The 230,686-nt window shown below is 66.1% G+C and carries 183 protein-coding genes, 2 tRNA genes, 9 pseudogenes and 1 riboswitch (2 of these 195 running past the window's edge); of the genes and pseudogenes, 119 read left to right on the top strand and 75 right to left on the bottom strand.

Annotated features, from left to right (window positions below; translation table 11 throughout):
* The 6 genes and pseudogenes from H7K34_RS18050 to ileS form a co-directional block, all read left to right on the top strand.
* Positions 1–3,876, top strand: a pseudogene (locus H7K34_RS18050) (amino acid adenylation domain-containing protein); its annotated part reaches 12,679 nt to the left of the window's first position; the annotation flags it as partial.
* A 207-nt stretch (positions 3,877–4,083) separates the two neighbouring features.
* Positions 4,084–5,277 (top strand): annotated as a pseudogene (locus H7K34_RS27065) (thioester reductase domain-containing protein); the annotation flags it as partial.
* A 104-nt stretch (positions 5,278–5,381) separates the two neighbouring features.
* A complete protein-coding gene (locus tag H7K34_RS18055; protein WP_264063358.1) occupies positions 5,382–5,951 on the top strand; it encodes a carboxymuconolactone decarboxylase family protein in 570 nt (189 codons plus the stop codon).
* Positions 5,952–5,986: 35 nt separating this feature from the next.
* Positions 5,987–7,111, top strand: a pseudogene (locus H7K34_RS18060) (NAD(P)H-dependent flavin oxidoreductase).
* Positions 7,112–7,320: 209 nt separating this feature from the next.
* Positions 7,321–7,490: riboswitch (M-box (ykoK) riboswitch) on the top strand.
* Between the two features lie 290 nt (positions 7,491–7,780).
* Positions 7,781–8,023 (top strand): Rv1535 family protein, encoded by a 243-nt coding sequence (locus tag H7K34_RS18065; RefSeq protein WP_264063359.1) that lies wholly within the window; start codon positions 7,781–7,783, stop codon positions 8,021–8,023.
* Positions 8,024–8,346: 323 nt separating this feature from the next.
* On the top strand, positions 8,347–11,484 hold the full coding sequence (gene ileS, locus H7K34_RS18070) for an isoleucine--tRNA ligase (RefSeq protein ID WP_264063360.1): 3,138 nt from the start codon (positions 8,347–8,349) through the stop codon (positions 11,482–11,484).
* On the opposite strand, the gene H7K34_RS18075 is transcribed toward ileS, so the two are convergent.
* Together H7K34_RS18075 and H7K34_RS18080 are read right to left on the bottom strand one after the other, a co-directional pair.
* Positions 11,481–12,206, bottom strand: a complete 726-nt coding sequence (locus H7K34_RS18075) for a class I SAM-dependent methyltransferase (RefSeq protein WP_264063361.1) — start codon at positions 12,204–12,206, stop codon at positions 11,481–11,483. The two genes, ileS and H7K34_RS18075, sit on opposite strands and share 4 nt — an antisense overlap.
* 315 nt (positions 12,207–12,521) lie before the next feature.
* On the bottom strand, positions 12,522–13,088 hold the full coding sequence (locus H7K34_RS18080) for a class I SAM-dependent methyltransferase (protein ID WP_264063362.1): 567 nt from the start codon (positions 13,086–13,088) through the stop codon (positions 12,522–12,524).
* 32 nt (positions 13,089–13,120) lie between these two features.
* Between H7K34_RS18080 and H7K34_RS18085 the strand changes: the two genes are divergently transcribed.
* Positions 13,121–14,545 (top strand): DNA polymerase IV, encoded by a 1,425-nt coding sequence (locus tag H7K34_RS18085; RefSeq protein ID WP_457852190.1) that lies wholly within the window; start codon positions 13,121–13,123, stop codon positions 14,543–14,545.
* Here the strand turns inward: H7K34_RS18085 and H7K34_RS18090 are convergent.
* Positions 14,510–15,436: an asparaginase gene (locus H7K34_RS18090; protein ID WP_108922828.1), complete on the bottom strand. Its 927-nt coding sequence runs from the start codon at positions 15,434–15,436 to the stop codon at positions 14,510–14,512. The two genes, H7K34_RS18085 and H7K34_RS18090, sit on opposite strands and share 36 nt — an antisense overlap.
* Positions 15,437–15,511: 75 nt before the next feature.
* Here H7K34_RS18090 and lspA point away from each other — a divergent pair, with 75 nt between their 5' ends.
* Both lspA and H7K34_RS18100 read left to right on the top strand, forming a co-directional pair.
* Positions 15,512–16,144, top strand: coding sequence for a signal peptidase II (gene lspA, locus H7K34_RS18095; RefSeq protein ID WP_264063363.1), 633 nt, complete (start codon positions 15,512–15,514; stop codon positions 16,142–16,144).
* A complete protein-coding gene (locus H7K34_RS18100) occupies positions 16,141–17,067 on the top strand; it encodes an RluA family pseudouridine synthase (RefSeq protein WP_264063364.1) in 927 nt (308 codons plus the stop codon). Before lspA ends, H7K34_RS18100 begins: the two co-directional genes overlap by 4 nt.
* On the opposite strand, the gene H7K34_RS18105 is transcribed toward H7K34_RS18100, so the two are convergent.
* The 3 genes from H7K34_RS18105 to H7K34_RS18115 form a co-directional block, all read right to left on the bottom strand.
* The gene (locus tag H7K34_RS18105; protein WP_264063365.1) at positions 17,068–17,826 is read right to left on the bottom strand and encodes a class I SAM-dependent methyltransferase; all 759 of its coding nucleotides are present in this window, start codon (positions 17,824–17,826) and stop codon (positions 17,068–17,070) included.
* Positions 17,827–17,844: 18 nt separating this feature from the next.
* Entirely contained in the window at positions 17,845–18,471 is a 627-nt protein-coding gene (locus tag H7K34_RS18110; RefSeq protein WP_264063366.1) for a lysozyme inhibitor LprI family protein, read from the bottom strand.
* A 77-nt stretch (positions 18,472–18,548) separates the two neighbouring features.
* Positions 18,549–18,959: a group I truncated hemoglobin gene (locus H7K34_RS18115; RefSeq protein ID WP_108922839.1), complete on the bottom strand. Its 411-nt coding sequence runs from the start codon at positions 18,957–18,959 to the stop codon at positions 18,549–18,551.
* Between the two features lie 222 nt (positions 18,960–19,181).
* Between H7K34_RS18115 and H7K34_RS18120 the strand changes: the two genes are divergently transcribed.
* The 4 genes from H7K34_RS18120 to dnaE all read left to right on the top strand — a co-directional run bounded on the left by H7K34_RS18120 (position 19,182) and on the right by dnaE (position 25,099).
* A complete protein-coding gene (locus H7K34_RS18120) occupies positions 19,182–20,198 on the top strand; it encodes an SDR family NAD(P)-dependent oxidoreductase (RefSeq protein ID WP_264063367.1) in 1,017 nt (338 codons plus the stop codon).
* 4 nt (positions 20,199–20,202) lie between these two features.
* Entirely contained in the window at positions 20,203–21,006 is an 804-nt protein-coding gene (locus tag H7K34_RS18125) for an SDR family NAD(P)-dependent oxidoreductase (protein ID WP_264063368.1), read from the top strand.
* A 60-nt stretch (positions 21,007–21,066) separates the two neighbouring features.
* Entirely contained in the window at positions 21,067–21,498 is a 432-nt protein-coding gene (locus H7K34_RS18130; RefSeq protein ID WP_264063369.1) for a type II toxin-antitoxin system Rv0910 family toxin, read from the top strand.
* A gap of 67 nt (positions 21,499–21,565) precedes the next feature.
* The gene (gene dnaE / locus H7K34_RS18135; RefSeq protein ID WP_264063371.1) at positions 21,566–25,099 is read left to right on the top strand and encodes a DNA polymerase III subunit alpha; all 3,534 of its coding nucleotides are present in this window, start codon (positions 21,566–21,568) and stop codon (positions 25,097–25,099) included.
* Positions 25,100–25,104: 5 nt separating this feature from the next.
* Here dnaE and H7K34_RS18140 read toward each other — a convergent pair whose 3' ends face one another.
* Positions 25,105–25,551, bottom strand: a complete 447-nt coding sequence (locus H7K34_RS18140; protein ID WP_264063373.1) for a PPOX class F420-dependent oxidoreductase — start codon at positions 25,549–25,551, stop codon at positions 25,105–25,107.
* A gap of 60 nt (positions 25,552–25,611) precedes the next feature.
* Here H7K34_RS18140 and H7K34_RS18145 point away from each other — a divergent pair, with 60 nt between their 5' ends.
* Positions 25,612–26,016 carry a MerR family transcriptional regulator gene (locus tag H7K34_RS18145; protein WP_264063375.1) on the top strand — a complete coding sequence of 135 codons (405 nt, stop codon included), beginning with the start codon at positions 25,612–25,614 and terminating at the stop codon, positions 26,014–26,016.
* Here H7K34_RS18145 and H7K34_RS18150 read toward each other — a convergent pair.
* A complete protein-coding gene (locus tag H7K34_RS18150) occupies positions 26,013–26,858 on the bottom strand; it encodes a class I SAM-dependent methyltransferase (protein ID WP_108922851.1) in 846 nt (281 codons plus the stop codon). The two genes, H7K34_RS18145 and H7K34_RS18150, sit on opposite strands and share 4 nt — an antisense overlap.
* A 168-nt stretch (positions 26,859–27,026) precedes the next feature.
* Between H7K34_RS18150 and H7K34_RS18155 the strand changes: the two genes are divergently transcribed.
* The 4 genes from H7K34_RS18155 to H7K34_RS18170 all read left to right on the top strand — a co-directional run bounded on the left by H7K34_RS18155 (position 27,027) and on the right by H7K34_RS18170 (position 31,895).
* Positions 27,027–28,949 carry a lysophospholipid acyltransferase gene (locus tag H7K34_RS18155; RefSeq protein ID WP_264063376.1) on the top strand — a complete coding sequence of 641 codons (1,923 nt, stop codon included), beginning with the start codon at positions 27,027–27,029 and terminating at the stop codon, positions 28,947–28,949.
* A gap of 75 nt (positions 28,950–29,024) precedes the next feature.
* A complete protein-coding gene (locus H7K34_RS18160) occupies positions 29,025–29,462 on the top strand; it encodes a nitroreductase family deazaflavin-dependent oxidoreductase (protein ID WP_108922853.1) in 438 nt (145 codons plus the stop codon).
* 43 nt (positions 29,463–29,505) lie between these two features.
* The gene (ilvA, locus tag H7K34_RS18165; RefSeq protein ID WP_264063377.1) at positions 29,506–30,801 is read left to right on the top strand and encodes a threonine ammonia-lyase IlvA; all 1,296 of its coding nucleotides are present in this window, start codon (positions 29,506–29,508) and stop codon (positions 30,799–30,801) included.
* Between the two features lie 155 nt (positions 30,802–30,956).
* Positions 30,957–31,895: a carbohydrate kinase family protein gene (locus H7K34_RS18170; RefSeq protein WP_264063378.1), complete on the top strand. Its 939-nt coding sequence runs from the start codon at positions 30,957–30,959 to the stop codon at positions 31,893–31,895.
* Here H7K34_RS18170 and H7K34_RS18175 read toward each other — a convergent pair.
* Complete coding sequence (locus H7K34_RS18175) at positions 31,892–33,364, bottom strand: mannitol dehydrogenase family protein (RefSeq protein WP_264063379.1); 1,473 nt, start codon at positions 33,362–33,364, stop codon at positions 31,892–31,894. The genes H7K34_RS18170 and H7K34_RS18175 overlap by 4 nt on opposite strands.
* A gap of 159 nt (positions 33,365–33,523) precedes the next feature.
* On the opposite strand from H7K34_RS18175, the gene H7K34_RS18180 reads away from it, so the two are divergent.
* Positions 33,524–35,116 (top strand): sugar porter family MFS transporter, encoded by a 1,593-nt coding sequence (locus H7K34_RS18180; protein ID WP_264063380.1) that lies wholly within the window; start codon positions 33,524–33,526, stop codon positions 35,114–35,116.
* Positions 35,117–35,120: 4 nt separating this feature from the next.
* Here H7K34_RS18180 and H7K34_RS18185 read toward each other — a convergent pair whose 3' ends face one another.
* Entirely contained in the window at positions 35,121–35,774 is a 654-nt protein-coding gene (locus tag H7K34_RS18185; protein ID WP_264063606.1) for a pyridoxamine 5'-phosphate oxidase family protein, read from the bottom strand.
* A 40-nt stretch (positions 35,775–35,814) separates the two neighbouring features.
* On the opposite strand from H7K34_RS18185, the gene H7K34_RS18190 reads away from it, so the two are divergent.
* Complete coding sequence (locus tag H7K34_RS18190) at positions 35,815–37,140, top strand: aminotransferase class I/II-fold pyridoxal phosphate-dependent enzyme (RefSeq protein WP_264063381.1); 1,326 nt, start codon at positions 35,815–35,817, stop codon at positions 37,138–37,140.
* A gap of 2 nt (positions 37,141–37,142) precedes the next feature.
* Here H7K34_RS18190 and H7K34_RS18195 read toward each other — a convergent pair.
* The 9 genes and pseudogenes from H7K34_RS18195 to H7K34_RS18235 all read right to left on the bottom strand — a co-directional run.
* Positions 37,143–37,581 (bottom strand): annotated as a pseudogene (locus tag H7K34_RS18195) (serine hydrolase); the annotation flags it as partial.
* The gene (locus tag H7K34_RS26970; protein ID WP_264063382.1) at positions 37,536–37,703 is read right to left on the bottom strand and encodes a hypothetical protein; all 168 of its coding nucleotides are present in this window, start codon (positions 37,701–37,703) and stop codon (positions 37,536–37,538) included. The pseudogene H7K34_RS18195 and the gene H7K34_RS26970, both read right to left, overlap by 46 nt.
* Before the next feature lie 39 nt (positions 37,704–37,742).
* Positions 37,743–37,988: a hypothetical protein gene (locus H7K34_RS18205; protein WP_264063383.1), complete on the bottom strand. Its 246-nt coding sequence runs from the start codon at positions 37,986–37,988 to the stop codon at positions 37,743–37,745.
* Positions 37,989–38,218: 230 nt separating this feature from the next.
* Positions 38,219–39,940: a malto-oligosyltrehalose trehalohydrolase gene (gene treZ, locus H7K34_RS18210; protein ID WP_264063384.1), complete on the bottom strand. Its 1,722-nt coding sequence runs from the start codon at positions 39,938–39,940 to the stop codon at positions 38,219–38,221.
* Positions 39,933–42,233, bottom strand: a complete 2,301-nt coding sequence (treY, locus tag H7K34_RS18215) for a malto-oligosyltrehalose synthase (protein WP_264063385.1) — start codon at positions 42,231–42,233, stop codon at positions 39,933–39,935. The genes treZ and treY overlap by 8 nt, the downstream gene beginning before the upstream one ends.
* Positions 42,234–42,236: 3 nt before the next feature.
* A complete protein-coding gene (gene glgX, locus H7K34_RS18220) occupies positions 42,237–44,375 on the bottom strand; it encodes a glycogen debranching protein GlgX (protein WP_108924239.1) in 2,139 nt (712 codons plus the stop codon).
* A 112-nt stretch (positions 44,376–44,487) separates the two neighbouring features.
* On the bottom strand, positions 44,488–46,665 hold the full coding sequence (locus tag H7K34_RS18225; protein ID WP_264063607.1) for an acyltransferase family protein: 2,178 nt from the start codon (positions 46,663–46,665) through the stop codon (positions 44,488–44,490).
* Between the two features lie 103 nt (positions 46,666–46,768).
* The gene (gene ripD / locus H7K34_RS18230; RefSeq protein ID WP_264063387.1) at positions 46,769–47,533 is read right to left on the bottom strand and encodes an NlpC/P60 family peptidoglycan-binding protein RipD; all 765 of its coding nucleotides are present in this window, start codon (positions 47,531–47,533) and stop codon (positions 46,769–46,771) included.
* 335 nt (positions 47,534–47,868) lie between these two features.
* Positions 47,869–48,363: a hypothetical protein gene (locus H7K34_RS18235; protein WP_372510785.1), complete on the bottom strand. Its 495-nt coding sequence runs from the start codon at positions 48,361–48,363 to the stop codon at positions 47,869–47,871.
* 62 nt (positions 48,364–48,425) lie between these two features.
* Between H7K34_RS18235 and H7K34_RS18240 the strand changes: the two genes are divergently transcribed.
* The 4 genes from H7K34_RS18240 to H7K34_RS18255 are packed head-to-tail and all read left to right on the top strand — an operon-like array spanning position 48,426 to position 52,075.
* Positions 48,426–49,742: an adenosylmethionine--8-amino-7-oxononanoate transaminase gene (locus H7K34_RS18240; RefSeq protein WP_264063388.1), complete on the top strand. Its 1,317-nt coding sequence runs from the start codon at positions 48,426–48,428 to the stop codon at positions 49,740–49,742.
* A gap of 4 nt (positions 49,743–49,746) precedes the next feature.
* The gene (locus H7K34_RS18245) at positions 49,747–50,895 is read left to right on the top strand and encodes an 8-amino-7-oxononanoate synthase (RefSeq protein ID WP_264063389.1); all 1,149 of its coding nucleotides are present in this window, start codon (positions 49,747–49,749) and stop codon (positions 50,893–50,895) included.
* Positions 50,892–51,572: a dethiobiotin synthase gene (gene bioD / locus H7K34_RS18250; RefSeq protein WP_264063390.1), complete on the top strand. Its 681-nt coding sequence runs from the start codon at positions 50,892–50,894 to the stop codon at positions 51,570–51,572. The genes H7K34_RS18245 and bioD overlap by 4 nt, the downstream gene beginning before the upstream one ends.
* Positions 51,572–52,075 carry a 2'-5' RNA ligase family protein gene (locus tag H7K34_RS18255; RefSeq protein ID WP_264063391.1) on the top strand — a complete coding sequence of 168 codons (504 nt, stop codon included), beginning with the start codon at positions 51,572–51,574 and terminating at the stop codon, positions 52,073–52,075. Before bioD ends, H7K34_RS18255 begins: the two co-directional genes overlap by 1 nt.
* Here the strand turns inward: H7K34_RS18255 and H7K34_RS18260 are convergent.
* The 4 genes from H7K34_RS18260 to H7K34_RS18275 form a co-directional block, all read right to left on the bottom strand.
* Complete coding sequence (locus H7K34_RS18260; protein ID WP_264063392.1) at positions 52,072–53,433, bottom strand: hypothetical protein; 1,362 nt, start codon at positions 53,431–53,433, stop codon at positions 52,072–52,074. The genes H7K34_RS18255 and H7K34_RS18260 overlap by 4 nt on opposite strands.
* On the bottom strand, positions 53,430–53,792 hold the full coding sequence (locus tag H7K34_RS18265) for a hypothetical protein (protein ID WP_264063393.1): 363 nt from the start codon (positions 53,790–53,792) through the stop codon (positions 53,430–53,432). Before H7K34_RS18265 ends, H7K34_RS18260 begins: the two co-directional genes overlap by 4 nt.
* 4 nt (positions 53,793–53,796) lie before the next feature.
* Positions 53,797–55,650: a hypothetical protein gene (locus H7K34_RS18270; protein ID WP_372510804.1), complete on the bottom strand. Its 1,854-nt coding sequence runs from the start codon at positions 55,648–55,650 to the stop codon at positions 53,797–53,799.
* A 112-nt stretch (positions 55,651–55,762) separates the two neighbouring features.
* Positions 55,763–55,942: a hypothetical protein gene (locus tag H7K34_RS18275; protein ID WP_264063395.1), complete on the bottom strand. Its 180-nt coding sequence runs from the start codon at positions 55,940–55,942 to the stop codon at positions 55,763–55,765.
* Positions 55,943–56,114: 172 nt separating this feature from the next.
* On the opposite strand from H7K34_RS18275, the gene bioB reads away from it, so the two are divergent.
* The 3 genes from bioB to H7K34_RS18290 are packed head-to-tail and all read left to right on the top strand — an operon-like array spanning position 56,115 to position 58,042.
* Positions 56,115–57,152 (top strand): biotin synthase BioB, encoded by a 1,038-nt coding sequence (bioB, locus tag H7K34_RS18280; RefSeq protein WP_108924245.1) that lies wholly within the window; start codon positions 56,115–56,117, stop codon positions 57,150–57,152.
* Positions 57,153–57,170: 18 nt separating this feature from the next.
* Entirely contained in the window at positions 57,171–57,398 is a 228-nt protein-coding gene (gene bsaP / locus H7K34_RS18285; protein WP_108922891.1) for a biotin synthase auxiliary protein BsaP, read from the top strand.
* Positions 57,347–58,042 carry a DUF2567 domain-containing protein gene (locus H7K34_RS18290; protein ID WP_264063396.1) on the top strand — a complete coding sequence of 232 codons (696 nt, stop codon included), beginning with the start codon at positions 57,347–57,349 and terminating at the stop codon, positions 58,040–58,042. The genes bsaP and H7K34_RS18290 overlap by 52 nt, the downstream gene beginning before the upstream one ends.
* Here H7K34_RS18290 and H7K34_RS18295 read toward each other — a convergent pair.
* Both H7K34_RS18295 and H7K34_RS18300 read right to left on the bottom strand, forming a co-directional pair.
* Positions 58,037–59,378 (bottom strand): annotated as a pseudogene (locus H7K34_RS18295) (lipase family protein). The gene H7K34_RS18290 and the pseudogene H7K34_RS18295 sit on opposite strands and share 6 nt — an antisense overlap.
* A 112-nt stretch (positions 59,379–59,490) precedes the next feature.
* Entirely contained in the window at positions 59,491–60,213 is a 723-nt protein-coding gene (locus H7K34_RS18300) for an NUDIX hydrolase (protein ID WP_108922898.1), read from the bottom strand.
* A gap of 46 nt (positions 60,214–60,259) precedes the next feature.
* Here H7K34_RS18300 and nadA point away from each other — a divergent pair, with 46 nt between their 5' ends.
* From nadA to H7K34_RS18320, 4 genes are read left to right on the top strand one after another with little or no spacing between them, the layout of a single operon-like run.
* Positions 60,260–61,309 carry a quinolinate synthase NadA gene (nadA, locus tag H7K34_RS18305; protein ID WP_264063397.1) on the top strand — a complete coding sequence of 350 codons (1,050 nt, stop codon included), beginning with the start codon at positions 60,260–60,262 and terminating at the stop codon, positions 61,307–61,309.
* Entirely contained in the window at positions 61,309–62,874 is a 1,566-nt protein-coding gene (locus H7K34_RS18310) for an L-aspartate oxidase (RefSeq protein WP_264063398.1), read from the top strand. Before nadA ends, H7K34_RS18310 begins: the two co-directional genes overlap by 1 nt.
* A complete protein-coding gene (gene nadC, locus H7K34_RS18315) occupies positions 62,874–63,728 on the top strand; it encodes a carboxylating nicotinate-nucleotide diphosphorylase (protein ID WP_264063399.1) in 855 nt (284 codons plus the stop codon). Before H7K34_RS18310 ends, nadC begins: the two co-directional genes overlap by 1 nt.
* An 11-nt stretch (positions 63,729–63,739) precedes the next feature.
* A complete protein-coding gene (locus H7K34_RS18320; RefSeq protein WP_264063400.1) occupies positions 63,740–64,768 on the top strand; it encodes an alcohol dehydrogenase catalytic domain-containing protein in 1,029 nt (342 codons plus the stop codon).
* Between the two features lie 154 nt (positions 64,769–64,922).
* Here H7K34_RS18320 and H7K34_RS18325 read toward each other — a convergent pair whose 3' ends face one another.
* The gene (locus H7K34_RS18325) at positions 64,923–65,333 is read right to left on the bottom strand and encodes a nitroreductase family deazaflavin-dependent oxidoreductase (RefSeq protein WP_108924247.1); all 411 of its coding nucleotides are present in this window, start codon (positions 65,331–65,333) and stop codon (positions 64,923–64,925) included.
* 110 nt (positions 65,334–65,443) lie between these two features.
* Between H7K34_RS18325 and hisD the strand changes: the two genes are divergently transcribed.
* The 8 genes from hisD to hisI are packed head-to-tail and all read left to right on the top strand — an operon-like array spanning position 65,444 to position 71,813.
* Entirely contained in the window at positions 65,444–66,760 is a 1,317-nt protein-coding gene (gene hisD / locus H7K34_RS18330) for a histidinol dehydrogenase (protein ID WP_264063609.1), read from the top strand.
* A complete protein-coding gene (locus tag H7K34_RS18335) occupies positions 66,757–67,902 on the top strand; it encodes a histidinol-phosphate transaminase (RefSeq protein ID WP_264063401.1) in 1,146 nt (381 codons plus the stop codon). The genes hisD and H7K34_RS18335 overlap by 4 nt, the downstream gene beginning before the upstream one ends.
* The gene (gene hisB, locus H7K34_RS18340; protein WP_108922909.1) at positions 67,899–68,519 is read left to right on the top strand and encodes an imidazoleglycerol-phosphate dehydratase HisB; all 621 of its coding nucleotides are present in this window, start codon (positions 67,899–67,901) and stop codon (positions 68,517–68,519) included. The genes H7K34_RS18335 and hisB overlap by 4 nt, the downstream gene beginning before the upstream one ends.
* Positions 68,516–69,136: an imidazole glycerol phosphate synthase subunit HisH gene (gene hisH / locus H7K34_RS18345; protein WP_264063402.1), complete on the top strand. Its 621-nt coding sequence runs from the start codon at positions 68,516–68,518 to the stop codon at positions 69,134–69,136. Before hisB ends, hisH begins: the two co-directional genes overlap by 4 nt.
* Complete coding sequence (gene priA, locus H7K34_RS18350; protein ID WP_264063403.1) at positions 69,137–69,871, top strand: bifunctional 1-(5-phosphoribosyl)-5-((5-phosphoribosylamino)methylideneamino)imidazole-4-carboxamide isomerase/phosphoribosylanthranilate isomerase PriA; 735 nt, start codon at positions 69,137–69,139, stop codon at positions 69,869–69,871.
* 4 nt (positions 69,872–69,875) lie between these two features.
* Complete coding sequence (locus H7K34_RS18355; RefSeq protein WP_264063404.1) at positions 69,876–70,676, top strand: inositol monophosphatase family protein; 801 nt, start codon at positions 69,876–69,878, stop codon at positions 70,674–70,676.
* A gap of 1 nt (position 70,677) precedes the next feature.
* On the top strand, positions 70,678–71,463 hold the full coding sequence (hisF, locus tag H7K34_RS18360; RefSeq protein ID WP_108922917.1) for an imidazole glycerol phosphate synthase subunit HisF: 786 nt from the start codon (positions 70,678–70,680) through the stop codon (positions 71,461–71,463).
* Positions 71,460–71,813 (top strand): phosphoribosyl-AMP cyclohydrolase, encoded by a 354-nt coding sequence (gene hisI / locus H7K34_RS18365; protein ID WP_264063405.1) that lies wholly within the window; start codon positions 71,460–71,462, stop codon positions 71,811–71,813. The genes hisF and hisI overlap by 4 nt, the downstream gene beginning before the upstream one ends.
* Positions 71,814–71,817: 4 nt before the next feature.
* On the opposite strand, the gene H7K34_RS18370 is transcribed toward hisI, so the two are convergent.
* Positions 71,818–72,903: an FAD-dependent oxidoreductase gene (locus H7K34_RS18370; RefSeq protein WP_264063406.1), complete on the bottom strand. Its 1,086-nt coding sequence runs from the start codon at positions 72,901–72,903 to the stop codon at positions 71,818–71,820.
* Between the two features lie 153 nt (positions 72,904–73,056).
* The gene (locus H7K34_RS18375) at positions 73,057–74,556 is read right to left on the bottom strand and encodes a serine/threonine-protein kinase (protein ID WP_264063407.1); all 1,500 of its coding nucleotides are present in this window, start codon (positions 74,554–74,556) and stop codon (positions 73,057–73,059) included.
* Positions 74,557–74,665: 109 nt separating this feature from the next.
* On the opposite strand from H7K34_RS18375, the gene H7K34_RS18380 reads away from it, so the two are divergent.
* Positions 74,666–75,757: a calcium:cation antiporter gene (locus H7K34_RS18380; RefSeq protein WP_264063408.1), complete on the top strand. Its 1,092-nt coding sequence runs from the start codon at positions 74,666–74,668 to the stop codon at positions 75,755–75,757.
* Between the two features lie 20 nt (positions 75,758–75,777).
* Here the strand turns inward: H7K34_RS18380 and H7K34_RS18385 are convergent, their stop codons facing one another.
* A complete protein-coding gene (locus H7K34_RS18385; protein ID WP_264063409.1) occupies positions 75,778–76,242 on the bottom strand; it encodes a peroxiredoxin in 465 nt (154 codons plus the stop codon).
* Positions 76,243–76,339: 97 nt separating this feature from the next.
* On the opposite strand from H7K34_RS18385, the gene H7K34_RS18390 reads away from it, so the two are divergent.
* From H7K34_RS18390 to H7K34_RS18440, 11 genes and pseudogenes are all read left to right on the top strand, one after another.
* Positions 76,340–77,878, top strand: a complete 1,539-nt coding sequence (locus H7K34_RS18390; RefSeq protein WP_264063610.1) for an anthranilate synthase component I — start codon at positions 76,340–76,342, stop codon at positions 77,876–77,878.
* Complete coding sequence (locus H7K34_RS18395; RefSeq protein WP_264063410.1) at positions 77,871–78,539, top strand: TIGR02234 family membrane protein; 669 nt, start codon at positions 77,871–77,873, stop codon at positions 78,537–78,539. The genes H7K34_RS18390 and H7K34_RS18395 overlap by 8 nt, the downstream gene beginning before the upstream one ends.
* Before the next feature lie 103 nt (positions 78,540–78,642).
* Positions 78,643–79,461, top strand: coding sequence for an indole-3-glycerol phosphate synthase TrpC (gene trpC, locus H7K34_RS18400; RefSeq protein ID WP_264063411.1), 819 nt, complete (start codon positions 78,643–78,645; stop codon positions 79,459–79,461).
* Between the two features lie 65 nt (positions 79,462–79,526).
* Positions 79,527–80,843 (top strand): tryptophan synthase subunit beta, encoded by a 1,317-nt coding sequence (trpB, locus tag H7K34_RS18405; protein WP_264063412.1) that lies wholly within the window; start codon positions 79,527–79,529, stop codon positions 80,841–80,843.
* The gene (trpA, locus tag H7K34_RS18410; protein WP_264063413.1) at positions 80,840–81,646 is read left to right on the top strand and encodes a tryptophan synthase subunit alpha; all 807 of its coding nucleotides are present in this window, start codon (positions 80,840–80,842) and stop codon (positions 81,644–81,646) included. The genes trpB and trpA overlap by 4 nt, the downstream gene beginning before the upstream one ends.
* A complete protein-coding gene (locus H7K34_RS18415; protein ID WP_264063414.1) occupies positions 81,643–83,304 on the top strand; it encodes a prolipoprotein diacylglyceryl transferase in 1,662 nt (553 codons plus the stop codon). The genes trpA and H7K34_RS18415 overlap by 4 nt, the downstream gene beginning before the upstream one ends.
* A 66-nt stretch (positions 83,305–83,370) precedes the next feature.
* Positions 83,371–83,763 carry a TM2 domain-containing protein gene (locus H7K34_RS18420; RefSeq protein WP_264063415.1) on the top strand — a complete coding sequence of 131 codons (393 nt, stop codon included), beginning with the start codon at positions 83,371–83,373 and terminating at the stop codon, positions 83,761–83,763.
* The gene (locus H7K34_RS18425; RefSeq protein WP_264063416.1) at positions 83,753–84,193 is read left to right on the top strand and encodes a DUF2752 domain-containing protein; all 441 of its coding nucleotides are present in this window, start codon (positions 83,753–83,755) and stop codon (positions 84,191–84,193) included. Before H7K34_RS18420 ends, H7K34_RS18425 begins: the two co-directional genes overlap by 11 nt.
* An 84-nt stretch (positions 84,194–84,277) precedes the next feature.
* Entirely contained in the window at positions 84,278–85,696 is a 1,419-nt protein-coding gene (pyk, locus tag H7K34_RS18430) for a pyruvate kinase (protein ID WP_264063417.1), read from the top strand.
* Positions 85,697–85,712: 16 nt separating this feature from the next.
* Complete coding sequence (locus tag H7K34_RS18435) at positions 85,713–86,624, top strand: acyl-CoA thioesterase II (protein ID WP_264063418.1); 912 nt, start codon at positions 85,713–85,715, stop codon at positions 86,622–86,624.
* Positions 86,625–87,231: 607 nt separating this feature from the next.
* Positions 87,232–88,166 (top strand): annotated as a pseudogene (locus H7K34_RS18440) (bifunctional lysylphosphatidylglycerol flippase/synthetase MprF).
* 7 nt (positions 88,167–88,173) lie between these two features.
* Here the strand turns inward: H7K34_RS18440 and H7K34_RS18445 are convergent.
* From H7K34_RS18445 to H7K34_RS18485, 9 genes are all read right to left on the bottom strand, one after another.
* Positions 88,174–88,569 carry a DUF4190 domain-containing protein gene (locus H7K34_RS18445; RefSeq protein ID WP_264063419.1) on the bottom strand — a complete coding sequence of 132 codons (396 nt, stop codon included), beginning with the start codon at positions 88,567–88,569 and terminating at the stop codon, positions 88,174–88,176.
* 18 nt (positions 88,570–88,587) lie between these two features.
* Entirely contained in the window at positions 88,588–90,225 is a 1,638-nt protein-coding gene (cydC, locus tag H7K34_RS18450) for a thiol reductant ABC exporter subunit CydC (protein ID WP_372510786.1), read from the bottom strand.
* Positions 90,212–91,801: a thiol reductant ABC exporter subunit CydD gene (gene cydD, locus H7K34_RS18455; protein WP_372510805.1), complete on the bottom strand. Its 1,590-nt coding sequence runs from the start codon at positions 91,799–91,801 to the stop codon at positions 90,212–90,214. Before cydD ends, cydC begins: the two co-directional genes overlap by 14 nt.
* An 80-nt stretch (positions 91,802–91,881) precedes the next feature.
* Positions 91,882–92,931 (bottom strand): cytochrome d ubiquinol oxidase subunit II, encoded by a 1,050-nt coding sequence (cydB, locus tag H7K34_RS18460; protein ID WP_264063422.1) that lies wholly within the window; start codon positions 92,929–92,931, stop codon positions 91,882–91,884.
* A gap of 29 nt (positions 92,932–92,960) precedes the next feature.
* Entirely contained in the window at positions 92,961–94,415 is a 1,455-nt protein-coding gene (locus tag H7K34_RS18465; protein ID WP_264063423.1) for a cytochrome ubiquinol oxidase subunit I, read from the bottom strand.
* A 45-nt stretch (positions 94,416–94,460) separates the two neighbouring features.
* A complete protein-coding gene (locus tag H7K34_RS18470) occupies positions 94,461–95,042 on the bottom strand; it encodes an HdeD family acid-resistance protein (protein ID WP_372510787.1) in 582 nt (193 codons plus the stop codon).
* Positions 95,043–95,083: 41 nt separating this feature from the next.
* Complete coding sequence (locus H7K34_RS18475) at positions 95,084–96,430, bottom strand: adenylate/guanylate cyclase domain-containing protein (RefSeq protein ID WP_264063425.1); 1,347 nt, start codon at positions 96,428–96,430, stop codon at positions 95,084–95,086.
* An 88-nt stretch (positions 96,431–96,518) separates the two neighbouring features.
* The gene (locus H7K34_RS18480; RefSeq protein WP_264063611.1) at positions 96,519–97,196 is read right to left on the bottom strand and encodes a hypothetical protein; all 678 of its coding nucleotides are present in this window, start codon (positions 97,194–97,196) and stop codon (positions 96,519–96,521) included.
* Between the two features lie 815 nt (positions 97,197–98,011).
* Positions 98,012–98,088 (bottom strand) — tRNA-Leu (locus H7K34_RS18485).
* Between the two features lie 112 nt (positions 98,089–98,200).
* Between H7K34_RS18485 and H7K34_RS18490 the strand changes: the two genes are divergently transcribed.
* Positions 98,201–98,827: an ANTAR domain-containing response regulator gene (locus H7K34_RS18490; RefSeq protein ID WP_108924256.1), complete on the top strand. Its 627-nt coding sequence runs from the start codon at positions 98,201–98,203 to the stop codon at positions 98,825–98,827.
* Between the two features lie 91 nt (positions 98,828–98,918).
* Here the strand turns inward: H7K34_RS18490 and H7K34_RS18495 are convergent, their stop codons facing one another.
* Positions 98,919–100,121 carry a lipid-transfer protein gene (locus tag H7K34_RS18495; RefSeq protein WP_264063426.1) on the bottom strand — a complete coding sequence of 401 codons (1,203 nt, stop codon included), beginning with the start codon at positions 100,119–100,121 and terminating at the stop codon, positions 98,919–98,921.
* A gap of 1 nt (position 100,122) precedes the next feature.
* Positions 100,123–100,563, bottom strand: coding sequence for a Zn-ribbon domain-containing OB-fold protein (locus H7K34_RS18500; protein WP_108922965.1), 441 nt, complete (start codon positions 100,561–100,563; stop codon positions 100,123–100,125).
* Positions 100,564–100,721: 158 nt separating this feature from the next.
* Here H7K34_RS18500 and polA point away from each other — a divergent pair, with 158 nt between their 5' ends.
* The 3 genes from polA (at position 100,722) to coaE (ending at position 106,260) form a co-directional block, all read left to right on the top strand.
* Positions 100,722–103,394 (top strand): DNA polymerase I, encoded by a 2,673-nt coding sequence (polA, locus tag H7K34_RS18505; RefSeq protein WP_264063612.1) that lies wholly within the window; start codon positions 100,722–100,724, stop codon positions 103,392–103,394.
* A 183-nt stretch (positions 103,395–103,577) separates the two neighbouring features.
* A complete protein-coding gene (gene rpsA, locus H7K34_RS18510; RefSeq protein WP_264063427.1) occupies positions 103,578–105,023 on the top strand; it encodes a 30S ribosomal protein S1 in 1,446 nt (481 codons plus the stop codon).
* Between the two features lie 22 nt (positions 105,024–105,045).
* Positions 105,046–106,260, top strand: a complete 1,215-nt coding sequence (coaE, locus tag H7K34_RS18515) for a dephospho-CoA kinase (protein ID WP_264063428.1) — start codon at positions 105,046–105,048, stop codon at positions 106,258–106,260.
* A 3-nt stretch (positions 106,261–106,263) separates the two neighbouring features.
* Here coaE and H7K34_RS18520 read toward each other — a convergent pair whose 3' ends face one another.
* From H7K34_RS18520 to H7K34_RS18535, 4 genes are all read right to left on the bottom strand, one after another.
* On the bottom strand, positions 106,264–106,674 hold the full coding sequence (locus H7K34_RS18520; protein ID WP_264063429.1) for a hypothetical protein: 411 nt from the start codon (positions 106,672–106,674) through the stop codon (positions 106,264–106,266).
* Positions 106,675–106,730: 56 nt separating this feature from the next.
* Positions 106,731–107,276: a DNA polymerase ligase N-terminal domain-containing protein gene (locus H7K34_RS18525; RefSeq protein WP_264063430.1), complete on the bottom strand. Its 546-nt coding sequence runs from the start codon at positions 107,274–107,276 to the stop codon at positions 106,731–106,733.
* A gap of 46 nt (positions 107,277–107,322) precedes the next feature.
* Positions 107,323–107,766 (bottom strand): DUF402 domain-containing protein, encoded by a 444-nt coding sequence (locus H7K34_RS18530; protein WP_264063613.1) that lies wholly within the window; start codon positions 107,764–107,766, stop codon positions 107,323–107,325.
* 95 nt (positions 107,767–107,861) lie between these two features.
* Positions 107,862–110,426, bottom strand: coding sequence for an FHA domain-containing protein (locus H7K34_RS18535; protein WP_264063431.1), 2,565 nt, complete (start codon positions 110,424–110,426; stop codon positions 107,862–107,864).
* A 168-nt stretch (positions 110,427–110,594) separates the two neighbouring features.
* On the opposite strand from H7K34_RS18535, the gene H7K34_RS18540 reads away from it, so the two are divergent.
* The 3 genes from H7K34_RS18540 (at position 110,595) to H7K34_RS18550 (ending at position 116,376) form a co-directional block, all read left to right on the top strand.
* Complete coding sequence (locus H7K34_RS18540; RefSeq protein WP_264063432.1) at positions 110,595–112,655, top strand: serine/threonine-protein kinase; 2,061 nt, start codon at positions 110,595–110,597, stop codon at positions 112,653–112,655.
* A gap of 120 nt (positions 112,656–112,775) precedes the next feature.
* Positions 112,776–114,935: an excinuclease ABC subunit UvrB gene (uvrB, locus tag H7K34_RS18545; protein ID WP_264063433.1), complete on the top strand. Its 2,160-nt coding sequence runs from the start codon at positions 112,776–112,778 to the stop codon at positions 114,933–114,935.
* 28 nt (positions 114,936–114,963) lie between these two features.
* The gene (locus H7K34_RS18550; RefSeq protein ID WP_264063434.1) at positions 114,964–116,376 is read left to right on the top strand and encodes an MFS transporter; all 1,413 of its coding nucleotides are present in this window, start codon (positions 114,964–114,966) and stop codon (positions 116,374–116,376) included.
* 46 nt (positions 116,377–116,422) lie between these two features.
* Here H7K34_RS18550 and H7K34_RS18555 read toward each other — a convergent pair whose 3' ends face one another.
* A complete protein-coding gene (locus H7K34_RS18555) occupies positions 116,423–117,994 on the bottom strand; it encodes a mannosyltransferase (protein ID WP_264063435.1) in 1,572 nt (523 codons plus the stop codon).
* A 317-nt stretch (positions 117,995–118,311) separates the two neighbouring features.
* On the opposite strand from H7K34_RS18555, the gene H7K34_RS18560 reads away from it, so the two are divergent.
* On the top strand, positions 118,312–118,755 hold the full coding sequence (locus tag H7K34_RS18560) for a universal stress protein (RefSeq protein WP_264063436.1): 444 nt from the start codon (positions 118,312–118,314) through the stop codon (positions 118,753–118,755).
* 15 nt (positions 118,756–118,770) lie between these two features.
* Here H7K34_RS18560 and H7K34_RS18565 read toward each other — a convergent pair whose 3' ends face one another.
* Together H7K34_RS18565 and H7K34_RS18570 are read right to left on the bottom strand one after the other, a co-directional pair.
* Positions 118,771–120,204: a PPE family protein gene (locus tag H7K34_RS18565; RefSeq protein ID WP_264063437.1), complete on the bottom strand. Its 1,434-nt coding sequence runs from the start codon at positions 120,202–120,204 to the stop codon at positions 118,771–118,773.
* A 287-nt stretch (positions 120,205–120,491) separates the two neighbouring features.
* Positions 120,492–121,178 (bottom strand): MBL fold metallo-hydrolase, encoded by a 687-nt coding sequence (locus H7K34_RS18570; protein ID WP_264063438.1) that lies wholly within the window; start codon positions 121,176–121,178, stop codon positions 120,492–120,494.
* A gap of 122 nt (positions 121,179–121,300) precedes the next feature.
* Here H7K34_RS18570 and uvrA point away from each other — a divergent pair, with 122 nt between their 5' ends.
* On the top strand, positions 121,301–124,219 hold the full coding sequence (uvrA, locus tag H7K34_RS18575) for an excinuclease ABC subunit UvrA (RefSeq protein ID WP_264063439.1): 2,919 nt from the start codon (positions 121,301–121,303) through the stop codon (positions 124,217–124,219).
* 7 nt (positions 124,220–124,226) lie between these two features.
* Here uvrA and H7K34_RS18580 read toward each other — a convergent pair whose 3' ends face one another.
* Together H7K34_RS18580 and H7K34_RS18585 are read right to left on the bottom strand one after the other, a co-directional pair.
* Positions 124,227–125,972 (bottom strand): serine/threonine-protein kinase PknH/PknJ, encoded by a 1,746-nt coding sequence (locus H7K34_RS18580; protein ID WP_264063440.1) that lies wholly within the window; start codon positions 125,970–125,972, stop codon positions 124,227–124,229.
* A 30-nt stretch (positions 125,973–126,002) separates the two neighbouring features.
* On the bottom strand, positions 126,003–126,251 hold the full coding sequence (locus H7K34_RS18585) for a hypothetical protein (RefSeq protein ID WP_264063441.1): 249 nt from the start codon (positions 126,249–126,251) through the stop codon (positions 126,003–126,005).
* A gap of 354 nt (positions 126,252–126,605) precedes the next feature.
* Between H7K34_RS18585 and H7K34_RS18590 the strand changes: the two genes are divergently transcribed.
* Positions 126,606–127,823: a fatty acid desaturase family protein gene (locus H7K34_RS18590; RefSeq protein ID WP_264063442.1), complete on the top strand. Its 1,218-nt coding sequence runs from the start codon at positions 126,606–126,608 to the stop codon at positions 127,821–127,823.
* A gap of 35 nt (positions 127,824–127,858) precedes the next feature.
* Here the strand turns inward: H7K34_RS18590 and H7K34_RS18595 are convergent, their stop codons facing one another.
* The 6 genes and pseudogenes from H7K34_RS18595 to lysX all read right to left on the bottom strand — a co-directional run bounded on the left by H7K34_RS18595 (position 127,859) and on the right by lysX (position 134,324).
* A complete protein-coding gene (locus H7K34_RS18595) occupies positions 127,859–128,734 on the bottom strand; it encodes an NYN domain-containing protein (RefSeq protein ID WP_264063443.1) in 876 nt (291 codons plus the stop codon).
* Positions 128,731–128,976, bottom strand: a complete 246-nt coding sequence (locus H7K34_RS18600) for a hypothetical protein (RefSeq protein WP_264063444.1) — start codon at positions 128,974–128,976, stop codon at positions 128,731–128,733. The genes H7K34_RS18595 and H7K34_RS18600 overlap by 4 nt, the downstream gene beginning before the upstream one ends.
* On the bottom strand, positions 128,973–129,140 hold the full coding sequence (locus tag H7K34_RS26975) for a hypothetical protein (RefSeq protein WP_372510811.1): 168 nt from the start codon (positions 129,138–129,140) through the stop codon (positions 128,973–128,975). Before H7K34_RS26975 ends, H7K34_RS18600 begins: the two co-directional genes overlap by 4 nt.
* Positions 129,141–129,218: 78 nt before the next feature.
* Positions 129,219–129,401 (bottom strand): annotated as a pseudogene (locus tag H7K34_RS26980) (hypothetical protein); the annotation flags it as partial.
* A gap of 6 nt (positions 129,402–129,407) precedes the next feature.
* Positions 129,408–130,920 (bottom strand): annotated as a pseudogene (locus tag H7K34_RS18610) (alpha/beta hydrolase).
* Between the two features lie 77 nt (positions 130,921–130,997).
* A complete protein-coding gene (lysX, locus tag H7K34_RS18615; RefSeq protein WP_264063446.1) occupies positions 130,998–134,324 on the bottom strand; it encodes a bifunctional lysylphosphatidylglycerol synthetase/lysine--tRNA ligase LysX in 3,327 nt (1,108 codons plus the stop codon).
* Positions 134,325–134,784: 460 nt separating this feature from the next.
* Between lysX and infC the strand changes: the two genes are divergently transcribed.
* The 4 genes from infC (at position 134,785) to H7K34_RS18635 (ending at position 136,895) form a co-directional block, all read left to right on the top strand.
* Entirely contained in the window at positions 134,785–135,393 is a 609-nt protein-coding gene (infC, locus tag H7K34_RS18620) for a translation initiation factor IF-3 (RefSeq protein WP_264063614.1), read from the top strand.
* Positions 135,394–135,428: 35 nt separating this feature from the next.
* Positions 135,429–135,623, top strand: coding sequence for a 50S ribosomal protein L35 (rpmI, locus tag H7K34_RS18625; protein ID WP_108922998.1), 195 nt, complete (start codon positions 135,429–135,431; stop codon positions 135,621–135,623).
* Between the two features lie 85 nt (positions 135,624–135,708).
* Complete coding sequence (rplT, locus tag H7K34_RS18630; protein ID WP_264063447.1) at positions 135,709–136,098, top strand: 50S ribosomal protein L20; 390 nt, start codon at positions 135,709–135,711, stop codon at positions 136,096–136,098.
* A 5-nt stretch (positions 136,099–136,103) separates the two neighbouring features.
* Positions 136,104–136,895 (top strand): TrmH family RNA methyltransferase, encoded by a 792-nt coding sequence (locus H7K34_RS18635; RefSeq protein ID WP_264063448.1) that lies wholly within the window; start codon positions 136,104–136,106, stop codon positions 136,893–136,895.
* Here H7K34_RS18635 and H7K34_RS18640 read toward each other — a convergent pair.
* Positions 136,892–137,923, bottom strand: coding sequence for an oxygenase MpaB family protein (locus H7K34_RS18640; protein WP_264063449.1), 1,032 nt, complete (start codon positions 137,921–137,923; stop codon positions 136,892–136,894). The two genes, H7K34_RS18635 and H7K34_RS18640, sit on opposite strands and share 4 nt — an antisense overlap.
* Positions 137,924–138,211: 288 nt before the next feature.
* On the opposite strand from H7K34_RS18640, the gene H7K34_RS18645 reads away from it, so the two are divergent.
* From H7K34_RS18645 to H7K34_RS18725, 17 genes are all read left to right on the top strand, one after another.
* On the top strand, positions 138,212–139,003 hold the full coding sequence (locus H7K34_RS18645; RefSeq protein WP_372510806.1) for an adenylate/guanylate cyclase domain-containing protein: 792 nt from the start codon (positions 138,212–138,214) through the stop codon (positions 139,001–139,003).
* 57 nt (positions 139,004–139,060) lie between these two features.
* On the top strand, positions 139,061–139,882 hold the full coding sequence (locus tag H7K34_RS18650; RefSeq protein WP_264063451.1) for a rhomboid-like protein: 822 nt from the start codon (positions 139,061–139,063) through the stop codon (positions 139,880–139,882).
* Between the two features lie 156 nt (positions 139,883–140,038).
* Positions 140,039–141,082 (top strand): phenylalanine--tRNA ligase subunit alpha, encoded by a 1,044-nt coding sequence (gene pheS, locus H7K34_RS18655; protein WP_108923010.1) that lies wholly within the window; start codon positions 140,039–140,041, stop codon positions 141,080–141,082.
* On the top strand, positions 141,082–143,592 hold the full coding sequence (gene pheT, locus H7K34_RS18660; RefSeq protein ID WP_264063452.1) for a phenylalanine--tRNA ligase subunit beta: 2,511 nt from the start codon (positions 141,082–141,084) through the stop codon (positions 143,590–143,592). The genes pheS and pheT overlap by 1 nt, the downstream gene beginning before the upstream one ends.
* Before the next feature lie 61 nt (positions 143,593–143,653).
* Positions 143,654–144,697, top strand: coding sequence for an N-acetyl-gamma-glutamyl-phosphate reductase (gene argC, locus H7K34_RS18665; protein ID WP_264063453.1), 1,044 nt, complete (start codon positions 143,654–143,656; stop codon positions 144,695–144,697).
* Positions 144,694–145,932, top strand: coding sequence for a bifunctional glutamate N-acetyltransferase/amino-acid acetyltransferase ArgJ (argJ, locus tag H7K34_RS18670; RefSeq protein ID WP_372510788.1), 1,239 nt, complete (start codon positions 144,694–144,696; stop codon positions 145,930–145,932). The genes argC and argJ overlap by 4 nt, the downstream gene beginning before the upstream one ends.
* Positions 145,929–146,819 (top strand): acetylglutamate kinase, encoded by an 891-nt coding sequence (gene argB, locus H7K34_RS18675; protein ID WP_264063454.1) that lies wholly within the window; start codon positions 145,929–145,931, stop codon positions 146,817–146,819. The genes argJ and argB overlap by 4 nt, the downstream gene beginning before the upstream one ends.
* Positions 146,816–148,006, top strand: coding sequence for an acetylornithine transaminase (locus H7K34_RS18680; protein ID WP_264063455.1), 1,191 nt, complete (start codon positions 146,816–146,818; stop codon positions 148,004–148,006). The genes argB and H7K34_RS18680 overlap by 4 nt, the downstream gene beginning before the upstream one ends.
* A complete protein-coding gene (argF, locus tag H7K34_RS18685) occupies positions 147,999–148,925 on the top strand; it encodes an ornithine carbamoyltransferase (protein WP_264063456.1) in 927 nt (308 codons plus the stop codon). The genes H7K34_RS18680 and argF overlap by 8 nt, the downstream gene beginning before the upstream one ends.
* Complete coding sequence (locus H7K34_RS18690) at positions 148,922–149,422, top strand: arginine repressor (protein WP_264063616.1); 501 nt, start codon at positions 148,922–148,924, stop codon at positions 149,420–149,422. The genes argF and H7K34_RS18690 overlap by 4 nt, the downstream gene beginning before the upstream one ends.
* 16 nt (positions 149,423–149,438) lie before the next feature.
* Positions 149,439–150,659 carry an argininosuccinate synthase gene (locus tag H7K34_RS18695; RefSeq protein ID WP_264063457.1) on the top strand — a complete coding sequence of 407 codons (1,221 nt, stop codon included), beginning with the start codon at positions 149,439–149,441 and terminating at the stop codon, positions 150,657–150,659.
* Entirely contained in the window at positions 150,656–152,080 is a 1,425-nt protein-coding gene (gene argH / locus H7K34_RS18700; protein WP_264063458.1) for an argininosuccinate lyase, read from the top strand. Before H7K34_RS18695 ends, argH begins: the two co-directional genes overlap by 4 nt.
* Positions 152,081–152,232: 152 nt before the next feature.
* Positions 152,233–153,294 (top strand): type III polyketide synthase, encoded by a 1,062-nt coding sequence (locus tag H7K34_RS18705; protein WP_264063460.1) that lies wholly within the window; start codon positions 152,233–152,235, stop codon positions 153,292–153,294.
* Positions 153,295–153,435: 141 nt separating this feature from the next.
* Complete coding sequence (locus tag H7K34_RS18710) at positions 153,436–159,846, top strand: type I polyketide synthase (RefSeq protein WP_264063461.1); 6,411 nt, start codon at positions 153,436–153,438, stop codon at positions 159,844–159,846.
* 17 nt (positions 159,847–159,863) lie between these two features.
* On the top strand, positions 159,864–166,238 hold the full coding sequence (locus tag H7K34_RS18715) for a type I polyketide synthase (RefSeq protein ID WP_264063462.1): 6,375 nt from the start codon (positions 159,864–159,866) through the stop codon (positions 166,236–166,238).
* Positions 166,239–166,261: 23 nt separating this feature from the next.
* Positions 166,262–169,330 carry a type I polyketide synthase gene (locus H7K34_RS18720; protein ID WP_264063463.1) on the top strand — a complete coding sequence of 1,023 codons (3,069 nt, stop codon included), beginning with the start codon at positions 166,262–166,264 and terminating at the stop codon, positions 169,328–169,330.
* Positions 169,331–169,481: 151 nt separating this feature from the next.
* Positions 169,482–170,552 carry a type III polyketide synthase gene (locus H7K34_RS18725; protein ID WP_264063464.1) on the top strand — a complete coding sequence of 357 codons (1,071 nt, stop codon included), beginning with the start codon at positions 169,482–169,484 and terminating at the stop codon, positions 170,550–170,552.
* On the opposite strand, the gene H7K34_RS18730 is transcribed toward H7K34_RS18725, so the two are convergent.
* Positions 170,535–171,833 (bottom strand): cytochrome P450, encoded by a 1,299-nt coding sequence (locus tag H7K34_RS18730; RefSeq protein ID WP_264063465.1) that lies wholly within the window; start codon positions 171,831–171,833, stop codon positions 170,535–170,537. The genes H7K34_RS18725 and H7K34_RS18730 overlap by 18 nt on opposite strands.
* Before the next feature lie 5 nt (positions 171,834–171,838).
* The gene (locus tag H7K34_RS18735; protein WP_264063467.1) at positions 171,839–173,605 is read right to left on the bottom strand and encodes an ABC-F family ATP-binding cassette domain-containing protein; all 1,767 of its coding nucleotides are present in this window, start codon (positions 173,603–173,605) and stop codon (positions 171,839–171,841) included.
* Between the two features lie 128 nt (positions 173,606–173,733).
* Here H7K34_RS18735 and H7K34_RS18740 point away from each other — a divergent pair, with 128 nt between their 5' ends.
* The 3 genes from H7K34_RS18740 to H7K34_RS18750 all read left to right on the top strand — a co-directional run bounded on the left by H7K34_RS18740 (position 173,734) and on the right by H7K34_RS18750 (position 178,537).
* Positions 173,734–175,167: a PPE family protein gene (locus tag H7K34_RS18740; RefSeq protein ID WP_264063468.1), complete on the top strand. Its 1,434-nt coding sequence runs from the start codon at positions 173,734–173,736 to the stop codon at positions 175,165–175,167.
* A 144-nt stretch (positions 175,168–175,311) separates the two neighbouring features.
* Complete coding sequence (locus H7K34_RS18745; protein WP_372510807.1) at positions 175,312–178,329, top strand: acyl-CoA synthetase; 3,018 nt, start codon at positions 175,312–175,314, stop codon at positions 178,327–178,329.
* The gene (locus tag H7K34_RS18750; protein ID WP_108923041.1) at positions 178,322–178,537 is read left to right on the top strand and encodes a Trm112 family protein; all 216 of its coding nucleotides are present in this window, start codon (positions 178,322–178,324) and stop codon (positions 178,535–178,537) included. The genes H7K34_RS18745 and H7K34_RS18750 overlap by 8 nt, the downstream gene beginning before the upstream one ends.
* On the opposite strand, the gene H7K34_RS18755 is transcribed toward H7K34_RS18750, so the two are convergent.
* From H7K34_RS18755 to H7K34_RS18770, 4 genes are all read right to left on the bottom strand, one after another.
* Complete coding sequence (locus tag H7K34_RS18755; protein WP_108923043.1) at positions 178,503–179,126, bottom strand: TetR/AcrR family transcriptional regulator; 624 nt, start codon at positions 179,124–179,126, stop codon at positions 178,503–178,505. The genes H7K34_RS18750 and H7K34_RS18755 overlap by 35 nt on opposite strands.
* Positions 179,127–179,181: 55 nt before the next feature.
* The gene (locus tag H7K34_RS18760) at positions 179,182–179,931 is read right to left on the bottom strand and encodes an ABC transporter permease (protein ID WP_264063618.1); all 750 of its coding nucleotides are present in this window, start codon (positions 179,929–179,931) and stop codon (positions 179,182–179,184) included.
* 2 nt (positions 179,932–179,933) lie between these two features.
* Positions 179,934–180,698 carry an ABC transporter ATP-binding protein gene (locus H7K34_RS18765; RefSeq protein WP_264063469.1) on the bottom strand — a complete coding sequence of 255 codons (765 nt, stop codon included), beginning with the start codon at positions 180,696–180,698 and terminating at the stop codon, positions 179,934–179,936.
* Positions 180,699–180,763: 65 nt separating this feature from the next.
* The gene (locus H7K34_RS18770; RefSeq protein ID WP_264063470.1) at positions 180,764–182,032 is read right to left on the bottom strand and encodes an ammonium transporter; all 1,269 of its coding nucleotides are present in this window, start codon (positions 182,030–182,032) and stop codon (positions 180,764–180,766) included.
* Between the two features lie 67 nt (positions 182,033–182,099).
* Between H7K34_RS18770 and H7K34_RS18775 the strand changes: the two genes are divergently transcribed.
* From H7K34_RS18775 to xerD, 14 genes are all read left to right on the top strand, one after another.
* Positions 182,100–182,711 carry a DNA-3-methyladenine glycosylase gene (locus tag H7K34_RS18775; RefSeq protein ID WP_264063471.1) on the top strand — a complete coding sequence of 204 codons (612 nt, stop codon included), beginning with the start codon at positions 182,100–182,102 and terminating at the stop codon, positions 182,709–182,711.
* An 11-nt stretch (positions 182,712–182,722) separates the two neighbouring features.
* Entirely contained in the window at positions 182,723–183,991 is a 1,269-nt protein-coding gene (gene tyrS / locus H7K34_RS18780; protein ID WP_264063472.1) for a tyrosine--tRNA ligase, read from the top strand.
* A 435-nt stretch (positions 183,992–184,426) separates the two neighbouring features.
* Entirely contained in the window at positions 184,427–184,816 is a 390-nt protein-coding gene (locus H7K34_RS18785; protein WP_372510789.1) for a DUF732 domain-containing protein, read from the top strand.
* 67 nt (positions 184,817–184,883) lie between these two features.
* Positions 184,884–185,711 carry a tetratricopeptide repeat protein gene (locus H7K34_RS18790; protein WP_264063474.1) on the top strand — a complete coding sequence of 276 codons (828 nt, stop codon included), beginning with the start codon at positions 184,884–184,886 and terminating at the stop codon, positions 185,709–185,711.
* Positions 185,712–185,729: 18 nt separating this feature from the next.
* Entirely contained in the window at positions 185,730–186,746 is a 1,017-nt protein-coding gene (locus H7K34_RS18795; protein WP_264063475.1) for an HAD-IIA family hydrolase, read from the top strand.
* A gap of 23 nt (positions 186,747–186,769) precedes the next feature.
* Complete coding sequence (locus tag H7K34_RS18800) at positions 186,770–186,964, top strand: hypothetical protein (RefSeq protein ID WP_264063476.1); 195 nt, start codon at positions 186,770–186,772, stop codon at positions 186,962–186,964.
* Between the two features lie 8 nt (positions 186,965–186,972).
* Positions 186,973–187,782 carry a TlyA family RNA methyltransferase gene (locus H7K34_RS18805; protein ID WP_264063478.1) on the top strand — a complete coding sequence of 270 codons (810 nt, stop codon included), beginning with the start codon at positions 186,973–186,975 and terminating at the stop codon, positions 187,780–187,782.
* A complete protein-coding gene (locus tag H7K34_RS18810; protein ID WP_264063479.1) occupies positions 187,779–188,699 on the top strand; it encodes an NAD kinase in 921 nt (306 codons plus the stop codon). Before H7K34_RS18805 ends, H7K34_RS18810 begins: the two co-directional genes overlap by 4 nt.
* Before the next feature lie 24 nt (positions 188,700–188,723).
* On the top strand, positions 188,724–190,469 hold the full coding sequence (gene recN / locus H7K34_RS18815) for a DNA repair protein RecN (RefSeq protein WP_264063480.1): 1,746 nt from the start codon (positions 188,724–188,726) through the stop codon (positions 190,467–190,469).
* 113 nt (positions 190,470–190,582) lie between these two features.
* A complete protein-coding gene (gene steA, locus H7K34_RS18820; protein ID WP_108923069.1) occupies positions 190,583–191,764 on the top strand; it encodes a putative cytokinetic ring protein SteA in 1,182 nt (393 codons plus the stop codon).
* A 21-nt stretch (positions 191,765–191,785) separates the two neighbouring features.
* A complete protein-coding gene (locus tag H7K34_RS18825) occupies positions 191,786–192,730 on the top strand; it encodes a copper transporter (RefSeq protein WP_264063482.1) in 945 nt (314 codons plus the stop codon).
* A 147-nt stretch (positions 192,731–192,877) separates the two neighbouring features.
* Positions 192,878–194,629: a CTP synthase gene (locus tag H7K34_RS18830; RefSeq protein WP_264063483.1), complete on the top strand. Its 1,752-nt coding sequence runs from the start codon at positions 192,878–192,880 to the stop codon at positions 194,627–194,629.
* On the top strand, positions 194,622–195,254 hold the full coding sequence (locus H7K34_RS18835; RefSeq protein ID WP_264063485.1) for an NUDIX domain-containing protein: 633 nt from the start codon (positions 194,622–194,624) through the stop codon (positions 195,252–195,254). Before H7K34_RS18830 ends, H7K34_RS18835 begins: the two co-directional genes overlap by 8 nt.
* Positions 195,251–196,195 carry a site-specific tyrosine recombinase XerD gene (gene xerD, locus H7K34_RS18840; RefSeq protein WP_264063487.1) on the top strand — a complete coding sequence of 315 codons (945 nt, stop codon included), beginning with the start codon at positions 195,251–195,253 and terminating at the stop codon, positions 196,193–196,195. The genes H7K34_RS18835 and xerD overlap by 4 nt, the downstream gene beginning before the upstream one ends.
* A 92-nt stretch (positions 196,196–196,287) precedes the next feature.
* Here the strand turns inward: xerD and H7K34_RS18845 are convergent, their stop codons facing one another.
* A complete protein-coding gene (locus tag H7K34_RS18845) occupies positions 196,288–197,040 on the bottom strand; it encodes an O-methyltransferase (RefSeq protein WP_264063488.1) in 753 nt (250 codons plus the stop codon).
* 195 nt (positions 197,041–197,235) lie between these two features.
* Here H7K34_RS18845 and H7K34_RS18850 point away from each other — a divergent pair, with 195 nt between their 5' ends.
* From H7K34_RS18850 to H7K34_RS18895, 10 genes are all read left to right on the top strand, one after another.
* Positions 197,236–198,102, top strand: coding sequence for a ParA family protein (locus H7K34_RS18850; RefSeq protein WP_264063489.1), 867 nt, complete (start codon positions 197,236–197,238; stop codon positions 198,100–198,102).
* Positions 198,099–198,935, top strand: coding sequence for a segregation/condensation protein A (locus H7K34_RS18855; RefSeq protein WP_264063490.1), 837 nt, complete (start codon positions 198,099–198,101; stop codon positions 198,933–198,935). Before H7K34_RS18850 ends, H7K34_RS18855 begins: the two co-directional genes overlap by 4 nt.
* 23 nt (positions 198,936–198,958) lie before the next feature.
* Complete coding sequence (gene scpB / locus H7K34_RS18860; protein WP_264063620.1) at positions 198,959–199,639, top strand: SMC-Scp complex subunit ScpB; 681 nt, start codon at positions 198,959–198,961, stop codon at positions 199,637–199,639.
* A complete protein-coding gene (locus H7K34_RS18865) occupies positions 199,639–200,382 on the top strand; it encodes a pseudouridine synthase (RefSeq protein WP_264063491.1) in 744 nt (247 codons plus the stop codon). Before scpB ends, H7K34_RS18865 begins: the two co-directional genes overlap by 1 nt.
* Positions 200,382–201,065 (top strand): (d)CMP kinase, encoded by a 684-nt coding sequence (gene cmk, locus H7K34_RS18870; RefSeq protein WP_264063492.1) that lies wholly within the window; start codon positions 200,382–200,384, stop codon positions 201,063–201,065. Before H7K34_RS18865 ends, cmk begins: the two co-directional genes overlap by 1 nt.
* Positions 201,062–202,462, top strand: coding sequence for a ribosome biogenesis GTPase Der (gene der, locus H7K34_RS18875; protein ID WP_264063493.1), 1,401 nt, complete (start codon positions 201,062–201,064; stop codon positions 202,460–202,462). Before cmk ends, der begins: the two co-directional genes overlap by 4 nt.
* A gap of 111 nt (positions 202,463–202,573) precedes the next feature.
* Positions 202,574–203,386 (top strand): SDR family NAD(P)-dependent oxidoreductase, encoded by an 813-nt coding sequence (locus tag H7K34_RS18880; RefSeq protein ID WP_264063621.1) that lies wholly within the window; start codon positions 202,574–202,576, stop codon positions 203,384–203,386.
* A gap of 21 nt (positions 203,387–203,407) precedes the next feature.
* On the top strand, positions 203,408–204,232 hold the full coding sequence (locus H7K34_RS18885; RefSeq protein WP_264063495.1) for a cyclase family protein: 825 nt from the start codon (positions 203,408–203,410) through the stop codon (positions 204,230–204,232).
* A 1-nt stretch (position 204,233) separates the two neighbouring features.
* Positions 204,234–205,007, top strand: coding sequence for an IclR family transcriptional regulator (locus tag H7K34_RS18890; protein WP_264063497.1), 774 nt, complete (start codon positions 204,234–204,236; stop codon positions 205,005–205,007).
* A gap of 87 nt (positions 205,008–205,094) precedes the next feature.
* Positions 205,095–205,168, top strand: a tRNA-Pro gene (locus H7K34_RS18895).
* On the opposite strand, the gene H7K34_RS18900 is transcribed toward H7K34_RS18895, so the two are convergent.
* Positions 205,160–206,740 carry a DHA2 family efflux MFS transporter permease subunit gene (locus H7K34_RS18900; RefSeq protein WP_264063499.1) on the bottom strand — a complete coding sequence of 527 codons (1,581 nt, stop codon included), beginning with the start codon at positions 206,738–206,740 and terminating at the stop codon, positions 205,160–205,162. The two genes, H7K34_RS18895 and H7K34_RS18900, sit on opposite strands and share 9 nt — an antisense overlap.
* Positions 206,741–206,995: 255 nt before the next feature.
* Between H7K34_RS18900 and H7K34_RS18905 the strand changes: the two genes are divergently transcribed.
* Both H7K34_RS18905 and H7K34_RS18910 read left to right on the top strand, forming a co-directional pair.
* The gene (locus tag H7K34_RS18905) at positions 206,996–207,667 is read left to right on the top strand and encodes a response regulator (RefSeq protein WP_372510790.1); all 672 of its coding nucleotides are present in this window, start codon (positions 206,996–206,998) and stop codon (positions 207,665–207,667) included.
* Positions 207,668–207,721: 54 nt separating this feature from the next.
* Complete coding sequence (locus H7K34_RS18910) at positions 207,722–209,239, top strand: GAF domain-containing sensor histidine kinase (RefSeq protein ID WP_264063502.1); 1,518 nt, start codon at positions 207,722–207,724, stop codon at positions 209,237–209,239.
* Between the two features lie 39 nt (positions 209,240–209,278).
* Here the strand turns inward: H7K34_RS18910 and H7K34_RS18915 are convergent, their stop codons facing one another.
* The 4 genes from H7K34_RS18915 to H7K34_RS18930 form a co-directional block, all read right to left on the bottom strand.
* Positions 209,279–210,211 carry a class I SAM-dependent methyltransferase gene (locus H7K34_RS18915; protein WP_264063623.1) on the bottom strand — a complete coding sequence of 311 codons (933 nt, stop codon included), beginning with the start codon at positions 210,209–210,211 and terminating at the stop codon, positions 209,279–209,281.
* 48 nt (positions 210,212–210,259) lie between these two features.
* Positions 210,260–210,385, bottom strand: coding sequence for a hypothetical protein (locus H7K34_RS18920; protein WP_264063505.1), 126 nt, complete (start codon positions 210,383–210,385; stop codon positions 210,260–210,262).
* Between the two features lie 332 nt (positions 210,386–210,717).
* Positions 210,718–213,798, bottom strand: coding sequence for a type 2 lanthipeptide synthetase LanM family protein (locus tag H7K34_RS18925; RefSeq protein WP_264063507.1), 3,081 nt, complete (start codon positions 213,796–213,798; stop codon positions 210,718–210,720).
* 226 nt (positions 213,799–214,024) lie between these two features.
* On the bottom strand, positions 214,025–214,150 hold the full coding sequence (locus H7K34_RS18930) for a hypothetical protein (RefSeq protein WP_264063509.1): 126 nt from the start codon (positions 214,148–214,150) through the stop codon (positions 214,025–214,027).
* A 457-nt stretch (positions 214,151–214,607) separates the two neighbouring features.
* On the opposite strand from H7K34_RS18930, the gene H7K34_RS26985 reads away from it, so the two are divergent.
* Both H7K34_RS26985 and H7K34_RS18940 read left to right on the top strand, forming a co-directional pair.
* Positions 214,608–216,701: a hypothetical protein gene (locus tag H7K34_RS26985; protein ID WP_264063511.1), complete on the top strand. Its 2,094-nt coding sequence runs from the start codon at positions 214,608–214,610 to the stop codon at positions 216,699–216,701.
* Between the two features lie 6 nt (positions 216,702–216,707).
* Positions 216,708–218,360, top strand: coding sequence for an MFS transporter (locus H7K34_RS18940; protein WP_372510792.1), 1,653 nt, complete (start codon positions 216,708–216,710; stop codon positions 218,358–218,360).
* Positions 218,361–218,495: 135 nt separating this feature from the next.
* Here H7K34_RS18940 and H7K34_RS18945 read toward each other — a convergent pair whose 3' ends face one another.
* Together H7K34_RS18945 and H7K34_RS18950 are read right to left on the bottom strand one after the other, a co-directional pair.
* Positions 218,496–219,809 (bottom strand): cytochrome P450, encoded by a 1,314-nt coding sequence (locus H7K34_RS18945; protein ID WP_264063513.1) that lies wholly within the window; start codon positions 219,807–219,809, stop codon positions 218,496–218,498.
* Between the two features lie 434 nt (positions 219,810–220,243).
* Entirely contained in the window at positions 220,244–220,918 is a 675-nt protein-coding gene (locus tag H7K34_RS18950; protein WP_264063515.1) for a DUF2510 domain-containing protein, read from the bottom strand.
* Positions 220,919–221,082: 164 nt separating this feature from the next.
* Between H7K34_RS18950 and H7K34_RS18955 the strand changes: the two genes are divergently transcribed.
* Positions 221,083–221,382, top strand: coding sequence for a hypothetical protein (locus H7K34_RS18955; protein ID WP_264063516.1), 300 nt, complete (start codon positions 221,083–221,085; stop codon positions 221,380–221,382).
* 123 nt (positions 221,383–221,505) lie between these two features.
* Complete coding sequence (locus tag H7K34_RS18960; RefSeq protein WP_264063517.1) at positions 221,506–222,573, top strand: cytochrome P450; 1,068 nt, start codon at positions 221,506–221,508, stop codon at positions 222,571–222,573.
* A gap of 35 nt (positions 222,574–222,608) precedes the next feature.
* On the opposite strand, the gene H7K34_RS18965 is transcribed toward H7K34_RS18960, so the two are convergent.
* The 3 genes from H7K34_RS18965 to H7K34_RS18975 form a co-directional block, all read right to left on the bottom strand.
* Positions 222,609–222,926 (bottom strand): DUF732 domain-containing protein, encoded by a 318-nt coding sequence (locus H7K34_RS18965; RefSeq protein WP_264063518.1) that lies wholly within the window; start codon positions 222,924–222,926, stop codon positions 222,609–222,611.
* A 441-nt stretch (positions 222,927–223,367) separates the two neighbouring features.
* A complete protein-coding gene (locus H7K34_RS18970) occupies positions 223,368–223,532 on the bottom strand; it encodes a hypothetical protein (RefSeq protein WP_264063519.1) in 165 nt (54 codons plus the stop codon).
* A gap of 54 nt (positions 223,533–223,586) precedes the next feature.
* A complete protein-coding gene (locus H7K34_RS18975) occupies positions 223,587–224,705 on the bottom strand; it encodes an LLM class flavin-dependent oxidoreductase (protein WP_264063520.1) in 1,119 nt (372 codons plus the stop codon).
* Between the two features lie 881 nt (positions 224,706–225,586).
* Between H7K34_RS18975 and H7K34_RS18980 the strand changes: the two genes are divergently transcribed.
* From H7K34_RS18980 to H7K34_RS18995, 4 genes and pseudogenes are all read left to right on the top strand, one after another.
* On the top strand, positions 225,587–226,831 hold the full coding sequence (locus H7K34_RS18980) for a PPE family protein (RefSeq protein ID WP_264063521.1): 1,245 nt from the start codon (positions 225,587–225,589) through the stop codon (positions 226,829–226,831).
* A gap of 72 nt (positions 226,832–226,903) precedes the next feature.
* Positions 226,904–228,286 (top strand): annotated as a pseudogene (locus H7K34_RS18985) (PPE family protein).
* 54 nt (positions 228,287–228,340) lie between these two features.
* Positions 228,341–228,667, top strand: a complete 327-nt coding sequence (locus tag H7K34_RS18990) for a DUF732 domain-containing protein (RefSeq protein ID WP_372510809.1) — start codon at positions 228,341–228,343, stop codon at positions 228,665–228,667.
* 140 nt (positions 228,668–228,807) lie between these two features.
* Positions 228,808–229,977 carry a flavin-containing monooxygenase gene (locus H7K34_RS18995; protein WP_264063523.1) on the top strand — a complete coding sequence of 390 codons (1,170 nt, stop codon included), beginning with the start codon at positions 228,808–228,810 and terminating at the stop codon, positions 229,975–229,977.
* 48 nt (positions 229,978–230,025) lie between these two features.
* On the opposite strand, the gene H7K34_RS19000 is transcribed toward H7K34_RS18995, so the two are convergent.
* Together H7K34_RS19000 and H7K34_RS19005 are read right to left on the bottom strand one after the other, a co-directional pair.
* A complete protein-coding gene (locus tag H7K34_RS19000) occupies positions 230,026–230,340 on the bottom strand; it encodes a DUF732 domain-containing protein (RefSeq protein ID WP_264063524.1) in 315 nt (104 codons plus the stop codon).
* Between the two features lie 159 nt (positions 230,341–230,499).
* Positions 230,500–230,686, bottom strand: the 3' portion of a protein-coding gene (locus tag H7K34_RS19005) for a CGNR zinc finger domain-containing protein (protein ID WP_264063525.1). The gene runs 434 nt beyond the window's last position; only the last 187 of its 621 coding nucleotides appear in the window; its start codon lies off the right edge, out of view; the stop codon is at positions 230,500–230,502.

A 230,686-nucleotide genomic window follows, 5' to 3' on the forward strand; every position in this document is an offset into this window, starting at 1 on the left:
GTGGCATCGGTCCCGGCCGCGTTGCCGGCGGTGCGCCCCGAGGTGGACACCTACGTCACCGCCGAACAGATGTCGGCGGAGCTCGATGTCGAGACGACCCGGCTGCTGTTGGGTGAGGTGCCGGCGGCGTTTCACGCTGGGGTGCAAGACATTCTGTTGATTGCGTTCGGGTTGGCCTGGACGGAGTTCCTGGACAACGGCGGGGCGCCGATCGGCATCGGGGTCGAGGGGCACGGGCGCCACGAGGAACTGGCGCCCAACGTCGACCTGTCGCGCACGGTCGGCTGGTTCACCACCAAGTACCCGGTCTCGCTGGCCGTCGGTGGCCTGGACTGGGCGCAGGTGATGGCCGGTGACACGGCGCTGGGCCCGTTGATCAAGGACGCCAAGGAGCAGCTGCGCGGCCTGCCCGATCCGCTGACCTACGGTCTGCTGCGCTACGCGAACAAGGACGTGGACCTGCAGGGGAATGACCCGGCGATCGGGTTCAACTACCTGGGCCGGCTGGGCGCGGGTACCGCCGCCGAACTCACCGGCGATTTGTGGCGGATCTCCGAAGAAGGCTTGTCGGTCGCCGGCGCGGCGACCGCGGTACCGCTGCCACTCATGCACACCGTCGACCTCAACGCCGGGACCATGGATACCGAAGCGGGCCCGCATCTGCACGCCAGCTGGACATGGGCGCCCTCGGCGCTGGACGGCGAACAGATCAGCCGCCTGAGTCAGCTGTGGTTTGAGGCGCTGACCGGTATCTGCGCGCACGTGCGCAATGGCGGGGGAGGCTTGACCCCGTCCGACCTTGCGCCCGCACGCCTGAGCCAGCAGCAGCTCAACGATCTCGAGCAGCAGTACAGTCTCGCCGACGTATTGCCGCTGACCCCCGTGCAGCAGGGGTTGCTGTTCCACGCCAGTATCGCCCAGGGCGGTGACAACGGCGACGACGTATATGCGGTGCAGTTGGGCATCAATGTGGCCGGCGCCATCGACCCACACCGGCTGCGCGACGCGCTCCAGACCGTGGTCAATCGGCACCCCAACCTGGCGGCGCGATTCTGCGCTCAGTTCGACGAGCCGTTGCAGGTCATCCCCGCCGAACCAGTCATGGCCTGGCGGTACATCCAGCTGGACAGCGATGAAATCGGCCACGACGAGCAGGTCGACCGGCTGTGCGCCGAGGAACGGGACGCCGTCAGCGACCTGGCCGCCCGGCCGGCCTTCCGCGCCGCGTTGATCCGGATCGCTGACAACAAGCACCGATTTGTGCTCACCAACCATCACATCGTGATGGACGGGTGGTCGCTGCCGATCCTGCTGCGCGAAATCTTCGCCAGCTACTACGGTGAGCGCTTGCCGGCGCCCGCGTCGTACCGCAGCATCCTCACCTGGCTCGCGGCCCAGGATCGCGGTGCGGCTCAGGCGGCGTGGCGACAGATGCTCGACGGCTTCGACAACCCGACCCTGGTAGGCCCCGCAACCCGGCTGGGACTCGGCCGCCGGCGCGTCGATTCGTACCGGGTGTCCGTCGAGACCACCAGGGAGTTGAGCACGCTGGCCCGCTCCTGCCACACCACCGTCAACACGGTGCTGCAGGCCGCGTGGGCACAGCTGCTGATGTGGCTGACCGGCCAGCGTGACGTCGCATTCGGCACCGCGGTTTCGGGACGGCCTCCCGAAGTGGTGGGCTCGGAATCGATTGTGGGCCTTCTGATTAACACGGTTCCGGTGCGGGCGAACACCACCGTGGCCACCACCATCGCCGACTTGCTCAAGCAACTGCAGGACGCTCACAACAACAGGCTTGAGCACGAGCACCTGGGGCTTACCGACATTCACCGCGCGACCGGTCACGACCAGTTGTTCGACACCTTGTTCCTGTACGAGAACTACCCGATCGACACGAACGTGCCGGTGGGTGTCCACGAGCTGGCCATCACCGATGTCACCAACCGCGAGTACAACCACTACCCGCTGTCCGTAATGGCTTTGCCGGGCCACGAATTGGGCATCCGCGTCGAATACGACACCGATGTGTTCGACCCGGCCAGCATCGAGACGCTGGTCGAGCGGTTCCAGCGGGTGCTGGCCGCCATGACCGCCGACCCGACCCAGCGGTTGTCGTCGATGGATGTGCTGGATGCCGGTGAGCATGCCCGCCTGGACGAGTGGGGCAACCGTGCGGTGTTGACCCAGCCGGTGGTCGGGGCCACGACGATTCCGGAAATGTTTGCCGCGCAGGTCTCGCGTACCCCGGACGGGGTAGCGCTGGTCGACGGTGAGCGGTCATGGACCTACCGCGAGCTCGACGAGGCGGCCGAGCGATTGGCGCGGGTGCTGGTCGACCGCGGTGCACGCCCGGGTGAGTGTGTGGCACTGCTGTTTTCGCGCTCGGCCGAGGCGATCATGGCGATGATCGCGGTGCTCAAGTCCGGAGCTGCCTACCTACCGATCGATCCGGTCATGCCCGATGCGCGACTGGAGTTCATGCTCGGCGATGCCACTCCCGTCGCGGCGGTCACCAACGCGGCCATGCGGTCCCGATTCGAGGGAGCCGACCTGCCGGTCATCGACGTCGACGACCCGGACCTGGCCGTCCCTTCGGACGTGACCTTGCCGGTGGCGGCGCCGGAGGATCTGGCCTACACGATCTACACCTCCGGTACGACCGGGATGCCCAAGGGCGTCGCGATCACGCACGCGAATGCGACGTCGCTGCTGGAATCGCCCGATCCTAATGCGCCCACCGGGCCGGATCAGGTGTGGTCCCAGTGGCACTCCTACAGCTTCGACGTCTCGGTGTGGGAGATCTTCAATGCCCTGCTCCACGGCGCGCGGCTGGTCGTGGTGCCCGAGTCGGCGGTGGCTTCTGCCCACGATCTGCGCGACCTGCTGATCGCCGAACAGGTCACCGTGGTGGGCCAAACCCCGTCGGCGCTGGCGATGATGCCGGGCGAGGGGCTGGAGTCCGCGACGCTAGTGATGGCGGGGGAGGCCACCCCGAACGAAGTAGTGGATCGTTGGGCGTCGGGGCGGGTGATGATCAACGCCTACGGTCCGACCGAGGCCACGATCTATGCCGCGATCAGTGCGCCGTTCACGGTCGGCGGGGGCGCGCCGATCGGTGTGCCGATCCCGGGTGCGGCGTTGTTTGTGCTGGACAAATGGCTGCGTCCGGCGCCCGAGGGTGTGGTCGGTGAGTTGTACATCGCGGGTCGCGGTGTAGCCGTCGGCTATCTGCGCCGGCCCGGCTTGACCTCGTCGCGGTTTGTGGCGTGTCCGTTCGGTGGGCCTGGGGCTCGGATGTATCGCACCGGCGACTTGGTGCGCTGGGGTGCCGACGGGCAGTTGCAGTACCTCGGTCGGGCCGACGAGCAGGTCAAGATCCGCGGCTACCGCATCGAATTGGGTGAGGTACAAATAGCTTTGGCCGCACTCGATGGGGTGCAGGCCGCCGCGGTGATCGCTCGCGAGGACCGTCCGGGCGACAAGCGGCTGGTCGGGTATGTCACCGTCACCGGGGACGTCGACCCGGCGCAGATGCGCGCCGCGCTGGCTGAGCGGCTGCCGCCTTACATGGTCCCCACGGCCGTCGTGGTGCTCGACACGTTGCCGCGAACGGTCAACGGCAAACTCGACAAACGCGCGCTCCCCGCACCCGAATACCAGAATGTTCTCCGTTACACGCCGCCCGCTACGCCCACCGAGGAGATCGTGGCCGGGATCTACGGCCAGGTGCTGGGCCTGGAGCGGGTTGGCGTCGAGAACTCCTTCTTCGACCTGGGCGGCGATTCGCTGTCGGCTATGCGCGTCGTCGCCGCGATCAACACGGCGTTCAATGCCAACCTGTCGGTGCGCACACTGTTCGAGGGGCCGTCGGTCCGAAGCGTGAGTGGGCGTTTGGACAGCAACGTCGACTCGGACGAGGAATCCGACCGGCACGGACCGAGTTATGTTGCCGTGCATGGCCGCGACACCGAGGGGCTTCGCGCCAGCGACCTGATGCTGGACAAGTTCATCGACGACACGACGCTCAACGATGCACCGACACTGCCCGGCCCGAGTGCCGAGGCGCGCACGGTGTTGTTGACCGGGTCGACCGGTTTCTTGGGCCGCTATCTGGCCCTGGAGTGGCTCAAGCAACTGAAACGCGTTGACGGCAAGCTGATCTGCCTGGTGCGAGCCAGCTCTGATCAAGAGGCGTGGAATCGGCTGGAGAAGACCTTTGACAGCGGGGATCCGCAGCTGGTGGAGCACTTCCATCAGCTGGCCGCCGACCATCTCGAGGTCGTCGCCGGCGACAAGGGCGAGGCCAACCTCGGCCTGGACGAGCAGACCTGGCAGCGGCTGGCCGACACCGTCGATCTGATCGTCGACTCGGCCGCTGTGGTCAACGGTGTGTTGCCCTATCGGGAGTTGTTCGGGCCCAACGTTGTCGGCACCGCCGAGCTGCTCAAGTTCGCGCTGACCACGCGGATGAAGCCCTACGCGTACGTGTCGACGTCGGACCTGGGTCGCCAGGTTGAGCCGGCGCTGTTCACCGAGGATGCCGACATCCGGGTCGTAAGTCCTACCCGCGTCCTCGACGGCAGTTACGCCAACGGCTACGGCAACAGCAAGTGGGCGGGTGAGGTACTGCTGCGAGAGGCCAATGAGCAGTTCGGCCTTCCGGTTTCGGTATTCCGCAGCGACATGATCCTGTCCGACGTCAGCTATGCGGGCCAGTTCAACGTCACCGATATCGTTACCCGGATGATTCTGAGCCTGGTGTCCACCGGCGTCGCTCCCGGCTCGTTCTACCAGCTCGACGAGAACGGCAACCGGCAACGGGCCCACTTCGACGGGCTGCCGGTCGAGTTCGTCGCCGAGGCGATCGCAACCCTGGGTGCCCAGGTGGTCGACGGGTTCGAGACCTATCACGTGATGAATCCGCACGACGACGGCATCGGAATCGACACGTACGTCGACTGGCTGATCGATGCCGGCTATCCGATTCAGTGCATCGACGATTTCGGGGAGTGGGTGCGTCAGTTCGAGGCCGGCTTGCGTGCTCTGCCGGATCGGCAGCGTCAGCACTCGGTGCTGCAGATGCTGCAGTTGATGCTGCACAATCCCGACCAGATACAGGCGCTCGAGCCGACCCGTGGATCGTTTGCGCCGACCGACCGTTTCCGCGCCGCGGTGCAGGAAGCGAAAATCGGCCCGGATAATGACATCCCGCACATCTCGGCACCGGTCATCATCAAGTACGTCACCGACCTGCAGCTGGTGGGATTGCTGTAGTCGAACCCGGCACGCACCGCGCCCGCAAGGCGCCTGGCGTGCAGCTGGCTACCATTGCCGGTGAACGCGAAGATGTTGCGCCAGTAGACCGGAGTGTTCACACGATGAAATCAGCCCGCGTGCCCGGATTGCCGATCGGTGAGGCCAAGGCCGCCGCCGACGAGGCGGCCGTTCCCGATTACATGGCCGAACTCAGCATCTTCCAGGTGTTGCTCAACCATCCGCAGCTCGCGCGTGCGGTCAACGACCTGCTCGCCACCATGCTGTGGCACGGTTCCCTCGACGCGCGGTTACGGGAACTGATAATCATGCGGATCGGGTGGCTCACCGCATGCGAATACGAATGGACCCAGCATTGGCGCGTCGCGACCCGGTTGGGCGTGACGGCCGAAGACCTGGTCGGCGTGCGCGACTGGCAACAGCACGACGCATTCGGCCCCACCGAGCGTGCGGTGCTGGCGGCCACCGACGACGTGGTGCGCCACGGCGCGGTGAGTGCTGAAAGCTGGGCGGCTTGCGAACGTGAATTGCACAGCGACAAAACGATTCTCGTGGTGCTCGTCACCGCGATCAGCGCGTGGCGAATGGTCTCGTCGATTCTGCAGAGCCTCGAAGTCCCGTTGGAGGACGGCGTGTCGGGCTGGCCGCCCGACGGGTGTGCACCCGCGAGTTGATTGCCATGTCAGGCAATAACTCATAGCGTCGTGACATGCGGACCAGAGTCGCCGAGCTGCTCGGTGTGGAGTTCCCGATATGCGCCTTCAGCCACTGTCGCGATGTCGTCGCCGCGGTCACCAACGCGGGTGGATTCGGCGTCCTCGGGGCGGTCGCGCACAGCCCGCAGCGGCTGAGCAGCGAGCTGGCCTGGATCGAGGAGCAGACCGGCGGCAAGCCCTACGGGGTCGACCTGCTGCTGCCGCCCAAATACGTCGGCGCCGAGCAAGGCGGCATCGACGCGAAACAGGTCAGGGACCTGCTTCCGGAGGAGCACCGCGCGTTCGTCGAAGACTTGCTCGCCCGGTACGGCATCAGCGCGCCGGCCGAACCGCCGCGTGCATCCGCCGGCGGCCTCAACATCTCGCCCAAGGGGTATGAGCCGCTGCTCGAAGTCGCCTTTGCCCATGACATCCGGTTGATCGCCAGCGCGCTCGGGCCGCCGCCTGCCGACCTCGTCGAACGCGCGCACGGCCACGACGTGTTGGTGGCGGCGCTGGCCGGCACCACCGCGCACGCGCGACGACACGCCGCGGCCGGAGTCGATCTGATCGTTGCGCAGGGCACCGAGGCGGGCGGTCATACCGGCGAGGTGGCGACCATGGTCCTGGTTCCCGAAGTCGTCGACGCGGTCGCACCGGTCCCGGTGCTGGCTGCGGGCGGGATCGCCCGCGGCCGCCAGATCGCCGCGGCGCTGGCGCTGGGTGCCGAGGGCGTGTGGTGCGGCTCGGTCTGGCTGACCACCGAGGAGGCCGAGACGGATCCGGTGGTCAAGGAGAAGTTCCTGGCCGCCAGTTCTTCGGACACGGTGCGATCGCGGTCGATGACCGGCAAACCGGCGCGGATGCTGCGAACGGCCTGGACCGAGGAATGGGAGCGGCCCGAAAACCCGGCGCCTCTTGGTATGCCGCTGTAGACGACCCTGGTGACCGAACCTCAGATGCGTATCAACCAGGCGGCCGCTCATCCCGGCACCAAGGCTCGTGAGCTGGCAACCTATTTCGTCGGCCAGGTGGTCGGTTCGCTCGACCGGGTCCGGCCGACCCGAAAGGTCATGCTCGACATGATCGAAGAGTTCGCCGAAACCATCGGACGGCTGGAAAACTTGGCCGACGATTGACCAGGCGACCGGGCGTTCCGGAATGGATGTAGCCTCGCGTGCGGCGACCAAGCGTGCCGCGGCTGTGAACCATGCCACAGCCGCTCAGGTCATAGCATTTGCGCAGTTCAGCACCGGAAGAGCTGATGGAAACCTGTGAAGACGCCCAGAACTTGCCCGACACGCGCCGGAACGGATTGACCCGATTGGGCCCCTCGTGGAGGATGGCAGCAGCACCTCGTTAGGTGAGGCGGCTACACGAACACAGGCCACTGACCCCGAACGTCGAAAGACGCCCCGGGTCAGGACAGCTCCTCCCGGCTTAAGGGTTGAGCCAAAGTGGCTTCCGAATTTCCGGACACGTCGTGTGGTGCCAAAGCTCTGACGAGAGGGGTGCGGATTTCTGGCGGTCGCCGGATTCTGAACTCCTTTTGGTGCGCGCACTAGACGTGGGTAAACCGCACGCGTCGTGGCCGTAGAGGAGGTGAGGGACTCGTGAGTTCCAGTGGCAGTCCGGAGCGAAATCCGGGCTCCGTTCCGTCCCGATCCGGCCTCCGGCTCGACGCCCTCGGCTAAGTCACCGCATAACGTTAATCGGCTTGCCGCTCAAGCGTTCTCGGATCGGAACTACTACGGGACGGACACCTCAGTCCAGTCAGTACCCGTCTGCGATTCCGTCAGGAGACGATCATGACCGCAGCACTGTTCGACGAAGTAGTAGCCGTAGCACCCGCCCGCAACCTGCACGTGGTGCCCGACATGACCCCCACGCGGGCTGCCGCACCCAAGAAGGCGGCGCGCCGCGCCGACGCGCTGCCGTTCGGCATCGGCCACGACCCGGTGGTGGACGGCGTGGCGCTGTTGCTGACCGTTCCGGTGCGTCACGTGTACGCGGCCCTGCTGCGTGTTGGGCTGCTCGAAGTCCGGGCTTGATCGGATGGATGCACCCAGTCCGATGGCTCCAAGGGGCTAGTCGACCGCAGGCCGGTTGGCCGGCCAGCTTGCCCCTTGGAGCCGGAAGTTCTTGATTTGCAGTGGTCCGTAGAATCTTCCTAACGGCACCGATCCGGCCATCACCGGGGAGCCTTCGGAAGAACAGCCGCCAGGCCCAGTAGACCCGAACGGGTAGGCCCGTCACAGCCACTATCGAGCGGCCGTGCGTGAGCGCGGCAAGCGGGGTGGTACCGCGGTGCTCGCGCAGGTAGCGCGTCGTCGTCCCCGGCCTGACCGTAGGCACGCAGGAGACGACGCGCACCGTGACCGAAAACGCTGACGCCAGGGCTTATCCCAAGCTCCCCGGTGGGGCCCCCGACTTCCCCGCACTCGAAGTCGATGTTCTCGACTACTGGGCTCGCGACGACACCTTTCGGGCCAGCGTCGCACGGCGTGACGGCGCCGAAGAGTATGTGTTCTATGACGGGCCGCCGTTCGCCAACGGGTTGCCGCATTATGGGCACCTGCTCACCGGCTATGTGAAAGACATTGTCCCGCGGTACCGCACGATGCGCGGATACAAGGTGGACCGCCGCTTCGGCTGGGATACCCACGGGCTGCCCGCCGAACTCGAAGTCGAACGCCAACTCGGCATCACCGACAAGTCCCAGATCGACGACATGGGCATCGCGGCGTTTAACGAAGCCTGCCAGGAATCGGTGTTGCGCTACACCGGCGAATGGCAGGCTTACGTCACGCGTCAGGCCCGCTGGGTCGACTTCGACAACGACTACAAGACGCTTGATCTGCCGTACATGGAGTCGGTGCTCTGGGCGTTCAGACAGCTGTGGGACAAGGGCCTGGCCTACGAGGGCTACCGGGTGCTGCCGTACTGCTGGCGCGACGAAACCCCGTTGTCCAATCACGAATTGCGGATGGACGACGACGTGTACCAGAGCCGCCAGGACCCGGCCCTAACCGTGGGCTTCAAGGTGACCGGTGGCGAGCTGGACGGCGCCTACCTGCTGGTGTGGACCACGACACCGTGGACCCTGCCGTCGAACCTGGCCGTTGCCGTCAACCCGGACGTGGCCTACGCGCAGGTGAAGGTGGGGGATCGGCGGTTCGTGCTGGCCGAGGCGCGGCTGGCCGCCTATGCCCGCGAAATCGGCGAAGAACCCGAAATCCTCGGCACCCATCTCGGCGTCGACCTGCTGGGCACCCGCTACCTGCCCCCGTTCCCGTATTTCATGGCCGGGGAACCGGGGAGAGCAGAAGCATTTCAGGTGCTGCCGGGCGACTTCGTGACCACCGAGGACGGCACCGGAATCGTGCACATGGCGCCGGCCTACGGTGAGGACGACATGGCGACCACCGACAAGGTGGGCATCTTGCCGGTCACCCCGGTCGACTCCAAGGGCCGCTTCGACGTTACGGTCCCGGATTACCAGCGGCAGCACGTCTTTGACGCGAACCCGAACATCATCCGCGACCTGAAGAACCAGAGCGGGCCGGTCGCGGTGAACCAGCCGGTACTGGTTCGTCACGAAACCTACGAGCACCCCTATCCGCACTGCTGGCGATGCCGCAATCCGCTCATCTACCGGGCGGTGTCGTCGTGGTTCGTCGCGGTCACTGAATTCCGGGATCGCATGGTGGAACTGAACCAGGAGATCACCTGGTACCCAGAGCACGTCAAGGACGGCCAGTTCGGCAAGTGGCTGCAGGGCGCCCGCGACTGGTCGATTTCGCGAAATCGTTACTGGGGCACCCCTATTCCGGTTTGGAAGTCCGACGACCCCGCCTATCCACGCATCGACGTCTACGGCAGCCTCGACGAACTCGAGCGCGACTTCGGGGTGCGGCCCACCAATTTGCACCGCCCTTATATCGACGAGCTCACCCGGCCCAACCCCGATGATCCGACCGGAAACAGCACGATGCGGCGCATCCCCGACGTGCTCGACGTTTGGTTCGACTCGGGCTCGATGCCGTACGCCCAGGTGCACTTCCCGTTCGAGAACGCGAACTGGTTCGACACTCACTACCCGGGTGATTTCATCGTGGAATACATCGGGCAGACCCGAGGCTGGTTCTACACCCTGCATGTATTGGCCACCGCGCTGTTCGACCGGCCCGCATTCAAAACCTGTGTGGCACACGGCATTGTGCTCGGCTCCGACGGCCAGAAGATGAGCAAGTCGCTGCGTAACTATCCGGACGTCTCCGAGGTGTTCGACCGCGACGGCTCCGACGCGATGCGGTGGTTCCTGATGGCCTCGCCGATCCCGCGCGGCGGGAACCTGATCGTCACCGAGCAGGGCATCCGCGAAGGCGTGCGACAGGTACTGCTGCCGCTGTGGAACGCCTACAGCTTCCTGGCCCTCTACGCGCCGAAAGTCGGTACCTGGCGCACCGATTCGGCACACGTACTGGATCGTTACATTCTGGCGAAGCTCGCGGTGCTGCGCGACGAGCTCACCGAGTCGCTGGAGGTCTGCGACATCTCCGGGGCGTGCGAACAGTTGCGCCAGTTCACCGAGGCCCTGACGAATTGGTATGTGCGACGGTCTCGTTCGCGGTTCTGGGAAGAGGACAACGACGCGATCGACACCCTGCACACCGTGCTCGAGGTCACCTCTCGGCTGAGCGCGCCGCTGCTTCCGTTGATCACCGAGATCATCTGGCGCGGTCTGAGCGGTGAGCGGTCGGTCCATCTGACCGACTGGCCGCAAGCCGGCATGGTGCCTTCCGACCCCGGCCTGGTCGCCGCGATGGACCAGGTCCGCGAGGTGTGCTCGGCCGCGTCGTCGCTGCGCAAGGCCAAGAAGCTGCGGGTTCGCCTGCCTCTGCTGAAACTGACGGTGGCAGTGGAGGATCCGCGGCAGCTTGCCCCGTTCACTGATCTGATCGCCGACGAGCTCAACGTCAAGAGCGTGGAGTTGACTGACGCGATCGACAGCTACGGCCGCTTCGAGCTCACCGTCAACGCCCGGGTGGCCGGGCCGCGGCTGGGCAAGGACGTGCAAGCCGCCATCAAGGCGGTCAAGGCCGGTCAGGGCGTCGTCAACCTGGATGGCACCCTGACCGCCGGTCCGGCCGTGCTGCAACCCGAGGAGTACAGCTCGCGGCTGGTGGCCGCCGATCCGGAATTCACCGCGGCACTGCCCGCCGGCGCGGGTCTGGTGGTGCTGGACGGTACGGTGACCCCGGAGCTGGAGGCCGAGGGTTGGGCCAAGGACCGGATCCGCGAGCTGCAGGAGTTGCGCAAGTCGACGGGCCTGGACGTCTCGGATCGCATCCGGGTGGTGATGGCCGTACCCGCCGAACGGTCCGAGTGGGCGCGCGTTCACCGCGACCTGATCGCCGGTGAAATCTTAGCCACCAGCTTCGAATTCGGCGATCCCGCAGACCCAGCCGAGATCGGCGACGGCGTGCGGGTGGCGATCGTTAAGGCTTAGGCGAGCGTCGCCGCGACTGCCAGGGTGACGTATTGCATCGTGAAGCCGCCGCCGAGCGAGTCGATTGCGGTTCCGACGGCATCTCGCACCGCTGCCACCTCGTCGTGCCCGAGCAGGGTGAGCTGGCCGGTGGTGGCCAGATGGTCCAGCCATTCATCGCGCGTGTACCCCCGTTGCCAGTCGAAACGCCAATGCTCGGGTTCGGCGAAACCGCCGGCAGTTCGGATGCCGTCGGTAGCCCTGTTCAGGTTCGCCTCTTGAAGTTCCACACCAGGGGTCTGCGGTGGCGCGTCGGGGGCCACCCGCCGAAATGCATCGTCGAAGGCGCCGCCGACCTCGCTGGGTGGGTCGAAGACATGCCAGTACGCCGCCAACAAGCCGTGTGGCCGCAGCACCTGTGCGGCCTTGCCGGCGCCGCGCACCGGGTCCACCCAGTGCCAGGCCTGCCCGGCGACGACCGCGTCGAAGGACCGGCCGCCCGCGTCCCAGGTTTCGAAGTTGCCGATCTCGACTTCGATCCCGGTCCGCCTGGCCACCTCGGCCATCCGGGTGTCCGGGTCGACGCCGAGTACCGTGACGCCGGCTGCCGTGTACTGCCGCGCTCCGATGCCGGTACCGCAGCCCACATCCAGGAATTCGGCGCCGGGGCTTGCGGCGATGATGCGTTGTATCAGGGCATCGGGATACCGGGGCCTGACCCGGTCGTAGCGATCGGCGTCCACTCCGAAGGACTCTGCGATATCGCGGAGGAGGTGCGGCTGCCGGTCGGAAGAGGGCGAGGGTTCAGTCGACACAGGGGGCATGTCTTCAGTTGTACTCCTGGACAGCGTTCCGGCCATGCCTGCCGTTGCCAGCTTCGGTACGAAAACCTGCTGACTGCAAGCGATCCGGCAGCTTCTCCGGCCAAAGATCGTGTCGTACTAATCACGAAAAGCGGCAGGGTCCGGTAGCTGAGGAAGCATCGTTGCGGATCCCGGACTGTCTGCATGTCAGCGGCACGAATGCCCGCGTGCGCGATATCGCGGAATACATCGCCACTAGGCTTTGACCGCGCGCCAGCGCAGCCTGCCATCGCGAACCTCGACCTCGACATCGCTAAATCCAGCCGCGCGCAAGCGATCCGGCAGGGTGTCCGGCGAAACGGTGTTACAGGTGTCGCGGAAATGCAGAATCCGGAAGCGCAGCGATGTCACGCTGTCGCTGCCGGCGAAGACCCCACCGGGACGCAGCACGCGGAAGGCCTCGGCGAACAACCGGTCCTGCAGTTCGACAGTCGGGACGTGGTGCAGCATCGTGAACGACACCACCGAGCTGAACTCCTCGGCGGGCAATCCGGTGTTGGTGGCGTCGCCGTTGATGATTCGCGCCCGATCGCCGTACAGCCGCTGCAGTCGCTGCGCCATCGGGGTATCGATCTCGACCGAGGTCAGCTTCGGCGTCTTGTCGACCAACACCCTTAGGATCGCGCCGTAGCCGGGCCCGATTTCCAGAGTGTTGTCGCCGAGGTCTACCTCGGCCAGCGCCCACGGCAGCAGGTCGTCTTCGACTGCTTTGGCCCAGCGGTCCGAGCTGCAGATCCGTCGGTGCGCGAGGTTCATGGCCATGTGGAAAACGTTAGCCCCATAGCATCGGTCTTGTGGAGTCCCGATGGGTGCTGCACCTGGATATGGACGCGTTCTTCGCCTCCGTCGAGCAGCTGACCCGGCCGACCCTGCGAGGCCGGCCGGTGCTGGTCGGCGGGCTGGGCGGCCGCGGGGTGGTGGCCGGGGCGAGCTATGAGGCGCGTGTGTTCGGGGCGCGGTCGGCCATGCCGATGCATCAGGCCCGCCGGATGATCGGCGTGACCGCGGTGGTGTTGCCGCCGCGCGGCGTGGTGTACGGGATCGCCAGCCGGCGGGTGTTCGATGCCGTACGCGGCGTGGTGCCCGTCGTCGAGCAGTTGTCCTTCGACGAAGCGTTCGGGGAGCCCTCGCAGCTCGCCGGGGCGTCGGCGCACGATGTCGAGGAGTTCTGCGAAGGGTTGCGGCGACGGGTGCGCGACGAGACCGGGTTGGTCGCGTCCGTGGGGGCGGGCTCGGGCAAGCAGATCGCCAAGATCGCGTCGGGGCTGGCCAAGCCCGACGGTATCCGGGTGGTGCGGCGCGCCGAGGAACGGTTGCTGCTCGACGGGCTGGCGGTGCGGCGGCTGTGGGGAATCGGCCCGGTGGCCGAGGAGAAGCTGAACCGGCTTGGCATCGAGACGATCGGGCAGCTGGCCGCGCTGACCGATGCGGAGGTGGCCAATATCCTGGGTGCGACGGTCGGGCCGGCGCTGCACCGGTTGGCGCGCGGCATCGACGATCGCCCCGTCGCCGAGCGTGCCGAAGCCAAGCAGATCAGCGCCGAATCCACCTTCGCCGTCGACCTGACCAGCCTGGAGCAGCTGCACAACGCGATCGATCCGATCGCCGAGCATGCGCACCAACGCCTGGTCCGCGACGGCCGCGGCGCGCGCACCGTCACGGTGAAGCTGAAGAAGTCCGACATGAGCACGCTGACCCGCTCGGCGACCTTGCCCTACGCGACAGCCGAGGCCGCCTCGCTAATCGCGGTGGCGCGGCGACTGCTGCTCGATCCGCGCGAGATCGGGCCCATTCGTCTACTCGGCGTTGGGTTTTCCGGCTTGAGCGACGTCCGCCAGGAGTCGCTGTTTCCGGATCTGGAGCTGGCGGCGCCGGAGACGGAGGCTGCGCACTCCTTCGAAGCGGCAACAGAAACCGCGACGGAGGCCATGTTCGCGCCGGCTGCCGAAGCCTCGCCGTGGCGGGTGGGCGACGATGTCGAGCACCGCGAGCTTGGGCACGGCTGGGTGCAGGGCGCCGGTCACGGCGTGGTCACCGTGCGATTCGAAACCCGAAGCAGCGGGCCGGGCCAGGCCAAGACATTCCCCGCCGGCACCGCCGGCCTGGTCGGCGCCAACCCGGTCGACTCCCTGGACTGGCCGGACTACCTGGGCGCGCTGCGCGCCCAGGATCCCGCCGACGAGTCAGCCCCAGCGGGCGATGACATCGCCGACCGGTAACCGCGCGGCGAGCGCGGCCATCAGCAGCACCCGGGCCTGCGGCGGGCGCAGCCGCGGCACCATCACGGCACCGGCTTCGACCAGGTCGTGACCGGGACCATAGCCCGCGCTGACCCCGCCGCCGGGAACCCGGGTGGACACCCCGACGACGATGCCGTCGGCGCAATGCCGGCGGACGCCGTCGACCACCGCGGCCCCGGCATTGCCCGAGCCCAGCGCCTCTAGCACTACGGCTCGCGCCCCGGCGGCCACACAGGCGTCCAGGGCCACCGAATCACTGCCCAGGTAGGCCGCGACGATGTCGACCCGCGGTGCGTCGCCAGCCCGCAGCTCGCCCAGGTAGGGGCGAATCTTGGCGCTGGTCAGCGCCACGCCGCCGGTCGTCGTGCCGACCAACTCGCCGGCGAAGCCGCTCAGATCCTGGGTAGCCGCCTTGTGCACGCCCAATGGTTGCAGCACCCGGCCGGCGAACAACACCAGCACGCCGAGGCCAGCTGCGGCCGGGCTGTTCGCCACCGCCACCGCGTCACGCAGATTGGCCGGGCCGTCGGCGTCGGGCGCATCGGCGCTGCGCATGGCACCGGTCAGCACGACCGGGGCGTTGCCCGCATAGGTGAGGTCGAGCCACAGGGCGCTTTCCTCCATCGTGTCGGTGCCGTGCGCAACGACCACGCCCTGAGCGCCGTCGTCGACGGCGGCCCGCACGGCGCCGCTGATCCGGTCCCAGTCGGGGACCGTCAGCTCCGAGCTGTCCACCGCCATCAGGTCGACGACGTCGACACCGAGACCGGAGGTCAGGTCTGTTCCGCTGCGGCTGGGACGGCGCACGCCGTCGGCGCCGGTGTTGGTCGAAATCGTGCCACCGGTGGTGATGACGGTGATGCGACCCATAGTCGAATCATTCCGCATGGGCCGTGGCGACCAGGCCGCACCCGAGCAAGCCGAGCGCTAGGGGATGATAGGGAAGTGCCCGAAGAACCAACAGGATCGGCTGAGCCGGTGACGTCAGCGGGGGAGGCTGCAACGTCCGGGGAAGTGAAAGAGCCCGAGACCCCTGCGCCGCAGCCAGCTCCGAGACGGTTACGCCTGCTGCTGTCGGTCGCGGCCGTCGTGCTGGCGCTCGACGTCGTGACCAAGGTGCTCGCCGTCAGACTGCTGCTGCCCGGGCAGCCGGTGTCGATCGTCGGCGACACCGTGACCTGGACTTTGGTGCGCAATTCGGGGGCCGCCTTCTCGATGGCGACCGGATACACCTGGATGCTGACGCTGATCGCGACCTGTGTGGTGATCGGCATCTTCTGGATGGGACGGCGGCTGGTGTCACCGTGGTGGGCGGTGGGCCTCGGCATGATCCTCGGTGGCGCCATGGGCAACCTCGTCGATCGCTTCTTCCGCGCGCCGGGGCCGCTACGCGGCCATGTCGTGGACTTTTTGTCGATCGGCTGGTGGCCGGTGTTCAACGTCGCCGACCCGTCGGTGGTTGGCGGTGCGATCCTGCTCGTCGTGCTCTCCGTTTTCGGCTTCGACTTCGACAATGTGGGTCGGCGTAAGGCCGACGCGACATCCGGGGGCCGGGGCAAGGCCGACCAAACCGAATGACCGACCGCTCGATGCCCGTTCCGGAGGGACTGGCGGGCATGCGTGTTGATGCCGGACTGTCCCGCCTGCTCGGCCTGTCACGCAGCGCCGTGGCGGCGATCGCCGAAGATGGCGGCGTCGAGCTGGACGGTGTGCAGGCCGGAAAGTCCGACCGGCTGACACCAGGCGCCTGGCTGGCGGTGCGGTTGCCCGAGGCGCCGGCGCCGCCGGAGAACACCCCGGTCGAAATCGAGGGCATGACAATCCTGTACTCCGACGACGACATCGTCGTGGTCGACAAGCCGCCGGCGGTAGCCGCGCACGCCTCGGTGGGCTGGAGCGGGCCCACGGTGCTCGGCGGCCTGGCCGCCGCGGGTTACCGGATCACCACATCGGGTGTGCACGAGCGCCAAGGCATCGTGCATCGCCTCGACGTCGGTACCTCGGGGGTGATGGTGGTCGCGATCTCCGAGCGCGCCTACACCCTGCTCAAGCGGGCGTTCAAACAGCGCACCGTCGACAAGCGCTATCACGCTCTGGTGCAAGGACATCCGGACCCGTCCAGCGGGACGATCGACGCGCCGATCGGGCGGCACCGGGGCGGGGAGTGGAAGTTCGCGGTCACCCAGGGTGGCCGCCACAGCATCACCCACTACGACGCGGTGGAGGCGTTCGTCGCCGCTAGCCTGCTCGATGTACATCTGGAAACCGGTCGCACCCACCAGATTCGGGTGCATTTTGCCGCATTGCACCATCCGTGCTGTGGGGACCTGGTCTACGGGGCCGACCCGAAGCTCGCGAAAAGGCTTGGCCTGGAACGTCAATGGCTGCACGCACGGTCGCTGGGGTTCGCCCATCCGGCCGACGGGCGCTGGGTGGAGTTCGTCAGCCCGTACCCGGCCGACCTGGAGCACGCGTTGGGTGTGTTGCGCGACGAGGGGTGATCAGCCGGGCTTGCGGGCTTCGACGAGAACCCGAGCGGCGTGTGCGACGAAGGGCCCGTCGGATTCGATGCGGTCGTGCAGCTCCCGCAGCCGATCGCGATAGCGCTGAACCGTGAAATCCGGCACCGTCCAGATCACCTTGCGCAGGAAGTAGACAACGGCGCCGATGTCGAAATACTCCTGGCGCAGCCGCTCGAGACGCATACCGACGACCTCCAGTCCGGCTGCCCGCGCCGCCGCGCTTTCGTTGTCCGGGTCCCGGAGAGCCCATGCCTCGGGCTGCGGTCCGATGAAGTACTCGACTAACTCCGCCGCCGTCGCGGGTCCGATGTGTTGGCCCACGTAGGTGCCGCCGGGACGCAACACCCGGGCGATCTCGGACCACCACACGGTGTGCGGATGCCGGCTGGTCACCAGGTCGAATGCCTCGTCAGCGAACGGCAGCAGCGACTCGTCCGGCGTGGCCACCACAACCACACCGCGGGGATGGAGCAGCTTGGTCGCCAGCGAGACGTTCGGTGGCCACGACTCGACGGCCGCCATGGTGGGCGGGAAAGGTCCGGCGCCGGCCAGCACCTCTCCGCCACCGGTCTGCAGATCCACCGCGGCCGAAGCTGCCGCGAAATGTCGGCTGATCAGCTGTTGGTAGCCCCACGACGGTCGCTGCTCGGTGGCCCGGCCATCCAGCCAGGAGAAGTCCCAGCCGTCCACGGATGCCGAATCAGCTTCTGCGATCAGATCTTCAAATGTGCGGCCCACGCTAAGCATTGTCGGGCATCAGGACGTCGAGCAGACGAACTTGGTGCCGTTGAAATCAAGTGTGACCGCGCCCTGATGCTCCCAGTATTCCGAACCCTGCCGCCCATATCTGGCGCCGCTGCCCGACGGCAGCAGGAACAGGATCTGCTGCGCCCCTTTCCAGTTGAGCACCGCTGTCTGCGGATCGAGCTGGTTGTAGAACTGAGCGGTCAGCGGGCCGGCGTCGGCGGGGCAGTGGTAGGTGACGACCGGCGGGGCCACTGTGGCGGGGTCGGCGATCGCCAACTGAACCAGCCGGGTCTCATAGGCCTCCAGCACACAGGTGTGGACGTCGGCGTTGCGGGCACAGTTATCGCGGGATGTCGCCCAGCTGGTCTGCGCGGTCGTCAGTGCGGATCGATCCGCGCCGGGGCGGGCCTGCGCCTGCTGGTAAGCGGTCTGCAGCCGGTGGTCGAGGTCGGTCAGGTGCGGGTCGCTGCAGACCAGCTGTTGCGCGGCGTTCGCCGGTTTGGTGCAGTCCAGGGCCCCGGCGATCGGAGCGGGACTGGAGCTGGTGGGCCCGGGCGAACTGGACACCGGGTGGTTGGTTGTGGAGCTGCACGCGCCCACAAGCAGTGCCGCGGCGATGACTGCGATCGGCCTCATACCTGCTGATTACCGGCTGCACCGCGGCAACCACGCGCGACACGCCCGGATGCCGGAAAATTCGCCGGTGGCCCGGCTCAGACCTTGGCGGTGCTGGCCTCGCCGGAGACGATCTGGGGAGCCAGTGGTGCGATGGCGCTGATGATTTCCACCACCGTCTTCGGCGAGACCCCGGCGGCGGCCAGTGCGTCGGATAAATGCCCGGTCACCAGGTTGAAGTGGTGCATGGTGATACCGCGTCCCTGATGCACCGGCTTCATCGGGGCGCCGGTATAGGGCTCCGGGCCGCCGAGTGCGGCCGCGAAGAACTCGACCTGTTTGCCTTTGAGGCGGTTCATGTTCGTTCCGGTGAAGAAGCCGGACAGTTGATCGTCGGCAAGCACCCGCACGTAGAAGTCTTCGACGACGACTTCGAGCGCCTCATGCCCGCCGATCCGGGCGTAGATGGTTGCCGGCTCCGAGTTGCTGAACTGTGCCCGTAGTTTCATGCCACCATCCGAACATCGCGGCGTTGCCCGTCAGTTAGTCCGCGATCACGCTCGGATTGCCGTAAGTAACAAGCCGATTGCCGACGGGTGGCTAGATCATCGGACACCGCGTGAGAGCCGCGCCGCCGTTCGCGGGTGGGCGATTTGCGGTCCTGGTCGGCCGATGCCCTAGGTTGGCTGTATGACTCACGTCACACCATTTACCGTCAGGAGCGACAACCGATGAACCTTGGCGACTTAACGAACTTGGTGGAAAAGCCATTTGCGGTGGTCTCCAACATCATCAACACCCCCAACTCGGCCGGCCGATATCGGCCGTTCTATCTGCGGAATCTGCTTGACGCGGTGCAAGGGCGCTCGCTCAGCGATGCCGTCCAAGGTAGGACCGTGCTGATCACCGGGGGCTCGTCGGGCATCGGGGAGGCCGCCGCGAAGAGAATCGCGCAAGCCGGCGGAATCGTGCTGTTGGTGGCTCGCACACCGGAAAACCTCGAGAAGGTCGCCGACGAGATCCGCAGCGACGGCGGCGTTGCCCACGTCTACCCATGCGACCTGTCGGACATGGACGCCATCGCCGTGATGGCGGACAAGGTGCTCGACGAGGTTGGCGGCGTCGACATCCTGATCAACAATGCGGGTCGGTCCATCCGACGGTCGTTGGAGCTTTCCTACGATCGGATTCACGACTATCAGCGGACCATGCAGCTGAACTACCTGGGCGCGGTCCAGCTGATCCTCAAGTTCATCCCGGGGATGCGCGAGCGTGGTTTCGGGCAGGTGATCAACGTCTCGTCCGTCGGCGTGCAGACCCGCGCACCGCGTTTCGGCGCCTACATCGCCAGCAAGGCCGCGCTGGACAGTCTTTGCGACGCACTGCAAGCCGAAGTCGTGACCGACGATGTTCGATTCACCACCGTGCACATGGCGCTGGTGCGAACCCCGATGATCAGCCCGACCAAGATGTACGACAAGTTCCCAGCGCTGACGCCGGATCAGGCTGCGGGGGTGATTACCGACGCGATCGTGCACCGGCCGCGGCGGGCCAGTTCACCGTTCGGGCAATTCGCCGCCGTCGCCGATGCCGTCAACCCGAATGTGATGGATCGCGTGCGTAACCGGGCCTTCGGCATGTTCGACGACTCCCATGCCGCCAAGGGCAGTGAATCCTCCACTGACCCATCGCAATTCGACAGACGAAGTGAGACGTTCGTGCAGGCAACTCGCGGAATTCATTGGTGACGTCATGAGCCTTCCTAAAGCCGGTAATCAGACGACGGTTGTCATCACTGGGGCCTCCTCGGGCATCGGTGCCGAGCTGGCCAGCGGCCTGGCCCGGCGCGGCTTCCCGCTACTGCTGGTCGCGCGGCGGCGCGAGCGTCTCGACGAGATCGCCAACCAGGTGAGCGAGGAACACTCGGTCGCCGTTGAGGTCATGCCGCTGGACCTCAGCGACACCAAGGCGCGCGCGAAATTGGCCGGTCGGCTGCGCACCGAACCGATGGCCGGCCTGTGCAACAGCGCCGGCTTCGGCACCAGCGGGGTCTTTCACGAGTTGCCGATCGAACGCGAGAGCGAAGAGGTCACGCTCAACGCGCTGGTGTTGATGGAACTCACCCACGCGGCACTGCCTGGCATGGTCGAGCGGAGCGCGGGGGCGGTGATGAACATCGCGTCGATCGCCGCGTTTCAGCCGCTTCCGTTCATGGCGGTGTACTCGGCGACCAAGGCGTTTGTGCAGACATTCTCCGAAGCCGTGCACGAGGAGCTACACGGGACGGGGGTGTCGGTAACCGCGCTGTGCCCGGGCCCGGTACCCACCGAGTGGGCCGAGATCGCCAACGCCAAGCGGTTCAGCGTGCCCATGGCGCAAGTCTCGCCCGCAGACGTCGCCGAAGCCGCCATCGGCGGGATGCTGGGCGGCAAGCGCACCGTCGTTCCCGGCGTCGTGCCCAAGGTCGTCAGCAACGGCGGCAGGTACACACCACGTAGCCTGCTGCTGCCGGCGATCCGCATCGGCAACCGATTCCGTGGCGGCCCCAGCCACTGAGCGCACAATCAAAGCTCTGAGCGCACCTCGCCGGGTGGCCGCACGGGCTAGGTTTGCTTGATGGCCGCTGTGGAGCTCAACGCCGACGTTCCGATGTCCCCGCAGGACATGTGGGACCACGTCGCCGATCTGGCGGACCTGGGGGACTGGCTGACGATGCACGAGGGGTGGCGCAGCGACCTGCCCGACGAGATCGCCGAGGGCACCCAGATCATCGGCGTGGCGCGCGCCAAGGGCATGCGCAACCGGGTGACCTGGACGGTGACCAAATGGGACCCGCCGCGCGAGGTCGCGATGTCGGGCTCGGGCAAGGGCGGAGCCAAATACGGCGTCACCCTGACGGTGCGGCCCACCGGGGACGGTTCGACCCTCGGTTTGCGCCTTGAACTGGGCGGTCGGGCGTTGTTCGGGCCGGTCGGATCGGCGGCGGCGCGCGCCGTCAAAGGCGATGTCGAGAAGTCGCTGAAGAACTTCGTCGAGCTGTACGGATAAACGGCTCGAGACTCGCCCCGCGACACGCCGAGGAAGCGTCGGCACTCAGTCATAGACTGGCGTCCCTATGAATCAATCCTCCTTCGTGCACCTGCATAACCACACCGAGTACTCGATGTTGGATGGTGCCGCGAAGATCACGCCGATGCTCGCCGAGGTACAGCGGCTTGGGATGCCCGCGGTCGGGATGACCGACCACGGAAACATGTTCGGCGCCAGCGAGTTCTACAACGAGGCGACCAAGATCGGGATCAAGCCGATCATCGGCGTCGAGGCCTACATCGCGCCGGCTTCGCGCTTCGACACGAAGCGAATCCTGTGGGGCGACCCGGGCCAGAAGTCCGACGATGTCTCGGGCAGTGGCTCCTACACGCACATGACGATGGTGGCCGAAAACGCCGCCGGGCTGCGCAACCTGTTCAAGCTGTCCTCGTTCGCGTCGTTCGAAGGCCAGCTCGGCAAGTGGTCGCGGATGGACGCCGAGATCATCGCCGAACACTGCGAGGGCATCATCGCCACCACCGGGTGCCCATCGGGCGAGGTGCAGACGCGTCTTCGGCTGGGGCACGACCGCGAGGCGCTGGAATCCGCCGCCAAGTGGCGCGAGATCTTCGGTCCCGAAAATTACTTCCTGGAGCTGATGGACCACGGCCTGTCCATCGAGCAACGGGTCCGCGACGGCTTGCTCGAGATCGGCCGCAAGCTCGGCATCCCGCCGCTGGCCACCAACGACTGCCACTACGTCACCCGCGACGCCTCCCACAACCACGAGGCGCTGCTCTGCGTGCAGACCGGCAAGACGCTGTCGGATCCGAACCGGTTCAAATTCGACGGCGACGGCTACTACCTGAAGTCGGCCGCCGACATGCGCAAGATCTGGGACGACGAGGTGCCCGGCGCCTGCGATTCCACCCTGCTGATCGCCGAGCGGGTGCAGTCCTACGCCGACGTATGGGCGCCGCGCGACCGGATGCCGGTGTTCCCGGTGCCCGAAGGGCACGACCAGGGAACGTGGCTGCACCACGAGGTGATGGCGGGGCTGCAGCGACGGTTTCCCTCCGGTGTCGGACAGGATTACCTCGACCGGGCCGAATACGAGATCAAGGTCATCTGCGACAAGGGCTTCCCGGCGTACTTCTTGATCGTCGCCGACCTGATCAACTACGCGCGCTCGGTCGATATCCGGGTCGGGCCTGGGCGTGGTTCAGCGGCGGGTTCGCTGGTGGCCTACGCGATGGGTATCACCAACATCGATCCCATTCCGCACGGTCTGCTGTTCGAGCGCTTCCTCAACCCCGAGCGTCCGTCGGCGCCCGATATCGATATCGACTTCGACGACCGTCGCCGCGGCGAGATGGTGCGCTACGCCGCCGACAAATGGGGCTCCGATCGCGTTGCTCAAGTCATTACCTTCGGCACGATTAAAACGAAAGCGGCCCTTAAGGATTCAGCGCGGATCCACTACGGGCAGCCCGGGTTCGCGATCGCCGACCGGATCACCAAAGCGCTGCCGCCGGCGATCATGGCCAAGGACATCCCGCTGTCCGGCATCACCGATCCCAATCATGAGCGGTTCAAGGAAGCGTCCGAGGTTCGCAGCCTGATCGAAACCGACCCGGACGTGCGCACCATCTACCAGACGGCGCGCGGCCTGGAAGGCCTGATCCGTAATGCCGGCGTGCACGCGTGCGCGGTGATCATGAGCAGCGAGCCACTGACCGAGGCCATCCCACTGTGGAAGCGGCCGCAGGACGGCGCCATCATCACCGGCTGGGATTACCCTTCGTGTGAGGCCATCGGCCTGCTGAAGATGGACTTCCTGGGCCTGCGCAACCTGACGATCATCGGCGACGCGCTGGAAAACATCAAGGCCAACAGGGGAATTGACCTCGACCTCGAATCCGTACCGCTTGATGACAAGCTCACCTACGAGCTGCTGGGTCGCGGCGAGACTCTGGGTGTGTTCCAGCTCGACGGCGGGCCGATGCGCGATCTGCTGCGCCGGATGCAGCCCACCGAGTTCAACGACATCGTCGCCGTGCTCGCGCTGTACCGGCCGGGGCCGATGGGCATGAACGCCCACAACGACTACGCCGACCGCAAAAACGCCCGCCAGGCGGTCAAGCCGATTCACCCGGAGCTCGAGGAACCGCTGCGCGAAATCCTCGCCGAGACTCACGGTCTGATCGTCTACCAAGAGCAGATCATGTTCATCGCCCAGAAGGTCGCCTCCTACACGATGGGCAAGGCCGATGCGTTGCGTAAGGCGATGGGCAAGAAGAAGCTCGAGGTGCTGGAGGCGGAGTACAAGGGCTTCTACGACGGTATGACCACCAACGGTTTCTCGGAGCGCGCGGTGAAAGCGTTGTGGGACACCATCCTTCCGTTCGCCGGGTATGCGTTCAACAAGTCGCATGCCGCCGGCTACGGCCTGGTCTCCTACTGGACCGCGTACTTGAAGGCCAACTATCCGGCCGAGTACATGGCCGGGCTGCTGACGTCGGTGGGCGACGACAAGGACAAGGCCGCGGTCTACCTGGCGGACTGCCGCAAGCTCGGCATCACGGTGCTGCCGCCGGACGTCAACGAGTCTCTGGTGAACTTCGCGTCGGTCGGCAAGGACATCCGCTTTGGCCTGGGCGCGGTGCGCAACGTCGGCGCTAACGTGGTGGGCTCGCTGATCAAAACCCGCAGCGAGAAAAGCAAATTCACCGATTTCTCGGACTATCTGAACAAGATCGACATCTCGGCGTGCAACAAGAAGGTCACTGAATCGCTGATTAAGGCGGGCGCGTTCGATTCACTGGGGCATCCCCGCAAGGGCCTGTTCCTGGTGCACACCGACGCGGTCGACTCGGTGCTGGGCACCAAGAAGGCCGAGGCGATAGGACAATTCGACCTGTTCGGTGGCGGTGACGCCGGTGCCGAGGACGTGTTCACTATCCGGGTGCCCGAGGATGAGTGGGAAGACAAACACAAGCTCGCCCTGGAGCGGGAGATGCTGGGGCTCTACGTGTCCGGGCATCCACTCAATGGTGTGGCGCACCTGCTGTCCGCACAGGTCGACACTCAGATACCCGCGATCCTCGACGGCGACGTCGCCAACGAGACCCAGGTGCGGGTCGGCGGCATTCTGGCCTCGGTGAACCGGCGGGTCAACAAGAACGGAATGCCTTGGGCATCAGCCCAATTGGAAGACCTCACCGGTGGTATCGAGGTGATGTTCTTCCCGCATGCGTACTCGGCCTTCGGTGCCGACATCGCCGACGACGCGGTGGTGCTGGTCAATGCCAAGGTCGCGATCCGTGACGACCGAATCTCGCTGATCGCCAATGAGCTTGCGGTGCCGGACTTTTCCAACGCTCAGCCGAACCGGCCGCTGGCGGTCAGCCTGCCCACCCGGCAGTGCACGATCGACAAGGTGAGTGCGCTCAAGCAGGTGTTGGCGCGCCATCCGGGAACCTCGCAGGTGCACCTGCGGCTGATCAGCGGCGACCGGATCACCACGCTGGAGCTCGATCAGTCGCTGCGGGTGACACCGTCGCCGGCGTTGATGGGGGACCTCAAGGAACTCCTCGGCCCGGGCTGCCTTGGCAGTTAAGATCGCTAAGCAAGGTCGACCCGCACGATTGCGCTGTCGGCCCACACCCCGCGGTCACGCGCCCGGCGCAGCTTCTCTCGCAGTGCCAGATTATGGTGCACGTTGGTCACGCCCGGGATTTTGATCAGCGGCACGATGTTCCACTGCCAGCCATAGCGCTCGTGCAGCAGGCGGTTGCCGCGTTCGGCATCGGCGCCCGACAGCAGCGTGGCGCGACCGGCCACCGTCTCGGCATTCCTGCGCGCCCGGCCCCGGTAATCGCAGGCGCGCAGTTCGATGTCGGGGCGGGCGGCCAGCCGTTTGGTCTTGGGGCCGACCTTGGTCCGAAACACCAACGCGTCGCCGTCCTTCGCGAACCAGATCGGGGTGTCGGCGGGTGTGCCGTCGCGCCGAAACGATCGGAGCAGGGCGTAACGGGCGTCGCTGAGCTCGCCGAGTGTGCTGCTATGCATGGTGACAGTCAACGACTTCGAGTTGACTCGAAGTCAAGTGCTGTGATGCTGGGAGGTTCGATGGCTGCCGCGGCACCCGCCCGCCCGCGGGCGACGCTCACGATCGGAGAGGTCGCGCGCGCAGCCGGAGTGGCCGCGACCACGCTGCGCTATTACGAGCAGATCGGGCTGTTGCCGTCGCCCGCCCGCCTGGGCGGCCGCCGCCGCTACGACAGCTCGATCCTGGCCCGCCTCGAGGTCATCCGGCTGTGTAAATCCGCGGGATTCGCGCTGGAAGAAATCCAGTTGCTGTTCGCCGACGAGGCGCCGGGCCGTCCCGCCAGTCGCGCGCTCGCCGAGGCCAAGCTCGCCGAGATCGACAACCAGATGGCGGCACTGGCTCGGGCGCGAGCCGTCATCGAATGGGGGATGAGCTGCACCTGCCCGTCCATCGACGCCTGCACGTGCGGCATCCACCCGGCCTAGAACTGGTAGCGCAAGATCCGGGCTTTGCGGGCGGACGCCTCGAACATCCCGGAAACCTTGGTAGCGAGGCGAATCCAGCCCGGAAACAGCTCAACCTCGGGAGCGTGTGCCAGGCTGGCCTCTTCGACCAGCTTCAACAGCGGATTCCATTTTTCGGGCACTCGGGGATCGTCGAACCCCAGGTAGCCCCATTGGGCGCCGACACTGCTGAACATCCGCTGCGGGGCCAGCTTGACCGTGAGCCGGGTGAACCGGCCGATCCGGCCGTAGTCGTTGAAGGCCAGTTCACCGGATGTGAAATACGTGGTGACGCGTCGAAAGACGCCGATCAGCACCGGTTCGGACAAAAATGCGAAGAGTCCGTCGGCGATCACCATCACGGGCCGATTGGCGGGAATGGTGTTGGGCCAGCTCTGATCGGCCATCGATGCGGTCACCACATGGGCTCGCGGGCTGGTCGGCATCAGCTGGCGGCGCAGAGCGCTGACACCCGGCAGGTCGACGCTGTACCAGTCGACGGTGTCGGGCGGGCACACCCGAAATGGACCCGAATCCAGGCCGGCGCCCAGGTCGACGACGACGGCGTCCGGATGCTCGGCGGTGAATGCGCGCACCCTTTCGTCCAGCATCTTGGCGCGCAGCGCGGTCTGGCACACCACGCTCGCGGGAACGCCGAGACCTGCGAAGTCGTAGTCGATCTTTGCGACGATTTCGGCGGCGAGCGTGTCGCCGAGAATCGGCTGGGCCCATTGGCTGTCCAGCGCTCGGGCGTATTGGGTCAGCAACGCGGTCTCTTCGAGCGGCGTGAGGCCACTCGCGTTCCTACCGGGTCGGGGACGCATGATCCGAACGTACTAGGCACCCACCGGCCGGCTTGTCGGAGAGGTGCGCGAATACGCGAATTGTGTTCCGTGGCCACCGACAACGGACGTACGCTCACCGAGGGGATGTGGACCACGCGCAGCTGGTGACATGCCGGTTCCGCCACCCGGCGACACCTGAAGGAGAACATGAATGACGAGAACGGTGCGAGCGGCGTGACCGGGGGGCGGCTCGCGACAGCGCGTGAACTCGGCGGCGTTGGGGTGCGAAAGATGTTGCAGCGCGGCGGAATTATCGAAGAATCAGTGACACCACTATCGACCGACCCGCCCGCCGTAGCTCAATTGCTGGGTGCACCGTGGTACGACGAGCGGCTGGCCAAGCTGGCCGACGAGCTGGGCCGCGACGCCGGCGACGTGCGCGCCGAGGCGGCCGGGTATCTGCGCGAGATGGCGGCCTCGCTGGACGAGCGGGCGGTGCACGGCTGGCGCGGGTTCAGCCGCTGGCTGATGCGGGCCTACGACGTGCTGGTCGACGAGGACCAGATTGCGCAGCTGCGCACACTGGATCGCAAAGCGACGCTGGCTTTCGCCTTTTCGCACCGGTCGTACTTGGACGGCATGCTGCTGCCGGAGATGATCTTGGCCAACCGGCTTTCGGCGGCGTTTACGTTCGGCGGGGCCAACTTGAACTTCTTCCCGATGGGCGGCTTTGCCAAGCGCACCGGGACGATCTTCATCCGGCGTCAGACCAAGGACATTCCCGTGTACCGGTTCGTGTTGCGCGCCTACACTGCCGCGCTGGTACAAGACCACACCAACCTCACCTGGTCGATCGAAGGTGGCCGGACCCGAACCGGCAAGCTGCGACCTCCGGTGTTCGGCATCTTGCGCTACCTCACCGACGCCGTCGACGAAATCGACGGCCCCGAAGTGTATTTGTTGGTGCCGACCTCGATCGTGTACGACCAGCTGCACGAGGTCGAGGCGATGACCACCGAAGCCTACGGCGCGGTGAAACGGCCCGAAGACCTTCGCTTCCTGGTCGGCCTGGCCCGCCAGCAGGGCAAGCGGCTCGGTCGGGCTTACCTCGACTTCGGCGAGCCGCTGCCGCTGCGCAAACGTCTCGAGGAGATGCGCGGCGACGAAGTGGGGACCGGGACCGAGATCGAACGCATCGCTTTGGACGTCGAACACCGGATCAACCGCGCGACAGCGGTGACTCCCACCGCGGTGGTGAACCTGGCGTTGCTGGGTGCGGACCGGTGGTTGTCGATCAGCGAGGTGCTGGCCACCGTGCAACCGTTAGCCAGCTACATCACGGCGCGAAACTGGGCGGTCGCCGGTGCCGCGGACCTGACCAATCGCTCCACGATTCGGTGGACGTTGCACCAGCTCGTGGCCTCCGGCGTGGTCAGCGTGTACGAAGCCGGCACCGAAGCGGTGTGGGGGATCGGCGAGGACCAGCACCTGGTCGCGGCGTTCTACCGCAATACCGCGATCCACATCTTGGTCGATCGCGCCATCGCCGAAACGGCCTTGCTGGCGGCCGTCGAAGGCGCGGAGAAGTCCGCCGACGGCATGGTTTCGCCGGTGACGGTGCGCGACGAGGCGTTGAGCTTGCGTGAGTTGCTGAAGTTCGAGTTCCTGTTCTCCGGCCGTGCCCAGTTCGAGAAGGAGCTGGCCGACGAAGTGCGGCTGATCGGACCGGTGGAGGACACCAGCAAGCCCGCTGCCGCCGCTGACGTGCGGGGGCTGCTGAAGTCGGCCGATCTACTGCTGGCGCACCTGGTGCTGCGGCCGTTCCTGGACGCCTACCACATCGTCGCCGACCGGCTGGCCGCCCTTGAAGACGAGTCGCTCGACGAAGACGCGTTCCTCGCCGAATGTCTCGACGTGGGCAAGCAGTGGGAGCTGCAGCGCAGAATCGCCAGCGCCGAGTCGAGGTCGATGGAGCTCTTCAAGACCGCGCTGCGGCTGGCGCGCCATCGTGAGCTAGTCGACGGCGCCGACCGGGAGAACATCGCCAAGCGCCGCAAGGAGTTCGCGGACGAGATCGCGACCGCGACTCGACGCGTCAACACGATCGCCGAGCTCGCCCGGACGCAGTGATTCGCGCCGCGGTCGCTGGCCCAAACAGGTTGCGCGCCATGCATAGGGTGATGAATCGAGCCTAAAGTGGTGGACATGCCGCTTACCGGAGAGTACGAACCGTCACCGTGGGATTGGTCCCGCGAACAAGCCGACAAATACGCCGAATCCGGCGGGGCCGAGGCCGCGGATATGAAGGGCAAGCCCATCATTCTGCTGATCACGATCGGAGCCAAGACCGGCAAGCTCCGCAAGACGCCACTGATGCGGGTCGAGCACGACGGTGAGTACGCCGTGGTCGCCTCGCTCGGCGGTGCCCCGAAGAACCCGGTCTGGTACTACAACATCGACAAGAACCCACGGGTCGAGTTGCAAGACGGGTCGGTCACCCGCGACTACGACGCCCGTGAGGTGTTTGGAGACGAGAAAGCCGTCTGGTGGGAGCGCGCCGTGGCGGCGTGGCCGGACTACGCGGACTACCAGACGAAGACCGATCGCCAGATTCCGGTGTTCGTGCTGACCCCGGTGAGCTGAGCCGACTAGGCAGCTGATCGGGGGTGCGTGGCACCATTAATCGGTGTCCGCTGAACTGAACGATCCCCCGAGCACTTCTCCGCTGTGCGCGGCCGACATTGACAGTGCCGCCGAGCGGATCGCTGCAGTAGTCACGCCGACGCCGCTGCAGTTCAGCGATCGGCTGTCGGCGATCACCGGTGCGCAGGTCTACCTCAAGCGTGAGGAACTGCAGGTTGTGCGTTCCTACAAGCTGCGCGGCGCCTACAACCTGCTGGTGCAACTGTCCGATGAAGAGACCGGCGCCGGCGTGGTGTGCTCCTCGGCGGGCAACCACGCGCAGGGGTTTGCCTACGCGTGCCGCGTCCTGGGCGTGCATGGCCGCGTCTATGTGCCGGCCAAAACGCCCAAACAGAAGCGCGACCGAATCCGCTATCACGGGGGCAACTCCATCGAGCTGATCGTGGGGGGATCGACCTATGATCTGGCCGCCGACGCGGCACTCGAGGACACCGCGCGCACCGGCGCGACGCTGGTGCCACCGTATGACGACCCGCGCACGATTGCCGGCCAGGGCACCATCGCCGTCGAGGTGCTGGACCAGCTCAACAAACTTGGCGTCGGGGAGCCCGGCTTGGTGGTGGTTCCGGTGGGCGGTGGTGGCTGCATCGCCGGTATTACGACCTACCTGGCCGAGCGGACCGACAACACGGCGGTGCTCGGCATCGAGCCGGCCGGCGCCGCGGCGATGATGGCCGCACTGGCGGCCGGCGAGCCGGTGACGCTGAGCCATGTGGACCAGTTCGTCGACGGCGCCGCGGTAAACCGGGCGGGCACCTTGACGCATGCCGCGCTGGCCGCCGCGGGGGACATGGTGTCGATCACGGCGGTCGACGAGGGCGCGGTGTGCACCGCGATGCTGGACCTTTACCAGAACGAAGGCATCATCGCCGAGCCGGCGGGCGCGCTGTCCGTCGCCGGACTGCTGGAAGCCGAAGTCGAGCCCGGATCCACGGTCGTGTGCCTCATTTCGGGCGGCAACAACGACGTATCGCGCTACGGCGAGGTGCTGGAGCGCTCACTGGTCCACCTCGGCCTCAAGCACTACTTCCTGGTGGATTTCCCGCAGGAGCCCGGTTCGCTGCGCCGATTCCTCGACCACGTGCTGGGCCCGAACGACGACGTCACCCTGTTCGAGTACGTCAAGCGCAACAACCGGGAGACCGGTGAGGCACTGGTCGGTATTCAGCTGGGGTCGTCGGCGGACCTGGACGATCTAATGGTCCGGATGTGCGAGACCGAGATTCACATCGAGAAGCTGCAACCGGGCTCGCCGGCCTACCGGTATCTGCTGCTGTAGTCCGCCACCGCGGGTCGTGCGTGAGGTAGTCCGGCGCCGGGATCGCGGCCGCCAGGTCGTCGGCTGCTAGACGAAACATATTCTTGCATAGTCGAATACACGAATCAGATGGACGGTGCAGCGGTTCCGCCGCCTAACTTCGGTAGCATCCAACTGTGGGTGTAGGAGGCAGAGACGGTGTTCTCGTCTGTGGTGAGACGCTGGTCGACATGGTCCCGGTCGTTGATCAGTCGGCGTTATGGCGATCAGTTCCCGGGGGTGGCCCATACAACACGGCGATCGCCGCGGCCAAGCTTGGTACACGCACGGCCTTGCTCACCCATGTCTCCAACGATGCGTTTGGCCGGCAGTGCGTCGCGAACCTCATCAAAGCGGGTGTCGATGAATCGTTGGTGATGACGCACGATGCCCCAACGACATTGGCCATCGCCCAAGTTGATGAGTTTGGCGTCGCGCAGTACAGCTTTTACTGGCAGGGCACGGCCAACGACGTGGTGTCCTCACCACTTCCTGATGCCGTGCTCGCTCCCACGGTGATCTGGGTGGGCTCGCTCGCGAGTGTGCTCTGGCCGGGCCGTGAGGCGATGCGTAGCTGGATCGTCGATCGGTATCCCGACACCCCCGTCACGTTCGATGTGAACATCCGCCCGACGCTTATCGATGACCGGGAAACGTATGCTCAGCGCATTGCGCCGTGGTTATCCATCGCCGAGGTTGCCCGCGCCAGCGCCGAAGACCTCGAGTTTCTTTATCCGGGAGAATCGATCGAGGATGTGATCGCACGCTGGTTTCACGACCATCCGGGCATTCAGATTGCCCTTGTTACGTGCGGGGTTTCGGGATCATTGGCGTTCCAGCGGGGTAGCGATATCCCCCTGAAAACTCCGCCCCTGAAGGTGAGGGTCGCCGATACCGTCGGCGCGGGAGATACCTACACTGGGGCCTTTCTAGAGGGCTTCTACCAGCGGCAGCTTGATCTTCCCCAAGCGTTGTGGCGCGCGGCGGTGGCATCGGCGATCACTTGTACGCGCCCGGGCGCACAGCCCCCCACCGCGTCCGAGCTCGCCGAAGAGTTGCGCCGGCATCCCATCTAGCCAGCCAGGCCTGCCACTGTCGCGCGGGCTCCCCGGGTATACAGGCTGTGCAGTGCGCATTGGTAGGCGTCGACGAAGCGTGACGAGTCGATGAGATCACCGAACACGGTCCGGTTGCCAAGGAAGGCGGTCGGGTCATCGCGCTGACGCCGCGCCGTCGGGATCAGCTGCTGTGCCAAGCGATCGGCAATGTCGATGGGATCTCCGTTTTCGTCTATGCCCTCGCAATAGCGGGCCCAGCTCGCGATGATGGCGGCTGCGCATGCAATATCACCGCCAGCGCGGAGCTGGTCCCAGACCACGGGCAGCACGAACTTGGGAATGCGATTGGATGCGTCAGCACACAGACGGGTGATCGTGTCGCCGACAGCCGCATTGGTGAATCGGTCGATCAAAGTGCGTTTGTAGTCGCTCAGATCGATCCCCGGTACAGCTGGCAGCGTGCGGGTGGCCTCGGTATCCATGTAGCGGCACAAGAACTTTGCAAATACCGGATCCTGTGCCACGTCATGCACCCAGCGGTAGCCGGCGAGATATCCGAAATAACAGAGTGCCTGATGGCCGCCATTGAGCAGCCGTAGTTTCATCACCTCGTACGGAGTCACGTCCCCGACCAGTTGCGCTCCTACGTCTTCCAGGCGTGGACGGCCCGAGACGAAGCGGTCTTCGATCACCCACTGCGCGAAAGGTTCGGCCACGACTGGCCAGGCATCGTCGATACCGAATTGGTTACGTACAAAGGCGATATCCTCGTCAGTGGTCGCCGGGGTAATGCGATCGACCATAGAGTTCGGGAACGCTCCATGCTGTTCGAGCCACGCCCCAAGCGCGGGGTCGTATGACTGCGCGAATGCGGTGAATGCGGTACGAGTGACGGCACCGTTGTCCGGGATGTTGTCGCACGACAAGATGGTGAAGGGTGCCAGTCCCTGTTCCTTTCGGCGCGCCAGTGCAGCGATGACTAACCCGAAAGTGGTTGACGGTATGGCATCTGGCTGAAGGTCTGCCGTGATGGAAGGGTTTGACATGTCGAATTCCCCGGTGAGATCCGAAGTGTTGTAGCCGCCCTCGGTGACGGTCAACGTGACGATTTGGGTTGCCGGATCGGACATTCTCGAGATGACGTCATCGGGGCGGCGCGGCGCATGCAGATATTCAACGATTGACCCGATGATCCGTGGCTCCGAGGTCCCATCAGCGCCGCGAATGTTCAACGTGTACAAACAATCCTGCGCGGCCATCACCTCATCCATGCGCCGATCCGCGGGCAGTACACCGACACCACAGATGCCCCAGTTCCGCTGATCTGGGAGCTCCAGGAGTTGATCAAGGTACCACGCTTGATGTGCACGATGGAATCCTCCGACACCGATATGCACTATTGCGGGCGTAACGTCGGTACGCGAATAGGCTGGAACGTGTACCGGCCGAATGATTCTCGGCAGAGAAATGTCTTTTAGCGCCAGCATCGAAGGCCTTGCCATCCTTTTCGTTTCGTTGTCGATCTTGTTTGCGCGAACGGCTTTCCTTGGCGCGCAACACACTATAGAGTCCCAAGCTGTTCTGGTGGCGTCGCTACGCCGTCGTTAATCAATGATGATTGGACGGGAGTTTTACGACAAATGACGGTGTCAAAGCCCGCCGGCGGGGTTTGTTCAGACGTGAATGATCCACGCCTCGATGGGAATAATTCAAACGATGATGATTCATCCGAGAATGATTCACACGTAGACAAGAATGATTCAAACGAGAATCAGTTAGACGAGAATTCCGGGCAATCCGCATGCCCGCTCACGGCGACAATTGAGGAGACTAGCGAGGGTAAGTTCACCTCGATATTGATGGTCGGTGCCTTGGTGTCGGTGATCTCGTCGCTGCTCTACGGCTACGATACCGGCATCATTTCTGGTGCGTTACTGCAGATCCGCGCTCAATTCCAGATGGACGACCAGACCACCGAGATGGTGACCTCCGCGATTTTGGCCGGAGCGATCATCGGTGCGCTGGCGGGCAGCAAGCTCAGTGAAAGATTCGGCCGCCGCAGGACCGTAATGATGCTGTCGCTGGTCTTCGTCGTGGGCTCGCTTGCTTCGGCGCTCGCGCCCGCTGCGCTGGAACTTGCCCTCGCCCGGGTCATCCTGGGATTCGCCGTAGGCGGTGCAACCCAGACGGTACCCATGTACATAGCCGAGCTTGCGCCGTCCAATCACCGCGGACGCCTCGTGTTGACGTTCCAGATCGGAATCGGCACCGGAATTGTCATTGCCACCATTGTCGGTGCTGCGCAATCAGTATCGTGGCGCATCGCTATCGGCTGTGCCGCACTGCCAGCGCTTCTGATGCTGGCGATGGCATGGCGATTGCCGGAGAGTCCTCGCTGGCTGGTGGAGCAGGGACGTCATGTCGAGGTTGCACGCGCTGTCCTGCAACGACTTCGAGGGCAGTCCGCGAGCGTTGATTCGGAGTTGGCGGGCATAGTCGCAATCGATGACGAACAACGTCAGGCAGCCCGTCATGAGAGCGGATGGCGGGGCCTGCGGCGGCCATGGGTTCGTCCCGCGTTGGTTGTCGGCTGCGGAATAGCCATATTCACTCAGCTCAGCGGAATCGAAATGATCGTCTACTATGCGCCAACTATCCTGACCAGCAACGGTTTCAGTCACTCGACGGCGCTTCAAGTCAGTGTTGGCCTGGGTGTCACCTACCTGATTATGATGATCGCCGGGTTGTCCGTCGTCGATGTCGTCGGTCGCCGGCGCCTCACGCTGATGATGGTCCCCGGGGCGGCGATATCTCTGTTCGTGCTGGGCGGGTTGTTCGTCACCGGTCACAGTGATCGCGACGATGTTCCGTTCATTGTGACCTGCCTGATCGTATTCATGTTCTTCAACGCAGGTGGCTTGCAGCTCATGGCATGGCTCACTGGTTCGGAGATCTATCCGCTCTCGGTCCGCGGTGCGGGGACCAGCGCCCAGGCTGCGACGCTGTGGACAACCAACTTGTTCATCACACTGACCCTGCTGACGTTGATCAACGCGGTAGGGGTCGGCCAGACGATGTGGCTCTACGGGCTGTTCAACGTCTTGGCGTGGGTATTCGTATTGGTGAAGATGCCTGACCTCACCGGCCGCAGTCTCGAAGACATCGAACAGAAGTTGCGCAGCGGTCATTTTCGCCCAGCGGACTTTCAGCGGCCCAGCCATGCTGAGCCGACGGCCTAGTCCGTCACCGCGAGTAGTGGTTTAGGTAGTCCGGCACCGGGATAGCGGGATCCAGGTCGTCGGACGGTATCGGTGCGCCGGCCGTCAGGGTCAGCGGAACCACGCCGGCCCAGTACGGCAGCGATAAATCCTCCGGCTCATCGGTGGGCCCGAACGGGGCCACCTTCGCCGAAACCTCGACCAGATCCAGGGCGAGCACCGCGGTCGCGGCGAGCTCCCGAGCGTTCGGCGCCCTGCAGTCGGTGGAGCGTCCGGGTGCGATGTGGTCGAGCAGCCCCGCCAGCGCCGGCAACTTCTCCGCCGGGTCATCGACCAGGCGTGCGTCGCCGACGACGATCACCGAGCGATAGACAAACGAATGTTCCAGCCCCGAGCGGGCCAGCACCAGCCCGTCGATCAGGGTGGCGGTAACGCAGACGGATAGGGCCTCCCTCGCGTTCAGCATGGGCCGGCTGCCGGTGGAACCGTGCAGGTAGAGGGTCTCGCCGAGGCGGGCGTGCGTCGTCGGCAGCACCACCGGACGGCCTTCGTTGAGGTAGCCCAGGTGGCAGATCAGGGCCTCGTCAAGGATGCGATGGACGGTCTCGCGGTCGTAGCTGGCACGGTCGGAGTAACGGGTGGGCGTCGTTCGAGACGTGCGGCGGTACGCGGTTTCCATCGAGTTGTCCTTCTTTTTGTAATAGTACATACTGTCGTATGTGCCAGTGCAATACAGCATAGCCGGGACGGGCGCGGAGTCGATAGCCGCCAACATCGAAGAGGGAATCTCGACGGGCGCGCTGGCGCCCGGCGACGCCTTACCCCCGGTGCGGGACCTGGCGGCGCGACTCGGCGTCAATGCCAACACCGCCGCCGCGGCCTACCGGCTGCTGCGCGATCGCGGGGCTGTCGAAACCTCGGGGCGACGGGGCACCCGGGTGCGTCACCGGCCCGCGACCACACCGCGCTCGCTGCTCGGTTTGGACGTCCCGGTGGGCGTCCGCGACCTTTCCACCGGCAATCCAGACTCCACACTGCTACCCATTGCTGCTGTGCCACAACGTTATTCGGATCTAGCTCCGGTGCTGTACGGAGACCCCGCCATGTCGCCGGAGTTGGTCGACTACGCACGTACAACGCTGGCCGCCGACGGTATTCCGGCCGACCATCTGGCGATCACGAGCGGGGCGCTGGACGGCACTGAACGGGCGCTCACCGCGCACCTGCGCCCCGGCGACCGGGTGGCTGTCGAGGATCCGGGCTGGGCGAACCTGCTGGATTTACTCGCCGCACTCGGCTTTTCGGTCGAGCCGGTGCGTGTGGACGATGACGGCCCACTGGTTTCCGACGTCGCAGGGGCGCTGGACCGCGGCGTGCGCGCGCTGATCGTCACCACCCGCGCGCAAAACCCGACCGGCGCGGCGCTGTCCGGGCAACGCGCCGAGCAGCTGCGGGAATTGTTGGCGGGCCGCGACAACGACCTGCTGCTCGTCGAGGACGATCACTGCGCCGGCATTTCCGGTGTGCCGATACATTCGTTAGCGGGATCGAGCAGCCACTGGGCGTTCGTGCGATCGGTATCGAAAGCCTACGGCCCCGACCTGCGGGTGGCGGTGCTCGCCGGAGATCAGCGCACCGTCGAGCGGGTGCATGGACGACTGCGACTCGGGCCGGGATGGGTGAGCCATCTGCTGCAAGACCTGGCGGTGAGCCTGTGGTCCGACGAGGCCGCGTCGCGTCTCATCGGCCAGGCGGAGCGGCGCTACACCGCCAACCGGACCCGGCTACGCAGCGCGTTGGCCGACCGCGGTATCACCGCTTACGGCCGCTCGGGGCTCAACGTCTGGATCCCGGTGCCCGACGAGACGGTCGTGATCACCCGGCTGCTCAACGCGGGTTGGGCGGCGGCACCGGGATCCCGATTCCGGATCGGCACGTCCGCCGGAATCCGATTGACCATCGCCGATTTGAGCGACACTGAGATCGATCCGCTGGCCGAAGCGATCGCCGACGCGATGCGCACCGCCGACCGTTCCAGCGTGTGACCTCAGACTTGCGGCCGGGCGCCCAGTGCGTCGTGAAATAGCGCGTTACGCAGGGCGAGCTCGCGGGGGTCGCTGACCAGGTGAAAGCCCAGCTTGTTCATCACATAGGCGTATCCGATGCCGGTGTCTGGATCGGCGAACCCGAACGAGCCGCCCGCGCCCGGCGTTCCGAAGGCGTTTGTCGGATGACCCGAAGATGCACCAGGGAATGGGCTTGTTGAAGCCCAGGGAGAACGTGGTGTCGACATGTAACACCTTGTCGCGCAGTCCTTTTGTCGGCGGGAGCGCAGGCTTGTGCAGCGCTTCGAGAGTGCCGGCGGTCAAACCGAGCTTCGCACCGCCGGTGGCGGCGCTGCCGTACAGCTTGGCGATCGACCGTGCGGTGCCGGTGCCATTCACGGCGGGCATCTCGACGACGCGCAGCTCGTCGCGGTTGAAGTCGGCGAGGTCTTTGATTCCTTTGGCGACGGTGAGTTGCGGCGGAAGGCGTCGGCGACCTTGCCGTAGCCCTCGTCGACGTCGCCCCCGACGAGATCGGGTGGTATCTGAACCTTTTGCGCCATATTTGCTCCGTCGCAGTTATCGGTGCGGTGATGGTAGCGCTAGTGGACCAGGGCGTGGTAGATCGAAATGGATCCGCTGACTGTGTCGAATACCTGCGCTTCCGTGACGTGGTCGAAACCCACCTCTGCCATCAGTTCCGGTAGCACTCCTTGGGCGTTCGGCTCGGTGTTGTCGAACCCGTCACCCTTCTGCACGAGACGAAACCGCTTGCGCATCTTCGCGGTGCGCTGCAGTCCGTAGTCGGCGACGTGCAGGCTGCCGCCGGGTCGCAGGGTCTCGCGCATAGCGGCCAGACCGGCGCGCTTCTCCTCAACGAAACCTGATGAAAAACCAGTGACGACAACACCTTCGTGACCCCGCGGCCACCCAACAGCTTCGCGGCGTCGCGCGCGTACCCGGCCAGCAGCTCGACCGGTGGCGACAACCCGGCAAGTTTCGCCCGCGCTCGGTCGCGAATCGCCGCGTCCGGGGCCAGTTGCGCGAGGAGTGCCGGGCGCCAGCGCCGAGTATTCGGCTATCCGTGATGCAGGATCGCGACCGAATAGCCTTCCAGCGCCGTGCCCTCGCCGCTGCTGGTCGGTTCGCCCCACGCGAGGACGACGTCTCCTGCGACCGGTACCGTCACCGGTTCGGCGTCGAGGTTGCACACGATGCGTAACTGACCGCGGGACAAGGTGATCCAGCGCAGTTCCTCGTCGTAGTCGACGGTGAGGTGTGCCAGCCAGGGGTCGGCGATGTCCGGGTGGTTGCGCCGCAAGGCGATCAGGCCCCGGTAGAAAGTCACCAGCCGCGCATGTTCGCCAGCGTCGACCTCGTCCCAGTTCAGCTTGGAGCGCGCAAATGTCTGCGGATCCTGCGGATCGGGGATTTCGTCGGCATCCCAGCCGTGCTCGGCGAACTCAGCTTTACGCCCCTGAGCGGTGGCTTGGGCCAGCGCGGGTTCGGGGTGTGAACTGAAGAACTGGAATGGCGACGAGGCTCCCCACTCCTCGCCCATGAAAAGCATTGCGGTGTAGGGCGATGCCAGAACCAGAGCGGCCTTGATCGCCAACTGTCCACCGGTCAGGTACTGCGACGGCCGGTCTCCGATCGCGCGGTTGCCGACCTGGTCGTGTGTGCAGGTGTAGGCGACTAACCGGCTGGCCGGGATGGCTTTGGTGTCCAGCGGGCGACCGTGCCGGCGCCGCCGGAACGACGAATAGGTGCCGGCGTGGAAGAAGCCGCGGCGCAGTGTGTCCGCCAGCGTGGCCAGCGCCCCGAAGTCGGCGTAATACCCCTGGCGCTCGCCGGATACCGCGGTGTGGATGGCGTGGTGAATATCGTCATCCCACTGCGCGGTGATCCCGTAGCCGTACCGATCCCGCGGGGTGATCAGCCGCGGGTCGTTGAGGTCGCTTTCGGCGACCAGGGACAGCGGCCGGCCCACCTGTTGTGACAGCCAATCGGTTTCGCCGGCCATCTCTTCGAGGATATGCACGGCCGTGGTGTCCACCAGCGCGTGCACGGCGTCCAGCCGCAGACCGTCGGCATGGAAGTCGCGCATCCAGCGCAGAGCACAGCCGATGATGTAACGCCGCACCTCGTCGGAGTAGGCGTCGGCGATGTTGACGCCTTCCCCCCACGGGTTGCTCGCTGACGACAGGTACGGGCCGAACCGCGGTAAGTAATTTCCCGATGGGCCGAAGTGGTTGAACACCGCGTCAATCAAGACGCCCAAGCCACGCGCATGGCACGCGTCGACGAACCGGACCAGGCCGTCTGGTCCGCCGTAGGGCTCGTGCACGCTGTACCAGAGCACACCGTCGTATCCCCAGCCGTGAGTTCCGGCAAAGGAATTGACCGGCATCAGCTCGACGAAATCGATTCCGAGATGGACCAGATGGTCGAGTTTCTCGATCGCGGCATCGAAAGTACCTGCGCCGGTGAATGTTCCGATATGCAATTCGTAGATCACCGCGCCTTCGACCGACCGGCCGGCCCACGCGCTGTCCGTCCAGCTGTCGCTGGCGTCCCACAACTGTGAGCGGGCGTGCACCCCGTGTGGCTGACGGGCTGATCGCGGGTCGGGCAGCACCGTGGGGTCGTCGTCGATAAGGAACCCGTAGCGGGCGTCGCTCGGCGCGTCGACTACTGCGTGCCACCAGCCGTCCTGCGTGCGGGTCATCGCGTGCACCGCTGCGTCGACATCGAGGCGTACCAACGCGGGTTTGGGAGCCCAGACCCGGAACTCAGCCATTGTTTCGCTCCAAGAGCACGACGGGCAGGTTCGCGAACAATTCCCCGGTCGACGTGGGCCCGTTGGCCATCGCGCCGGTGAGGGTGTCGGTCCAGGACCCCTCGGGTAGCGGCAGCACGGTGTTGCCCCAACCTGTTTCGGCCAGTCGCACCGTCCAGCGACTGACCGCGACCAGGATGTCGGCGCCGCGCCGGAAAGCCACGACATGATCGCTGGCGTCGCCGCTGGCCAGCACCGGACGGTAGTCGCCATATCGGAAGGTGTCCGGGTGTGAGCGACGTAGCCGCAGCGCCGTGGTGACGACCCGCAGTTTCGGGTGTTGCAGGTCTGCGAGAGCGGCTGTGCGAGAGGCATAATCGACGGGTCGGCGGTTGTCCGGGTCGACCAGGCTGTCGTCCCACAGCTCGGTGCCTTGGTAGACGTCGGGAATGCCGGGCACGGTGAGCGCGAGCAGTTTCTGGCCCAGCGCATCACTGGCGGCGTGCGGATTCAGTTGGGCGACAAGCTCGGTCAGCTGGCCGGCCACCGGCCCGTCCAGCACCGTGTCCAGCCAGCGATGGGTCGCGTCCTCGAATTCGGTGTCCGGGTCGTTCCACGAAGTATGCACTGCCGCTTCCCGGATCGCTTTCTCGGCGTATCCGTGCAGCCGGTCGCGCAACTGGTCGGTGATCTCGCCGCTGTGCGGCCATACTCCGAAGATGTTCTGCCACAAGAACTGTCCGGTCGCGGGATCGGGGGAGGGCGCCTCGATTTCCCAGCGGGCGAGGAACTCCGTCCACAGTGCGGGCACCTGCGACAGCACCGCGATGCGGGCGCGTACATCCTCGCCGCGTTTGGTGTCATGGGTGGACAGCGCGGTCATTGCGTGTGGCCACAGTCGGGCCCGGGCGGCGGCGCTGTGGTGAAATTCGGCGGCGCCAACGCCGAAGCGATGTGGTTCGCCGCCCACCTCGTTGAGCGAGACGAGCCGGGCGTCGCGGTAGAAGAGGCAGTCCTCCACGGCTTTGGCCGTCACCGCGCCGCACAGTTGTTGCAGGCGCGCCGCGGGTTCGCCACCGTGCGCCAGCGCCGAGGCGAGAATCTGCAGTGCGGGCCCCAATTCCGTTCGGGCGGCTTGAGTTTCGGCGAGTGCGGTCGGCAGGATCGCGGCCAGGCCAAGGTAGTCGCTGCGGTACACGTCGATGTGGCTGAGCAGCGCGGCCACCGCGTCGGGCAGCAGCGGGTGGTCGGTGCCGGCGGCAGCCACGATGGCTCGTCGCAACCTGGCTAGCTCGCTGCCGAGTGTCCCGGTGGCCACCGCAACCTTGAGGTTCGCCAACAGCTGTGGAATGCCGTGATAATCCATCCCCGTGGACTCGACCAGCTTGGTCAACGCCGGGGCCCCGGCCGGGTCGACGAAAACTCCGCCGAGTTCCCGCAACACGTCGTAGCCGGTGGTGCCCTCGATCGGTAGGGTGGGTTCCAGGGCCTCGTCGACGGCCAGGATCTTCTCGATCACTATCCACGCGTCTGCGCCCAACAGGTCACGCAGCCACGCCAAATAGCCGCTCGGGTCGGTTAGTCCGTCCGGGTGGTCGATGCGCACGCCGTCGACAAGTCCTTCGCGGAACCAGCGAGCGATCTCGGTATGGCTGGCGTCGAACACCGCGCGATCCTCCTGGCGCAGCCCTGCCAGCGACGTGATCGAGAAGAACCGCCGATAGCCGACGATCCCGCGGCGCCATCCGACCAACCGGTAGTGCTGGCGTTCGTGCACCTGCGCGCCGGTGCCGTCGCCGGTGCCGGGGGCGATCGGCAGCGCCAGGTCGCCCAGTCGCAGCTGCTCGCCGTCCACCGACAGGGCGGCGACATCGTCGTCGGAACCCAGCACCGGCAGCACGATGCGGCCTTGCTCGTCGAGGTCCCAGTCGATGTCGAAAAATGTCGCGTAGACCGATGATCGGCCGTGCTGCAACACGTCCCACCACCACGCGTTCTGCTGAGGCTGATCGACCCCGACGTGGTTGGGGACGATGTCGACGACTAGGCCCATGCCGCGCGCCTTGGCCGCCGCGGACAGCCGCGCCAGGCCCTCGGCCCCGCCGAGCTCGGGCGACACCGTCGTCGGGTCGGCGACGTCATATCCGTGAGTCGACCCGGTGATCGCGGTCAGGATCGGGGACAGGTAAAGATGCGACACCCCGAGTCCGTCCAGGTATTCGAGCAGGTTTTCCGCGTCGGCTAAGGTGAACGGGCTTCCACTAGAGGGACCGCGCATTTGTAACCGGTAAGTGGAAAGCACCGGAAAAGCCATATGTCAGGCGGTCTTTCGCAGGATCAGCGCCGAGCAGGCCGGCATGGTCAGCTTTTCCTCGGCGGCCACCACCAGGTCGGCATCCCCGGCGGGATGGTTGGTATCGATCTCCACGGTCCATTCGCGCGCATAGTCGTCTTGCGGTGTGACGAACTCCACCTCACGCTTGTGGGCGTTGAAGCACAACAGAAATGAATCGTCGACCACGCGTTCGCCCCGGGCGTCGGGTGCGGTGATGGCCTCGCCGTTGAGAAACACCGCGACACATTTGTCGAAGCCTTGATTCCAGTCGTCGTGCGTCATCTCCCGGCCGCTGGCAGTCAGCCAGGCGATGTCGCGGACTTCGTCCCCACTTCGGATCGGCTCGCCGTCGAAGAATCTGCGCCGGCGAAACACGGGATGCTTCTTGCGCAACTTGGTGACTTTGCGGGCGAAGGCCAGCAGATCGGGGTTCTTGTCCACCAAAGTCCAGTCGATCCAAGCTAATTCGGAGTCCTGGCAGTAGGCGTTGTTGTTGCCCTGCTGGGTGCGCCCCAGCTCGTCGCCGTGCGCGATCATCGGCGTGCCCTGGCTGACCATCAGGGTTGCCCAGAAGTTGCGCATCTGTCGGCAGCGCAGCTCGGTGACCTCGGGGTCGTCGGTGGGGCCTTCGACGCCGCAGTTCCACGACCGGTTATGACTCTCCCCGTCGCGGTTATCCTCGCCGTTGGCCTGATTGTGTTTCTCGTTGTAGGAGACCAAGTCACTGAGGGTGAACCCGTCGTGCGCCGTGACGAAGTTGATGCTGGCGCTCGGACGTCGGCTGCTTGCTTCATAGAGGTCCGACGACCCGGTCAGCCGGGAAGCGAACTCGCCCAGGGTTGCGGGCTCACCCCGCCAGTAGTCACGCACAGTATCGCGGTACTTCCCGTTCCACTCCGTCCACAAACCCGGGAAGTTGCCCACCTGGTAACCGCCCTCGCCGACATCCCACGGCTCGGCGATCAATTTGACCTGGCTGACGATCGGATCCTGTTGCACCAGATCGAAGAACGCGCTCAGCCGATCCACGTCGTGCAGCTCGCGGGCTAGCGTGGCGGCCAGGTCGAAGCGGAACCCGTCGACGTGCATTTCGGTTACCCAGTAGCGCAGCGAGTCCATGATCAGCTGCAGGACGTGCGGATGGCGGGGGTTCAGGCTGTTTCCGGTGCCGGTGTAGTCCTTGTACAGCCGCAGGTCCTCGTCGACCAGTCGGTAGTAGGCCTCGTTGTCGATGCCGCGGAAATTGACGGTCGGCCCCAGATGGTTGCCTTCCGCGGTGTGGTTGTACACCACGTCGAGGATGACCTCGATGCCGGCTTCGTGCAGACTGCGCACCATCATCTTGAATTCGGCGACCGCGCTGCCCGCTTGCCGGTTCGATGCGTACTGGTAGTGCGGGGCGAAAAACCCGAATGTGTTGTAGCCCCAATAATTTCGCAGCCCGAGGTCGAGCAGTCGTTCGTCGTGCATGAACTGGTGCACCGGCATGAGTTCCAGCGCGGTGACGTTGAGTGACTTGAGGTGATCGATGATCACCGGATGGGCCAGCGCGGCGTACGTGCCGCGCAGTCCCTCGGGGATGCCGGGATGGGTTTTGGTCAGGCCCTTGACGTGGGCCTCGTAGATCACCGTCTCGTGGTACGGGGTCAGCGGCGATCGATCGAATGCCCAATCGAAGAACGGGTTGATCACCACGCTGGTCATCGTGTGTCCCAGTGAATCGATCATCGGGGGAGTTCCGGTGATCGCGGTGTCGCCGTTCGGGTCGACGGCGTTCAGGTCATAGGAGAACAACGCTTGGCCCCAGGTGAAATCCCCGTCGAACGACTTCCCGTACGGGTCAAGCAGCAGCTTGCTCGGGTCGCACCGGTGACCGGCCGCCGGATCGAAGGGGCCATGCACCCGAAATCCATACCGTTGACCGGGTGTGATGTTGGGCAGATACGCGTGCCACACATAGCCGTCGACCTCGTCGAGCGGGATTCGTGATTCGTTGCCGCGCTCGTCGATCAGGCACAAGTCGACCTTTTCGGCGATCTCGGAGAACAGCGAAAAGTTAGTGCCCGCCCCGTCATAGGTGGCCCCAAGGGGATAAGAGTCCCCTGGCCAAACGGTGGGCAGCGTGGGTGTGGCTTCATTCGGTGTCGCAGCACCCGAAGCTGCGGCCGGTTCGGAAGCCGGGTTGGTTAACGGCACCACATGACCTTATCCGCGGTCGACGTTCCTGTCCGAGCTACCACCAGCCGGTGGCAGCCGCGATCTGGCGGCCCAGCTCGTCGGCCATGGTCCGCATGTATGTGGGCGTCAGGTGATGAGCACCGTGGTAGATCAGCACATTTCCTTCGACTGGACGGCAAACATCAGTGCGGCAGATGGCATCTGACATATCGAGCACCTTGAGCGCCGGGAACTGCTCGACGAAGTCAAGGGTTTGGTTGTAATCGGACAGCAAGTCGGAACGCTTGATCGCGCACGACGTGGCGTTGCCGCCCTTTTTGGCCAGGCAATCCGCGGGGTCGAACGGCTGGCCGTCCTTGACCAGCCAGGGCGTATCGCGCATGCCGAGGATCGGAATGTTGTTGTCGGACAACGTCTGCCAGATCCCGATGTAGGTCGCTGGCATCACGTCACCCGACTTGATATTCCATGGCCGCGTTGTTGTGGTGAACACGTAATCGGGCCGGTCGGCGACCAGCTTGTCCATCGTTGTTCGCACCCACTCGCGGCACTGTGGGTAGGGCGCGTTGTTGCCCATGATCAGCGGGACTTGCTCGGTGGACAACGGGCAGCCCATTTTGAGATATGTCACAACTTTAAATTGATGCGCGTGGCCGAGCAGATCCAGCGCCGGCAGCCAGTGTTCGGCGTGCGAGCCGCCGGCCAGTGCGATGGTCCGGGTGGCGGCGAGGTCGCCGTAGATGCAGTTGACCACTGCCGGGTTGACGAAGTCACTGATGCAGCCGTCATGTGTCGAGACCGGCAGGTCGTCCTTCACCTCTAGGACGCTGGGTCGCATCGGCAGCGTCGGCACCCGCACGTGTTCGGTCAGGGCGCGGGCACCGGGATAGTCCTGCGGGTTGAGTACGGACAGTCCTTTGCCGGCGGCCCGCAAGACCGTCACGTGCTGACGCCAGGTGAACGAGGTCGCGGTCAGTGTGACGCCCAGCAGCACGACTGCGGTGCCCAGCGCCATCGTCGGCCGGCGCAACCCCGACCACCAGGGCAGGTCCGCGGCGGCCGTTGCCGGTGCGGATCGCTGAGGTGCCCGGTAGCGCAGCGGATCCTCGACGAGCTGGGTGGTCAGGTACGCGAGCACCCCGGAGACCAGCAGCACCCCCGCCCCTTCGACGAAGGTCACGTGCTTGTGGCCGGTGTAGGACAGCCAGAAGATGAGCAGCGGCCAGTGCCACAGGTACAGCGAGTACGCGATGGCGCCCAGCTCGACCAGGGGCCGGGTGGCCAGCAGCCGATTGGGCAGCGGCATCCGGCCGTCGGTGTCGGGGTCGCCCTGCAGGTTGGCGCCGGCGAGGATCATCAGCATGGTGGCCCCGACGGGCACCAGTGCCCAGGGGCCGGGAAATTCGTCGACGCCGTCGATCAGCGCGCCGCAGGACACGATCGCTGCCAGCGCGACGGTGGCGACGGTGCTGCGCAGCCACATCGGCCAGCGAATGTAGACCACCACCGCACCGACGAGCACGCCCAGCAGCAACTCCCAGCCGCGCGCGAAGCTGTCGTAATAGGCGATCGACTGGTCATCGATGTGGGCGAAGATCGCGTAGCCGAACGAGGCCACCGTCAGGATGCTCAGCAGCACCAAGAACAGGGTGCGCAGGTGAGTCTTGAGCGGGCGCCGGAACAGCACGGCGCAGCCGGCGATCAGCACAAGGAAGGTGACATAGAACTGCCCCTGCACCGACATCGACCAGATGTGCTGCAACGGGCTGACGGCTTCGCCCGCCCGCAGGTAGTCCGACGCGGTGTTGGCCAGCTCCCAGTTCTGGTAGTAGCCGAGGCTGGCCAGGCTCTGGTCGGCGAAGGTCTCCCAGCGCGTTTGCGGTTGCACCAGGATGGTGAGCACCGCACACCCGGCCAGCACCACGACCAGAGCGGGCACCAGACGGCGGATCAGCCGGATCACTTCTGCTACGGGCGACAGCGACACAGTCGGGTTGAGCGCGGCGCGCAGGACCTTGCCGCCGAAGAAGAACCCGGACAGCGCCAGAAACACGTCCACACCGCCGGAGACCCGGCCAAACCAGATGTGGAACACGGCGACCAGCGCGATCGCGATCCCGCGCAAGCCGTCGAGATCGAAGCGATAGAAGCCCGCAGAGCCCGTGGTGAGCGCGCCATTAGCGCCAGGTTTCGCCGTGGCGGCCGGCGGCGGATGCGGTGACGTGGTCTGCATGATCACCGTTAACTTACCCAAAAACGCCACCTGCTCTTGAGCGCTCGCCTCGCGGCGATGCTGCTCAGCGGAGCAAGTGGCGTTTTTCCAGCGGTCGCGAAACCTACCGGCCGAAACCCGTCGGGGCCGGCTGCAGGAGCGACTGCAGCGACGGCAACTGCGGAAGTGGAGCCGGTTGCGCGGGCGTCACCTGTTGCACCGGCGCCTGTTGGGGCGGCAGTTGCTGCAAAGGCGCTTGCTGCAGCGGAGCCTGCTGGGTGGGCAGTTGCTGCACCGGAGCCTGCTGGGTCGGCGCCAGCGGTGCTTGCTGGGTCGGCGCCAGCGGTGCTTGCTGGCTCGGCGCTTGCTGCAGCGGAGCCTGCTGCAGCGGTGCCCCGATAACCCGAACGAGGTACGGCGTCATGCCGTTGACGCGCACCGGTGACACCTGCACGACATCGCCCACCTCGAGCATCTGGTTGTTGCCCAGATACATCGCGACGCTTTGCGTGCCGTCGGGACCGTAGAAGAGCATGTCGCCCTTCTGCGCTTGCTGCGGCAGTACCTTCTGGCCGGCCCGGTAGATCGCGCCGGACGAACGCGGCAGCCTGATGCCCGCGCCGGCGTAGGCGTACTGCATCAGGCCCGAGGCGTCGAAGCCGACGGTGTTGATGCCGGTGCCGGTGCCGCGGGAGGGGCCGGTGATGCCGCCGCCGGCCCACGAGAACGGCACGCCGCGCTGCGAAAGACCACGCATGACGACGACGTCGGTGGCCTGCTGGTAATCGGTGGCCCGCACGCCGGGGTCGGCGGCGGCGATCACCGGGGTGGCGGCCATCGGTGCCGCCAGCATGGCGAGGCCGACGGCGAACGAATAGATGCGCTTCATTGGAGTTCCAACCTTCCTGAACTCTGTCGGGATAAGGCCTTCGCGCGGTGGCGCGTTGGCGGCCGTTCGATGACTGGCGCAGACCCCCTCGTTGGGGTCGAACGCCGCCTCCTTGCGGAGACGTGAATCAGTCGGTTCACCCGGTGAGTCACACCAGTCACTACAGACACTTTTACAACAGAACTCACACCCGGAAAATAGCTGGTGAGCTCGATGAAAGATTTTTTGTCGGACCGTGACCGGAAGGTGACCGCCGAGCTCAAATCTTTATCGGCAGTTGTGATTTCGGTCTCACACCGGTGCGTGATCGCGACCGTCGAACGACCCCGTTCGAATCAGTGCCAATACCGCGAGCTGAAGACGGTGAGCGAATCGCCGATCACGGAACTCACCATGATGATCGCCAGCGACAGCACCGGCCAGAAGGACATGTACCAGCCCTTTAGCAGGGAAACCAACGGTCCGATCCCCGCCGCGGCGATCGCCGCACCGATACCGCCCCAGACCACCGGGTAGATGTACACATCGATTCCGAAGGGCACCAGTCCACACGATTCGTCCGAACACACCTCGTGCAGGAAGCCGTAGAGCCTGGTCGGCCAGGTTGTCGCCGTGGCCAGGATGACGAGCAGCGTCACCAGTGTCAGCGTGGCGATCAGGTCCCAGGGCGCCACCCGAAGGCGAATGACATGTGATTTCTGTTCGTCAGAATCGTTGTCGCCGTAGGGCATTGGCTGAAAATTGGCCGGGTCGCCGGACTGCTGAGCCCTCGGCGGGGACCCGGCGCCCTCGCCGCGGTGCGAGTCTTCGAACGGGTACGGCAACGCCATGCCGATAGATGCTCCCCGATGGCTGGGTTTTGTGCGACCCGGCTGCTTTACTCTCGGTTGCTATGCCTGCGGCGACATCCGGGTTGACGCCCGAGCACATCAGCGCGATCGACGCCACGCACGTGTGGCATCCGTACAGCACCATCGGCAGTGAATCCGTCGCCCCGGTGGTGGCCGTGGGTGCCCGCGGCGCCTGGTTGACGCTGGTCCGGGACCGTGAGCGGGTCGAGGTGCTGGACGCGATGAGTTCCTGGTGGACCGCGATCCACGGTCACGGCCACCCGGTGCTGGACGCGGCGCTGACGACCCAGCTGGGCACGATGAATCACGTCATGTTCGGCGGGCTGACCCACGAACCGGCGGCCCGGCTGGCGCAGCTGCTGGTGGAGATCACCCCGGCCGGTCTGGAAACGGTGTTTTTCAGCGATTCCGGGTCCGTGTCGGTGGAGGTCGCAGTGAAGATGGCGCTGCAGTACTGGCGCAGCCGCGACCTGCCCGACAAACACCGGCTGATGACCTGGCGGGGCGGTTACCACGGCGACACATTCACGCCGATGAGTGTCTGCGACCCCGACGGCGGCATGCATTCGCTGTGGACCGACATCCTGGTCCGCCAGGTCTTCGCGCCACAGGTACCCAGTGACTACGACGCGGCCTACACCGCGGCCTTCGAGCAGCAACTCGCGGGGCACGCGGCCGAGCTGGCGGCCGTCGTCGTCGAACCCGTCGTCCAGGGCGCCGGCGGCATGCGCTTCCACGATCCGCGCTACCTGCGCGACCTGCGCGACATCTGCAGCCGGCACGACGTGCTGCTGATTTTCGACGAAATCGCCACCGGATTCGGCCGCACCGGCGAGTTGTTCGCCGCCGATCACGCCGGCGTCAGCCCGGACATCATGTGCGTTGGCAAGGCGCTGACCGGCGGATACCTCAGCCTGGCCGCCACGTTGTGCACCACCGACATCGCACACACCATTAGCGCCGGTGAGGCCGGCGCGCTGATGCACGGCCCCACCTTCATGGCCAATCCGCTGGCCTGTGCGGTGTCGGTGGCCAGTGTCGAAGTGCTGCTGGCCACCGACTGGCGGTCGCGGGTCGCCGAGATCGCGGCCGGGCTTGCGCGGGGACTCGAGCCGGCGCGAGCCTTCCCCGGCGTGGCCGACGTGCGCGTGCGCGGCGCCATCGGCGTCATCGAATGCACTGCACCTGTCGACTTGGCCGTGGCCACCCCGGCGGCGCTGGACCACGGCATCTGGCTGCGCCCGTTCCGTAACCTGATCTACGCGATGCCGCCCTACATCTGCGGGCCTGAGGACATCGCGCGGATCACCTCGGCGATGGTCGAGGTCAGCCGGCTCGTCGGCTCTCGTAGTCTCTAAGGCGATGAAGGCACCGATCGAGGTTTCCCCGCTCGCCTGGCTGGAGCCTGTCGAACGGCAGCGCCGACAGGCCGCGCTGCGTCGCTCGCTGCGGCCGCGCCCGGCGGTCGCCACCGAGCTGGACCTCGCCTCCAACGACTACCTGGGACTGTCCCAGCATCCGGACGTGATCGATGGCGGCGTCGCGGCGCTGCGCATTTGGGGAGCCGGGGCGACCGGCTCGCGCCTGGTCACCGGCGATACCGAACTGCACCAGCAATTCGAGGCCGAGCTGGCCGACTATGTCGGCGCCCCGGCGGCGTTGCTGTTCTCCTCGGGATACCTGGCCAACCTCGGCGCGGTCGTCGGGCTCTCGGGCCCCGGTTCGCTGCTGGTCTCCGACGCGCATTCGCATGCCTCGCTGGTGGATGCCTGCCGGCTGTCGCGGGCCCGGGTGGCGGTGACGCCGCACCGCGACGTCGACGCGGTCGATGCGGCGCTGAGCTCACGCGACGAGGAGCGGGCCGTCGTCATCACCGACTCGGTGTTCAGCGCCGACGGCGCACTGGCCCCGCTGGGAGACCTGCACGATGTCTGCCGCCGCCACCGGGCGCTGCTGATCGTCGACGAGGCACACGGGCTCGGCGTGCGCGGGGAGGGCCGCGGGCTGCTGTACGAACTGGGACTCGCCGGTGCGCCCGACGTGGTGATGACCACGACGCTGTCCAAGGCGCTCGGCAGCCAGGGCGGCGTGGTGCTGGGGCCGGCGCAGGTGCGGGCTCATCTGATCGATGCGGCCCGCCCGTTCATCTTCGATACCGGCCTGGCGCCAGCCGCCGTCGGCGCCGCGCTGGCCGCGCTCGACGTGCTCCGAAGCGAGGTCTGGCGGCCCGCGGCGGTGCTGCGCAATGCCCGTGAACTCGCCCGTGTCTGCGATGTGCTCGAGGCGCCGCAGTCGGCGGTGGTGTCGGTGATTCTGGGTGAACCGGAGGTGGCGCTGGCCGCCGCGACCGCCTGCCTGGACGCGGGTGTGCGGGTGGGCTGTTTTCGGCCCCCCACCGTGGCCGCCGGGACATCGCGGCTGCGGCTCTCGGCGCGTGCCTCCCTGGACGCCGCCGAGTTGGATGTGGCGCGCCGCGTGCTGACCGACGTCCTGGCCGTGGCGCGCCGTTGACTGTCCTGGTCGTCACGGGTACCGGCACGGGGGTTGGCAAGACGGTCGCCGTCGCCGCGCTGGCCGCTCACGCGCGTCAGGCGGGCATCGACGTCGCGGTGTGCAAACCCGTTCAGACCGGCACCGACTCGGGCGACGACGATCTCGCCGAGGTGACCCGGCTGTCCGGGGTCACCGAGATCGCCGGGGTGGCTCGCTATCCGCAACCACTGGCGCCCGTGGCCGCGGCCGAGCAGGCCGGCGCGACGCTGCCCACCCGCGATCAAATGCTCGCGCGTATTCGCCACCTGGATCGCCCGGGCAGGCTCACCCTGGTCGAGGGCGCCGGCGGGCTGCTGGTCGAAATCGCCGACGCCGGCGTCACCCTGCGTGATCTCGCGGCCGACCTGGGTGCTGCGGTGCTGGTCACTGTCACCGCGGAATTGGGCACCCTGAACCACACCGCGCTCACTGTGGAATCACTTGCTGGACAACACATTACATGTGCCGGGCTGGTAGTCGGCAGCTGGCCGCGACAGCCTGGATTGGTGCAGACCTCGAACTTGGCGGCCCTGGCCCGGCTGGCACCGGTGCGGGCCGCGCTGCCCGCCGGAGCCGCCGCGATGAGCGTCGACGACTTCGCGGCGATGAGCGCCGCGGCGTTCGACCCCGACTGGGTGAGGACGCTCGTCGGCTGATGGTGCATTCGATCGAACTGGTCTTCGACCGCGACACCGAGGCCGCTGTCCGCCGGATCGCCGAAGAGCTGGCGGACGCCGGAATCCGCAGCCATGCCGCCAGCCGTCCACACGTCACACTGGCCGTCGCGGAAAGCATTTGGCCCGATGTCGACGAGCTGCTGCGTCCAGTCAGCCAACGGCTTGTACTGGACGCACTGATCGGCGCGCCCGTGTTGTTCGGCCATAGCAACGCCGTGTTCGCCCGGCTGCTGGTGCCGAGCCAAGAGCTGTTGGCGCTGCACGCCGAGGTGCACCGGCTGTGTCGCCCGCACCTGGCGCCAGCCCCGATGGCCAACAGCCTTCCCGGGCAGTGGACCGCACACGTCACGCTGGCGCGCCTCGTCGGTGAGGCCCAGCTGGGGCGGGCGCTGCGTATTGGCGGCCGTCGGGCGCAGCTGGAGGGCAGCTTTGCCGGCTTGCGCCGGTGGGACGGCAACGAGCGGGTCGAGCACCTGCTTTAGCCGCCGAAGAGTAGGTACAAGCCGGTAAACGTGTAGCCGACCATCACCAGCATCATGGTGAGTTGCCCGGTGAGCTGATGGCCGGCTGGCAGCAGCCGCAACGCCTTGTCGTGCGCCGCGATCACCGCGACGATGTGTCCGGTCACCACGCAGGCGACCTTGATGGTGGCCAGCACCGGCGGATGCTGGGACAGCAGGTAGGCCACCTGTAAATGCGCCAGTCCCAACAGATTCCAGCCATGATCGAGTGGATCGGCGAGCGCAATGACGGCCTGCTGTCCGCGCTCGACCAGATAAGACAGGTAGTGGGCGAAGATGTAGCCCACCACGATCGGGATCAGCGAGTGCGCCAGCTGGCCGGGTAGTGCGCGACGCTGCTCGCGGTCCAGCCCGCCGGTTGCCCGCGCGGCCAGCGAAAAGGTCAGTGCGACAAACGAAATAAAGACCAGCAACCCGACCGTCTTCAGCGCTGACGACGACAGGGTGACCGGCATGCCGTGCGCCAGCCGCGAAACCCTGTCGGCGAAGTTGCGCCAGGTCGGTGCCGACGAGTAGCTGTCGAACGCCGTTGACCCGAGCAGCACCGCCAGCATCGCGACCACTCCGGGCCGCACGGGCAGCGACGGCAGATGATCGAACGGGTTGCCGACGACGATCTGCCCGGTCGTCGTCGACCGGCGAAACGGGGACAGCCGCGACACCGCCATGCTGTACACGCCGAACGGGTCGGCCCTGGCCAGCCAGCGCTGCCCGCACAGCAACGCCCCGGCAAGTAACACCACCGCGTACGCCAGCAGCCAAGCCCGCACCCAGGGCAGCGACGCGGAGTTCGGGCTCGCAAGTTCCAGCCAGACGAACGCGAACAGCCCCACCGCGGCCGGGCGGTATCCCCAGCTTTCCGGGCAGGAGAGCCGCGGCCGGCTCAGCCGTTCCGGCAGCGCACGCCGCAGCAGCAGGTACACCGTGCGCATCGGTGAGATCGCTCGCCAGACCGGCCCGACCGCCAGCGACAGCGCGACCAGCCCGACCCACAGCAGCACATAGAACGCCCCGAGCAGGCCGTTGGCTTGCGTTTGCGGACCAAAGACCCCGGCCAGCACCGCCCACCCCGCGAAAGCCAGGGCCACGGCCGCCGCCGTCCAGCGCGTCGCGCGCGCGTCGACCAGCGTCGTCATCCACGCTGGCAGCGGGTGGCCGGGCGCATCCGGATCGAACCGAGGTCGCCGCCAGGCGAAGGCGACCAAAGCGAACGTGAACGTCAGCGCCCACGCCGCACCGACCATCGCGTACAGGTAGGACACCGGAAGATCGCCCGATCCGCCCAGGCCATGTGCCAGCAGCACAGGATCGGCCGTCACGGTTGGACTTGAATCGTCGCTATCGTGCGGTCCAGGTGATGGAGTTCCACCTCGACGTTGCCGGGGACGTCGACGCTGAAGTGGAAGACTTGATCGGGCGCGGCCGCGAGCTGGAATTTGTGATCGGGCACCGAGTGCACATGCAGCTCATCGGTGGCGTCACTGGCGACGTGCAGGGTGATGTCCTGTTTGACCTTCGCCTGCAGCGTCGCGTTCGTCGGAGTGACCTGGCCGTGGGAAATGGTGATGTCGATGTTCAACGGTCCGGCCGTGCCCTGACCCGGCGAACCACCACAGCCGATCACAGCACACATCAGCACCGTCACCCACGCCGCAAACAGCCTGCTGCGCAACGTCATTGACTTATGCCGCCCGCGGGAGTGGTTGCTTTTCCTGCACCGGTTCCGGCTCGGACTGGGCATTGTTGATCCGCCCCGCGCCCCACGTCAGGCCGGCGATGACCATCAGCGTCAGGATCAGCACGACGATCGAACCGATGTTGTACAGCCAGCCGGGGGCGTTCTGGTCACGCTCGCGCTGCAGGATGGTGATCTCGTGCACGAACGGCCGGTCGATCGAGGGCAGGGCGGGAACCTCGGCCGCGGGAATGGCGTCATCGGCCGGTTCGAAGATCGGTACGCCCGTCATCGTGTAGCCGTCTTGAATCCGCAACAGCGTCTTCCACGAACCCCAGACCGGAACCGGCCGGGTGGACCGGTAGTGGCCCGGGCCGACTTTGTCGAGGCGGTCGATCACCAGGCCACGCTGGTTGTCCATCCGGCCTTGCCAGGACAGAATCGTCACCCAATCCGGCTGCGAGCCAACCGTATCGGCCGGTGTCAGCTGAACATCGGCGGACACCATGCGCTTGCCGGGGGCGCTGGGTAGCTCGGTCAGCGTGATGGCGGCCTTGCCTTGTTGCGGCACCACGATATGCAGGCCGTTGGCCACCGCGCCGCCGATCACCAACACGGTCGCCACCACCACCGAGATACCGATCGAGCGGCTCGGCAACCGCTGCCCGGTCAACACCATGCCGAACAGCGCTCCGCACATCCCGGACAGCACGGCCACCGGCATCGCCATGGCCAGGGCCTCGCCCCAGATGCTGACCGGCCACGGGTAGTGGTACACCGCTGAAATCCACAGCGACTCCAGCCACAGCCCGACCGTCGCCACCACCAGACCGGACACGGCGCCAAAAACGATAGGGCGCTTGAACACCTGCGTCAGCGCCAGCAATTCGACCACCAGCGCGGGGCCCAGGTAGAGCGGGAACCAGTTGATCGGGGCGCCGAGCATGGGGCCCACCAGCAACGCGACCCCGCCGCGCAGCGCGACAGCGAACAACGCCGCGATGATCGCCGCGCCGCGGCCCATCGTGACGCGGGCGGCGACCGCCGCCAGGGCGGCCGCGAAGGCGATCATCATCGGCTGCAACACCAGGCGGAATTGCTCGACGCCGAAGTCGTATTCGATTTGGTAGACCGACAGCCCGATGAACATGCCACCGAAGGACAGGTAGCGCAGAAAGGTGATGAACGCGCCATGAGCGGCTTGCGAGGCTTGTTTCGAAGCCTGCTCGGCCTCGCCTTCGTGCTCTAGCATCAGCACCGCGAACAGCGAGAAGCAGGCACCGCCGATCATCATCAAATGTGTTGGACCCCAAAGGGTGACGTCTTGCCCGAAAATCCGGTGCCAGATGTCGTCGAGCGGGAAGCCGATCATCGCGTACATCCCACAGCCGGCCATCAGCACGCCGCCGACCGGCGCGTGCCAGTTGCGGGTGATGCGCACCGCCGCGGGACCGGGCTTCTCGAACGGGATGACGATCGCGATCATCCCGGCCAGGAACACCCCGAACAGGCCGATGATGATGAAGTAGTGCGCCGGGTTAGCCAGCGGCCCGGGGTCGCGGCCGTTGCCGATATGCCAGCTGACATCCCAGATGAAGCCGAACAGGGCGCAGATGATCGACGTGGTGAAAACCAGGACCGGCAGCGCCACCCAGCTAGGCCGGTGGAATATCTTGCCCAGCCTGTCGGCCAGCCGGGTCAACCACGTGATGCGATGTGTGCGGTGCGCGTAGCCCACCCACAACATGACCAACGCGATGACCATCGCGGCGACCGACAGCCCGATCACCTGGTTGAGTCCGGCACCGCGGGCCGACGGTTCGGCCAGAAGCGGCAGTCCCTCGGAGACTTTCGACACCATTGTCATGTCCTCCCTACTGCGCCGGGACGTCCCGGGAGATCCGATCCAGCTAACACTTGTTACCGCCGGCCAGGTTGGCGATCCAAGGGGTAATGCCCCGATTGAGGGTGTGTCAATCACCCCTGTCGTCCGGAGCTGTGCCCGGCTCCCGGGAATCCTCTGCCTGGCCATCACGGCGGTCCTTCAACGCGACATAGAGGACCACGGCGACGACGATCACGGCCGGCAGGAAGGCCGGCACCGCCAACACAATCCAGTGGTGTGCCAGGTACTCGACATGCTGAGCAGCCATCGTGGTCGTATACCCCTGCCATCGCCATTTCCTCGGTCCGGGCTCGCCCACGTCGCGGGCGGGTCTGCGCGGGCCGTTACCCTACTTTGAACACCGTTTCGTTCAGCTGCCACGACGTTGTGGCGGATGTGACCGCAGATGCGGACACGACAAAGATGCAGGGGAGTACTTGGTGACTCAAGCGGCAACTCGACCCACCACCGAAGCCGGCCATGACGCGGACATCCTGGCGGTAGCCCGCCAGCAGGTGCTCCAGGACGGCAAGGGACTGAGCCGGGACCAAGTTCTTCAGGTGTTGCAGCTGCCCGACGAGCGGCTCGAGGAGCTGCTCGGGCTGGCCCACGAGGTGCGGATGCGCTGGTGTGGCCCCGAGGTCGAGGTCGAGGGCATCATCAGCCTCAAGACCGGCGGCTGCCCCGAGGACTGCCATTTCTGCTCCCAGTCCGGCTTGTTCGCCTCGCCGGTGCGCAGCGCCTGGCTGGACATTCCGAGCCTCGTCGAAGCCGCCAAGCAAACCGCGAAGTCGGGTGCCACCGAGTTCTGCATCGTGGCTGCTGTCCGTGGTCCGGACAAGCGGCTGATGTCCCAGGTCGCGGCCGGTATCGAGGCGATCCGCAACGAGGTCGAAATCAACGTTGCCTGTTCGCTGGGCATGCTGAGCCCCGAGCAGGTCTCCGAGCTCGCCGCGATGGGCGTACACCGCTACAACCACAACTTGGAGACCGCCAAGTCGTTCTTCACCAACGTCGTCACCACCCACACCTGGGAAGAGCGCTGGCAGACGCTGACGATGGTGCGTGACGCCGGCATGGAGGTGTGCTGCGGCGGCATCCTCGGCATGGGAGAGACCCTGGAACAGCGCGCGGAATTCGCGGCCGACCTCGCCGAGCTCGACCCCGACGAGGTACCGCTGAACTTCCTCAACCCGCGGCCCGGCACTCCGTTCGGCGATCTCGAGGTGATGCCGGTCAGCGAGGCGTTGAAGTCGGTGGCCGCGTTCCGGCTGGCGTTGCCGCGCACGATGCTGCGTTTCGCCGGTGGTCGGGAGATCACCCTGGGCGACCTCGGCGCCAAGCAGGGCATCCTGGGCGGCATCAACGCGGTGATCGTCGGGAATTACCTGACCACGCTGGGCCGCCCCGCCGAATCCGATCTGGAACTGCTCGAGGATCTGCAGATGCCCATTAAGGGGCTTAACGCGAGTTTGTAGCGGCTAGGTTTGAGTCTTGTGGTTCCAGATCTGGGCGCTCCGGTCGGCGCCGGCGTCTACAACGTCTATACCGGGGAATTGGGGGGTACGACCGTGCCCACCGCGGCCCAGCTGGGCCTTGAACCCCCGCGCTTTTGCGCCGAATGCGGGCGCCGGATGATCGTCCAGGTTCGCCCCGACGGCTGGCGGGCGCGATGCTCGCGGCACGGCGAAGTGGACTCGGCGGACTTGGAGACTCGGCGGTGACGGGACCTGCGGTTCCCACGGCAGCTCCCGAGTCCGCTGGCCACGCATCGCGGCTGCGTGCGATTTTGCTTGTGGCACTTGGATTCTCGGCGACTGGGGTGTTAATCGGCGGACTGTGGGCGTGGATGGCTCCGCCGATTCACTTGGTAGTCGCGATGACTCACGCCGGCGAGCGGGTGCACGAGTACCTGGGTTCGGAATCCCAGCACTTCTTCGACGTGCCGTGCCTGATGTTGGGTCTTTTGACGGTGCTGGCGGTCGTCGCGCCGGTGCTGGTGTGGCAGTGGCGCCGGTTTCGCGGGCCAGCCATGGTGATCGGCCTGACGATCGGCATGGTGGGCGCCGCCGCGGTGGCCTCGGGAGTGGGGGCGGTGCTGGTGCTGCTGCGCTACGGCGCGCTGGACGTCGACAAGGTGCCGCTGCTGGGAAGTCCGGCGGTGTCCTACGTCGTCGAGGCGCCGCCGGTGTTCTTCGGACTCGGGCCGCTTCAGATGGCCACCACGCTGTTGTGGCCCGCCGGCGTCGCGGCGCTGGTGTATGCCCTGCTGGCGGCCGGCAGTGCCCACGACGACCTGGGTAGCTCGGGGCTTACCGATCAGCCGTCGTACACGTCGCCGATGGAGCCGGAAGCCTCCGTCTCATAGCGGGCGGCGGCGAATCTTTCGGCCGGTGATGACCTTGGCCGCGATGACGCCGAGGCGAAGCATGCCCGCATAGGTGATCGGGTTGAAGGCCGTCGGCCAGGTGGTTCTGATCAGATGGTCCTTCAGCGGCCGGCGGGCGAAGCGGTCGGTGAGCCAGCGAAGGGCCATCGGAGCCGACAGCGGGTGCAACAACGCATGTTCGTTGAACGCGTCGCGGTGGTAGGTGACGTCCGCGCCGCCGGCCGAATAGGCGTCGGCCAGCGCGTCGATGTCGTGGACGTCGATCAGGTAGTCGTATACGGCCTGCACGATCAACACCGGCGGCGCCGGCGTCGCGACGCCCAGCTTGATGCTGTCGAAGACGTGCGACACCTCGGGTGAAGACAGGATGTCCTCGAGCGGCTCGTCGAGATAGGTCCCCATGTTCTTGCCGGCCATTCGCACGATCGCGCCGACCGTCGTCATCTTTTCCAGTCGGTTCAGCAGGGCGCGGCCCTCGTCGTTGGTGTGCTCGGTGATGACCCGATCCAGCTCGGGGTAGATGTGCGCGAGCGCCGCCACCACCAGCGCGGGCAAGCCCGCGAACACGCCACCGTTGAGCCGGCGGAAGGTGTGGCCCAGGTCGCCGACTGGTGATCCCAGCACCGCCCCGACGATGTCCAGCTCCGGCGCGTAGTCGGCACACATCTCGGCTGCCCACGCGCTGGCCAGGCCGCCGCCGGAGTATCCCCACAACCCGATCGGCGCCGACGGCGACAACGCGATCCGGTCCGAACTCTGGGCGGCCCGGATACCGTCCAGGACGCGATAGCCGGGTTCAATCGGCGCGCCCCAAATCCCTTGCAGCCCTTCGTGATCAGGCACCGAGACCGCCCAGCCTTCGGCGAGGGCGGCAGCCACCATGAAGAGCTCCAATTTGAGCTATCGAACCCAGCGCCTTCGACCGTCTGCGCAGCGCGTAGGACGGAAAACAGCGCGACGATATGGCGTCAATCGCGCACTGGTAGGACAACAGCGGGCAGGCCTGGCCCGGGACGCGTTCGGACGGGACGATCACGGTCGTCACGCATGCCTCGGGGGCGCCGTTCATGTTCGTCGTGCGGTAGAGCAGCTGGACGGCCGAAACGGGTTGTGGAATCAGGCCGGCGAGTGCCAGTTCGACGTCGCGGGAACGCAGCACCGTCCCGGGCTCGGCGTGCCGGAAGCCCGACGGTGGCTGGTAGAACGGGTCGTCGCAGGGCAGCAGCGGGCGCACCTTGGGCTGCAATTCCTCGTGGGGCGGCCGACCGATCCATTCCGCACCGTCGCTACCTGCTAAATTGCCGAGTTCAACCATTCAGGGGTCCCTTCTAGGCCACCCGGCATTTTCCCGTATGAACGGGCGGTAACCAAAATGTAATGGCCGGGTTGTGAGCCATTTCTCGTTGAGCGGCCGGCCGTGGCGCTGATCAAGGCTGGCCGGGCGGCCGTAGCGCGGCAAACTCGTCGGTGACCCGCAGCGCAGCGTCGGTGAAGTGGTACAAAGCCGCCGGTCGTCCGCCGCTACGACCTGATTGCGCGATGGTTCCGGTTTGCGTGATAACGCCGCGGCGCGCCAGCACCCGCTGCAGATTCGTCGCGTCCACCTGATAGCCGAAGGTCGCGCCATAGATGTCACGCAGTGTGGAAAGTGCGAATTCCTTTGGTGCCAAGGCAAATCCGATGTTCGTGTAGGACATTTTGGCGATTAGTCTTGTGTGCGCGTGTGTCACCATCGGGCCGTGGTCGAACGCCATCGGCGGCAATGCGCTGACCGGGTGCCACCGGGTGTCCGGCGGCAGCTCGGGCGTGGCGGGGGAGGGCACCAGGCCCAGGAAGGTCGAGGCAATCACCCGCGCGCCCGGAACCCGGTGCGGGTCGGAGAACACGGCGAGCTGTTCCAAGTGGGCCAGCTCCTGCAGATCCACCTTTTCGGCCAGCTGACGCCGCACGGAGGTGATCATGTCTTCGTCGTTGCGCAATCGTCCGCCCGGAAGTGACCAGGAGCCTCGTTGCGGGTCGCGCGCACGCTCCCATAACAGCACGTTTAGCTGCGGTTTTCCCGTTCGGGAGGCTCCCTTAACCTGCTCGGCAACCTGGCGAACCTGGAATACAACCGCGAGCACTTCATGGGCGGTGCTACCATTGGGCATGTTTTCGATTATAAGTCGAAAACCTCCTGAGTCGAGAGGAGCCGCCGTGACGGTGATGAATCGCATGGACACGCTCGCCGAAGACATGGTTGCCAGCATCACCAATTCCCCCAACGGTTACGGCGGCGTGGACGGCGATGAGCAGTGGGCCAACGAGATTCGTCGTTTGGCGGAACTGCGCGGCGCCACCGTGCTCGCGCACAATTACCAGCTGCCCGCCATTCAGGACGTCGCCGACCACGTCGGAGACTCGCTCGCGCTGTCGCGGATCGCCGCCGACGTATCCGAGGACACCATCGTGTTCTGCGGCGTGCACTTCATGGCCGAGACGGCCAAGATCCTGAGCCCGGAGAAGACCGTGCTCATCCCGGATCAGCGGGCCGGTTGCTCGCTGGCAGATTCGATCACGCCCGACGACCTCCGCGCCTGGAAAGACGAGCACCCCGGCGCGGTCGTCGTCTCCTACGTCAACACCACGGCGGCCGTGAAGGCGCTCACAGACATCTGCTGCACCTCGTCCAACGCGGTCGAGGTGGTCGAGTCGATCGACCCCGATCGAGAGGTGCTGTTCTGCCCGGACCAATTCCTGGGTGCGCATGTCCGCCGGGTGACGGGCCGCAAGAACGTGCACGTGTGGGCGGGTGAATGCCATGTGCACGCCGGCATCAACGGCGACGAGCTCGCCGAGCAGGCCCGCGCCAATCCCGACGCCGAACTCTATGTGCATCCCGAATGCGGCTGTGCCACTTCGGCCTTGTACCTGGCTGGTGAGGGTGCCTTTCCCGCCGACCGGGTCAAGATCCTTTCCACCGGCGGCATGCTCGACGCGGCACACGAGACGCACGCCCGCAAGGTCCTGGTCGCCACCGAGGTTGGCATGTTGCACCAATTGCGCCGAGCCGCACCGGAAGTGGACTTCCGCGCGGTCAACGACCGCGCCTCATGCAAATACATGAAGATGATCACCCCTGGGGCGCTGCTGCGCTGCCTGGTGGAAGGCGCAGACGAGGTCGCCGTCGACCCGGATGTCGCGGCGGTGGGCCGGCGCAGCGTACAGCGAATGATCGAGATCGGCCAGCCCGGCGGCGGCGAGTGATGACCCGCCCCGCTTGGACACACCACGCTGACGTCGTGGTGATCGGTACGGGCGTAGGGGGATTGGCGGCCGCGCTGGCCGCCCATCGCGCCGGGCGCAACGTAGTCGTGCTCAGCAAGGCTGAGCAGACCTACGGCGTCACCGCAACGCACTACGCGCAGGGTGGTATCGCGGTCGTGCTGCCGGACAACGACGACTCCGTCGACGCCCACGTCGCCGACACGATGGCGGCGGGCGCGGGCATGTGCGATCCGCAAGCGGTGTACTCGATCGTCGCCGACGGCTATCGCGCGGTCACCGAATTGGTCTCCAACGGCGCGCGATTCGACGAAGCGGTGCCCGGCAAGTGGGCTCTCACCCGCGAAGGCGGGCACTCGCGACGCCGCATCGTGCACGCCGGCGGCGACGCCACCGGCGCCGAGGTCCAGCGAGCGCTCGACCACGCCGCGCAGACGCTGGATATTCGCACCAGCCACGTGGCGTTGCGAGTGCTGCACGATGGCGCCGCGGTGACTGGCGTAGCGGTGGGCAATCCGGACGGCTTCGGGATCGTCAGCGCGCCCTCGGTGATTATGGCATCCGGCGGGCTCGGACATCTCTACAGCGCGACGACCAATCCCGACGGATCCACCGGCGACGGAATCGCTTTGGCCTTGTGGGCCGGCGTCCCGATCAGCGATCTCGAGTTCATCCAGTTCCATCCGACCATGTTGTTCGGTGGCCAAGCCGGTGGTCGCCGGCCGCTGATCACCGAGGCCATTCGCGGCGAAGGTGCGGTATTAATTGACCGGCAAGGCAATTCGGTCACTGCTGGTGTTCACCCGATGGGTGACCTGGCGCCGCGCGATGTCGTCGCGGGAGCGATCGACGCGCGGCTGAAGGCCACCGGCGACGAGTGCGTCTACCTCGACGCGCGCGACATCGAGGGCTTCGAGGCTCGCTTCCCCAACGTCACCGCCTCATGCCGGGACGCCGGCGTCGACCCGGTCACCCAACCCATCCCCGTTGTTCCCGGCGCGCATTACAGCTGCGGCGGCGTGGTGACCGACGTGCACGGTCAGACCGAGCTGCCCGGGCTGTTCGCCGCCGGCGAGGTTGCCCGCACCGGGATGCACGGCGCGAATCGCTTGGCGTCCAACAGCTTGCTGGAAGGCCTGGTGGTGGGTGGTCGCGCCGGGAAGGCCGCCGCCGCGCACGCGCTCGCGACGGGACGGATCTCCGCGAACGCGCCGGAGCCGATTACCCACACCGCCTCGAAGCGCCGCGAACTACAGACCGCGATGGCCCAGGACGCGTCGGTGGTACGCGACGCCGTTGGGCTGCAGCGCCTCTCCGAGACGCTGTCGCGGGCGCGCGTCCGCACTGTCGAGGGCCGTCGCGACTTCGAGGACGTGGCGCTGACGCTGACCGCGCGCGCCGTGGCCGCCGCGGCGTTGGCCCGCAACGAAAGCCGGGGCTGCCATCACCGTGCGGAGTACCCCGACACCGCGCCGGAACAAGCCCGCAGCATCGTGGTCCGGCTGGCCGACACCGTGTGCGCCGAAGCCCTGGCAGCGGTGTCCTGATGACGTTGTCCGACGGCGAACTGGCCGCCGCTCGCGAGACCGTTCACCGTGGCCTGGAAGAGGATTTGCGCTATGGGCCCGACATCACCACACTCGCGACGGTGCCCGACGGTGAGGCCACGGCCTCGATGGTGCCGCGCGAGCCGGGCGTGATCGCCGGATTGGACGTCGGCTTGCTGGTGCTCGACGAGGTGCTCGGCGCCGACGGGTACCAGGTGCTCGACCGCGTCGAGGACGGCGCCCACGTGCAACCCGGCCAGCCGGTCTTGACGGTGCGGGCGGGTAACCGGGGACTGCTGACCGCCGAACGGACGATGCTGAACCTGATCTGCCACCTGTCCGGCATCGCGACGGCGACGGCGGCCTGGGTGGATGCCGTGAGCGGCACCAAGGCCCAGGTCCGCGATACCCGCAAGACGCTGCCCGGGCTGCGCGCGCTGCAGAAGTACGCCGTGCGGATCGGCGGCGGGGTCAACCATCGCCTTGGACTGGGCGACGCCGCGTTGATCAAGGACAACCACGTCGCCGCCGCGGGATCGGTCGTCGAGGCGTTGCGGGCGGTGCGCGAGGCCGCACCCGATCTGCCCTGTGAGGTCGAAGTCGACTCGCTCGAGCAGCTCGACGAGGTACTGCCGGAGAAGCCGGAGCTGATCCTGTTGGACAATTTCCCGGTGTGGCAGACCCAAATCGCTGTGCAGCGTCGTGACTCCCGCGCACCGGCGGTGCTGCTGGAGTCCTCCGGCGGGCTCAGCCTGGACACCGCCGCGGAATATGCGGGCACCGGAGTGGACTACCTGGCCGTCGGCGCACTGACCCACTCGGTGCGGGTGCTCGATATCGGCCTGGACATGTAGGTCCGGCCGGCATGCGGCAGCTGACCTTCGAAGACGCCGGGCGATATGCGTGGCGCGATGTGCCGGAGCCGGAGATCACCGCACCGGAACAAGCGGTGGTCAGGCCGCTGGTGGTGGCCTGCTGCGACCTTGACGTCGCGGTCGCCAATGGCCAGGCGCCGCTGCCGCCCGGATACGCCGTCGGGCATGAGGGTCTGGCCGAGGTCGTGGCCGTCGGCGACGCCGTCGCCACCGTCGGGCCGGGCGACTGGGTGGTGGTGCCGTTCCAGATCAGCTGCGGTAGTTGCTCGCGGTGCCGCCGCGGCGTGACCGGCTCGTGTGGTTCGGTGCCGTTGATGGCGATGTACGGTCTGGGCCCGCTGGCCGGTCTGAATGGCGGGGGATTCATGTCGGATGAGGTGCTGGTGCCCTACGCCGACGCGATGCTGATCCCGATCCCGGATGGCGTGGCGTCCAACGCGATTGCCTCGCTGTCGGACAACATTCCCGACGGCTGGCGGGCGGTGGGGCCCTATGCGGCCGAACTAGCCGCGCTCGATCCGGCCGACCGCCGGGTGCTGGTGATCGGCAAGCTGTCGATCGGGCTCTACGCGGCGGCGTTCGCGGCCGCCCTCGGTGCCCGTGTCGACTACGTCGACCATGACGTTCGCCGCCTGGCGGCAGCCGAAAAGCTCGGCGCGGTCGTCCATGACCGGGTCAAGCCGGACAAGTCCTGGGAGCCGTATCCGGTCACCGTGCACACTTCCGCCGACCCGTCACTACTGGCCGCGACGCTGCGTGCGACCTGGCCCGACGGTGTATGCACCGACACCGGGGTCTACTACCAGCCGATGGTCGAGATGCCGCTGCTGCCGATGTACACCCGCGGGGTGCGGTTTGTCACTGGGCGGGTCAACGCGCGTTCGGCCATCCCCGCGGTACTGGAACTGCTAGCCGCTGGCTGCGACCTGTCACCGGCCGTCGATCGGGTGGTGCCCTGGGCGGACGCGCCTTCGGTATGGCCGACGATGACCGGCAAGACGGTCTTCACCAGGGCGTAGACCTTGCGTCCCGGTCTTCGCGTCGAGGGTGTGTTCCGGCCCTTGGGTGTGTGTCCCGGGCGGCGACACGCCGATGCTGGATGCCGTGAGCGCACACTCGAATCCGTCGGCGCACACTCAACGCGGCAGGACGCCGCGCGGCAGTTCAGGCTGGTCAGGCGATGTCGCTGACCAAAACAGCCATGCGGCGCAGCTGCAGGCGCACCAGCCACGGCAGACCCGTGCCGTCGGAGCCGGCGGGCAAAATCCGGGGATTGGTGATGTGCACGACCTTGCGGGCAAAGTGCAGGTCAGCCTGCCCGGCAGCCAGCACGTTCTTCACCCAGTCGGTCTTGCCGTGACCCAGCGCGACCGCCAACACGTTGCCATTGCGGTAGGCCGTGACGATGGTTTTGTACGGTTTGCCCGAGGTGCGGCCGCGGTGCTCGATAGTGCCCGTTCCGGGCAGGAATCGCGCGATCGGCTTCAGCGCCGGGTTGACGTATTTGACCTGGAAGTTCTCGAACCATGTCGGATACACCATCGGGATGCCCGGGGCGTTGTTCGGGTGATCCTTTGTGGACATGCCGGCCCCCTTGCGGAACGTCTGTGCGCTGATTACCGGCACTGTACCGGTCGGATATTGATTTGAGTTCCTCTGGGACAATGGACGCTGTGACTGCCACACCCCCATCTGTGCTGGCCCGCATTGACTTGCGGGACGCGGAGCTAACGCCTTCCCGGCTGCGCGCGGCTTTGCCGCGCGGCGGAGCCGAAGTAGAGACGGTGTTGTCAAAAGTGCGCCCGATAGTGCAGGCCGTCGCCGAGCGCGGAGCCGAGGCGGCCCTGGAATTCGGCGAGTCGTTCGACGGCGTGCGCCCCGCGGCGGTACGCGTGCCCGAATCCGCGCTGCAGGACGCGCTTGACGGACTGGACGCCGACGTTCGTGATGCGCTGCAGGTGATGATCGACCGAACTCGCGCCGTGCACGCCGATCAGCGCCGCACCGACGTCACCACCGTGCTGGGCCCGGGTGCGACGGTCACCGAGCGATGGGTCCCTGTCGAGCGGGTCGGCTTGTACGTGCCCGGTGGCAATGCGGTGTATCCGTCCAGCGTGGTGATGAACGTGGTGCCCGCGCAGGCCGCAGGTGTCGAGTCGCTGGTGGTGACCAGCCCGCCGCAGGCCCAATTCGACGGCCTGCCGCACCCGACCATCCTGGCCGCGGCCCGGCTGCTGGGCGTCGACGAGGTGTGGGCCGTCGGCGGCGCGCAGGCGGTGGCGCTGCTGGCCTACGGCGGCGTCGACACCGACGGCGCGCAACTGGCCCCGGTCGACCTGATCACCGGGCCCGGCAATGTCTACGTCACGGCCGCCAAGCGGCTGTGCCGCTCGCTGGTGGGCATCGACGCCGAGGCCGGGCCGACCGAGATCGCCATCCTCGCCGACCACACCGCCGACCCGGTGCATGTGGCCGCCGATCTGATCAGCCAAGCCGAACACGACGAGATGGCCGGCAGTGTGTTGGTGACCGCCAGCGCCGACTTGGCTGCGGCCACCGACGCCGAAGTCGCGGCCCAGCTGCAGACCACGGCGCACCGCGACCGGGTGACGACCGCGCTCAGTGGTCCGCAATCGGCGATCATCCTGGTCGACGACCTGGACGCCGGGGTCAAGGTGGTCAACGCGTACGCCGCCGAACACCTTGAGATTCAGACCGTGGACGCGCCGCGCGTTGCCAGCCGAATACGATCCGCCGGAGCCATTTTCGTCGGCCCGTGGTCGCCGGTGAGCCTCGGCGACTACTGCGCCGGATCCAACCACGTGTTGCCCACCGCGGGAAGCGCCCGGCACTCCAGCGGCCTGTCGGTACAGACCTTCCTGCGCGGGATTCATGTCGTGGATTACACCGAGGCAGCCCTCAAAGACGTCTCCGGTCATGTGGTCACGCTTGCGAAAGCCGAAGACCTGCCGGCACACGGTGAAGCGGTAAGGCGGAGGTTCGAACGATGACCGCATTCGAACGGCAGGTCACCCTCGACGATCTGCCGCTGCGTGACGACCTGCGCGGCAAATCGCCCTATGGCGCACCGCAATTAGCGGTTCCGGTGCGGTTGAACACCAACGAGAACCCGCACCCGCCTAGTGCGGCGCTGGTCGACGACGTCGTTCGCTCCGTGCAGGAAGCCGCCGCCGATCTGCACCGCTACCCCGACCGCGACGCCGTCGCGTTGCGCACCGATCTGGCGGCATACCTCACCGCGCAAACAGGCACTCGGCTCGGTGTGGAAAACCTCTGGGCCGCCAATGGTTCCAACGAGATTCTGCAACAGCTGCTGCAGGCGTTCGGCGGGCCGGGGCGCAGCGCGATCGGGTTTGTCCCGTCTTACTCGATGCACCCGCTCATCTCCGACAGCACCCGCACCGAATGGCTGACGGCCGCCCGTGCCGACGACTTCAGCCTCGACGTCGATGCGGCCGTCGCCGCGATCATCGACCGCAGACCCGACGTGGTGTTTGTCACCAGCCCGAACAACCCTTCCGGACAAAGCATTCCGCTGCCGGACCTGCAACGCCTACTCGACGTGACACCGGGCATCCTGGTCGTCGACGAGGCGTACGGCGAATTCTCTTCACAGCCCAGCGCGGTGGCGCTCGTCGAGCAGTATCCGACCCGGCTCGTGGTCAGCCGCACCATGAGCAAGGCATTCGCGTTCGCCGGCGGCAGGCTCGGCTACCTGGTTGCCACGCCGGCGATGATCGACGCGATGCTGTTGGTGCGGTTGCCCTATCACCTGTCGTCGGTCACCCAAGCCGCGGCCCGGGCCGCGCTGCGGCACGCCGACGACACCCTGGGTAGCGTGGCCACCCTGATCGCCGAACGCGAACGGGTCTCGGCGGCCCTGACCCGCTTGGGCTTTCGGGTCATCCCCAGCGACGCGAACTTCGTGCTGTTCGGCCAATTCGCCGACGCGCCCGCCGCTTGGCAGCGCTACCTGGACGATGGCGTGCTGATCCGGGATGTCGGCATTCCCGGCTACCTGCGTACCACCATCGGGCTGGCCGACGAGAACGACGCCTTCCTCAAAGCGAGCGCCCAGATCGCCGAACCCGAGCTGGCCCCAGCCGATCCCAGTCCCGTAGGAGCGCCGTGACCACCATCGCGACCCGCCGCGCACGAATTGAGCGCCGCACCAAGGAATCCGATATCGTCGTCGAGCTCGACCTCGATGGCACCGGGCAGGTTCACGTCGACACGGGTGTGCCGTTCTACGACCACATGCTGACCGCGCTGGGCAGCCACGCCAGCTTCGACCTGACAGTGCACACCAAGGGCGATGTCGAGATCGAAGGACACCACACCATCGAGGACACCGCGATCGTGCTGGGGCAGGCGCTCGGTCAGGCCCTCGGCGACAAGTCGGGTATCCGCCGATTCGGGGACGCCTTCATCCCGATGGACGAGACGTTGGCCCACGCCGCCGTCGACGTGTCGGGCCGGCCGTACTGCGTGCACAGCGGCGAGCCTGATCACTTGCAACACACCACAATCGCCGGAAATTCGGTGCCCTATCACACCGTGATCAACCGACACGTGTTCGAATCGCTGGCGGCCAATGCCCGCATCGCGCTGCATGTCCGGGTGCTGTACGGGCGCGACCCGCACCACATCACCGAGGCGCAGTACAAGGCCGTGGCGCGCGCGTTGCGCCAGGCCGTCGAACCCGACCCCCGCGTGTCGGGTGTGCCATCCACCAAAGGTGTTTTGTGACAACACGTTCGGTAGTGGTTCTGGACTACGGCTCCGGTAACCTTCGGTCTGCGCAGCGCGCGCTGCAGCGGGTCGGCGCGACGGTGGAAGTTACCGCCGACGCGGGTGCGGCGGCGGCCGCCGACGGGCTGGTGGTTCCGGGCGTCGGCGCTTTCGAGGCCTGCATGACCGGCTTGCGCAAGATCGCGGGGGAGCAGATCATCGCCGAGCGGGTGGCCGCCGGACACCCCGTGCTGGGGGTGTGCGTCGGCATGCAGATCCTGTTCGCACGCGGCGTTGAATTCGGGGTCCAGACGACAGGCTGCGGGCAGTGGCCGGGAGCCGTCAACCGGCTGGACGCCCCGGTGATCCCGCACATGGGCTGGAACGTCGTGCAATCCGGCTCGGGCAGTAGACTTTTCAAGGGGCTGGATGCATCCGCCCGGTTCTACTTCGTACACTCCTACGCCGCGCAGCGGTGGGAGGGTTCGTCGGAGGCCGTGCTGACGTGGGCCACCCATCAGGCGCCGTTTTTGGCGGCGGTCGAGGACGGGCCGCTGGCCGCCACCCAATTCCACCCGGAGAAGAGCGGGGATGCCGGTGCGGCCGTATTGAGCAACTGGGTTGAGGGACTGTAAATGCCACTGATTTTGTTACCCGCCGTCGATGTCGTCGAAGGCCGTGCCGTGCGCTTGGTGCAGGGCAAGGCAGGCAGCGAAACCGAGTACGGCTCCGCGCTGGACGCGGCACTGAACTGGCAGCGCGACGGGGCCGACTGGATCCATCTGGTGGACCTGGACGCGGCGTTCGGCCGCGGCTCCAACCGCGAACTGCTCGCCGAGGTGGTGGGCAAGCTCGACGTGTCGGTGGAGCTGTCCGGCGGGATCCGTGACGACGATTCCCTGGCCGCGGCACTGGCCACCGGCTGCGCCCGGGTCAACCTGGGCACGGCGGCGCTAGAGAACCCGCAGTGGTGCGCGCGGGCCATCACCGCGCACGGCGACAAGGTCGCCGTCGGCTTGGATGTCCAGATCGTCGACGACCAGCACCGGCTGCGCGGCCGCGGTTGGGAAACCGATGGCGGCGACCTATGGGACGTGCTGGAACGCCTTGACGGCGAAGGATGTTCGCGGTTCGTGGTCACCGATGTCACCAAGGACGGCACGTTGGGCGGTCCGAATCTCGACCTGCTGGCCCGCGTGGCCGAACGCACCGACGTCCCGGTCATCGCCTCTGGCGGTGTGTCGAGCCTGGACGACCTGCGCGCCATCGCCACGCTGACCGACCGCGGCGTCGAGGGAGCCATCGTCGGCAAGGCGCTCTACGCCGGGCGGTTCACCTTGCCGCAGGCACTGGACGCGGTACGGGCGTAGACCGATGGATCTGCACGCGCTGCTGGCTGAGGCGTCGGTGATCCTCGACGCGGCAGTCGAGCCGTTCGTGGCGGGCCATCGCGCCGATTCGGCAGTTCGGAAGAAGGGCAACGACTTCGCCACCCAAGTCGATCTCGAGATCGAGCGGCAGGTCGTCGCCGCGCTGGAAGCCGCCACTGGAATCGGCGTGCACGGCGAGGAATTCGGCGGCGCACCTGTTGACTCGCCCTGGGTGTGGGTGCTGGACCCGATTGACGGCACCTTCAACTATGCGGCCGGGTCACCGATGGCGGCGATCCTGCTGGGCCTGCTGCACGATGGCGAACCCGTGGCGGGCCTGACCTGGATCCCGTTCACCGAAGACCGCTACACCGCGGTCGCCGAGGGCCCGCTGATGAAAAACGGTGCCGAGCGGCCGTCGCTGAGTCACAGCGGTCTCGCCGACGGCCTGATCGGTGTCGGCACGTTCAATGCCGAGTCCCGCGGCCGCTTTCCCGGACGTTATCGGGTTGCGGTGCTCGAGAGGCTGAGCACGGTGTGCTCGCGATTGCGCATGCACGGATCGACCGGCATCGACCTGGTTTACGTGGCGGACGGAATCCTGGCCGGTGCAGTCGTTTTCGGCGGAAGTGTGTGGGATCACGCCGCGGGAATAGCGCATGTTCGGGCCGCGGGTGGCACCGTCACCGATCTGGCCGGCCAGCCGTGGACTCCCGAGTCCCGATCGGTGCTGGCCGCGGCACCGGGTGCGTACGGGGAGATCCTCGAGATTGTGCGCAGTGCCGGCCGACCGGAGGACTACTGAGATGTTTGCGGGTACCGACCTTGCCGTGCGGGTGATTCCGTGCCTGGACGTCGATGACGGGCGGGTCGTCAAGGGAGTCAACTTCGAGAACCTGCGCGACGCCGGTGATCCGGTGGAACTCGCCGCGGCCTACGACGCCGAAGGCGCCGATGAGCTGACCTTTCTCGATGTCACCGCGTCGTCATCCGGCCGGGCGACGATGCTGGACGTGGTGCGCCACACCGCCGAGCAGGTCTTCATTCCCCTGACGGTCGGCGGCGGAGTCCGCACGGTGGCCGACGTCGACGTGTTACTGCGAGCGGGCGCGGACAAGGTCTCGGTCAACACCGCCGCGATCGCCCGCCCCGATCTACTCGCCGAATTGTCAAGGCAATTCGGCTCGCAGTGCATCGTGCTGTCCGTCGACGCGCGCACGGTGCCGACCGGTTCGGCGCCGACTCCATCGGGGTGGGAGGTCACCACACACGGCGGCCGTCGCGGTACCGGCATCGACGCGGTCCAGTGGGCGGCCCGCGGCGCCGAACTGGGGGTAGGGGAGATCCTGCTCAACTCGATGGACGCCGACGGCACCAAGGCCGGATTCGACCTGGGGATGCTGCGTGCGGTCCGCGCTGCGGTGACGGTTCCGGTGATCGCGAGCGGCGGCGCAGGAGCGGTGGACCACTTCGCTCCTGCGGTCGACGCCGGTGCGGATGCGGTGTTGGCGGCCAGCGTCTTTCACTTTCGCGAGTTGACGATCGGACAGGTGAAGGCGGCGATGTCCGCAGAAGGGATCACCGTGCGATGACGCTCGACCCGAACATCGCCGCGCGCCTGAAGCGCAATGCCGATGGACTGTTCACCGCTATCGTGCAGGAGCGCGACAGCGGTAACGTTCTGATGGTCGCCTGGATGGACGACGAGGCGCTGGCCCGAACCCTGGAAACCCGCGAGGCAACCTACTATTCGCGATCTCGTGGCCAACAGTGGATCAAGGGCGCGACGTCCGGCCACACCCAGCACGTGCACTCGGTGCGACTGGACTGCGACGGAGACACCGTGCTGTTGACCGTCGACCAGCTCGGCGCCGCCTGCCACACCGGAGACCACAGCTGCTTCGACGCCGACGTGCTGTTAGAGCAAGAAGGTAGCGCTTAGCCGGCTAGCAGCGGAACTTCTTGAAGAAGTTCTGGTGGCTATCGAGAATGCGGCTGATGTCTGCTGGTTGTGCGGTGGCATCTCGGACGCCATTTTCGTAGGTGCCACCCAAGATGATTCCGTCTGGCCGGGGAATCATATAGCCAATGTCATCGAACGCGTAGGAATATCGAATTTCCTTCTGTGGCAATAGGATAGCCAATTGTCCGCGCATCGGCGTCAATTCGCTGTCACCAACAAGCGCGGCCGCTCCAAAACCGGTGCAGTTGAAAACCAGCTGCTCGGGGAGCGCCGCGATATCGCCGACAGACGCGAACTCACGGATTTGGATTGCCCCGCCGGCGGTTTGCAGGTCGCGGATCAACTGACGCAAGTACCGGTCGGTTTCGACATACAGCGTCTCGAAGTAGGTGACTTTGTCGATGGGGAATGGATGTTCATCTCGTGTCAACACGCGGCTGTTGGGTGGAAACGTGGGAAGAAGCTCCGATACCGCGCTGCTGTCGCCGAAGCTGGCCAGCCAGCGGATGCCGTAGTCGTCGCCCACCAGGGTCTGGAATCGGCGCCAGCTGTAGGCGGTGGCATCGAGGAATTGCCGGCGCCATTGCGCGGTGGCGACATTTTCATCGACCAGCTCGACCGGATCCCATTTTCCGCCAGCAATGTTGGAGGTGGTGTCCGGCGGCAGCGCCTTGGTGTAGACCGTCACGTCAAAGCCCGCCTCCTGTGCCAAGCGGGCGGTGCTCAGCCCCATGACGCCAGCCCCGATCACTGCGACGGGCCCGTGATGTCCGGGTAGGCCGAGATCGACGGCGAGTTTGGAGCTACCCCAGGACAGAGTGATCCCAGAGCCGCCATGACCGTAGTTGTGCACTAAACGCTGAGCACCAATGGATTCGGCGCGCACGACGAACCCGCCGGGGCGGTATGGCCGTAGGCCTGCCGTGGTGTGGATTACCCGCAGCGGGGTGACCTCGACTTTGGGCAAGCAGACATGGGGCTTGTCGGGCTCCTGCCTGCCCGCCGGCGCCGACAGGAATGTCGAGCCTGCTGCTGCGGCGGCCTTCGTTAGGAAGCCGAGACGATCCATGCGTGTCTCCTAGCCTGTGAATTCGTGACGCGGGAAGGCGGCGATTGCTCTTGCGAGGCCGGCTACGACACCAAGATTATATATGTATGTAGCGGGGATATGTGATCTGACGAACGGGTGGGATGCCGAAACCGCTACGGTGCGGAGGTCGAACTAGCTCGAGCCTACGTCCAAACTGTTGGCCGCAACGATCGCCGCGCGGGGCCATTCGCGGTGGAAGACCGCTGGCGAGATACGGTCACGGCGAATGACTTCGAGATCGATGGGCTTGCCGATGACCACCGCGTTCGGCACCCGGAAGGAGTACGCCGGCTCGTCGGTCGCCACGGCCAGGATCGCGTCGCTATCCGTGAAGTTGTTGGCGCGTATGGTGTCCTCGGCCCATCGGAACGGCTTGAGGCCATTGAAGCTCTTGACGTACACCACCCACAGCCGGGTGCCGCGGGTGTCGTAGAGCCTAGTGAGCGCGCGGTTCACCGCGTCGTACTCGAGGGGCCCGAGTACACCGGACTGATCGGTGATTTGGCCGGACAGCGTGATCGTGGGGCTCGACGAAGCGCTTGGTGGCGCAATCGATTGCGCGGCGGCTCTGCTGCTGCCAGGTTGATTCGAGTCGCCGCTGAGCAGCCGCACACCGACGAGTGCCCCAAGACCGATCAGCGCGACACCGACGATCGCCGTGACCGCGATTGCCGTGCGCCGGTTGCTGCGTGCTGGTGGCGGTGCGGCCGAAACGGATTGTGGCGCCGCAATCGTTTCGGTGGCAATCGGGGCCGGTTGTGTCGGGCCGACGACCTTCGCCGCAGCGGTATGCAGCTGGCTGCCCAGCGCCGCGGCGAAATCGGTACACGTCGGGTAGCGGTCCCCGGGGTTCTTGGCGAGCGCTTTGGCTAGCGCGCCGTCGAGTTCGGCCAATTCGGGTCGGCGCTCACTGATCGGCGGCGGCGGCGCGGACAAATGCTGGGTAATGACCACCGCCGGGTTGGAGCCGTGAAAGGGGGCGGATCCGGTCAACAGATTGAACGCGGTGCACCCCAGCGCGTACTGGTCGGCGCGTCCGTCGAGATCCAGCCCCTGCAGCTGCTCGGGCGCGCAGTAGGCGGTGGTGCCCATCATCATGTTTGTCGCTGTCAGGCCGCTGATTTCACCCAGCTCGCGGGCAATTCCGAAATCGGCCAGCAGGATCCGCCGTCGGGGCGCGGCATCACCGAGCAGGATGTTGGCGGGTTTGACGTCGCGGTGCAGCAGGCCGCGCGAATGCGCATAATCCAGCGCGTCGGCCACCGCAGCGATGATCTCGACGACATCGTCTTTCGGCATTCCGGACGGGTACTGGCGCAGCAGCTGCGCGCCGTCGGTCCCCTCTACGAAATCCATCGAAATCCACAGTTGCCCTTGGTATTCTCCCCGGTCGTGGATGCCGACGATGTGCTCGTTGTACAGGCTCGCGGCGAGGTCGGCCTCCCGGTTGAAACGTTGCCGAAACTCAAGGTTCTCGGTGAGCTCGCCGGGCAGGATCTTCAGGGCGTCGCGGCGCGGCAGCCGCGGATGCTGCGCAAGATACACCTCGCCCATCCCCCCGGCCCCCAACCGCCGAACGATGGTGTATCCGGCGAACGCTGCGCCTTCGGGTAACCCATCGCTTTGCGGCATGTGAGCATGCTACTGAGGCGATGATTGCGGCGGCTGGTTATTTGCGGCCAGTATTTGGCGGCCCGGGCGCCGGGGCGCCGGCGGACGATTTCGACGAGAATGGCGGGCGATGCGCGAACGGATGTCCTGGAACGTGGTGGTGCCGCTGGTCGCCCTCGTCACGCTGGCACTGACTTGGGGCGCGGTGCCCGGCCCCGCGCTCGCCGTGGTCGAGGCGGTAATTCTCATCGGTGCGGTGCTGGCCGCGGTGCACCACGCGGAGGTGGTCGCGCACCGGGCCGGCGAGCCGTACGGGTCGCTGGTGCTGGCCACCGCGGTGACCGTCATCGAGCTGGCGCTGATCATCACGCTGATGGCGTCGGGTGGCAACGAGGCGGCGACGCTGGCCCGCGACACCGCGTTCGCGGCCCTGATGATCACTTCGAACGGCATTGCCGGGTTGTCGCTGCTGCTGGCCTCTCATCGTTATAACGTCACGTTGTTCAACCCGCACGGCAGCGGTGCGGCGCTGGCCACGCTGACAACGCTGGCGACCTTGAGCCTGGCGCTGCCCACCTTCACCACCACTCGTGGCGGTCAGGAGTTCTCGCCCGGCCAGCTGGTATTCGCTGCTGTCGCCTCGTTACTGCTGTACCTGCTGTTTGTCTTCACGCAAACGGTGCGGCATCGCAATTTCTTTCTGCCGATCGCGCAGAAGGGTCAGCGGAGCATCTTTGACGATGAAAGCCATGCGGAGCCGCCGAGCAACGCCGCGGCGCTGCGGAGCGCGGGGCTGCTGCTGGCGGCGCTGGTCGCGGTGGTGGGCCTGGCCGAGCAGGAGTCGCCGGCCATCGAGAAACTGGTGTCGGCGGCGGGCTTCCCGCACTCGTTCGTCGGTGTCGTGATCGCGCTCCTCGTGCTGCTGCCGGAGACGCTCGCGGCGGCGCGCGCGGCGCGTGCGGGCCGTATCCAGACCAGCCTCAACCTGGCTTACGGCTCGGCGATGGCCAGCATCGGGCTCACCATTCCCGGCATTGCGCTGGCGTCGATCTGGATCAAGGGTCCGCTGATACTCGGCTTGGGTCCCACCCAGTTGGTGCTCTTCGCGTTGACCGTGGTGATCAGCATGCTGACCGTGATACCCGGCCGGGCGACGCGGCTACAGGGTGAGGTCCATCTGGCGTTGTTGGCCGCCTTCGTGTTCTTGGCGATCATTCCGTAAACGGCAAGCAGCGCAAGCGATTACGCCGAGGAACGGGCCCGCAGGGTCTGCAGCGCCTGGTCCGCATGGGCGGCCATGCTGAACTCGCTGGAAATCACGTCGAGCACCGTGCGATCGGTGTCGATGACGAACGTCGTGCGCTTGACCGGCATCAGCTTGCCGAGCAGACCGCGCTTGACGCCGAACTGGGTGGCGACCGTGCCCTCGGTGTCCGACAGCAGCGGGTAGTCGAAGTTCTCCTTGTCGGCGAACTTGGCCTGCTTTTGCACGGCATCGGTGCTGATGCCGACCCGGCTGGCTCCGACTGCGGCGAATTCGGAGGCCAGGTCCCGGAAGTGGCAGGCTTCCTTGGTGCATCCGGGTGTCATTGCTGCGGGGTAGAAGAACAAGACCACGGGGCCGTCGGCCAGCAGGGCGCTGAGCGTGCGCGGCGATCCGGTTTGATCAGGAAGTTCGAAGTCGGCCACCGTGTCACCAGTTTTCATGGCCGTCAGGCTACGCCCGACGGCTCACCGCGCCACTGCGGGCCGCGAGCGCGCGGGACCGCCGGGGCTGGGCAAACGTATCTGCGAGGATGGTCGAGTGCACCCACACCTCGCCGACACCACATCACGGGAGGAATTTCGCCTGCTTGCGGCCGGGCACCGCTTTGTTCCGGTGACCCGGAAGGTGTTGGCCGACAGCGAGACGCCGTTGTCGGCATACCGCAAGCTTGCCGCCAACCGGCCCGGTACTTTCTTGCTGGAGTCCGCAGAGAACGGCCGGTCGTGGTCGAGATGGTCGTTCATCGGGGCCGGCGCACCCTCGGCGTTGACCGTGCGCGACGGCGAAGCCGTCTGGCTGGGTGCGGTTCCACGGGATGCGCCCACTGGCGGCGACCCGCTGGAAGCGCTGCAGGCCACCCTCGAGCTGCTGGCCACCGCGGCGTTACCGGGGTTACCGCCGCTGTCGGGTGGTCTGGTGGGGTTTTTCGCCTACGACATGGTGCGACGGCTGGAACGGTTACCGGAAATGGCCGTCGACGACCTGCATCTGCCGGACATGCTGATGCTGCTGGCCACCGATGTGGCGGCGGTCGACCACCACGAGGGCACCATCACGTTGATCGCCAACGCGGTGAACTGGAACGGCACCGACGACCGCGTCGATGAGGCCTACGACGACGCCGTCGCGCGCCTGGACGTGATGACCGAGGCGCTGGGACAGCCGCTGCCGTCGACGGTGGCCACCTTCAGCAAGCCCGAACCTCAGTACCGGGCGCAGCGCACGGTCGAGGAATACGGCAAGATCGTCGACTACCTCGTCGACCAGATCGCGGCCGGCGAAGCCTTCCAGGTGGTGCCCTCGCAGCGCTTCGAGATGGACACCGACGTCGACCCGATCGACGTGTACCGGATTCTGCGGGTGACCAACCCGAGCCCCTACATGTATCTGCTGCGTGTGCCCAACAGTGATGGCGCAACTGACTTTTCGATTGTCGGATCCAGTCCGGAAGCCCTCGTCACCGTCGTCGACGGCCGGGCAACGACGCATCCGATCGCCGGGACCCGGTGGCGGGGAGAGAACGAGGAAGAAGATCAGCTGCTGGAAAAGGAGCTGCTGTCCGACGAAAAGGAACGTGCCGAACACCTGATGTTGGTCGACCTCGGCCGCAACGACCTCGGCCGCGTCTGCACGCCTGGCACCGTCCGCGTCGAGGATTACAGCCACATCGAGCGGTACAGCCACGTCATGCACCTGGTCTCCACCGTGACGGGCATGCTCGGCGAGGGCCGCACCGCCCTGGACGCGGTCACGGCCTGTTTTCCGGCCGGCACGCTGTCCGGCGCGCCCAAGGTGCGGGCCATGGAGCTGATCGAAGAGGTGGAGAAGACGCGCCGCGGCGTATACGGCGGCGTGCTCGGCTACCTCGACTTCGCCGGCAACGCCGATTTCGCGATCGCCATTCGCACCGCACTGATGCGCAATGGCACCGCATACGTCCAGGCAGGCGGTGGGGTGGTGGCCGACTCGAACGGCCCCTACGAGCACAACGAGGCAAGCAGCAAGGCGCGTGCGGTGCTGAACGCGATCGCCGCCGCGCAGACGCTCAGTGCCCCATACGCAACCCGCAATGCCTGATGCCGCGCCGGACCGCCGGGCCCGGCTGACGATCGGCATCGCCCAGCTGCTGCTGGTCATCGCCGCGGGCCTGCTGTGGGCGGCTTCGCGCCTGCCGTGGGTGGTCATCCGGTCGTTCGACGGGCTCGGACCGCCCAAGGAGGTGATCCTGGCCGGCTCGTCATGGTCGACTGCTCTGCTGCCGTTCGCGCTGTTGATGCTGGCCATTGCCGTCGCGGCACTCGCGGTGCGCGGCTGGGCGCTGCGCTCGGTTGCCGCGCTGCTGGGCGTCGTCAGCCTGGCTACCGGCTATCTGGGTGTCAGCCTGTGGGTGTTGCCGGAGGTGGCGGCGCGAGGAGCCGAACTGGCCCATATTTCGCTGGTGACGCTGGTGGGCAGCGAGCGGCACTACGCCGGCGCGGGGTTCGCGGTGGCCGCCGCGGCGTGCACGTTGATCGCCGCCGTCCTGTTGATGCGGTCGGCGATGTCCGCGCGCGGCGGGGCAAGAAAATACGCCGCGCCGGCGAGCCGCCGCTCGATTGCGAGACGCAATGGCGCCGATGGGGCGATGCTGGAGCAGGCGGGGGCCCCCGACATGTCGGAGCGAATGATCTGGGACGCGCTCGATGAGGGTCACGACCCGACCGATCGGCCCCGCGAGTCTGACACCGAGGGTCGGTGACGGGTCGCGAGCCGACGGTCGCTACCCTTCAGTGACGTCGTCGAAATCGGTTAGGAACCGGTTGGGTGATCGTGGGTGACATGTGGGAAGGGAAACGACAGGTATGAGTCCGGCGACAGTCCTTGACTCCATCCTCGAGGGAGTCCGGGCCGATGTTGCCGCGCGCGAAGCCCGTATCAGCCTGCCCGAGATCAAAGCGGCAGCCGCCGCGGCGCCACCACCGCTCGATGTGATGGCGGCCCTGCGCGAGCCCGGGATCGGCGTCATCGCCGAGGTCAAGCGCGCCAGTCCATCGGCCGGTTCGCTGGCGCCCATTGCCGATCCGGCCAAGCTGGCGCAGGCATACGAAAACGGCGGTGCCCGGATCATCAGTGTCTTAACCGAGGAACGGCGCTTTCAAGGTTCGCTCGACGACCTGGATGCGGTGCGGGCCGCCGTGTCGATTCCGGTTTTGCGCAAAGACTTTGTGGTGCAGCCTTATCAGATCCACGAGGCGCGTGCGCACGGCGCCGACATGCTGTTACTCATCGTCGCCGCCTTGGAGCAGTCGGCGCTGGCGGCGATGCTCGACCGTACCGAATCACTTGGCATGACTGCCCTTGTCGAGGTTCACACCGAGCAAGAGGCCGACCGGGCGCTGAAGGCCGGTGCCAACGTGATCGGGGTCAATGCCCGTGATCTCGCGACGCTCGACGTAGACAGGGATTGCTTCGCACGCATCGCTCCCGGGTTGCCCAGCAACGTGATCAGGATCGCCGAGTCCGGCGTTCGTGGCACCGCAGACCTGTTGGCCTACGCGGGTGCCGGCGCCGACGCCGTCCTGGTCGGTGAGGGTTTGGTCAAGAGCGGTGACCCTCGCGCCGCCGTGGCCGATCTGGTGACCGCGGGCACCCATCCGTCCTGTCCGAAACCGGCTCGTTAGTTACTCAAGAGACCCTGCGTTGAAACGTTGAACCCCATGAGCCATCCTCGCGTTGAGCATTGGTGATGGTGGATCCAACTCGCCCTGCCCTACCGCTTTCGAGCGCGGCCATCTCAGAACCCACCCGACACGACCCCGACTCGGGCGGGCATTTCGGTGTATACGGCGGCCGCTATGTCGCCGAGGCATTGATGGCGGTGATCGAAGAAGTCACCGCCGCCTACGAGAAGGAACGCGTCAATCCGGACTTCCTGGATCTGCTAGACGACCTGCAGGCCAACTATGCGGGTCGGCCGTCGCCACTGTATGAGGCCACTCGCCTGAGCGCGCACGCCGGTGCCGCACGCATCTTCCTGAAGCGAGAAGACCTGAACCACACCGGTTCTCACAAGATCAACAACGTGCTGGGGCAGGCGTTGCTGGCTAAGAGAATGGGTAAGACCCGGGTGATCGCCGAGACCGGCGCCGGCCAACACGGCGTGGCCACCGCCACCGCGTGCGCATTGCTCGGCCTCGAGTGCGTCATCTATATGGGCGCTGTCGATACGGCGCGCCAAGCGCTCAACGTGGCGCGGATGCAGCTGCTGGGCGCCGAGGTTGTCTCGGTCGACGCGGGTTCGCAAACGCTGAAGGACGCCATCAATGAGGCGTTCCGGGATTGGGTTACCAACGCCGACAACACGTACTACTGCTTTGGTACCGCGGCGGGGCCACATCCCTTCCCGACGATGGTGCGCGATTTCCAGCGCATCATCGGGCTGGAGGCGCGTGTTCAGATCCAAACGCAGGCGGGACGGCTGCCCGACGCCGTGACGGCCTGCGTCGGCGGTGGATCCAACGCCATCGGTATCTTCCACGCATTCATCGACGACCCCGGCGTGCGCCTGGTCGGCTACGAGGCGGCCGGCGACGGCGTCGAGACCGGCCGGCATGCGGCCACGTTCACCGGCGGCTCGCCCGGCGCGTTTCAGGGTTCGTTCTCCTATCTACTGCAGGACGAAGACGGCCAGACCATCGAATCCCATTCGATTTCAGCAGGTTTGGATTATCCGGGTGTGGGCCCAGAGCACGCGTGGCTCAAGGAGACCGGGCGCGCCGAATACCAGCCGATCACCGATGCCGAGGCGATGGACGCGTTTCGCCTGCTGTGCCGCACCGAAGGCATCATCCCGGCCATCGAATCCGCGCACGCCGTCGCCGGTGCCCTCCAGCTCGGCAACGAATTGGGCAGCGGCGCAATCATTGTGGTGAACCTGTCGGGGCGCGGCGACAAGGACGTCGAGACGGCGGCGAAATGGTTCGGCCTGCTAGTGCCCGGTGACGATGCGGTCGGCGATGCCGACCGAGGAGGAGCCGGGCAATCGGAGCAGGGCGAGCGATGACGGTGGAACAGAGCCAGGCCAGCAGGCTGGCGCCGCTTTTCGATGAGTGCCGGGCCGAACGCCGTGCGGCGCTGATCGGTTATCTGCCCACTGGCTTTCCCGACCTACGTACCTCGCTGGATGCGATGACCGCGCTGGTCGAATCGGGTTGTGACCTCATCGAAGTCGGTGTGCCGTACTCCGATCCGGGTATGGACGGCCCGACGATCGCCGGGGCGACCGAGGCCGCACTGCGCGGCGGTGTGCGCGTTCGTGACACGTTGGCCGCGGTCGAGGCGATCAGTTCGGCCGGCGGCCGATCGGTGGTCATGACGTACTGGAACCCGGTGCTGCACTACGGAATTGACGCGTTCGCCCGGGACCTGGCATCGGCAGGCGGGCACGGGCTGATCACTCCGGACCTGATTCCGGACGAGGCGCAAGAGTGGATGGCCGCGTCCGAGGAGCATCACCTGGATCGCATTTTTCTGGTGGCACCGTCGTCGACACCGCAGCGACTGGTGACCACGGTCGAGGCATCGCGTGGATTCGTCTACGCCGCATCGACGATGGGCGTGACCGGGGCACGTGATGCGGTGTCGAACGCCGCACCCGCATTGGTGCGCAGGGTCAAGGCGGTGTCCAACATCCCCGTCGGCGTGGGCCTCGGCGTGCGATCGCGCGAGCAGGCCGCGCAGATCGGCAGCTACGCCGACGGGGTGATTGTCGGTTCGGCGTTGGTGACCGCGCTGCGCGACGGACTGCCCAGCTTGCGCGCCTTGACCCAGGAATTGGCCGAAGGTGTGCGAGTGTCGACATCATGACGATGTTGCCCACGTATTTCCCCAGCCCACCGCAAGGTGTCTGGCACCTCGGGCCGTTGCCGATCCGCGCGTACGCGCTGTTCATCATCACCGGGATCGTCGTCGCGCTGATGATCGGCGACCGGCGCTGGGCAGCTCGCGGCGGGCAACGCGGGGTGATTTACGACATCGCACTGTGGGTGGTGCCGTTCGGCTTGATCGGCGGCCGGCTTTATCACCTGGCCACCGATTGGCGGACATATTGGGGCCCGGGCGGTGCGGGGCTGGGCGCGGCGGTGCGAATCTGGGACGGCGGACTGGGAATTTGGGGCGCGGTCGCTCTCGGCCTGCTCGGAGCGTGGATCGGTTGTCGACGCCGGGGAATCCCGTTGCCGGCCTTCGTGGACGCGCTGGCCCCGGGAATCATCTTGGCGCAGGCCATCGGTCGGCTCGGGAACTACTTCAATCAGGAGCTTTACGGCCGCGAGACCACGCTGCCGTGGGGCCTGGAAATCTTCTATCGCCGCGATCCTTCGGGGTACATCGACCCGCATTCGCTCGACGGCGTTTCGACCGGTCAGCTCGCGGTCGTCGTGCAACCGACGTTTCTATATGAATTGATTTGGAACGTACTGGTTTTCATTGCGCTGATCTATATCGACCGACGGTTCACGATCGGTCACGGGCGACTGTTTGCGTCCTATGTCGCGTTCTACTGCGTCGGGCGCTTCTGGGTTGAGCTGATGCGGGATGACACCGCCACACATATCGCCGGTATCCGGATCAACACGTTTACATCGACTTTCGTGTTTATCGGCGCCGTCGTCTACATCGTCCTGGCACCGAAGGGCCGCGAGGATCCCGAGAGTTTGCGTGGCGACGATGACGCTGCCGACACCGAACCTGAGCCGCAAGACGAGCCGTCAGAGCAACTTGCCAGTGTCGCTGCGGCTTCCGCGGCGACGACGGCACCTGCGGCCGGTGCGGACGACGACGCGGTACCGTCCGGTTCAGCCGAATCGGTCGACGCCGGCAAAACCGAGGTCATCGAGCCCGAGGCCGAGGAGCCTGAGGCGGAGGAGCCTGAACAAGCGGAGGCTGAAGAGCCCGAAGCTGTCGATCCGGAAGCGCAGGCAGTCGAAGCAGAGTCCGAAGAGCCCGAGGCCGAGGAGCCGGAGGCCACGGAGCCGGAAGAGGCGGAGGCCGAGGAGCCGGAAGTAGAAGAACCCGAGGCCGACGATCCGGAAGTGCCGGCAGTCGAAGCAGAAACCGAGGAGTCCGAGGCCGAGGAGCCCGAACTCGAGGCGTCTGAAACCGAGCAGTCCGAAGCCGAAGAGTCTGAGCCGGAGGAGCCGGAAGACGAAGAGGCGCAGGCGCAAGAACCTGAAGCCGTCGAGCCCGAGGCGGAGGTTGACGACGCGGCAGCCGAGGAGCCCGAGGCGGAGGCACAAGCGCCCGAAGCCGAGGCGGAGGCTGACGAGTCCGACGATGAGACCGAGGTCAGCGCAGCGGAAGAAGCCGTCGAGCAAGCCGAGGCCAGCGAGCCGGACTCGACGCCGGCCGCCAAGCCGAAGTCCGAAGAACCCGCAGCGCAGAAGGCCACAGACCAGACGGCCACCGGCGGCGACGCTTTGGAAACGCGGCGCCGCTGGCCACTGCGACTGCGGGGCCGGCGCTAGCAGCCGACATGCCCTGATTCGCTGAGACAGGGGTAGGCCCCCCAGTGGATCTGGCATGCTGAGACCGTGACCGATCCGTCGTGGAGTGACGCCCCAGGCTCAGGCGCACAACCACCACAGCCGCCGGGTTATCCACCGCCCTACCCGCAATACGCGCCATACCCGGGGTCGGGTGCTTCCTACGACCCGGCTGCGCCTTATGGCCGCCACCCGGTAACGGGACTGCCGTACTCGGACAAGTCGAAGACCATCGCGGGCCTGTTGCAGCTGCTCAGCCTGGTCGGCATCGGCGGTATCGGCCGCTTCTACATCGGCGACATCGGACTGGGCGTCGCACAACTGCTCGTCGGCCTGCTCACCTGCGGAATCGGTCTGATCTGGAGCATCGTCGACGCTGTGCTGATCCTGACCGACAAGGTCGATGATCCGCATGGTCGCCCGCTGCGCGATGGAACCTGACTCTGTCTCCCGCACGGGAGACCAGTGTCAGCACGGCGTGCATCGTCACGGCCGCTACATCACCGCCGGCACCGGCCTGCTGCTGGCGGGAGCGCTCGGTTACGTCGGCTTCATCGACCCGCACAGCACGAATTCGGCTTACCCCCACTGTCCGTTCAAGTGGCTCACCGGCTGGGAATGCCCCTTCTGTGGCGGGCTGCGGATGACGCACGACCTGCTGCACGGCCACCTGGCGGCCAGCATCAACGACAACATCTTTCTGCTGCTGGGTCTGCCGCTGTTGGCCGGATGGCTGGTTATCCGGCGCCGGCAGGGCCGGCGATCGCTTCCAATCCCGGCGATGATCGCCCTCACTGGCGTGGTGATCGCGTGGACGGTACTGCGCAATTTGCCCAGCTTTCCCTTGGTTCCGACGATTCTCAGCGGATAACCAACGTCGTGATTTCCCGCTGCCTCAACGCGTGGTCACCTGCGGGTCACCCCGAGGGCCAACGGCACGACTAAGCTGATCGGCGTGACTAGACGCGGAAAGATCGTCTGCACCCTCGGCCCTGCAACTCAATCGGACGAGCTCATTTTGGCGTTGGTCGAAGCCGGAATGGACGTCGCCCGAATGAACTTCAGCCACGGCGACTACGCCGATCACAAGGCTGCCTACGAGCGGGTGCGTGCTGCCTCGGACACCACCGGGCGCGCCGTGGGGGTGCTGGCCGACTTGCAGGGTCCCAAGATCAGGCTCGGGCGCTTCGCCACGGGATCCACCTACTGGGCCGACGGGGAAACGATCCGGATCACCATCGCCGAATGCGAAGGCACCCACGACCGGGTATCGACCACCTATAAGCGGTTGTCGACGGACGCCGTAGTCGGTGACCGGGTTCTCGTCGACGACGGCAAGGTCGGGCTGGTCGTCGACGCCATCGAGGGCGACGACGTCGTCTGCCGCGTGGTCGAGGGCGGCCCGGTCAGCAACAACAAAGGCATGTCGCTGCCCGGGGTGAACGTGTCCGCACCGGCGTTGTCGGACAAGGACATCGACGATCTCACCTTCGCGCTGGACCTGGGTGTCGACCTGGTCGCGCTGTCATTCGTTCGCTCGCCGGCCGACGTCGAACTGGTCCACGAAGTGATGGACCGGATCGGCCGGCGGGTCCCGGTGATCGCCAAGCTCGAGAAGCCGGAAGCCGTCGACAATCTCGAGGCGATCGTGCTGGCCTTCGACGGAATCATGGTGGCGCGTGGCGACTTGGGCGTGGAGCTGCCGCTGGAAGAGGTCCCCCTGGTGCAGAAGCGGGCCATCCAGATGGCCAGGGAAAACGCCAAGCCCGTCATCGTCGCCACCCAGATGCTGGAGTCGATGATCGAAAGCTCGCGGCCAACACGAGCCGAGGCCTCTGACGTCGCCAACGCCGTGCTCGACGGTACTGATGCGGTGATGCTGTCCGGCGAAACGTCGGTCGGGAAATACCCACTGGCCGCGGTCCGCACCATGGCGCGCATCGTGACGGCTGTCGAGGACAATTCCACCGCCGCCCCGCCGCTGACCCATGTGCCGCGCACCAAGCGCGGAGTGATCTCCTATGCCGCCCGCGACATCGGCGAGCGGCTGGACGCGAAGGCATTGGTTGCTTTCACCCAGTCCGGCGACACCGTGAAGCGACTGGCGCGTCTGCACACTCCGTTGCCGCTGCTGGCCTTCACGGCCTGGCCCGAGGTGCGCAGCCAGCTGGCCATGACGTGGGGCACCGAGACGTTCATCGTCCCGATCATGGACTCCACCGCCGAGATGATCCGCCAGGCCGACAAATCGCTGCTCGAGCTGGGTCGTTACAAGCGGGGCGACATGGTGGTGATTGTCGCCGGGGCCCCACCTGGCACAGTGGGGTCAACCAATTTGATCCACGTCCACCGCATCGGGGAGGACGACCTCTAACGCGCAAGGAGAGCCCGTGCCGGCCGGCTTGGAGTCTGACGGAGAGCCGAATTCCGATTCCTCAGGCGATTTCGAAGAACTGCTGGCGGTGCTGGACCTCAATCGCGTTGGCGACGACCTATTCCTCGGGTCCCACCCCACCAAGAACCCGATGCGGACTTTCGGCGGGCAGCTGATGGCGCAATCGGTCGTCGCGAGCAGTCGCACCTTGGTCCGGGACGACCTGCCGCCCAGCGCCCTGTCGGTGCACTTCATCAACGGCGGCGACACGACCAAGGACATCGAATTTCACGTCTCCCGGTTGCGCGACGAGCGGCGCTTCGCCAATCGGCGTGTCGATGCGGTGCAGGACGGCACGTTGCTGTCCTCGGCGATGGTCGCCTACATGTCCGGCGGCCGCGGCCTGGAGCACTCCATCGATCCGCCACAGGTGGGTGAGGCACATGCCCAGCCGCCGCTGCGCGAGCTGCTGCGCGGATACGAGCAGACCGTTCCGCATTTCGTCAACGCCCTGCAGCCGGTCGAATGGCGTTACACCAACGACCCGGCGTGGGTGATGCGGGACAAGGGGGAGCGGCTGCCCCACAACCGGGTGTGGCTCAAGGCGCTGGGTACGGTGCCCGACGACCCGGTGCTGCACACCGCGACGATGGTGTACTCCTCGGACACCACGGTGCTGGACTCCGTCATCACCACGCACGGGCTGTCGTGGGGGTTCGATCGCATTTTTGCCGCGTCGGCCAATCATTCAGTCTGGTTTCACCGGCAGGTCGACTTCAACGACTGGGTGTTGTATTCGACGTCGTCGCCGGTGGCCGCGGATTCCCGCGGGCTGGGCACCGGCCATTTCTTCGATGGCAGTGGCCAAATGGTGGCGACCGTGGTGCAAGAAGGCGTGCTCAAATACTTTCCGCCTTCGGGCCGATAACGGTTATTGAATAGTTACTTGACACTGGTCCGATTTCGGTTCTGCGGGGCCGCAATCGGGCGTAGCGTCGAATTAGCCGGGTATTCGATGGGGCCAGTGGCCTAGTAGCCGCACAGCTGTACCTCAGCCCATCGGGAGGTGAACCATGAAAGGCCCGTCGGCAGACCTCCTACCTAAGCTGCGCGCACGCGAACGTGTTGTGGTTCAGGTTGATTCGATCGCGGCGCGCGGTATCGGCGCCTTAGCGCTGCTATGTGCCGCGTGCTGGCTGGTCGCGATACTCGCCCATCATCGCCATCAGCCGCAATGGCATTACTCCGATCGGCTGGGTTGGTCTTTGGCCGTGCTGGCCGCCGTGGCACTGATCGCTCGCGGCATCTTTTTGGGCCGTCCGGTGACCACTATGCATGCGGGACTGGCCGCTGCGTCCGTGGTGGCGGGGCTGGGCTCGCATGTGTTGGGGTTTGACCTCTTCGGTGACCTACTGATCGCAGCATCGGGATTGCTGTTGATGTGCCCGACGTCATCGCATCCCAGACCCGAAGATCTGCCCCGGGCATGGGCATTGATCAATGCCACCACGGATGATCCGCTGGCGCCGTTTGCGATGCAAACGGGCAAAAGCTATCACTTCTCCGACGCGGGTACCGCGGCGTTGGCGTACCGGACGCGGATGGGGTTCGCGGTGGTCGGCGGCGACCCGATCGGTGATGAAGCGCAATTCGGCGAGCTGGTCGCCGATTTCGCCACGATGTGTCATGCGCACGGGTGGCGTATCGCGGTGGTGGGCTGCAGCGAGCGACGACTCGAGTTGTGGAACGACCCTGCCGTGGTTCGACAATCGTTGCGCGCGGTACCGATCGGTCGCGACGTCGTCGTCGACGTGGCCGGTTTTGACATGGTGGGCCGCAAGTTTCGCAACTTGCGCCAGCCGTGAAGCGCACTCACAACGCCGGCATCACCACCGAGATCGTGGCGGAGCAGGGACTCGACGAAAAGTTGCTTGCCGAATTGACCGATGTGGTGCACGCGTCGCCCAGTGCGGCCCACACAGATCGGGGTTTCTACATGAACCTCGATGGCGTGCTGGAGGGCCGGTTCCCGGGTATGCAGCTAATTATTGCCAGGGACGCTGGTGGGCAGGTCCAGGGCTTTCATCGATACGCGACGGCCGGCGGCGGCAGCGATATCAGTCTCGACGTGCCGTGGCGGCGCCGTGGTGCACCCAACGGGCTCGACGAACGGCTCAGCGTCGACATGATCATGTCCAGCAAAGATGCTGGGGCGCAAAGATTATCGCTGTCCTTCGCGGCGTTCCCGGAAATCTTCGACGACGAGAATCCCGGCCGGCTCGAGCGAGTGTTCTACCGGCTGATCCATCTGCTGGACCCGCTGATCGCACTCGAGTCGCTGTACCGGTACGTGCACAAGTTTCATGCGCTAAACGTTCGGCGCTTCGCGTTGATATCGCTGACGCAGCTGGCGCCGCTGGTAGTCGTTTTGCTGACACTGGAATTCATGCCGCGCCGGCGCCACCTCTGAGTGCGCGCTAGTGCGTGCAGATGCGCTGTAAGTACTTGTCCGGCCCGGCTTTTGCCATGCAGCTGTAGTAGTTGTTCTGTCGTATCTGAACTTGTATGAGACCGACCCACACCGGAACGAAAATCAGTGCGACGACGATCGACACGATTCCCAGCATGGTCCCGGCCACCGCGACCGCGTCGTTGTTAGCTTCGCCACGTACGACCCGCGCACGGGCCGCCAAACCCGACCACGCGGCGATAACGCCGAGGATGACACCGCCCAGCACCGACCAGACGGAAAGCAACGCGACAGCGGCGATCACGAGCGAGGCAATGCCCAGGCCGTTTTTCGGTTTGACCGGCGCAGGGGAGTCGTTAGACGGCGCTGCCTGCGAATACCATTGGTACGCCGATGCAGCCATGAATGCCACGGTACGCGCTTACCCGATGCGCAGCTCGGGACAGCGAACACCGGTGGGCATGTGGTGAGTTGCCACCACGACCGTTCGCTGCGCGCTCACCAGCCCGGATCCAGGTGCCAGCAGGTCCACCAAAATCCGATCCGCGTCGATCGCGTCGAGGTGCTCGGTGGGCTCGTCGAGCAACACGATTCGCGCCGGCGAGAGGACCGCCCGGGCCAGCAGCAGCCGCCTGCGCTGACCTGCTGACACCGCTTGCGCGCCGCCGGTCAGCACCGTCGACAGGCCCTGCGTCAGACTGGCCAGCCAGGCCCCGAGCCCGACCGCGTCCAGCGCGACCGCTAGTTCGTCGTCTGCGCAGTCGCCGCGGGCGACCAGCAGGTTGTCGTGGACCGTGGTCGCAAAGATGTGCGCGTCTTCGGCGAAAAAGCCGACAGCGCTGGGTAGTTCAGTTTCGGCGAACTGTGTCAGGTCGGTTCCGTTCAGCATCACCCGGCCGTGCAGCGGCGGCATCAGCCCGGCAAGTGTCATTAGCAGCGTGGTCTTACCGGAACCGCTGGGGCCGGTTATGGCCAGCCGCGCGCCGGGTGCGAGGTCGATTGTCACCTGTTGCGCGAAGGTCCGCGGGTGGCCGGTGCGCACGTCAGCCGATAATCTGGCGGTGCCGGTGGGCGTCGTTGCCGGCGCATCGGATTCAGCCGTTTTGGTCTGCACAGTCAGATCCAGGAGACGACGTGCGGCGATGCGTGAGCGTGTCAATTGGATGGCGGCCGCCGGTAGCGGAGTCATCGCCTCGAACGCGGACAGCGGCAACAGCATCAGGATCGCCAGCGTGGTGGGCGCAACGGCAGGCGCCAGCCCGATCCCGGCCACCACCGCGCCGAGCACACTAACGCCGATGGCGGCGGTGGGCATGGCCTCGGCCAGTGCGGCCGGCCTGGCGGCCGCGTCCAGCGCGTCACTCCAATTGAGTTGGCGGCGACGCGATTCAGCGATGATGCCGGGCAGTGCCCCCGCGACCCGAAGCTCGGGCGCGTGTTCGAGGGCGATCATCGCGGACGTGTCACGATCGGAATGATGTTGGTGGGCAATCTCTTCGGAGGTCGCGGCCGCTCGGCCTGCCAGCCGGGGCGCCACCACACCGGTGGCCAGCAGGCAGATCGCCAGCACTACGCCGGCTGCGGGTGAAATGACCGCAACCGTCACGGTTGCCGCCACCGCCAACACCGCGGCGACCCCGATCGGTATCAGCGCGCGCACCAGGACGTCGGCCAGTTCGTCGACATCGGCGCCGACGCGCGCCACCAGCTCGCCGCTGTGCAGCCGGACGGCCACCGCGGCCGGCCCGTGTGCCAGCCGGTGGTAGATCTGTGCCCGGGCAACTCCGGCCGCACGCAGCGCGGTGTCGTGGGTGGCCAGTCGTTCGCAGTAATGCAGCACGCCTCGGGAGATCGCGAACAGGCGCACCGCGACGACCGCGACGGACAGGTCCAGGATCGGCGGCATCTGCCAAGCCCGCGTGATCAGCCACGCCGATACTCCGGCCAGGGCCAGTGCGCTGCCCAGCGACAGCACTCCCAACGCGATGGCCGCCAGGATGCGGGGCAGCCGGGGGCGCAGCAAGCCGGTCGCGGCCAGTAAGGGATCAGACATGGGCATGAGACACCTGTCCGTCCGAAACCACCTCGATGACCTGGTCTGCGATCGCCAGGACCGGCTGCCGGTGGCCGACGACCACGACGGTCGCTCCGGCGCGTGCCCGCTCGACAATGGCGCGCAGCACCCGTTCTTCGGTGTGGGTGTCCAGGTGTGCGGTGGGTTCATCGAGTAGCAGCACCGCAGCGCGCGACCCGAGGGCTCGGGCCAGACCCAGTCGTTGTCGCTGTCCCAGTGATAGCCCGACACCATCGCGCCCGACCGCGGTGTCCGGTCCGTCCGGCAACTCAGCCAGTACGGCATCGAATCCGGCAGCAGCACAGGCACGTTCGATATCGTCTAGCTCGCCGAGCAGGCCCAGATTGTCACCGACGGTGCCTGGGAGCAGCACCGGGCGTTGCGGCAGCCAGGACAGTTGTCGCCACCACGCAGTCTGCTCGAGCTCGGTGACGTCGACCCCGTCGACGGTGATCCGCCCCGACGACGGCACCGTCAGTCCGGCGATCGCCTGCAGTGAAGTGGTCTTGCCGGCGCCATTTCGGCCCGTCAGCACCGTCACCAGACCCGGCTGGATCGTCGCGGTCAACTCGCACGGTGAATTGCCGTCTCGTCCGGCCACACTGAGCGCTTCCAGGCGGATCTGCGCGCCGTGCGCGACTACCGTCCGGGTGCGCACTGCCGTCGCGGCGGGTTCGCCGATCAGTGCGAATGCCTTGTCGGCCGCGGTTCTGCCGTTTTGGGCGGCATGGAACTCCACCCCGATGCGGCGTAGCGGCCAGTACACATCCGGTGCCAGCAGCAGCACGGTCAACCCGGTGGTCAGGCTCATCTCACCGAATACCAAGCGCAGACCGATTCCGACCGCGATCAGCGCGACACCCAACGTGGCCAGCAATTCCAGCACCAGCGCCGACAGAAACGCGATCCGCAGCGTCGCCATCGCCGAGCGGCGATGGGCGGCAGCGAGTTCGGCGATGCGATGTTCGGGTCCCGAAGCGCGGCCCAGCGCCCGCAGCGTGGGGATACCGGCGATCAGGTCCAGCAGCCGGCCCTGCAGGGTGGTCATGGCGGTCAGTGCCGCCGCTGATCGCTCGGCGGTAGCCATCCCGATCAGCACCATGAAAATCGGGATCAGCGGCAGCGTGATCACCACGATCACCATCGATTTCAGGTCATAGACCGCGATCACCGCCACGGTCGCCGGAGTCAGGATCGCGGCAAGCAGCAGTGTGGGCACGTACCCGGTGAAATATGGCCGCAGGCCGTCCAGGCCCCGGGTAACCACAATGGCGGCCTCATCGCGCTGGGCGGCAAGTTGATTGGGTTGACGGGCGGTTACCGCCGCCAGCACCTGGTCGTTGAGATCGGCGATCACAGCGCTCGCGCCGCGCTGGCCCAGCCGCGCCTGGAGCCAGCGCGTCACCGTGCGGACGACCCACAGCGCCACCACGATTGACAGCGGCGTAAGCCAGCCTCGCAGACTACGGGCGAAGGGATCGGTGATGACCCGCGCGACGATGCCCGCCAACACAATTGCCGTGCCGATCGCGCAGCCGGAGATCACCACTCCGCAGCTCACCGTGGCGGCCAGGTAGCGGCGCAAGGCGGTTGACGCCCGCCACAGTCGCGGGTCCAGGGGTGCCCGGGAGCCTCTTGCGCTCAGGACGCACGCCTCGTCAGGCCGATCGACGGCGGTATCTGGTCAGTTGAGATCCGTTGCCGGAATACCCAATACGTCCATGCCTGGTACACGACTGCCAGTGGGGCAAAGAACACGGTGACCCACGTCATGATCTTGAGCGTGTAGGGCGTCGACGACGCGTTGTAGATCGTCAGGCTCCACTGCTTATTCAGCGTCGAGGGCACCAAATTGGGGTACAGCACACCGAACAGCAGAATTACCACGGCCGCAACGACCAGCGCCGTGCACGTGAACGCCCAGCCATCGGAGGCGTGCCGCCAGACCAATGTCACGGCGGCGAGCTGTGCGAGGACTGCCACCCCCAGCACCAGCCAGGTCCAATCCTTGCCGTGCGCCAGCTGGGTCCAAAGTCCAAAGGCCGCAACGAATCCCGTGACTGGCAGCGATAGCCACACCGCGAATCGGTGCGCGTCGTCGCGGATCGTGCCGGAAGTCTTCAACGCGACGAACACCGCGCCGTAGAGTAAGAACAACCCACCGGTGGCGATGCCGCCTAGCAGCGTATAGGCGTTGAGCACGTCGCCGATCGAGAGATGAACGTGGCCATCAGCGTCCACCGGCAGACCGCGCACCAGGATGGCGAACGCCACACCCCACAGCACCGCCGGCAACCAGGAGCCGGCGGCGATGCCGAAATCGGCCAGGCCGCGCCACTTTGCATCGTCGATCTTGCCGCGCCATTCGATCGCGACGACGCGGACGATCATGCCGGCCAGGATCGCCAACAGCGGTAAGTAGAGGGTGGAGAACACCGTTGCATACCAACCCGGAAACGAGGCGAACATCCCCGCGCCGGCGGTGATCAGCCAGACTTCGTTGCCGTCCCACACCGGTCCGATGGTGTTCAGCGCGGTGCGCCGGTGGGTCTCCGGATCGCCGCCGCCGGAACGGCTCAAGCGAGCGAACGGCTCCATCAGCATGCCCACGCCGAAGTCGAAGCCCTCCAGAATGAAGAAGCCTAGGAACAACGTCGCGATGACACCAAACCACAACTCTTGGAGTGCCATTGGTTAGTTCCTTTCCGGGTCGGTCTGCGTCAGTAGGCGAATGACAGCGGCGCCACCTCGTCATCGCCGGGTGCTTTCGGCGGTGCGGGTTCCGCGTCGTGTTCCAACGGCCCCTCGACGACGTAGCGTTTGAGCAGCCAGAACCAGATGACCGCGAGCACCGCGTAGAGCAGGGTGAACGTCACAAGCGAGGTGATCACCATGCCGGTCGTGGTGGGGGAGACGCCGTCAGCGACGGTGAGTCGCACCTGTTGGTCACCTGTCGGATTCGGTACCACGAGCCAGGGCTGGCGGCCCATCTCGGTGAATATCCATCCCGCGCTGTTGGCCAGGAACGGAGTCGGAATGGTGAGCAGCGCCAGCCAGGAGAACCACCGTTGATCGGGGGTCCGGCGGCCGCGGGTCAGCCACAGCGTGGTGAGGGCGAACAGCACGCCGACCGCCATGAACCCGATCATCGCCCGAAACGACCAGTAGGTGACAAACAGGTTCGGCCGGTAGTCATTTGGGCCGAATTTGCGTTGGTTGTCCTGCTGGATGTTGCGCACGCCTTGCAATGTCACACCGCTGAATCGGCTTTCGGCGAGGAATGGCAGCACGTAGGGCACCTGGATGACACGGGTCAGGTGGTCGCAGTTGTTCTGTCGGCCGACTGTCAGGATGGAGAAGTCCGGATTGGTTTCGGTGTCGCACAACGACTCCGCCGACGCCATCTTCATCGGCTGCTGCTGGAACATCAGCTTGCCCTGCTGGTCGCCGGTAAAGAACAAGCCAGCCGCAGCAATCAGCGCCACCCAACAGCCCAGCACGGCGGCCGGACGAAACACCGTGCCGAGGTCCACGCCGGATTTCTTGGTCGACCGGACCAGCCACCAGCCGCTGACGGCCGCGACGAAGGTGCCCGCGGTCAACAGTGAGCCGGTGACCGCATGTGAAAAGGCAGCCCGCGCAGTGTTATTGCTGAGCAGCGCCGCGATGCTGTCCAACTCGGCGCGTCGCGTCGCCGGGTTGTAATGCGCGCCGACCGGATGCTGCATGAAAGAATTCGCCGAGATGATGAAGAACGCCGACACGTTCACCGCGATCGCCACAACCCAAATGCAGGCCAGATGAACCAGCTTCGGCAGCCGGCTCCAGCCGAAAATCCACAACCCGAGGAAGGTGGACTCGAAGAAGAAGGCGGCCAGGCCTTCCATTGCCAGTGGTGCGCCGAATACATCGCCGACGAATCGTGAGTACTCGCTCCAGTTCATGCCGAACTGGAACTCCTGCACGAGTCCGGTCGCCACACCGATCGCGAAGTTGATCAGGAACAGCTTGCCGAAGAACTTGGTCAGGCGATACCAGGCAGTGTTGCCGGTGGCCACCCATGCGGTCTGCATGACCGCGACCAGGGGAGCTAGCCCAATGGTGAGCGGCACAAAGATGAAGTGGTAGACGGTGGTTATACCGAACTGCCACCGCGAAATGTCGACGACATTCATTCGTCATCTCCCGTGACTGCAGAGTTCTACGACGCAGTGTAGTAGCTAGGCGAGCCCGGCGCCATTCCCAAGTCCTTTAGAGGCGTTGCGGATCCCGAACGACGCCACGATCTCGAAGACGCCGATGACGGCCAACCAGACGCCGACAACAAGCGCCAAGGTGACGATCGACGCGAATGGCGACGCCAGCACGACGATGCCGGCGAGCAGAGTGATTGCGCCGAGGAAGATTGACCACCCGCGCCCGGGCAGGGCGGGATCGCTGAGCGCGGAAACCGTTGTGGCCACCCCACGGAAGATGAACCCGATGCCGATCCAGATGGCCAGCAACAGCACGGCGTAGCCCTGGCCGAAGTGGCGAAATGCCAACACGGCCAGGATCAACGAGGCGGCGCCGCTGACGAACAACAGGATGCGGCTGCCCGTCGAGACATGCAGGCTGAAGGCGAATACGACCTGTGCGACACCGGTTATCAGCAGATAGACACCGAAGGCGATCGCGGCGGCCAGGACGGATATTCCCGGCCACGCCAGCACCAGGACGCCGACAATCAGGGTCAGAAATCCCGATACCAGCGTGGATTTCCACAGATGCGGCAACATGCTTGGAATTTCAGTGGGCTGCATAGCCTCACTGTGGCACAACCACGAATCGCAGAATAGGGGCTTTAGACCGCGGCGCCGTGGGTCGTACGGGGCTGCTCGGCGGCCAGATCACCGGGTTCGTCCGCTGCCGGCTGACGGCCGATCAGATACCAGGTGCGCATCACGCCTTTACCTTTGACCTCGATTCGGCCGCGCTCCTGCAGCACGAAATCGTCCTTGAGACGCTCGTAAACGTCCTCGGGCACTTGAATCCGGCCCACCGAGTCGGTCGATTCCATCCGGGCCGCGACATTGACGGCGTCGCCCCATACGTCGTAGAAGAAGCGACGCGACCCCACTACTCCTGCGACCACGGTGCCTGCCGCGAAGCCAACCCGCAGTGGCACCGAAAGACCGTGCGGGTCTTCGAGATTGGCGGCGGCAGCGACCATTTCGAGGGCAAAGTCCGCCAGCGCCTCGACGTGGTCGGGCCGCGGCCGCGGAACCCCGCTGACGACCATGTACGAGTCTCCGCTGACTTTGATTTTCTCCAGCCCGTGCTTGTCGACCAGTTCGTCGAAAGTGCTGTAGAGGCGGTCGAGAAACTTGACCAGGTCGCATGGTGTGGTGGTGCTTGCGCGTTCGGTGAAGCCGACCATGTCGGCGAACAGCACCGAGGCTTCCTCGTATCGGTCGGCGATGACGTCGCGTTCGGGCTCTTTGAGCCGCTCGGCGACGCTGGCCGGCAACATGTTGGCCAGTAGCGCCTCGGAGCGGTCGTACTCGGCTTCCATGACCGCCTCGGCGCGCTCGGTGTCGCGCAGCGCGAACCACACCGTCACGACCACCATCGCGCACGCCGAGACGGTGGTGATGACAAAGCTCATCGTGATCGCCCAGGGCGGTTCCAGCCCGGTCGAGTGGGGCACCAGGAACTGCAGGGTGACAACCAGCGCGACGCCGATACTGGCCAGCAGCGCCGCGAGGCCGATGCGCTCGATGCCGAGCTGCAACACCACGAGGCTGGCGGTCGTCACCAGGAAGTACTGCACACCCCCGCCGGTGCCGACGTCCCAGCAGGTCACGACGACCGCGGTATACGCCGTGAAGATAAAGGCCAGCGGCGCAACCACTTCTCCGAAGCGGTGCAGCCAAGGGACCGACGCGAAGATCAGCCCGGTGATGACGTTGACCACCTGAATGGGGTAGGCCGCGGGTCCGGACCAGAAGCCGAGAACTGCGAAAACCAGGCACACCACCACGCCCATCAAGGCGTTGATGTTGAGGACCCTGACCCGGCGCGCGTGGCTGTCGGCGTAGTGGTCGTTGCGGGCAACATTTTTAGCCCGCACCGCTGCCTTACAGTCCGGGCGTGTCGTGTCATCCGAACGACTTGGTGGGGCACCACATTTCTTAGCCACTACCTTCAAAGGGTAACCGCTGATTCGGCATATACCCAGCTTGGCGCTGAAATTGTAGGTCCCGATCGCCCTGGCCGACAGCTTTGGCCGCGAAAGGCTAACTCGGGCCGGGACTCCCGGTCGGCGGTGCGCCCCGCAAATGGATGCGCGTGTCACGAAGCCGGGTGGTGCGGCGTCCGCCGTATCCGCGAGGCAGCAGCTCAGGCATGCGGGCGGCGGGCACCACGGCGATGTGGGGCCGGACCACGACCGGCATTGTCAGCATGGTGGAAAACACCCAGGACTCCCGTTTGGCCTGCTCTCGGGCGATGAACAGTACATCGAGCGGGTACCAGAGGCCGACCCACGCGACCACGAGGAAAACACCGTTGCCGAGTAGTTCGATGGCGAGCTCGCCGACGAACGGGCGGGTGAACAGGTACGACAACGCGAGGCCGGAGACGAACAGCAGCGAGCCACTGATCAACGACCGCATGCCCTGGCGCCAGATCAAGTCGTGCTGTCGGTCGGCTCGGCGGACGGCCAATTCGCAGTAGCGGTAGACCGACGCAACGAGGTTCGCGACCATCTCTTCCGGCCACTCGCCGGCGAGGACGATGCGCTGATTGGAGGAGTGCCTCCTCTGGGAAAGCATCAGCTCGACGAGTTCGTCGATGCCGCTGTCGATTCGGCGTGAGCCCGTCAGCACCGACCGCTGGTCGACGGCGAAGAGGTCGGCAGGGTCATCCAATTCGATGACGATGTCCGGCAACGGTTCTTGCCGATTGCGTCGCATATTCACGCCACAACCTCTCGCACGAGAAGGCGCCGTTTGCTACGGCGTTCCCGAATACTACTGAGATCGGGAAGCGCAACTGTCGAATTCACCGAATACGTAGGTACGCAGGTGACTTGGCTCGTCGACTACCGGCCATGAAAGTGACTATCCACCCCTGCGCCGCAGGGGTGGATAGGGCCGAACCTTCTAGATCGCGATGCAGGTCCCGCCGGGAAGGCAGAAGCTTCCGCAACCCGAAGTGGTCAGTGGGGTGAGCACGATAACGAGACCGATGAAGAGTTTGCTAAAACGCGACACGACGAACTCCATTCTGGGGGGAACGGGGCAAAGCGTGCTTACTGTACGTCTGTCCAACAGGCCAAAATGGGTCCCGAATCCAAGCGAGTCTGATTCGGGATCGCAGCGTTGCCAAAGCGCGATCCTGCCCCGATTGTCGGGACTTGCGCGCAGCGATCGGCAATTCCGATCGCCGAGTCATCGGGTGCGCCTAAATATGTTGGCGCATAATGAATCTCGCCGATCGGTCGGGGTCAACAACGCCCGCCCCTCCGCCGAGGGGTGAATGAGGCCGAGCCGCCTAAAGGATGAAGCAGCTGGATGAGCTGGGATCGCAGGAGCTGCCGCATCCCGCGGTCGTGAGGGGGGCCAGGATGATGACGAACGCGATGAAGATCTTGCCAAGACGCGACATGACAAACTCCGCTCTGTTGTGAGCTGTGTCACAGCCCTCTCATCGTAAGACTGCCGAGGTCGGCTGTAAATTGCGCGAACGCTCGCGTCTGCCGCGGTCTTCTGCGCATGAATGCCTTGTGTGGTGCCCTCGGTGAGATTCGAACTCACACTGCACGGGTTTTGAATCCGTTTCCTCTGCCAGTTGGGATACGAGGGCCTGTTCGGCGTATTACCTTAAGCGGCCTCCCACCATAGAGGATCGGTGTGGTCACCGGTTCTCACTGCCCCCGATGTCGCTGGTCGCAGCGATCCACGAGAGAATGTTCGTCATGACAGGCCCCACGACCGACACCGACGCCGCTGTGCCGCGCCGGGTCCTGATCGCGGAAGACGAAGCGCTGATCCGTATGGACTTGGCCGAGATGCTACGAGAGGAGGGGTACGACATCGTCGGCGAGGCAGGCGACGGCCAGGAAGCCGTCGAGCTTGCCGAGCAACACAAACCCGACCTCGTGATCATGGATGTGAAGATGCCGCGCCGTGACGGCATCGACGCAGCGTCCGAGATAGCCAGCAAACGCATCGCACCCATCGTGGTGCTGACCGCGTTCAGCCAACGTGACCTCGTCGAACGGGCGCGCGATGCCGGGGCGATGGCCTACCTGGTAAAGCCGTTCACGATCAGCGACCTGATTCCGGCCATTGAGTTGGCAGTCAGCCGATTCGGCGAGATCAGGGCGCTGGAACGCGAAGTCGAGACGCTGTCCGACCGGCTGGAGACCCGCAAGGTCGTCGAGCGCGCCAAGGGCCTGTTGCAGTCCAAGCAGGGCATGACCGAACCCGAGGCGTTCAAGTGGATTCAGCGTGCCGCCATGGATCGGCGGACCACGATGAAGCGGGTGGCCGAAGTCGTGTTGGAAACCCTCGGCGACGCGTCCGACGAGGCGTCTGGCTAGCTGCTCGTCATCGAGTGTGCGCCCGCGGCGTTGAGTGTGCGTCGAGGGCGCCCAGGATGCACGCTCGCGGTTGAGCTCCGGTCTTAGGGCCCTAGCGGGCGACGATCACCGACGAACCATGGCCGAACAGGCCCTGATTGGCCGTGACGCCCACCGTGGCGTTCTCCACCTGCCGGCCGGTGGCCTGGCCACGCAGCTGCCAGGTCAGCTCGCACACCTGGGAGATGGCCTGGGCCGGAATGGCTTCGCCGAAGCACGCCAGCCCGCCCGACGGGTTGACCGGCACCTTGCCGCCGATGGTGGTCGCACCGCTGCGCAGCAGCGCCTCGGCCTCACCCTTGGGGCACAGTCCCAGGTGCTCGTACCAGTCCAGCTCGAGCGCGGTGGACAGGTCGTAGACCTCGGCCAGGCTCACGTCCTCGGGCCCGATGCCAGCTTCCGCGTAGGCCGCATCCAGAATCTGATCCTTGAACACCCGGTCCGGCGCGGCCATGACTGCGGTGGAATCCGTTGCGATGTCCGGTAATTCGGGCAGATGCTGCGGGTACTGCGGCGTGACCGTGCTGACCGCGCGCACCGAGGGCACGCCGTCGAGCGAGCCGAGGTGCTTGCGGGCGAACTCCGCACTCGCCACGATCAACGCAGCGGCACCATCGGAGGTGGCGCAGATGTCGAGCTGCCGCAGCGGGTCGGAGACCACCGGGCTGGCCAGCACGTCCTCGACCGACGATTCCTTGCGGTAGCGGGCATTCGGGTTCTGCAGGCCGTGCTGGGAGTTCTTGACCTTTACCTGGGCGAAGTCCTCCGACGTCGCCCCGTACAGGTCCATTCGGCGGCGCGCGAGCAGCGCGAAGTACACCGGGTTCATCGCACCGATCAGGTGGAACCGCTGCCAGTCGGGGTCGTTCTTGCGTTCCCCGCCGACCGGGGCGAACGCGCCCTTCGGCGTGGTGTCGGCGCCGATCACCAGCGCGACGTCGCAGAACCCGGCCAGGATATGGGCGCGAGCGCTCTGCAGCGCCTGCGAACCGCTGGCGCAGGCGGCGTAGCTGGAGCTGACCGGCACGCCGTTCCAACCGAGCTTCTGCGCGAACGTCGACCCCGCGATGAAGCCGGGGTAGCCGTTGCGGATGGTGTCGGCCCCGGCGACCAGCTGGATTTGTCGCCAGTCCAGCCCGGCTTCGGCCAGTGCGGCGCGGGCGGCGACGACGCCGTACTCGGTGAAGTCGCGGCCCCATTTGCCCCAGGGGTGCATGCCGGCGCCGAGGATGTAGAGCGGGTCGGGAGTACTCATGTCAGGCGATCCTCCAGGCGTGCACGAGGCGCTCGACGCCGTCTTCTCCGGTGTACAGCGGCATCGTGGTCAGTTCCATCTCCATGCCGACCTTCAGGTCGGCGGCCAGCGTGCCCTCGACCACCTTGCCCAGCACGATGATTCCTTCGTTGGCCAATTCCACCGCGGCGATCGCGAACGGCTCGAACGGGTCCGCCGCGGGGTAAGGCGCGGGTGGCGGATACCGGTTTTCGGTGTAGCTCCACAGCGTTCCCCGGGACGACAATGCGACGGACTCTAGGGTGTCGCTGGCGCAGGCCGGGTTGGGGCAGTTGTTCTCCCGCGGCGGGAAGACATAGGTGCCGCACTGCGGGCACTTGCTGCCGATCAGATGGGCATTTCCCGCGTCATCGGTGGCGAACCACCCGTCGATCGCGGCTTGTGTACTGCTGACCTCTGGCACTCGGTCAGACTACCCAGCTCAAACGCAAAACTGAAACGTGTTGCAGTTCTGCCCCGGGGTTGGTCGGGGCGGCAGAGCCGTCACCCCCGGTGCCTAGAGTAAGAGCCGTGCCTGCGCCCCCCGCTGCGAAGACCGAGGAACAGACCAAGCCGACACTGATGTTGCTGGACGGCAACTCGCTGGCTTTTCGGGCGTTCTACGCGCTGCCCGCGGAGAACTTCAAGACCCGCGGCGGCCTGACCACCAACGCGGTCTACGGCTTCACCGCCATGCTGATTAACCTGCTGCGCGACGAGGCACCGACGCACATCGCCGCGGCGTTCGACGTGTCGCGGCAGACGTTTCGGCTGGAGCGTTATCCGGAGTACAAGGCCGGCCGGTCGGAAACCCCGGACGAGTTCCGCGGCCAGATCGACATCACCAAGGAAGTGCTGGGCGCGCTGGGCATCACGGTGCTCGCGGAGCCGGGATTCGAAGCCGACGACCTGATTGCGACGCTGGCCACGCAGGCCGAAAACGAGGGCTACCGGGTGCTGGTGGTCACCGGCGACCGCGACGCCCTGCAGTTGGTCAGTGACGACGTGACGGTGCTGTACCCGCGCAAGGGTGTCAGCGAGCTCACCCGCTTCACCCCGGACGCGGTCGTCGAGAAGTACGGGCTGACCCCCACGCAATATCCCGACTTCGCCGCGCTGCGTGGCGATCCCAGCGACAACCTGCCCGGGATTCCCGGCGTGGGGGAGAAGACCGCCTCGAAGTGGATCGTCGAGTACGGGTCGCTGCAGGGCCTGGTTGACAACGTCGACTCGGTGCGCGGCAAGGTGGGCGACGCGCTGCGGGAGCACCTGGCTAATGTCATCCGCAACCGGGAACTCACCGACCTCGTCAAGGACGTGCCGCTGGCCCAAACGCCGGATACGCTGCGGCTGCTGGGGTGGGATCGCGACCAGATTCACCGGCTTTTCGACGACCTCGAGTTCCGGGTGCTGCGGGACCGGCTGTTCGACACGCTGGTGTCGGTGGACCCCGAGGTGGACGAGGGATTCGAGGTGCGCGGCGGCGCGCTGGAGGCCGGTCAGCTGGCCGTCTGGCTGGCCGAGCACAGCTCGGGCAAGCGGTTCGGCCTGGCCGTCGTCGGCACCCACCTGGCTTACGATGCCGACGCGACCGCGTTGGCCATCGTGTCCTCCAACGGCGAGGGTCGCTACATCGACACCTCGGCACTGGATCCCGACGACGAGGCGGCGCTGGCATCCTGGCTCGCCGACCCCGGCCCGCCCAAGGCGCTGCACGAAGCCAAGCTGGCGATGCACGACCTGGCCGGGCGCGGCTGGACGTTGGCTGGTGTCACCTCCGATACCGCACTGGCGGCCTACCTGGTGCGGCCCGGTCAGCGCAGCTTCTCCCTCGACGACCTTTCGCTTCGCTACCTTCGCCGTGAGTTGCGCGCGGAAACAGCTGAGCAGCAACAGCTTTCGCTTCTCGACGATTCCGACGGTGTCGACGACCAGGCGGTGCAGACGCTGATCCTGCGGGCCATGGCGGTGCTGGATCTGGCCGATGCGCTGGACGAGGAACTGGCCCGGATCAACTCCACCTCGCTGTTGGGCGGCATGGAGCTGCCGGTGCAGCGGGTGCTGGCAGGGCTAGAGCACGTCGGCATCGCGGTGGATCTGCCGCAATTGTCGGAGCTGCAAAGCGATTTCGCCGCTCAGATCCGCGATGCGGCCGAAGCGGCCTACGAGGTGATCGGCAAGCAGATCAATCTCGGCTCGCCGAAGCAGCTGCAATCGGTGCTCTTCGACGAGCTGGGCATGCCGAAAACCAAGCGCACCAAGACCGGCTACACCACCGACGCGGACGCTTTGGCGTCGCTGTTCGACAAGACCGGCCATCCGTTCCTGCAGCATCTGCTCGCGCACCGCGATGCCACTCGGCTCAAGGTCACCGTCGACGGGCTGCTGAATTCGGTGGCCTCCGACGGGCGCATTCACACCACGTTCAACCAGACCATCGCCGCGACGGGCAGATTGTCGTCGACCGAGCCGAATCTGCAGAACATTCCGATCCGCACCGAGGCCGGCCGGCGCATCCGCGACGCGTTCGTGGTCGGTGACGGCCCCGACGGACCAATGGCCGAGCTGATGACGGCGGACTACAGCCAGATCGAGATGCGGATCATGGCCCACTTGTCGGGCGACGAGGGCCTGATCGAGGCGTTCAACACCGGCGAGGACCTGCATTCCTTCGTCGCGTCCCGGGCGTTCGGCGTGCCGATCGAGGAGGTCACTCCCGAGCTGCGCCGCCGGGTCAAGGCGATGTCGTACGGCCTGGCCTACGGATTGAGCGCCTACGGGTTGGCCCCCCAGCTCAAGATCTCCACCGAGGAGGCCAAGGAGCAGATGGACCAATACTTCGCCCGATTCGGCGGTATCCGCGACTACCTGCGCGACGTCGTCGAGCAGGCCCGCAAGGACGGTTACACCTCGACGGTGTTCGGTCGCCGGCGCTATCTTCCCGAGCTGGACAGCAGTAACCGCAACGTCCGCGAGGCGGCCGAGCGGGCCGCGCTCAACGCGCCCATCCAGGGCAGCGCGGCCGACATTATCAAGGTGGCGATGATCGAGGTCGACAAGGCGATCAACGAGGCCGGGCTCACGTCGCGGATGTTGTTGCAGGTACACGACGAATTGCTGTTCGAAATCGCGCCCGGCGAGCGAGAAAAGGTGGAAGCGCTGGCACGCGACAAGATGGGCGCCGCCTACCCACTTGACGTCCCGCTCGAAGTCTCCGTCGGCTATGGCCGCTCATGGGACGCCGCCGCGCACTAGCGCGGGCAAACGGGACGCGGGCGGTAATCGCGCCCGGAATTCGCCGAAATGTAACGTCCGCGTCAGATATGCAAACGCTATTGGGGGCCGAGTTTGGCCAGCGTGTGCCTAGTCGAGTAACCTCAGCAGGGTAAATCCCTGAATTGTCCCTACGATCAAACCTGTCCGGAGCAACCCAACAACATGCCGAGTCCCGCCGTCACCTCGCCGCAAGTAGCCGTCAACGACATTGGCTCCGCCGAGGACTTTCTCGCAGCAATAGACAAAACGATCAAGTACTTCAACGATGGCGACATCGTCGAAGGCACCATCGTCAAAGTTGACCGGGACGAGGTGCTCCTCGACATCGGCTATAAGACCGAAGGGGTCATCCCCGCCCGCGAACTCTCCATCAAGCACGATGTCGACCCCAACGAGGTCGTTACCGTCGGTGATGAGGTCGAAGCCCTTGTTCTCACCAAGGAGGACAAAGAAGGCCGTCTGATCCTGTCCAAGAAGCGCGCACAGTATGAGCGCGCCTGGGGCACGATCGAGGCGCTCAAGGAGAAGGACGAGGCCGTCAAGGGCACCGTCATCGAGGTCGTCAAGGGTGGCCTGATCCTCGACATCGGGTTGCGCGGCTTCCTGCCCGCCTCACTTGTCGAGATGCGTCGAGTCCGCGATCTTCAGCCGTACATCGGCAAGGAGATCGAGGCCAAGATCATCGAGCTGGACAAGAACCGCAACAACGTGGTGCTCTCCCGCCGCGCCTGGCTGGAGCAGACCCAGTCCGAGGTGCGCAGCGAGTTCCTCAACCAGCTGCAGAAGGGCACCATCCGCAAGGGTGTGGTCTCGTCGATCGTCAACTTCGGCGCGTTCGTCGATCTCGGCGGTGTCGACGGTCTGGTGCACGTTTCCGAGTTGTCCTGGAAGCACATCGATCACCCGTCCGAGGTCGTCCAGGTTGGCGACGAGGTCACCGTCGAGGTGCTCGACGTCGATATGGACCGCGAGCGGGTTTCGTTGTCGCTCAAGGCGACTCAGGAAGACCCGTGGCGTCACTTCGCCCGCACCCACGCCATCGGCCAGATCGTTCCCGGCAAGGTCACCAAGCTCGTCCCGTTCGGCGCGTTCGTTCGTGTTGAGGAGGGCATCGAGGGTCTGGTGCACATCTCCGAGCTGGCTGAGCGCCACGTCGAGGTGCCCGACCAGGTGGTGGCCGTCGGCGACGACGCGATGGTCAAGGTCATCGACATCGACCTGGAGCGCCGCCGAATCTCGTTGTCGCTCAAGCAGGCCAACGAGGACTACACCGACGAGTTCGACCCCGCGAAGTACGGCATGGCTGACAGCTACGACGAGCAGGGCAACTACATCTTCCCCGAGGGCTTCGACTCCGAGACCAACGAATGGCTCGAAGGATTCGACACCCAGCGCAACGAGTGGGAGGCCCGGTACGCCGAGGCCGAGCGCCGGCACAAGATGCACACCGCGCAGATGGAGAAGTTCGCCGCTGCCGAAGCGGCCGGGCACGCCGACAGCGATCACGCGCCGGGCAACGGTGCGTCCTCGCCCAAGGAGGCGGGCGGCTCGCTGGCCAGCGACGCTCAGCTGGCTGCGCTGCGGGAAAAGCTCGCCGGCAACGCTTGATCTTTTTGGCCCAGTCCACGTAATGCTGCGCATCGGTTTGACCGGTGGCATCGGCGCCGGGAAATCGGCGCTGTCTGCCACGTTCGCACGCAGCGGTGGGATCATCGTCGACGGCGACGTCATTGCTCGAGAGGTCGTCCAGCCGGGCACCGAAGGGTTGGCGTCGCTCGTCGAGGCGTTCGGTGACGACATCCTGGCCGAGGATGGATCGCTGGATCGCCCGGTGTTGGCGGCCAAGGCTTTTGCCGACGACGCGTCGCGTCAGAAGCTGAACGCAATCGTTCACCCGTTGGTGGGGCAGCGGCGCGCGGAGATCATCGCGGTGGTGCCGCAGGATGCGGTTGTGGTCGAAGACATTCCGCTGCTGGTGGAATCCGGCATGGCGCCGCTGTTCCCGTTGGTTGTCGTGGTGTACGCCGACGTCGAGCTGCGAGTACGGCGGCTGGTCGAGCTGCGCGGCATGCCGGAAGACGACGCCCGCGCCAGGATTGCGCTGCAGGCCAATGACGAGCAGCGTCGGGCCGCCGCCGACATCTGGTTGGATAATTCGGGCAGCGAAGAGGATTTCGTCAAACGAGCTCGTGAGGTCTGGACCGACCGGATCGTGCCGTTCGCGCACAACCTGACCGAGCGACGATTCGTCCGCGCCCCGGCGCGGGTGGTGTCGGCCGATCCGACCTGGCCGGACCAGGCGCGGCGCATCGTCAACAGGCTGGCGACGTCGTGCGGCCATAAGGCGTTGCGAGTCGACCACATTGGATCGACAGCGGTGCCGGAGTTCGACGCCAAGGACGTCATCGACATCCAGATCACTGTCGAATCACTGGCCCTCGCCGACGAGCTCGGCGAGGCGTTGCTATCGGCGGGCTACCCCCGCATCGAGCACATCGACCGTGACGACGCCAAGGCCGATGCCCGCAGCACGGTCAGCGACTACGACCACACAGACGATCCCGCGTTGTGGCGCAAGCGAATTCATGCCTCGGCCGATCCCGGTCGTCCGACCAACGTGCATATCAGGGTGGCCGGCTGGCCCAATCAGCAGTTCGCCTTGCTGTTCGTCGACTGGCTGGCCGCAAACCCCGCGGAGCGGGTGAACTACCTGACCGTCAAACACGAGGCCGAAAAGCCCGCGGACGGCGACACCGCGATCTACGTCGAGGCCAAGGAGCCGTGGTTCGCCGAGGCATACCGCCGGGCGTGGGAATGGGCGGATTTCACCGGCTGGATGCCGTAGCCGTTACGTGGGCAGCGGTGCTCCGCATTGCAGCACACCGTTATTGGGGTCGGAAACCCCGGGTGACGGCCGGACCATCTGGTCGGCCTGGGTGAAAACGTCGTCGTCGACGTCGATCTCGCAGTGCACGTTCGCCGAGTACGGGAAATGCAGCACGATCCGCAGGCCTGCTTGAGCAGGATCGGGCAACACGGTGTTGGCTTCGAACGCGTTGCGCGGCATCGACGGAAGGTTCGTGGTGCTGGTCTGGCCGCCGTTGGTGATGAACGTGGCCTGACTGCCGGTCGTCAGGGCGTCGATCCTCGCCTTATAGGTGATGTTGTGCAGGTCTGCATGCGCCGTCGCCGGAACCAACTGCGAGCCGATCACAGTCACCGCAATCACCGACATCCACCGGCGTTTATCAGGGCTCATAGCTGCTGAGATTACGCCCAGCGTGATCGGAACAACCACACGAGTTCCGCCGGGCTTTATGGCGATTCGGCTAGATCGTCGAGCGCGTCGGAGTACATCGCCGGTTCGGGTTGGCCCGTAACGGGTTTACGCCGCGGATCGACGTCCTCGTCTTTGCGCTTGAACAGCAGCCAGGTCTCGTCCTCGCCGTCCCGAATCCTGGTAAGGGCGAAGCCGCCGCACAGCTTCTCGCCCCGCAGCCAGAACGAAAGGTGGCCGCGATCCAGGCATTCGGCCATCTCACGCTCGGTTGCGTTGGCGTAGCTGCCGCGATCCCAGACGATCGGTGCGTCGTCGCCTTCGGGGCTCCCCAGTGGGTGATCCTCGGTGCGGCGCGCCATCCGCCGCTCCCTCGGGTTTGTCGACGGTCCACTGGCGATCGCCCACGACACGAGCACGCCCTGAATCTCTAGGCGCAGGTCGTAATAGTCGCCGCGGGTCGTGTGGTGCGCGATGACGAAGCACGGCTCGTTTTTGCGGGCGCGGCGTCTGCGTCCTAGCCGGCCGCGCGGCTCGGGGCCGGGGCCAGATCGACGGTTGCGCCGGTATTCACTCAAGGGCATACCGGATAGTTACCCCCGGTGTGCCGCCGCGAAAACGAACCGGAGATCATCGACGAACCTGCCAGGTGAGCTCGATACCGTTGCCGGCCAGCCAGCGGTGCAGGTCATAGCCGTTTCGGGCAAGGCCTTCGACGGCGTGCACGGCCCGGCGCACCGCCTGTTCGGCAACTTCGGGAGTCAGCAGGCCTTGGCGCACCGCTTCCAGTAGTTCGTCGACATCGGCGAGTCCCGCGCCGGAGCCGGTGCGCACCTCGATGTCGAGGTAGTGGTCCTCGGCGTTCCACACATCCGCACCGGGCGTGTATTCGCCCACATCGAGGTAGTAGTCGTGGTCACGTTCATGGCCCGGGCTGAAGTGGAAGACCGTGGCACGCAGTCCCAGCGACGGCAGCAGCCAGGACTGCAAGTAGTGGAACTGCGCTCGACCCGGCGTGGGTCGGGCGACGTAGAGCCCCCACGGGTATACGGCGTATTCGTCGACCGCCCGCACGATGCCTTTGGGGTCGGTGTTGGTGCGGGCGACCAGGTCGAACGTTTCGTGCTTCGGCAGATGGATGGCGTCACCTTTCCCGAGGATCGCGACGGTCAGCGGCGCAGCCGGATTTTCCACCGGACGGAGCCGAGATAAACCAAGGACAGCGCGGCCAGCATGCCCATGTCGAGCAGCCAGGTCTTCAACGTGTGCTGCCAGAACCGGTCCTGGGAGAGCAGCGAATCCGGAACCAGGTGCCGCAGGTCGACCGTCGAGGCCGCGGCAGCGTAACCCCAGCGCGCCGGCATGGCGAACGACAGCTGGTCGAGCCCCAGGCGGCCGGTCACCGGGACCATGCCGCCGCACAACACCAGCTGCGCCATGACCGCCACCACGAACAGCGGCATGATCTGCTCGCTGGAGCGGACTAGCGACGAAATGGCAAGGCCCAGAATGGCCGACGCGACACAGGTCGCGGCGACGGTCGCGAACAGTTCGACGGTGGCGGCCGCCGTGCCGTGGCCCAGCAGCAGGCCCCCTTGCGACGGTGCGCTTTTGCCGATTACCACGATCGCGGTGATGATCGCCGACTGCACGAGCGCAAACCCGCAAAAGACCGCCGTCTTAGCGAGCAGATACGCCGTCGTGGACAGCCCGACGGCTTGCTCGCGTTGGAAGATGGCGCGTTCACCGACCAGGTCGCGGATTGTCAGCGCGGTACCCATGAACGCCGCGGCGGGCATCAGCAGTGCCAGTATCTGGGCGGATTCGTCGGGCGTGCCCGCGTTGGCGCCCGGAAGATGGAAGCCATTCGCGCCCGGCACCGTCAGCGACAGCGAGCCCAGGATGAACGGCAACAGCGCCAGGAAAATGAAGTAGGCGCGGTCGGCGACGACCAGTCGGATCTGCCGGCGGGCGACTGTCGAGATCTGGCGCCGCATGCTGGTATGGACTGGCTCACCCAGCTCGCCGGGCTCATCGTCCTTGGCCGCCAACGGTTTCTGAGGCCGTCGCTGCGCATCGCGCCGTTCCAGAAAGCGCCGGTTGGCTTCGTCTGGATCGGCGCCCACCTTGGTGAAGATCTTGGCCCAGTTGCTGGTGCCCATCGCCGTACCGATCTGGTCCGGCGGCCCGCAGTAGGCGGTCTTGCCGCCCGGTGCGACCAACAGCAACTGGTCGCACAGTTCGAGGTAGGACAGCATGTGCGTCACCACGATCACCACGCGGCCGGCGTCGGCCAACTGACGCAGCATGATCATGACCTGGTGGTCCAGCGCGGGGTCCAGGCCCGACGTGGGCTCGTCCAGGATCAGCAGCGACGGGCCGGTCAGCAGTTCCAGCGCGACCGACGCGCGTTTGCGCTGTCCGCCGGAGAGCTTGTCGACGCGGGTTTCGGCGTGCTTGGTCAGGTCAAGCTCCTCGAGCACCTCGGTGACGACTTTGGCGCGGTCGGTTTTGCTGGTGTCGGGTGGCAGCCGTAGTTCGGCGGCGTAGCCCAGCGCCTGGTTCACGGTCAGCGGGCGGTGCACGACGTCGTCTTGCGGGACCATGCCGATCCTGCTGCGCAGCGACGCGTACTCGGAGTGAATGTTGTGGCCCGCGAGGGTAACTGAACCAGAGCTGGGGGTGGTGTAACCGGTGATCAGGCGGGCCAGGGTGCTCTTCCCGGCGCCCGATCCACCGATGACGGCGGTCAACGTTCCGGGGCGCGCGGTCAACGAGATGTTGTCCAGCAGTTGTTTGCCGTTGTCGACAACGTACTTGACGTCGCGCACTTGCAGGCCGCCGGCCCGGCTGGCTGCTTCGCTGAGTTTGATCAGCGTTGCATCGCGGACGACCAGGTCGACATTGCCGATGGTGACGACGTCGTCGTCGCTCAAGATCGCCGAACCGACCCGGGTGCCGTTGACGAATGTTCCGTTGATGCTGTTGTCCCGGATCTCCATGCCCAGCGGCGTCGGAATCAGCGTCGCGTGTTGGCGCGAGGCCAGTACGTCGGAGACGACGATGTCGCTTTCGGGGGCGCGGCCGATCGTCTTGGCGCCGACGGTGCCCGCGGCCGATGAGGCGCGCGGTGAGAGCAGCTTCACAAAGCGTGTGGAGAGGTTCGACACGTCGGCTGTCTTGGCGTCGATCACGGTGGACTCGGCCGGCGGTGTCGCGCGTATCGGCGGTGGTATGCGTGGTGGTGCTTTGCGTGGTTGCACACCGGGATACCTTGGCGGACCGGGTATTTGAGGCCGCCGGGGCAGTCGCGGGAGCGGGTGGGAGGTGGTTGTCGGCATGTCGGACAAGGCGGACCAGGCGATCGTGGATGGCCCGGAACCAGGCGTCGACCTCGGTTGGGGCGGCCCGCTGATCTGACCCTGTTGCGGTCCGATCGCGAAGGTCAGCTGCGGACCCTGAGGGTTTCCGATGTTAATGCTCTGGCCGTCGTGAATATCGATGACCGGCATCCGGTAGCCGTTGACGTAGGTCCCGTTCAGCGAGCCGTTGTCGATGGCCAGCCAGCGGCCTTGGTCGAAACGCAGGACCAGGTGGGCACGAGATATCCGCGGGTCGGCGATGCGCAGGTCCGCGTCTCGATCCCGGCCGACGATCACCTCGTGGCCCGCGGCGAAGGTTCTCTGAGACCCGTCGAGCCGAATTGTCAGGACAGGAGGGGCGGGTCGGCTCACTACTCAAGTATCGGTCCGTCGAGTCAATGCCGCCCCTTGGACTCGCCTGTGACTTGGCTTTGTATCGGTGGCCGGCTTCATAGCTGGTTCATAGCGTCCAACAGCCTTTTGCCTATCCGCGTCCGGCATTGTTCGAACTGGAGGAGCCAGAGGGGGATCTGTTCACATATGGACGAGGCGAAGCGCCCAACCCGGCGCGTCGGCAGCGGCCGACGGCTGCTGACTAATCCGCGACTGGCCGGTGTGGCGCTGCGCGCGGGGTTTCAATCGCTTCCGTCAGCGACCGTCGCACATCTGTTGCGCCGCGTTCCCCCGGTCAACTCGACGCCGAACGTAGCACCCCCGCACAGCCCGGCCGGTGAAGCCGGCGGATCGCGCCTGGCGATGGCCAACGGCGCTTCCTTCGCGGGCTACACCATCCTGCGGCCGCTGGGCGCCGGGGGGATGGCCGAGGTCTATCTGGCTTTGCATCCCCGGCTGCCGCGCCGCGATGTGATCAAAGTCCTCGCCGAGGCCGTCACCGCGGACAGCGAGTTCCGCGAAAGGTTCAATCGGGAAGCCGATCTCGCCGGCACTCTTTGGCACCCGCACATCGTCGGTGTGCACGATCGCGGTGAATTCGATGGCCAGCTGTGGATCTCGATGGACTACGTCGAAGGCACCGACGCGTCCCGGCTGGTGAAAGAGCGCTACTCCGACGGGATGCCGGTCAGCGAGGTGTGCGCCATACTCGAAGCCGTCGCGGGCGCACTCGATTACGCGCACGATCGCGGCCTGCTGCATCGCGACGTCAAGCCTGCCAATATCCTGCTCACTCATCCCGGGTACGACGATCAGCGAATCCTGTTGGCGGACTTCGGTGTAGCGCGGCATCTGGCCAATATCAGCGGGATCACCGAAACCAATGTCGCTGTCGGGACGGTCGCGTACGCGGCGCCCGAGCAATTGACCGGATCCAACATCGATGGCCGGGCTGACCAGTATGCATTGGCCGCCACCGCATTTCATCTACTCACCGGCGCTCCGCCGTTCCGGCATTCCAACCCCATCGCGGTGATCAGCCAGCACCTGCACGAGGACCCGCCCCGGCTCAGCGATTACCGCCCGGACTTGGTGCACCTCGACGACGTGTTCTTCAAAGCCCTGGGCAAGCAACCCACGGAGCGGTTCGAGCGGTGTCGCGCGTTCGCCGCAGCGGTCGGCGAGCAGGTCGATGCCGTCGCCGAGATTGAGCCGAGTACGCCGGTTTCCGAGATCGTTCCACACCGGCGCCGCGGCGCCCGCGGCCTGGCGGCGACGGCCAAAGACAGGTTCTCGTCCAGGGTCCGCTGGTCGGCCGCGCTGGTGTGCGCGGTGCTCGTTGCCGTCGCGGCGACCTGGTCGACGCTGTACTCGTTCCAGCCGGCAAGTCCGCAACCCAACCCCGCGCTGGCATCGAGACCGTCCGCGCCGGCGGCCAGTGCCGCGCCCAGGCCCGGGGGACCGGCCCTGGGTGGCACCTACCAACTGACGTATGACCGGACCAAGCGGACCACCAACGGCGTCGCGATCCGGCACGACGGCTCCGACACCAACTGGTGGGCGTTCCGTTCCGCCTGCACCACCAAGGGATGCGCTGCCACCGGCACGAAGTTGGACGACGCCAACCACCAAGTGGCCAGCACCGCCGACGGTGGCGAAACCGACACGCTGCGGTACGCCAGCGGATATTGGCAGGGCGCGCCTGCGCAGGAACGGGTCGGTTGCCGCCAGCCCAACGGGCAGGTCAGGTCGACCCAGCAGGAGACCGTCGCGTGGTCATTGGCTCCTCAGCCGGACGGCACGCTGCGGGGAACCGAAACCGAGACCGTGTTGAGCAACGAGTGCAGCGCGCAGGGCGCCGTGGTACGGGTGCCGGTGGTAGCCACCCGGGTGGGGGATGCGCCGGCGGGGGTGACCTTGGGTGATCCCAACCAGGTGATCACCACCTCGACCACGCCCGCGCACCCGGCACCGGCTGTTCTCGGCGGGTTGTGCACCGACGTCGACAAACTCTCCTACGACCCGACCAGCAACCAGCAGGTCGTGTGTGAAGGCAACACGTGGGACAGGGCGCCGATCGCGTCGGGCGTCCATGCCGCGGGCAGCTCCTGCGACCTGCCCGACGTCCCGGTGTTCGCGATGTCCACCTCGAACGACGGCTACCTGCTGCAATGCGATCCGGTCACCCGGATGTGGACCCGGCACTGACGGGCATTTCCGGATCGAGTGGTGGTTCCCCCGCGGTTCTGGTGTGGCAGCTGTGGTTGAGCGCGCGATTGGCAGACCGGCATCGGGACACTTGTCGGTGCGCGCCTCTACCCTGGTGGCATGGCTTTCGCCACCGAACATCCAGTAGTCGCGCATTCCGAATACCGCGCGGTCGAGGAGGCTGTGCGCGCCGGTGGCGACTTCGAGGTGGTCAGCCCGCATGATCCGGCCGGTGACCAGCCGGCCGCCATCAACGAGCTGGAACGACGGATCATGGCGGGCGAGCGCGATGTGGTGCTGCTCGGGGCGACCGGCACCGGAAAGTCGGCCACCACCGCCTGGCTGATCGAGCGCCTGCAGCGGCCCACATTGGTGATGGCGCCCAACAAAACGTTGGCCGCTCAGCTGGCTAATGAACTACGAGAGATGTTGCCGCACAACGCAGTCGAATACTTCGTCTCGTACTACGACTATTACCAGCCAGAGGCGTACATCGCGCAGACCGACACCTACATCGAAAAGGACAGCTCGATCAACGACGATGTGGAGCGGCTGCGGCACTCCGCGACGTCGTCTCTGCTGTCTCGTCGCGACGTGGTGGTGGTGGCCTCGGTGTCGTGCATCTACGGCCTCGGCACGCCGCAGTCTTACCTGGACCGCTCGGTCGAGCTGCGCGTCGGCGCCGAAGTGCCGCGCGACGGGTTGCTGCGGTTGCTGGTCGACGTGCAGTACACCCGCAACGATCTGTCCTTCACGCGCGGCTCATTTCGGGTGCGCGGCGACACCGTGGAGATCATTCCGTCATACGAAGAGCTCGCGGTGCGTATCGAGTTCTTCGGTGACGAGATAGAGGCGCTGTACTACCTGCACCCACTGACCGGTGAGGTGGTTCGTCAGGTTGACTCGCTGCGAATCTTCCCGGCCACCCACTACGTGGCCGGCCCCGAGCGGATGGCGCAGGCGATCTCGACCATCGAGGAAGAGCTCGCCGAGCGGCTCGCCGAATTCGAGGGTCAGGGCAAGCTGCTGGAAGCCCAGCGACTGCGGATGCGCACCAATTACGACATCGAGATGATGCGGCAGGTCGGTTTCTGTTCGGGCATCGAGAATTATTCGCGGCACATCGACGGCCGGGGACCCGGCTCGCCTCCGGCGACGCTGCTGGACTACTTCCCCGAGGACTTTCTGCTGGTCATCGATGAGTCACACGTGACCGTGCCGCAGATCGGCGGCATGTACGAGGGCGACATGTCGCGCAAGCGCAACCTCGTCGATTTCGGGTTCCGGTTGCCGTCGGCGTGCGACAACCGCCCGCTGACCTGGGAGGAGTTCGCCGACCGGATCGGGCAGACGGTGTACCTGTCGGCCACCCCCGGCCCGTACGAGCTCAGCCAGGCCGCCGGAGAGTTCGTCGAGCAGGTGATCCGCCCTACCGGGCTGGTGGACCCGAAGGTCGTGGTCAAGCCGACCAAGGGGCAGATCGACGACCTGATCGCGGAGATCCGCAAACGGGCCGAAGCCGACGAGCGGGTGCTGGTGACGACCCTGACCAAGAAGATGGCCGAGGACCTCACCGACTACCTGTTGGAGATGGGCATCAGGGTGCGCTACCTGCACTCCGAGGTCGACACGCTGCGCCGGGTGGAACTGCTGCGCCAGCTGCGCCTGGGCGACTACGACGTCCTGGTCGGCATCAACCTGCTGCGCGAGGGCCTCGACCTGCCCGAGGTGTCGCTGGTGTCGATTCTTGACGCCGACAAGGAAGGCTTCCTGCGATCGTCGCGCAGTCTCATCCAGACCATCGGCCGCGCCGCCCGCAACGTCTCCGGCGAAGTGCACATGTACGCCGACAAGATGACCGACTCGATGACCGAGGCCATCGATGAGACCGAACGGCGGCGCGAAAAGCAGGTCGCCTACAACGAGGCGAACGGCATCGACCCGCAGCCGCTGCGCAAGAAGATCGCCGACATCCTCGACCAGGTCTATCGCGAGGCGGACGATTCCGAAACCGTGGAGATCGGCGGATCGGGACGCAACGCGTCGCGCGGCCGGCGTGCGCAGGGGGAGCCCGGACGCGCCGTCAGCGCCGGCATCATCGAGGGCCGCGACACCGCCAGCATGCCGCGCGCCGAACTGGCCGACCTGATCAAAGACCTCACCGCGCAGATGATGGCCGCGGCCCGTGACTTGCAATTCGAACTGGCCGCGCGGTTCCGCGACGAGATCGCCGATCTCAAAAAGGAACTCCGCGGAATGGACGCTGCCGGTCTGAAATGACGCTCGCGGCACCTCTTACGGTGTAAGGGTGACGGAGACGGGGAGCGACACCGGCAGTTGGCGCGAACTGTTGGGCAGCTACCTGGGCACGTCTACCATCCTGGCCGGTGGTGTTCTGCTATACGCCACCAACGAGTTTCTGACCACCAGCCTGCTGCCAAGCACGGTCGCCGAAATCGGAGGCAGCCGCCTGTATGCGTGGGTGACCACTCTGTATCTGGTCGGGTCGGTGGTCGCCGCGGCCACGGTGAACGCTTTGCGGCTGCGCATAGGTGCGCGCTCCGCATTCCTGTGGGGGCTGGCCGTCTTCGGCATCGCGAGCGTCGTGTGCGCACTGGCGCCGAACATGGAAGTTTTGGTAGGTGGGCGTGCCCTGCAAGGGGTGGCCGGCGGTCTGTTGGCCGGCTTGGGCTACGCGCTGATCAATACCGCCCTCCCGCGCTCGCTGTGGACCCGCGGCTCGGCGCTGGTGTCGGCGATGTGGGGAGTCGCGACCTTGGTCGGGCCCGCTCTAGGCGGCCTATTTGCGCAGTTTGGTTTGTGGCGGTGGGCATTTGGCGCGATGGCCATCCTCACCGTACTGATGGCCGTGTTGGTGCCAATGGCTCTCACCGACGGCGACGTCGCCTCCGGCGACGCGAGGGCGGCTCCGATTCACAGGGTGCCGGGGCGGTCGCTGTTACTGATGGGCGCCGCTGCCCTGGCGGTCAGCGTCGCGGAGTTGCCGCACAACGTCTTCGCGACGGTGGGGCTCCTGGTTGCCGGCGCGTTGCTGGTTTGCGCATTCGTGTTCCTCGACTGGCGAACGCAGGCAGGGGTGTTGCCGCCCAGCGTATTTGGCCGCGGGCCGTTGAAATGGATCTATCTGACGATGGCGGTGCAGATGGCCGCCGTGATGGCCGACACGTACGTGCCGTTGTTCGGTCAGCGGTTGGCGCATCTGACGCCGGTCGCGGCGGGATTTTTGGGTGCCGCGTTGGCACTCGGTTGGACGATCGCCGAGGTCGCCAGCGCATCGCTGAGCGACCCTCGCGTTGTCGGTCGGGTGATCGCGGCGGCACCGTTGGTGATGGCATTGGGGCTGGCTCTTGCCGCGGCGACGCAACGCGCTGACGCTCCGATCGGGATCGTCCTGTTGTGGGCGGCCGGGTTCCTGGTCGCCGGAATCGGCATCGGGATGACCTGGCCGCATCTGTCGATGCGCGCCATGGACTCGGTCGACGACCCGTCAGAGGGGAGCGTGGCGGCCGCGGCGATCAACACCGTTCAATTGATCTCCGCGGCTTTCGGTGCCGGGCTGGCCGGCGTGGTGGTCAACAACGCCGCGGGCGGGGATTTGGTGGCGGCTCGCTGGTTGTACGCGCTCATTGCGGTGCTGGCGGCGACGGCCGTCGCCGCGTCCACAAAGGCCAGCCGGCGCGATCGTCGCGCACCGCATTAGCGCAACATGCTTGCGAGCATCTTCGCCGAGATCGGCGGAGGCCTTGTCAGCGCGTCGATTTGACGACCTGCGAATAGTGGAATTGCCAACGCTCGACTATGTGGAAGCCGAGATAGCTCGGGAATCGGTACGCGGGGGCGCGGCCGAACGTGCCGGGCGACAACGACTGCCCGACTTGGTGATCGGGGAACGATTTGTCGTAGTTGGTGATAGTCCACAGCGTGGTACACCTGTTGATTTTGGCCGTCGTCAGCCACACCGCGACGTGACCGTCCCACAGTGAACCGACCTTCGGGCCGTACACCCCGCGTTCGACGTCGATCAGCGATCGAAACGCCGCCGGTCGGGTGGCCAGCACGGCACGGATCGGGCCGGGCCGCCACGGCACCGTGTTATCGGCCAGCAAGCAGTCGCCCGCAGCCGCGTGCGAACTGATCAGGTCGGCCACCTGGCTGTAGTCCCAGCCCTCCTTGGCGTAGGGCCAGCGCTGCACGAAGAGGTAGTCGGGGACCGCGGCCGCGGCGAAAAGCGTTACCAGAGCGGCGATCAGCCATGCACGTCGCGCGACGGTGCCGATGCAGATCGCCAACAGAACGGCCATCGCGGGGGTCGTCAGAATCAGGTAGCGGGGAAAGTACATCGGCTCGCCGATCGCCGAATAGAGCACCACGGCGGCGGTGGGCAGCACGATCCACCCGATGCAGATCATCAGCATGCGGCGCATATCGCCCGCCGGTGGCGGCGCGCCGACCAGACGGGCGACGATCGCGGCCAGCATGACGACCGCGCTGAGCACCGCGAACGGAACGCTGTGGTCGAAATACTGCCGCTGGATGATGTCGAAGGCGTAGTGCCAGCTGACCGGGAAAAGCCAGTTCACCTGGAACGCCTGACCATGCGCGAACACGATGAACGGCGTCATGGCGCCGAGCGCGATCGCCGTGCTGGCCGCCCACCAGATGACCGGTGATTTCCGGGATCCCTTGGTCGTGAGCAGGGGCAGCATCACCGCGTAGACCAGAACCAGCAGGATCAAGTTGAGGCTCAGCAGAATCGACACCATCAGCGCCGCGGCGTAGCCCACCCACAGCCGGCGCCGATTGCGCCGCACCGCGTTGACGAACAACACCGTCAGCCAGATGGCCGCGGCCACCGACAAGGCATACGAGCGGGCCTCGATACCCGCCCACGTGGTGCGCGGCAGGATCGAGAAGACGACACCCGCACACACCGCGATGCCACGTCCCGGCGCGAATTGCCTGGTAAACACCACGACACCGGCGGCAGCGGCCCCGACCGCGAGCGCGCTGGGAACCCGCGACCAGAACTCGGTCGGCGGAAAGACGGCGAACCAGCCGTGCATCAGTAGGTAGTACAGGCCGTGCACGGCGTCGATGTGGCCCAGCAGCCGCCACAGTTCGGGCAGAGTCCGGCTCGCCGCGGCCGAAATCGTCGCCCCCTCGTCGAACCACAGCGAAGGCCGGCATGCCCAGGCGCCGCTGATCACGGCTGCCAGGACGGCGATCACCCATGGGTCGAGCAACCTGCCACGCACGCGGGCCGGCCCGGATTCGTTGATGACATCCGGGGAGCCCTGCTCGACGGTGGGCGCAGTCATAGTGCCTGTCACTGTAAGGCGCACCCGATCGACCTGGTCATCAGCAGTCGGGCAGACCGTGCGCAACGGGCCAAGCTCGGCTCGAAGCCCTCGATCGCCGCGTGTGTCGTCCGTGGAAAGGGCCGCCACGCAAGCCCTTCGGGCCTTGGCCGGAGGCGGTCCATTGCCTCATTATCTTCAAAGGCGTCCGTTCCCGCAGCGTGGCGACATAAATGAAGGGTTGCGCCACGCCGTGGCGGTGTGGTTAATCTGACCCATCTAGATCGGACAACGCGCTACTGTCTTGGTTGGCCTGGCAAACGACACTGGGAGGGTTAATGTCCGCTTATCGGACTGTGGTGGTCGGCACTGACGGCTCGGACTCATCGTTGCGTGCCGTCGAACGGGCGGCCACCATCGCCGGGCCCGACGCCAAGCTGATCGTCGCGTCGGCGTACCTGCCCCAGCATCAGGATGGCCGGGCCGCAGACGTCCTGAAGGAAGAAAGCTACAAGGTGTCGGGAACGGCTCCGATTTACGCGATCTTGCAGGACGCAAAGGAGCGTGCGCACAAGGCTGGCGCGACGAACGTCGAGGAGCGCCCGATCGAGGGCGCGCCCGTTGACGCCCTGGTCAGCCTTGCCGAAGACGTGAAAGCCGACCTGCTGGTCGTCGGCAACGTCGGCCTGAGCACGATCGCGGGCCGCTTGTTGGGCTCGGTGCCGGCCAACGTGTCACGTCGGGCCAAGGTCGACGTGTTGATCGTGCACACCACGACCTGACGGACGGGTTTTCCGCTACTCCGTAGTTCCCCTGGCCCACAGCGCCAGGGACCGCATCAGCACGTCGCGCTCCAGTGCCAAGTCGGAGATCTGTTTGCGCAGATCGTTGAGTTCCTCGCGGAGATTCTCGGTCACCACGCCGTCGCCGGCCGACGCACGCGGATTCGTCCGCATCGCCTGACTGTGCATCCCCTCGTGCGGGGCGGCCGCGCGCGCCACCTGCGGAATCAACGCAGGAGGTGGGCCGTATTGGGCGGGTGTCCCGCGATCGGGTGGCGGGGTCGCGCCGCGTTGGGACGCTGCTCCGGCACGCGTGGCCGCGAAACCACCGCCGGCCGCACCGCCGCCCCCCGCTGCCGCGGCCATCAGGCTGCCCGGCAGGAACGCGCCGGCGCCGGGCCCAATGCCGTCGATCGCGGCTTCGGGCAACCCGGCCAGGGCGGCTTCCGGCAGTGCCCGGGCCGCGCTGGCGAGCACCGGTGCCGCTGAAGCCCACGCGGGCGGCACCGACAGCCCACCGACCGGCAGCGCTCGGCCCAGCCCCGCCAACACTCCGGTGCTGCCCGACGTTCCGGCGGCGGCGCCCAGGCTTGATGCGACCGGCGTCGTGTCGCTCAGCAGGCCGGCCGCCGCACCCGCCGCGCCCAGTGCCGGGGCCGCAGTACCCAGGACTGTGGCAGGTAGCACCGCATTGACCGGGCCGGCGAACAAGGGCCCGAGGATGAACAACACCCCACTGGCGACGTAGGTACCGCTGGCCGTGATGTTGAAGATTTCCGACAGGGTGGGATTGCCCGCGTCTCCCGCGAGCGTCTGCAGCACATTGGGCACCGTCTGGAGCACCTGGTTCAGGGCTTTGGGGCTGGCCGCTGCGGACGTGCTGGCCTGGCTGACCGCGGCCTCCTGGGCGCTGACCCCGGACGGATCGGTGGTCTGCGGCGGATCGGTGAATGCCGTCAACCTCGATGCGGCCGCCGACCCGCCGGCATAGGTGTACATCGTCGTCGCGTCTTGCGCCCACATCTCGCCGTACTGTGTCTCGGTGGCCGAGATGGCGGGGGTGTTCTGGCCGAAGATGTTGCTCGCCACCAACGACGCAAGCAGCGCACGGTTTTCGGCGATCAGCGCCGGCGGCACCGTCGCGGCAAACGCCGCCTCGTAAGCTGTCGCCGCCGCCCTGGCCTGCCGGGCGGCCTGCTTTACCTGCTCGGCGGTGGTGCTCATCCACGACGCGAAGACAATTGCCGCGGCCCGCATCGACATGGACGCCGGACCCATCCAGGCTTCAACCGTCAGCCCGGACACCACCGATCGGTACGCGGCGGCCGCCGAAGTCAGCTCCGCGCCCAGCCCGTCCCAGGCCGCCGCCGCCAGCCACATCGGCACGGACCCCGCCCCCGCGTACATCCGGCCGGAATTGATCTCCGGTGGTAGCGCTGCATAATCCATTTTCGTTTGCCAATCAGTTAATTGGCCACGACTGCCTGCGCGGCGGGCGTGAGTGCGAATGTTTGCTCGCATGCTACCGACCAACGCGCGCGGCGGAGGGTGTTTCGGCGCAGCTCAATCGGGATTTCGGCAGCCGGCCTCGCCGTGTTGGCCGGCCAGGTTCGAATGCGATGCGATAGGCACCCACTCGATCGCCGCGCCAGGGTTAAAGCGACCTTCGCCGACGGTGTCGTGGAGTTCGGATCATGTTCTGCTGCAAAGTAATTGACATGAGCAGCAGCTGGCCGCTAGTAGCCTCGCTCGCGCCATTCGTCCAGATGCGGGCGTTCGGTGCCCAGCATGGTGTCGTCGCCGTGGCCGGGATAGATGACGGTGGAATCCTCGTACACCTCGAACACCCGGCTGCTGACGTCATTGATCAGCTGGGTGAAGTCACCCGGTTGCCATGTCTTGCCCACCCCGCCGGGGAACAGGCAGTCGCCGGTGAACAGTTGCGTGACGCCACCCGTCGCCGGTCCATTGAGGGCCAGCGCGATCGATCCGGGGGTGTGCCCGCGCAGGTGGATGACGTCGAAAGTCAGCTTGCCGATTTGTACGGTGTCTCCGTTGGCCAGCAAGCGATCTGGTTTGACGGGCAGCGGCTCGGCGTCGATCTCGTGGGACGCGGTTGGCGCACCCGTGGCGGCGGCTACGGCTTCCAGCGCCTGCCAGTGGTCGAAGTGCTGATGGCTTGTCACGATCAGCGTCAAGTTTGGCGCGTACCGTTGGACCAGGTCGATCAGCACCTCGGCGTCGTTGGCCGCATCGATCAAAAGTGTCTGCCCGGTCTCCGAACATGTCACCAGGTAGGCGTTGTTGTCCATCGGGCCCACGGACGCCTTGACGATCGTCACCCCGGGCAGGGTGCGTCGGGCGGCGTTACCTGGGTCGACGTGTCCGGTGTAGTTGTCGCTGAGCTTGTCCGGGGCTGCCATAGCGGCCACGTTACTGGTCGCCGGGCAGGGATGGGTGTCTTGTCGGTGGGGGCACCTAGCATGGAATGCGCCGTGCGCAGTAGCCGCCGCTAGGCAAGCAAAGTTTCAATGAGAGGGGCAGCGTGGCTGACCGCCTGATCGTCAAGGGTGCCCGTGAGCACAACCTGCGCGGTGTCGATCTCGACCTGCCGCGCGACTCGTTGATCGTCTTCACCGGGCTGTCGGGATCGGGCAAGTCGTCGCTGGCCTTCGACACCATCTTCGCCGAGGGGCAGCGCCGCTACGTGGAGTCGTTGTCGGCGTACGCGCGCCAGTTCCTGGGCCAGATGGACAAGCCGGACGTCGATTTCATCGAGGGTCTGTCGCCGGCGGTATCCATCGACCAGAAGTCGACGAACCGCAACCCGCGGTCGACGGTCGGCACGATCACCGAGGTTTACGACTACCTGCGGTTGTTGTACGCGCGCGCGGGCACGCCGCACTGCCCGGTTTGTGGCGAACGGATCGCCCGTCAGACCCCGCAGCAAATCGTCGATCAGGTGCTGGCGATGGAAGAGGGCATTCGATTTCTGGTGCTCGCGCCGGTGGTGCGCACCCGCAAAGGCGAATTCGCCGACCTGTTCGACAAGCTCAATGCGCAGGGCTACAGCCGGGTGCGGGTCGACGGTGTGGTGCACCCGCTGGCCGACCCGCCGAAGCTGAAGAAGCAGGAGAAGCACGACATCGAGGTGGTGGTCGACCGCCTCACCGTCAAGGTCGCCGCCAAGCAACGGCTTACCGACTCGGTGGAAACCGCGCTGAACCTGGCCGACGGCATTGTGGTGCTGGAATTTCCCGACGATCGCGACGAGCATGACCACCCCCGCGAGCAGCGGTTCTCCGAGAAGCTGGCCTGCCCCAACGGACACCCGTTGGCGGTCGACGACCTGGAACCGCGCTCGTTCTCGTTCAACTCGCCCTACGGCGCCTGCCCCGAATGCGTGGGCTTGGGAATCTGCAAAGAGGTTGACCCGGATCTGGTGGTGCCCGACCCCGAGCGCACCCTCGCCGAGGGCGCGGTGGCGCCGTGGTCGGCGGGGCACACCGCGGAGTACTTCACCCGGATGATGGCCGGGCTCGGCGAGGAGCTGGGATTCGACGTCGATACGCCATGGCGCAAGCTCCCGGCCAAGGCCCGCAAGGCGATCCTCGAGGGCTCCGATCATCAGGTGCATGTGCGCTACCGCAACCGGTATGGCCGAACCCGCTCGTACTACGCCGATTTCGAAGGCGTGCTGGCATTCCTGCAGCGCAAGATGGAACAGACCGAGTCCGAGCAGATGAAGGAACGCTACGAAGGCTTCATGCGTGACGTGCCCTGCCCGGTGTGTGAGGGGACGCGCCTGCGGCCCGAGATCCTGGCGGTGACGCTGGCCGCGGGGAACCGGGGCGCGAAGTCCATCGCCGAGGTCTGTGAGCTGTCCATCTCGGACTGTGCTGATTTCCTCAACGCGCTTACCCTGGGCGCGCGCGAGCGGGCGATCGCCGGGCAGGTGCTCAAGGAAATCCAGTCGCGGCTCGGCTTTTTGCTCGATGTGGGGTTGGAGTACCTGTCGCTGTCCCGGGCGGCCGCCACGCTGTCCGGCGGTGAGGCGCAACGCATTCGGCTGGCCACTCAGATCGGCTCCGGCCTGGTGGGCGTGCTCTACGTCCTCGATGAACCGTCGATCGGGCTGCACCAGCGCGACAACCGCCGTCTCATTGAAACCCTCACCCGGCTAAGGGGATTGGGTAACACGCTGATTGTCGTCGAGCATGACGAGGACACCATCGCGCACGCGGACTGGGTTGTCGACATCGGGCCGGGCGCCGGTGAGCACGGCGGCGAGATCGTGCACAGCGGGACCTATCAGGAGCTGCTGCGCAACCGGAAGTCGATCACCGGGGCTTACTTGTCGGGCCGGGAAAGCATTGCCACGCCTACGCATCGGCGTTCCGTCGACCGGAAGCGTCAGCTCACCGTCGTCGGCGCCCGTGAGCACAACCTGCGCGACATCGACGTGTCGTTTCCACTCGGTGTGCTGACCTCGGTAACCGGTGTGTCCGGTTCGGGCAAATCGACTTTGGTGAACGACATCCTGGCGGCCGTACTGGCCAACCGGCTCAACGGCGCTCGGCAGGTGCCGGGCCGGCACACCCGGGTCACCGGCCTGGACCATCTGGACAAGCTGGTGCGGGTGGACCAATCGCCGATCGGCCGCACGCCGCGCTCCAACCCGGCCACCTACACCGGGGTGTTCGATAAGATCCGCACCTTGTTCGCCGCCACTACCGAGGCGAAAGTCCGTGGCTACCAACCGGGTCGGTTCTCGTTCAACGTCAAGGGCGGTCGCTGCGAGGCGTGCACCGGTGACGGCACGATCAAGATCGAGATGAACTTCTTGCCCGACGTGTACGTGCCGTGCGAGGTATGCCAGGGCGCCCGGTACAACAGGGAGACCCTCGAGGTGCACTACAAGGGCAAGACGATTTCCGAAGTGCTGGACATGTCGATCGAGGAAGCGGCGGAGTTCTTCGAACCGATCAGCGGCATCCACCGCTACCTGCGCACGCTGGTCGACGTCGGCCTCGGCTACGTCCGGCTGGGCCAGCCCGCGCCGACGCTGTCCGGGGGAGAGGCGCAGCGCGTCAAGCTGGCGTCCGAATTGCAGAAGCGATCGACCGGGCGCACCATCTACATCCTCGACGAGCCCACCACGGGGTTGCATTTCGACGATATCCGCAAGCTGCTCAGCGTCATCAACGGACTTGTCGACAAAGGCAATACGGTCATCGTGATCGAGCACAACCTGGACGTGATCAAAACGGCCGACTGGATCGTCGACATGGGTCCGGAGGGCGGTGCCGAAGGCGGAACCGTTGTCGCACAAGGCACCCCGGAGGATGTCGCCGCGGTGCCCGAAAGCTACACCGGGAAGTTTCTCGCCGAGGTCGTCGGGCGCAGCACCGCGGCGGTCAGTACCCCGTCGCGACCGCGCCGGCGGCGCAAAGTCAGCGCTTGATCGGTGCTTAGCGGGGCAGCCGGGCCGCCATCATGTTGGCGATCTGCCTGGCCTGGTTGATGGTTCCGGGTGCGCAGACGTTCACGTCGAAGACCACGTTGGATACGGCGGACAGCACGTGCTGGCACACCAATGGGCTGTTGGCCAGCGTGTGCTGCAGGGCGATATTGGGCGGATTGCCGCTGAGCTGCCCGAAGGTCCATTCGAATGTGGTTTTATTGCTGACCTGAGTGACGGTTCTTCCGGCGCAGTCCCGCCATTGAGGCGCCTGGGCCGACACAAATCCCTGGGCTTGGGCGGCGGACGCGAAAACAACCGCGCCCTGAGCCACGACGTAGGCGGGATTGCTCTGCGGCTTCTTCAGCAGCTGGGCGAGCACCCCGGTGTAGCCGCTGCCGTTGTATGTCGGGGCTTGAAAGCCGATCAGCGCCGCAAGGCACTTGTCGTCCGACAACGTGTCGCCCGGGTCGAGATTTACCATCTCGGATTTGCTGTGGTCGACGACGATGCCGGTGGTGGCGACGATGGTATTGATTTGCTCCACCGGAACCAGAAGCGAATCCAATTGTGCCGGAACCACTGTCGGGGCGGCGGTGCTACCGGTCACGATGGTCGTGCTCGGAGCCGGAGCCGGGGCCGCGGTGGTGCTGGTGACGGGACGATCGGACTGGGCAGTGCCGGATTTGCGCGCCGCCAACGAGATCCCGGTGCCCGCGACGGCCGCTACGACCACCACAAGCGCGCCGAAGATCAGGCCCAGTCGGCGTTTGGGCGGCGGGTACGGCGCGATGGGCTGGCTGAGGGCCCAGCCCGGTGACGGCGCCGGTGCGGGCTGGCCCCAGAACTGCCCGACACGCGGCGGCGGGGCGAAGTGCTGGCTGTGCTGGATCAAGTCGGTCGCCCGGTGCTGATCGGGAGTGCTCAGCGCGCGCAGGGCGGCCTGAGCGAGATCGCCCGCGGTGATGTAGCGATCGTTGGGGTCTTTGGCCATGCCGCGCGCGATGACGTCGTCGAATGCCGCCGGGATGGCCGGATTTCGTCGGCTGGGCCTTGGGGCCGGCTCCATCAGGTGTGCGGCCATCAGACTGCTGAGGCTATCGGTCTGAAAAGGCGTTGTCCCCGTAAGGCATTCGTACAGAAGGGCGGCCAGAGCATAGATGTCGACGCGGTAGGTGACGTCGTCCTTACCGAATCGTTCAGGTGCCATGTAGTTCCAACTGCCCACAGCGGCACCGGTTTTGGTAATGCGCTGGTCGGTAGCGGCCGCGGCGATGCCGAAGTCGACCAGGTAGGCGAAGTCACCCTCGGTGAGCAAGATGTTTTCGGGTTTGATGTCGCGATGGATGACCCCGGCGCGGTGGGCGGCATCCAATGCGGAAGCGACCTGCTCGGCGATTGCGACCGCGCGCGGGGGCGGCAGCGGCCCAGTGCGGTTCAGCACCGCGCCAACGTCTTTGCCGTCGATGAAGCGCATATCGATGAACAGTTGACCGTCGATTTCGCCATAATCGTGAATGGGCACAATGTGCGGTTCCTGTAGCCGGCCCGCGGTCTGGGCTTCGCGTTGCATGCGCCGCCGAAAGACGTCGTCGGAGCTGACTTGCTCGGATACCAGCTTGAGCGCCACCACGCGATCTTTGATGGTGTCGTAGGCCTCGTAGACCTCGCCCATTGCGCCGCGGCCCAGCAGCCGGCGCAACTGGTAATGCCCGAATCGGCTACCGACCCGGGAATCGGGCCGCGCTTGGTTCATCGATGTCCCCCCGGCGTTAAGCCAACTGTTCTAACCCTCATCCGTGCGCATCGACTCACGGATCTGCGCCAGCCGTTCGGCCGCGGCGCGTTGGCGCTCGTCGTATTGCTCGGCGACGGAGCGGCCCTCCGGGGATTCGGCGTCGAGTTCCGCGTCGCCCAGCGACGTCGCGTAGTGGCCTTCGATTTTCTCACGCACCGATTCGAAGGTGGGGACGCCCGCGCTGTCGTACCCGGGGTCGGGCGGGGCGGTGCTGGGGTTTGCTGGTTCGTCGGGCATATTCGCCACGCTACTGCCGCGCGGGCCAATCCCGCCGCTCGCGCCCGAGATAGTGCACCGATTGGGTATGGCAGGATCAACAGTCATGCGCATATCCGCATATCCTAAGCCTCATGTAGCGTCGGAGGTCTACCCAGGCCCAGGGGGTCACTCAAGTGCTCCACCGGCGCTACGGACCAGTAGGTTCCCAGGAATTTTCGCTCTGCTGATTTCGCGCCAGTCCTGTTCTTGCGCGCGCCACGACCACCCAAGAGATGGGACGTCACCCGAATGCTGCCGATGGCAAACTCCTCGCGCCTGCGAGTTGCTGTGCATGCCCGCCACGCCATCGCGCGCGAAGCGCGTTGAGCCTCAATGGCCATCACTGAAGTCCCCGAATACGCCCACCTGAGTGATTCGGATCTCGACGAGTTCGGGGCCGCCTTGGAAGCGATCCGCCGCGATATCGAATCCTCGCGCGGAGCCGGCGATAGGGCATATATCAAGCGTGCCATCGCGTTTCATCGAACCCTAGAGATGGCGGCGAGACTAATCATCGGCGCTAGCAAGGGCAAGGTCGGCTTGGCTGTCGGAATCGCCGCACTGGCCGCGGCGAAGTGCATAGAAAACATGGAGCTCGGCCATAACATCAGCCACGGTCAATGGGACTGGATGAACGACCCGGAAATTCATTCCACTACCTGGGAGTGGGATATGGCCAGTCTCAGCTCGCAGTGGCAGAACTCCCACAACTATCGCCACCACGTCTTCGCGAATGTGGTCGGCGTGGACGACGACCTCGGGTTCGGAGTCCTTCGGGTAACTCGAGACGAAAAGTGGCAACCGGTTTCTTTGGTGCAGCCGCTGCGCGCGATGCTGCTGGCGCTGTTGTTCGAGTGGGGCGTCGCACTGCATTGCTTGTATTCCGTACAGGAGCGCGAGACGACGGCCGCCGGTAAGTCCGCTCACAAAGCAGCGCTTGTCCGCAAGATCGCTCGCCAGGTTGGCAAGGACTATGTGCTGTTTCCTGCGCTGAGCCGTCGGCGGTGGTACCGCACGCTGGGAGCCAATGTGATCGCCAACGGACTGCGAAATGTGTGGGCGTTCGTGGTCATTGTCTGTGGCCACTTCGCGGACGGAGCGGAAAAGTTCACGCCGTCGGTCTTGCAGGACGAGACGAAGTCCGAATGGTATCTGCGACAAATGTTGGGAACCGCGAACTTCCGCGCCGGGCCAGTGCTTGCGTTCATGAGCGGGAACCTCTGCTTTCAGATCGAACATCATCTTTTTCCGGATCTGCCGAGTAACCGTTACCGTGAAATCGCCGAGCGCGTACGTGCTTTGTGCATTGGCTACGACTTGCCCTACACGACCGGTCCGTTGCATCGTCAGTACCTGCTGACCATGCGGACCATCTGCAAATTGGCGTTTCCGGACCGGTTTCTTACCGCGACCTCCGACGACGCGCCAGAGACCGCATCCGAATACAGGTTTCGGGACGTCGTGCCACCGTCGCAGGCAGCAACGGTGGGTAACGAAAGAAGACGAAGCGGATTGGCAACAGCAATCCTGGCGCGCACCGATCGGCGCTAGCTTCCAGATCGGTTGATCGTGAACGAGATACGCCGCTACGGAGTCACCTCGCCGCGCAGCCGCACCATCCGTGTTGTGCTGGTTTCGTCGAGGTCGATGTGATCGCTGCGGGAGCGCAGGAAGTCGCTGAACGATTTGAAACCCAACGCCTTTTCGCTGAACGACGGGTCCATCCGTTTCATTTGGGCTTTGACCGCCGAATTATGGAGCCACTCGGCGTCTTCCTTCTCCTGGCCGATACGCAGCGCACGTTCGAGTAAGTCGGTGGCGGCGGCCTGCGGATCGGCGGGCGCCGGCTCGTCGTCGTCGGATTCGGCCGGACTCGGACGCCGGTGCTTCTTAGTTTCGGGGGATTGCGCTGCGTCCGTGGGGATCCCGGGCAATGCATCGTAGCTGACGAACTCGTCGCAGGCCGCGGCCAGGGACCGACTGCTCGCGCCGGCTACCCCGATGCCCACGACGTAGCGGCCAAGGCGTTTGCATCGCTGGGCCAGCGCAATGTAATCGGAATCGCCGCCAACGATGACCGCATGCGTCAGGTCGGGCAACCGGAACATATCCTCGACAGCATCCACCGCTAGCCGGATGTCGGCGCCGTTCTTCCCGTACGCGGCAGCCGGGAACAGTTGAACGAGATCGACTGCGCGGCCGACAAGCTGGCTATGGTAGGCGGCATTGACGTCGGCGGACCAGTCCGCGTAGGCCCGAGTGAGCACCAGGGTGCCGAACGACGACGCGAAGTCGATGATGGCACCGACATCCACGGTCGCCGACCGCAGCCGATCCTGGTCGAGGCCCTTCGTCTTGTCCTTCTGGAACGAGTTGCGCCCGTGTACCTGGTCGTAGCGGGAGATCACGATGTTGTCGAAGTCGAGGTAGACGGCGACGCGCGTCGGGCCGGATTCGGTCATCGTGAATGCGCCTGCTGGACGGCCGGCTCGTGGTCGGCGGCGGCAGCTGGCTGACCCGTGATCGGCCCGGTCAGCCGCCCTGCCTCGAATGCGATCATCCGGTCATCGTGCGCCATGAAATCCCACCGATCAAGGTTGCGGTCAGCGTACCGATCACAGCGCGAACCAAAAAGCAGCGCCAGCGCCGCATCGAGTCCCGGTGCGTAGAAAGTGGTTGCGCGCCAGTCGGTTCCGTTGCTCATGCGGAATCCTGCCGTTCGCGCTCGAGATAGCGCACCATCTGCTCCCAATAGACCAGGGTGAGCGACATCTGCAATGCGATCGCAACCGCCGCGGGCAGCGCCCGATGACGGCGGGCGGCGACGACCGCGACCAGCGCCGACGCCGACGTCAGACCACTGACCACGGCGGCTGGGTCACGGGGCCGGCGGGTGATCCACAGTTCCTCGCCCAACATCGCCCGCGTCGACCAGGCCCGTACCTGACGGGGTTTGCCGAAGACGAACGGATTGGCCGCCATCCACAGCGCGAGCCACACCGCGTGGCTGCGCCGCCGTGTCCATGCCGGCACCAGGATCAAAGGCGTGCTGGCCCAGCGCGTCCACGCGCTCCACGGATTGCAGTGCCGGGCGAACAGTGCTCGTCGGAACCGCGCAATCGAGAGCACCCGCGGTTACCTCGTCGCGGTGTTGGAATGCTGCGCCGGAACCACCACAGGCACTGTCGAAGACACGTCGACAGTCGGTGCGCCGGGCAACGGGGCGCGGCACGCCGGGAGTGCCCAGCTGGCCGGCCAGCCACGGCAGCGCGGCCGCGAAGACTCGGTCGGCGAACGGCCAGTCGTGCTTGCCGGGTTGGGGAAGCACGGCGCAATCGATGCCATTGGTCCGGCCCAGCGCACACAGCGAATAGGCGGCCGCAGTCTGGTTGCCCGGGTTGGCGTCGGCCTCGCGTCCCGCGAGACGCATCGCGGCGGTGTCCGCGATCGCGACGTCGCGGTGTGCCGCGGGCGGGCCGTCGGAAGAGATCGCGAACCAACCGGACACGTCGTGGTACGGGCCGTGCCGGTTGATCACGGTGCTCGGGTCGAATGACGCCCAAGCGTCGGCGTTTCCGCCGAACAGCCGGCTGATGGTCTGCGCCTTGTTGCCGGCATTCGGGAAGAAGTCGCCGGCGACGTCGACGAACGCGCTGAACATGTCCGGGTGCATTACGGTCAAGTCCACCGCGCAGGTTCCGCCCATCGACCAGCCCGCCACACCCCAGTTGGAGCGGTCAGGGCTGACTCCGAAAGTCGAGACCATATAGGGGACAACATCTTTGGTAAGGTGATCGGCCGCATTACCGCGAACTCCGTTGACGCATTCGGTGTCGTTGTTGAAAGCCCCGCCGGAATCCACGAACACCAGTACCGGGGCTTCGCCGTTGTGAGCAGCGGCGAAGTCGTCGATCGTCTTGATCGCGTTGCCCGCACGCGTCCAGTCCGCGGGTGTATTGAACTGCCCGCCGATCATCATGATCGTCGGCAGCGCCGGCGGCGGGCTGTCCCCCGCAAGCGGGTGGTGGCGCCAGTCGAACCATTCGGGCGGCAGGTAGACCAGCTCGCCGCGGTGCTTGAAATGCGATGCGGACGAGGGGATTACCACCGGCACCACGCTGCCGTGTGACGGACGGCTTCCCTTGGCGGCCATCGCGGTAACGGTGGCCTGATCGGTCTGGTCGGGCACCGGGCCGGAGGTGAGCTGACCCCATGCGGACTGCACGGTGGGGAAGTAGCCGACCCACAGATTGAGCACCAGCGCGGCGCTCAGCACGCAGAGCGGTACCGACGCCAGGGCGGCGCTGCGTTGCCAATTGCGGGCGCCGCGCCAGCCGGTAAACAGCGCCGTCGCGGCCACACCCGTCAGCGCGATCCAGAGCCACAGTCCTGCCGGCGCCGGTTCGTCGGACAGGCCCCGATCGACGATGTACCAGTGCGTCCCGTATGCCAGCGCGCCGCCGATCGCGGCCGCCAACGGCAGGCACACCATCCGCCAGCGCCGCGATCGCCAGCCGATGGCCAGCGCCAGCACGATCGCCGTGACGACCTGGACCGCTATTGGTACCCAGCCGTGCATCAGCGAGGTATGACCGGTTGCCAATAACTGTCCGGTGGCATCGGGCGCCGGCGCTGTCACGCGATCCATTGTGATGGATCCTTAACAATCCCGGAACGCAATCACTCAATGTTTCCGATGCGATCACTGGGTTTTCCGGCCGCCGGCTAATGCGGCTTGGCCAGCGGAAATGGCAATGTCTCGCGGATGCTGCGGCCGGTTATGAGCATCACGAGCCGATCGATACCCATCCCGAGCCCGCCGGTCGGCGGCATCGCGTATTCCATGGCCTGCAGGAAGTCTTCGTCGAGCTCCATTGCCTCTGGATCGCCGCCAGCTGCCAGCAGGGACTGCGCGAGCAGCCGGCGCCGCTGTTCCACCGGATCGGTGAGCTCGCTGTAGGCGGTGCCCAGCTCGACACCCCAGGCCACCAGGTCCCACCGCTCGGCCACCCCAGGTTGACTGCGGTGTGGACGGGTCAGCGGTGAGACCGACGTCGGAAAGTCGATGTAGAACGTCGGCGCCTCGGTCCGGTCCTCGACCAGGTGCTCGTAGAGCTCGAGCACCACGGCCCCGGCGTCCCAGTGGTCGCGATAGGGAAGGTGGATGCGGTCGGACAGCTTGCGCAACGCGGTCAATGACGTGTCCGGGTCGATCTGTTCGCCCAGCGCTTCGGAGACCGCGTCGTGCACGGTCTTCACCGGCCACACACCGGAGATGTCGACCGGTTCCAGCCGGGTGTCGCTGTTCGACGCGTCGCCGGGCCGCAGCACGGTCTGCGCGCCGTTGGCGGCCTCGGCGGCGTTTTGGATCAGCTCGCGGCAGCCGTCGATCCACACCCGGTAATCGGCGTGCGCCTGGTAGGCCTCCAGCAGCGTGAACTCCGGGTTGTGGCTGAAGTCGACACCTTCGTTGCGGAAGGCCCGGCCCAGTTCGAACACCCGCTCCACGCCGCCGACACACAACCGCTTCAAGTAGAGCTCGGGCGCGATACGCAAGAAGAGATCCATGTCATAGGTATTGATATGAGTGACGAACGGGCGGGCGGCGGCTCCGCCGTGGATCGGTTGCAGGATCGGGGTTTCCACCTCGATGAAGCCCTTGGCGAACAATGTTTCCCGCACCGAGCGCAGCACGCCGCTGCGGGCCGTGACGAGGTTGCGCGACTCGGTATTGACCGCCAGGTCGACATAGCGGGTGCGCACCCGTGCCTCGGGGTCGGTCAGCCCGTTCCACTTATTGGGCAACGGCCGCAAGCACTTTCCGACCATCCGCCAGTCGTTCACTATCAACGAGCGGGTTCCGCGCTTGCTGAAACCCATGTGCCCGGTCATCTCGACCAGGTCACCCAGATCAATGGCCGCGGTGAAATCGGCGGTCCGGCCGGCTTCCAGCCGCGAATTATCCAGCAGCACTTGCATTTCGCCTGACCAGTCACGGAGCTCGGCGAACAGCACGCCGCCGAAGTCACGTATCCGCAAGATGCGGCCCGCTACCGAGACGGTGTCCTGGTCGTCGGTGTCCAGCGCCTGCGCGACGGTGTGGCTGGGTGGCGATCCCACCGGGTAGGCGTCAATGCCCTTGCGCTGCAGCGTCCTTAGCTTGGTCAGGCGCACCCGCACCTGTTCAGGTAGCCGGCGCCGGTACTCCTCGGAGTCGACCTCGTCACCGCGTTGCAACCCGCTGACATCCGGAGCCGATCCGTCTTCGTGCAGCAACCCGGATTCCGCCAGCCTTTGCGGCACGGCGGGATGGTGCCCGGTATGCACCTTGTCGCGCCGGCTGAAAGGCAACACCAGGAACCCTTCGGCCATGGCCGAGGCGACGCCGACCCGGGGGATCAACCGGGCGTCCTCGTAGCAGGCGTAGCGCGGCACCCATTCGGGTTGGTATTTCACGTTCGATCGATACAGCGTCTCGAGCTGCCACCATCGGGAAAAGAACAGCAGGAACCCGCGCCACAACCGCGCGATCGGACCGGCGCCGAGTTGCGCCCCCTGCTCGAATGCCGACCGGAACATGGCGAAGTTCAGCGAAACACGGTTGATTCCAAGCCCTTCCGCATTCAGGGCAAGTTCGCTGACCATGAATTCATTGGTGCCGTTGGGGGATTGCGGTGAGCGGCGCATCAGGTCCAGGGAGACTCCGGTGCTGCCCCACGGGACCAGCGACAGCATCGCGGCCACCTGGCCGTCCCGATCCAGTGCCTCGACCAGCAGGCAATCGCCGTCGGCCGGATCGCCCAAACGGCCAAGTGCCATGGAAAACCCGCGCTCGGACTGGGTATCGCGCCAGGCATTGGCACGCGAAATCGTCTCGGCCATCTCTTCTGCGGTGATGTCACGGTGCCGCCGGACGCGAATCGTCAGCCCGGCCCGGCGCGCTCGCGTCACGGCCTGGCGCACCCCACGCATGTCCGGGCCGGACAGCTTGAAATCGGCGGTTCGCAGGATGGCCTCGTCGCCGAGCTCTAGGGCATTGAGGCCGCGTTCGCGATAAGCCTGGGCGCCCAGCGAACTGGCGCCCATCACGCCGGGTGCCCAGCCATAGGTCTTGCACAGCGCCAACCATGCGTCGACGGCCTGCGGCCATGCCCTGGGATCGCCCACCGGGTCGCCACTGGCCAGGCAGACGCCGACCTCGACCCGGTAGGTGATCGCGGCGCGTCCACTGTTTGCGAACACCACCGACTTGTCGCGACGGGTGGCGAAGTAACCGAGGGAGTCGTTTTTGCCGAACAGCTCCAGTAGTCCGCGGATCGCCGACTCGTCCTCGCCGGTGAGCGCGTTGTCCGCGCGCTGGGATTGGAACAGCACAATCGCGGCCGCGATCAGCGCGAGGGCGCCGAACAGCCCGAATATCGCATTGAGTAGGAGGTGCGGTTTGCCGGTGAACAGGTCGGGATCCGCGAGAGCGAACCCGACCACCCGGTTGGCTACATACGGCAGCCGGTCCTGTCGGGCAAGTGTTCCGGGGAACAGCTCGACCAGGCCCCAGGACAACAGGATTCCGATCACGTCCCCGACGACGAGGACGGCCGCCGCTTTGAGCAGCGCGGCCCGTCGGACCTTGGCCCAGAACTCCCGATAGCTCAACACCAGCAGGACAATCACGACGATGTGCATCGCGAACCCGAGGTTCTCGCCGAACGTTTCGGCCGCGGTGTTGTCGCCGGCGGCGATATCGGCGGCGTTCAAAAATGCGGCGAGGACCATTTGGCCGAGCAGCACCCACCAGGCGATGCGTTTGCGGGCGGTCAGCGCCGCCGCCAGCAGCGCCAGGATGAACGACCACGCGATGCTGGTGTCGGGAAAGTTGAACAGGTAGTCGTTGATGAATTCCCGTGGAGCCTTGATCAACCAACGGAGCAATGGCGACACGCTGGCCAGCAAGGACAGCGTGGCGATGACGCCAACGGTCCAGCCGGTCGCCGCCGGTACCCATCGATACCGGGAATTCGACCGGCTGCCTGAACGAGGCTTTGCGACAGTCACAGACCGCGAGGATATGCCTTCAACCCTTGCAATGCCTGGCGAAGCGCCAAGAGTGGTCGAGACTAGTTGTCGGTCCCGGGCGCAGCGCGATGGCGCAGGCCAGACGGCCGTACTCGGAGGCAGCGGGCGGCTCGGATGCTCAGAAGATGCCTGATGGCTGCTAGACTTGCCTCCGCGACCATCCCGGCTATTGCCTGGGACAGTTAAGTGGAGTCCCACTCCCACCGCTAGCCGAGGAATTATTTCAAGGTGCAGCGGTCCGGTCACCGGCACCGCGAGGTGCCTGTTTCGCGCTTTGGCGCGGACGGCTTGAAAGCGTTTCAGGCCGTGATCGGTCGGCATTGGGCCCTGCTTATGCAGGGCTTTTTTGCTGATGTGGTGTGTTTCCACCGCTGCATCCCGACGGGCCCAGGCACCGGTCGTAGCGAGATGACGACACAAGCCCAACAAGGGAGGCCCCATCAGCACTGAGACCCGCGTCAACGAGCGCATTCGCGTACCTGAAGTCCGATTGATCGGCCCAGGGGGAGAACAGGTAGGCATCGTGCGCATCGAAGACGCATTGCGCGTCGCCGCGGACGCCGATCTCGACCTTGTCGAAGTTGCCCCTAACGCCAGGCCACCGGTCTGCAAGATCATGGACTACGGCAAATTCAAGTACGAGGCGGCGCAAAAGGCGCGTGAATCCCGCCGGAACCAGCAGCAGACCGTGGTCAAAGAGCAAAAGCTGCGACCCAAGATCGACGATCACGATTACGAGACCAAGAAGGGCCACGTAATTCGCTTCCTGGAGGCGGGATCGAAGGTGAAGGTCACCATCATGTTCCGCGGACGTGAGCAGTCGCGGCCCGAGCTGGGCTACCGATTGCTCCAGCGTCTGGGCGGGGACGTCGCCGAATACGGATTCGTCGAAACGTCGGCCAAGCAGGACGGCCGCAACATGACGATGGTGTTGGCACCGCACCGGGGCGCGAAGACACGCGCCAGGGCGCAGCATCCGGACGACCCGAGGCCCCAAGCGGCGCACGACGTTGACGAAACCGGCGACACCGCTGCTTCACCGAACTGACCCGACAGCGAGAACAAGCGAGAACTAGAGGAAACATGCCTAAGGCCAAGTCCCACAGCGGGGCGACCAAGCGATTCCGGCGCACCGGGACCGGCAAGATCGTCCGCCAGAAAGCCAATCGCCGGCACCTGCTCGAGCACAAGGCGAGCAAACGCACCCGCCGGCTCGATGGCCGCACCACGGTCGCAGCCAATGACACCAAGCGTGTCAAAGCGCTGCTGAACGGCTGACCTTCCAACAAGCCGAGTGCCGGGCCAAGGCCTATCTGCCACCGGCAACCCGACCATTTACGTCTGAACGAGAGTAGGAACACCCATGGCACGCGTGAAGCGGGCAGTCAACGCCCACAAGAAGAGGCGCAGCGTCCTGACGGCCTCGAAAGGCTACCGCGGCCAGCGGTCTCGGCTCTACCGCAAAGCCAAAGAGCAGCAGCTGCATTCGCTGCAGTACGCCTACCGCGACCGCAGGGCGCGTAAGGGCGAGTTCCGCAAATTATGGATTTCACGGATCAACGCGGCGGCGCGCGCCAACAACATCACCTACAACCGGCTGATCCAGGGCCTGAAGGCTGCGGGCGTGGAAGTCGACCGCAAAAACCTTGCCGAGATTGCGATCACCGATCCGGCGGCCTTCACGGCGCTGGTCGATGTCGCTCGGGCGGCACTGCCCAAGGACGTCAACGCCCCCTCCGGAGAAGCTGCTTAACCCCGGTGCTCACGGAGCGCTCGGCCCGGGTGGCCGCGGCGGTCAAATTGCATCGCCATGTGGTGCGACGGCGGTCGAACCAGTTCCTGGCCGAAGGCCCCAATCTGGTCGAGTCCGCTTGCGCGCGCGGACTTGTCCGCGAGGTATTCGTCACCGAACTCGCGGCGCAGCGGTACGCGACATTGCTGGCCGCCCAGCGGTGTCCGGTCCATGTGGTCACCGAGCGCGCCGCAAAAGCCTTGTCCGACACCGTTACTCCGGCCGGGCTGGTGGCGGTGTGCGACCTGCCGGCGACCGGACTGCGCCAGGCGCTGGCCGGCTCGCCACGGCTGGTTGCCGTTGCCGTCGAGATCAGTGAGCCGGGCAATGCGGGCACGCTGATCCGTCTCGCCGACGCCATGGGCGCCGTGGCGGTGATCCTCGCCGGGCACAGCGTTGACCCCTACAACGGCAAGTGCCTGCGCGCGTCGGCCGGCAGCATCTTCTCGCTTCCGGTCGTCTCCGCTCCCGACGTCGACGCGGTCTTCACCGCGGTACGTTCTGCCGGCCTGCAGGTGCTGGCCACCACCGTCGACGGCGGGACGCGCCTGGACGAGGCCGACGAGCTGCTGAGCAGGCCGACGGCTTGGCTGTTCGGCCCCGAATCGCACGGCCTGCCCGAAGAGATCACCGACCAGGCGGACCAACGTGTGCGCATCCCGATGTCGGGCGGTGCCGAGAGCCTCAACGTGGCCGCCGCCGCGGCGATCTGTCTGTATCAGAGCGCCCAGGCTCTGGGTGTTCTGCAGCGGTTTTAGGCGGCCTTGCGACGCCCACGGGCGGGGCGCAGCCCGGCCAGCGAGAGCGTGGTGTGCACCAGCGACCCGGCCCGCTCGATCAGCGACTTAGTGCGAAGGGAACCCGGGGGAAAGTAGTGCATCGGCAGCCCGCGGCGGTCGCGCGGCGGTGCCATGAACTCGGGCGCCTCGACGAGCGGCGCGTTGATCGGGGCCCGGCCCTCGGCGCGGCGGTAGGCCGCCAGCGCCCGCGGGTGCAGCCGGATCTCGTCGGGGACCGCGAGGAAAGCCAGCGCGATCAGCTTGCCGAACACGCGCAGCAAGATCTCGTCGCCCGGCGTCCAGCGCATGCCCGCCTTCTCGCGCACCGCGGGGTCGAATAGCCCGGCCGCGATCCAGCGCTGACCGGCCACCAGCGGCTTGAACATCTGATCCCAGATCGGCGTCGGCATCAGGATGAACTTCGGCTTCGGGATGCGAATTCGGAAGATGTCCAGCGTCGCCTGGTTGAGCTCCAACTCGTCGCGGCAGACCCGATCCCAGTACTCCTGGAATTCCTCCCAGGATTGGGGCACCGGCCGCATGCTCATCCCATACATCCGGTACCACTGCACGTGCTCGTCGAATAGCTGGCGCTTCTCGGCCTCGGTCAGGCCACCGCAGAAGTATTCGGCGACTTTGACGATCAGCATGAAGAACGTGGCGTGCGCCCAGTAAAAGGTCTCGGGGTTGAGCGCGTGGTAGCGGCGCCCTTCGGCATCGATCCCCTTGATGGTGTCGTGGAAGTGCTTGATCTGCGCACCGGTCAGCGCCGCGCGATCGCCGTCGTAGACAACGCCCATGATCGGGTACACCGATCGGGCTACCCGCTGCAGCGGCTCGCGCAGCAGGATCGAATGCTCCTCGACGCCCGCACCCAGCTGTGGGTACATGTTCTGGATCGCCCCGATCCAGACGCCCATCATTCCGGTGCGCAGATCGCCAAAGTACTTCCAGGTCAGGGAATCTGGCCCCAGCGGATCAGCGGATGTAGTCGATGCGGTAGTCATCACGACCCCCTACTTGCTCACTGTGCTCACGATAACTTTGACAACGTATGTTGTCTACGTTTTCGGGGCACGGCACGCGAAGCTGTTACCGAGATTCCACAGCGGTGTGGCACCGTCGTGATCAGTGGGTTTGATGCGACGTGTGACACAACCGGACGGCCGTCATTGCCCGGGTCTGCCGAAACTACTTACCCTTGCCAGGTGGAACTCGCGCCGCGCGATCCGGATCCGGGCGAGGCCCCTGAAACAGAGCGGGAATCGGTGACGACGGCGGCGCCCCGATCGCCGGTGTCGAAAAGCGCCGCGGCACAGTGGTGGCAGACCGCCAATCGCAGCCCGGGTGTGGTGGCGTTCGTCCGGCGGGCCCGTCGGATGCTGCCCGGCGACCCCGAGTTCGGTGATCCGCTCTCGACGGCAGGTGACGGCGGCCCGCGGGCGGCGGCTCGAGCCGCCGACCGGCTGCTGGGGGATCGTGACGCGGCGTCGCGCGAGGTCAGTTTGAGTGTGCTGCAGGTGTGGCAGGCGCTGACCGAGGCGGTGTCGCGACGGCCGGCGAATCCGGAGGTGACGCTGGTCTTCACCGATCTGGTCGGCTTCTCGACATGGTCGTTGCAGGCCGGTGACGACGCGGCGCTGACCCTGCTGCGCCAGGCGGCGCGGGCCGTGGAGCCGCCGCTGCTTGATGCGGGCGGCCACATCGTCAAACGGATGGGCGACGGCATCATGGCGGTATTACGCCATCCGGACGTCGCGGTGCGGGCCGTGGTGGCCGCCGACCAGGCGATGAAGTCGGTCGAGGTGGCGGGGTATCAGCCGCGGATGCGGGTCGGGATCCACACCGGCCGGCCGCAGCGATTGGCCGCCGATTGGCTCGGCGTCGACGTCAATATCGCCGCTCGTGTTATGGAACGCGCCACAAAAGGCGGCATCATGGTATCGAATTCGGCGCTGGATCTGATCCCGCAAAGCGAGCTGGACGCGTTGGGCGTGGTCGCTAAACGCGCACGTAAATCGATGTTTTCACCAAAGACTCCGGGCATTCCGCCGGACTTGGCGATCTATCGGCTCGAATACTCTTAACAAGTTGACAGCGTCCCATCACGGGGACGAAACAATTTAGCCGTCATAATGGATTCAATGTTTGGGGGATTCTTTTCCCGGCTTGCCCGGGTCCGGTTCACCGTGGGGTACGTAACGGTTCTGCTTGTGGTGAGCTGCGCCATTCTGGTGCTCGGCCAACATGCGCACGACGTCATCGTCCAGCGCGCCAGCACCAACCTGCACAACCTGGCGCACGGACGCGTGGGCACGCTGCTGGGCAGCGCTCTCGTCGTCGACGCCGGTCCGCTCTACTTCTGGTTGCCGTTCCTGACCTGCCTGCTGGCTCTCGCGGAACTGCATCTGCAGACCATTCGGCTGGTGGTGGCGTTCCTGGTCGGCCATATCGGCGCGACGCTGGTCGTGGCCGCCGCTCTGGCCGCCTCGGTCGAGTTCGGCTGGCTGCCGATATCCGTTGCCCGGGCCAGTGACGTCGGGATGAGCTACGGCGCGCTCGCGGTGCTCGGCGCGATGACGGCGGCGATACCCCAGCGGTGGCGGCCGGCGTGGGTCGGCTGGTGGATCTCGGCGGGCCTGGCCTCGGCGATCATCGGCGCCGACTTCACCGATGCCGGGCACACCGTCGCGGTGATCCTGGGCGTGCTGGTATCCGCCCGCTTCCGTCAGCCGATCCGCTGGACGCCGGTGCTGATTGCGATGTTGGTGGCGTCCTCTGGCTTCGGGTTCCTAGTGCTGGCACACGATTGGGGGACGATGGCCGCCGCGCCGGTCGTCGGTGCCCTCGGTGCGTTCGTGGCGTACAAGATCGCGCAGCTGCGGGCCGCGGGCAGCACGCCGCCGGCTTCGGCGGCACCCGACGGGGACGCGCTGGCCGACCTGCGGCCGGTCCTGGTCGGCTGACCGGCACCGGCCATCGCGCCGCGCTGGGCAAGCGCGTTCAATTTACTAAAGTGAAGTCACATATGATCGGCACTCCACCCGTGCCGCGCTCAAGCCCGCCCGTTCGGCGACGATCCGGTCCGGAACAGCCTTCGTCAGCAAGGAGAGTGCCGCCGCGTGGGTGATCAACCCGTCGACCTGTCGCCGGAAGCGTTGGCCGAGGCGGTCAATGCCGCCCGCGGGGCTTTGGCCGGAGCTGGCAATCTGGACGCGCTGGCACACATCAAGACCGAGCACCTCGGCGACCGCTCGCCGATTGCGTTGGCCAGACAGTCGTTGGGGACACTGCCCAAACAGGAGCGTGCCGACGCGGGTAAGCGCGTCAACACCGCACGCGGCGAGGTTCAACGCAGCTACGACGAACGGCTGGCGGTGTTGCGTGCCGAGCGCGACGCCGCAGTGCTGGTCGCCGAAAGTATCGACGTGACACTGCCGTCGACGCGCCAGCCGCCCGGCGCCCGGCACCCGATCACGATCCTGGCCGAACACGTCGCCGACACCTTCATCGCGATGGGTTGGGAGCTGGCGGAGGGCCCGGAGGTCGAAACCGAACAGTTCAATTTCGACGCCCTCAACTTCCCGCCCGACCATCCCGCGCGCAGTGAGCAGGACACCTTCTATGTCGCGCCGGAGGATTCCCGGCAGCTGCTGCGCACTCACACCTCGCCGGTCCAGGTACGGACCCTGCTGGAGCGTGAGCTGCCGGTCTACATCGTGTCGATCGGCCGCACGTTTCGCACCGACGAACTCGACTCCACCCACACGCCGGTGTTCCATCAGGTCGAGGGCCTGGCGGTGGACCGCGGTCTGTCGATGGCGCATCTGCGCGGCACGCTGGACGCGTTCGCGCGCGCCGAGTTCGGCCCCGAGGCGCGCACCCGGATCCGGCCGCACTTCTTCCCGTTCACCGAGCCGTCCGCCGAGGTCGACGTGTGGTTTGTCGGCAAGAAAGGCGGCGCCGGTTGGGTGGAGTGGGGCGGCTGCGGGATGGTTCACCCAAACGTGTTGCGAGCCGCCGGAATTGATCCGGAGGTTTATTCCGGCTTTGCATTCGGCATGGGCCTGGAACGCACCCTGCAGTTCCGCAACGGCATTCCCGACATGCGCGACATGGTCGAAGGTGACGTCCGATTCTCGTTGCCGTTCGGGGTGGGTGCTTGATGCGTATTCCGTACAGCTGGTTGCGCGACGTCTTGAATGCAGGGACGGCCGCCGGGGCGCCGGGGTGGGAGGTCAGTGCCAGCGACCTCGAACAGACGCTGGTACGCATCGGCCACGAAGTCGAGGAAGTCGTCACCCTTGGTCCGGTCGACGGCCCGCTGAGGGTGGGCCGGGTGTCCGCCATCGAGGAACTCACCGAATTCAAGAAGCCGATCCGCGCCTGCCTGGTGGACGTGGGCGAGGGCAAAGACCGTGAAATTGTCTGTGGTGCAACCAACTTCGCGGTCGACGATCTGGTCGTGGTGGCGTTGCCGGGTGCCACGCTGCCCGGCGGTTTCGCCATCGCCGCTCGCAAGACCTACGGCCGTACCTCCGACGGAATGATCTGCTCGGCATCCGAACTCGGCTTGGGGACCGACCATTCCGGGATTCTGGTGCTGCCGCCGGGAACCGCCGAACCGGGTGCTGGCGGCGCCGAAGTTCTGGGGTTGGACGATGTGGTCTTCAACCTGGCCATCACCCCCGACCGCGGCTACTGCATGTCGGTGCGCGGCCTGGCCCGCGAGATCGCCTGCGCCTACGACTTGACTTTCGTCGACCCCGCAGAGGTGAAGCCGTTGCCGGCCGACGGTGAAGCGTGGCCGCTGACAGTGCAGGCGCAGACCGGTGTGCGCCGGTTCGCGCTGCGCCCGGTTACCGGGATCGACCCCGCCGCGGTGTCACCTTGGTGGCTACAGCGCCGGCTGCTGCTGTCCGGCATCAGGGCGACCTCCCCGGCCGTGGACGTGACCAACTACGTGATGCTGGAACTGGGCCACCCGATGCACGCCCATGATCGCAACCGCATCACCGGCGACTTCAAGGTCCGCTTCGCCCGGGCCGGCGAGACCGTCGTCACGCTCGATGACATTGAGCGCAAACTCGATCCGGGCGACGTGCTGATCGTCGACGACGTCGCGACGACCGCGATCGGCGGCGTGATGGGGGCGGCGAGCACCGAGGTGCGCGCCGATTCCACCGACGTGCTGCTGGAGGCCGCGGTGTGGGATCCGGCCGCAGTTTCGCGCACCCAGCGGCGCCTGCACCTGCCCAGCGAGGCTGCCCGTCGTTACGAGCGCACCGTCGACCCGGCCATCTCGGTGGCGGCGCTGGACCGGTGTGCGGCGCTGCTGGCCGAGATCGCCGGGGGAGCGGTATCGCCGACCCTGACCGACTGGCGCGGCGACCCACCGGTGGGTAACTCGGCCGCCGATTGGGCCGGGTCGCCTATCTCGATCGCCGCCGACTTGCCGGACCGATTCGCCGGTGTGGCATACGCCGCGGGAACGACCGCCCGGCGCCTCACTCAAATCGGTGCTGCGGTAGCCGAAAACAGCGACACGCTGATCGTGACACCGCCGAGCTGGCGGCCCGATCTGTTGCAGCCTGCGGACCTCGTCGAGGAAGTCTTGCGACTGGAGGGCCTCGAGGTCATCCCGTCGGTGCTGCCGTCGGCGCCGGCGGGCCGCGGCCTGTCGCGCAAGCAGAAACGCCGCCGCGCAATCGGTAAGTCACTCGCGCAGTCCGGCTATGTCGAGATCCTGCCGACCCCGTTCCTGCCCGCCGATGTGTTCGATCTGTGGGGCCTACCGTCCGACGATCCGCGACGTACCACGACGCGGGTGCTCAACCCGCTGGACACCGACCGCCCGGAGCTGGCCACCACGCTGTTGCCAGGGCTGCTGGAAGCATTGGGCCGCAACGTATCCCGAGGCCTGGCCGACGCCGCGCTATATGCGATCGCGCAGGTGGTGCAACCGAGCGAGCGCACCCACGGCGTCGAGCTCATCCCGGTGGATCGCCGGCCGACGCAGGACGAGATCGCCATGCTCGACGCGTCGCTGCCCCGGCAGCCGCAGCATGTCGCCGCGGTGCTGGCCGGGCTGCGCGAACCGCGGGGCCCCTGGGGGCCCGGCCGTGCAGCCGACGCCGCCGACGCTCTCGAGGCCGTGCGAATCATCGCGCGTGCCAGTGGAGTTGACGTCACGCTGCGCGCGGCCCAGTACCTGCCGTGGCATCCCGGCCGGTGCGCCGAGGTCCTCGTCGGGGAAACCATCATCGGCCACGCGGGCCAACTGCATCCCGCCGTCGTCGAGCGGTCCGGCCTGCCCAAGGGCACCTGCGCCCTGGAGCTCGACCTCGGTGCGCTTCCGATCACCGAGCTGCTGCCGGCGCCCCAGGTGTCGCCCTTCCCGGCCGTCTTCCAGGACGTCAGCCTGGTGGTAGCCGCGGACGTCCCGGCCCAGGCGGTGGCCGACGCGGTGCGCGAGGGAGCCGGGGAGCTGCTGAAAGACATGCAGCTCTTCGACGTGTTCACCGGCCCGCAAATCGGCGAGGATCGCAAGTCGCTGACCTTCGCGCTGCGGTTCCGCGCCCCGGACCGCACGCTGACCGAAGACGACGCCAGCGCGGCCCGCGATGCCGCTGTGCGTCACGCCGCCGAGGCGGTGGGCGCCGAACTGCGTGCGTAAGCCCGCGGCCAGGCCGGGAATGGATTTGCAAACGGCTGCATAACCATGCAGAATTGACTGAATGGCCGACGTAACTAGGGTGGCGATCGCCGGTGCCAGCGGCTATGCGGGCGGCGAGATTCTGCGCCTGCTGCTCGGGCACCCGGCCTACGCCGACGGCCGACTCGCCATCGGCTCGGTGACCGCCGCGGCCAGTGCCGGCAGCACGCTGGGTGAGCACCACCCGCACCTCACGCCGCTGGCTCAGCGAGTGGTCGAGCCCACCGAGCTTGCCGTGCTGCAGGGCCACGACGTGGTGTTTCTGGCTTTGCCGCATGGACATTCGGCGGCGCTGGCCAAGCAACTCGGCGCCGAAACGCTGATCGTCGACTGCGGCGCGGACTTCCGGCTCACCGACCCCGCAGCATGGGAACGGTTCTACGGATCCGCGCATGCCGGCAGCTGGCCTTACGGCCTGCCCGAGTTGCCCGGCGCCCGGGAACGCCTACGCGGCGCCCGCCGTATCGCGGTGCCGGGCTGCTATCCGACCGCGGCCCTGCTGGCGTTGCTGCCCGCCGTGGCCGAGGAGCTCGTCGAACCCGCCGTCACGGTGGTCGCCGTCAGCGGCACCTCCGGAGCCGGTCGCGCGGTCAAGGCCGACCTGCTCGGCTCCGAGGTGATCGGATCGGCTCGGGCCTACAGCATCGCCGGCGCCCACCGGCACACCCCGGAGATCGCCCAGGGGCTACGTGCCGTGACCAATCGCGATGTCTCGGTGTCGTTCACCCCGGTGCTCATCCCGACTTCCCGCGGCATCCTGGCGACCTGCACCGCGCGTACCAAGGCCCCGCTGTCGCAGCTGCGGGCTGCATACGAAAAGGCATACGACGCCGAGCCTTTCATCTACCTGATGCCCGATGGGCAGTTGCCCCGCACCGGCTCGGTGATAGGCAGCAACGCCGCACAAATCGCCGTCGCGGTGGACGAGGCAGCCGAGACGTTCGTCGCGATCGCCGCGATCGACAACCTGACCAAAGGCACCGCAGGCGCCGCGGTGCAATCGATGAACCTGGCGCTGGGTTGGCCGGAGACAGCAGGCCTTTCGGTGATCGGGGTGGCACCGTGACCGACATAGCGCCCGCGACCGAATCGGAGGCTTCCGGCACGCGGCTGGTGCGCACCCAAGGTGTCACCGCGGCCGCGGGCTTTCGGGCCGCCGGCATTGCCGCCGGAATCAAGAAGTCGGGGGCACGTGACCTCGCGCTGGTCTTCAACGAAGGACCCGACTACGCCGTCGCCGGGGTGTTCACCCGCAACCAGGTCAAGGCCGCCCCGGTGCTGTGGACCCAGCAGGTGCTCACCACCGGCCAGTTGCGCGCGGTGATCCTGAACTCCGGGGGCGCCAATGCCTGTACCGGTCCGGGCGGCTTCCAGGACACCCATGCCACCGCCGAGGCGGTCGCTGCCGCGCTGTCGGACTGGGGAACCGAGACCGGGGCCATCGAGGTCGCCGTCTGTTCCACCGGCCTGATCGGCGAGCGGCTGCCGATGGACAAGGTGCTGGGTGGCGTCACGCACATCGTGCACGAAATGCACGGCGGGCTCAGCGGCGGCGACGAGGCCGCACAGGCCATCATGACCACCGACACGGTACCCAAAAAGGTTGCGCTGCATCATCAGAACAACTGGACCGTCGGCGGTATGGCCAAGGGCGCGGGCATGATGGCGCCGTCGCTGGCCACCATGCTGTGTGTGCTGACCACCGACGTGGTCGCCGACTCCGCCGCACTCGACCAGGCATTGCGCCGTGCGAGCCTGCGTACCTTCGACCGGCTCGACATCGACGGCTGCTGTTCCACCAACGACACGGTGCTGCTGCTGGGCTCCGGGGCCAGTGGGATCTGCCCGTCGCAGGCCGAGCTCGACGACGCCGTTTTTAGGGTGTGTGACGACCTTTGCGCCCAGCTGCAAGCCGACGCCGAGGGCGTGACCAAGCGCGTCACCGTGACGGTGACCGGGGCCCGCTCCGAGGATGACGCGTTCATGGCTGCCCGCTCGGTCGCCCGCGACAGCCTGGTCAAGACCGCGATGTTCGGGTCGGACCCCAACTGGGGCCGAGTGGTGGCGGCCGTCGGCCTGGCGCCCGGAGTCATCATCGAGCCAGATCGAATCACGGTGTCGTTCAACGATTTTGTCGTATTCGCCGACGGCGCCGGCACCCCGGGCTCTCGCGAAGTGGATCTGTCCGGGGCCGACATCGCCGTCGTCGTCGACCTCGGCCTCGGTGACGGCGAGGCCACCATCCGGACCACCGATCTGTCGCACGCATACGTCGAGGAGAATTCGGCGTACAGCACATGACAATCAATGCCAACGAACTACCCACCGGAGTCAAAGCGCAGGTACTGGCCGAGGCGCTGCCGTGGCTGCAGCAGTTGCACGGCAAGATCGTCGTGGTCAAGTACGGCGGCAACGCGATGACCGACGACACGCTGCGGCAAGCCTTCGCCGCCGACATGGCTTTCCTGCGCAACTGCGGAATCCACCCCGTCGTGGTGCACGGCGGCGGACCGCAGATCACGGCGATGCTGCGCCGGCTCGGCATCGACAAGGGTGATTTCAAGGGCGGATTCCGGGTCACCACACCGGAAGTGCTCGACGTCGCGCGGATGGTGCTGTTCGGACAGGTGGGCCGCGAACTGGTCAATCTGATCAACGCGTACGGGCCGTACGCCGTCGGGATCACCGGCGAGGATGCCCAGCTCTTCACCGCGGTGCGCCGCAGTGTCACCGTCGACGGTGTGGAAACCGACATCGGGCTGGTCGGTGACGTCGATACGGTCAACACCGCCGCGGTGCTGGATCTGATTGCGGCGCGGCGTATTCCGGTGGTATCCACCCTGGCGCCGGACGCCGGGGGGATAGTGCACAACATCAACGCCGACACCGCCGCGGCCGCGCTGGCCGAGGCACTCGGCGCCGAAAAGTTACTGATGCTTACCGATGTCGAGGGCCTGTACACCAGCTGGCCGGACCGCGGTTCACTGGTCAGCGAGATCGACACCGCCACATTGGCGCAACTGCTACCCACTCTGGAGGCCGGGATGATTCCCAAGGTCGAAGCGTGTCTGCGTGCCGTGACCTCAGGGGTGCCCAGTGCACACGTCATCGACGGCAGGGTCAAACACTGTGTGCTGGTCGAGCTGTTCACCGACGCCGGTACTGGTACGAAGGTGGTGCCTGCATGAGCCAGACCGACACCATGCGGCAGCGCTGGGAAGCCGTGATGATGAACAACTACGGCACCCCGCCGGTCGCATTGGCCAGCGGGGCGGGCGCTGTGGTCACCGATGTCGACGGTAAGAGCTACCTCGACCTGCTCGCCGGCATCGCTGTCAACGTGCTCGGGCATGGCCACCCGGCGCTGATCGAGGCTGTCACGCAGCAGATGTCGACGCTGGGACACACGTCGAACCAGTATGCCACCGAACCCGGCGTCGCGCTGGCCGAAGAATTGGTCGCCCTGCTCGGCACCGACACCGAAACCCGGGTGTTCTTCTGCAACTCGGGCACCGAAGCCAACGAGATGGCGTTCAAGCTGTCCCGGCTCACCGGGCGCACGAAACTGGTTGCCGCGCAAGAGGGTTTCCACGGCCGCACGATGGGCTCGCTGGCGCTGACCGGCCAGCCGGCCAAGCAGGCGCCGTTCGAGCCGTTGCCGGGTGACGTCACACACGTGCCCTACGGCGACGCCGACGCGCTGGCCGCCGCGGTCGACGGCGAAACGGCGGCGGTATTCCTCGAGCCGATCATGGGGGAGAGCGGTGTCGTCGTGCCGCCCGCGGGCTACCTGGCGGCGGCTCGCGACATCACCACACGGCATGGCGCCCTGCTGGTGCTCGACGAGGTGCAGACCGGAATAGGTCGCACCGGCGCCTTTTTCGCGCACCAGCACGACGGCATCACCCCCGATGTGGTGACGCTGGCCAAGGGCCTCGGCGGCGGGCTGCCGATCGGGGCGGTGCTGGCCGTGGGGCCGGCGGCCGAACTGTTGACACCCGGCCTGCACGGCAGCACCTTCGGCGGCAACCCGGTGTGCACCGCGGCGGCGCGCGCGGTGCTGCGGGTGCTGGTCGACGACGACCTGATCCGGCACGCCGAGGTGTTGGGCAAGTCGTTGCGCGAGGGCATCGCATCGTTGAACCACCCGCTGATCGACCACGCCCGCGGCCGGGGGCTGTTGTGCGGCATGGTGCTGACCACGCCGCGCGCCAAGGATGTCGAGGCCGCCGCGCGCGACACCGGATTCCTGGTCAACGCCGCCGCGCCCAACGTCATCCGGTTGGCGCCCCCGCTGGTGATCACCGAAGCCCAGATCATCGGCTTCCTCGCGGCGCTGCCGGGCGTGCTCGACGCGGTTGGCGCACATGCCTAGACACTTTCTGCGCGACGACGACCTGTCGCCGGCCGAACAGGCCGACATCCTCGAGTTGGCCGCCGAGCTGAAGAAGAACCCGTTCAGTCGCCGCCCCCTGGACGGGCCGCGCGGCGTCGCGGTGCTTTTCGACAAGAACTCCACCCGCACCCGGTTCTCCTTCGAGGTGGGCATCGCGCAGCTGGGCGGGCATCCGGTCGTCGTCGACAGCGGCAGCACCCAGCTGGGCCGCGACGAGACGCTGCAGGACACCGCGCAGGTGCTGTCCCGTTATGTCGACGCCATCGTGTGGCGGACCTTCGGGCAAGACCGGGTCGACGCCATGGCCTCGACCGCGACGGTGCCGGTGGTCAACGCGCTGTCCAATGAGTTCCATCCCTGTCAGGTGCTGGCCGATCTGCAGACCATCGCCGAGCACAAGGGGTCGCTGGGCGGTTTGACGATGTCCTACTTCGGTGACGGCGCCAACAACATGGCGCATTCCCTGATGCTCGGCGGTGTCACCGCTGGCATCCATGTCAGGGTCGCGGCGCCGGAGGGCTTCACGCCGGACCCCGCCGTGCTGGCCGCCGCCGAGCAGCGCGCCGCGGACACCGGCGCCTCGGTCACCGTGACCGCCGACGCCGACGCGGCCGCTGCCGGTGTCGACGTCTTGGTGACCGATACCTGGACGTCGATGGGCCAAGAGGCCGACGGGCTGGATCGGGTCAAGCCGTTTCGCCCGTTTCAGATCAACACCAGGATGCTGGGCCTGGCGGATTCGGAAGCCATTGTGCTGCACTGTCTTCCGGCGCATCGCGGCGACGAGATCACCGACGAGGTGATGGACGGACCGGCCAGCGTGGTGTGGGACGAGGCCGAAAACCGGTTGCACGCCCAGAAGGCGCTGCTGGTGTGGCTTTTGGAGCGATCCCGTTGACGCGCAATGCCTCTAAGACCGCTTCCGAGATCACCCGCGCCGGTCGTCAGGCGCGGATCGTGGCGATCCTGTCGTCGTCGTCGATCAGCAGCCAAAGCGAACTGGCAGTACGGCTGGCCGACGAGGGCGTCGACGTCACCCAGGCCACGCTGTCGCGCGATCTCGAAGAGCTCGGCGCGGTGAAGCTGCGCGGCGCCGACGGCGGCGTGGGCGTCTACGTCGTTCCCGAAGACGGCAGCCCGGTGCGCGGCGTATCCGGCGGCACCGCACGGTTGTCACGGCTGCTGAGCGAGCTGCTGGTGTCCACCGACGCCAGCGCGAACCTCGCGGTGCTGCGAACTCCGCCCGGCGGAGCTGATTATTTGGCCAGCGCAATCGATCGTGCGGCGTTACCGTACGTCGTCGGTACGATCGCCGGCGATGACACCCTCTTCGTGGCTGTCCGGGAGCCGATGACGGGTGCCGAGCTGGCCAGAACCCTGGAAAACCTCAAATAGAACTGGAGATTGATTCATGTCAGAGCGCGTCATCCTGGCGTATTCCGGCGGTCTGGACACCTCGGTGGCCATCAGCTGGATAGGCAAGGAGACCGGCCGCGAAGTCGTGGCGGTCGCGATCGACCTTGGCCAGGGCGGCGAGGATATGGAGCTGATACGTCAGCGAGCGCTGGACTGCGGTGCGGTCGAGGCGGTCGTGGTCGATGCCCGCGACGAGTTCGCCGAGGGCTACTGCCTGCCGACGGTGTTGAACAACGCGCTGTACATGGACCGCTACCCGCTGGTGTCGGCCATCAGCCGGCCGCTGATCGTCAAGCACCTGGTCGCGGCAGCTCGCAAATACGGCGGCGGCATCGTCGCGCACGGCTGTACTGGTAAGGGCAACGACCAGGTCCGCTTCGAGGTCGGATTCGGTTCGCTGGCACCGGATTTGGAGGTGTTGGCGCCGGTCCGCTACTACGCCTGGACGCGGGAGAAGGCGATCGCGTTCGCGGAGGAGAACGCCATCCCGATCAACGTCACCAAGCGCTCGCCGTTCTCGATCGACCAGAACGTGTGGGGCCGCGCGGTGGAAACCGGCTTCCTGGAACATCTTTGGAACGCGCCCACTAAGGACGTCTACGACTACACCGAAGACCCCACGCTCAACTGGAGCACACCCGACGAGGTGATCGTCGGGTTCGAGCGCGGTGTGCCGGTGTCGATCGACGGCAAGCCGGTGTCGATGCTGGGAGCCATCGAGGAGCTCAACGCCCGCGCCGGCGCGCAGGGGGTCGGGCGGCTCGACGTGGTCGAGGACCGGCTGGTGGGCATCAAGAGCCGCGAAATCTATGAGGCGCCCGGCGCGATGGCGCTGATCACCGCGCACGCCGAACTCGAACACGTCACCCTCGAGCGCGAGCTGGGCCGGTTCAAACGCACCACCGACCAGCGCTGGGCCGAGCTGGTGTACGACGGGCTGTGGTTCTCGCCGCTGAAGACCGCCCTGGAGAGTTTCGTCGCCAAGACACAGGAGCACGTGTCCGGCGAGATCCGAATGGTGTTGCACGGCGGGCACATTGCGGTCAACGGCCGACGCAGCTCGGAATCCCTGTACGACTTCAACCTGGCCACCTACGACGAGGGCGACAGCTTCGACCAGTCGGCTGCCAAGGGTTTCGTCTACGTGCACGGGTTGTCGTCCAAGCTGTCCGCGCGTCGGGACCTGGCTGCCAAGGAAGACCCGAACGGCACGTGAGCACTCGAGAGGGATCACTGTGGGGCGGCCGGTTCGCCGATGGGCCGTCTGATGCGCTGGCCGCGCTGAGCAAGTCAACCCACTTCGACTGGGTGCTGGCGCCTTACGACGTCATCGCGTCGCGCGCGCACACCATCGTGTTGTTCCGGGCAGGGCTGCTCACCGAGGAACAGCGCGACGGGTTGCTGGCCGGCCTGGACAGCCTCGCCGAAGACATTGCCGACGGCAGTTTCGGGCCGCTGGTGACCGACGAGGACGTGCACGGCGCGCTGGAGCGTGGACTGATCGACCGGGTCGGTCCCGATTTGGGCGGCCGGCTGCGGGCCGGCCGGTCCCGCAACGACCAGGTGGCCACGCTGTTCCGGATGTGGCTTCGCGACGCCGTACGACGGGTCGCGGCCGGCGCGCTGGACGTCGTCGGCGCACTGGCCGCCCAGGCCGAAGCGCACCCGACGGCGATCATGCCGGGCAAAACCCACATGCAGTCCGCCCAGCCGATCCTGCTGGCCCACCACTTGCTCGCGCACGCGCATCCCTTGCTGCGTGACGTGGACCGCATCGCCGACTTCGACAAACGCGCGGCGGTGTCACCGTACGGGTCGGGGGCGCTGGCCGGCTCGTCGCTGGGGCTGGATCCGGACGCGATCGCCGCGGATCTGGGTTTTGCCACCGCCGCCACCAATTCCGTCGATGCGACGGCCGCCCGCGATTTTGCCGCCGAGGCGGCCTTCGTCCTGGCGATGATCGGCGTAGACCTCTCCCGGTTGGCCGAGGACATCATCATCTGGAGCTCGACGGAGTTCGGCTACGTCACGCTGCACGATTCCTGGTCGACCGGCAGCTCGATCATGCCGCAGAAGAAGAATCCCGACATCGCCGAGCTGGCCCGCGGCAAGTCCGGACGGCTGATCGGTAACTTGGCCGGGCTGCTGGCGACGCTGAAGGCCCAGCCCCTGGCCTACAACCGTGACCTGCAGGAAGACAAGGAACCGGTATTCGATTCGGTGGCTCAGCTGGAGCTGCTGTTGCCGGCGATGGCCGGGCTGGTGGGAAGTCTGACCTTCCACGTCGAGCGGATGGCGGCGTTGGCCCCGGCCGGCTACACCCTGGCCACCGACATCGCCGAGTGGCTGGTCCGCCAGGGAGTGCCGTTTCGGTCGGCACACGAGGCCGCGGGGGCAGCCGTGCGCGCCGCCGAGGGCCGCGGTGTCGGGCTCGAGGAGCTGACCGACGATGAGTTCGCGGCTATCAGCCCGGAGCTCACGCCACAGGTTCGCGACGTGCTGACCATCGAAGGCTCGGTATCCTCGCGCGACGCCCGCGGCGGCACCGCACCCGGCCAGGTCGCCGACCAATTGCGTGGCGTGCTGGACAGCTCGGAGCGGCTGCGGGTGCAGCTTCGCCACCAATTCGAAAGCTGACACGCGCTCGGTAGAACTCCCGATTCGCTTGGCCGTTGTCTCAGGTCAGCGAGATTTTGCGGCGCGGTCCGGCTAAGACGATTAAACTCTCAGCTCGTAGCCGTAGGGTTGAACCGGTCGACCTGCATGTTCGTCACCAAGGGGTGGGACCAATGAGTGTCATCGCAGGCGTGTTCGGCGCGTTGCCGCCGTATCGCTATTCGCAGCGAGAACTCACCGACTTTTTCCTCAGCATTCCGGGTTTTGAGGACTACGAAGACATCGTTCGGCAGCTACACGCCAGCTCCAAGGTCAACAGCCGCCATCTGGTCATCCCGCTGGAGCGCTATCCCCGGCTGACCGACTTCGGCGTGGCGAACCAGATCTATATCGACAACGCCGTTGAGCTGGGCTGCGAGGCGTTGTCAGGCGCGTTGGACGACGCGGGCCTGCAACCGCGCGACCTCGACGTGCTGCTGACGACGACGGTCACCGGACTCGCGGTCCCGTCGATCGATGCCCGGATTGCCGGTCGGCTCGGCCTGCGCGAAGACGTGCGGCGGGTACCGCTGTTCGGCCTTGGTTGCGTAGCCGGAGCGGCCGGCGTGGCCCGGCTGAACGACTACCTGCGCGGCGATCCCGACGGTGTCGCCGCGTTGATCTCGGTGGAACTCTGCTCACTGACCTACCCGGGATATAAGCCATCGCTGGCCGGTCTGGTCGGCAGCGCCCTGTTTGCCGATGGCGCCGCAGCCGTGGTGGCCGTCGGCGAGCGTCGCGCCGAACAGATCGGTGCCGGCGGCCCGGACGTCCTCGATTCGCGCAGCCATCTCTATCCGGATTCGCTGCGCACGATGGGCTATGACGTCGGCACCGAGGGGTTCGAGCTGGTGCTGTCCAAGGACGTTGCGGCTGTTGTCGAGCAATACATCGAAGATGATGTCACCGGATTTCTGGGGGCGCACGGCCTGACGGCCAGCGACGTCGGCGCCTTCGTCAGCCACCCGGGCGGCCCCAAGGTCATCCAGGCGATCACCGCGGCACTTCGCCTGGCCCCGGACGCCCTGGAACTGACGTGGCGATCGCTCGGCGAGATCGGCAACCTCTCATCGGCGTCGGTGCTGCACGTCCTGCGCGACACCATCGCCAAGAAACCGCCCAGTGGAAGCCCGGGTCTGATGCTCGCGATGGGGCCCGGCTTCTGTTCCGAGCTTGTATTGCTGCGCTGGCACTAGACGCGGGCGGGTGGACTCTGCCTGGTCTGGTAGCTATCGCGGATTGGACGTGACGGCGATGGAGCGGCGCCGATATGTTGCTTTGAAGCGCGATTACGCAGCTTTGCCCGCTTTGGCGGGCAGCACGGAAGGCCGGGTTCGATGAATAGCAGTCCGGAAGAACTGGTCGAGGCGCTGCGCGCGTCGCTGAAAGAGAACGAGCGGCTCAAGCGGGAAAATCGCGAATACCTGGCTTTGCTAACCGAGGAAGCGACCGAGCAGGTGGCCCTGGTGGGGATGGCGTGCCGTTATCCCGGTGGGGTCGATTCCCCGGAGGCGTTGTGGGAGATGGTCGTTGAGGGACGCGATGTCGTGTCGGATTTTCCGGCCGACCGCGGCTGGGATTTGGCGGGGCTGTTCGATCCAGACCCCGACGCGACCGGCAAGTCGTACAACCGCTGCGGTGGATTCCTGTCGGACGTCGCCGATTTCGATGCCGCGTTCTTCGGGATCGCACCCAGCGAGGCGCTGGCGATGGATCCTCAGCAGCGTTTGTTGCTGGAAGTCTCGTGGGAGGCGTTGGAGCGTGCCGGGATTGACCCGATCACGCTGCGGGGGTCGGATACGGGCGTGTTTGTCGGGGTCTTTCACGGTTCGTATGGGGGACAGGGACGCGTACCGGGAGACCTGGAGCGATACGGCCTGCGTGGTTCGACGCTGAGTGTCGCGTCGGGGCGCGTCGCGTATTCGCTGGGGCTTCAGGGCCCGGCGGTATCGGTGGACACCGCGTGCTCGTCGTCGTTGGTGGCGTTGCATCTGGCCGCGCGATCGCTGCGATCGGGTGAGTGCGACGTGGCGCTGGTCGGCGGCGTGACGGTGATGGCCACCCCCGCGATGTTCGTGGAGTTCAGTCGGCAGCGGGCGCTGTCTGCCGACGGCCGGTGCAAGGCCTATGCCGGTGCCGCCGACGGAACCGGTTTCTCCGAGGGGGTCGGGGCGCTGGTGGTGGAGCGGCTGGCCGATGCGCGGCGGTTGGGTCATCGGGTACTGGCGGTGCTGCGGGGTTCGGCGGTCAACCAGGACGGTGCGTCCAACGGGCTGGCGACTCCCAATGGGCCGGCGCAGCAGCGGGTGATCCGGACGGCGCTGGAAAGCGCACGCCTAGGTACTGCGGACGTGGATCTGGTGGAGGGTCACGGGACCGGCACCACGCTGGGCGATCCGATTGAAGCCCAGGCGATCCTGGCGACCTACGGGCAGGACCGTCCGGCCGATCGGCCGTTGTGGCTGGGTTCGATCAAGTCCAACATGGGCCATACGTCGGCGGCCGCGGGAGTCGCCGGTGTGATCAAGATGGTGCAGGCAATCCGCCATGGCGTGATGCCCAAGACGTTGCATGTGGACGTGCCTACGCCACACGTGGATTGGTCGGCGGGTGCGGTGTCGTTGCTGACCGGCCAGCGGTCGTGGCCGCCGCTGGATCGTCCCCGCCGGGCGGGGGTGTCGTCGTTCGGGATCAGCGGGACGAATGCGCATGTAATTCTCGAACAAGCTCCGCCGGTGGAAAGCGTTGCTGCATCCACTGATAGCGACATGCCGGTGGCTCCCTGGGTGTTGTCGGCCCGATCCGCCGAATCGCTGGTGGGCCAAGCCCGGCGATTGTTGGCACACGTGCAGGCCGATCAGCGGCTTGGTGTGGCCGACGTGGGGTGGTCGCTGGTGTCGACACGCTCGGCATTCGAGCACCGGGCCGTGGTCGTCGGCGGCCGCGACGAGTTGATGGCTGGGCTGGCCGGGTTGGCCGCCGGTGAGCCGGGCGCCAACGCCGTGGCGGGCCGCGCCCAGCCGACCGGCAAGACGGTGTTCGTTTTTCCCGGCCAAGGCTCGCAATGGATCGGTATGGGAGCCCAATTGCTCGACGCTGCACCGGTATTCGCCGAGCAGCTGAACCGATGCGAAAAGGCGCTCGGCGAGCACGTGGACTGGTCCTTGATCGACGTGATCCGGTGCGCGGCGGGCGCCCCGGGGCTCGATCGGGTGGACGTCGTGCAGCCGGTGCTCTGGGCGATGATGGTGTCACTGGCCGAATTATGGCGCTCGGTGGGTGTGTATCCCGATGCGGTGATCGGCCACTCGCAGGGCGAGATCGCGGCGGCATATGTCGCCGGTGCGCTGTCGCTGGAAGATGCCGCCCGGGTGGTGGCGCTGCGCAGCCGGCTGTTGGTGCAGCTGTCGGGTGCCGGGGGAATGGTCTCGTTGGCTTGCGACCTGGCGCGAGCGCGCGAGCTGCTGGCGCCCTCGGGTGACCGCCTGAACATCGCTGCGGTCAACGGTGTCTCGGCAGTTGTCATCTCCGGCGAGGTGGACGCGTTGCAGGATTTGGTGCGGCGCTGCGAAAGCGCCGACGTGCGTGCCCGCAGGATCGATGTCGACTATGCCTCGCACTCGGCACAGGTCGACGCGATCCGTGAATCGCTTGCCGAGGCACTGAACGGCATCGAGCCTCGATCGTCGTCGGTCACCTTCTTCTCCACCGTCACCGGCGAACCCATCGACACCGCGGGTTTGAACGCCGATTACTGGTACCGCAGCATCCGCCAGACCGTGCAATTCGAGCAGGCGGTCCGCACCGCCAGCGACGCCGGGTACCGGGTGTTCATCGAGTCAAGCCCGCATCCGGTGCTGATGGCCGGCATTGAAGACACCGTTGCCGACGATGCCGTTGTCATTCCGTCGCTGGGCCGCGACGACGGCGGGCTGGGGAGGTTCTGGCTGTCGGCGGGTCAGGCCCACGTCGCGGGCGTTGCGGTGGATTGGCGTTCGGTGTTCTCCGGTGGACACCAGGTGGAGTTGCCGACGTATGCATTTGCGGGTCGACGATTTTGGTTGCCGCCGTTAGACATTGGTGCCAGTGATCTGGGTGGTCTGGGTCTGGCCGGCGCCGAACACGGCCTGCTGGGCGCGGTGCTGCAGCGACCCGATTCCGGTGGCGTGGTGCTGACCGGCCGGCTGTCGTTGGCGGCGCAGCCGTGGCTGACCGATCACGCGGTGGCCGGGGTGGTGCTGTTCCCGGGAGCCGGGTTCGTGGAGTTGGCTTTGCGGGCCGGTGACGAGGTCGGTTGTGCAATGGTGGACGAGCTGACGCTGTCGGCTCCGCTGTTGTTGCCGGCGTCCGACGGGGTACAGGTGCAGGTTGTGGTCGGCGCCGCGGGGGGCTCGGGCCGGCGTGCCGTGTCGGTGTATTCCCGTGGTATGCAGCCCGATTCGGAATGGGCGCTGCACGCCGAGGGCGCGCTGAGCGGGGGCTCGGGCAGTCCGGCCGCGGACCTGTCGGTATGGCCGCCGCTCGGAGCGATCGCGGTGGACGTGGCCGACGCCTACGAGCAGCTGAACCGGCGGGGTTACCGGTACGGTCCGGCGTTTCAGGGTCTGCACGCGATGTGGCGGCTCGGGAACGAGGTCTTCGCCGAGGTCGCCGTGCCCGAGGTCGCCGGTGTCAAGGTGGACAGTTTCGGCATTCATCCGGTGCTGGTGGATGCCGCGCTGCACGCGATGGGGGTGGTCGGTGACCAGGCCGAGACGATGTTGCCGTTCTCCTGGCAGGGCGTGTGTTTGCACGCGGCCGGGGCGACGCGGGCCCGGGTTCGGATAGCGCCGGTCGGCGTGAGCGCGGTGTCAGTGGACCTGGCCGACGGGGCGGGGCTGCCGATTCTGTCGGTGCGCGAGTTGGTGGTTCGTCCCATCTCGGCCGCGCAGCTGACGGCGGTGGCCGCGGCTCCCCGCACCGGCGGCGGGTTGCTGGAGGTGACGTGGTCGCCGGTCGCCTTGGAGCCCAACACTATTGCCGTCGAAGATCTAACGGTGTGGGAGCCGAGTCCCGGAAGCGGTGACACGGTGGCATCGGTGTATGCGGCCACCCACGAAGCCTTGATCCTGTTGCAGTCATGGTTGGCCGGTGACGACGCGCGGGTGCTGATTGTGCTGACTCATGGCGCTGTCGGGCTGGCCGGTGAGGATGTCACGGATCTGGCGGGCGCGGCGGTCTGGGGCTTGGTGCGCTCGGCGCAGGCCGAGCAACCGGGTCGGCTGGTGCTGGTCGACTCCGACGGATCATTGGACGTCGGCGACGTAGTCGCTTGCGGTGAGTCGCAATTGGTGGTGCGCTTCGGCGTCGCACACGCCGCTCGACTGACCCCGGCCCGGTCGGTGGCGACATTGCCGCCAGGGCAGTGGCGGATGAGCGTCGGCGGCCGCGGCACCCTGGAGGATCTGGTGGTGCGTCCGCTGCCTCGGGTGGAGCTGGCCGCCGGACAGGTGCGAGTGGCGGTGGCCGCGGTCGGGGTGAACTTCCGGGATGTGCTGATGGCGTTGGGGATGTATCCCGGCGGTGGCGATATCGGTGTCGAAGGCTCCGGCGTGATCGTCGAGGTCGGTCCCGGCGTGCAGGGCGTCTCCGTCGGCGATGCCGTGATGGGTTTGTTAGGGGTCGTCGGTTCTGAGGCCGTGCTGGACGCGCGGTTGGTGACCGCGGTGCCGGCGGATTGGTCGTTGGCACAGGCCGCCAGCGTGCCGGTTGTCTTCTTGACCGCTCTGTACGGTCTATCGGTGTTGGCCGGCGTCAAAGCCGGGGACAAGGTCCTGGTGCACGCCGCCACCGGTGGGGTGGGGATGGCCGCCGTGCAGCTGGCTCGACATTGGGGTGCCGAAGTATTCGCCACGGCCAGTCGCGGTAAGTGGGACGCGTTGCGGGCCATGGGTTTTGACGATGATCACATCGGCGATAGCCGGGCGCTGGACTTCGAAGCGAAGTTTCTTGCCACCACCGACGGCGGCGGGGTCGATGTGGTGCTCAACTCGCTGGCCGGGGAGTTCCTCGACGCCTCGCTGCGATTGCTGGTGGGCGGCGGGCGTTTCATCGAGATGGGCAAGACCGACCTTCGCGACCCTGAGGCGGTTACGGCGCAGCACCATGGCGTCTACTACCGCGCCTTCGATCTGATCGAGGCCGGCCCAGATCTCACCGCGACGATGCTCTGCGACCTGTTGCAGCTGTTCGGCAGCGGCGTGCTGAAGCCGTTGCCGGTGAGCACCTTTGACGTGCGATGCGCCTCGTCGGCGTACCGATTCGTTAGCCAGGCCCGCCACACCGGCAAGGTCGTGCTCACCGTCCCCGATGGCCCCGGCGACGCGGTGCTCACGGGTTCGGGCGGCGGACTGGCCGGCGGCAGCGTGCTGATCACCGGCGGCACCGGGATGGCCGGTTCGGCCGTGGCCGCTCATCTGGTGGCTCGCTACGGTGTGGCCCACGTGGTGCTGGTTAGCCGCAGCGGCGGCGACGGCGAGGGTGTGGCGGAGCTGGTGGACCGGCTCAACAGTGCCGGGGCCGAGGTGTCGGTGGCGGCCTGTGACGTGAGCGATCGGGATGCGGTTACGGCGTTGATCGCTGCGCTGCCCGCGCAATATCCCCTCAAGGGTGTGTTCCATGCCGCCGGGGTGCTCGATGACGGGCTGGTCACGTCGTTGACCCCGCAACGGGTCGATACGGTGTTGCGGGCCAAGGTCGACGGCGCCTGGAACCTGCATGAGCTTACCCGGGACATGGGTTTGTCGGCGTTCGTGCTGTTCTCGTCGATGGCCGGGATCGTAGGTTCCCCGGGCCAGGGCAACTACGCGGCGGCGAACAGCTTCCTCGACGAGTTGGCCGGCTATCGGCGCGCACTGGGCCTGCCGGGGTTGTCGGTGGCCTGGGGACTGTGGGAACAGGCCAGCGGCATGACCCAGCACCTCGACGAGCGCGACAAAGCACGCATGAGCCGAATCGGGCTCGCGCCCATGGCAACTGAACAGGCGCTGCGATTCTTCGATACCGCGATGCTGGCCGAGCGCCCAATGATGGTCGCCGCACGTATCGACCCCGGTGCGCTGGCCCAAAACGGCTCCTCGCTGCCACCGCTGCTGAGCCAGCTGGCCACCCGCCCCATTCGGCGGGTAATCGACGAGAACGACACCACCTCGGCGTCCATGACCAGCCTCGTCGCTCGCCTGCAGGGCCTGTCGGCAGAGCAGCGACACAGCGAACTGGTGGACGTGGTCTGCCGTAACGCCGCTACGGTGCTGGGCCGTCCCAGTACCGGAGACATCAACGCCGGCAGCATCTTCCAAGACCTCGGGTTCGACTCGCTGACCGCCGTCGAGCTGCGCAACCGGCTCAAAACCGCTACCGGACTGACCCTTTCGCCAACGCTGATCTTCGACTATCCGACGCCAATCGTGCTTGCCGAGCACCTCGACACCCGGCTGGCGGTCTCCACGGTTCCCAATTCTGGGCCTGCCGAGCAGCCCAACCTGATGGCACGTTTCAACGACATCACCCGGGAGCTGCAAACGCTGCTGAACCGACCTGACTGGCAGCTCGAAGACAAACCGCACCTATCCACCCGCATCCAGACCCTGCTGACCACGCTCAGTGGCCACCTGGATCCATACGACCAGCAACAAGCCGATGACGAGGACATCCACAGTGCCAGCGAAAGCGAACTGTTCGCCATCCTCGACGAAGAACTCGGCTCCTAAGACGCCAAGGAGCGCCAGTGTCGGAAACCGACAAACACCTTGATTACCTGAAGCGGCTCACCGCGGATCTGCGGCGCACGCGACGGCGCGTGGCGGAACTGGAAGGCAAGCTGTCCGAACCGGTGGCGGTGGTCGGGATGGCTTGCCGGTATCCGGGCGGGGTGGATTCGCCGGAAACTCTGTGGCAGATGGTGGTTGACGGCCGCGACGCGTTGTCCGATTTTCCCGCCGATCGGGGCTGGGATGTCGCAGGGTTGTTCGATGCCGATCCCGATGCCCCCGGCAAGATGTACGTCCGGCAGGGATCCTTTCTCGCCGACGCCGGCGATTTCGATGCCGGGTTCTTCGGCCTCGGCCCCAGCGAGGCGCTCGCGATGGATCCTCAACAGCGGCTGATGCTGGAGCTGTCATGGGAAGCCTTGGAGCGAACCGGAATTGACCCATTAGGTTTGCGGGGGTCGGCAACCGGTGTATTCGCCGGTGTGATCCATGCCGGCTACGGCGGCCAGGTGGAGGGCGAGCTGGAGGGCTATGGACTCACCGGGTCGACGCTGAGCGTGGCTTCCGGCCGGGTGTCCTACGTGCTGGGCCTGGAAGGCCCGGCCGTGTCGGTGGATACGGCGTGCTCGTCGTCGCTGGTGGCGTTGCACCTGGCCGCGCAGTCGCTGCGATCCGGCGAATGCGACCTGGCCCTGGTCGGTGGCGTCACCGTAATGGCCACGCCCGCAGCCTTTGTCGAATTCAGCCGTCAGCGGGCGCTGGCACCCGATGGCCGGTGCAAGGTCTATGCCGGTGCGGCCGACGGCACCGCGTGGTCGGAAGGCGCCGGGGTTCTGGTGGTGGAACGCCTTGCCGACGCGCGACGGGCCGGGCACCCGGTGCTGGCGCTGGTCAGCGGTACTGCCGTCAATCAGGATGGCGCCTCTAACGGGCTGACCGCCCCGAACGGTCCGTCCCAGCAACGAGTCATCCGCACGGCCTTGGCCAGCGCCGGGCTGACCGCCGCGGATGTTGACGTGGTCGAGGGGCACGGCACCGGGACCGTGCTCGGCGATCCGATTGAGGCGCAGGCACTGTTGGCGACCTATGGCCAGGATCGGCCGGCGGATCGACCGCTGTGGTTGGGCTCGGTCAAGTCCAACATCGGTCACACGTCGGCCGCGGCGGGCGTGGCCGGGGTGATCAAGATGATCGAGGCGATCCGGCACGCGCTGCTTCCCCAGACATTGCATGTGGATGTGCCGTCGCCGCACGTGGATTGGTCGGCTGGTGCGGTGTCGCTGTTGACGGAATCGCGGGCGTGGCCCAGCGGCGAGGGGCCGCGCCGGGCTGCTGTCTCGTCGTTCGGGATCAGTGGGACAAACGCACACGTGATTATCGAAGAGCCGCCCGCTGCAGAATCTGAAAGCATTGTGGTGCAACATGATACGGGGGCAACGGCGTGGGTGCTGTCAGCCCGCTCGGAGCAGGCGCTGACCAACCAGGCCCAGCGGTTGCTCGCGCACGTGTCCGCCAACACGGAGTTGCACCCTGTCGATGTGGCGTCGTACCTGGTGACGACGCGTGCGGTGTTCGATCATCGGGCCGTCGTGGTCGGTGCGGACACCGACCGGTTGGTGGCGGGCCTGACGGAGCTGGCCGTCGGCGAGCCGGGCGCAGGCGTGACTGCGGGGCGGGTCCGCTCGGCGGGCAAGACGGTGTTCGTCTTTCCCGGACAGGGAGCCCAATGGCTGGGAATGGGCGAGCAGCTCTACGGCCGTTTCCCGGTATTCGCGCAGGCTTTCGACGAGGCGGTCGCCGCGCTGGACCCGCATCTGCGGTTGCCGCTGCGCCAGGTGATGTGGGGCAGCGACACCGAACTGCTGCAGAGCACGGAGTTCGCGCAGTCGGCGCTATTTGCCGTCGAGGTGGCGTTGGCAGCGCTGCTGGCACGCTGCGGTGTGCTGCCCGACGTGGTGACCGGCCATTCCGTGGGCGAGATCACCGCGGCCTATGTGGCGGGCGTGCTGTCGCTCTCGGATGCGGCCAAAGTAGTGGCAGGGCGCGGTGCCCTGATGGCCGCCTTGCCATCCGGCGGGGCGATGGTCGCGGTCGCGACCAGCGAAGCGGAGGTAACCCCGTTGTTGACTGCGGAGGTGAATCTCGCAGCGGTCAATGCCCCCGACGCCGTAGTGATTTCGGGTGCCGAAGCCGCCGTCTCCGCGATCGCCGACGAGCTGGCCCAGCAGGGTCGGCGGGCGCATCGACTGGCCGTTTCGCACGCGTTCCATTCCGTACTCATGGAGCCGATACTCGAGGAGTTCGCCCAACTATTGGCTGGCGTGTCGGCCTCGCCACCACGAATCAGCTTGGTGTCCAACCTGACTGGTCAACTGGCCGGCCCCGGGTACGGGTCGCCGCAATACTGGGTCGACCACGTGCGCCAGCCGGTCCGTTTCGCCGACGGGGTGCATGCCGCCGAGTCGCTGGGCGCTCGCGCCTTCGTGGAGGTCGGTCCGGGCCGCGGTCTCACCGCCGCCGTGGAACAGTCGTTGACCACCGGGCAGGCGACATCGGTGGTCATGCTCGCCAAAGATCGCCCCGAAACGCAGTCGGTGCTGGCCGGGCTCGGGCATCTGTTCACCGTCGGTGCGGCAGTGGACTGGACCGCGGCGATCGGGGACGGCAACCGCGTTGAGCTACCCACGTATGGCTTTGTCCGGCAGCGATTCTGGCTTCCGCCTTCAGCGGTGGGATCGGGCAACGTAAGCAGCGTCGGGCTGGCCGGGGCGGCGCACCCGTTGCTGGGCGCGGTGGTGGAGCGGCCCGACTCCGGCGGCGTGGTGCTGACGGGCTCGCTATCTGTGGGCGGATCGCCGTGGCTGGCGGATCACGTCGTGGACGGCGTGGTGTTATTCCCGGGCGCCGGGTTTGTGGAGCTGGCGTTGCGGGCCGGCGACGAGGTCGGCTGTTCGGTGGTAGAAGAACTCACCTTGTTGGCGCCGTTGGTGCTGGTGCCGGGTGCGGCAGCCCGCGTGCAAGTCGTCGTGGACGCTGCGGGGGAGTCGGGCTCTCGGGCAGTATGGGTGTATTCGCGTGGTGCGGCCGCGGATTCGGTGTGGATGCTGCATGCGCAGGGCGCGTTGAGTGCCGCACAGCCCGAAGCCGCCGCGGACTTATCGGTGTGGCCGCCGGTCGGGGCTGCCGCCGTCGAGGCAGGCGATATGTACGAGGTGCTCGCAGCGCGGGGCTACGACTACGGGCCCGCATTCCGCGGCCTGCGCACCCTGTGGCGGCGTGGGCAAGAGGTCTTTGCCGAAGTGTCCGCAGGCCAGGGTGTGACCATGGGCGGCTTCGGGATTCATCCCGTTGTGCTGGATGCCGCGTTGCATGCCTGGGGGATTGCCGAGGGCGGCGAATCCACCATGCTGCCGTTCTCCTGGCAGGGAGTCTGCCTGTACGCGGCCGGGGCGTCACGGGTTCGGGTCCGGATAGCGCCCGCCGGCACCGGGGCGGTGTCGGTAGACCTGGCCGATGGCACGGGCCTGCCGGTTCTTTCGGTGCGGGAGTTGGTGGTTCGACCCATCTCAATCGGGGCGCTGTCCGCCGCGTTGGCTGCCGCCGCCGGTGGCGGCGGCGGGCTGTATGAAGTCGCGTGGTCGCCGGTGCCGTTGGAGCCCAACGCTGTTGCCGCTGCGAACATGACGGTTTGGGAGCCGCATTCCGAAACCGGCGAGGCGGTGGAGTCGGTGTATGCGGCCAGTCACGAAGCGCTGGACGTGTTGCAGTCATGGCTCGCCGGTAGCGACGCGGGGCCGTTCGTGGTGCTGACTCATGGCGCGGTGGGACTGGCCGGCGAGGACGTCACGGATCTGCCCGGTGCCGCGGTGTGGGGGTTGGTGCGTTCGGCGCAGGCCGAACAACCGGGCCGGGTGGTGCTGGTCGATTCGGACGAATCGTTGGATCTTGCCGAGGTGATCGCTTGCGGTGAGCCGCAATTGGTGGTCCGCTCCGGTGTCGCGCATGCGGCTCGACTGGGTGCGGTGGGGGCCGGCGCGGTGCTGGAGCTGCCGCCGGGCGGTTGGCGATTGGCCGCGGGCGGCGGCGGCACCCTGGAAGACGTGGTGGTCGCCCCCGCGGGCCCGGCGGAGCTGGCCGCCGGGCAGGTGCGGGTGGCCATCGGCGCGGTCGGGGTGAACTTCCGGGATGTCCTGGTGGCGTTGGGGATGTATCCCGGCGGCGGCGAGCTCGGCGCCGAGGGCGCGGGTGTGGTACTCGAAGTCGGCCCCGAAGTTCAAGGGCTTTGCGTTGGCGATCCGGTGCTGGGCTTGGTGGGCGTCGTCGGTTCTGAGGCGGTGGTGGACGCGCGGTTGGTGACCGCGGTGCCGGCGGGATGGTCGTTGGCAGAGGCTGCCAGCGTGCCGGTGGTGTTTTTGACCGCTTTGTATGGACTGTCGGTTCTGGCCGGCCTCAAGGCCGGCGAGCGGGTGCTGGTGCACGCCGCCACCGGTGGGGTGGGGATGGCCGCCGTGCAGTTGGCTCGGCATTGGGGTGCTGAAGTATTCGCCACCGCTAGTAGCGGTAAGTGGGACACGTTGCGGGCGATGGGCTTTGACGATGACCATATCGGCGATACCCGGACGCTGGATTTCGAGGAGAAATTTCTGACGACGACGGGCGGCGCCGGGGTCGATGTGGTGCTCAACTCGCTGGCCGGGGAGTTCCTCGACGCGTCGCTGCGATTGCTGGTGGGTGGCGGGCGCTTCATCGAGATGGGCAAGACCGACCTTCGGGACCCCGAGGCGGTCGCTGCGCAACACCGCGGCGTGACGTATCGCGCATTCGATCTGATGGAAGCCGGTCCGAATCATATCGCTTCGATGTTGTCCGACTTGATCGAGCTGTTCGACGCGGGTGTGCTGAAGCCGTTGCCGGTCAAGATGTTTGATGTGCGATGCGCCTCGGCGGCGTATCGGTTTGTCAGCCAGGCCCGCCAGATCGGCAAGGTGGTGCTGACTCTGCCGGACGGCCCGGATGATCCGGTGCTGGCGAGTTCGGGTGGTGGCCTGGCCGGCGGCAGTGTGCTGATCACCGGGGGCACTGGGATGGCCGGTTCGGCGGTGGCCGCGCATCTGGTGGCGCGATACGGCGTGGGGCATGTGGTGCTGGTCAGCCGCAGCGGTGCGGACGGCGAGGGTGTGGCGGAGCTGCTGAATCAACTCAAGGGCGCCGGCGCCGAGGTGTCGGTGGTGGCCTGCGATGTGAGCGATCGAGACGCGGTTGCGGATTTGATAGCTCAGGTGCCAGACCAGTACCCGCTCAAGGGCGTGTTTCACGCCGCGGGGGTGCTCGATGACGGGCTGATCGCCTCGTTGACGCCGGATCGGGTGGATACGGTGTTGCGCAGCAAGGTCGATGGCGCCTGGAACTTGCACGAGCTCACCCGGGACATGGATTTGGCGGCGTTCGTGATGTTCTCGTCGATGGCCGGCATTGTGGGTTCGCCGGGACAGGGCAACTATGCCGCGGCGAACAGCTTCCTCGACGGCCTGGCCGCCTACCGGCGGGCGGATGGCCGGGCGGGATTGTCGGTGGCCTGGGGCTTGTGGGAACAGGCCAGCGGCATGACCCAACACCTCAGCGATCGGGACAAGGCCCGGATGAGCCGGGGCGGGCTGGCACCACTGTCCACTCCGCATGCGCTGCAGCTGTTCGACGAGGCCATGCTCGCCGACCGCCCGCTGTTGGTCGCCGCCCGCATCGACGCGGCGGGGCTGGGCGCGGGCGGCGCCGTGCCGCCGGTGCTGCGTGATCTGGTCGCTCGGCCGGGGCGGCGACTGATCAGCGATGCCGACGCGGCGGTGTCGACGTCGGGGTTGGCCACTCGCCTGCAGGGCCTGAGTCCTGAGCAGCGTCACCACCAGTTGGTGGAATTGGTGTGCACCAACGCCGCAACCGTTCTCGGCAGGTCCAGCGCCGATATCGAGGGCCCACTGCCGTTCCAGGACCTCGGCTTTGACTCACTCACCGCTGTGGAACTGCGCAATCGCCTCAAAACCGCTACTGGGCTTACCCTTTCGCCGAACCTGATCTTCGACTTTCCCACACCGGCGGCGTTGGCCGAACATATTGACGAACAGCTCAGTGCCGTGGCGACCGATTCGCCCGCGGGCGGGCCGGACCAGCTGGCCCGCTTCAACGACATCGCCCGCGAACTGCAAACACTGGTCAATCAGCCCAATTGGACAGAGGAAGACAAAACCCGCCTGGCGGCCCGCATTCAGGCCATCCTGACCGAGCTCGAAACCCCGTCGCCGCTGACGGACAGTGAGGCGCAGGCACTCGACGACGACATCACCACCGCCACCGAACGCGAACTCTTCGCAATCCTCGATGACGAATTCGGCCCCTAATGCCGCAACCGGTTGAGAATGTCGTGTCGCCTACCGACGTGGCAATCATCGGGCTGGCCTGCAGATTGCCCGGTGCCGCCACCCCGCGTGACTTCTGGAATCTCGTGCATGACGGACGCGAAGAGGCCGAGTTACTGGGAAACGGCAGCGAATTCGACGCGGCCTTCTTCAACCTGTCGCCTCGCGAGGCGTGCGCGATGGACCCGCGTCAGCGCTTAGCCCTCGAATTGGCCTGGGAACTTTTCGAAGACGCATTCGTAGTGCCGGAAACTATGCGCGGCGAACGGGTTTCGGTTTACCTCGGAGCCATGACCGACGACTACGCCGTCCTGACGCTTCGCGACGGCGCCGACGATCTCGATCACCATTCGTTCGGCGGGGTTAGCCGCGCAATGATCGCCAATCGAATCTCTTATGCCCTCGGGTTGCGTGGCAGCAGCATGATCCTCGACTCCGGTCAATCGTCGTCCCTGGTCGCGGTGCACCTCGCCTGTGAAAGCCTGCGTGCGGGCGAGTCGCGGCTGGCGATAGCCGGCGGGATCCACCTCAACCTGGCCGCCGAAACCGCAATGCTCGAACAAGAATTCGGCGCGATGTCGACATCGGGCCGCACCTACGCATTCGATGAACGCGCAGACGGATACGTGCGGGCGCAAGGAGCCGCCATGGTGCTGTTGAAGCCGTTGAGCGACGCCATCAGGGACGGTAACCGAATCCGCGCGGTCGTCCGGGGCAGTGCGGTCGGCAATGCCGGACACACCTCCACGGGCCAGACCGTGCCCTCGATGCCGGGCGAGGCCGACGTCATCCGGCGCGCGCTCTGGCGCGCCGGCCTCGGCAGCGACGACATCGACTACATCGAGGCCCACGGCACCGGAACCGAAGTCGGTGACCCGGTCGAGGCCCGGGCGCTCGGTGAAATCTTCGCCGAGCGTAAGAACAATCCGGTACGCGTCGGATCGGTCAAGACCAACATCGGCCACACCGGCAGCGCCGCCGGAATCACCGGCTTGCTCAAAGCAGTGCTCGCCATCGAAAACGCGGTGATCCCACCGAGTCTCAATTACGATGACGCCGCCCCCGGCAATGACCTGAAACTCCATGGTCTGCAAGTTAATACGGGTCTGACCGGCTGGCCCGTGCAGGGCAGGCCGCGGCGGGCCGGAGTGTCGTCGTTCGGAATGGGTGGCACGAATGCGCATGTGATCCTCGAGCAGGCGCCCGCGCAGCCAGCACGGGTCGCACCGCCGCGCGATGCCACTGTGGCATGGGTGCTGTCGGCACGTTCGGAGCAGGCTCTGGCCAACCAGGCCACCCGGTTGGCAGGCCATGTCGCCTCCGACGACGAACTCACGATGGCGGATGTGGCGTGGTCGCTGGCCACCACGCGTTCGACCTTCGAACACCGTGCGGTGCTGGTGGGCAGCGATCGTCCAGCCCTCACAGCGGGTTTGGCGCGGCTGGCAGCCGGCGACCCCGGCACTATCGCCGGCCGGGCCAGAGCAGGCGGCAAGACGGTGTTCGTGTTTCCCGGCCAAGGCTCCCAATGGTTGGGGATGGGGCGCCAACTCCACGACCGATACCCGGTATTCGCCCGGGCTTTCGACCAAGCCGTCGATGCAGTGGATCCCCAGCTGCGCTTGGGATTGCGCGACGTGATCTGGGGTCTCGACTCGGAGCTATTGGCCAACACCGAATTCGCCCAGCCGGCGCTGTTCGTCATCGAACTGGCAACCGCGGCGCTGCTGCAGACCTGGGGCATCGAACCGGATCTGGTGATGGGCCATTCGGTGGGCGAGATCACCGCGGCCCACCTCGCGGGCGTGCTAACGCTTGGCGATGCCGCGCGGCTGGTGGCCGCCAGAGGCCGCTTGATGGCGCAGCTGCCGGCCGGCGGCGTGATGATCGCGGTGGGCGCCGGCGAAGACGAGGTAACCCCATTGCTCAACGATGGTGTCGCGGTCGCGGCGGTCAATGCCCAAAACTCCGTGGTGATATCGGGTGCCGATGCCCCGGTGAGCGCGCTGGCTGACCGCCTCGCACAGCAGGGGGCGCGGGTGCATCGATTGGCGGTGTCGCACGCGTTTCATTCGGCGTTGGTAGAGCCGATGATGGACGAGTTCGCCCGACTGATGGCCGACATCAAGCCCAGTGCGCCGCGGATTGGCTTGGTGTCGAACGTGACTGGACAGCTGGCCGGCGCTGACTACGGATCGGCACGGTATTGGGTTGAGCATGTGCGTCAACCGGTGCGGTTTGTCGACGGTGTGCGATTGGCGGAGTCGTTGGGGGCCAACGTGTTTGTCGAGGTGGGCCCCGAAGCCGGCTTGAGTGCGGCGGTGGAGCACTCGCTGAGCGCCGAGCATGCCGCCGCAATCGCCACGCTGGCCAAAGATCGGCCTGAAATCGACGCCGTGCAGATCGCAGCCGGTGAGTTGTTTTGCCAAGGTGCGCAGATTATTTGGCCTTCGGTTCTGGACGGACTGGCCGCGCGCCGAGTAGACCTGCCGACATATGGCTTTGCTCGGCAACGGTTTTGGTTGGATGCGGGCGGCGATGTGGCGGCTCCGGTGAGTCGGGCGGCGGACCTGGCCGAGCTGTTGCGCGCACACGCCCCCGAGGAGCAGCACCGGCGGCTGGTGGATTTGGTGTGCACACACGCGGCAACCGTGCTCGGTCACTCGAGCGGTCGTGACATCGATGTCGAACGTGCCTTTTTCGACATCGGCTTCGAGTCACTTACGGGTGTCGAACTTCGCAACCGTCTCAAGGCCGCGACCGGATTGGCGTTGTCGCGCACGCTGATCTTCGACTTTCCCAATCCGGCGGCGTTGGCCGATCACCTGCATCGCCAGCTGCTGCACGAGGAGCACGAAGATTCCGGCGACGACAAAATCTGGTCTTCGCTGAGAAAAATTCCGCTGCGCGAACTTCGGCGGGCCGGCTTGCTCGACAAACTTCTGCTGCTGGCCGGTGAATCCGAAATTCCGCTTGCCGGTCCAGAGGTCAGTAATGACGTCATCGACTCGTTGAGCGCCGATGCGTTGATTGCTATGGCGTTGGAATCCGACAATCCGGATGATGCTGAATAACGAAATCCCTGCTGCCGGGGGTGATTACGCGCACATTATCCGACACATGTTGAATAACCGTATCTTTGCGGGCGTGAACCAGACCGCATAAACTTTCGTGCAAATGGGGGAATCGTATTGAGTAGTGGCTTTTGAGTAGCAGAGGCTAGATATGAGCGTTATTGCAGGTGTGTTCGGTGCTTTGCCACCGCACCGTTACAGCCAGGCCGAGATAACCGACCGATTTGTCGAGTTACCGGTTTTAAAGGAGCACGAGGACATCGTTCGGCGTCTGCACGCCGGCGCGAAGGTCAACAGTCGCCACCTAGTGTTGCCGCTCGAACGGTACTCGTCGCTGAACGACTTCACCGAGACGAACGAGATCTTCGTCGAAAACGCCGTCAACCTTGGCTGCGAGGCGCTGCTTGGCGCTCTTGAGGAGGCGGGGCTGGCGCCCCAAGACGTCGACATGATCGCGACCACGACCGTCACCGGCGTTGCGGTGCCGTCGCTGGACGCCCGCATCGCGGGACGGATCGGGCTGCGCCCGGATGTGCGCCGGATGCCGTTGTTCGGCCTGGGCTGCGCGGCCGGTGCCGCGGGGGTGGCCTCGTTGCACAACTATCTGCGGGGCGCGCCCGACGGTGTCGCCGTCCTGGTGTCCGTCGAGCTGTGCTCGCTGACCTTCCCCACGGTCAAGCCGACGGTGTCGGGGCTGGTCGGGACCGCGATGTTCGGCGACGGGGCAGCCGCGGTGGTCGCCGTCGGGGATCGCCGTGCCGAACAGGATCGGCAGTTGCGGGCCGGCGGGCCCGACATCGTCGATTCGCGCAGCCGCCTCTACCCGGAATCGCTGCACGTCATGGCGTGGAACGTCGGTCCTGGCGGCCTGCAACCGGTGTTCTCCCCGGAGCTCGCGACGGTGATCGAGCGGCACCTGGCCGACGACGTCGACCGCTTCCTCAGCGGGCATGGGCTGACCAAGGACGACATCGACGCGTGGGTGGCCCATCCGGGCGGCCCGAAGGTGATCACCGCGATCGGCAAGAGCCTCGACCTGCGCCCCGAGGCGCTGGAGCTGACCTGGCGTTCGCTGGGTGAGATCGCCAACCTCTCCTCGGCCTCCGTCCTTCACGTCCTGCGCGACACGATTGCCAAACCGCCGGCCGGCGGCAGCCCGGGGCTGATCGTCGCGATGGGCCCCGGTTTCTTCTCCGAACTCGTGCTACTGCGCTGGCACTGAGTCGGCGACGTTGACGATCAGGCCCGGCGTCGGACTGAGCGCGGCGAGGTTGGCGGCGCGGATTCGCTGGGCGGGCAATCGCAGCTTCGTTCTGGCGACCAGCCGGGCGAGCATGACAGTCAGCTCGGTTGTGGCCATCACCGCCCCGATACAGCGGTGCAGCCCGCCGCTGAACGGAATGAACTCATGCGGTGCGGGCTTGCGGTACTCGGCTGATCCCGGATCCCATCGGGCCGGCCGGAACTCTCGTGGTTGCGGCCACAACTCAGGCAATCGGTGGGTGACATACGCGCTGAAGATCAGCAATCGGCCGGCACGGATGCGGTGCCCGTCGAACGCGAGGTCACGCATCACCCTGCGGGCGGAGATCACGCCGGGTGAGTACAGCCGAAGCGTCTCGTGGACGACGCCGTTGAGGCAGGTCAGCGCTGCCAGGTCGGCAGCAGTCGGCGGCCGTTCGCCGCACACGCGGCGAACCTCGTCCGCGGCGTTGTCCCACGCGCCCGGCACGGTCAGCAACGTGTAGATCGCCCAGGCTAAGGCGCCACTCGTGGTCTCGTAGCCGGCGGTAATGAGCGAAATGATCGAGTCGCGAATCTCGTTGTTGCTCAGCGCGTATCCCTCTTCGCCGCGACCTTCGATCAGCATCGTCATCATGTGGTCGTCGGGCCGTGGCGCGGTGCGTGCGTCGGCGATCTGGGCGTCGATGAAGTCGTTGAGGCGCTTTCGGGCGGCCAGCGCCCGTCGCCAGCCGGGGGAGTTGACGCGCTGCTGCAGCGCTACCACCTGGGGCAGTCGGTGGGTCAGGTCCAGCAAGGGCTGCAACTGCTCGCCGAGGAAGTCGGACTGCATCGCCAAGCGCGTGCCGAACAGGCTTTCGGCGGTGCTGCGCCGGACCGCCGAGCGGCACTGCCGGTAGGCGTCCAGCCGTTGTCCCGGCCGCCAGCCATCGATGACGGTGTCGATATTGGACACCATGGTCTGCACGTAGTCCTGAATCTGGCGGTGGCGCAGCCCGGGGGCCACCACACTGCGGCGGCGGCGGTGGTCGTCGCCGTCGCTGACGATCAGCGCAGTGGGTCCGTCGACGATGGCCAGGCTCTCAAACGTCCGCGCCCAGCTGAATGCGTCGGCATTGGCGAACACGAACTTGTTCGCCTCGGGTCCGAGCAGATAGGTGTAGCCGTGCCGGCCGACGCCGGAATTGATCACCGGGCCCCGCAGCCGGTACAGCGCTAGCAACCCTTCGCCGGGCAGATACCGAACCGGTTGCTTCGCCATGAGGATTACTCGACCACGTCCGAGAGCTCCAGCCAACGGCTCTCCAGCGTGCCAACCTCGTCTTCCAGGGTGCGTAACTCCCCGGTGAGCCGGGTGACACCGATGTGATCGGCCTGGTCATGGTCTGCCAGTTCGAGGTGTTTGGCCGCAATCCGGTCGGCCAGCCGGGTGAGCTGGCGGTCCACTGACGCCAGTTCCTTCTCAGCGGCGCGACGCTGCGCGCCGGACATCGCCTCGGGCTCGGGCGTGGTCCGCAACGGTGGCGGGGCAGTCGTGGAACGCGCGGCCAGTTGCAGGTATTCGTCGACGCCGCGCGGCAGGTGGCGCAACCGGCCGTCGAGAATCGCGTACTGCTGATCGGTGACGCGTTCCAGCAGATAGCGGTCGTGCGAGACGACGATCAGCGTGCCGGGCCAGGAGTCGAGTAAATCCTCGGTGGCCGTCAGCATGTCGGTGTCGACGTCGTTGGTGGGCTCGTCGAGCAGCAGGACGTTCGGCTCGGACAGCAAGGTCAGCATCAGCTGCAGCCGGCGCCGCTGCCCACCGGACAGCTCGCCGACGCGCGCGGACAGCTCGGTGAAGCCGATCCGCTCCAGTAACTGGGCGGGGGTGACCTCGCGCCCGTCGACCTCGTAGCCGCCCCGCAGCCGGCCCAGCACGTCGGCGATCCGGTCGTCGACGATGTCGGCTAACCGATCGCCCTGCTGATCGAGCACCGCCAGCTGAACGGTCTTGCCGCGTTTGACGCGCCCGCTGTCCGGCGCGACGGTGCCGGCGATCAATCCCAGCAGCGTCGACTTGCCCGCGCCGTTGGCCCCGACGATGCCCGTGCGCTCGCCCGGGCCGATCCGCCATTCGACATCGCGCAGCACCGGACGGCCGTCGAACGAGACCGACACGTCCAGCAGGTCGATCACGTCCTTGCCCAGCCGGGCCGTCGCCAGCTTGGCCAGCTCGACGGTGTTGCGCAACAGCGGCACGTCGGCGATGAGCTGGTTGGCGGCGTCGATCCGGAACTTCGGCTTCGAGGTCCGCGCCGGCGGGCCGCGGCGCAGCCAGGCCAGCTCCTTGCGCATCAGGTTCTGTCGCTTGGCCTCCACCGAGGCGGCCTGCCGGTCTCGCTCAACGCGCTGCAGCACATACGCGGCGTACCCGCCTTCGAAGGGTTCGACGATCCCGTCGTGCACCTCCCACGTCGTGTTGGCGACTTCGTCGAGAAACCAGCGGTCGTGCGTCACCACCAGCAGCCCACCGGTGTTGCGCGCCCAGCGCTGTTGTAGGTGGCCGGCCAGCCAGGTGATGCCTTCGATGTCGAGGTGGTTGGTGGGTTCGTCGAGGGCGATGACGTCGGATTCACCGATCAGCAGTTTGGCCAGCTGCACCCGCCGCCGCTGACCGCCGCTGAGCGTGGAAATCGTTGCATCCCAGTCGATATCGGACACCAGCCCGTCGACCACATCGCGGATGCGCGGGTCGCCGGCCCACTGATGGTCGGCCGCCTGGCCGACAAGGGTCCAGCCGACGGGACGCTGGGGGTCCAGGGTGTCGGCCTGGCTGAGCGCGCTGACCCGCAATCCGCTGCGTTGGGTGACCCGGCCGGAGTCGGGCCGCAGCTGACCGGTCAGCAGGCGCAGCAGACTGGACTTGCCGTCCCCGTTGCGCCCCACGATGCCGATACGCGCGCCGTCGTTGACGCCGAGCGAGATCGACTCGAAGACCATTTGAGTCGGGTATTCCAGGTGAACGGCCTCGGCTCCCAGTAGGTGCGCCACCGGGCCGACCCTACTGGGGCCGGCCGGACCCTCCGGCACCGCTCGGGCGCCACAGCCTTTTATACAATCGTAGTTGTGTAAACTTTGGTCATGTCGAGTTTTGCGAGCTGGCGTCCCGGAAGCCGACGATGAGCGTGCCGATCGCACCGGTGTGGATAGCCTCGCCGCCGGAGGTACACGCAGCGTTGCTGAGCAGCGGTCCGGGACCAGGCTGGGTTCTGGTGGCTGCCGCCGCGTGGTCGTCGCTGAGTGCCGAGTACGCCTCGGCCGCTGAAGAACTCGCCGGACTGCTGAACGCCGTGCAATCCGGCATATGGCAGGGGCTGGGCGTGGACAGCTACGTTTCCGCCCACCTGCCCTACCTGGGATGGTTGACCCAGGCCAGCATCGACAGCGCCGACGCGGCCGCTTTGCACCAAGTTGCGGCCGCGGCGTACAGCAGCGCCCTGGCCGGCATGCCGACCCTGGCCGAGTTGGCCCTCAACCACAGCGTCCACGCGGCTTTAACGGCGACGAACTTTTTCGGACTCAACACCATCCCGATTGCCCTCAACGAAGCCGACTACGCACGGATGTGGGTGCAGGCCGCCGCCGAGATGAGCGGTTACTCGGCGGCATGCGGTGCGGCCTTGTCGTCGACCCCACGCACCGTCCCGGCGCCGGCGATATTGAGGTCCCACGGGGTGGCGCGTCTCGCCGCCGACCCGCCCAGTGATGACCAGGCAGCGCGGAATTGGATTCGGCTGTGGTGGTTCATCGTGGAAAACATCGTGTTTTGGGCGATCGCGCTGTTCATCCTGACCATTCCCGTGCGGATACCGATCGTGCTTCCCCTGCTTATCTTCGGTATCAACCAATTCATCTCCACGTTGCAGAATCAGCAGGCGCCCGCCGAGCAGGCCGCTGACGCCGCCGCCGGCCCAGCGCCGAGCCCGCAACGCGCCCACGCAGCGGCGGCGGCACCGCGGATCGGTCGCGACGAGTCGGTCGCACCGGCTTTCGGTCCGGGTCTCGTCACCGGGTCGACCGGTGCGCCGGCCGGCGCGGCGACGTCCTCGGGCGGGGGCGCACCGGCGCCGGTGACCGGCACCGAGACGCTCGGCTACCTGGCGCTCGGTCGATCTCCGGAAACCGGCTTCGGGCCTACCCTGACCGACCGCGAGCAGGCCACCGCGCCGGATGCCGGCGTATCGGCGGCAACCGCGGCCGCGTCGGGTGCCAGCGGTCGGGGGCGAGTCCGGCGCCGCCGCCGGGTGGCGATGCAGGACTTCGGGCACGAGTTCGCCGACCTCGATGTCGCTGACCCGGGTCCGCCGGCCGGTGCTCCTCGCGGTGGACTAGCCGACCGGGGCGCGGTGCCGTCCGCATCCCAATCGGGCGCCGGCCCGTTGGGGTTCTCGGGAACGGTGCCGAAGGCCGGGGTGCACCCTGCGGGATTGGTGAAGTTGACCGGCACCGGCTTCAGCGCGGACGTGCAGGTGCCGATGACGCCCGGAACGTGGGATCAACACCCGGACGGGTCCGAGCGGCCGGCGCACGACGACGGTCGGGCTAAGAGCTAACGGTCTGCTTCGTCGAACTGGTCGCGTGTCGAGGGCCGGTTCTGTGTCAGTGAAGTCGCCTGGTCGAGGGGAGTGCTCGGGATACCCCGGCGCCCGCGGTTCGACATCGCGAGGCGCATCCGCACGGCAACCCGGTGTGCCATGATGTCCAAGCTGTCGAGAGAGTGGGGAGCAGCTGTGGATCTGAACTTGTCGATGATCACGCGGCCGGTGGAACGACTGGTCGCGACGGCCCAGAATGGCCTGGAGGTCTTACGGCTGGGCGGCCTGGAGACCGGTACCGTCCCGTCGCCGTCGCAAATCGTCGAGAGCGTGCCGATGTACAAGCTTCGGCGCTACTTTCCGCCCGACAGCCGCCCCGGCCAGCGCCCGGTCGGCCCGCCGGTGCTGATGGTGCACCCGATGATGATGTCGGCCGACATGTGGGACGTCACCCGCGAAGACGGCGCGGTCGGCATCCTGCACTCGCACGGGCTGGACTGCTGGGTCATCGACTTCGGCTCACCCGACAAGGTCGAGGGCGGCATGCGCCGCAACCTGGCCGACCACATCGTCGCGCTCAGCCAGGCCATCGACACCGTGAAGGATGCCACCGGCAGCGACATCCATCTCGTCGGGTATTCGCAGGGCGGCATGTGGTGCTATCAGGTCGCCGCGTACCGGCGTTCGAAGAGTCTCGCCAGCATTGTGACCTTCGGTTCGCCGGTGGACACCCTGGCCGCCTTGCCGATGGGCATCCCGGCAAACTTTGCGCCGCCCGTTGCCAATTTCATGGCCGACCACGTTTTCAGCCGGCTGGCCATCCCCGGTTGGATGGCGCGGGCCGGATTCCAGATGCTCGACCCGCTCAAGACCGCCAAGGCCCGGGTCGACTTCGTGCGTCAGCTGCATGACCGCGAGGCACTGCTGCCGCGCGAACAGCAACGCAGATTCCTGGAGCGTGAGGGGTGGATCGCCTGGTCCGGCCCGGCGATCTCCGAGCTGCTCAAGCAGTTCATCGCCCACAATCGGATGATGACAGGCGGTTTCGCCGTCAACGGGCAGCTGGTCACGCTGACCGATATCAGCTGCCCGGTGCTGGCGTTTATCGGCGAGGTCGACGACATCGGCCAGCCGGCATCGGTGCGCGGCATCCGGCGCGCGGCGCCCAACGCCGAGGTCTACGAATCCCGGATCAGGACAGGGCATTTCGGCTTGGTCGTCGGATCCAAAGCCGCAGAACAGGGTTGGCCCGTTGTCGCGGCGTGGATCGAATGGCTTTGCACTGGCGGCGGCAAGCCATCGAGCGTCGACCTGATGGCCGATCAGCCCGAAGAGCGGACCGACAGCGGCGTCGCGTTGAGTTCCCGGCTTACCCATGGCATCGGTGAGGCGTCGGAGGCGGCGCTTGGGCTGGTGCGGGGCGCGACGGGCGCGGTGGTCGCGGCCAACAAGTCCATGCGGACATTGGCCGTCGAGACCGCGCGCACCCTGCCCCGGCTGGCCCGGCTGGGCCAGATCAATGACCACACGCGAATCTCGTTGGGCCGCATCATTACCGAGCAGGCTCGCAACGCGCCGCGCGGCGAATTCCTGCTGTTCGACGGTCGTGTGCACACCTACGAGGCGGTCGACCGGCGCATCAACAACGTCGTTCGCGGCCTGATTGAGGTGGGCGTGCGGCAGGGCGATCGAGTAGGCGTGCTGATGGAAACGCGACCCAGTGCGCTGGTCGCGATCGCCGCGCTGTCGCGGCTCGGCGCGGTCGCCGTGGTGATGCACCCCGAGGCTGATCTGATCGCATCGGTCCGGCTCGGGCGAGTCACCGAAATCCTGACCGACCCCACCAACCTGGATGCGGCGCGCGAATGGTCCGGACAGGTCCTGGTGCTCGGTGGCGGTGAGACGCGCGACCTGAACCTCCCCGACGACGGCAACGTCATCGACATGGAGCAGATCGACCCGGAAGCCGTCGAACTGCCTGCCTGGTACCGGCCCAACCCGGGCCTGGCCCGCGATCTGGCGTTCATCGCGTTCAGCGTGGCCGGTGGCGAGCTGGTCGCCAAGCAGATCACCAACTTCCGGTGGGCGGTGTCGGCATTCGGTACCGCGTCGGCCGCCGGCCTGGACCGCCGCGACACCGTGTACTGCCTGACGCCGCTGCATCACGAGTCCGCGCTGCTGGTCAGCCTGGGCGGCGCGGTCGTCGGCGGTACCCGCATCGCGTTGTCGCGCGGCCTGCGCGCGGACCGCTTCGTCCAGGAGATTCGGCAGTACGGCGTCACGGTGGTGTCCTATACCTGGGTGATGTTGCGGGACATCGTGGACGATCCGGCTTTTGTGCTGCACGGCAATCATCCGGTGCGGCTGTTCATCGGTTCGGGTATGCCGACCGGGTTGTGGGAGCGGGTGGTCGCCGCGTTCGCGCCCGCGCACGTCGTCGAGTTCTTCGCCACCACGGATGGACAGGCGGTGCTGGCCAACGTGTCCGGCGTCAAGATCGGTAGCAAGGGCCGCCCGCTGCCCGGCGCCGGGCGTATCGAACTCGGTGCCTACGACACCGAACACGACCTGATCCTGGAAGACGAGCAGGGTTTCGTCCAGGTCGCCGACGTGGACCAGGTCGGAGTGTTGCTTGCGGCGTCCAACGGGCCGATCGACCCGACGGCGTCCGTCAAACGCGGCGTCTTCGCGCCCGCCGACACCTGGATCTCCACCGAGTCCATGTTCCGGCGCGACGAGGATGGCGACTACTGGTTGGTGGGCAGGCGCGGCTCGGTGGTGCACTCCGTGCGCGGCCTCGTCTATTCCGAGCCCGTGACCGACGCGCTCGGCCTGATCAACGGCGTGGACCTCGCGGTGACCTACAACGTGCCGTTCGGCACCCAGGAGGTGGCGGTGTCCGCGGTGACGTTGTTGCCCGGAGCCAGCATCACCGCGGCGGATTTGACCGATGCCTTCGCCGAAATGCCGATCGGGCTGGGGCCTGACATCGTGTGCGTGGTGCCGGAAATGACGCTGAGCGCGACGTATCGCCCGACGGTCAGTGCGCTGCGAGCGGCCGGGATCCCCAAAGCCGGGCGCCACGTCTGGTATTTCGATTCCGCCAGCAACCAGTACCGCCGGTTGACTCCGGCGATACGCGCCGAACTGAACGCCACATATAAGGGCGACGATGCTTGACGACACCCTGTTGAGCATCCTGGTCTGCCCGCAAGACCGGGGTCCGCTGCTGCTGGTGGGGGACGAGCTGCTCTACAACCCGCGGCTGCGCCGGGCGTATCGCATCGAAGACGGCATCCCGGTGCTGCTGATCGATGAGGCGCGCGACGTCGACGAGGATGAGCACGCCCGCTTTAGCCGGATGAGCCGTCCGGCAGATCCCCGGTGAGGTAGCGCTGCAAGGTCGGCGCGATGGTCGCCGCGATCTGCTCGGCCGGCAGCGACGCGAACGGCTCGATCCCCACGATGTAGCGGGCCAAAACCACGCCCATCAACTGCGACGCGACGAATTGGGCCCGGATCTTGCCCGTGCCGGGCGGATTGTCGACGCGCGATCCCACCTCTTCGACGACGATCTCCTGCAGGAACGACCGCGCCAGGCTGACGTCGGCCCCGGTGAGCAAGGCCCGCATGGTCGCGATCAAACCCGCGCCCACCTCGGAGTCCCAGATCGGCAACAGCACTGAGGGCAGCCGCAGTCCGAGTTCGTCGACCGGCGTTTCGCGCATCGGCACCAGCACCGTCATCGGGTCGATCGGAAGGTGGATTGCGGCGGCGAACAGCTGCTGCTTGGTGCCGAAGTAGTGATGCACCAGGGCCGCGTCAACACCCGCGCCGGCGGCCACGGCCCGGATCGACGTGCGATCAATGCCATTGCTGGCAAACAGTTCTCGCGCACTGGCCAGAATGCGGTCCCGGGTGTCGGAGCTTCCGGCCGGCCGCCCGGGACGCCGGCGCCCGGTGTTGGCGGCCGTCACCTAGGCCGTCCGTGTCGACCCGCTGCGCCCGGCTGCGCCGCGCTTGCGATCGCCACTACCCTGTCCGGCGCCGCAGAGTCGCGGCGGCCAGGCACAGCGCCGCGAAAGCGGAACCCGCCACGACGATGATGTCGCGCACCGCGACGCCGGTCAGCTCGGCGTGTGAATTCACCTGTTGCAGTGCTTCCAGCGCGTAGCTGGCCGGCAGGACGTTGCTGATCCATTGCAGCCAGTCTGGCATCAATGCGCGCGGCACGATGATGCCGGCCAGCAGCAGTTGCGGCACCATCACCAGCGGGATGAACTGCACGGCCTGAAACTCGGTGCGCGCGAAGGCGCTACACAACAGGCCCAGGCCAACGCCCAGCACCGCGTTGACGATGGCGATCACGAACACCCACGCCCAGCTGCCGGCGGTGTCGAAGCCGAGGAACCAGAATGCTACCGTGCAGGCCACCGTGGCCTGCACGGCCGCGGCGATCGAGAACGCGGTGCCATACGCGATCAGCAGGTCGAGCCGGCGCAGGGGAGTGGTCAGAATGCGCTCCAGCGTGCCCGACGCCCGTTCGCGCTGCATGGTGATCGCCGTGATGATGAACATCACGAACAGCGGAAAGAGGCCGAGCAGAATCAGGCAGGCGTTGTTGAACGGCGACGGTGTGCCGGGAAGGTGCCGCGCATTGTGAAACATGAAGTACATCAAGGTGATAACCAGCACCGGCACCACCAGGATCATCGCGACACTGCGGTGATCAGCGGCCAGCTGACGCAGAATCCGTGTCGTGGTGGCGGTGTAGCCCCTTATCCCTAGCCTGCCTGGCGCGTGATGTTGCGCTTGATGATGGACAGAAACGCGTCCTCCAGTGACGTGCATCCGGTGTCCTCTCGTAGTTGGGTCGGCGTGGTGTGCGCGACCAAATTCCCTTCGCGCATCAGCAACAGGTCTTTGCAGTGATCGGCCTCGTCCATCACGTGGCTGGAGACCAACAAGGTGGTTCCGGCACGCGCAAGTTCGGTGAACTGCTCCCAGAGGTCTGCGCGCAGCACGGGGTCCAGGCCGACCGTGGGTTCGTCGAGCACCAGCAGCTCCGGCTGGCAGACCAGCGCGCACGCCAGCGAGACTCGGGTGCGCTGGCCGCCGGAAAGGTTGGCGCAGAACGCGGTCCGGTGATCGCTGAGCCCGACCCGTTCGATCGCGTCATCGGCTGCCGGACTGTCGAAGCCGTAGAGCGACGCGAAGTAGCGCACGTTGTCGACGATCCGCAGGTCGTCGTAGATAGTGGGGTCCTGCGGCAGGTATCCGACGCGGCGGCGCAGCTCGGGGGAGCCGGCCGGTCTGCCGAGCACCGTGACCGCACCCGACGTCACAATCTGCGTGCCGACGATGCACCGGATCAGCGTGGTCTTGCCGCAGCCGGACGGGCCCAGCAGGCCGGTGATGCTGCCCCGCGCGACCTGCACCGAGAAGTCTCGCAGGGCGGGGCGTTTACCGCGGACAACCCGCAGATGATTGATATCGACGGCCGGTTCGGAGCGGTCCGGGATTAATTCATCACGAGATGAAATCATCATGTGATGAATATCCGCTGTCGGTGCGGAGGTGTCAAGGGCCAGCTACGGGCCCGTGGCCCGGGTATTCAGCCCGGGGAGCCGGGGCGGCGCAACGGCAGATGGCCGTGCACGCCTTCGGCGTAGGCGGTTTCGGCGTGCTGGGTGAAGTCGACCCCGGTGGTCTCGTCTTCGGCGCTGAGCCTAAAGCCCATCACCCGATCGATCACCTTCGCCAGGACGAACGTCACCGCGAACGCATACACCGCGACGACGACGATCGCGAGCGTCTGCTTGCCGAGTTGGCCGAAGCCGCCACCATAGAAGAGGCCCTGCGGGCCCGCCGTCATGACCGCCGTGGCGAACAGTCCGATCAGGGACACCCCGACGACCCCGCCAACGAAGTGCACACCGACCACGTCAAGCGAATCGTCATAGTTGAAGCGCAATTTCGCGGTCACCGCGAACGCGCACACAACGCCCGCGGCGAGTCCGACTGCCGCCGCGCCGAGCGTGTTGACGGTGCCGCAGGACGGGGTGATCGCGACGAGGCCGGCGACCACCCCGGATGCTGCGCCGAATGTCGTGGGCCTACCGTCCCGGATCTGTTCGACCGTGAGCCAGCCGAGCATGCCGAGGCAACCGGCGACGAGCGTGTTGAGGAAGATGGCCGCGGCAGTTCCGTTGGCCGCCAACGCCGAACCGGCGTTGAAGCCGAACCAGCCGAACCACAGCAGCCCGACACCGACGAAGAGCAACGGCAGGTTGTGCGGTCGCATGGCGTCTTTCTTGAAGCCGATGCGGGGCCCGAGGGCCAGCGCCAGCGCCAGCGCCGAGGAGCCGGAGACGATCTCGACGACCAGGCCGCCCGCGTAGTCGAGCACACCCATCTTGGCCAGCCAGCCGCCGGGCCCCCACACCCAGTGCGCGACAACCGCATACACGCCGATCGTCCACACCGGGACGAAGACGACCCAGGCGGCGAATTTGGCGCGGTCGGCGATCGCGCCGCTGACCAAGGCCGCCGTAATGATCGCGAAGGTCAGCTGGAACGTGGCATAGAGCAGTTCGGGAACCGTGCCGTGAGCGGTGTCGGGCGTGATGCCGAGCATCCCGATATGGCTGAGGTTGCCGATGAACCCGCCCGCCCCGTCCTCGGAGAACGCCAGCGTGTAACCGACCAGCAGCCACGCCACCGTGACCAGGGGTATCGAGATGAAGCTCATCATGATCATGTTGAGCACCCCGGTGGTGCGGACCATCCCGCCGTAGAAGATGGCCAGGCCGGGGGTCATCAGTAGGACCAGTGCGGTACTGGCCAGCAGCCACGCGGTGGCGGCGGGGTCTATTGCATGCATGTTTGGGCTCCTTCGCCACGCGGCAACCGGGATATTGCCATGTTTATGGTCTGGGTAGGTTCGGTGGGTGGGTGCAGGCCAGCTGGTAGTCGACCCGGTCGCGGCCGCGCACCGGCTGTTAGGAGCCACCCTCACCGCGCGGGGTGTGAGCGCAATCGTCGTCGAAGTCGAGGCTTACGGAGGCGTGCCCGACGGTCCCTGGCCGGACGCGGCGGCACACTCCTACCGTGGGCGCAGCGGCCGCAACGGCGTGATGTTCGGGCCGCCGGGGCGCCTATATACCTACGTCAGTCACGGGATCCACACCTGCGCCAACGTCTCGTGCGGACCCGACGGCACCGCCGCCGCGGTGCTGCTGCGCGCCGCCGTTATCGAGGACGGCGCCGACATCGCCCAGGCCCGTCGCGGCGCGGCCATCCGCGGCCCCGCTTTGTCGCGTGGCCCCGGGAACCTGTGCTCGGCATTGGGAATTGCCATGTCCGACAATGGGATTGACTTATTCGACCCGGACAGCCCGGTGACGTTGACGTTGAATGCGGCCAACGGCGCGGTGGCGGGCCCACGGGTCGGGGTCAGCCAGGCCGCCGACCGGCCGTGGCGGCTGTGGCTTGCCGGTCGACCGGAAGTCTCGGCGTATCGGCGAAGTCCGCGGGCACCCGCGCCCGGCGCCAGCGACTAGCCTCTTACCCCATGATCCTCGACGAGCTGGGCTGGCGTGGGCTGATCGCGCAGTCCACCGATCTAGACGCCCTGGCCGCCGAAGCGCAGCGCGGACCGATGACGGTCTATGCCGGCTTTGACCCGACCGCGCCGAGCTTGCACGCGGGGCATCTGGTGCCGCTGCTGGCGCTGCGCCGCTTTCAGCGCGCCGGCCACCGCCCGATCGTGCTCGCGGGCGGTGCCACCGGCATGATCGGGGACCCGCGCGAGGTGGGCGAGCGCAGTCTGCACGAGGCCAACATCGTCGCCGAATGGACCGAGCGGATTGGCGGTCAGCTGGAACGCTTCGTCGATTTCGACGACTCACCCACCGGCGCGATCGTCGCCAACAACCTCGAGTGGACGAGCCAGATGTCGGCGATCGAGTTCCTGCGGGATCTCGGTAAGCACTTCTCGGTCAACGTGATGCTGGATCGCGACACCATCCGGCGGCGGCTCGACGGCGACGGCATCTCCTACACCGAGTTCAGCTACACGCTTCTGCAGGCCAACGACTACGTCGAATTGCGCCAGCGCCACGGCTGTGCGCTGCAGATCGGCGGCTCGGATCAGTGGGGCAACATCATCGCCGGTGTTCGCCTGGTACGGCAAAAGCTCGGGGCGACGGTGCACGCGCTGACCGTCCCGCTGGTGACGTCAGCCGACGGCACCAAGTTCGGCAAGTCCACCGGCGGCGGCAACGTATGGCTGGACCCCCAGCTGACCAGTCCGTATGCCTGGTACCAGTACTTCGTCAACACCGCCGACGCCGACGTGATCCGCTACCTGCGATGGTTCACCTTCTTGTCCGCCGACGAGCTGGCCGAATTGGAACAAGCCACCGCCGAGCGTCCGCAACAGCGTGCCGCCCAACGGCGGCTGGCCACCGAACTCACCGTGTTGGTGCACGGCGAGCAGGCGACCGCGGCGGTCGAGCACGCGAGCAAGGCGCTCTTTGGTCAGGGCGAGTTGGATCGCCTCGACGAGGCGACGCTGGCCGCGGCGCTACGCGAGACGTCGATTGCCGAGCTCAAACCTGGTGTTCCCGGTGGGATCGTCGACCTGTTGGTCGCGAGCGGCCTGTCGGCGAGCAAGGGCGCCGCACGGCGCACGATCGGCGAAGGTGGCGTGTCGGTCAACAACATTCGGGTCGACAGCGACGAATGGGCCGCGCAGGACTCGGATTTCCTGTACGGCCGGTGGCTTGTTTTGCGTCGCGGCAAGAGGAACATCGCCGGCATCGAAAGGGTAAGTGGCTGAGGATTTCAGCGGGGATCTCGCCATTATCGGAGGGGATGCCGATATGAGGAGGGGAGGCCTCGTTGGAAGGAGTGGCGAGATCCCCGCTGTGAAGACCAGTTTTCCGGGATTCGCGGCTCGCTGGTATCCCACAACCGGCTGAATTACCGCTGGAAATCCCGTGTCCCCCGATCGGGGGACAGCATCCACCCGGTGGGCGGCCGTCGGTAGTGTCAAATTGCTTGTACGCCAATGTAATTCGTGGCCACGTCTCGATCGGCGGCTGCAGTGGGCACTCGCCGGCGCAGCATGCTCCACCCGGAACTGTCAACAAGTTCGGAGCAAAACGCGGTGGTGCACAAACTTTTACCTTGCCGTGCCCTAAACGTGACACTCGTTGGCCACTGTAGTCACAGTGATTTTGCGCAGCCACCAAACAATCGACGAGAGCGAGAGATGACGGCGCAATCAATGACGTACCAATGGACCTTACGAGCCGGCGGCCCGACGAAGGCCTTCGGCTTTGTCACGTTGACCGCGGCTCTAGTCGCCACAGCGGCGACGATGGCGGCCCCCATCCGCGCCGATATAGCGGGCAACGCCTTCCTGTCGGCGCTGACCAATGCCGGCATCGCCGTCACCCAGCCGGCTACGACGCTGGCGCAGGGCCAATCGGTCTGTCCGATGCTGGTCCAGCCGGGTAGGTCGTTCGATTCTGTCGTCTCGCAAATGGCCGCCGGCAACGGAATGACCGAGAAAAACGCGGGCATATTCACGATCCTGGCGATCGGGACGTTCTGCCCTTCGATGATTGCGCCGTTGATACCGGACCGGTTCAAGGCGTAGCGAGACCCCCGGTTGGGTGTCCGTATCCTCTTCAGGAGGACGCGAGCAATTGAGGTGAACGACACGAGTGGTCGACGACAGGCAGCGCAACAACGGCGAACGACGCCCGCGCTCGGGGTCTGGGGGCACACCCAAACGTGGGCCGCGAACCGCGCATGAGGCACCTCGGTCGTCGGGACCGGGCCGGGCGCGCCAGGCCCAGCCGCGCAGCGGCGACGGTGAGCGCGTGGCGGACGCCGGGCCCCCGATACCGCCCGGGGTGGACGCCAAACAGCTGGCCCCCGAAATCCGCGGTGAACTGAGCACCCTGGACCGCGCGACCGCCGAGGCGGTGGCGCGCCACCTGGTCGCGGCGGGTGAGCTGATGGACGAAGACCCGGAGGCCGCACTCAACCACGCCCGCGCCGCCCGGGCTCGGTCCAGCCGAATCGCGGCTATTCGCGAGGCTGTCGGGATCGCCGCCTACCGCTACGGCGATTGGGCTCAGGCGCTGGCCGAATTGCGCGCCGCCCGCCGGATGGGCAGCAAGTCCGCACTGCTCGCGCTGATCGCGGATTGCGAACGCGGCCTTGGCCGTCCGGAACGGGCCATCGAACTGGCTCGCGGCGACGAGGCGACCCAGCTCACCGGTGACGACGCCGACGAGCTGCGCATCGTGGTCGCCGGCGCCCGCGCCGATCTCGGGCAGCTCGAGCAGGCGCTGAGCGTGTTGTGCACGCCGCAACTCGCCCCGGGTGGCAGCGGTCCGACGGCCGCCCGGTTGTATTACGCCTACGCCGACACCCTGCTGGCGCTCGGCCGCAACGACGAAGCCCTGAAATGGTTCTTGCATTCCGCGGCCGCCGACGTCGACGGGGTCACCGACGCCGAAGACCGGGTCAGCGAGCTGGGCTGACAGGCAGGATCGAATTAAGTGAATAGCATTGCGCAGGAATACGATTGCCTGCTCATCGACCTGGACGGCACAGTATTTCGCGGCCACAGCGCCACCGATGGGGCGGTGCAGACGCTCGACGAGGTGGGCAGCCGCAAGCTGTTCGTCACCAACAACGCCTCGCGCAGCGCCGACGAAGTAGCGGCGCATCTGCGTAACCTGGGCTTCACCGCCACCGACGACGACATCGTCACCAGCGCCCAAAGTGCTGCCCGTCTGCTTGCCGGTGAGCTGCCACCGGATTCACCCGTGCTGATCGTCGGCACCGACTCGCTGGCCAACGAAATCGCCGCCGTCGGACTGCGTCCGGTGCGTGGTTTCGACGACAACCCCGTCGCCGTCGTTCAAGGTCTCTCGATGACCATCGGCTGGTCCGATCTGGCCGAGGCCGCACTGGCTATCCGGGCGGGCGCACTGTGGGTGGCGTCCAACATCGATCCCACCCTGCCCACCGAGCGGGGTCTGTTGCCCGGCAACGGATCACTGGTGGCTGCCCTGCGGGCGGCGACCGGCGCCGAACCCAAGGTGGCCGGAAAGCCGGCCCCGACGCTGCTCAACGATGCGGTTGCGCGTGGCGACTATCGCGCGCCACTGGTGATCGGCGACCGGCTGGATACCGACATCGAGGGCGCCAACGCCGCCAAGTTCCCCAGCCTGATGGTGCTGACCGGGGTCAGCAGCGCGCGGGACGCCGTGTACGCCAAACCCGAGCAGCGGCCCACCTATATCGGCCACGACCTGCGCGCGCTGCACCAGGACGGCAACCTGCTGGCGGTGGGGCCGCAGCCCGGCTGGACGACCGATGTCGCAGATGGCGCCGTGACGGTCAGCGGCGACGGCGATGACGGGGACGGGCTGTCGATCGTGCGCGCCGTGGCCAGCGCGGTCTGGGGCGCCCAATCCGCCGATTTCCAGGGGCAGCCGGCCCGCATCCGGCCCGGCGGCGACCGGGCCCGCGACGCGCTCGAGCGCTGGTCTCTCGTGCACGCGGACTAGCCGATGACTACCGTAGAACAGCAATGAATATCGATCCTGAACAGATTCGCGCCGACATCGACGCCCTGCTGGCACAGCTACCCGACCTGGCCGACCTGGAAAACGGGGACAACGAGGCTCGGGAATTCAAGCTCGCCGAGCTCGAAGACATCGCACGCCGGCTTTCCGAGGCACATGACGTGCTGCTGGCCGCGCTGGAGTCGGCGGAGAAGGGCTGAGTGCGGGCATGGCACGGCGCGCCCGCATTGACGCCGAGCTGGTGCGGCGCGGCCTCGCGCGATCCCGTCAACAGGCCGCCGAGTTGATCGGCGCCGGCAAGGTCAGCATCGACGGCATGCCCGCGGTCAAGCCCGGCACCGCCGTGGCCGTCACCGCGGCATTAGCCGTCGCCGACGATGGCGAACGCCGGTGGGTGTCACGCGGAGCGCACAAACTCATCGGCGCCCTCGACGCCTTCGGGATTCTCGTCGACGGCCGGCGCTGCCTGGACGCCGGCGCGTCGACCGGCGGCTTCACCGAAGTTCTGCTGGATCGGGGAGCCGCCGAAGTCGTGGCCGCCGACGTGGGATACGGCCAGTTGGCCTGGTCACTGCGCTCGGACCCGCGGGTGATCGTGGTCGAGCGCACCAACGCTCGCGACCTGTCGCCCGAGGCGATCGGCGGGCGTGTCGACCTCATCGTGGCTGACCTGTCGTTTATCTCGTTCACCACGGTGTTGCCCGCGCTGGCTGGTTGCGCGGGCCCCGGCGCAGATATCGTTCCCATGGTGAAGCCGCAGTTTGAGGTGGGGAAGGGCCAGGTCGGTGCTGGCGGGGTCGTTCACGACCCCGGATTGCGCGCCGACTCGGTGCTGGCAGTCGCGCGACGGGCCGCAGAATTGGGCTGGCACACCGTCGATGTCACGGCCAGTCCGCTGCCGGGTCCGTCGGGCAATGTCGAGTACTTCCTGCGGTTGCGCGCCGAAACCGATCGGGGGCTGTCGGGCGACGGGCTGGTCGACGCGGTGCAGCGTGCGGTAGCGCAGGGCCCACAATGACCGCCGAACGCACCGTCCTGCTGGTCGTGCACACCGGACGCGAGGAAGCGACCGAGACCGCGCGCCGCGTTCAGAAGGTGTTGAGCGACAACGGAATTTCACTACGGGTCCTGTCCGCCGACGCGGTCGACCGGGGTCCCCTGCCGATATCGCCCGACGACATGCGGGCGATCGGCGAGGTCCAGGTGGTCGACGCCGAGCCCAACGCGGCGGACGGCTGCGAGCTGGTGTTGGTGCTCGGCGGCGACGGCACCTTCTTGCGTGCGGCGGAACTCGCCCGCAACGCCGGCATTCCGGTGTTGGGTATCAACCTGGGCCGCATCGGCTTTCTGGCCGAGGCTGAGGCGGAGGCCATCGATCGGGTGCTGGAACATGTAGTCGCGCAGGACTACCGGGTGGAGGAGCGCCTGACGCTCGACGTCGCCGTGCGCCACCGCGGACGAGTCATCGATAAGGGCTGGGCGCTCAACGAGGCCAGCCTGGAAAAGGGCCCGCGGCTGGGAGTGCTGGGCGTGGTCGTCGAAATCGAAGGACGACCGGTCTCGACCTTCGGCTGCGACGGGGTGCTGGTGTCCACGCCGACCGGATCGACCGCCTACGCGTTCTCCGCAGGCGGCCCGGTGTTGTGGCCGGACCTCGAGGCAATTCTGGTGGTGCCCAACAATGCTCACGCATTGTTCGGCCGGCCGATGGTCACCAGCCCGGATGCCGCTATCGCGATCGAGATCGAGGCAAGCGGCAACGACGCCATGGTGTTCTGCGACGGCCGCCGCGAAATGGTGCTGCCCGCCGGCGGACGGCTCGAGGTGAGACGCTGCGGCACCGCGGTGAAATGGGCACGCCTGGACAGCGCCCCGTTCACCGACCGCCTGGTGCGTAAGTTCCGGTTGCCCGTGACCGGTTGGTGCGGAAAGTAACGGCGCCGCAGCGGTGCTGACGCAATGCTGACCGAAATCCGCATCGACTCCCTGGGTGCGATCAGCTCCGCGGTCGGGGAGTTCGACCGCGGCCTGACCGTGCTGACCGGCGAGACCGGCACCGGCAAGACGATGGTGGTCACCGGCCTGCACCTGCTCGGCGGTGCGCGCGCCGACGCCAACCGGGTGCGGTCGGGCTCCGAACGTGCGGTCGTCGAAGGCCGTTTCACCACAACCGATCTCAATGACGCAGTGGTCGCGCAGCTGGATGAGATGCTGGACGCCTCGGGCGGGGAGCGTGACGAGGACGGCAGCGTGATCGCGCTGCGCTCGGTTAGCCGGGACGGACCGTCGCGAGCCTATCTCGGCGGCCGTAGCGTGCCTGCGAAGTCGTTGGGCGACTTCACGACCGGGCTGCTCACCCTGCACGGGCAGAACGACCAGCTGCGGCTGATGCGGCCCGAGGAACAACGCGGCGCGCTGGACCGGTTCGCGAAGGCCGGTACCGCGCTGGAGCGTTACCGCAAACTGCGCGACGCCTGGTTGTCGGCGCGGCGCGAGCTGTTCGACCGCCGCAATCGCATGCGGGAACTCACCCTGGAGGCCGACCGGCTGAGTTTTGCGCTCAATGAGATCGACGCCGTGGACCCGCAACCCGGTGAGGACGACGCCCTGATCGCCGACGTCGTGCGGCTCTCCGAGCTGGACACGCTGCGCGAAGCCGCGGCCAGGGCTCGCGCGGCGCTGTCGACCGAAGAACTGTCGGGGGGCAGCGCGGCCGACGGCCTGGGGCGGGCCAGGGCCGCACTGGAATCCACCGACGACGCCAAGCTGCAGGCGCTGGCCGAACAGGTCCGCGTGGCGCAGACCGTGGTCGACGACGCGGCCCAGGAACTCGGCAGCTACTTGGAAGAGTTGCCCGTCGATGCCAGCGCGCTGGAGTCCAAGCTGGATCGCCAAGCCGAGCTGCGGACGCTGACCCGCAAGTACGCCGCGGACATCGACGGGGTGCTGCAGTGGGCGGCCGAATCACGCGAGCGGCTTGCCCAGCTCGACGTGTCGGAGGAGGGGCTTGCGGCACTGCAGCGCCGCGCCGACGAGCTTGCCGGTGAACTGTCGCAAGCCGCGGTTGATCTCAGCAAGTGTCGACGCAAGGCGGCCAAGCGGTTGGCGAAAGAGGTGACCGCGGAGCTGTCCGGGCTGGCGATGGCGGATGCCGAATTCACCATCGAGGTGAGCACCGATATCACCACCGACACCGACGACCCGGCCGCGCTCGTGCTGGCCTCCGGCGAGCTGGCCCGGGCCGGCAGTGACGGCATCGACGAGGTCGAGTTCGGGTTCGCCGCACACCGCGGCATGACGGTGCTGCCCCTGGCGAAGAGCGCCTCCGGGGGCGAGCTGTCCCGGGTGATGCTGGCTCTCGAGGTGGTGCTGGCTGCGTCGGCGGCGGGCACCACGATGGTGTTCGACGAGGTCGACGCCGGCGTCGGGGGCCGTGCCGCCGTCCAGATCGGCCGGCGGTTGGCGCGGTTGGCGCGCACCCATCAGGTCATCGTGGTTACCCACTTGCCGCAGGTCGCTGCGTACGCCGACGTACATCTGGTGGTGCATCCGGCCGGGCCCAGGGGGACCAGTGTGGTGCGCCGCGTGCTGGACGACGAGCGGGTGGCCGAGCTGGCGCGGATGCTGGCCGGGCTGGGCGAATCCGACAGCGGCCGTGCCCACGCCCGGGAGCTCCTCGACGGCGCCCAGAACGATGAGATTTAACCGAGGCGGACTTTTTATCAGCCTGTGACAGATGTGACTCTAGAAAACTTCTGAGGCAGATGTTACGGCGCGCCTCCACCCCCCAGCCGTTCATCGCGGACAGAATCGCCCCCATGAAGATGTCAGGGCTGCTAACACGCAATGCTTCACGGCCGGGTCTGACCGGCACCGCACGGGTGGATCGCAACATCGACCGCCTGCTGCGTCGGGTCTGCCCCGGTGACATCGTCGTGCTCGACGTCCTGGATCTGGATCGGATCACCGCCGAGGCGTTGGTGGAAGCCGACATCGCCGCCGTCGTCAATGCCTCGCCGTCGGTCTCCGGCCGCTACCCGAACATGGGCCCGGAGGTATTGGTCAACAACGGCGTGACCCTGATCGACGAGACCGGACCGGACATCTTCAAGAAGGTCAAGGACGGCGCCAAGATTCGCCTGCATGAAGGCGGGGTGTACGCAGGCGAACGTCGGCTGATCCGCGGCACCGAGCGCACCGACCATGACATCGCCGATTTGATGCGCGAGGCCAAGAGCGGCCTGGCCGCCCACCTGGAGGCGTTCGCCGGCAACACAATCGAGTTCATCAAGAGCGAGAGCCCGCTGCTGATCGACGGAATCGGCATTCCCGACGTCGACCTCGACATGCGCCGCCGCCACGTGGTGATCGTCGCCGACGAGGACAGCGCCACCGACGATCTGCGCTCCCTGAAGCCGTTCATCAAGGAGTACCAGCCGGTGCTGATCGGCGTGGGCAGCGGCGCGGATGTACTGCGCAAGGCGGGCTACCGGCCGCAGCTCATCGTTGGTGACCCCGAGCAGATCAGCACCGAGGCCCTCAAGTGTGGTGCCCACGTGGTGCTGCCGGCCGACGCCGACGGCCACGCGCCCGGCTTGGAACGCATTCAGGACCTCGGGGTCGGGGCGATGACCTTCCCGGCCGCGGGCTCGGCCGTGGACCTGGCTCTACTGCTGGCCGACCACCACGGCGCGGCGCTGCTCGTGACCGCCGGACACACCGCCAACATCGAGACATTCTTCGATCGGACGCGAACCCAGAGCAACCCGTCGACGTTCCTGACCAGGCTTCGGGTCGGGGAGAAGGTGGTCGACGCCAAGGCGGTCGCCACGCTCTACCGCAACCACATATCGGGTGGTGCCATCGCGCTGCTGGCGCTGACGATGCTGATCGCCGTGATTGTGGCGCTGTGGGTGTCGCGCACCGACGGCGTGGTGCTGCATTGGATCACCGACTACTGGAATCACTTCACCCTCTGGATTCAGCACCTGATCACCTAGTCATTGTCAGGACGTACGCACATGATCTCGTTACGCCAACATGCCTTCTCGCTTGCCGCGGTCTTTCTCGCGTTAGCCGTCGGCGTCGTGCTGGGTTCGGGCTTCTTGTCCGACACTCTGCTGTCCAGCCTGCGTGCCGAGAAGCAGAACCTCTACTCGCAGATCAACGGGCTCAACGACCAGAAGAACGTTCTGAACGAAAAGCTCAGCGCGGCAAACAATTTCGACAACCAGCTGGTTGGCCGGATCGTGCACGACGCGCTGGCGGGCAAGTCGGTCGTCGTCTTCCGCACGCCGGACGCCAAGGACGACGACGTCGCGGCGGTCTCGAAGATCGCCGGCCAGGCTGGCGCGACCGTCACCGGGACAGTGTCACTAACCCAGGAGTTCGTCGACGCCAACTCCGCGGAGAAACTGCGGACAGTGGTGAATTCGTCCGTGCTGCCTGCCGGACAACAGTTGAGCACCAAACTCGTCGACCAGGGTTCGCAGGCCGGCGACCTGTTGGGCCTGGCCCTGCTGATCAACGCGAACCCGGCGATCCCGCCCGTCGATGATGCGCAGCGCGACAGCGTGCTGGCGGCGCTGCGCGACACCGGCTTCGTCACCTATACGCCCGGCGACCACCCGGGAGCGGCCAACGCCGCCCTGATCGTGACCGGCGGCGCGCTGCCGCAAGATGCCGGCAATCAAGGCGTCAGCGTGGCCCGCTTCGGCGCGGCGCTGGCGCCACACGGCTCGGGCACCTTGCTGGCCGGGCGGGACGGATCGTCGACGAGAGGTGCCGCGGTCGCAGTGGCGCGCGCCGACGGTGGCATCAACTCCGCGATCAGCACCGTCGACGACGTCGACGTCGCGCCCGGGCGCATCACAGCGATTCTCGGCCTGCATGACCTGCTCAATGGCGGTCATGTCGGGCAGTACGGCACCGGCCACGGCGCCACCTCGATCACCGTCCCGCAATAGCACGCCCGGCAGCGGCCGCCCGTTGCCGGGCGTGTTAGCCGCGGCGCGGGGTCGCTGGTGTTAGGGTTGATTTCCGTGGGTCGGCAGGCCCAGCTCGTTAAAAAGCTAGAGAAAATGACGCCCTGCCCGTCTTCACGGAGGCCGCCTGTGCGTAAGCACCCGCAAACCGCCACTAAGCATCTCTTCGTCAGCGGTGGGGTTGCTTCCTCGCTCGGCAAAGGGTTGACCGCTAGCAGCCTTGGCCAGCTACTGACTGCCCGTGGATTGCATGTGACGATGCAAAAGCTCGACCCGTATCTCAACGTGGACCCGGGCACCATGAACCCGTTCCAGCACGGCGAGGTCTTCGTCACCGAGGACGGCGCCGAGACCGACCTCGACGTCGGCCACTACGAACGGTTCCTGGATCGCAACCTGTCCGGCTCGGCGAATGTCACTACCGGGCAGGTGTATTCAACCGTCATCGCCAAGGAACGCCGCGGCGAATATCTCGGCGACACCGTGCAGGTGATTCCGCACATCACTGACGAGATCAAGCGCCGCATCCTGGCGATGGCCGAACCGGACGCCGGCGGTCACCGTCCCGACGTCGTCATCACCGAGATCGGCGGCACCGTCGGCGACATCGAATCGCAGCCGTTTCTGGAGGCGGCCCGCCAGGTTCGCCACTACCTGGGCCGCGAGAACGTCTTCTTCCTGCACGTGTCGCTGGTGCCCTATCTGGCGCCGTCGGGCGAACTCAAGACCAAGCCCACCCAGCACTCGGTGGCCGCACTGCGCAGCATCGGTATCAGCCCCGACGCGCTGATCCTGCGCTGTGACCGCGACGTCCCCGAGGCCTTGAAAAACAAAATCGCGCTGATGTGTGACGTCGACGTGGACGGCGTCATCTCCACCCCGGACGCGCCCTCCATCTACGACATCCCCAAGGTGCTGCACCGCGAGGAACTGGACGCGTTTGTGGTGCGCCGGCTCAACCTGCCCTTCCGCGACGTCGACTGGACGCAGTGGAACGACCTGCTGCGCAGGGTTCACGAGCCACACGAAACCGTACGAATTGCCTTGGTAGGCAAGTACGTTGATCTGTCCGACGCATATCTCTCGGTGACCGAGGCGTTGCGCGCCGGCGGGTTCCGGCATCACGCGAAGGTCGAGATGGTGTGGGTGCCCTCCGACGACTGCGAGAGCGCCGCGGGTGCCGCGTCGGCGCTGGCCGATGTGCACGGTGTGCTGATCCCCGGCGGGTTCGGCATCCGTGGCATCGAGGGGAAGATCGGCGCTATCCGCTATGCCCGGTCACGTGGGCTGCCGGTGCTGGGGCTGTGCCTCGGGCTGCAGTGCATCGTGATCGAAGCCGCACGCTCGGTCGGCATCGCCGAGGCCAACTCGGCCGAGTTCGAGCCGTCCACACCCGATCCCGTCATCTCCACGATGTCCGATCAGGAACAGATTGTCGCCGGCGAAGCCGACCTCGGCGGCACCATGCGGTTGGGGGCCTACCCCGCGGTGCTCGAGCCGGATTCGATTGTGGCGCAGGCATATGGGGCCACTCAGGTGTCCGAGCGGCACCGGCACCGCTACGAGGTCAACAACGCCTACCGTGACCGGATCGGCGAGAGTGGGTTGCGGTTCTCCGGGACTTCGCCCGACGGTCATCTGGTGGAGTTCGTCGAATACCCGTCGGACATCCACCCGTTCATCGTCGGCACCCAGGCCCACCCCGAACTGAAGAGCCGGCCTACCCGGCCGCACCCATTGTTCGTGGCTTTCGTCGGCGCGGCGATCGACTACAAAGAGGGCGAGCTGCTTCCGGTGGAAATCCCCGAGCACACGTCCAACGGCAACCAGCATCGAGACAGTGCCGAGCGGTCAATTCGCGAACCCGCCACCCGTGGCTGAACACGTCTTCGAGACGGTGTCAAGCGAAACGCTGTACACCGGAAACATTTTCGCGCTGCGCCGCGACCAGGTGCGGATGCCCGGCGGCAACGTCGTCGCGCGAGAGGTCGTCGAGCACTATGGCGCGGTAGCCGTCGTGGCGATGAAGGATGACCACAGCATCGCGATGGTTTATCAGTACCGGCACTCCTTCGGCCGGCGTTTGTGGGAGTTGCCGGCGGGTCTGCTCGACATCGCGGGCGAGCCACCGCACCTATCGGCCGCACGCGAACTCGAGGAGGAGGTCGGCCTGCGGGCCGACACCTGGCAGCTGCTCATCGACGTCGACACCGCGCCCGGGTACAGCGACGAGTCGGTGCGGGTTTACCTGGCCACTGGGCTGACCGAGGTGCAGCGCCCCGAGTCACATGACGAAGAAGCCGACATGACGATGCGCTGGGTCCCTATCGAAGAGGCGGCGGGCCTGGCTTTCAACGGGGAGGTCGTCAATTCGATTGCCGTGGCAGGGATTCTGGCCGCCCACGCCGTTACGACGGGTTTCGTGCGGCCCCGGCCGGTGGACACCCCGTGGCAGGACAAGCCCGGGGCTTTCGCCGCTCACAAAGCGGGCCGGGCCGCGCAATGACAAGTGCGCTCACGCTCGATATGCAATTGCAGGGCTATCTTGATCACCTGACCATCGAGCGCGGGGTAGCGGCCAACACACTCAGCTCCTATCGGCGCGACCTGCGCCGCTACTCGAAGCACCTGGCGGACCGCGGGATTCACGATCTGGCCAAGGTCGCCGAAGACGACGTCAGCGAGTTTCTGGTGGCGCTGCGCCGCGGCGATCCCGATTCCGGGACGGTTGGTTTGTCGGCGGTGTCGGCGGCGCGGGCGCTGATCGCGGTGCGCGGCCTGCACCGGTTCGCCGCCGCCGAGGGCCTTGCCGAATTGGATGTCGCGCGTGCGGTGCGGCCGCCGACGCCGGGGCGGCGGCTCCCCAAAAGCCTCACTATCGACGAGGTGCTGGCACTGCTGGAGGGCGCAGGCGGTGAGAGCCCGTCGGACGGCCCGCTGACACTGCGCAATCGGGCGCTGCTCGAACTGTTGTATTCCACCGGAGCGCGGATCTCCGAAGCCGTCGGACTCGACGTCGACGACATCGATACCGAGGCCAGGTCGGTGTTGCTGCGCGGCAAGGGCGGCAAGCAGCGGCTCGTCCCAATCGGGCGCCCCGCCGTGCAGGCGCTGGATTCCTACCTGGTGCGCGGACGCTCGGAGCTGGCTCGGCGGGGCCGCGGCACGGCGGCCATCTTCCTCAACGCCCGGGGCGGGCGGCTGTCACGGCAGAGCGCCTGGCAGGTGCTGCAGGACGCCGCCGAGCGTGCCGGGATCACCTCGGGCGTGTCGCCGCACATGCTGCGGCACTCGTTTGCCACCCATCTGCTGGAGGGCGGCGCCGACGTGCGGGTCGTGCAGGAGCTGCTCGGCCATGCCTCGGTGACGACGACGCAGATCTACACGCTGGTCACCGTGCACGCGCTGCGCGAAGTGTGGGCCGGCGCCCACCCCCGCGCCCAATAGTTCTGCGCGGCGCTACCGCGACATCGACGCTAGCGCGACGACACGCCGCAGCGGAGCACGGTGGCGTCGATCTCGGTGATAGGTAACGCGGGTCAGCCGAGGTAGTCGGATTCCAGCACCAGGTCGGAAACCAGTGACTGGTACTCGAGGTGGGCCTTGTGTTCGACCGTGTTCCACAGCTTGCCCTGCTGCTGACGCATGTACTCGCGGTACTTCGGCGCGCCCGGCACCCTGACGTTGTCGGCGACAGCGATCGAGCCGGTATGCAGCCAGCCCCGATCCGCGATGCTCAACAGGTCGTTCAGGTAAGCGTCCTTGTCGTGGTCGAGGAAGAGGAAATCGAGTGCACCAGAAGCGAATCCGTGCTCGGCGGCAAGCGCGTCGAGCGTGCGTCCGCCGTCGCTGATGGTGCCGACGACACACGTCACCCGGTCGGCGACACCGGCATGCGCCCAGATCCGCCGGGCGTTGGCGGCGTTGGCCTCGGCGAGTTCGACGGAGAACACCTTGGCGTTCGGGGCGGCCCGGGCGATCCGTAGGGCGCCGTAGCCGCAGTAGGTGCCGAGTTCCAGCGCGAGCGCGGGGTTGGCCCGGCGCACGGCGGCGTCGAGCAGCAGCCCCTTCTCGTCGCCAACGTTGATCAGTAGCGATTTCTCGTACGCGAACTTGTCGATGGTGGCCAGCACGTCGTCGATATCGCCGGCACGGGCGTTGTCGAGGACGTACTCGACGGCGGCGGCTTCGCGTCCGTCGCCGATCTGGCCCGTCGTGGTGATGTTTCGTGCTCCGGTGGCCATCCGCAGCACCGACCACCTCAGCAGCGGTATCCGTCGTTTGAGATCCATAGCCACCCACGATAGCCGTGCCGAAGGTGGGCCCGAATGTTGCTGGTGTGACTAAAGTTAACTCTGAATCGTGCTGCGGGCTCTACCAGCGATCTCCGCACGTATTCCCTGGTTATGTTGCCTGCGGGTCGCCCTGTTTACCCGCGCGAACCCGTTAGACTTTCCGACGATGTTCACTTTCGCAACACCCCGGGCATGACGACCGACTACCCGGACGGCGCCGTCGAGATCGGCTTGACGGGGCGTCCGCCGCGGGCCATCCCGGAACCGCAGCCGCGCACCTCGCACGGCCCAGCCAAGGTGATTGCGATGTGCAACCAAAAGGGTGGCGTCGGCAAAACCACGTCGACGATCAACCTGGGCGCCGCACTCGCCGAGTACGGCCGGCGGGTGCTGCTGGTGGACATGGATCCGCAGGGCGCGCTGTCCGCGGGCCTCGGCGTTCCGCACTACGAGTTGGAACAGACCATTCACAACGTGCTGGTTGAGCCGCGGATGTCGATCGACGACGTGCTGCTGTCCACCCGGGTCAAGCATCTGGACCTGGTGCCCAGCAATATCGACCTGTCGGCCGCCGAGATCCAGCTGGTCAACGAGGTGGGCCGCGAGCAGACGCTGGGCCGGGCGCTGCATCCGGTGCTGGACCGCTACGACTACGTGTTGATCGACTGCCAGCCGTCGCTGGGTCTGCTCACCGTCAACGGGCTGGCCTGCTCCGACGGCGTCGTCATCCCCACCGAATGCGAATACTTCTCATTGCGCGGCCTGGCGCTGCTCACCGACACCGTCGACAAGGTGCGCGACCGGCTCAACCCGAAGCTGGAGATCAGCGGCATCCTGCTCACCCGCTACGACCCGCGGACCGTCAACGCCCGCGAGGTGATGGCCCGTGTCGTGGAACGTTTCGGTGACCTAGTCTTCGACACCGTGATCACCCGGACCGTCCGTTTCCCGGAGACCAGCGTGGCGGGCGAACCCATCACCACCTGGGCGCCCAAGTCGACGGGTGCCATGGCCTATCGTGCCCTGGCCCGCGAATTCATCGACCGATTTGGCGCGTGAACGACACAGCAAACGGCGAGGCGCCACCGCAGAACGGCTCCGCGGCTGGTTTCCAAGTCCGCCTCACCAACTTCGAGGGGCCGTTCGACCTGCTGTTGCAGCTGATCTTTGCGCATCGTCTCGACGTGACCGAGGTGGCGCTGCATCGGGTCACCGACGACTTCATCGCCTACACCCGCGAAATCGGCTCCCAGCTGGACCTGGAGGAGACCACCGCGTTTTTGGTGGTCGCCGCGACCCTGCTGGATCTCAAGACGGCCCGGCTGCTGCCGGCGGGCCAGATCGACGACGAAGAAGACCTCGCGCTGCTTGAGGTGCGCGACCTACTGTTCGCCCGGCTCCTGCAATACCGCGCGTTCAAGCACGTCGCGGAGATGTTCGCCGAGCTGGAAGCCACCGCGTTACGCAGCTATCCGCGCTCGGTGTCGCTGGAGGATCCGTTCACCGAACTGCTCCCGGAGGTGATGATCGGTGTCGACGCCGAGCGCTTCGCCGAGATCGCCGCGATTGCATTCACCCCGCGGCCGGTGCCGACGGTATCCATCGGCCACCTGCACGAACTCAACGTCTCGGTTCCCGAACAGGCCCTGAAATTGCTGGGGATGCTCGAGGCGCGGGGCAGCGGCCAATGGGCCACGTTCTCCGAGCTGGTCGCCGACTGCGAGATGCCGATGGAGATCTTCGGTCGCTTCCTGGCGCTGCTCGAGCTGTATCGGTCCCGGGCGGTAGCATTCGACCAGTCGGAGCCGCTTGGCGTGCTCCAGATTTCGTGGACCGGCGAGCGTCCGACCACCGAAGCCATGGCGGAAGCCGAGGAGGAGCGGCGCTCGTGACCGAAGAATCGCCGGATATCGATATGGGCGTCGAACTCGATATCGGGATCCCGGAGATCGCCGAGGCAGCGCCGATGGAGCCCGAGGAACTCGGGTCCGTGTTGGAGGCCCTGCTGCTGGTGGTCGACACGCCGGTCACCGACGAGGCACTGGCCGCGGCCACGGACCAACCCGTCTACCGCATCGCCGCCAAACTGCAGGTGATGGCGGAGGAACTCACCCAACGCGACAGCGGTATCGACTTGCGGAAAACCGGTGAGGGGTGGCGGATGTACACCCGCGCCCGGTTCGCGCCCTACGTGGAGAAGCTGCTGCTGGACGGTGCGCGATCCAAACTCACCCGGGCCGCACTCGAGACCCTGGCCGTGGTGGCATACCGCCAGCCCGTGACCCGCGCGCGGGTCAGCGCGGTGCGCGGCGTCAACGTGGACGCGGTGATTCGCACGCTGCTGGCGCGCGGGCTGATCACCGAGGCCGGCGTCGACGAGGACAGCGGTGCGGTCACCTTCGCCACCACGGAGCTGTTCCTCGAGCGGTTGGGGCTGGAATCGCTGACGGACCTGCCCGACATCGCACCGCTGCTTCCCGACGTCGACACGATCGAGGACCTGACCGAATCCCTGGACAGCGAGCCACGTTTCATGAAGTTGGCGGGCGGCTCATCGCCCGAACAGTCGCTGTCGTTCGACGTGGACCAGGATTGATGGTCGAAGATCAGGGGATCCGGCTGCAAAAAGTGTTGTCCCAGGCCGGAATTGCATCGCGCCGGGCGGCCGAGAAACTGATTATCGACGGCCGCGTCGAGGTGGACGGGCAGGTGGTGACCGAGCTGGGCACCCGGGTCGATCCCGATACCTCCGTGATCCGCGTGGACGGCGCCAGGATCGTCGTCGACGCATCCCAGGTGTATTTGGCGCTGAACAAACCGCGGGGGATGCACTCGACGATGTCCGACGACCGTGGCCGTCCGTGCATCGGTGACCTGATCGAGCGGAAAGTGCGGGGCAACAAGAAGCTCTTTCACGTGGGGCGGTTGGACGCTGACACCGAAGGGCTGATCCTGCTGACCAACGACGGTGAGCTGGCGCACCGGCTGATGCACCCCTCCCATGAAGTGCCTAAGACGTATCTGGCGACAGTCAGTGGGACTGTGCCGCGCGGGGTGGGCAAGAAATTGCGGGCGGGTATCGAGTTGGAGGATGGTCCGGCGTGCGTCGACGACTTCGCCGTGGTGGATGCGATCCCCGGAAGGACATTGGTGCGCTTGACGTTACACGAAGGACGCAACCGCATCGTGCGCCGGATGCTGGCGGCAATGGGATTCCCGGTGGAGGCGCTGGTGCGCACCGAGATCGGTTCAGTATCGCTGGGCAAGCAGCGGCCGGGCAGCATCCGGGCATTGCGCCAAGACGAGGTCGGGCAGCTGTACAAAGCGGTGGGCTTGTGATGATTGGCGTTGCTGTGGCGATCGACGGCCCCGCGGGAACCGGAAAGTCCTCGGTGTCAAAAGGATTGGCGCGAGCCCTGGGCGCTCGCTACCTGGACACCGGGGGCATGTACCGGATGGTGACGCTGGCCGTGTTGCGCGACGGTATCGACCCGGACAACGCCGACGCGGTCGCACGGGTCGCCGAGACGGTGTCGATGTCGGTGGACTATGCGCCCGATGGTGACCGCTATTGTCTGGCCGGAGAAGATGTCTCGGCCGAGATTCGCGGTGACCAAGTCACCGGTGCCGTATCGGCGGTGTCGTCGGTGCCTGCCGTACGCACCCGGCTTGTCGCGCTGCAACGCGAAATGGCCGACGGGCCTGGCAGTGTCGTCGTTGAGGGCCGCGATATCGGGACGGTGGTTTTGCCCGGCGCACCGGTGAAGATCTTCTTGACCGCGTCGGCCGAAACCCGGGCCCGGCGCCGCAACGACCAGAACGTCGCCGCGGGACTGGCCGACGACTACGACGGCGTGCTGGCCGACGTGCGCCGTCGCGATCACCTGGATTCCACCCGGGCGGTGTCGCCGCTGCGACCGGCGTCCGACGCGGTGACCGTCGACACCAGCGACATGACCGAGGCGCAGGTGATCGACCATCTACTGGAGTTGGTCAAGCAGCGAAGCGAGGCAGTGCGGTGACGCAGGACGGCACCTGGTCCGACGAAAGCGAATGGGAGCTCGGCGATTCCGACTCGGCGGAGTTCGGCGAAGCCGGTCCCGCGCCGGTGGTGGCGATCGTCGGCCGGCCCAATGTCGGCAAGTCGACACTGGTCAACCGGATCCTGGGACGGCGCGAAGCGGTGGTGCAGGACATCCCCGGCGTGACGCGCGACCGGGTTTCCTACGACGCGCTGTGGACCGGGCGCCGGTTCGTCGTGCAGGACACCGGGGGGTGGGAGCCGGACGCCAAGGGGCTGCAGCAGCTGGTGGCCGAACAGGCGTCAGTGGCGATGCGTACCGCCGACGCGGTGGTTTTGGTGGTTGACGCGACGGTCGGCGCGACGGCCGCCGACGAGGATGCCGCCCGGATCCTGTTGCGCGCCGGTAAGCCAGTCTTCCTGGCCGCCAACAAGGTTGACAGCGAAAAGGTCGAATCGGACGCGGCCGCCCTGTGGTCGCTGGGTCTGGGTCAGCCGCACGCTGTCAGCGCCATACACGGTCGCGGCGTGGCCGATCTGCTCGACGAGGTGCTGGCGAAGTTGCCCCAGGTGTCCGAAGCGGCGCCCGCGCCTGGTGGTCCCCGGCGGGTGGCGCTGGTCGGCAAGCCGAACGTCGGCAAAAGTTCACTGCTCAACAAGCTGGCCGGCGACGAACGTTCGGTCGTCCACGACGTGGCCGGGACCACGGTGGATCCGGTGGATTCGCTGATCGAATTGGGCGGCAAGACTTGGCGTTTCGTCGACACCGCTGGCTTGCGCCGCAAGGTCGGGCAGGCCAGCGGCCACGAGTTCTACGCCTCGGTGCGCACTCATTCGGCCATCGATTCCGCCGAGGTCGTGATCGTGCTGATCGACGCGTCACAGCAGCTGACTGAGCAGGACCAGCGGGTGCTCTCGATGGTGATCGAGGCCGGCCGGGCGTTGGTACTGGCCTTCAACAAGTGGGATCTGGTCGACGAAGATCGGCGCGAGCTGCTGGACCGCGAGATCGACCGCGAGCTTGCCCAGCTGCAGTGGGCGCAGCGGGTCAACATCTCCGCCAAGACGGGGCGTGCGGTACAGAAGTTAGTGCCGGCGATGGAGACCGCGCTGGCGTCGTGGGACGCCCGTATTGCGACCGGCCCGCTGAACACCTGGGTCAAGGAGATCATGGCTGCCACGCCACCTCCGGTGCGGGGCGGCAAGCAGCCGCGCATTCTGTTCGCCACCCAGGCCGCTGCCCGGCCGCCGACATTCGTGTTGTTCACCACCGGCTTTCTCGAGGCCGGCTACCGGCGCTTCCTGGAGCGGCGGCTGCGCGAGACGTTCGGCTTCGAGGGCAGCCCGATCCGGATCAACGTGCGGGTGCGCGAGAAGCGAACCATCAAGCGCCGCTGACCTCAGCATTGCGTGTGCGTCCAGGGCGCCCTGGATGCACACTCGACGCCCTCACCGCACAACCGACGTTGACGTTCTTCGCTTCGTGCACCAGATTCCTGTATAACGGGCATAGATGCCCGTATCGCGGGAATTATTGGAGGAGCGGTGAGCGCGGCGCGATTCAGCGTGCAGGACAAGTCGATATTGATCACCGGCGCGACCGGGTCTTTGGGCAGTGTGGCAACGCGCGCCCTGGCCGGCGCCGGCGCCCGGCTGACGCTGGCCGGAGGCAACACCGAGCGCCTGGCCAAGCTGGTCGACGAGGCCGGGCTGCGCGACGCGGCAGTGGTCGTCCGCCGCCCCGACGCCCCGGCCGACGCCGAGGCCATGGTCGAGGAGGCCGTCGCCCGCCACGGCCGGCTCGATGGCGTCCTGGTCGCCTCCGGCATGAACCACGTCGCGTCCATCACCGAGATGACCGTCGACGACTTCGACGACGTGATGAAGGCAAACGCGAGAGGAGCCTGGCTGGTCTGCCAGGCGGCCGGACGGGTGCTGCTGCAGCAGGGCGGGGGAGGCAGCGTCGTGCTGGTCTCGTCGGTGCGCGGCAGCCTCGGCCATCCCGCGGGCTACAGCGCCTACTGCCCGTCGAAAGCGGCCACCGACCTGCTGGCCAAGTCGTTGGCCGCGGAATGGGGACCGCAAGGCATTCGGGTAAACGCCTTAGCCCCAACGGTGTTTCGGTCAGAGCTGACCGAATGGATGTACGCCGACGACGACAAAGGACGCGAAACCCGCGAGGCGATGTTCGCCCGAATCCCGTTGCGCCGCTTCGCCGAACCAGGAGACTTCGTCGGTGCGCTGATCTATCTGCTCAGCGACGCGTCGAGTTTCTACACCGGCCAGGTGATGTATCTGGATGGCGGCTACACCGCATGCTGACGCAGGAAGGATGACATAGCCATGAGTTTCACCTGGCCCCTCGGTGATGCCGAGTCGAAGCTGGAGTTCTACGACCTGTCCCACCCTTGGGGTCATGGTGTGCCGGCGTGGCCGTACTTCGAGGATGTCAAGGTCGAACGGCTGCACACCATGGCCAGAAGCCGCGTCCTCACCCAAAAAGTCACCACGGTAATGCATTCCGGCACTCACATTGACGCGCCGGGTCACGTCATCGAAGGCATGCCGCTGCTCGATGAGATCCCGCTGAGCGCCTTCTTCGGCACCGGGGTCGTCGTGTCGATTCCGAAGAAGAAGTGGGAGGTCGTCACCGCCGAGGACCTGGAGAACGCCACGCCGCAGATCCGGGCAGGGGACATCGTCATCGTCAACACCGGCTGGCACCACACCTACGCCGACAGCGCCGAGTACTACGCCTACTCGCCGGGCTTCTACAAGGAGGCCGGTGAATGGTTCGCCGCCAAAGGTGTCAAAGCCGTTGGTACGGACACCCAAGCGCTGGACCATCCGATGGCCACCGCGATCGCCCCGCACGGCCCCGCCGAGCATGCTGGCGGCCTGTTGCCCTGGGCGGTCAAGGAATACGAAGAGCTCACCGGCCGCAAGGTGCTCGACGACTTCCCGGAGTGGGAGCCGTGTCACCGCGCGATTCTGTCCAAGGGTATTTACGGCTTCGAGAATGTGGGCGGCGACTTGGACAAGGTCACCGGTAAGCGCGTCACCTTTGCGGCGTTTCCGTGGCGCTGGGTTGGCGGCGACGGTTGCATCGTGCGGTTGGTGGCGATCACCGACCCCACCGGGAGCTACCGCCTCGAGACCGGGGCCTGAGGTGAGCGTCGACTCAGAAGAGGCCCGCGGCACCGGAATTCAGGTGATTGCCCGTGCGGCCGAGATGCTGCGGCTGTTGCAGGCACACCCGGCAGGGCTGAACCAGGCCGAGATCGGCGATCGACTCGGCATGGCGCGCTCGACCGTGAGCCGGATCCTCAATGCGCTGGACGGCGAAGGCTTGGTGGCCTCGCGCGCGGCGCGCGGTCGGTATCGGCTGGGCCCCGAGATCGCCCGGATGGCCGGCACCGTGCGCCGCAGCGTCGTGATTGACTTGCACCCGTTCATCGAAGAGTTGTCCCGCGAGCTACAGGAGACCGTCGACGTATCGATCCTGGACGGCGATCGAACGACCTTCGTCGATCAGGTCGTCTCGCCGCACCGGCTGCGCGCGATTAGCGCGGTGGGTGAGTCGTTTCCGCTGCACTGCTGCGCCAACGGCAAGGCGCTGCTGGCCAACCTGTCGCCCGAGGAACAAGCCCGGGCCGTGCCGAGTCGGCTCGCCCGGCTCACCGCGAACACCATCACCACACCGGCGGTGTTGCGCAAAGAGCTCGAGCGCGTCAAGGCCGAGGGCATTGCCTTTGACCGCGAGGAGCAGAGCGAGGGCATTTGCGCGGTGGGTGCGGTGCTCAAGGGTGTGAGCGACGAGGTGGTCGCGGTCAGCGTGCCAGTGCCTTCGCAACGGTTCTACCGCCGCGAATCCGAGCTGGCGCAGGCGCTGTGGGCGTGGGTCGAGAAGGTCAACGCCTGGTTCGAGAAGGCGGGCGACTAGGAGACTCGCAGGTAAACCACGCAATGGCCGGATGAGGACGCGGCTACGGTAGGCTTTCGACCTGCTGCCGGTGAACCCACCGGCACGCGGGCTGTGGCGCAGCTTGGTAGCGCACTTGACTGGGGGTCAAGTGGTCGCAGGTTCAAATCCTGTCAGCCCGACGCAGGTATCTGGCCCACGTTGGTCGCCGGTTTCCTCGGCAGAAACGCCGCGGGGATAAACATCAACCCGACCAGGACGACCGCTACCACGAATACGAAGCAGTAGGCGTGAGATAGGTCGTGCGACACGTTCCTCATGAAGTCGGAAGCTAGCGCTCTGCGGGGTATCGCCGACGGGTCGACTCGCAGTCCGAGCCGGGCGGCGTTCTGTCGCAGGATCGCGATTTTGTTTGCGGCGGAGATGTTTTCGCTGCGATTGAACTCGTTGGTGAGGATCACCGACATCAGCGCGGCACCTATCGACCCGGCAATCTGCTGGTTGACGCTAATTAGCGTCGAACCCCGCGCGATCTGATGCGAGGCCAAAGCCTGCACCATCGATCCCGACAGCGGCATCATGGTGCAGCCCATGCCCATGCCCATGATCGCCACCCCGGCCAGCAGCGTTGGCAGGTAATGCTCTTGACTGGCGGCACCGTAGGCGAAAATGCCCATCCCGGTGCCCAGCAGCGTGATGCCGAGCAACACGGCCTTGCCCGGTCCGTGTTTGTCCATGAACGTCCCGGCAAGCGGCATGGTCAGCATGGCCCCGAGTCCCAGTGGGATCATGTGTACCCCGGACTGCAGCGGCGTCTGGTGCAGCTCCTGCTGCAAGTAGCTCGGGAACAACACCCAGGTGCCGAAGAACGCGATGGCGAACAACAATGTCGCCGCGTTGGCGAGCGTGACTACCCGGTTCTTGAACAGCCGCAGGTCGATGAGTGCGTGGTCCGTGCGGTACAGGGCATGCACGACGAACCCGGTAATCAGCACCACACCGATCGCGGCCGGAATCCATACGTGGCGGTCGGCAACGGTGCCGCGGCCCGGGATGGACGACACCCCGTACAACAATGTCGCCACGCCGGGCGACAGCAGCAGTAGGCCGAGGAAGTCGAAGGATTCCGACGGCGTCGAGCGATCTTGCGGGAACACCATCGCCGCAAGCAGGAACGCGGTCAGTCCGATCGGCACGTTGATCCAAAAGATCCACTCCCAGCTATAGGTATCGATGAGCCAGCCGCCCAGGATCGGCCCGCCGATCGGGCCGAGCAGCAGCGGGATACCCAGCACCGCCATCAGCCGGCCGAGTCGTTTCGGGCCTGCCTCGCGCGTCATGATGGTGAACGCCAGCGGTATCAACATGCCGCCACCGAGGCCCTGCGCCATGCGAAATGCGATGAGCAAGAAGATGTTTGGGGCCATCGCGCACAGCAATGAGCCCAAAGTGAACGCCAGCACCGATCCCATGAAGAGTCGTTTGGTGCCGAATCGGTCGGCTGCCCACCCCGACAGCGGTATGACGGTGGCCATCGCGAGTGTGTAGCCGGTCGTCGTCCAGGCGACGATCGCCTGGGTGGAATGGAATGCGTCGATGAAAGTGCGCTGCGCGACGCTGATGACGGTGATGTCCAGGTTCGACATCACTGAGGCCAGCATGCACACGCCCGCGATCCGAAGTAGCGCGGCGTCCAGCTTCTCAGGGCAGAGGTGTTCGCCGGGCACCAGCAGTCCAATGCGATCGTTTGACACGGTTCCTCCCTTGCTAACTGGTGAGCGCGCAAACGTCAGGTGGGGCTCTACGGCATATCTGCTCCAGGCCCGCAGGCCGGGCCGGTGTCGCTCAGGCTCTTGGCGCTTCTATGAATCTCGATATTCCCAGTCGACGTGGTCCAGGACGCCCCCGCTGGCATCCTTTTAGCGGCCACCGCCAGCCTGACTAGGGCATACCTACTAGCTGCAATTACGCTCAGCACTGTCGGTGGTTGCGCAAGCGAAGGGATCGACGTGGCAGTGCAGGCAGGGCAGGCGGGACTGCGGGTTGTGCTCGCCGACGACGATGTGCTGCTACGGGAAGGGCTAGCCAGCCTGCTCGCACGTTCGGGTTACGACGTCGTGGGCCAGGTCGGTGACGCCTCGACACTTCTAGAACTGGTCCGTACCCAGCGGCCGGAGCTCGTGATTGTCGACATCCGCATGCCTCCGACCGGCACCACCGACGGACTCGATGCGGGAATCGCTATCCGCCAGGAGATGCCGGAAGTCGGGTTGCTTGTCTTGTCAGCCCACATCGAAGTTGAACATGCGATCCAGCTGCTGGCGAGCGGTGGCGGTGTGGGCTACCTGCTGAAAACCCGGGTTACCGATGTCGCCGACTTTGTCGACACGCTGGGGCGGATCGCCAACGGCGCATCCGTGGTGGATCCCGCCCTGGTTCAGGAATTGGTGTCCGCGCGCAAGCGTGATGATCCACTCGCCGCGCTCAGCCCGCGCGAAAAGGAAGTGTTAGCACTGATGGCAGAGGGCCGCTCAAACGCCGGCATTGCGCGGCAGTTGTGGCTGGCCGAAGGCACCGTCGAGAAGCACGTGCGCAGCATCATGACGAAATTGGACCTGCACGAGACCCCTGACGATCACCGCCGCGTCCGCGCGGTTGTCACCTTCCTCGAGGCTCGCTGACGGGCGGCCGCGGTGATGACGGCGTGGCCACGGATGCGTGCTCGATTGGATTCGATGCCGCTGTCACGGACCGCACTACCCATGCCACTGGGGCTTGCGGTAGCGGCCGGAGTCATTGCGGTAGAGACTCTCGTGTTGCTTTTGCTCAAGAAGCTCGCCCCTGACAACGCCTTCGGCGTCTTGTATCTGGTGGGTGTCTTGGTCGTCGCAACAGGCTGGGGCGCCGGTTTGACCGCTGTGATGGCGGTGATAAGCGCGATTGCGTATGACTGTTTCCGTCGCTGGCCGAATATCGGTGCGGCGCTGACCCAGCTCCAGGACTGGCTGGTATTGTTGGTCTTCGTCGTCGTCGGGCTGGTAGCGCACGCTTTGGCGCGCACCGCACGCACGCGTGCGGCGGAAGCAGAGGAACGCCGGCAGCAAGCCGAGGCAAGCAGCGAAGCGCTCGGTGCCCTGGCGGACCAACAAGCCGCGCTACGCCGAGTCGCGACGTTGGTCGCCCGGGGAGTCCCGGCATCCGAGATCTTCCCGGCGGTGGCGCATGAGCTGGCGCGCTGCCTCGCGGTTACCGACACGTCGCTCTGGCGCTACGAACCTGACAACACCGCCACACTTGTCGCGGCTTTCGACGACCCCGGACAGACGAAGCGCAAGCCAGTGGGCACTCGCCTGCCGCTAGAGGGCGACAACATGGTCAACACGGTGGCTCACACCGGTAGACCTGCCCGAGTGGATGACAATGAAACAAAGATCGGTGCCATCCCGACGCTCATCCGCGGGCTTGGCTTGCGCTCTGGGGTAGCGACGCCGATCTTCGTCGAACGCCGGCTGTGGGGCGCCGCGGTTATCGGATCTCGCCAGGCGGTGCCACTGCCACCGGACACCGAGCAGCGGATCGGCGAGTTCACCGAACTCGTCGCTACCGCCATTGCCAATGCTGAAGCGCACGCCGCACTCAAAGCCTCACGCGCGCGTATCGTCGCTGCCGCCGATGATGCGCGCCGGCGTTTGGAGCGAGATCTGCACGACGGCGCGCAGCAACGGCTCGTGTCCCTTGCGCTCCAGCTAAGCTCCATCGGGGAAGATTTGCCCCCCGAACTCGGCCCGCTCAAAACACAATTCTCCGAGGCCGTAGCCGAATTAGCCTCGGCGTCAGCGGATCTCCGAGAGATTGCTAGGGGCATTCATCCGGCGATCGTATCCATCGGCGCCCTTGGCCCGGCGCTCAAGACGCTCGCACGCCGCTGCACCATCCCGGTCACGCTGCACGCGAAAATCGAAGGCCGAGTATCCGAGCCGGCCGAAGTCGCCGCGTATTACGTTGTTGCCGAGGCCCTTACCAACGCCAGCCGGCACGCGCAGGCTTCCGGGGTAGATATCGACGCCCAAACCAACGGATCGGATCTGGTGCTTTTCATTCGCGACGACGGCGCCGGTGGAGCCGACATCGAAAATGGGTCCGGTCTCATCGGCTTGATCGATCGGCTAGAAGCCCTCGGTGGCCACTTGAGCGTGCGAAGCCCTCCGGGCGGCGGCACCACACTGCATGCCACGATCCCAATCTCTGCCTGAAAGATCTGTGCTTACCCAAGTTCTCCGCCGTGCGTGCCATCACAACCGCTGCGCGGTGACAAACTCGGCGAACGCTGCCTTGTCCTCAGCCATCGGCTTGCCATCAACCCAGCGGCCCAGCCGGTGCATCTCGTCCAGTGCGCTTTGGCCCGTGGCCCGCCAGCCGTGGTTGTTGAGCCAATCGGCGACAACGGCACGATTCTCGTCGTGGTAGACCAGCTCCAGCACGTCCACGGCCTGCTCGAAGCCGAACGCAGCGGCGACGTTCTTGAACCGCTCGCGCATTTCCTCTCGCCGCGCGTTGCCATGGTGAGGCGAGGTTTCAGCCGCGATCCGGCTGCCGGCAGGGCTCAGCTCACCGATCTGGTGGAAAAGCTTGTCCTGCGCTTCGGCGGGCAGATACATCAACAACCCCTCGGCCAACCAAGCGGTCCGTGCTGCCGGGTCGAAGCCTGCGGCGCGCAGGGCGGCCGGCCAGTCCTGACGTAAGTCGATGGGCACCGCGCGGCGATCGGCCGCGGGCGCCACCCCGTTTTCCGTCAGCATCGTGGACTTGTAGGCCAGCACCTTAGGCTGATCGATCTCATACACGGTGGTACCAGTCGGCCAATCCAGGCGGTAGGCACGAGAATCCAGTCCCGACGCCAGAATCACGACCTGGCGGATTCCGTCGGCCACCGCATCGTTGAAGTATGTGTCGAAGAAGTTTGTCCGCACCGCTTGGTAATCGGGCATGTGAGCGACGACGGCCGCGACCTCGGCGTCGATAACTTCGAGCTTGGCCACCATCGACGGGTCCAGCATCGCTACCCATAGAAGGTTGGCACCGGCATTGGCGACCAGCAGTTTCGCGTACGGGTCGCGGATCAACGGGTCGGGCCGATCGGTTTCGACAGCCCGGCCGGCAGCCACCATCACCGCGGTACTCCCGACACTGGTCTTGATGTCCCAGGTGTCGTCAGGGGTGCGCAATTCGCTCATCGTCTGCCAAGTCTCTGGATGCCGGGTATCAAAGTTCCGTCACTTAGCTGTTGGCTGCAATATGGTGGCCACCACGCGCATGGCGCCGGCACTTTCCAATGCCTCATCCGAACAGCTGGGGGTCAGGACGTCATCGATACGGCCGAAGGTAAACACTGTGCTCATGTCGATCTTCTTTCGTTGAGTTGGTGGAGCCGCACATAGCGCCTCAAAAGTGGTCTGTATGTGAACTTCTGAACGCCACGACGGTAGCCCGACACGATCACTGTTGGCCGCCCTGCTGCCGGGGATCTCGCCCCCCTGCTACCTGATATTCGGCAGGTATATCGCCGATCTGGTGGCGTGACCGAATTCCGCTCCGCGACTACCTTTGTGCCGCTTGTTCATTCCCAGATCAAGGCGTTGGGAAGGGAGGTGTCGACACGCCGCAACATCGTATAGCCGACGCCGGCGATCCCGCGGAAAAGACCAAGATTGAAGCGACTGATTCCGCTGCTCTATCGGTAGTCGCCACTCGACCCGGCGGTTTGCACAACTTCCAGCAGCCGCTGGACGGCCTTTTCGCGAAGATCGCTGCGGGCAAGCACATCGCCTGCGTCCCAAAAGAATTCGATGCTGACCAGCGTCCCGCAGCACAGCGTGTCGGTGGGTCCCGGCCACCCTAGCTCTGCTCCCGCGAGCGCGCGGCGGATGTCGGTCTGGATGAGTTGGCCACCCAGCGCCGTGTGTTTTTTCATCGCCGCCCGAGCCAGGCCGATGCCCGGGGCGCCGTTGCACCACTTGCAGCACCATGTGTCGCTGGAGCCGCTCGATGTGTCGGGCCAATTGCTGCGCTCGGCATCAAAGGTCGCGTTCTCAAAGGCAATGCATTCTTCTGCTGCGCAGGCGAACTCCTGGATCCCGGTGGCCGAGGCGAGTGATGCCAATGCGTAGGCGAAGCCCGCCGCCCCATGCGGCAAGCCGTTGAGCGGGGTGTCAGAACCGGGCGCGGGCCAGCTGCGGCGGCCTACGGGGCCAACGCGGTGTTCGGCCAGCAGATGCCTTCCGCAACTGGTTGCGCGCTCAAGTGCGTCGCCGGAACCGCTCTGGCGGTATAGCCGAAGCAGACCCAAGATAGCGCCCGCACTGCCAGTTAGAACGTCGAGCTGCCGGTCCGCTGAAATCCCGTCTGGGGTAATCAACTCCGCCGCCCGGTGAGCGTCCGAGAGCAGCTCGTCGTCAGCGAGCAGCGCTGAGATTACCGCGAGGCTGTACACGATCGACCCCAGACCGAGCCCACCGCCCAGACCGAGCAAGCGTGCGATCTGTGAGGGGTTGCGGCCTCGGATGATTGCGCGGAGCCGGCTCAGGGCTGCGACGGCAATCGTCCTCGATGATGTGCTGTTCCTAACGGCAGCGTGTGCCGCCAGAAACAGTGCAATACCGCATGTGCCGTTGTAGAGGTCGTCGCCGAGGGCGACAAGTTGCGATACCTCGGAGTCGCCGAGCCAGTCCAGGCCAATCCAGGCCGCGCCTGGCTCCTTGAAATGGGCGTGGCCGGATAGCGTTCGGGCGGCCGCGTCGGCTTCCGCGGCGAAGACTTCTTGGCTGGGCGCGCACGTTGTGACAATTCGCTGCAACCGGTTGGGCCCTGAGTCATGCGGTGCTCGTCTCAGGCTGCAGAGGCTCTGTCGAATTACCTCGGCCTGCCAAGCGATTTCCTCTTCGTCGAGGGCCTGGACGCGGGCGCGCGCACGGTCGAGGCCCGATGTCCCCTCGACACGAAACGAGGTTCCGGAGGCATCTCGGATTTCGTGACCGTCGCTGGCCGTCACGAAGTGCGGCACGTTCAACTCCACGACAGCTGCCCGCTCGACGCCTTGCAGCGGCCACAGGGGGTCGAAGTCATGCTGCCAGTCCGCCAGCCTGGCGGTGAAGTCTGCCTGAGCGGACCACATGACACCATCGTCCATCGTGCGGTGATCTTTGAGGCGTTGTAGCAGCATGTAGTAGAACCTCGTCGGCCGGGCGACTTTGCGGATCGTCAATCCGGCGAAGCCGTCGAAAAGGTCTTCCGGGCGCTGCCGTTGTAGGAACATCGCGTACTCGTTGAAACCCAACATGAAGTCGTCGACGTAATCGCCGAGCCGGGCATGATGGCCCTCGACATGCGGCAAGTTCGAAATCGCGGCAATATCAGCAACTTCCGTCGGCCGCATGGTGTCAGAATTGATACCGGTCCAGATGAGCTTGACGCGTGGAGCGGAGTTCGAGGTCACTCCACCGATGGAAAAGACTGTGTTGGAATGCTTGCCATAGACGGGAAGCAGACCGATCTCCTGGACCGAGTTGTTGAGCTTTTCCGTCGCGGCCTGGTGTGCGTGTCCCGCGTCGTCGTCGTCGGCGTCCAGGCCACCGTTTGCTTCAGCGGCCTGAAGGATCATCTCGAGATCGATCGGTACCGGGTGGTCGCCGGTGGCGATGATGTTTTCTTGATGCATGTCGACGCCGACAAAGCAGTGGAAGAGTGCCAGCCACCCACCAGCGCGGCGGAAGTAACTCTGAAAGCTTTGCGGCTGTGGGCAACTCGTGTGATTGATGAACTCGGTCCAGCCATAGCCGGCGCGGGACAACACGCGTGCCGCCTTGAGGTCGAACGGAGCGTTGCGGTTCAGCCTCTCGACCAGTGCGTACCATGCTACGTCGACGGTGAGGTCCTTGGGCTTGTACACAACTCGCGAACCGTCGTCGAAGCGGATGATCCGGACAGTGCGGCCGAGGTTGTGCGGATCAGAGAGGTCACCATCGATACTGGTTATCTCGCAGCACTTGTCGACTTCAAGCAAGCCGTGACGAATCGCCGGCAAGTCGGTGTCGAGCCGTGTGATCAGTTCAGCTGATGTGTCGATCCACTGCCGGGCCAGTGAAGCCATCAGCCGCAGCAGGACAGGCTTGTCATCGAACAGGCGACGCAATCCGCCTGCCTTCAGCTCAGAAATGAACTCGTCGTAGCGCACTGTCGAGCCGTTCAGCGGCGCCGGTGCGTGATCGACTCGGTCCGGGGTGTTGTTGGCGTCGCTTCGGGCCTTGGCGAACCGTTCGTATATCGCGGGGGCCGCAAGGTGTGACAGGTCGACCAAGAGCGAACGGTGCAGGGATGCGCGCGCCCGGCCGCCTATGGTTGCCTCCACGTGATTGTCAACAATCGACCAAAGACGCGCGTCCGCGGCGCTGACCACCGATTCCAGCAGATCGGCGAAAGGGCAAGAGTCCGCTTCGGGGATAAGGGATTTCGCGGGACTATGCAGCGCTTCGTCAACCCAGACCGCGTCGTCGATCCACGTCGGTGCCGGTTGGGAAGCGTTGCGGCGGACGGTGGCGAACTTTGCCAACACGTCTTCGATCGATAGGCCGTCCCGTCCTAGCCGGCGGGCGAACAGTGACCAGTCGCCGCTGGCCGAGGACCGGCACCAGGCCGCGAGACGACGGGCGGCCAACTCGCTGTCGCTCTTTTGGCCGGGTAATTGTTCGAATGCGTCAGACAGCAGCTCGTCGATGGTCGCAGCGCGAGTAATTAGGCGCTCGTAAAAAGCTTCCATCTCGATCTCCCGGATTACGCCCAACCGGCAGCGTCTGCAGCCGGCCAGCCAGCTACGAACTACGGCAACAGTACCTAATTGTCGCGTCGACGCTCGGATAAGACGGATTATCTATTGCCTGACTCCCGACCCACGCACATCATTCCCCGCTCAACCGAAAGGCCTGTGGGGAATGATGTCCACCAAAATCGGATAGCCCCGCAATGAGGCTAATCAGGAAGTTCCGTCACTTAGCCGTTGGCGTCAATATGGTGGCCACTACGCGCATGGCGCCGGCACTTTCCAATGCCTCATCCGAACAGCTGGGGGTCAGGACGTCATCGATGCGGTCGAAGGTAAACACTGTGCTCATGTCGATCTTCTTTCGTTGAGTTGGTGGAGTCGCACATAGCGGCCCAGAAGTGGGCTTTATGTGAACTCCTGAACGCCACGACGGTAGCCCGACACGATCGCTGTTGGCCGCCCTGCTGTCGGGGTTCTTGCCCCCCTGCTACCTGATATTCGGCAGGTTTCAGAGGCGCACCGCAAGGCATGAGCGCGCATATTTAGATCGGACACACCCGACTTGGCACGTATTTACGTGTCAGCATCTGTTGATCGGCCGTTGATGGCGGCGGTGCCGCCTCAGCCAATACCCGAACAAGTCTGCGCGACTGGGACACGACTCCTAGATACCGGGCAGCAGGGGGACGACAAGCCCGACAGCAGGGGGGACACCAGTGGTTGCGTCGAATTACCGTTGTGGCGTCCAGGAGCCATCTCATTTGGCACCAATGTATGCAAAGCGGAGGCAGCACACGATGAGCACAATGCGCACCCCTGAGGACACCTTGGACATCAATACAAATGTCGGGAATACTTCGGTAATGGTGGCTGGCGCCCTGGCCGTTGAAACCGACCGATCCAAACTGTTAATCCGCGACCCGTACGGCAAGTCACTGATTGCCAGCGCCGGCCACAGTCGGGAATTCCTGCAGTCCTCGGCCGGATGTGGACGGCCTGTTGCTCTCCGGCAGCACGTTCAGATCTCTTCCGGCGCAGACCATCTCGAGGTTGATCGCCCTCAGGCCCTCGAAGCGGGTGGATGCGATACAACTCGGAATGAGGCGGAAGCCTCTCTGGATCTGCTCCTTCCCGCACGGATACGCGAGTCCATCGAGCTGAACTACTACTCGAAAGTGAACGCCGGCCTCTGCCTGGGACAGGTGGCGAGAGATCCGAGCTTCCTCCAGGACCCGTTCAGCCATCTGGCGCTGTTCCCGGATCACGGCGTAATTCACATGCGTGACGTCGCCCACCGCATCGTTGACCTGATCGAGAATGTGTCGAAAATCAAGCTCTCCGAGCGCAGCCCGCTTCGCCTGGACTTCATGAAGAGCTACGGCTGCCTGATCGCCTACGCTCACGACATCGGGATGTCCGACCTGAATCCATTCGGGCGGACGGTGCATGCGGAGTTCGGCGCTCACGAAGCCTTCGGGGCGATCTTCGACGAGATCGTCGACATTCTCTGGACGGCGAACGTTGGGAACCTGGCCTGGCGCGTGCTCCGGCTGACCAGCGCTGGCGTCTTCGAAGGATCGCCGCAACGGATCCTGCGGGAGCTTGTCGCCCTCGCCTTCGCACATAGCAAAAGCGCCGTCCCCATCGCCACGCTGAACAACACCAAGGCGTTGCGCAAGGTCATGCTCCATGTTCTGGGCCGTCCTCTCGAGGCCTTGTATCACGAGAAGCAGCTGAAGAAGAGCCGGACGGACGACGAGCGCGCTCACCACCAGGCCGCTCGCCAAGAAGCCAGCAGCCCGAAGGCCTTGGCAGAGCACCGGGCTGTCCTGCTCTCGGGTCACTACACCGACTTCGAGGCCACGGCCTTTGCCTGGTTGGACGTCAAGGTGCCGCAGGCCCTCGAGTTCATTGTCGACGTCGTGGACACGATCCGTTACCTGCGCTGTGCCGATGCACTGCGACAGCGGGGAACCGAGCTCAGGACCTCCGGGAGCTACCAGATCTTCATCGACCAGCAGACCGCTAACGCCGTCTACGCCCTGCGTGACAGCGAGGGACGCACCTTCCTGCTCGAGGGAGAGAGTCCGCTCAATGCGGGCGAGGCCAACCTCGCCGGCGCCGAAGTCACTCAGGAAGGCGACTTGCGGCTCGCGTTCTATCGGGGCTGCTTCGGATCGGATGAGGCCGTGCGCCGCGCCGCACACAATGCTTCCGTCGTGGTCGATGACATCCAGGCCGACGTCGTGGAGAGCTTCGTCGGAGTCGCGGGTGCACAAGACTCTCCGCACCGTGGCTGCGTGCTCCTGGAACATACCGAGGACAATCCCGATTTCGCGCCGCTGGTAGCGGATCTGGTGCTTAAGCGAAGCCCGGGGCTTAAGGATCGTGTTCGGTGCGTACCGGCGCTACGCGACGCTCCCGAGCCGGAGCGTCGGCGTTTCCTCGCGGCCCACGCGATCGAATGGGACCGCGAGAAGCGCACCACCTTCCTGCGCAACGTAGCGACCCGTGGTTACAAGACCGACCACATCGATATCGACCTCGGCTTCCGCGACGCACGCCTGGGACATCTCGCAGGCGGGGAGTGTCTAACGCAAGCCGGCGCACGGGCGAGCTTCGTCTACATCGCGCTGACGTCAGGACTTCGGGGTTGGCCTACGGGAGGCTACGAATCCTTCCGGATCCACCCCTGGGAGCTCCTGGGCATCACGGGCGTTATCAGAGGCGACTTTCGAGTTGCCACGGTCGTTGCGGAGAACGACGCAGACGTTCTCATCATCCCGAAGGACGTCTACCTTCGTCACTGGCATCGCAGTTACACGCCTGCGGAATTCTGCGATCTGATGCGCACGATCGGGCAGCCGGAACATCAGCAACCTGCGGCGCGGGCCGGGTAGCTGATCATGGCGACCGGCCCGGCACGCGTCAACAACTCAGAGCGATGGCGCGTTACAAACCCCTGGCACACGCTGTGGGCGATGATGGTCGGCTTCTTCTTGATCATGGTCGACTCGACGGTCGTTCCCGTCGCAAACCTGACCATCATGGCCGATTTGCGCATCGGGTACGACACCGTGATCTGGGTGACCAGTGCCTACTTGCTGGGCTATGCGGTGGTGCTGCTGGTGGCCGGCCGACTCGGTGACAGGTACGGGCCTAAGAACCTCTACCTGATTGGTCTGGCGGTGTTCACCGTCGCCTCGATGTGGTGTGGGTTGTCTGGCAGTGCCGCCATGCTGATTGCCGCGCGAGTCGTACAGGGGGTCGGCGCTGGGCTGCTGACTCCGCAGACGTTGTCGACGATCACCCGGATATTCCCGGCGCACCGCCGCGGTGCCGCGATCAGCGCATGGGGTGCCACCGCCGGCGTCGCCAGCTTGGTGGGGCCGCTGGCCGGGGGCGCGCTGGTCGGTGAGCTGGGTTGGCAGTGGATCTTCTTCATTAACATCCCCATCGGCATCATCGGCCTGGTGCTGGCCTTTTCGCTGGTCCCGGTGCTACCCACCTACCCGCACCGATTCGACCTGATTGGTGTCGCGCTATCCGGGGTGGGCATGTTTCTGATCGTCTTTGGGCTGCAGCAGGGCGAGTCCGCTGACTGGGCGCCGTGGATCTGGGCGACGATCGTTGGCGGCGCCGGGTTCTTGGCGACGTTCATCTGCTGGCAGTCATTCAACAGCCGCGAGCCGCTCATCCCGCTGGAGATCTTCCGTCACCGGAACTTCAGCCTGTGCAACGTCGGGGTGGCGATTACGGCGTTCGCAACAACGGGAATGGTGCTGCCGATGACGTTCTATACGCAGGCGGTGTGCGGGCTGTCGCCGATGCGCACGGCCCTGCTAATGGCGCCGATGGCGATCACGAACGGTGTATTCGCGCCATTGGTCGGCAGGATCTCCGATCGGTTCCATCCGCGGCCGGTGATCGGTTTCGGTTTTTCGGTGCTGGTGATCTCGATAACGTGGCTTTCGTTCGAGATGGCCCCGGGCACGCCGATTTGGCGGCTGGCGTTACCGTTCAGCGTCATCGGTGTCGGGATGGAGTTTGTGTGGTCTCCGCTGGCCGCCACCGCGACCCGCAGCTTGCCGCCGCACCTGGCCGGCGCGAGCGCTGGGGCGTATAACGCGGTCCGCCAGCTTGGCGCCGTGCTCGGGAGTTCGGCCATGGCCGCGTTCATGACATCGCGGATCAGTGCAGAGATGCCGCACGGCGGGCATGCCCCCGCTGCGGACGGTGGTGCCACCGCCTTGAAACTGCCCGAGTTCCTGCACGAGCCGTTCTCAGCGGCGATGTCGCAGTCGATCATGCTGCCCGCGTCCATCGCAGTGTTGGGCATCGGTGCCGCGCTGTTCTTAGTCGGCTTCGCGCCTTTGGTATTGACCCGGCAAGGCAACGGACTGCCCGGCCGGGTGTCCAACGTCACCACCACAACCGCGAGTCTTTTGAGGTCGTATCCGGCTGTATCGAACACCGAACACGTTGGCGCATCAAGAAATTCGCACGCACCGGACGCCGCTACCGCGCCGTACAGATCCGCGCCGGCCAACACATACTGACTGCCGTCGACCCCTTACCCGAGGACCTCCGCGACGCGATCACCCGTCGAAAGTCTTCGAAAGTCGTTGCGCCGATTGATTTTCACAACGCCTACGGACAACACCAATCATTCGGAATTGGGTGGGAGATCGCCATCATCGCGGCTCAATCCACAGCTGAAGTCGACGAGGCACAGGTACTGGCCGCAGCCCCAGCGCAACCGTGGCGCCGCGGTCCCGCTCGGCTTTCTCGTCGACCGGCCGCACCCGGTAACCGCCGAACAACGCGGCGAGCGCGGCCCTCATCTCGCTTTGAGCGAACGTGGCACCGAGACAACGGCGAACACCGCCACCGTAAGGGATCCAGGTATACATTCCGCCGTGCTCCTCGAGGAACCGCGCAGGACGGAACCGTTGTGGATCAGGGTAGATTTCCGGGCGCCGGTGCATCAGATAGATCGAGGGCACCACGGTCACCCCGGCCGGCAACGGCGCGCCGCCGATTTCCATCGGTGCCTTCAGACGTCGCGCGACCAGTGAGAACACTGGCCGCAAGCGCAACGTCTCCTTCACGACGGCGTCGATGAACTCGTGCCGGCCGGCCTGGATCTCTTCAATAAGCCGGGACTGCACGTCGGGATGGCGGACCACCCACTCCACCGCCGACGCGAGCGCGGTTGCCGTGGATTCGTGACCGGCCAACAGCAGCGTCATTAATTCATCACGAATCTCGACATCGCTCAACGGCTGGCCATCCGCGTTCCGGGCTCGCAGCAGCACGGACAGAACGTCGGTGCGTTCATCCAGGTCGTCCGCTCGACGTCGGTCACCGATCTCGGCGTAGAGCAAGCGGTCGACGCCGCTGAGCAACTTGCGTGTCAGCGCCGACCTTATCCGCTGGGGGCTGAGGACCAGCAAGAGCAGCCGGCCTGGAGTACCCACCGTCGTTGTCAGCATCCGCACCAGTTCCGCTCGCAGCGGGTGGTGTGCATCGTCTGAAAGTCCGAACACCGCGCGCAGAATGACCTCCAGCGTCAACGCCTGGATTCGAGGGTGGACTTGCACCGGTTCGCCGCGGGGCCAGCGCGCGATTTCAGTTTCGGCGATAGCGGTCATCGTGTCCGCGTAGGACCGCAAGTGGGTGCCGCGAAACGGCGGCACCAGCAGCTGGCGCTGTTCCCTATGTGCGTTTCCATCGAGAAGGAGCACCGAGTTCGCGCCAACCACCGGCAACAGGATGCGATTTGCCTCCCCAGCCTGCAGCAGCTCCGGGGGCCCCGTGAAGACCTGCTTAACGGCATCCGGATGGGACACCACCACCCAGGTCCCTTCGCCGGCCAGCCTTAGTGTGAACGTGTCGCCGTAGCGAGCCGCCGAACGCTCCATGAACCTCCAGGGGCTGGCTATCCACGCCGCGGTCTGAACGCTGACCGGGAGTCGGGGACCGGGCGGCAGCCCGCCGATAGTCACGCGATTACCCGCAACTCGGGCGCTGGTAATGATCGGACCCACACGTAGAGCTCGTCTGAAAACTGGTGTCGGTCAGGCGTGTGACGCTCGAGCGATTCCTGGTAATTGAGTGATCGGTGAAAGTCGCCGATTCATCAGAAATTCGTATGCCGTCATCGCAGTCCGGGACAATAACTAAGCCCATGTCGATCTTCTCTCATTGAATTGGTGGAGCTGCACATAGCGGCGCAATAAAAGGCGTTATGTGAAGATCTGAACGCCACAACACGGTAGCCCGACCCATACACCGCTCGCCCCCCTGCTGGCCCGTATATCGCTATTACCGGCAGCCGCCATCAAGGCACGGCGCGGGCGACCCGCCTCTTCCCCGCGGTGGCATAAGGCCTGCTTACAACGGACCGGGACGACCCAGTGGAACACAATCTGCGGCCGGCTTACGGCTCAAAGGCCGGAAGAATAGAGCCTGAATCGCGGATCTCCCAAATGCTGGCTTTGGTGATGCCGTCAAAATTTATCTTGTCCAACGTTGCTTTCGAGTACGTGAGGTCGATGGCAACCCGAGTTGACGTATTGCCGTATGGGTCGGTCATCGGGAAGCTGCCCTGAATGTTCACCGCGGAAGCGTCTGGATAGGTCGCTCGCGCGTACTTCAGAATAGTGATGGTGTCTAGCCGCGCACCGTCCCTGATCATCTGCTCGGTGTAGTTGTCGCGAATGGCGAATCGGGCGTCGACCACGTCGCCGTTCGGGCCCGGAGCAGTGCTGAAGGTGACTCCGTCCGGCTTCTTGGGGCCAGCCGGTGTCGGCGGCGCCACCTGACTCGTCGTCAGCGTCGGCGCCGTGGTCGAAGTGCTAGACGGGGATTCTTTCTTGTCGTCAAAATTCCAGCTTTTGCCAACGATGAAGAAGAGAACTATCGCAGCCAGAGCCGCCAGGACCAGGGCCGCTTTTCCGGAGCCGCCTTTTTTTGGCGGATCAGTGGCGAAGGCCCACTCTCCGGTCCAATTTTTGCCGTCGAAGTACCGCTGCAATCCATGGCCTACCCCCGCGGGATCGGGGTACCAGCCCGGCGCCGAGCCGCGAGGAGGCGGCGCCTGTTCAGATGGCATCTATCCATTTTCCTTCAGTCCTCGCCATCGCAACCTCTTTCGCCGACTGAAGGACTACCCGAAGTCCGGGCGAGGTGAACTGAACATGACCCGGGCGTGACGGTTCGGCACGATGTCCAGCGATTCGATGCGCCGCGGTGTCGGGTGCAGGCTATGAATCTACGGTGAGCGACCACCAGGTGAACCTGACCCAGCAGGAAAGCTCGTTGATCGGCGAGAGCCATACCGAGGCACTCGCCCGCATGGACGAGACGGCGGTGAAGGAATTGCAGACCCGGCTCAGGCAGGCGCGCGAAAAGAACTTCAACCTGTTGCGGCGTCAGGGCGCGGCTCGAGTGGAAACCGAAGGTGCCCGCGGCGCCGCGCAGCCTGCCAACGAGAAGCGGGGCGAAAAGGTGGAGATCTTCGACGAGGCACTGGCACGGGTGAGCGAACGCCTTGACGCTATCCGCGACGTCGAGTAGCTGCTCGAGGCCTCCGGAGCGGCGGCCGTCGCCGCGCCGGGTAGCGGTCTCGAGGATAAAGTGGCGGCGGTGGAGTTGCAGGTAGTGCTGGTGCGTGGTGCGCGGTGACGGAGCCCTGCGCCGATGCCGCTCTGGCCGCCGAAGTCATGCGGTCCGACGAGGCCGCCACCGCGGGCTACCGGGAGTAGGCTGGCTGCCGCGCAGCGGGCCGGCCGCCGAGTGCTGCGGGAGCCGCACGGCGGGTACACGTTGTGGCGCCGCGACGATGTACTCGCCGCCATGCGGGATGGCGAAGTGTTCGGCACCCGCCAGGGCGAACTGATGCCCGGCAATTTGCCGTTCGGCCCGTACCGGGAAATCCTGCTCGAGCTGTTCAATCCGGGCAGTTCACGAGAAATGCTGAAACCCGTACGAGGCCTCGCCGAAGAATGCATTGGTGACATAGCGGCGCGTCTGAACCGCTGTGACGGCGTGCAGGTCGCTGATGTCCTTTGCCGCGCCGCCTCCATGTCGGCCTGCGGGCTGCCGCCGCAGGTTCCTCTGGAAACCGTCAGCCCGGTCGTGGTGGGCAAGATCCGGCGCGCGCCGCTGGGCGGCGCCGATGTGATCACCCGCCTCGCCACCGAACCCCTTTCCGACGATGAGGTATTGGGACTGATGGGCTCGGTGGTCCGCGGTTTCATGTTCGCGTCCTTCCCCATCAAGGCCGGGCTGGCGGTGTTGGCGCGAAGGCCGGTGCTTCAGCAGGAGCTGCGCGAAAGCCCGGGCCGGCAAAGTCATTTTATCGAGGAGTTGCTGCGGCTGGATGGGGGAGCGAAGACCGTTTCGCGAATCACTACCCGCAGCGTGACGGTCGGCGAAACCACCATCCCGGCCGGTTGCCCTGTGGAATTGTGTGTCGGTCTGGTCCACCGCGACGAGACCGACGAGATGTCGGGTCACGACATGAAACTAGAAGGCGCGCACCGGCATTGGAGTTTCGGCGGAGGTCCGCATCGGTGCCCAGCGTCGCACCTGGCCAGGGAGCTACTCGGCGATTTCTTTGCGGTGTGGCTTGCCGAGATCCCGTTTTTCGGATTCGACTGGAACGGCGGCGACATCCCCAGAGCCTGGCATCCCAGACCCTACGGCCCGTTTTCGGGCGCAGTTTTCGACGGTTGGGTTCCGGGTTCTGTGCCACTGACGTGGTGATCGGGGCTGTGCGGCAACACTATTGGCTCCGCGCGCTACGGAAGCTGGCCTTGATGGCTTGGGCAGTAGACGGTCACCGATGCGGTAATGAATTTGACAGCGGTGCGATTGACACGATCGGCAACCAGGCGCAGAGACGGATTAGCCGAAAACGTCGTGTTCATCTCCTCGTCGACCAGCGACTGGAACGAGGCGCCGCCATCGAGTTCGCTACAGATTTCGTGCGCTCGGTAGACGAGTCCGGGCACGTTATCGATGACGGGAATCTGAAGTTGCGCGAGCAACGCCACAAACTGATCCTGCTGGCTATCGGCGTCCGCGGTGCCTGCGCACATGATCGCGGCGGTCAGCACCCCCGACGCGCTAACCAGAGTGTTTGCCAGGCTGGTGATATGGGCACGCACGGCAAGTTTCCCGTTCTTTCGGTATCACCCGCTCGACGTCTAACCGAATCGACACCAAGCGGTAACAATGACGGCCGCTGGCGCCTGCGATGATGGACATCGTAACTGCTTATAACCGTGAATCACCACTGGACCATCGCGCGAACCCGCAGGTGAGGGGGGCGGCGCGACGGCCGCGAAGGCATGCTCAGGGCGCGCTGATCACCGCCGCGATCGTCAGCGGCTTGAGCGTGGTTGGTGTTACACAGTTGCCCGCGAGGACCTGGCTCGGATCGGCGTCGGCATATTCGGCGGGCACGCACATCGGCGACTACTCGGCGAACGCGTTGTTGCCAGCTCCGTTGGGGGAGATCACCCCTGATCCACCGCCGGAGGTCCCAGCGGTGACGATCAGGCCGCTCGAGCCGCCTGTTGCGGCACCGACACCTCGAGCACCGCAGCAGTCCCCACGCCAACCGCAGGCACCCGCACCGCCACAGCAGGTGCCCCCACCGGCACAGGATGCGCCAGCGCCCGCGCCAACGCCTGCGCCGCCGCCCCCACCTCCGCCGCCACGTCCGCCGGGCGGCCATGTCCAGCTCTCGCCGTAAGGCGAGAACTGTCACATCGCTAGCGCGTCGCCCGGGCGATCGTCTCCCAGATGTCCATGTCCTCGACGATGTTGTGCGCGCCGACCTGGACCTGCGGGCCATAGCGGAAGATCAGCCCCGTCGCACCCGAGTCGATCCACAGCTGCACGCGCTCGGCGATCCGCTGGTGTGAACCGATCAGGAACGCGGTGTCGACGTAGTCGTCGGGGACCGCGGCGAGCGCCTCCTCGCGGCGGCCCGCGGCGACGAGCTCGGCGAGCCGGTCGCACAGGCCGGTGAACCCGAGCGCCTCGGCTTGCAGGCGCATGTTCTCCGACCACTCCACGACGTAGGGGCGAAAGAGATCGATACCGGCCGCGACGTCGTCGGTGACGACGAGGTCGACGATCGCCCAGACGTCGAAGTCCTCGCGCTTTTTGCCGTCGGTCCGGCGCGCAAAGCCGGTGTCGAGCTGTGGCCCGAAGGTCGGCATCATCCCCGGCGCGAAACCCCACGGGAACCAGCCGTCGGCGACCTCGGCGGTGAGTTCGACCATCTGCGGGCCGACCGCGGCGAGGTGAATCTCCGGCTCGAAGCCGGATTCGACGGACATCGACCACGGTTCGACGCCGAGCGCGCCCGTGCCGCTGTACGGGATGCTTGTCTCTGAGCTCTGGCAGCGCACGGGTTTGACGAGGCGAGTGCGGGACTGCTCCCAGTAGAGTTCGGTGCTCTCAATCGGGTTGCCGTCGGTGTCGCGCGCACCCTGGCCCGCGAACGCCTGGCGCAGCACGCCTACGTAGTCACGCAGCCTGCGCACCGGTTTGCCCCACGGCCGCCCGTGCCAGCCCTCGGCAATGCTGGGAAATCCGGCGCCTACGCCCGCGATTACCCGCCCACCGCCTGCCATCGCGTCGATCGTCGTCAGGCCTTGCGCGAGCACGGTCGCGGGGCGCGCTGTCAGCGTCGCGATATGGGTGCCGAGCCCGATCTTCGAAGTGTGGGCGGCGATGTAGGCGAGTGGCGTCAACGCGTCCGAACCGGCGCCCTCCGCCGTGAAGACCGCGTCGAATCCGAGGCGCTCGCAGCGCTTGATGCGCTCCAGTGGGACGGTAAAGCGCCGGTTCTGCCAGGGCACCTCGCACGCAATCTTCGTCACAGCTCTCCCGCCTATTGCGCTACCAGTTCGGCACGTTCCTTTACTACGACGCACCGACGTTCGCCGAACCGGTTGCGGCACTGCTGATTTCACACTCCGCCAAATTCGCCCGTCGCGCAGCGGCAGTCGCGAAGCGACACCGTCTGTTGCCAGGTCCCGCGGCCCTCACAGCACATCCCCAGTGGCCGATAAGCGTCCTAACAGCTGTGGATGTTGACGTTGGGTGACTTGAAAAAAGCCCGGCCAGAATTTCTACCTCAGATGGGAGCGCGCCCACGCTGACGGGCAGAAATTTCTGAATATAACCAATCATTATGTGAGCTATTTTAAAACGCGAATTCCCGCCGCTGTGGCATTCGTTTATATGTGCTGGTATTTATAACCGGTCACGACAAGCATTGATGGACTCGCGATACCGTTAGCAAACGGCCGTTCGAATGGTGAGAGATGTCTCATAAATCGCGGTGATCTGTCGACATATCTATCTCCGGACCGCCGCGCGGACCGTTGCGGTCGCTCGGTCATCCTGGCTATGCATGTCTTGAACTGGTAGTTTGTTGCGAGACGAGCTGACTCGTACGCGCCCGGTGTTCTCACATCAGCATGCGGCACAGTGACATTTCTTTTTTACGCCGCGATTACCCGTCGGGAACGCAACGCGAATAAGCCTCGCCCACAATGATCGCTATACCAAGTCGGGATTCAGAAGCGAAACGGGGGCGGATCCTGACATATTTCTAGCCGGGGACAGTGCGGTCTTTGTCGTTCAGACATATCGAATCGTTGGGGTATTTGTATTCCGTTGGGGCCACGGTGTGTTGCGGCCAGGCTGCAATATTGCGCCTTCCATCGCGGCCAAATGAGGGAGCGGAGGTAAGAGAATGTTGGACTTCGGCGCGTTGCCCCCGGAGATCAACTCGGGTCGGATGTATGCCGGTGCGGGAGCGGGACCGATGTTGGTCGCCGCCTCGGCGTGGGACGAGTTAGCTGCGGAGCTGTATTCCACGGCGGCTTCGTATGAATCGACGATTGAAGGCCTGACCGTTGGGCCGTGGAGCGGTCCGTCCTCGATAGCGATGGCCGCCGCGGCCGCTCCGTATGTGCAGTGGATGCGCGCGACCGGCGCTCAGGCCGAGCAGGCGGCAAGCCAGGCCAAGCTCGCAGCGGGCGCCTATGAGGCGGCCTTCGCGGCGACGGTGCCGCCACCCGTCGTCGCGGCCAATCGCTCGTTGCTCGCGACGTTGGTCGCTACCAACTTCCTGGGCCAAAACACGACGGCGGTCGCGGCGACCGAAGCGCATTACATGTTGATGTGGGCGCAGGATGCCGCGGCGATGTACACCTACGCCGGCTCGTCGGCGACCGCGTCGCAGTTGTCACCGTTCACCGACCCGCCGCAAACCACGAACGACTCAGGCTCGCAGATGCAAGCGGCCGCGGTGGCCCAGTCGAGCACCACGTCTGGGGCCAATACCGCGGCGCAGTCAGCTACTTCGAATGCCGTGCAAACACTTTCGACGGCGGCAAGCGCAGCGGCCGATTCGTCGACAGGAGTGACGGTGCCGCCTTTCATAACCAACTGGAACACCTTTTGGGCGGCCGTCACCGGCGTCTTTTCGCCGCAGTCGTGGACCAGCATTCCTGGTGGTCCGTTCCTCTCGTTCGGGCAGGTGTACGCGTGGGGTCAGAACGGGCAGAGCGCCGCGGCGTATCTGGCCGGGCCGAAGTTTATCAAGGGGGCGTTGGCGCCGCTGACGAGTGGCGCCGGCGTCCATCCCATGCTCAGCTCGGCGGTCGGTGCCGGGCCCGCCACCGGGTCCATGGGTAGGGCGGCGTTGGTGGGAAGCATGTCGGTGCCACAGGGCTGGACCGATGCCGCACCGGCGATCAGAACGGTGGCCCAGGTGCTGCCTGCCGACTTGGCGGCCGCGCCGGCCGCCATGGTCGGTGAGGAAGGCGCTTTCAGCCAGATGGCTCTGTCCAGCCTGGCCGGCCGCGCCATCGCCGCCACCACAACCCACTCGGTAAGCGGCCGTGCCGCGACGGCAGCCGCGCTGGGCAGCCTGGTCGCCGAGGCCGACCCGGCAGCCGCCACCATCATCGTCATCCCGGCCCTGGAGGCGTGATCGCGATGAACACCACGCGCCGCAGCCCAGCACCAGCCAGCCAAGCGCCCGCCACCAGGAAGGGGTAACGACATGTTTTACGGAGCCTTTCCGCCGGAGTTCAACTCGGGCCGGATGTACAGCGGTCCGGGAGCCGAGTCGCTGGTAGCGGCGGCGACGGCCTGGGAGAACCTGGCCGCTGAGTTGCAGTCCACCGCGACCGCCTAGTCGTCGGTGCTTGCGAACCTGACCAGTGGGCCCTGGGTGGGCCCGTCGTCGCTTGCCATGGCGGCCGCCGCCGCCCCTTACGTGGCCTGGATGCAGCAGACCGCGACTCAGGCCACGCAGACCGCGCAGCAGGCCGGCCAGGCGGCGGCCGCGTACGAAACGGCATTCGCCGCGCACGTGCCGCCACCGTTGATCGCGGCCAACCGTGAACTACTCGCGCAACTGATGGCAACCAACGTGCTCGGGCAGAACACCGGAGCGATTGCGGCCGCCGAAGCGCAATACGGCGAAATGTGGGCCCAGGACGCCGAGGCGATGGACACCTACTTCGCCTCCTCGGCTACCACCTCCAACAACTTGACGGAATTCAGCCCGGCGCCGAAGACGACCAACGAGGAGGGTTCGGCGACGCAGGCGGCCGCGGTGACCACGTCGCGCAGCACTGCGGCCGGCAACGCGGCAAATTCGGTGGCCGCGGCGGCCACCACCCCTAGCGGTTACAGCGGGCCGCTGGCGTGGCTGGCGCAGCTTGCCACCGATTACCAGAACTTCTGGTCAAGCCTGCTCAACACGGTGCCGGGCGGCTCGGCTTTCTACACGGCGATGTACAACGCCGTGAAGGTTCCGCTCGGGCTTACCACGCAGTTCAACGACATCGGGCTGCTGATCAACTTCCCGGTGTCCCAGTGGCTCAAGTTCGCCCCACCGGTGGCATACGGCGCGCTGCCGAAGGACGCGCTGGGAGCCGGTCTGGGAGCGCTGGGCTTCACCCGGGGCACGCTGTTCGACGCGATCTCTCCGACGGCCGGATTTGCACGTGGCACTTTGGTAGGGGCGTTGACTGTTCCACCCAGCTGGGCCTCGGCCACCCCGGCGATCAGGACGGTCGCTGCGGCGTTGACCGCCGCCGGGCCCCAGGTCATTCCAGCGGCCGCAGTCGGCGCGGGAAGTCTGTTCAGCTCCATGGGTATGGCGAGGATGTTGGGGAGCGCGATGGGCGCCGGAGGTCCCACTGTGGTGCGCAACGGCATTCGCAACCGGATGACCCCAATCAAGGATCTGAAGGACAAGAACTCGCCGGAGCATCTCAAACGTCTGGTCGCCCAGATATCGGAGAAGCCCGAAACCGTGCAGCACCACAATGTGGATCAAGAAGGTCTCGACGCACTGCTCGAACAGCTGGCTAAGAAGCCCGGTATCCATGCGGTGCACCTGAAAAACAGTAATCCCAAAGTCATTTCGTCCTAAAGAAGTGCAATCGGGCTAGGGGACAGCTTAATTCGTCAACACGAGAGAAGGTAACTGATGAAACGCCTCACGATATTGCTCGCAGTTCTCGCCATGATTGGCCTCGCGGCGCCTGCGTATGCCGATCCCGCTCCCGAACCGGACGGCGACGACGCCGGCTTCATCGCCGCGCTGCATCAAGCTGGATTCAGCTTTTCCAGCGAAGGTTCGGCCGTATCCGCGGGCCGCGCGGTGTGCTCGTGTCTGAACAACGGCGAGGACAACTTGGAGCTGCTGAACGACGTAAAGAGCCACAACCCCGGTATGGATATGGAGATGGCATCCAACTTCGCCTTGATCTCCGCGAAGTTCTACTGCCCTCATCAACTCTCCAAGGCCTGACCAAAACACACGATGGGCTGCGGATACGCGCGGCCGGGCGGCCCTCCTGACTCGACCGCACAGCATGCCCCGCGGCAGGAGGGAAGTGATGTCACCCACTATCTGATGACACATGCCTTCAGATGGAATATCGTGGTCCCATGACCAAGATTGGCAATCCTGGCATCGGCGGGACACACCGAGACAACGTAGTGATCGTCGGAGCCGGCCCCGTGGGCGTCGCGACAGCCGTTAGCCTTCTTGACCGCGGAATCAGCCCGACCTTGATTGATCGCGCCGACGAGGTAGCCAGCAGATGGCGCAACTACAGCAGCATGACCGGACTCATGACTGGCAAATGGTTTTCGCACATACCGGGGCGTCCGTACCCGAGACATACGCCTCGATTTCCGAGCTGTGATCAAGTGGCGGAGTACTTCAATCGTCACGCGCACCGTGATGGTATCGAGTTGAGGCTTGGCACCGATGTGAAGAGGATCGACAGCTGGGGGAGTAAATGGCGTCTGACGATATCGGGGGGCGTGATCGAGGCGGGTGAGGTGGTAGTGGCTACCGGATATGCCAATATTCCGTACCTTCCAAAGATGAAGGATATGAACAAATTTCGTGGTGATTTGTTACACACCTCGTCTTTCGGCGAGCCAGATCGCTACCGCGGCAAGCGGGTATTGGTTATCGGTGCGGGCCCGTCAGGACTGCAAGCAGCACACGACATTGCACCGGTCGCTGACAAAGTATGGTTGGCTGTACGAACACCTCCGAACCTCGTTGCGCGCCAATCGTTCTGGGGAAATTCGGTCGACGTCGTCGCTGGGCCGTTGTTCCACGCGCCGGTTCGTGCCGCCGATGCGATTGCGCGATTTGTGCAGCGGCGCACCATCGGTGACCTGACACGTTATGGGTTGCCGTTTCCCGATGAAGGTCCGTTCACGCTCGCGGCACGCAATGTCCCCGTCGCCGTCGTCGACATGGCGGTGATCGCCAGTGTGCGGAATGGGGCCGTACAAGTCGTCAGTACAATCGAGCGATTTCACGGCACGAGTGTCACGCTGGTCGACGGGATGCAGCTAGAGCCCGATGTCGTGATCTGTGCGACTGGCTATCGAACTGGGCTGGGGCCGCTGGTCGGCCACCTCGATGTCCTCGATAAGGACGAAGTACCAATACGATTCGCGCCAGAACCCGCAGCAAACGGATTGTGGTTCATCGGGTATCAGCGAAGGCCCACACTGATCGGCCATGCCGCTAGACAGTCGCGGCGCCTCGCCAAGTGCATGGCAGCACGTGAGCCGGCGGCACAATCTGCCTAAGCCGCGGATTCGAGTCCAGTCAGTCCGGCATTCGCGGCGGCCGATGCCTCAGGTGCAAAGGCTTGGGGCGTCGCACACATTGCCGGGGCAATACGTCGTGTGAGCGGCGTTCACCATGGTTCCCACGTCGAGCAGCGTCACGCCCCGTTTGTCCAAGTGAGAGTGGACCTCGTCGGCAATCTGTTGTGGCGTCCAACCCCAAGTCAGGTCGTAGCAGATGAGGTGCGCCTCGCCGATGAGTGCCTCTTCTGTGTTGGGAGGCCAAGTCAGACCGACGGCGCGCAGTTGCGCAAGGTACGCATTGTCCTGGGCCGTCGTGGCAGTCGCAACAGCAGCGCTACAGGTAAGCGCAGCGCCAGCCATCAGGGGGACAGCAAGTCTGGCCAGCAAGCGAGGTGAGGGCATTTGATCCGCTTTCTTTTCTGTTCGCGTCAATGAGGCTGCCAGTAGTGTGCGGCTCCAAAGCCGCAGAAGTATGAAGAATAGCGAAAGCCCGCAACGGCCCGATCCCTGCAGACGTGGCTACCCAGTGGCCGCGAAAGGGAGGCGCTCCTTGGCCAGGCGCCGATGCGTCGGGGACGAATCCCCGGCGTGTAGCGCCGTCGCGTTGTTCCACGAGCGGTCGTAAAAGACGACACGGCACGAGCCGTTGCGGCACTCTTTCAACCGCGTCCATGCCCCCGAGTGCTGGCTCAGCAACACCTCGCTG

Origin of the sequence: Mycobacterium montefiorense, assembly GCF_025823255.1 — a bacterium.
GTDB lineage: Bacteria > Actinomycetota > Actinomycetes > Mycobacteriales > Mycobacteriaceae > Mycobacterium > Mycobacterium montefiorense.

Excerpts from the sequence above, each read along its gene's own strand:
- treZ (WP_264063384.1), bottom strand. The coding sequence starts at position 39,940 with ATGGCTGAGTTCCGGGTCTGGGCTCCCAAACCCGCGTTGGTACGCCTC.
- H7K34_RS18490 (WP_108924256.1), top strand. The coding sequence starts at position 98,201 with ATGACAGGCCCCACGACCGACACCGACGCCGCTGTGCCGCGCCGGGTC.
- trpC (WP_264063411.1), top strand. The coding sequence starts at position 78,643 with ATGAGTCCGGCGACAGTCCTTGACTCCATCCTCGAGGGAGTCCGGGCC.
- H7K34_RS18705 (WP_264063460.1), top strand. The coding sequence starts at position 152,233 with ATGAGTGTCATCGCAGGCGTGTTCGGCGCGTTGCCGCCGTATCGCTAT.
- H7K34_RS18270 (WP_372510804.1), bottom strand. The coding sequence starts at position 55,650 with ATGGTGTCGAAAGTCTCCGAGGGACTGCCGCTTCTGGCCGAACCGTCG.
- pheT (WP_264063452.1), top strand. The coding sequence starts at position 141,082 with ATGCGTATTCCGTACAGCTGGTTGCGCGACGTCTTGAATGCAGGGACG.
- H7K34_RS18380 (WP_264063408.1), top strand. The coding sequence starts at position 74,666 with ATGCGCGAACGGATGTCCTGGAACGTGGTGGTGCCGCTGGTCGCCCTC.
- H7K34_RS18235 (WP_372510785.1), bottom strand. The coding sequence starts at position 48,363 with ATGGCGTTGCCGTACCCGTTCGAAGACTCGCACCGCGGCGAGGGCGCC.
- H7K34_RS26985 (WP_264063511.1), top strand. The coding sequence starts at position 214,608 with ATGCGCACCCCTGAGGACACCTTGGACATCAATACAAATGTCGGGAAT.
- H7K34_RS18765 (WP_264063469.1), bottom strand. The coding sequence starts at position 180,698 with ATGATGATTTCATCTCGTGATGAATTAATCCCGGACCGCTCCGAACCG.
- H7K34_RS18585 (WP_264063441.1), bottom strand. The coding sequence starts at position 126,251 with ATGCCCGACGAACCAGCAAACCCCAGCACCGCCCCGCCCGACCCCGGG.
- H7K34_RS18090 (WP_108922828.1), bottom strand. The coding sequence starts at position 15,436 with ATGGGTCGCATCACCGTCATCACCACCGGTGGCACGATTTCGACCAAC.
- H7K34_RS18100 (WP_264063364.1), top strand. The coding sequence starts at position 16,141 with ATGACCGACCGCTCGATGCCCGTTCCGGAGGGACTGGCGGGCATGCGT.
- H7K34_RS18730 (WP_264063465.1), bottom strand. The coding sequence starts at position 171,833 with ATGGCGAAGCAACCGGTTCGGTATCTGCCCGGCGAAGGGTTGCTAGCG.
- tyrS (WP_264063472.1), top strand. The coding sequence starts at position 182,723 with ATGATCCTCGACGAGCTGGGCTGGCGTGGGCTGATCGCGCAGTCCACC.
- H7K34_RS18810 (WP_264063479.1), top strand. The coding sequence starts at position 187,779 with ATGACCGCCGAACGCACCGTCCTGCTGGTCGTGCACACCGGACGCGAG.
- treY (WP_264063385.1), bottom strand. The coding sequence starts at position 42,233 with ATGGCTTTTCCGGTGCTTTCCACTTACCGGTTACAAATGCGCGGTCCC.
- H7K34_RS18555 (WP_264063435.1), bottom strand. The coding sequence starts at position 117,994 with ATGACTGCGCCCACCGTCGAGCAGGGCTCCCCGGATGTCATCAACGAA.
- H7K34_RS18910 (WP_264063502.1), top strand. The coding sequence starts at position 207,722 with ATGCCGCTGTCACGGACCGCACTACCCATGCCACTGGGGCTTGCGGTA.
- H7K34_RS18850 (WP_264063489.1), top strand. The coding sequence starts at position 197,236 with ATGACGACCGACTACCCGGACGGCGCCGTCGAGATCGGCTTGACGGGG.
- uvrB (WP_264063433.1), top strand. The coding sequence starts at position 112,776 with ATGGCTTTCGCCACCGAACATCCAGTAGTCGCGCATTCCGAATACCGC.
- H7K34_RS18695 (WP_264063457.1), top strand. The coding sequence starts at position 149,439 with ATGTCAGAGCGCGTCATCCTGGCGTATTCCGGCGGTCTGGACACCTCG.
- H7K34_RS18520 (WP_264063429.1), bottom strand. The coding sequence starts at position 106,674 with ATGAGCCCTGATAAACGCCGGTGGATGTCGGTGATTGCGGTGACTGTG.
- argB (WP_264063454.1), top strand. The coding sequence starts at position 145,929 with ATGACAATCAATGCCAACGAACTACCCACCGGAGTCAAAGCGCAGGTA.
- H7K34_RS18770 (WP_264063470.1), bottom strand. The coding sequence starts at position 182,032 with ATGCATGCAATAGACCCCGCCGCCACCGCGTGGCTGCTGGCCAGTACC.
- H7K34_RS18465 (WP_264063423.1), bottom strand. The coding sequence starts at position 94,415 with ATGAATGTCGTCGACATTTCGCGGTGGCAGTTCGGTATAACCACCGTC.
- argF (WP_264063456.1), top strand. The coding sequence starts at position 147,999 with ATGCCTAGACACTTTCTGCGCGACGACGACCTGTCGCCGGCCGAACAG.
- H7K34_RS18980 (WP_264063521.1), top strand. The coding sequence starts at position 225,587 with ATGTTGGACTTCGGCGCGTTGCCCCCGGAGATCAACTCGGGTCGGATG.
- ripD (WP_264063387.1), bottom strand. The coding sequence starts at position 47,533 with ATGAAGCGCATCTATTCGTTCGCCGTCGGCCTCGCCATGCTGGCGGCA.
- H7K34_RS18425 (WP_264063416.1), top strand. The coding sequence starts at position 83,753 with ATGGAACCTGACTCTGTCTCCCGCACGGGAGACCAGTGTCAGCACGGC.
- H7K34_RS18710 (WP_264063461.1), top strand. The coding sequence starts at position 153,436 with ATGAATAGCAGTCCGGAAGAACTGGTCGAGGCGCTGCGCGCGTCGCTG.
- hisI (WP_264063405.1), top strand. The coding sequence starts at position 71,460 with ATGACGCTCGACCCGAACATCGCCGCGCGCCTGAAGCGCAATGCCGAT.
- H7K34_RS18080 (WP_264063362.1), bottom strand. The coding sequence starts at position 13,088 with ATGGCCATGAACCTCGCGCACCGACGGATCTGCAGCTCGGACCGCTGG.
- cydC (WP_372510786.1), bottom strand. The coding sequence starts at position 90,225 with ATGCCCATGTCTGATCCCTTACTGGCCGCGACCGGCTTGCTGCGCCCC.
- H7K34_RS18225 (WP_264063607.1), bottom strand. The coding sequence starts at position 46,665 with ATGCAGACCACGTCACCGCATCCGCCGCCGGCCGCCACGGCGAAACCT.
- H7K34_RS18600 (WP_264063444.1), bottom strand. The coding sequence starts at position 128,976 with ATGAGCAACGGAACCGACTGGCGCGCAACCACTTTCTACGCACCGGGA.
- H7K34_RS18580 (WP_264063440.1), bottom strand. The coding sequence starts at position 125,972 with ATGAACCAAGCGCGGCCCGATTCCCGGGTCGGTAGCCGATTCGGGCAT.
- H7K34_RS18265 (WP_264063393.1), bottom strand. The coding sequence starts at position 53,792 with ATGACGTTGCGCAGCAGGCTGTTTGCGGCGTGGGTGACGGTGCTGATG.
- H7K34_RS18175 (WP_264063379.1), bottom strand. The coding sequence starts at position 33,364 with ATGCTGGCGCTAAAAGACATTTCTCTGCCGAGAATCATTCGGCCGGTA.
- H7K34_RS18740 (WP_264063468.1), top strand. The coding sequence starts at position 173,734 with ATGAGCGTGCCGATCGCACCGGTGTGGATAGCCTCGCCGCCGGAGGTA.
- H7K34_RS18415 (WP_264063414.1), top strand. The coding sequence starts at position 81,643 with ATGACGATGTTGCCCACGTATTTCCCCAGCCCACCGCAAGGTGTCTGG.
- H7K34_RS18125 (WP_264063368.1), top strand. The coding sequence starts at position 20,203 with ATGAGCCTTCCTAAAGCCGGTAATCAGACGACGGTTGTCATCACTGGG.
- H7K34_RS18785 (WP_372510789.1), top strand. The coding sequence starts at position 184,427 with ATGACGGCGCAATCAATGACGTACCAATGGACCTTACGAGCCGGCGGC.
- H7K34_RS18185 (WP_264063606.1), bottom strand. The coding sequence starts at position 35,774 with ATGGAAACCGCGTACCGCCGCACGTCTCGAACGACGCCCACCCGTTAC.
- H7K34_RS18865 (WP_264063491.1), top strand. The coding sequence starts at position 199,639 with ATGGTCGAAGATCAGGGGATCCGGCTGCAAAAAGTGTTGTCCCAGGCC.
- H7K34_RS18495 (WP_264063426.1), bottom strand. The coding sequence starts at position 100,121 with ATGAGTACTCCCGACCCGCTCTACATCCTCGGCGCCGGCATGCACCCC.
- H7K34_RS18540 (WP_264063432.1), top strand. The coding sequence starts at position 110,595 with ATGGACGAGGCGAAGCGCCCAACCCGGCGCGTCGGCAGCGGCCGACGG.
- H7K34_RS18950 (WP_264063515.1), bottom strand. The coding sequence starts at position 220,918 with ATGCCATCTGAACAGGCGCCGCCTCCTCGCGGCTCGGCGCCGGGCTGG.
- H7K34_RS18245 (WP_264063389.1), top strand. The coding sequence starts at position 49,747 with ATGAAGGCACCGATCGAGGTTTCCCCGCTCGCCTGGCTGGAGCCTGTC.
- rpmI (WP_108922998.1), top strand. The coding sequence starts at position 135,429 with ATGCCTAAGGCCAAGTCCCACAGCGGGGCGACCAAGCGATTCCGGCGC.
- polA (WP_264063612.1), top strand. The coding sequence starts at position 100,722 with ATGTTGCTGGACGGCAACTCGCTGGCTTTTCGGGCGTTCTACGCGCTG.
- H7K34_RS18845 (WP_264063488.1), bottom strand. The coding sequence starts at position 197,040 with ATGGATCTCAAACGACGGATACCGCTGCTGAGGTGGTCGGTGCTGCGG.
- scpB (WP_264063620.1), top strand. The coding sequence starts at position 198,959 with ATGGGCGTCGAACTCGATATCGGGATCCCGGAGATCGCCGAGGCAGCG.
- trpB (WP_264063412.1), top strand. The coding sequence starts at position 79,527 with ATGGTGGATCCAACTCGCCCTGCCCTACCGCTTTCGAGCGCGGCCATC.
- H7K34_RS18325 (WP_108924247.1), bottom strand. The coding sequence starts at position 65,333 with ATGTCCACAAAGGATCACCCGAACAACGCCCCGGGCATCCCGATGGTG.
- H7K34_RS18140 (WP_264063373.1), bottom strand. The coding sequence starts at position 25,551 with ATGCATAGCAGCACACTCGGCGAGCTCAGCGACGCCCGTTACGCCCTG.
- H7K34_RS18560 (WP_264063436.1), top strand. The coding sequence starts at position 118,312 with ATGTCCGCTTATCGGACTGTGGTGGTCGGCACTGACGGCTCGGACTCA.
- H7K34_RS18065 (WP_264063359.1), top strand. The coding sequence starts at position 7,781 with ATGACCGCAGCACTGTTCGACGAAGTAGTAGCCGTAGCACCCGCCCGC.
- H7K34_RS18570 (WP_264063438.1), bottom strand. The coding sequence starts at position 121,178 with ATGGCAGCCCCGGACAAGCTCAGCGACAACTACACCGGACACGTCGAC.
- H7K34_RS18825 (WP_264063482.1), top strand. The coding sequence starts at position 191,786 with ATGATCTCGTTACGCCAACATGCCTTCTCGCTTGCCGCGGTCTTTCTC.
- H7K34_RS18255 (WP_264063391.1), top strand. The coding sequence starts at position 51,572 with ATGGTGCATTCGATCGAACTGGTCTTCGACCGCGACACCGAGGCCGCT.
- H7K34_RS18115 (WP_108922839.1), bottom strand. The coding sequence starts at position 18,959 with ATGAAACTACGGGCACAGTTCAGCAACTCGGAGCCGGCAACCATCTAC.
- H7K34_RS18205 (WP_264063383.1), bottom strand. The coding sequence starts at position 37,988 with ATGCGCGAGACCCTGCGACCCGGCGGCAGCCTGCACGTCGCCGACTAC.
- H7K34_RS18110 (WP_264063366.1), bottom strand. The coding sequence starts at position 18,471 with ATGAGGCCGATCGCAGTCATCGCCGCGGCACTGCTTGTGGGCGCGTGC.
- recN (WP_264063480.1), top strand. The coding sequence starts at position 188,724 with ATGCTGACCGAAATCCGCATCGACTCCCTGGGTGCGATCAGCTCCGCG.
- H7K34_RS19000 (WP_264063524.1), bottom strand. The coding sequence starts at position 230,340 with ATGGCTGGCGCTGCGCTTACCTGTAGCGCTGCTGTTGCGACTGCCACG.
- argC (WP_264063453.1), top strand. The coding sequence starts at position 143,654 with ATGGCCGACGTAACTAGGGTGGCGATCGCCGGTGCCAGCGGCTATGCG.
- H7K34_RS18370 (WP_264063406.1), bottom strand. The coding sequence starts at position 72,903 with ATGGATCGTCTCGGCTTCCTAACGAAGGCCGCCGCAGCAGCAGGCTCG.
- nadC (WP_264063399.1), top strand. The coding sequence starts at position 62,874 with ATGACGTTGTCCGACGGCGAACTGGCCGCCGCTCGCGAGACCGTTCAC.
- H7K34_RS18995 (WP_264063523.1), top strand. The coding sequence starts at position 228,808 with ATGACCAAGATTGGCAATCCTGGCATCGGCGGGACACACCGAGACAAC.
- H7K34_RS18240 (WP_264063388.1), top strand. The coding sequence starts at position 48,426 with ATGCCTGCGGCGACATCCGGGTTGACGCCCGAGCACATCAGCGCGATC.
- H7K34_RS18385 (WP_264063409.1), bottom strand. The coding sequence starts at position 76,242 with ATGAAAACTGGTGACACGGTGGCCGACTTCGAACTTCCTGATCAAACC.
- H7K34_RS18650 (WP_264063451.1), top strand. The coding sequence starts at position 139,061 with ATGTTTGGGGGATTCTTTTCCCGGCTTGCCCGGGTCCGGTTCACCGTG.
- H7K34_RS18375 (WP_264063407.1), bottom strand. The coding sequence starts at position 74,556 with ATGCCGCAAAGCGATGGGTTACCCGAAGGCGCAGCGTTCGCCGGATAC.
- dnaE (WP_264063371.1), top strand. The coding sequence starts at position 21,566 with ATGAATCAATCCTCCTTCGTGCACCTGCATAACCACACCGAGTACTCG.
- H7K34_RS18930 (WP_264063509.1), bottom strand. The coding sequence starts at position 214,150 with ATGAGCACAGTGTTTACCTTCGACCGCATCGATGACGTCCTGACCCCC.
- H7K34_RS18160 (WP_108922853.1), top strand. The coding sequence starts at position 29,025 with ATGCCGCTTACCGGAGAGTACGAACCGTCACCGTGGGATTGGTCCCGC.
- H7K34_RS18290 (WP_264063396.1), top strand. The coding sequence starts at position 57,347 with ATGCTCGCGGCACGGCGAAGTGGACTCGGCGGACTTGGAGACTCGGCG.
- H7K34_RS18120 (WP_264063367.1), top strand. The coding sequence starts at position 19,182 with ATGAACCTTGGCGACTTAACGAACTTGGTGGAAAAGCCATTTGCGGTG.
- H7K34_RS18640 (WP_264063449.1), bottom strand. The coding sequence starts at position 137,923 with ATGACTACCGCATCGACTACATCCGCTGATCCGCTGGGGCCAGATTCC.
- rplT (WP_264063447.1), top strand. The coding sequence starts at position 135,709 with ATGGCACGCGTGAAGCGGGCAGTCAACGCCCACAAGAAGAGGCGCAGC.
- cydB (WP_264063422.1), bottom strand. The coding sequence starts at position 92,931 with ATGGCACTCCAAGAGTTGTGGTTTGGTGTCATCGCGACGTTGTTCCTA.
- H7K34_RS18590 (WP_264063442.1), top strand. The coding sequence starts at position 126,606 with ATGGCCATCACTGAAGTCCCCGAATACGCCCACCTGAGTGATTCGGAT.
- H7K34_RS18885 (WP_264063495.1), top strand. The coding sequence starts at position 203,408 with ATGAGTTTCACCTGGCCCCTCGGTGATGCCGAGTCGAAGCTGGAGTTC.
- H7K34_RS18275 (WP_264063395.1), bottom strand. The coding sequence starts at position 55,942 with ATGGCTGCTCAGCATGTCGAGTACCTGGCACACCACTGGATTGTGTTG.
- H7K34_RS18300 (WP_108922898.1), bottom strand. The coding sequence starts at position 60,213 with ATGCCCAATGGTAGCACCGCCCATGAAGTGCTCGCGGTTGTATTCCAG.
- H7K34_RS18320 (WP_264063400.1), top strand. The coding sequence starts at position 63,740 with ATGCGGCAGCTGACCTTCGAAGACGCCGGGCGATATGCGTGGCGCGAT.
- H7K34_RS18055 (WP_264063358.1), top strand. The coding sequence starts at position 5,382 with ATGAAATCAGCCCGCGTGCCCGGATTGCCGATCGGTGAGGCCAAGGCC.
- H7K34_RS18445 (WP_264063419.1), bottom strand. The coding sequence starts at position 88,569 with ATGGCTGCATCGGCGTACCAATGGTATTCGCAGGCAGCGCCGTCTAAC.
- H7K34_RS18145 (WP_264063375.1), top strand. The coding sequence starts at position 25,612 with ATGGCTGCCGCGGCACCCGCCCGCCCGCGGGCGACGCTCACGATCGGA.
- H7K34_RS18480 (WP_264063611.1), bottom strand. The coding sequence starts at position 97,196 with ATGCGACGCAATCGGCAAGAACCGTTGCCGGACATCGTCATCGAATTG.
- H7K34_RS18925 (WP_264063507.1), bottom strand. The coding sequence starts at position 213,798 with ATGGAAGCTTTTTACGAGCGCCTAATTACTCGCGCTGCGACCATCGAC.
- H7K34_RS18725 (WP_264063464.1), top strand. The coding sequence starts at position 169,482 with ATGAGCGTTATTGCAGGTGTGTTCGGTGCTTTGCCACCGCACCGTTAC.
- H7K34_RS18155 (WP_264063376.1), top strand. The coding sequence starts at position 27,027 with ATGAATGACGAGAACGGTGCGAGCGGCGTGACCGGGGGGCGGCTCGCG.
- H7K34_RS18960 (WP_264063517.1), top strand. The coding sequence starts at position 221,506 with ATGCCGCTCTGGCCGCCGAAGTCATGCGGTCCGACGAGGCCGCCACCG.
- H7K34_RS26970 (WP_264063382.1), bottom strand. The coding sequence starts at position 37,703 with ATGGCGCAAAAGGTTCAGATACCACCCGATCTCGTCGGGGGCGACGTC.
- H7K34_RS18395 (WP_264063410.1), top strand. The coding sequence starts at position 77,871 with ATGCCTGATGCCGCGCCGGACCGCCGGGCCCGGCTGACGATCGGCATC.
- coaE (WP_264063428.1), top strand. The coding sequence starts at position 105,046 with ATGCTGCGCATCGGTTTGACCGGTGGCATCGGCGCCGGGAAATCGGCG.
- H7K34_RS18800 (WP_264063476.1), top strand. The coding sequence starts at position 186,770 with ATGAATATCGATCCTGAACAGATTCGCGCCGACATCGACGCCCTGCTG.
- H7K34_RS18805 (WP_264063478.1), top strand. The coding sequence starts at position 186,973 with ATGGCACGGCGCGCCCGCATTGACGCCGAGCTGGTGCGGCGCGGCCTC.
- H7K34_RS18525 (WP_264063430.1), bottom strand. The coding sequence starts at position 107,276 with ATGCCCTTGAGTGAATACCGGCGCAACCGTCGATCTGGCCCCGGCCCC.
- H7K34_RS18470 (WP_372510787.1), bottom strand. The coding sequence starts at position 95,042 with ATGCAGCCCACTGAAATTCCAAGCATGTTGCCGCATCTGTGGAAATCC.
- H7K34_RS18335 (WP_264063401.1), top strand. The coding sequence starts at position 66,757 with ATGACCGCATTCGAACGGCAGGTCACCCTCGACGATCTGCCGCTGCGT.
- H7K34_RS18745 (WP_372510807.1), top strand. The coding sequence starts at position 175,312 with ATGTCCAAGCTGTCGAGAGAGTGGGGAGCAGCTGTGGATCTGAACTTG.
- trpA (WP_264063413.1), top strand. The coding sequence starts at position 80,840 with ATGACGGTGGAACAGAGCCAGGCCAGCAGGCTGGCGCCGCTTTTCGAT.
- H7K34_RS18310 (WP_264063398.1), top strand. The coding sequence starts at position 61,309 with ATGACCCGCCCCGCTTGGACACACCACGCTGACGTCGTGGTGATCGGT.
- steA (WP_108923069.1), top strand. The coding sequence starts at position 190,583 with ATGAAGATGTCAGGGCTGCTAACACGCAATGCTTCACGGCCGGGTCTG.
- H7K34_RS18680 (WP_264063455.1), top strand. The coding sequence starts at position 146,816 with ATGAGCCAGACCGACACCATGCGGCAGCGCTGGGAAGCCGTGATGATG.
- H7K34_RS18940 (WP_372510792.1), top strand. The coding sequence starts at position 216,708 with ATGGCGACCGGCCCGGCACGCGTCAACAACTCAGAGCGATGGCGCGTT.
- H7K34_RS18130 (WP_264063369.1), top strand. The coding sequence starts at position 21,067 with ATGGCCGCTGTGGAGCTCAACGCCGACGTTCCGATGTCCCCGCAGGAC.
- rpsA (WP_264063427.1), top strand. The coding sequence starts at position 103,578 with ATGCCGAGTCCCGCCGTCACCTCGCCGCAAGTAGCCGTCAACGACATT.
- H7K34_RS18920 (WP_264063505.1), bottom strand. The coding sequence starts at position 210,385 with ATGAGCACAGTGTTTACCTTCGGCCGTATCGATGACGTCCTGACCCCC.
- hisF (WP_108922917.1), top strand. The coding sequence starts at position 70,678 with ATGTTTGCGGGTACCGACCTTGCCGTGCGGGTGATTCCGTGCCTGGAC.
- H7K34_RS18150 (WP_108922851.1), bottom strand. The coding sequence starts at position 26,858 with ATGCGTCCCCGACCCGGTAGGAACGCGAGTGGCCTCACGCCGCTCGAA.
- H7K34_RS18355 (WP_264063404.1), top strand. The coding sequence starts at position 69,876 with ATGGATCTGCACGCGCTGCTGGCTGAGGCGTCGGTGATCCTCGACGCG.
- H7K34_RS18595 (WP_264063443.1), bottom strand. The coding sequence starts at position 128,734 with ATGACCGAATCCGGCCCGACGCGCGTCGCCGTCTACCTCGACTTCGAC.
- xerD (WP_264063487.1), top strand. The coding sequence starts at position 195,251 with ATGACAAGTGCGCTCACGCTCGATATGCAATTGCAGGGCTATCTTGAT.
- cmk (WP_264063492.1), top strand. The coding sequence starts at position 200,382 with ATGATTGGCGTTGCTGTGGCGATCGACGGCCCCGCGGGAACCGGAAAG.
- H7K34_RS18565 (WP_264063437.1), bottom strand. The coding sequence starts at position 120,204 with ATGGATTATGCAGCGCTACCACCGGAGATCAATTCCGGCCGGATGTAC.
- H7K34_RS18750 (WP_108923041.1), top strand. The coding sequence starts at position 178,322 with ATGCTTGACGACACCCTGTTGAGCATCCTGGTCTGCCCGCAAGACCGG.
- priA (WP_264063403.1), top strand. The coding sequence starts at position 69,137 with ATGCCACTGATTTTGTTACCCGCCGTCGATGTCGTCGAAGGCCGTGCC.